This is a genomic window from Actinoplanes sp. TBRC 11911, assembly GCF_012933445.1.
Taxonomy (GTDB): Bacteria; Actinomycetota; Actinomycetes; order Mycobacteriales; family Micromonosporaceae; genus Actinoplanes.
In genome coordinates, this window is record NZ_JABBNC010000004.1 from 172608 (window position 1) to 402185 (window position 229578).

At 70.2% G+C, this 229578-nt stretch carries 213 protein-coding genes and 2 pseudogenes (2 of these 215 running past the window's edge); 129 read left to right on the forward strand and 86 right to left on the reverse strand.

Annotated elements, in window-relative coordinates; all coding sequences use genetic code 11:
- Both HH310_RS08505 and HH310_RS08510 read right to left on the reverse strand, forming a co-directional pair.
- A protein-coding gene (locus HH310_RS08505) for a S8 family peptidase (protein WP_169174879.1) crosses the window boundary here: on the reverse strand, positions 1-1227 show its 5' portion. Its footprint begins 276 nt before the window's first position; the window shows 1227 of its 1503 coding nt (coding positions 1-1227); its start codon is at positions 1225-1227; its stop codon lies beyond the left edge, outside the window.
- Positions 1228-1300: 73 nt separating this feature from the next.
- A complete protein-coding gene (locus tag HH310_RS08510; RefSeq protein WP_248293806.1) occupies positions 1301-3166 on the reverse strand; it encodes a S8 family serine peptidase in 1866 nt (621 codons plus the stop codon).
- 278 nt (positions 3167-3444) lie between these two features.
- Here HH310_RS08510 and HH310_RS08515 point away from each other — a divergent pair, with 278 nt between their 5' ends.
- A complete protein-coding gene (locus HH310_RS08515; RefSeq protein ID WP_169174880.1) occupies positions 3445-4164 on the forward strand; it encodes a hypothetical protein in 720 nt (239 codons plus the stop codon).
- Here HH310_RS08515 and HH310_RS08520 read toward each other — a convergent pair.
- Positions 4158-5165, reverse strand: a complete 1008-nt coding sequence (locus HH310_RS08520) for an IPT/TIG domain-containing protein (protein ID WP_169174881.1) — start codon at positions 5163-5165, stop codon at positions 4158-4160. The two genes, HH310_RS08515 and HH310_RS08520, sit on opposite strands and share 7 nt — an antisense overlap.
- Before the next feature lie 648 nt (positions 5166-5813).
- On the opposite strand from HH310_RS08520, the gene HH310_RS08525 reads away from it, so the two are divergent.
- Positions 5814-8669, forward strand: a complete 2856-nt coding sequence (locus tag HH310_RS08525; RefSeq protein WP_169174882.1) for an IPT/TIG domain-containing protein — start codon at positions 5814-5816, stop codon at positions 8667-8669.
- Positions 8670-8732: 63 nt separating this feature from the next.
- Here the strand turns inward: HH310_RS08525 and HH310_RS08530 are convergent, their stop codons facing one another.
- Complete coding sequence (locus tag HH310_RS08530) at positions 8733-9503, reverse strand: hypothetical protein (protein ID WP_169174883.1); 771 nt, start codon at positions 9501-9503, stop codon at positions 8733-8735.
- A 304-nt stretch (positions 9504-9807) separates the two neighbouring features.
- Here HH310_RS08530 and HH310_RS08535 point away from each other — a divergent pair, with 304 nt between their 5' ends.
- The 3 genes from HH310_RS08535 to HH310_RS08545 all read left to right on the forward strand — a co-directional run bounded on the left by HH310_RS08535 (position 9808) and on the right by HH310_RS08545 (position 12318).
- The gene (locus HH310_RS08535; RefSeq protein ID WP_169174884.1) at positions 9808-10095 is read left to right on the forward strand and encodes a DUF1540 domain-containing protein; all 288 of its coding nucleotides are present in this window, start codon (positions 9808-9810) and stop codon (positions 10093-10095) included.
- 286 nt (positions 10096-10381) lie between these two features.
- Positions 10382-10819 (forward strand): hypothetical protein, encoded by a 438-nt coding sequence (locus HH310_RS08540; protein ID WP_169174885.1) that lies wholly within the window; start codon positions 10382-10384, stop codon positions 10817-10819.
- A gap of 2 nt (positions 10820-10821) precedes the next feature.
- Positions 10822-12318: a multicopper oxidase family protein gene (locus HH310_RS08545; RefSeq protein WP_169174886.1), complete on the forward strand. Its 1497-nt coding sequence runs from the start codon at positions 10822-10824 to the stop codon at positions 12316-12318.
- Here HH310_RS08545 and HH310_RS08550 read toward each other — a convergent pair whose 3' ends face one another.
- The 7 genes from HH310_RS08550 to HH310_RS08580 form a co-directional block, all read right to left on the reverse strand.
- On the reverse strand, positions 12319-13464 hold the full coding sequence (locus HH310_RS08550) for a DUF5925 domain-containing protein (RefSeq protein WP_169174887.1): 1146 nt from the start codon (positions 13462-13464) through the stop codon (positions 12319-12321).
- A 50-nt stretch (positions 13465-13514) separates the two neighbouring features.
- Entirely contained in the window at positions 13515-13949 is a 435-nt protein-coding gene (locus HH310_RS08555) for a nitroreductase family deazaflavin-dependent oxidoreductase (protein ID WP_169174888.1), read from the reverse strand.
- A gap of 79 nt (positions 13950-14028) precedes the next feature.
- Positions 14029-14790: a trans-aconitate 2-methyltransferase gene (locus HH310_RS08560; RefSeq protein ID WP_169174889.1), complete on the reverse strand. Its 762-nt coding sequence runs from the start codon at positions 14788-14790 to the stop codon at positions 14029-14031.
- 30 nt (positions 14791-14820) lie between these two features.
- Entirely contained in the window at positions 14821-15984 is a 1164-nt protein-coding gene (locus tag HH310_RS08565; protein ID WP_169174890.1) for a VWA domain-containing protein, read from the reverse strand.
- Positions 15981-18293 (reverse strand): DUF5682 family protein, encoded by a 2313-nt coding sequence (locus tag HH310_RS08570; protein WP_169175084.1) that lies wholly within the window; start codon positions 18291-18293, stop codon positions 15981-15983. The genes HH310_RS08565 and HH310_RS08570 overlap by 4 nt, the downstream gene beginning before the upstream one ends.
- Positions 18286-19347, reverse strand: coding sequence for an AAA family ATPase (locus HH310_RS08575; RefSeq protein WP_169174891.1), 1062 nt, complete (start codon positions 19345-19347; stop codon positions 18286-18288). The genes HH310_RS08570 and HH310_RS08575 overlap by 8 nt, the downstream gene beginning before the upstream one ends.
- Positions 19344-22088 (reverse strand): DUF5691 domain-containing protein, encoded by a 2745-nt coding sequence (locus tag HH310_RS08580; protein ID WP_169174892.1) that lies wholly within the window; start codon positions 22086-22088, stop codon positions 19344-19346. Before HH310_RS08580 ends, HH310_RS08575 begins: the two co-directional genes overlap by 4 nt.
- Positions 22089-22136: 48 nt before the next feature.
- Here HH310_RS08580 and HH310_RS08585 point away from each other — a divergent pair, with 48 nt between their 5' ends.
- Positions 22137-22781: an NAD-dependent epimerase/dehydratase family protein gene (locus HH310_RS08585; protein ID WP_169174893.1), complete on the forward strand. Its 645-nt coding sequence runs from the start codon at positions 22137-22139 to the stop codon at positions 22779-22781.
- Here the strand turns inward: HH310_RS08585 and HH310_RS08590 are convergent.
- Complete coding sequence (locus HH310_RS08590) at positions 22778-23764, reverse strand: glutathione S-transferase family protein (RefSeq protein WP_169174894.1); 987 nt, start codon at positions 23762-23764, stop codon at positions 22778-22780. The genes HH310_RS08585 and HH310_RS08590 overlap by 4 nt on opposite strands.
- Before the next feature lie 40 nt (positions 23765-23804).
- Here HH310_RS08590 and HH310_RS08595 point away from each other — a divergent pair, with 40 nt between their 5' ends.
- The gene (locus tag HH310_RS08595; RefSeq protein ID WP_169174895.1) at positions 23805-24905 is read left to right on the forward strand and encodes a calcium:proton antiporter; all 1101 of its coding nucleotides are present in this window, start codon (positions 23805-23807) and stop codon (positions 24903-24905) included.
- Between the two features lie 480 nt (positions 24906-25385).
- On the opposite strand, the gene HH310_RS08600 is transcribed toward HH310_RS08595, so the two are convergent.
- Entirely contained in the window at positions 25386-26417 is a 1032-nt protein-coding gene (locus tag HH310_RS08600) for a LacI family DNA-binding transcriptional regulator (RefSeq protein WP_169174896.1), read from the reverse strand.
- Between the two features lie 191 nt (positions 26418-26608).
- On the opposite strand from HH310_RS08600, the gene HH310_RS08605 reads away from it, so the two are divergent.
- Positions 26609-27997: a DUF1996 domain-containing protein gene (locus tag HH310_RS08605; protein WP_169174897.1), complete on the forward strand. Its 1389-nt coding sequence runs from the start codon at positions 26609-26611 to the stop codon at positions 27995-27997.
- Here HH310_RS08605 and HH310_RS08610 read toward each other — a convergent pair.
- The 3 genes from HH310_RS08610 to HH310_RS08620 all read right to left on the reverse strand — a co-directional run bounded on the left by HH310_RS08610 (position 27979) and on the right by HH310_RS08620 (position 32217).
- The gene (locus HH310_RS08610; RefSeq protein WP_169174898.1) at positions 27979-28554 is read right to left on the reverse strand and encodes a DUF305 domain-containing protein; all 576 of its coding nucleotides are present in this window, start codon (positions 28552-28554) and stop codon (positions 27979-27981) included. The two genes, HH310_RS08605 and HH310_RS08610, sit on opposite strands and share 19 nt — an antisense overlap.
- 137 nt (positions 28555-28691) lie before the next feature.
- Positions 28692-29066, reverse strand: a complete 375-nt coding sequence (locus HH310_RS08615) for a VOC family protein (protein ID WP_169174899.1) — start codon at positions 29064-29066, stop codon at positions 28692-28694.
- Positions 29067-29262: 196 nt separating this feature from the next.
- Complete coding sequence (locus tag HH310_RS08620) at positions 29263-32217, reverse strand: discoidin domain-containing protein (RefSeq protein WP_169175085.1); 2955 nt, start codon at positions 32215-32217, stop codon at positions 29263-29265.
- 1455 nt (positions 32218-33672) lie between these two features.
- Here HH310_RS08620 and HH310_RS08625 point away from each other — a divergent pair.
- Genes HH310_RS08625 through HH310_RS08640 form a run of 4 tightly spaced genes read left to right on the forward strand, consistent with a single transcriptional unit; the run spans position 33673 to position 37607 of the window.
- Positions 33673-34026, forward strand: coding sequence for a YciI family protein (locus tag HH310_RS08625; protein WP_248293838.1), 354 nt, complete (start codon positions 33673-33675; stop codon positions 34024-34026).
- A gap of 45 nt (positions 34027-34071) precedes the next feature.
- Positions 34072-35580, forward strand: coding sequence for an RNA polymerase sigma factor (locus HH310_RS43640; RefSeq protein ID WP_169174901.1), 1509 nt, complete (start codon positions 34072-34074; stop codon positions 35578-35580).
- Entirely contained in the window at positions 35564-36256 is a 693-nt protein-coding gene (locus tag HH310_RS08635) for a response regulator transcription factor (protein ID WP_169174902.1), read from the forward strand. Before HH310_RS43640 ends, HH310_RS08635 begins: the two co-directional genes overlap by 17 nt.
- A complete protein-coding gene (locus tag HH310_RS08640) occupies positions 36249-37607 on the forward strand; it encodes a cell wall metabolism sensor histidine kinase WalK (RefSeq protein WP_169174903.1) in 1359 nt (452 codons plus the stop codon). The genes HH310_RS08635 and HH310_RS08640 overlap by 8 nt, the downstream gene beginning before the upstream one ends.
- Here the strand turns inward: HH310_RS08640 and HH310_RS08645 are convergent.
- Together HH310_RS08645 and HH310_RS08650 are read right to left on the reverse strand one after the other, a co-directional pair.
- Complete coding sequence (locus HH310_RS08645) at positions 37601-38377, reverse strand: DUF5995 family protein (protein WP_169174904.1); 777 nt, start codon at positions 38375-38377, stop codon at positions 37601-37603. The two genes, HH310_RS08640 and HH310_RS08645, sit on opposite strands and share 7 nt — an antisense overlap.
- 158 nt (positions 38378-38535) lie before the next feature.
- The gene (locus HH310_RS08650; protein WP_169174905.1) at positions 38536-41355 is read right to left on the reverse strand and encodes a helix-turn-helix transcriptional regulator; all 2820 of its coding nucleotides are present in this window, start codon (positions 41353-41355) and stop codon (positions 38536-38538) included.
- A 176-nt stretch (positions 41356-41531) separates the two neighbouring features.
- Here HH310_RS08650 and HH310_RS08655 point away from each other — a divergent pair, with 176 nt between their 5' ends.
- From HH310_RS08655 to HH310_RS08665, 3 genes are all read left to right on the forward strand, one after another.
- A complete protein-coding gene (locus tag HH310_RS08655) occupies positions 41532-42143 on the forward strand; it encodes an adenylate/guanylate cyclase domain-containing protein (RefSeq protein ID WP_169174906.1) in 612 nt (203 codons plus the stop codon).
- Between the two features lie 145 nt (positions 42144-42288).
- Complete coding sequence (locus HH310_RS08660) at positions 42289-44373, forward strand: DNA topoisomerase IV subunit B (protein WP_211191911.1); 2085 nt, start codon at positions 42289-42291, stop codon at positions 44371-44373.
- 16 nt (positions 44374-44389) lie between these two features.
- Positions 44390-46912 (forward strand): DNA topoisomerase (ATP-hydrolyzing) subunit A, encoded by a 2523-nt coding sequence (locus tag HH310_RS08665; RefSeq protein WP_169174908.1) that lies wholly within the window; start codon positions 44390-44392, stop codon positions 46910-46912.
- A gap of 90 nt (positions 46913-47002) precedes the next feature.
- Here the strand turns inward: HH310_RS08665 and HH310_RS08670 are convergent, their stop codons facing one another.
- The 3 genes from HH310_RS08670 to HH310_RS08680 form a co-directional block, all read right to left on the reverse strand.
- Positions 47003-48370, reverse strand: a complete 1368-nt coding sequence (locus HH310_RS08670) for an FAD-binding oxidoreductase (protein WP_169174909.1) — start codon at positions 48368-48370, stop codon at positions 47003-47005.
- A 183-nt stretch (positions 48371-48553) separates the two neighbouring features.
- On the reverse strand, positions 48554-48763 hold the full coding sequence (locus HH310_RS08675) for a hypothetical protein (protein ID WP_169174910.1): 210 nt from the start codon (positions 48761-48763) through the stop codon (positions 48554-48556).
- A 55-nt stretch (positions 48764-48818) separates the two neighbouring features.
- The gene (locus HH310_RS08680; protein ID WP_169174911.1) at positions 48819-49637 is read right to left on the reverse strand and encodes a bifunctional 2-polyprenyl-6-hydroxyphenol methylase/3-demethylubiquinol 3-O-methyltransferase UbiG; all 819 of its coding nucleotides are present in this window, start codon (positions 49635-49637) and stop codon (positions 48819-48821) included.
- A gap of 90 nt (positions 49638-49727) precedes the next feature.
- Between HH310_RS08680 and HH310_RS08685 the strand changes: the two genes are divergently transcribed.
- Both HH310_RS08685 and HH310_RS08690 read left to right on the forward strand, forming a co-directional pair.
- The gene (locus HH310_RS08685) at positions 49728-50918 is read left to right on the forward strand and encodes an ROK family protein (RefSeq protein ID WP_169174912.1); all 1191 of its coding nucleotides are present in this window, start codon (positions 49728-49730) and stop codon (positions 50916-50918) included.
- Between the two features lie 81 nt (positions 50919-50999).
- Positions 51000-51917 (forward strand): helix-turn-helix transcriptional regulator, encoded by a 918-nt coding sequence (locus tag HH310_RS08690; protein ID WP_169174913.1) that lies wholly within the window; start codon positions 51000-51002, stop codon positions 51915-51917.
- Here the strand turns inward: HH310_RS08690 and HH310_RS08695 are convergent.
- A complete protein-coding gene (locus tag HH310_RS08695) occupies positions 51911-52120 on the reverse strand; it encodes a DUF397 domain-containing protein (protein ID WP_169174914.1) in 210 nt (69 codons plus the stop codon). The genes HH310_RS08690 and HH310_RS08695 overlap by 7 nt on opposite strands.
- 666 nt (positions 52121-52786) lie before the next feature.
- Between HH310_RS08695 and HH310_RS08700 the strand changes: the two genes are divergently transcribed.
- Complete coding sequence (locus HH310_RS08700) at positions 52787-52936, forward strand: hypothetical protein (protein WP_169174915.1); 150 nt, start codon at positions 52787-52789, stop codon at positions 52934-52936.
- Between the two features lie 40 nt (positions 52937-52976).
- Here HH310_RS08700 and HH310_RS08705 read toward each other — a convergent pair whose 3' ends face one another.
- The 8 genes from HH310_RS08705 to HH310_RS08740 form a co-directional block, all read right to left on the reverse strand.
- Complete coding sequence (locus HH310_RS08705; RefSeq protein ID WP_169174916.1) at positions 52977-54344, reverse strand: GH1 family beta-glucosidase; 1368 nt, start codon at positions 54342-54344, stop codon at positions 52977-52979.
- Complete coding sequence (locus HH310_RS08710) at positions 54341-55369, reverse strand: ABC transporter ATP-binding protein (RefSeq protein ID WP_169174917.1); 1029 nt, start codon at positions 55367-55369, stop codon at positions 54341-54343. The genes HH310_RS08705 and HH310_RS08710 overlap by 4 nt, the downstream gene beginning before the upstream one ends.
- Positions 55370-56296, reverse strand: a complete 927-nt coding sequence (locus tag HH310_RS08715) for an ABC transporter permease (RefSeq protein ID WP_169174918.1) — start codon at positions 56294-56296, stop codon at positions 55370-55372. It abuts the gene before it with no gap.
- A 3-nt stretch (positions 56297-56299) separates the two neighbouring features.
- Positions 56300-57280, reverse strand: a complete 981-nt coding sequence (locus HH310_RS08720; RefSeq protein WP_169174919.1) for an ABC transporter permease — start codon at positions 57278-57280, stop codon at positions 56300-56302.
- Positions 57277-58311, reverse strand: a complete 1035-nt coding sequence (locus HH310_RS08725; RefSeq protein ID WP_169174920.1) for an ABC transporter ATP-binding protein — start codon at positions 58309-58311, stop codon at positions 57277-57279. Before HH310_RS08725 ends, HH310_RS08720 begins: the two co-directional genes overlap by 4 nt.
- Positions 58312-58371: 60 nt before the next feature.
- Positions 58372-60060: an ABC transporter substrate-binding protein gene (locus HH310_RS08730; RefSeq protein ID WP_169174921.1), complete on the reverse strand. Its 1689-nt coding sequence runs from the start codon at positions 60058-60060 to the stop codon at positions 58372-58374.
- Between the two features lie 126 nt (positions 60061-60186).
- Positions 60187-61185, reverse strand: a complete 999-nt coding sequence (locus tag HH310_RS08735; RefSeq protein ID WP_169174922.1) for a LacI family DNA-binding transcriptional regulator — start codon at positions 61183-61185, stop codon at positions 60187-60189.
- 155 nt (positions 61186-61340) lie between these two features.
- Positions 61341-62201 carry an NAD-dependent protein deacetylase gene (locus HH310_RS08740; protein ID WP_169174923.1) on the reverse strand — a complete coding sequence of 287 codons (861 nt, stop codon included), beginning with the start codon at positions 62199-62201 and terminating at the stop codon, positions 61341-61343.
- A 138-nt stretch (positions 62202-62339) separates the two neighbouring features.
- Between HH310_RS08740 and HH310_RS08745 the strand changes: the two genes are divergently transcribed.
- From HH310_RS08745 to HH310_RS08755, 3 genes are all read left to right on the forward strand, one after another.
- A complete protein-coding gene (locus tag HH310_RS08745) occupies positions 62340-62693 on the forward strand; it encodes a hypothetical protein (protein ID WP_169174924.1) in 354 nt (117 codons plus the stop codon).
- A 90-nt stretch (positions 62694-62783) separates the two neighbouring features.
- Positions 62784-63581 (forward strand): hypothetical protein, encoded by a 798-nt coding sequence (locus HH310_RS08750; RefSeq protein WP_169174925.1) that lies wholly within the window; start codon positions 62784-62786, stop codon positions 63579-63581.
- A 116-nt stretch (positions 63582-63697) separates the two neighbouring features.
- A complete protein-coding gene (locus tag HH310_RS08755) occupies positions 63698-64741 on the forward strand; it encodes an App1 family protein (RefSeq protein ID WP_211191912.1) in 1044 nt (347 codons plus the stop codon).
- Here HH310_RS08755 and HH310_RS08760 read toward each other — a convergent pair.
- Positions 64715-64900 carry a hypothetical protein gene (locus HH310_RS08760; RefSeq protein WP_169174927.1) on the reverse strand — a complete coding sequence of 62 codons (186 nt, stop codon included), beginning with the start codon at positions 64898-64900 and terminating at the stop codon, positions 64715-64717. The genes HH310_RS08755 and HH310_RS08760 overlap by 27 nt on opposite strands.
- 17 nt (positions 64901-64917) lie before the next feature.
- Between HH310_RS08760 and HH310_RS08765 the strand changes: the two genes are divergently transcribed.
- The 4 genes from HH310_RS08765 to HH310_RS08780 are packed head-to-tail and all read left to right on the forward strand — an operon-like array spanning position 64918 to position 69328.
- A complete protein-coding gene (locus tag HH310_RS08765) occupies positions 64918-65568 on the forward strand; it encodes a hypothetical protein (protein WP_169174928.1) in 651 nt (216 codons plus the stop codon).
- A 15-nt stretch (positions 65569-65583) separates the two neighbouring features.
- The gene (locus HH310_RS08770; protein WP_169174929.1) at positions 65584-68223 is read left to right on the forward strand and encodes an AAA family ATPase; all 2640 of its coding nucleotides are present in this window, start codon (positions 65584-65586) and stop codon (positions 68221-68223) included.
- A 35-nt stretch (positions 68224-68258) separates the two neighbouring features.
- A complete protein-coding gene (locus HH310_RS08775) occupies positions 68259-68762 on the forward strand; it encodes a YceI family protein (protein ID WP_169174930.1) in 504 nt (167 codons plus the stop codon).
- Positions 68763-68818: 56 nt separating this feature from the next.
- A complete protein-coding gene (locus HH310_RS08780; protein WP_169174931.1) occupies positions 68819-69328 on the forward strand; it encodes a GNAT family N-acetyltransferase in 510 nt (169 codons plus the stop codon).
- 28 nt (positions 69329-69356) lie between these two features.
- On the opposite strand, the gene HH310_RS08785 is transcribed toward HH310_RS08780, so the two are convergent.
- The gene (locus HH310_RS08785) at positions 69357-70883 is read right to left on the reverse strand and encodes a DEAD/DEAH box helicase (protein ID WP_169174932.1); all 1527 of its coding nucleotides are present in this window, start codon (positions 70881-70883) and stop codon (positions 69357-69359) included.
- A 290-nt stretch (positions 70884-71173) separates the two neighbouring features.
- On the opposite strand from HH310_RS08785, the gene HH310_RS08790 reads away from it, so the two are divergent.
- Positions 71174-72019 carry a sigma-70 family RNA polymerase sigma factor gene (locus HH310_RS08790; RefSeq protein WP_169174933.1) on the forward strand — a complete coding sequence of 282 codons (846 nt, stop codon included), beginning with the start codon at positions 71174-71176 and terminating at the stop codon, positions 72017-72019.
- On the opposite strand, the gene HH310_RS08795 is transcribed toward HH310_RS08790, so the two are convergent.
- A complete protein-coding gene (locus HH310_RS08795) occupies positions 72016-72519 on the reverse strand; it encodes a hypothetical protein (RefSeq protein WP_169174934.1) in 504 nt (167 codons plus the stop codon). The genes HH310_RS08790 and HH310_RS08795 overlap by 4 nt on opposite strands.
- 181 nt (positions 72520-72700) lie before the next feature.
- Here HH310_RS08795 and HH310_RS08800 point away from each other — a divergent pair, with 181 nt between their 5' ends.
- On the forward strand, positions 72701-75034 hold the full coding sequence (locus HH310_RS08800; protein WP_169174935.1) for an ATP-binding domain-containing protein: 2334 nt from the start codon (positions 72701-72703) through the stop codon (positions 75032-75034).
- 45 nt (positions 75035-75079) lie between these two features.
- On the opposite strand, the gene HH310_RS08805 is transcribed toward HH310_RS08800, so the two are convergent.
- Positions 75080-75988: a sigma-70 family RNA polymerase sigma factor gene (locus HH310_RS08805; RefSeq protein ID WP_169174936.1), complete on the reverse strand. Its 909-nt coding sequence runs from the start codon at positions 75986-75988 to the stop codon at positions 75080-75082.
- Between the two features lie 195 nt (positions 75989-76183).
- Between HH310_RS08805 and HH310_RS08810 the strand changes: the two genes are divergently transcribed.
- A complete protein-coding gene (locus tag HH310_RS08810; protein ID WP_169174937.1) occupies positions 76184-76681 on the forward strand; it encodes a DUF456 domain-containing protein in 498 nt (165 codons plus the stop codon).
- Here the strand turns inward: HH310_RS08810 and HH310_RS08815 are convergent.
- Both HH310_RS08815 and HH310_RS08820 read right to left on the reverse strand, forming a co-directional pair.
- Complete coding sequence (locus HH310_RS08815) at positions 76667-77944, reverse strand: D-alanyl-D-alanine carboxypeptidase family protein (protein WP_211191913.1); 1278 nt, start codon at positions 77942-77944, stop codon at positions 76667-76669. The two genes, HH310_RS08810 and HH310_RS08815, sit on opposite strands and share 15 nt — an antisense overlap.
- Positions 77941-78381, reverse strand: coding sequence for a hypothetical protein (locus HH310_RS08820; protein ID WP_169174938.1), 441 nt, complete (start codon positions 78379-78381; stop codon positions 77941-77943). Before HH310_RS08820 ends, HH310_RS08815 begins: the two co-directional genes overlap by 4 nt.
- A gap of 192 nt (positions 78382-78573) precedes the next feature.
- Between HH310_RS08820 and HH310_RS08825 the strand changes: the two genes are divergently transcribed.
- Positions 78574-78921, forward strand: coding sequence for an Lsr2 family protein (locus HH310_RS08825; RefSeq protein WP_169174939.1), 348 nt, complete (start codon positions 78574-78576; stop codon positions 78919-78921).
- A 261-nt stretch (positions 78922-79182) separates the two neighbouring features.
- On the opposite strand, the gene HH310_RS08830 is transcribed toward HH310_RS08825, so the two are convergent.
- The 4 genes from HH310_RS08830 to HH310_RS08845 form a co-directional block, all read right to left on the reverse strand.
- Positions 79183-80064 carry an LLM class flavin-dependent oxidoreductase gene (locus tag HH310_RS08830; RefSeq protein WP_169174940.1) on the reverse strand — a complete coding sequence of 294 codons (882 nt, stop codon included), beginning with the start codon at positions 80062-80064 and terminating at the stop codon, positions 79183-79185.
- A gap of 12 nt (positions 80065-80076) precedes the next feature.
- On the reverse strand, positions 80077-80538 hold the full coding sequence (locus HH310_RS08835) for a MarR family transcriptional regulator (protein ID WP_169174941.1): 462 nt from the start codon (positions 80536-80538) through the stop codon (positions 80077-80079).
- A gap of 76 nt (positions 80539-80614) precedes the next feature.
- Positions 80615-81742 (reverse strand): PP2C family protein-serine/threonine phosphatase, encoded by a 1128-nt coding sequence (locus tag HH310_RS08840; protein ID WP_312033920.1) that lies wholly within the window; start codon positions 81740-81742, stop codon positions 80615-80617.
- Positions 81743-81823: 81 nt separating this feature from the next.
- Entirely contained in the window at positions 81824-82216 is a 393-nt protein-coding gene (locus HH310_RS08845) for an ATP-binding protein (protein ID WP_248293807.1), read from the reverse strand.
- 261 nt (positions 82217-82477) lie between these two features.
- On the opposite strand from HH310_RS08845, the gene HH310_RS08850 reads away from it, so the two are divergent.
- The 3 genes from HH310_RS08850 to HH310_RS08860 are packed head-to-tail and all read left to right on the forward strand — an operon-like array spanning position 82478 to position 86127.
- Positions 82478-84445: a sigma-70 family RNA polymerase sigma factor gene (locus tag HH310_RS08850; protein WP_169174943.1), complete on the forward strand. Its 1968-nt coding sequence runs from the start codon at positions 82478-82480 to the stop codon at positions 84443-84445.
- Between the two features lie 9 nt (positions 84446-84454).
- A complete protein-coding gene (gene fgd / locus HH310_RS08855; protein WP_169174944.1) occupies positions 84455-85459 on the forward strand; it encodes a glucose-6-phosphate dehydrogenase (coenzyme-F420) in 1005 nt (334 codons plus the stop codon).
- The gene (locus tag HH310_RS08860; protein ID WP_169174945.1) at positions 85456-86127 is read left to right on the forward strand and encodes an HAD family phosphatase; all 672 of its coding nucleotides are present in this window, start codon (positions 85456-85458) and stop codon (positions 86125-86127) included. The genes fgd and HH310_RS08860 overlap by 4 nt, the downstream gene beginning before the upstream one ends.
- On the opposite strand, the gene HH310_RS08865 is transcribed toward HH310_RS08860, so the two are convergent.
- The gene (locus HH310_RS08865; RefSeq protein WP_169174946.1) at positions 86084-87262 is read right to left on the reverse strand and encodes an FAD-dependent monooxygenase; all 1179 of its coding nucleotides are present in this window, start codon (positions 87260-87262) and stop codon (positions 86084-86086) included. The two genes, HH310_RS08860 and HH310_RS08865, sit on opposite strands and share 44 nt — an antisense overlap.
- Before the next feature lie 80 nt (positions 87263-87342).
- On the opposite strand from HH310_RS08865, the gene HH310_RS08870 reads away from it, so the two are divergent.
- From HH310_RS08870 to HH310_RS08885, 4 genes are all read left to right on the forward strand, one after another.
- Positions 87343-88008 carry a TetR/AcrR family transcriptional regulator gene (locus HH310_RS08870; protein ID WP_169174947.1) on the forward strand — a complete coding sequence of 222 codons (666 nt, stop codon included), beginning with the start codon at positions 87343-87345 and terminating at the stop codon, positions 88006-88008.
- Positions 88009-88067: 59 nt separating this feature from the next.
- A complete protein-coding gene (locus HH310_RS08875) occupies positions 88068-89738 on the forward strand; it encodes a sodium:solute symporter family protein (RefSeq protein WP_169175088.1) in 1671 nt (556 codons plus the stop codon).
- 12 nt (positions 89739-89750) lie between these two features.
- A complete protein-coding gene (locus tag HH310_RS08880; protein WP_169174948.1) occupies positions 89751-90035 on the forward strand; it encodes a hypothetical protein in 285 nt (94 codons plus the stop codon).
- A gap of 89 nt (positions 90036-90124) precedes the next feature.
- Positions 90125-90376: a hypothetical protein gene (locus HH310_RS08885; RefSeq protein WP_169174949.1), complete on the forward strand. Its 252-nt coding sequence runs from the start codon at positions 90125-90127 to the stop codon at positions 90374-90376.
- A gap of 30 nt (positions 90377-90406) precedes the next feature.
- Here HH310_RS08885 and HH310_RS08890 read toward each other — a convergent pair whose 3' ends face one another.
- On the reverse strand, positions 90407-91516 hold the full coding sequence (locus HH310_RS08890) for a sorbosone dehydrogenase family protein (RefSeq protein ID WP_169174950.1): 1110 nt from the start codon (positions 91514-91516) through the stop codon (positions 90407-90409).
- A 115-nt stretch (positions 91517-91631) separates the two neighbouring features.
- On the opposite strand from HH310_RS08890, the gene HH310_RS08895 reads away from it, so the two are divergent.
- Positions 91632-93092, forward strand: a complete 1461-nt coding sequence (locus HH310_RS08895; protein ID WP_312033922.1) for an alpha/beta hydrolase — start codon at positions 91632-91634, stop codon at positions 93090-93092.
- Between the two features lie 1481 nt (positions 93093-94573).
- Here HH310_RS08895 and HH310_RS08900 read toward each other — a convergent pair.
- Positions 94574-95179 carry a hypothetical protein gene (locus HH310_RS08900; RefSeq protein ID WP_169175090.1) on the reverse strand — a complete coding sequence of 202 codons (606 nt, stop codon included), beginning with the start codon at positions 95177-95179 and terminating at the stop codon, positions 94574-94576.
- 185 nt (positions 95180-95364) lie between these two features.
- Positions 95365-96198 (reverse strand): oxidoreductase, encoded by an 834-nt coding sequence (locus HH310_RS08905; protein ID WP_169174951.1) that lies wholly within the window; start codon positions 96196-96198, stop codon positions 95365-95367.
- A gap of 62 nt (positions 96199-96260) precedes the next feature.
- Here HH310_RS08905 and HH310_RS08910 point away from each other — a divergent pair, with 62 nt between their 5' ends.
- Positions 96261-97157 carry a LysR family transcriptional regulator gene (locus HH310_RS08910; protein ID WP_169174952.1) on the forward strand — a complete coding sequence of 299 codons (897 nt, stop codon included), beginning with the start codon at positions 96261-96263 and terminating at the stop codon, positions 97155-97157.
- On the opposite strand, the gene HH310_RS08915 is transcribed toward HH310_RS08910, so the two are convergent.
- From HH310_RS08915 to HH310_RS08930, 4 genes are all read right to left on the reverse strand, one after another.
- Positions 97133-97825: a hypothetical protein gene (locus tag HH310_RS08915; protein WP_169174953.1), complete on the reverse strand. Its 693-nt coding sequence runs from the start codon at positions 97823-97825 to the stop codon at positions 97133-97135. The two genes, HH310_RS08910 and HH310_RS08915, sit on opposite strands and share 25 nt — an antisense overlap.
- 149 nt (positions 97826-97974) lie before the next feature.
- Positions 97975-99747, reverse strand: a complete 1773-nt coding sequence (locus tag HH310_RS08920; protein WP_169174954.1) for a gamma-glutamyltransferase family protein — start codon at positions 99745-99747, stop codon at positions 97975-97977.
- A 52-nt stretch (positions 99748-99799) separates the two neighbouring features.
- A complete protein-coding gene (locus HH310_RS08925) occupies positions 99800-101719 on the reverse strand; it encodes an ABC transporter ATP-binding protein (protein WP_169174955.1) in 1920 nt (639 codons plus the stop codon).
- Positions 101716-103512 carry an ABC transporter ATP-binding protein gene (locus HH310_RS08930; RefSeq protein ID WP_169174956.1) on the reverse strand — a complete coding sequence of 599 codons (1797 nt, stop codon included), beginning with the start codon at positions 103510-103512 and terminating at the stop codon, positions 101716-101718. Before HH310_RS08930 ends, HH310_RS08925 begins: the two co-directional genes overlap by 4 nt.
- Before the next feature lie 108 nt (positions 103513-103620).
- Between HH310_RS08930 and HH310_RS08935 the strand changes: the two genes are divergently transcribed.
- The 10 genes from HH310_RS08935 (at position 103621) to HH310_RS08980 (ending at position 114335) form a co-directional block, all read left to right on the forward strand.
- Positions 103621-105093: a glycosyltransferase family 39 protein gene (locus HH310_RS08935; RefSeq protein ID WP_312033923.1), complete on the forward strand. Its 1473-nt coding sequence runs from the start codon at positions 103621-103623 to the stop codon at positions 105091-105093.
- Positions 105094-105112: 19 nt separating this feature from the next.
- Entirely contained in the window at positions 105113-105457 is a 345-nt protein-coding gene (locus HH310_RS08940; protein ID WP_169174957.1) for a helix-turn-helix transcriptional regulator, read from the forward strand.
- A 64-nt stretch (positions 105458-105521) separates the two neighbouring features.
- On the forward strand, positions 105522-106493 hold the full coding sequence (locus HH310_RS08945) for a PD40 domain-containing protein (RefSeq protein ID WP_169174958.1): 972 nt from the start codon (positions 105522-105524) through the stop codon (positions 106491-106493).
- A gap of 13 nt (positions 106494-106506) precedes the next feature.
- Positions 106507-107184 carry a tRNA (guanosine(46)-N7)-methyltransferase TrmB gene (trmB, locus tag HH310_RS08950; protein WP_169174959.1) on the forward strand — a complete coding sequence of 226 codons (678 nt, stop codon included), beginning with the start codon at positions 106507-106509 and terminating at the stop codon, positions 107182-107184.
- Positions 107185-107240: 56 nt separating this feature from the next.
- Complete coding sequence (locus tag HH310_RS08955; protein ID WP_169174960.1) at positions 107241-109340, forward strand: PAS domain-containing sensor histidine kinase; 2100 nt, start codon at positions 107241-107243, stop codon at positions 109338-109340.
- 47 nt (positions 109341-109387) lie between these two features.
- Positions 109388-109516 carry a selenium-binding family protein gene (locus tag HH310_RS43645; RefSeq protein ID WP_248293808.1) on the forward strand — a complete coding sequence of 43 codons (129 nt, stop codon included), beginning with the start codon at positions 109388-109390 and terminating at the stop codon, positions 109514-109516.
- Positions 109513-110160, forward strand: a complete 648-nt coding sequence (locus HH310_RS08960; protein ID WP_169174961.1) for a hypothetical protein — start codon at positions 109513-109515, stop codon at positions 110158-110160. The genes HH310_RS43645 and HH310_RS08960 overlap by 4 nt, the downstream gene beginning before the upstream one ends.
- Before the next feature lie 1712 nt (positions 110161-111872).
- Positions 111873-112718 carry a DNA-3-methyladenine glycosylase gene (locus HH310_RS08970; protein ID WP_169174962.1) on the forward strand — a complete coding sequence of 282 codons (846 nt, stop codon included), beginning with the start codon at positions 111873-111875 and terminating at the stop codon, positions 112716-112718.
- A gap of 92 nt (positions 112719-112810) precedes the next feature.
- A complete protein-coding gene (locus HH310_RS08975) occupies positions 112811-113590 on the forward strand; it encodes an alpha/beta fold hydrolase (RefSeq protein ID WP_169174963.1) in 780 nt (259 codons plus the stop codon).
- Between the two features lies 1 nt (position 113591).
- Positions 113592-114335 carry an alpha/beta hydrolase family protein gene (locus HH310_RS08980; RefSeq protein WP_169174964.1) on the forward strand — a complete coding sequence of 248 codons (744 nt, stop codon included), beginning with the start codon at positions 113592-113594 and terminating at the stop codon, positions 114333-114335.
- 28 nt (positions 114336-114363) lie between these two features.
- Here HH310_RS08980 and HH310_RS08985 read toward each other — a convergent pair whose 3' ends face one another.
- The gene (locus HH310_RS08985; protein WP_169174965.1) at positions 114364-115269 is read right to left on the reverse strand and encodes a PAC2 family protein; all 906 of its coding nucleotides are present in this window, start codon (positions 115267-115269) and stop codon (positions 114364-114366) included.
- 236 nt (positions 115270-115505) lie between these two features.
- Between HH310_RS08985 and HH310_RS08990 the strand changes: the two genes are divergently transcribed.
- Both HH310_RS08990 and HH310_RS45270 read left to right on the forward strand, forming a co-directional pair.
- Complete coding sequence (locus HH310_RS08990) at positions 115506-116198, forward strand: EcsC family protein (RefSeq protein WP_312033924.1); 693 nt, start codon at positions 115506-115508, stop codon at positions 116196-116198.
- Positions 116199-116229: 31 nt separating this feature from the next.
- The gene (locus HH310_RS45270) at positions 116230-116814 is read left to right on the forward strand and encodes a fibronectin type III domain-containing protein (RefSeq protein ID WP_169174966.1); all 585 of its coding nucleotides are present in this window, start codon (positions 116230-116232) and stop codon (positions 116812-116814) included.
- On the opposite strand, the gene HH310_RS09000 is transcribed toward HH310_RS45270, so the two are convergent.
- Positions 116798-117649, reverse strand: coding sequence for an NAD(P)-dependent oxidoreductase (locus HH310_RS09000; RefSeq protein ID WP_169174967.1), 852 nt, complete (start codon positions 117647-117649; stop codon positions 116798-116800). The two genes, HH310_RS45270 and HH310_RS09000, sit on opposite strands and share 17 nt — an antisense overlap.
- A gap of 48 nt (positions 117650-117697) precedes the next feature.
- On the opposite strand from HH310_RS09000, the gene HH310_RS09005 reads away from it, so the two are divergent.
- From HH310_RS09005 to HH310_RS09050, 10 genes are all read left to right on the forward strand, one after another.
- Positions 117698-119272: a Na+/H+ antiporter gene (locus tag HH310_RS09005; protein WP_169174968.1), complete on the forward strand. Its 1575-nt coding sequence runs from the start codon at positions 117698-117700 to the stop codon at positions 119270-119272.
- Positions 119269-119532, forward strand: a complete 264-nt coding sequence (locus tag HH310_RS09010; RefSeq protein ID WP_169174969.1) for a UBP-type zinc finger domain-containing protein — start codon at positions 119269-119271, stop codon at positions 119530-119532. The genes HH310_RS09005 and HH310_RS09010 overlap by 4 nt, the downstream gene beginning before the upstream one ends.
- 6 nt (positions 119533-119538) lie before the next feature.
- Positions 119539-120462: a ketopantoate reductase family protein gene (locus HH310_RS09015; RefSeq protein WP_169174970.1), complete on the forward strand. Its 924-nt coding sequence runs from the start codon at positions 119539-119541 to the stop codon at positions 120460-120462.
- Between the two features lie 232 nt (positions 120463-120694).
- Positions 120695-122806, forward strand: a complete 2112-nt coding sequence (gene glgX, locus HH310_RS09020) for a glycogen debranching protein GlgX (protein ID WP_169174971.1) — start codon at positions 120695-120697, stop codon at positions 122804-122806.
- Positions 122807-125074, forward strand: a complete 2268-nt coding sequence (gene treY, locus HH310_RS09025) for a malto-oligosyltrehalose synthase (RefSeq protein ID WP_169174972.1) — start codon at positions 122807-122809, stop codon at positions 125072-125074.
- Positions 125074-126810: a malto-oligosyltrehalose trehalohydrolase gene (gene treZ / locus HH310_RS09030; protein ID WP_169174973.1), complete on the forward strand. Its 1737-nt coding sequence runs from the start codon at positions 125074-125076 to the stop codon at positions 126808-126810. The genes treY and treZ overlap by 1 nt, the downstream gene beginning before the upstream one ends.
- A 194-nt stretch (positions 126811-127004) precedes the next feature.
- Entirely contained in the window at positions 127005-128108 is a 1104-nt protein-coding gene (locus tag HH310_RS09035) for a transporter substrate-binding domain-containing protein (RefSeq protein ID WP_169174974.1), read from the forward strand.
- Entirely contained in the window at positions 128105-129124 is a 1020-nt protein-coding gene (locus HH310_RS09040) for a hypothetical protein (protein ID WP_169175093.1), read from the forward strand. Before HH310_RS09035 ends, HH310_RS09040 begins: the two co-directional genes overlap by 4 nt.
- 70 nt (positions 129125-129194) lie before the next feature.
- The gene (locus HH310_RS09045) at positions 129195-129917 is read left to right on the forward strand and encodes a PP2C family serine/threonine-protein phosphatase (RefSeq protein WP_169174975.1); all 723 of its coding nucleotides are present in this window, start codon (positions 129195-129197) and stop codon (positions 129915-129917) included.
- 78 nt (positions 129918-129995) lie between these two features.
- On the forward strand, positions 129996-132134 hold the full coding sequence (locus HH310_RS09050; protein ID WP_169174976.1) for a bifunctional diguanylate cyclase/phosphodiesterase: 2139 nt from the start codon (positions 129996-129998) through the stop codon (positions 132132-132134).
- Here HH310_RS09050 and hrpB read toward each other — a convergent pair whose 3' ends face one another.
- Positions 132135-134657: an ATP-dependent helicase HrpB gene (hrpB, locus tag HH310_RS09055; protein ID WP_312033935.1), complete on the reverse strand. Its 2523-nt coding sequence runs from the start codon at positions 134655-134657 to the stop codon at positions 132135-132137.
- 117 nt (positions 134658-134774) lie between these two features.
- Here hrpB and uraD point away from each other — a divergent pair, with 117 nt between their 5' ends.
- From uraD to HH310_RS09075, 4 genes are read left to right on the forward strand one after another with little or no spacing between them, the layout of a single operon-like run.
- Positions 134775-135281 (forward strand): 2-oxo-4-hydroxy-4-carboxy-5-ureidoimidazoline decarboxylase, encoded by a 507-nt coding sequence (uraD, locus tag HH310_RS09060; RefSeq protein WP_169174977.1) that lies wholly within the window; start codon positions 134775-134777, stop codon positions 135279-135281.
- A complete protein-coding gene (gene uraH / locus HH310_RS09065) occupies positions 135271-135633 on the forward strand; it encodes a hydroxyisourate hydrolase (RefSeq protein ID WP_169174978.1) in 363 nt (120 codons plus the stop codon). The genes uraD and uraH overlap by 11 nt, the downstream gene beginning before the upstream one ends.
- Positions 135634-135638: 5 nt before the next feature.
- Positions 135639-136499, forward strand: a complete 861-nt coding sequence (gene pucL / locus HH310_RS09070; protein ID WP_169174979.1) for a factor-independent urate hydroxylase — start codon at positions 135639-135641, stop codon at positions 136497-136499.
- Positions 136496-137845 carry an 8-oxoguanine deaminase gene (locus HH310_RS09075; protein ID WP_169174980.1) on the forward strand — a complete coding sequence of 450 codons (1350 nt, stop codon included), beginning with the start codon at positions 136496-136498 and terminating at the stop codon, positions 137843-137845. The genes pucL and HH310_RS09075 overlap by 4 nt, the downstream gene beginning before the upstream one ends.
- A gap of 49 nt (positions 137846-137894) precedes the next feature.
- Here HH310_RS09075 and HH310_RS09080 read toward each other — a convergent pair whose 3' ends face one another.
- A complete protein-coding gene (locus HH310_RS09080; RefSeq protein WP_169174981.1) occupies positions 137895-138308 on the reverse strand; it encodes an ester cyclase in 414 nt (137 codons plus the stop codon).
- Positions 138309-138374: 66 nt separating this feature from the next.
- Between HH310_RS09080 and HH310_RS09085 the strand changes: the two genes are divergently transcribed.
- The 10 genes from HH310_RS09085 (at position 138375) to HH310_RS09130 (ending at position 150556) form a co-directional block, all read left to right on the forward strand.
- Positions 138375-139025 carry a TetR/AcrR family transcriptional regulator C-terminal domain-containing protein gene (locus HH310_RS09085; protein WP_312033925.1) on the forward strand — a complete coding sequence of 217 codons (651 nt, stop codon included), beginning with the start codon at positions 138375-138377 and terminating at the stop codon, positions 139023-139025.
- 33 nt (positions 139026-139058) lie between these two features.
- A complete protein-coding gene (gene aceB, locus HH310_RS09090; RefSeq protein WP_169174983.1) occupies positions 139059-140606 on the forward strand; it encodes a malate synthase A in 1548 nt (515 codons plus the stop codon).
- Positions 140606-141742 carry a DUF6986 family protein gene (locus tag HH310_RS09095; protein WP_169174984.1) on the forward strand — a complete coding sequence of 379 codons (1137 nt, stop codon included), beginning with the start codon at positions 140606-140608 and terminating at the stop codon, positions 141740-141742. Before aceB ends, HH310_RS09095 begins: the two co-directional genes overlap by 1 nt.
- 220 nt (positions 141743-141962) lie before the next feature.
- On the forward strand, positions 141963-143261 hold the full coding sequence (locus HH310_RS09100; RefSeq protein WP_169174985.1) for a lipase family protein: 1299 nt from the start codon (positions 141963-141965) through the stop codon (positions 143259-143261).
- Positions 143258-144169 (forward strand): RNA polymerase sigma factor SigJ, encoded by a 912-nt coding sequence (gene sigJ / locus HH310_RS09105; protein WP_312033926.1) that lies wholly within the window; start codon positions 143258-143260, stop codon positions 144167-144169. The genes HH310_RS09100 and sigJ overlap by 4 nt, the downstream gene beginning before the upstream one ends.
- A gap of 103 nt (positions 144170-144272) precedes the next feature.
- Positions 144273-145571 carry an allantoinase AllB gene (allB, locus tag HH310_RS09110; RefSeq protein WP_169174986.1) on the forward strand — a complete coding sequence of 433 codons (1299 nt, stop codon included), beginning with the start codon at positions 144273-144275 and terminating at the stop codon, positions 145569-145571.
- Positions 145571-146551 carry an allantoicase gene (gene alc / locus HH310_RS09115; protein ID WP_169174987.1) on the forward strand — a complete coding sequence of 327 codons (981 nt, stop codon included), beginning with the start codon at positions 145571-145573 and terminating at the stop codon, positions 146549-146551. Before allB ends, alc begins: the two co-directional genes overlap by 1 nt.
- 13 nt (positions 146552-146564) lie before the next feature.
- Positions 146565-146900, forward strand: coding sequence for a TfoX/Sxy family protein (locus HH310_RS09120; protein WP_169174988.1), 336 nt, complete (start codon positions 146565-146567; stop codon positions 146898-146900).
- Between the two features lie 1110 nt (positions 146901-148010).
- On the forward strand, positions 148011-149462 hold the full coding sequence (locus HH310_RS09125; protein ID WP_312033927.1) for a phosphotransferase: 1452 nt from the start codon (positions 148011-148013) through the stop codon (positions 149460-149462).
- Complete coding sequence (locus HH310_RS09130) at positions 149459-150556, forward strand: methyltransferase domain-containing protein (protein WP_312033928.1); 1098 nt, start codon at positions 149459-149461, stop codon at positions 150554-150556. Before HH310_RS09125 ends, HH310_RS09130 begins: the two co-directional genes overlap by 4 nt.
- Positions 150557-150560: 4 nt before the next feature.
- Here HH310_RS09130 and HH310_RS09135 read toward each other — a convergent pair whose 3' ends face one another.
- The gene (locus HH310_RS09135; protein WP_169174990.1) at positions 150561-152135 is read right to left on the reverse strand and encodes a phospholipase D-like domain-containing protein; all 1575 of its coding nucleotides are present in this window, start codon (positions 152133-152135) and stop codon (positions 150561-150563) included.
- Positions 152136-152303: 168 nt separating this feature from the next.
- The gene (locus HH310_RS09140) at positions 152304-153500 is read right to left on the reverse strand and encodes an aminopeptidase (RefSeq protein ID WP_169174991.1); all 1197 of its coding nucleotides are present in this window, start codon (positions 153498-153500) and stop codon (positions 152304-152306) included.
- A gap of 116 nt (positions 153501-153616) precedes the next feature.
- Between HH310_RS09140 and HH310_RS09145 the strand changes: the two genes are divergently transcribed.
- Genes HH310_RS09145 through HH310_RS09155 form a run of 3 tightly spaced genes read left to right on the forward strand, consistent with a single transcriptional unit; the run spans position 153617 to position 155491 of the window.
- On the forward strand, positions 153617-154057 hold the full coding sequence (locus HH310_RS09145) for a MarR family winged helix-turn-helix transcriptional regulator (RefSeq protein ID WP_169174992.1): 441 nt from the start codon (positions 153617-153619) through the stop codon (positions 154055-154057).
- Between the two features lies 1 nt (position 154058).
- Positions 154059-155027, forward strand: a complete 969-nt coding sequence (locus HH310_RS09150; RefSeq protein ID WP_169174993.1) for a pirin family protein — start codon at positions 154059-154061, stop codon at positions 155025-155027.
- Positions 155024-155491 (forward strand): GNAT family N-acetyltransferase, encoded by a 468-nt coding sequence (locus HH310_RS09155; protein WP_169174994.1) that lies wholly within the window; start codon positions 155024-155026, stop codon positions 155489-155491. Before HH310_RS09150 ends, HH310_RS09155 begins: the two co-directional genes overlap by 4 nt.
- On the opposite strand, the gene HH310_RS09160 is transcribed toward HH310_RS09155, so the two are convergent.
- Positions 155478-156482, reverse strand: coding sequence for a hypothetical protein (locus HH310_RS09160; RefSeq protein ID WP_169174995.1), 1005 nt, complete (start codon positions 156480-156482; stop codon positions 155478-155480). The two genes, HH310_RS09155 and HH310_RS09160, sit on opposite strands and share 14 nt — an antisense overlap.
- A gap of 97 nt (positions 156483-156579) precedes the next feature.
- Between HH310_RS09160 and HH310_RS09165 the strand changes: the two genes are divergently transcribed.
- A complete protein-coding gene (locus HH310_RS09165) occupies positions 156580-156999 on the forward strand; it encodes a hypothetical protein (RefSeq protein ID WP_169174996.1) in 420 nt (139 codons plus the stop codon).
- On the opposite strand, the gene HH310_RS43655 is transcribed toward HH310_RS09165, so the two are convergent.
- From HH310_RS43655 to HH310_RS09185, 5 genes and pseudogenes are all read right to left on the reverse strand, one after another.
- Positions 156996-157325 carry a Clp protease N-terminal domain-containing protein gene (locus tag HH310_RS43655; RefSeq protein ID WP_396027502.1) on the reverse strand — a complete coding sequence of 110 codons (330 nt, stop codon included), beginning with the start codon at positions 157323-157325 and terminating at the stop codon, positions 156996-156998. The two genes, HH310_RS09165 and HH310_RS43655, sit on opposite strands and share 4 nt — an antisense overlap.
- 111 nt (positions 157326-157436) lie before the next feature.
- Positions 157437-157616, reverse strand: a pseudogene (locus HH310_RS43660) (Clp protease N-terminal domain-containing protein); the annotation flags it as partial.
- 1 nt (position 157617) lies between these two features.
- Positions 157618-157854, reverse strand: a complete 237-nt coding sequence (locus tag HH310_RS09175; RefSeq protein ID WP_169174998.1) for a helix-turn-helix domain-containing protein — start codon at positions 157852-157854, stop codon at positions 157618-157620.
- Between the two features lie 101 nt (positions 157855-157955).
- Positions 157956-158681 (reverse strand): VOC family protein, encoded by a 726-nt coding sequence (locus tag HH310_RS09180; protein WP_248293810.1) that lies wholly within the window; start codon positions 158679-158681, stop codon positions 157956-157958.
- A gap of 880 nt (positions 158682-159561) precedes the next feature.
- Positions 159562-161631 carry a SpoIIE family protein phosphatase gene (locus HH310_RS09185; protein WP_248293811.1) on the reverse strand — a complete coding sequence of 690 codons (2070 nt, stop codon included), beginning with the start codon at positions 161629-161631 and terminating at the stop codon, positions 159562-159564.
- 210 nt (positions 161632-161841) lie between these two features.
- Between HH310_RS09185 and HH310_RS09190 the strand changes: the two genes are divergently transcribed.
- Positions 161842-163275, forward strand: coding sequence for a hypothetical protein (locus tag HH310_RS09190; RefSeq protein WP_169175001.1), 1434 nt, complete (start codon positions 161842-161844; stop codon positions 163273-163275).
- Between the two features lie 165 nt (positions 163276-163440).
- Positions 163441-164715, forward strand: a complete 1275-nt coding sequence (locus tag HH310_RS09195; RefSeq protein ID WP_169175002.1) for a mechanosensitive ion channel family protein — start codon at positions 163441-163443, stop codon at positions 164713-164715.
- Between the two features lie 65 nt (positions 164716-164780).
- On the opposite strand, the gene HH310_RS09200 is transcribed toward HH310_RS09195, so the two are convergent.
- On the reverse strand, positions 164781-165137 hold the full coding sequence (locus HH310_RS09200; protein WP_169175003.1) for a DUF6401 family natural product biosynthesis protein: 357 nt from the start codon (positions 165135-165137) through the stop codon (positions 164781-164783).
- Positions 165138-165217: 80 nt separating this feature from the next.
- Between HH310_RS09200 and HH310_RS09205 the strand changes: the two genes are divergently transcribed.
- On the forward strand, positions 165218-165643 hold the full coding sequence (locus HH310_RS09205; RefSeq protein WP_169175004.1) for a hypothetical protein: 426 nt from the start codon (positions 165218-165220) through the stop codon (positions 165641-165643).
- Here the strand turns inward: HH310_RS09205 and HH310_RS09210 are convergent, their stop codons facing one another.
- Positions 165644-165844 (reverse strand): hypothetical protein, encoded by a 201-nt coding sequence (locus HH310_RS09210; RefSeq protein WP_169175005.1) that lies wholly within the window; start codon positions 165842-165844, stop codon positions 165644-165646. It lies immediately after the preceding gene.
- Positions 165845-165944: 100 nt separating this feature from the next.
- Between HH310_RS09210 and HH310_RS09215 the strand changes: the two genes are divergently transcribed.
- Complete coding sequence (locus HH310_RS09215) at positions 165945-166592, forward strand: hypothetical protein (protein WP_169175006.1); 648 nt, start codon at positions 165945-165947, stop codon at positions 166590-166592.
- Here HH310_RS09215 and HH310_RS09220 read toward each other — a convergent pair.
- Entirely contained in the window at positions 166585-167037 is a 453-nt protein-coding gene (locus tag HH310_RS09220; protein ID WP_169175007.1) for an SRPBCC family protein, read from the reverse strand. The genes HH310_RS09215 and HH310_RS09220 overlap by 8 nt on opposite strands.
- A 123-nt stretch (positions 167038-167160) precedes the next feature.
- Between HH310_RS09220 and HH310_RS09225 the strand changes: the two genes are divergently transcribed.
- The 6 genes from HH310_RS09225 to HH310_RS09250 all read left to right on the forward strand — a co-directional run bounded on the left by HH310_RS09225 (position 167161) and on the right by HH310_RS09250 (position 173787).
- Complete coding sequence (locus HH310_RS09225; RefSeq protein WP_169175008.1) at positions 167161-168741, forward strand: NAD(P)/FAD-dependent oxidoreductase; 1581 nt, start codon at positions 167161-167163, stop codon at positions 168739-168741.
- A 219-nt stretch (positions 168742-168960) separates the two neighbouring features.
- Positions 168961-170151 carry a glycosyltransferase gene (locus tag HH310_RS09230; RefSeq protein ID WP_169175009.1) on the forward strand — a complete coding sequence of 397 codons (1191 nt, stop codon included), beginning with the start codon at positions 168961-168963 and terminating at the stop codon, positions 170149-170151.
- Positions 170152-170233: 82 nt separating this feature from the next.
- The gene (locus HH310_RS09235) at positions 170234-171136 is read left to right on the forward strand and encodes an ABC transporter ATP-binding protein (RefSeq protein ID WP_169175010.1); all 903 of its coding nucleotides are present in this window, start codon (positions 170234-170236) and stop codon (positions 171134-171136) included.
- Between the two features lie 2 nt (positions 171137-171138).
- Entirely contained in the window at positions 171139-171879 is a 741-nt protein-coding gene (locus tag HH310_RS09240) for an ABC transporter permease (protein WP_169175011.1), read from the forward strand.
- Between the two features lie 19 nt (positions 171880-171898).
- A complete protein-coding gene (locus HH310_RS09245; protein WP_169175012.1) occupies positions 171899-173170 on the forward strand; it encodes a sensor histidine kinase in 1272 nt (423 codons plus the stop codon).
- Positions 173167-173787: a response regulator transcription factor gene (locus HH310_RS09250; RefSeq protein ID WP_169175013.1), complete on the forward strand. Its 621-nt coding sequence runs from the start codon at positions 173167-173169 to the stop codon at positions 173785-173787. The genes HH310_RS09245 and HH310_RS09250 overlap by 4 nt, the downstream gene beginning before the upstream one ends.
- On the opposite strand, the gene HH310_RS09255 is transcribed toward HH310_RS09250, so the two are convergent.
- The gene (locus tag HH310_RS09255; RefSeq protein WP_169175014.1) at positions 173784-174116 is read right to left on the reverse strand and encodes a gamma-glutamylcyclotransferase family protein; all 333 of its coding nucleotides are present in this window, start codon (positions 174114-174116) and stop codon (positions 173784-173786) included. The two genes, HH310_RS09250 and HH310_RS09255, sit on opposite strands and share 4 nt — an antisense overlap.
- A 100-nt stretch (positions 174117-174216) precedes the next feature.
- On the opposite strand from HH310_RS09255, the gene HH310_RS09260 reads away from it, so the two are divergent.
- Positions 174217-175473 carry a molybdopterin molybdotransferase MoeA gene (locus HH310_RS09260; RefSeq protein ID WP_169175015.1) on the forward strand — a complete coding sequence of 419 codons (1257 nt, stop codon included), beginning with the start codon at positions 174217-174219 and terminating at the stop codon, positions 175471-175473.
- Here the strand turns inward: HH310_RS09260 and HH310_RS09265 are convergent.
- Both HH310_RS09265 and HH310_RS09270 read right to left on the reverse strand, forming a co-directional pair.
- On the reverse strand, positions 175460-175867 hold the full coding sequence (locus tag HH310_RS09265; protein WP_169175016.1) for a VOC family protein: 408 nt from the start codon (positions 175865-175867) through the stop codon (positions 175460-175462). The genes HH310_RS09260 and HH310_RS09265 overlap by 14 nt on opposite strands.
- Complete coding sequence (locus HH310_RS09270) at positions 175860-176699, reverse strand: helix-turn-helix transcriptional regulator (protein WP_169175017.1); 840 nt, start codon at positions 176697-176699, stop codon at positions 175860-175862. Before HH310_RS09270 ends, HH310_RS09265 begins: the two co-directional genes overlap by 8 nt.
- A gap of 26 nt (positions 176700-176725) precedes the next feature.
- Between HH310_RS09270 and HH310_RS09275 the strand changes: the two genes are divergently transcribed.
- Together HH310_RS09275 and HH310_RS09280 are read left to right on the forward strand one after the other, a co-directional pair.
- Positions 176726-176869, forward strand: coding sequence for an NAD(P)-binding protein (locus HH310_RS09275; protein WP_312033930.1), 144 nt, complete (start codon positions 176726-176728; stop codon positions 176867-176869).
- A 1114-nt stretch (positions 176870-177983) separates the two neighbouring features.
- Positions 177984-178316 carry a hypothetical protein gene (locus tag HH310_RS09280; protein ID WP_169175018.1) on the forward strand — a complete coding sequence of 111 codons (333 nt, stop codon included), beginning with the start codon at positions 177984-177986 and terminating at the stop codon, positions 178314-178316.
- A gap of 64 nt (positions 178317-178380) precedes the next feature.
- Here the strand turns inward: HH310_RS09280 and HH310_RS09285 are convergent, their stop codons facing one another.
- The 4 genes from HH310_RS09285 to HH310_RS09300 are packed head-to-tail and all read right to left on the reverse strand — an operon-like array spanning position 178381 to position 181857.
- Positions 178381-178866 (reverse strand): hypothetical protein, encoded by a 486-nt coding sequence (locus tag HH310_RS09285; protein ID WP_169175019.1) that lies wholly within the window; start codon positions 178864-178866, stop codon positions 178381-178383.
- Positions 178867-178897: 31 nt separating this feature from the next.
- Positions 178898-179866, reverse strand: coding sequence for a glutamate ABC transporter substrate-binding protein (locus HH310_RS09290; protein ID WP_169175020.1), 969 nt, complete (start codon positions 179864-179866; stop codon positions 178898-178900).
- On the reverse strand, positions 179863-181116 hold the full coding sequence (locus HH310_RS09295; protein WP_169175021.1) for a hypothetical protein: 1254 nt from the start codon (positions 181114-181116) through the stop codon (positions 179863-179865). The genes HH310_RS09290 and HH310_RS09295 overlap by 4 nt, the downstream gene beginning before the upstream one ends.
- 39 nt (positions 181117-181155) lie before the next feature.
- Positions 181156-181857 carry an L-2-amino-thiazoline-4-carboxylic acid hydrolase gene (locus tag HH310_RS09300; RefSeq protein ID WP_169175022.1) on the reverse strand — a complete coding sequence of 234 codons (702 nt, stop codon included), beginning with the start codon at positions 181855-181857 and terminating at the stop codon, positions 181156-181158.
- Between the two features lie 147 nt (positions 181858-182004).
- Between HH310_RS09300 and HH310_RS09305 the strand changes: the two genes are divergently transcribed.
- From HH310_RS09305 to HH310_RS09345, 9 genes are all read left to right on the forward strand, one after another.
- Entirely contained in the window at positions 182005-183483 is a 1479-nt protein-coding gene (locus HH310_RS09305; RefSeq protein ID WP_211191916.1) for a subtype B tannase, read from the forward strand.
- A gap of 92 nt (positions 183484-183575) precedes the next feature.
- The gene (locus HH310_RS09310) at positions 183576-184700 is read left to right on the forward strand and encodes an MFS transporter (protein WP_169175023.1); all 1125 of its coding nucleotides are present in this window, start codon (positions 183576-183578) and stop codon (positions 184698-184700) included.
- A 77-nt stretch (positions 184701-184777) separates the two neighbouring features.
- A complete protein-coding gene (locus tag HH310_RS09315) occupies positions 184778-184918 on the forward strand; it encodes a hypothetical protein (RefSeq protein ID WP_169175024.1) in 141 nt (46 codons plus the stop codon).
- On the forward strand, positions 184915-185394 hold the full coding sequence (locus HH310_RS44745; protein ID WP_169175025.1) for an RNA polymerase sigma factor: 480 nt from the start codon (positions 184915-184917) through the stop codon (positions 185392-185394). Before HH310_RS09315 ends, HH310_RS44745 begins: the two co-directional genes overlap by 4 nt.
- Positions 185387-186304: a hypothetical protein gene (locus HH310_RS09325; RefSeq protein WP_169175026.1), complete on the forward strand. Its 918-nt coding sequence runs from the start codon at positions 185387-185389 to the stop codon at positions 186302-186304. Before HH310_RS44745 ends, HH310_RS09325 begins: the two co-directional genes overlap by 8 nt.
- A 96-nt stretch (positions 186305-186400) precedes the next feature.
- Positions 186401-187423: a Gfo/Idh/MocA family protein gene (locus HH310_RS09330; protein WP_169175027.1), complete on the forward strand. Its 1023-nt coding sequence runs from the start codon at positions 186401-186403 to the stop codon at positions 187421-187423.
- On the forward strand, positions 187420-188250 hold the full coding sequence (locus HH310_RS09335) for a sugar phosphate isomerase/epimerase (RefSeq protein ID WP_169175028.1): 831 nt from the start codon (positions 187420-187422) through the stop codon (positions 188248-188250). Before HH310_RS09330 ends, HH310_RS09335 begins: the two co-directional genes overlap by 4 nt.
- Positions 188250-188969 (forward strand): alpha/beta fold hydrolase, encoded by a 720-nt coding sequence (locus tag HH310_RS09340; protein WP_169175029.1) that lies wholly within the window; start codon positions 188250-188252, stop codon positions 188967-188969. The genes HH310_RS09335 and HH310_RS09340 overlap by 1 nt, the downstream gene beginning before the upstream one ends.
- Before the next feature lie 10 nt (positions 188970-188979).
- Positions 188980-189750: a DeoR/GlpR family DNA-binding transcription regulator gene (locus HH310_RS09345; protein ID WP_169175030.1), complete on the forward strand. Its 771-nt coding sequence runs from the start codon at positions 188980-188982 to the stop codon at positions 189748-189750.
- A gap of 56 nt (positions 189751-189806) precedes the next feature.
- On the opposite strand, the gene HH310_RS09350 is transcribed toward HH310_RS09345, so the two are convergent.
- Positions 189807-190748 (reverse strand): carboxypeptidase-like regulatory domain-containing protein, encoded by a 942-nt coding sequence (locus tag HH310_RS09350; protein ID WP_169175031.1) that lies wholly within the window; start codon positions 190746-190748, stop codon positions 189807-189809.
- Positions 190749-191006: 258 nt separating this feature from the next.
- Complete coding sequence (locus tag HH310_RS44750; protein WP_282438435.1) at positions 191007-191138, reverse strand: hypothetical protein; 132 nt, start codon at positions 191136-191138, stop codon at positions 191007-191009.
- A gap of 134 nt (positions 191139-191272) precedes the next feature.
- On the opposite strand from HH310_RS44750, the gene HH310_RS09355 reads away from it, so the two are divergent.
- Entirely contained in the window at positions 191273-192805 is a 1533-nt protein-coding gene (locus tag HH310_RS09355) for a glycoside hydrolase family 3 protein (RefSeq protein WP_169175032.1), read from the forward strand.
- Here HH310_RS09355 and HH310_RS09360 read toward each other — a convergent pair whose 3' ends face one another.
- Positions 192806-193093, reverse strand: a complete 288-nt coding sequence (locus HH310_RS09360) for a GNAT family N-acetyltransferase (protein ID WP_169175033.1) — start codon at positions 193091-193093, stop codon at positions 192806-192808. It lies immediately after the preceding gene.
- Between the two features lie 105 nt (positions 193094-193198).
- Here HH310_RS09360 and HH310_RS09365 point away from each other — a divergent pair, with 105 nt between their 5' ends.
- From HH310_RS09365 to HH310_RS09390, 6 genes are all read left to right on the forward strand, one after another.
- On the forward strand, positions 193199-194023 hold the full coding sequence (locus HH310_RS09365) for a DUF1206 domain-containing protein (RefSeq protein WP_169175034.1): 825 nt from the start codon (positions 193199-193201) through the stop codon (positions 194021-194023).
- A 94-nt stretch (positions 194024-194117) separates the two neighbouring features.
- Positions 194118-195293 carry a mechanosensitive ion channel family protein gene (locus tag HH310_RS09370; protein WP_312033931.1) on the forward strand — a complete coding sequence of 392 codons (1176 nt, stop codon included), beginning with the start codon at positions 194118-194120 and terminating at the stop codon, positions 195291-195293.
- 71 nt (positions 195294-195364) lie between these two features.
- Entirely contained in the window at positions 195365-195802 is a 438-nt protein-coding gene (locus HH310_RS09375) for a phage holin family protein (RefSeq protein WP_169175035.1), read from the forward strand.
- The gene (locus HH310_RS09380; protein WP_169175036.1) at positions 195799-196134 is read left to right on the forward strand and encodes a DUF3618 domain-containing protein; all 336 of its coding nucleotides are present in this window, start codon (positions 195799-195801) and stop codon (positions 196132-196134) included. The genes HH310_RS09375 and HH310_RS09380 overlap by 4 nt, the downstream gene beginning before the upstream one ends.
- The gene (locus HH310_RS09385) at positions 196131-196403 is read left to right on the forward strand and encodes a DUF4235 domain-containing protein (RefSeq protein ID WP_169175037.1); all 273 of its coding nucleotides are present in this window, start codon (positions 196131-196133) and stop codon (positions 196401-196403) included. The genes HH310_RS09380 and HH310_RS09385 overlap by 4 nt, the downstream gene beginning before the upstream one ends.
- Before the next feature lie 256 nt (positions 196404-196659).
- Complete coding sequence (locus HH310_RS09390) at positions 196660-196863, forward strand: cold-shock protein (protein ID WP_030440218.1); 204 nt, start codon at positions 196660-196662, stop codon at positions 196861-196863.
- A 99-nt stretch (positions 196864-196962) separates the two neighbouring features.
- Here the strand turns inward: HH310_RS09390 and HH310_RS45755 are convergent, their stop codons facing one another.
- Together HH310_RS45755 and HH310_RS09400 are read right to left on the reverse strand one after the other, a co-directional pair.
- Positions 196963-197316 carry a hypothetical protein gene (locus tag HH310_RS45755; RefSeq protein WP_396027500.1) on the reverse strand — a complete coding sequence of 118 codons (354 nt, stop codon included), beginning with the start codon at positions 197314-197316 and terminating at the stop codon, positions 196963-196965.
- Positions 197313-198290 (reverse strand): aldo/keto reductase, encoded by a 978-nt coding sequence (locus HH310_RS09400; protein WP_169175038.1) that lies wholly within the window; start codon positions 198288-198290, stop codon positions 197313-197315. The genes HH310_RS45755 and HH310_RS09400 overlap by 4 nt, the downstream gene beginning before the upstream one ends.
- Before the next feature lie 68 nt (positions 198291-198358).
- On the opposite strand from HH310_RS09400, the gene HH310_RS09405 reads away from it, so the two are divergent.
- Both HH310_RS09405 and HH310_RS09410 read left to right on the forward strand, forming a co-directional pair.
- Positions 198359-199120: a trans-aconitate 2-methyltransferase gene (locus HH310_RS09405; protein WP_169175039.1), complete on the forward strand. Its 762-nt coding sequence runs from the start codon at positions 198359-198361 to the stop codon at positions 199118-199120.
- A gap of 12 nt (positions 199121-199132) precedes the next feature.
- Positions 199133-200149 (forward strand): adenosine deaminase, encoded by a 1017-nt coding sequence (locus HH310_RS09410; RefSeq protein ID WP_169175040.1) that lies wholly within the window; start codon positions 199133-199135, stop codon positions 200147-200149.
- Here the strand turns inward: HH310_RS09410 and HH310_RS09415 are convergent.
- The 3 genes from HH310_RS09415 to HH310_RS09425 all read right to left on the reverse strand — a co-directional run bounded on the left by HH310_RS09415 (position 200146) and on the right by HH310_RS09425 (position 204581).
- The gene (locus HH310_RS09415; RefSeq protein ID WP_312033932.1) at positions 200146-202323 is read right to left on the reverse strand and encodes an RICIN domain-containing protein; all 2178 of its coding nucleotides are present in this window, start codon (positions 202321-202323) and stop codon (positions 200146-200148) included. The genes HH310_RS09410 and HH310_RS09415 overlap by 4 nt on opposite strands.
- 183 nt (positions 202324-202506) lie before the next feature.
- Positions 202507-203826 carry a sensor histidine kinase KdpD gene (locus HH310_RS09420; RefSeq protein ID WP_248293812.1) on the reverse strand — a complete coding sequence of 440 codons (1320 nt, stop codon included), beginning with the start codon at positions 203824-203826 and terminating at the stop codon, positions 202507-202509.
- A gap of 65 nt (positions 203827-203891) precedes the next feature.
- On the reverse strand, positions 203892-204581 hold the full coding sequence (locus tag HH310_RS09425; protein ID WP_169175042.1) for a response regulator transcription factor: 690 nt from the start codon (positions 204579-204581) through the stop codon (positions 203892-203894).
- Positions 204582-204677: 96 nt separating this feature from the next.
- Between HH310_RS09425 and HH310_RS09430 the strand changes: the two genes are divergently transcribed.
- Both HH310_RS09430 and HH310_RS09435 read left to right on the forward strand, forming a co-directional pair.
- Positions 204678-205571 carry an ADP-ribosylglycohydrolase family protein gene (locus tag HH310_RS09430; protein ID WP_169175043.1) on the forward strand — a complete coding sequence of 298 codons (894 nt, stop codon included), beginning with the start codon at positions 204678-204680 and terminating at the stop codon, positions 205569-205571.
- A gap of 85 nt (positions 205572-205656) precedes the next feature.
- On the forward strand, positions 205657-206109 hold the full coding sequence (locus HH310_RS09435; protein WP_248293852.1) for an HIT domain-containing protein: 453 nt from the start codon (positions 205657-205659) through the stop codon (positions 206107-206109).
- Here the strand turns inward: HH310_RS09435 and HH310_RS09440 are convergent.
- Positions 206102-208255, reverse strand: coding sequence for an elongation factor G-like protein EF-G2 (locus HH310_RS09440; RefSeq protein ID WP_169175045.1), 2154 nt, complete (start codon positions 208253-208255; stop codon positions 206102-206104). The two genes, HH310_RS09435 and HH310_RS09440, sit on opposite strands and share 8 nt — an antisense overlap.
- A gap of 172 nt (positions 208256-208427) precedes the next feature.
- On the opposite strand from HH310_RS09440, the gene pgsA reads away from it, so the two are divergent.
- The 4 genes from pgsA to HH310_RS09460 are packed head-to-tail and all read left to right on the forward strand — an operon-like array spanning position 208428 to position 211639.
- On the forward strand, positions 208428-209054 hold the full coding sequence (gene pgsA, locus HH310_RS09445) for a phosphatidylinositol phosphate synthase (protein WP_169175046.1): 627 nt from the start codon (positions 208428-208430) through the stop codon (positions 209052-209054).
- Positions 209051-209917, forward strand: coding sequence for a phosphatidylinositol mannoside acyltransferase (locus tag HH310_RS09450; protein WP_169175047.1), 867 nt, complete (start codon positions 209051-209053; stop codon positions 209915-209917). Before pgsA ends, HH310_RS09450 begins: the two co-directional genes overlap by 4 nt.
- Before the next feature lie 8 nt (positions 209918-209925).
- Positions 209926-211080 carry a glycosyltransferase family 4 protein gene (locus tag HH310_RS09455; RefSeq protein ID WP_169175048.1) on the forward strand — a complete coding sequence of 385 codons (1155 nt, stop codon included), beginning with the start codon at positions 209926-209928 and terminating at the stop codon, positions 211078-211080.
- A gap of 25 nt (positions 211081-211105) precedes the next feature.
- Entirely contained in the window at positions 211106-211639 is a 534-nt protein-coding gene (locus HH310_RS09460; protein ID WP_169175049.1) for a hypothetical protein, read from the forward strand.
- 61 nt (positions 211640-211700) lie between these two features.
- On the opposite strand, the gene pdxS is transcribed toward HH310_RS09460, so the two are convergent.
- The 4 genes from pdxS to HH310_RS09480 form a co-directional block, all read right to left on the reverse strand.
- Entirely contained in the window at positions 211701-212597 is an 897-nt protein-coding gene (gene pdxS, locus HH310_RS09465; protein ID WP_169175050.1) for a pyridoxal 5'-phosphate synthase lyase subunit PdxS, read from the reverse strand.
- 128 nt (positions 212598-212725) lie between these two features.
- The gene (gene fliQ, locus HH310_RS09470; protein WP_169175051.1) at positions 212726-212995 is read right to left on the reverse strand and encodes a flagellar biosynthesis protein FliQ; all 270 of its coding nucleotides are present in this window, start codon (positions 212993-212995) and stop codon (positions 212726-212728) included.
- A gap of 869 nt (positions 212996-213864) precedes the next feature.
- Complete coding sequence (locus HH310_RS09475) at positions 213865-214296, reverse strand: VOC family protein (protein WP_169175052.1); 432 nt, start codon at positions 214294-214296, stop codon at positions 213865-213867.
- Positions 214293-214712, reverse strand: coding sequence for a helix-turn-helix domain-containing protein (locus HH310_RS09480; protein ID WP_169175053.1), 420 nt, complete (start codon positions 214710-214712; stop codon positions 214293-214295). Before HH310_RS09480 ends, HH310_RS09475 begins: the two co-directional genes overlap by 4 nt.
- Positions 214713-214735: 23 nt before the next feature.
- On the opposite strand from HH310_RS09480, the gene pdxT reads away from it, so the two are divergent.
- From pdxT to HH310_RS09500, 4 genes are all read left to right on the forward strand, one after another.
- On the forward strand, positions 214736-215335 hold the full coding sequence (gene pdxT, locus HH310_RS09485; protein WP_169175054.1) for a pyridoxal 5'-phosphate synthase glutaminase subunit PdxT: 600 nt from the start codon (positions 214736-214738) through the stop codon (positions 215333-215335).
- 16 nt (positions 215336-215351) lie between these two features.
- Positions 215352-216104, forward strand: coding sequence for a YebC/PmpR family DNA-binding transcriptional regulator (locus tag HH310_RS09490; RefSeq protein WP_169175055.1), 753 nt, complete (start codon positions 215352-215354; stop codon positions 216102-216104).
- A gap of 31 nt (positions 216105-216135) precedes the next feature.
- Complete coding sequence (locus tag HH310_RS09495; RefSeq protein ID WP_169175056.1) at positions 216136-216666, forward strand: Uma2 family endonuclease; 531 nt, start codon at positions 216136-216138, stop codon at positions 216664-216666.
- Between the two features lie 159 nt (positions 216667-216825).
- Complete coding sequence (locus tag HH310_RS09500) at positions 216826-217074, forward strand: type II toxin-antitoxin system VapB family antitoxin (protein WP_169175057.1); 249 nt, start codon at positions 216826-216828, stop codon at positions 217072-217074.
- A gap of 46 nt (positions 217075-217120) precedes the next feature.
- Here HH310_RS09500 and HH310_RS09505 read toward each other — a convergent pair whose 3' ends face one another.
- Positions 217121-217654 (reverse strand): hypothetical protein, encoded by a 534-nt coding sequence (locus HH310_RS09505; RefSeq protein ID WP_169175058.1) that lies wholly within the window; start codon positions 217652-217654, stop codon positions 217121-217123.
- Between the two features lie 106 nt (positions 217655-217760).
- On the opposite strand from HH310_RS09505, the gene ruvC reads away from it, so the two are divergent.
- From ruvC to HH310_RS09545, 8 genes and pseudogenes are all read left to right on the forward strand, one after another.
- Complete coding sequence (gene ruvC / locus HH310_RS09510; RefSeq protein WP_169175102.1) at positions 217761-218336, forward strand: crossover junction endodeoxyribonuclease RuvC; 576 nt, start codon at positions 217761-217763, stop codon at positions 218334-218336.
- The gene (gene ruvA / locus HH310_RS09515) at positions 218333-218935 is read left to right on the forward strand and encodes a Holliday junction branch migration protein RuvA (protein WP_169175059.1); all 603 of its coding nucleotides are present in this window, start codon (positions 218333-218335) and stop codon (positions 218933-218935) included. Before ruvC ends, ruvA begins: the two co-directional genes overlap by 4 nt.
- Entirely contained in the window at positions 218932-219963 is a 1032-nt protein-coding gene (gene ruvB / locus HH310_RS09520; RefSeq protein ID WP_169175060.1) for a Holliday junction branch migration DNA helicase RuvB, read from the forward strand. Before ruvA ends, ruvB begins: the two co-directional genes overlap by 4 nt.
- A 145-nt stretch (positions 219964-220108) precedes the next feature.
- Positions 220109-220438: pseudogene (yajC, locus tag HH310_RS09525) on the forward strand (preprotein translocase subunit YajC); the annotation flags it as partial.
- A gap of 215 nt (positions 220439-220653) precedes the next feature.
- Positions 220654-222498 carry a protein translocase subunit SecD gene (secD, locus tag HH310_RS09530; RefSeq protein ID WP_169175103.1) on the forward strand — a complete coding sequence of 615 codons (1845 nt, stop codon included), beginning with the start codon at positions 220654-220656 and terminating at the stop codon, positions 222496-222498.
- 2 nt (positions 222499-222500) lie between these two features.
- Positions 222501-223706: a protein translocase subunit SecF gene (gene secF / locus HH310_RS09535; RefSeq protein WP_169175062.1), complete on the forward strand. Its 1206-nt coding sequence runs from the start codon at positions 222501-222503 to the stop codon at positions 223704-223706.
- A 43-nt stretch (positions 223707-223749) separates the two neighbouring features.
- Positions 223750-224304 (forward strand): adenine phosphoribosyltransferase, encoded by a 555-nt coding sequence (locus tag HH310_RS09540; RefSeq protein WP_169175063.1) that lies wholly within the window; start codon positions 223750-223752, stop codon positions 224302-224304.
- 158 nt (positions 224305-224462) lie between these two features.
- Positions 224463-226862 carry a bifunctional (p)ppGpp synthetase/guanosine-3',5'-bis(diphosphate) 3'-pyrophosphohydrolase gene (locus HH310_RS09545; protein ID WP_169175064.1) on the forward strand — a complete coding sequence of 800 codons (2400 nt, stop codon included), beginning with the start codon at positions 224463-224465 and terminating at the stop codon, positions 226860-226862.
- A gap of 32 nt (positions 226863-226894) precedes the next feature.
- On the opposite strand, the gene HH310_RS09550 is transcribed toward HH310_RS09545, so the two are convergent.
- Positions 226895-227731 carry a peptidylprolyl isomerase gene (locus tag HH310_RS09550; protein WP_312033933.1) on the reverse strand — a complete coding sequence of 279 codons (837 nt, stop codon included), beginning with the start codon at positions 227729-227731 and terminating at the stop codon, positions 226895-226897.
- A gap of 37 nt (positions 227732-227768) precedes the next feature.
- Entirely contained in the window at positions 227769-228626 is an 858-nt protein-coding gene (locus tag HH310_RS09555; RefSeq protein ID WP_169175065.1) for a peptidylprolyl isomerase, read from the reverse strand.
- Positions 228627-228758: 132 nt separating this feature from the next.
- On the opposite strand from HH310_RS09555, the gene HH310_RS09560 reads away from it, so the two are divergent.
- Both HH310_RS09560 and hisS read left to right on the forward strand, forming a co-directional pair.
- Complete coding sequence (locus HH310_RS09560; RefSeq protein ID WP_169175066.1) at positions 228759-229433, forward strand: MBL fold metallo-hydrolase; 675 nt, start codon at positions 228759-228761, stop codon at positions 229431-229433.
- A gap of 24 nt (positions 229434-229457) precedes the next feature.
- Positions 229458-229578, forward strand: partial view of a histidine--tRNA ligase gene (gene hisS / locus HH310_RS09565; protein WP_169175067.1) — the 5' portion only. 1172 nt of this gene lie beyond the right edge of the window; 121 of the gene's 1293 nt are visible here — the first part of the coding sequence; its start codon is at positions 229458-229460; its stop codon lies off the right edge, out of view.

A 229578-nucleotide genomic window follows, 5' to 3' on the forward strand; every position in this document is an offset into this window, starting at 1 on the left:
CGACTTGATCACCGGGGTTGCCGGGCCCGCGGCCTTGAGGGCGGCGAGCGCGTCGATCCGGCCGTACCCGTAGTCGCTGTCCTTGCCCTTCGCGCCCAGGTCGGTGGCCGAGGTCTCCAGCGCGCTCTCCACCTGGTCCGGGGTGAGCCTCGGGTACTTCGCGCGAATCAGCGCCGCGACCGCCGCCACGTGCGGGGAGGCCATCGAGGTGCCGCTGTAGGTGGCGTAGGAGCCGTTGGCCGCCGGGACCGTGCTCAGGATGCCCGCGCCCGGCGCCGCCACGTCCACGTAGCCGCCCCGGTTGGAGAAGCTGGTCACCGTGTCCGACGAGTCGGTGGCCGCCACGGCGATCACACCGTCGGTGGCGGCCGGGTAGCTGACCGGGCTGCCCTTCGTGCGTTCGTTGCCCGCCGCGGCGACAACGACAACACCCTTGCTGCGCGCGTACGCCACGGCGTTGGTCACCGCGGTGATCTCGTCCTTCGAGCCGAGCGACATGTTGATCACGTCGGCGCCGTGGTCCGCCGCGTAGACGATCCCGTTCGCGGCGTCCGACATGAAGCCCTCGCCTTTGGCGTCGACGACCCGGACCGGGAGGATCGTGGCGTCCGGGGCGATCGCGCTGATGCCCACGTTGTTGCCGGTCACCGCGGCGATCGTGCCGGCCACGTGGGTGCCGTGGCCGTTCGGGTCGGTGTTCGCGCCGTCGGTCCCGGTGAGCTCGTCGTAGCCGGTGAGCACGTGCCCGGCGAGATCCGGGTGACCGCCGTCGACGCCGCTGTCCAGCACGGCGACCGTGACACCGGCGCCGGTCGAGGTGGGCCAGGCGCCGGCGACGTGCAGCTTGGCGAAGTCCCATTGGCGGCCACGGTCCGGGTCGGTGCCGGTCGGTACGTCGCTGATCGTGAGCAGCGAGTCGAGCTCGACACCGACGGCGTTGCGGGCGTTCTGGCCCTGCGTGACGAAATTGGTGGCGGTCGCACGGTCGGTAGCGGTCCGGGCGGTGACGACCGGGCGACCCGTGTGGTCCAGGGCGGTGCTGACCACCCGGACCGGGCGGGTCGGGGAGACGTGCGGCGGGAGCAGTTCGTCGGGGGCGATGCCGAGCCCGTACGAGATCGGCAGCCAGTCGGCGGTCTCGGCCGCCGGGAGCGCGATCGCGGCCGCACCGGCGACGGCGCTGATCACGAGAGCACTGGTGGCGAATCGGCGCAGCGGCATCCGCATGTCTGTCCCTACCTCGGAGTCTGGGGTCGAGCAGAACGGTCGGTTGCCGCCGCGCCGGGTTGAGCGTTTCGTCCTACAGGCGGACGGATTTGCTGGTTGCGGCTCGGTAGCCCGGGCCGTCCGCCACGACGACCCGGTAGGTGGTGCCGGTCGGGAGGCCGGTGAGGCGTACGGAAAGGGCTGCTTTGTAGGTGTAAATCGTTTCCCAGGTGCCGTTTTTGTCCCGTTGGAGCTCGACCGTCTGGGCCTGCGGGTCGCGGATGGCGACCAGGAGCTGGCCCGGGGCGGTGTTGACGAGGCGCACGTCGACCGGTGGGCGGTTGTCGGTTGGCGCTTGGGCCGGCGGTGCTTGCGTCGGCGGGGCTTGGGTTGGCGGTGCTTGGGTTGGCGGTGCCTGGGTCGCCGGGGCTTGCGTCGCTGGTGCTTTCGGCTCGGCCGGGGGGTTTGTCTCCTTTGTTACGGCCGGGACGATCGGTGCCGGCGGGGCCAGGGACGTCAGAGCGGCGGAGGCGTCGACCAGGCCGGCACCGAAGTCGTCGTCCCGGCCGGCCGGACCCAGGTCGACGGCCGAGCTCTTCAGGGCGCTCTCGATCTGGTCGGGGCTCAGCGCCGGGTACGCCGAGCGGACCAGCGCCGCGACCGCCGCGACGTGCGGAGCCGCCATCGAGGTGCCGCTCATCCGGGCGTAGAGGTTGCCCGGGCGGGTGCTCACGATGTTCACGCCGGGCGCGGCCACGTCGACGTACGAGCCGCGGTTCGAGAACGTGGCCACACCGTCCGCCGAGTCGGTGGCGGCCACCGCGATCACGCCGTCGCTCGCCGCCGGGTAGCTGATCGGGCTGCCCTGGCCCCGGGCGTTGCCCGCGGCCGCGACGACCACGACGTTCTTGGCATGCGCGTAGGCGACCGCGTTCGTCATCGCGTCGGTCGGCGTGGTGGAGCTCAACGACAGGTTGATGACGTCCGCGCCGTGATCCGCGGCGTAGACGACACCGGCCGCCGCGGTCGACGTGTAGCCGCGGCCGTCCGCGCCCAGGACGCGTACCGGAAGGATTTTGGCGTTCGGCGCGACACCGCTGACGCCGACGTTGTTGCCCGCGACGGCCGCGATGGTGCCGGCGACGTGGGTGCCGTGCCCGTTGGGGTCGACGGCCGCCCCTTCGGTCCCGGTGATGAAGTCACCGCCCGGCAGCACCTGCCCGGCCAGATCGGGGTGGGTGGAGTCGACCCCGGTGTCCACGACGGCCACCGTCACACCGGCGCCGGTGGACCGGGTCCAGGCTTGGGGCGCGCTCATCCGCGCCAGGTCCCACTGCTGGGCCCGCAGCGGGTCGTCCCCGGCAGGCGCGTCCGCGACCCGGACGGGTGTGTCGAGCTCCACGCCGACCGCTTGCGGGGCGCGCTGGGCCGCGGTGATGAGGTCGGCGGCGCTGGTGGTGTCGGTCGCCGTGCGGGCGGTGATGACCGGCGCGCCGTTGCCGGCCAGGGTGGTGCTCACGACGCGCACGGGACGGGTGCGGGAGACGGTGTCCGGCAGCAGGCTGGCCGGGCTGGCCGCAAGCCCCCGTGAAACGGGCCGCCAGCGCACGGGCGTCACCGAGCCGTCCTGCCTCACAGGACCAGCGCCCGCGGTCGAGTCGGTCGCCGTGGTGGCGCGCAGCGCGCGCCCGCCGGCTCCGTCCGCACGCGCGGACCCGACCCCGCCGTCCCCCTCGGCCCATGCGCCCTGTGCCTGCGCGCCGACTTCATCACCCGCGCCGTCCACACCGAGCGAGTCGCCATCCGCCGGATTTTTCGGATTTATGGCTGTGAAAGACGTGCTCGCCTGCGCCAGGCTGGTCGGCGTGGTGCCGGCTGCGCCCAGCTGGGGCAGCGTGAGTGCCGCGACGCCGGCCATTGCCGCGGCGCCTGCTCCGAAAAGCCGGAACGTGTTCTTCATTGCGTGCCTCCCTCGGTCGGCCTGACGCTTCGGCGGGCCTCGGGAGGTATTGGGGGTCGGGCGGTAGCGGCCCGGTGGCGTCTCGGTTGGGCAGCGCGATGGGAGACGGGCGTGGTGTCTCGAGCAGCCACCGCCGGCGCGGTTCGCCGCAGCGCGCCTCAGTCGGCCGGCGGGGTCGCGTTCATGGCCGGGCGCGGCCCTCCTCCGCCGTTTTGCGGCGGTATGTCCGCTCAGCTGGAATCATGGGGCCGGAGACCGGAAACGAGGGAATTTCGCCGATGAGCATGGCCGACGAGGGTGTCTACGTGTCGCGGCGGCGCCGCGTGCAGCGCCGCAAGAAGGCGCTGGTGGCGGTTGTCGGGATGGCCGCGGTCCTGGGCGGTGCCGGCTACGGGGTGACCGCCTGGAAGGCCGCCCGGGAGTCTCCGATCATGAGCGACCTCGGCGCCCTGGCGCCCACCGCCACCCCGTCCAGCGAGTCGCCTTCTCCGTCACCGGCCGCCCGCTCGGCGAAGCCCGCCCCGGCGCCGCGGTGGACCGGGGCGCGGCTGGTGGGCGTACCGCAGAAGGCTCGTCCCTCGCCGACCCCGACGCCGGCCGGACGGGCCGATGATGCGGTCGCGGCCGCTCAGGTCAGCCGGCTTTTGCAGGCGCGCCGTCCGGCCGGAACGCTGGTGGCGGCGAGCGAGGCGATCACGGTGGCGACCGAGGCGGGCCCGGACGGCACCACGATCCGGATCGTGGCGGCGCGCTACGACCTGACCGCGCGCGGCGACATGCTCTGGGCCGCCGACAACGGGCAGGCCTTCGCCGACGTGCGCTGCACCCAGAACCTGGTGATCGACGCCAAGGCGCAGGTCCGCCCCGGGATGATGCTGTGCTGGCGCGCCTCGGCCGGGCGCAGCGTGGTGGCGGTCGCGACCAGTGTGTACGGACGCCCGCCGGCCGCCTCGATCTCGGGGGCCATCGACCGAGCGTGGCGGCGCCTCAGTCAGTAGGGACCGACGGTGAAGGTGGAGCCGCTACTCACAATGGTCGGTCCGGCCGCGTCGCCCGCGTCGAGCGCACCGTTGGCGACCACGGTGATCGTGTACGTGCCCTCCGGCACCGGCCCCGCCGTGGAGGTGCTGTCGGCGGGATTGAGCCGGTCGCCGAGCAGGTCGAGGGTGCAGATGAGCTCGGTGTTGCTCACCACCAAGACCTTTTTGCATTCCTGTACGCCACGGTTGCTGGCCGCCACGTACGCGTCGCCGACCAGGAAGATGTGCGCTGTCGCGTCGGTCGCGGCGGCCGACGCCTTGAAGGTCAGAGCGGCGAAGCCGACGCCCTTGACGTCGACGTCGACGATCGTCCCGGACGGCGCGGTGGCCGGCATGACCGTGATGCCGTTGCTGTACGAGAAGTAGATCGGGGCGTCCAGCGTCTCGGCGACCTCGTCCGGTGGCTGACCGTTGTTGTCCGGGTCGAGACTGGTGACCGGGCCACCCGGCGTGTTCACGCTGAGCGCGAGATTCGAGCCCGCCGCCCGAGCCGACGTGGTGGCGGTGAAGCTGTTGCCGTTCGCGGCGACCTTGATGTTGGTCAGGCCGGCGCCGCCGATCGATGCCGTGGTCGCGTTCGCCGTGGCCGAGAAGCCGGCCCCGGTGACGGTGATCGACTGCCCACCGGACGCCGGGCTGCTGGCCGGGATGATCGCCGTGATCTTCGGGCGCAGCGAAAGCGTGTAGGCGGCCGTCGCGAGCAACGTGCCGGCGGTGGTCGACGGGCCGTCGTAAACGCAGATGTTCCATTTCGCCGTGGTCTGTGTCCCCGCGAGAACCAAGCCCGAATCGTTTACCGTGCTGGGCTCGTCGTCGACGGTTGCCGGATAGGAACTCGACGGTATGCGGAACGCAATCTTCGTCCCGGAGATGCGCTTCACGTCCTCGGGATTGACCGTCAGTACGCCGGCCGTGGTCGCCGGTCCGGTCGCGGCGATTTGCGTGACGTTTTTCGCCATGGCGGCACATGCCGTGGATCCGGTGCCGACGTACTGGATCTGAACGGTGGGATTGCTGCCCGCCGGGAAAGGACTGGGATTTGCCGTCGTTGCGGCGACCGTTCCGGTGAGGGTATTTCCGCCGCCGCTGGGCCCGGTGGTGCTGCTCAAAGTCATCACTGAGGCGGCTGCGTGAGCCGGGGCGGTAGTGCCGGTGAGCAGCAGTGAGGTGAGAGCGACTGTGGTGAGACCCGTCCGGAGGAGTCCGCGTCGGGACGTGGTCATAAGCGCTCCTTCAGGGCTGTCTCTTTCGCCAGCGAGCGTATCCGCGCGGATTGCGGGAAAGGGGAGAATCGAAATTTCGACGGTCCGCCGAGTGGCCCGGTACCACATTCTCTTGGGCCCGGCGGAGGTTTCGCCTAATGCGCCCCGGCAGTTTCGTGACAGCTTTTCACTTAAGTTCGTCACTCTGGGCAATTGGGCTCATGCGCGGCGTTACGCTCCCTGCGAGACGGCCGGGCACGCGAGCTTTCCGATGCAGCCGGCCTACACATCCAGCGACGCGGTCCCGTTGGACCCGTAGGAGGACCTCGCATGCGAAAGTCTCTTTCCAGAGCTCGATCTCGCGCGCTCTGCGCCGGGATCGCAACGGGTGCGATAGCACTCGCATTGCTCGTCGCACCGCAGGCGGCTTTCGCCGCCCTCACCGCGCCACCGACGCTGGCGCCGGCCGCCGGCCCGATCGGTACCACGGTGGTCGCCACGCGGGCCGGTAGCGACACGTTCCCGACCACCAACGGCGTCATGATCTCGACGTTGCAGGCTTGCCCGACGTACAGCACGTCGGCGACGACGACGTCGGTGCCGATCGCGAACCCGGTCAAGGGCAACACCGACACCACCCTGACCTTCGCGATTCCGAGCTCCACAGTGCTGACCACGGGCACTGCCGGGGCGCCGAAGGCACACATCATCTGCTTCTACGCCGACGTCACGGCCGGTACCACCGCTACCAGCAGCACGATGACCACCTTCACCATCACGCCGACCGTGACACTCGGTACGGCGAGCGGTGTCAGCGGCGGCGGCAACAGCATCAACATCACGGCGACCCAGCCGATCTTCGCGACGGTGCCGGGTGTTCTCTTCTCGTCCGGTGCGGCGTCCTGTCCGACCGCCTACCCGAACCCCAACAGCCCGGCGCCCTACATCCCGGCGACATCCGTGGCGAAGACGGGAACCGCCAGCACCGGGCTTTCGGTGACGGTGCCGTCCGGGGTCGTGGGTAATGTGCCGCCGGGGGCCGGCGCGACACCGACCTCGGCGCCGTACAGCGTCTGCTTCTACACGGCCAACACGAATGCGGCCGCGCAGATCGCTACCTCGACGACCTCCTACGGAGCCGTTCTTCCCGGTTCGACGCCGGCCACCCTTTCCGGACCGGTCGTCGGCACCACCGGAACGACGGTCACCTTCAGCACCAACGCGCTGATCAACGCCGCGTCGCCGGGTGTCGCCTTCACCACGGCGAACAGCTGCCCCGGTACCTATCCCAACGCCGGCGGCGGCGTTGTCCAGGCCGCGGCGGGTGCCGCGCGCAAGGTCGCGAACAACCGGCTCGCGGTGACGGTGCCCAACCTGACCAACACCGGCACCTACCTCATGTGTGTCTACAACGCCGCGGCGGCGAACAGCGGGATTGTGGGCGCCGTGACCTACACGGCCGTCGTCGTGCCGCGTGCGACCGCCATCAACCCGCGCACCGGGTCGACGCTCGGCGGTAACACGATCACCGTCATCGGCACCGACCTCCCGACCACGGCCGGCGCGATCACCGCCACCATCGGCGGTGAGCCGCTGACGAACATCACGCCGCTCAGCGACACCGCGTTCACGGCCACCACGCCGGCGCACGCGGCCGGCAAGGACCTGCCGCTGATCCTGACGACGAGCGCCGGTGTCCGGATCCTTCCGGCGGCCTTCACCTACACCAACGCCATCACGGTCACGCCGAACACCTCCTCGAACACGACCACGAACTTCGACGTGTCGGTCGGGGGCGTGGGGTTCCTGTCGTCCAGCTTCGACGGCAGCCTGCCGGGATCGCACGTCTACCTCGTCAACGGCGTTTACAACGCGGCACCGAGCGCCTACAACGCGAACCGGAAGCAGCGCGGGCCGGTGGCCGAGTGCACGTCGGTGCTGGTGCTCAGCGACAACGAGCTGATCTGCGGGATGCGGCTCAACAGCCGGCTCACCGAGGTCGGCGGCACCGTTGACCCGGCGTCCTACATCAGCCTCGCGGCGAGCGACGTCACGACCTACTCCAGCAGCAAGCTGATCACCTCGCCCGGCGGGAACTTCTCGGTTGCCGACATCGGACAACCCATCACCGACCTCGCCAGTGCCACCGCCAAGATCACGCTGGGTACGACGATCGCCGCGGTCCTGTCGCCCACCACGGCGCTCATGAGCGCCAACGCGGCTTCCGCGGGCACCGCGATCGCCACGGCGATCGGTGGTGTTCCGGTAGCGGTAACGAACCCGGGTAGCAACGGCGCTGTGCTCACGACCGCCAGCGGGCTCTTCGGAACCGGAGACGCCAACAAGACGATCGTGGGTCCGGGTATCGCTGCGAACACGGTTCTTCTCGACCCGGTGACGACCGCCACGACGGCGACGGTCACGGCGGCCGCCCTGACCGGTACCGGTGACCGGGCCGTCCTGCTTGGCGACGCCGTACCCGGCGTGGTGACCACGAATGGCAGCATCAACGTCACGGCGCCCGACTCTTCGTTCGGTAGCGGCGACGTCGGCCGGCACATCGTCGGCACCGGCATCCAGCCGGGCACGACGATCGTTTCGATCGCCGCGGCCGGCGCCGGTGCGACACTGTCGACCCCGGCCACCGCCGGTGGCACCGTCCTCGCCACGATCGGCGGCGGTGCTGCCCCGCAGGTCGCCCCGACCGTCGGCACGACCAACAACACAACCGGCATCACCGCTCCCGCTCTGTCGTTGACACTGCGGGATGTCGGGCGAGGCATCTCCGCACCGACCAACATCGTGGGCAGGACGGTTGCCGCCGTGACCACGGGTGGCACCGTCGGCACGTTGTCCGGTAACGCGGCCGCTACCGGAAGCGTCACCGCGACCATCGCCGGGGGTATGATCGGCGGCACGGCCATCGCAAGCGTCACGAAGACGGATGGTTCGACGAGCCTCACCGCGGCGGCCAGCACCTTCACCGTCTCGGACATCGGCAAGTCGATCACCGGTCCGGGAATTCCGCCGGGAACGACCGTCACGGCCGTCCCGTTCAACGGTGGCGGGGCGACGATCTCGCAGCCGGCTACCGGCAGCGGTGCGGTCACGGTTTACACCTACACCGGCATCCCGGTGCCTGAGGGCGCGTACAACGTGGTCTTCGTGTCCAACGGAAAGCTGGACGCCGCGGCCACCGATGCGGACTACAGCCAGAGCGCTGTTTCCAGCGCCTCCACGTTCACCGTGGCGGCCTTCTGATCGGAGTTGGATAAAGCGGCCCGGAGCGAATGCTCCGGGCCGCTTTGCTGTCCACGCGTCTGTTCAGCCAAGTTCCGTCCACTTCTTCGTGATGGCGGCGAGGCTGGCCTGCTGCGAGGGATGTCCGTCGACGGCCACCGCCACGGTGTAGACACTCTTCTTGGCGGTCGTGCGCCAGCAGATCAGAAGATTCGGCCTGGTCACCGGCTTCGCCTCGTTGGCGAGCCGGAACTGCTGGGAACACCGTGCCGCACCGACCGGCGTCCCCTTGTTCGCGACCCACGCCAGTTCCCGCTGACCGCTGAGATCACCGTGCGCGGCCACCACCCGCAATGTCGACTTGGTCTTGCGCAGATCGCCGGTGTTGACGACCGAGATGTCGGCATCCGCGACGGTCGCCGCCTTCGGCGCCATCATCTGCCGCTGGACTTGGAAACCGTCGGCCGCCGCCTTCTTCCGGGCGGCGACCACCTCTTTCCGTACGTCTTCGCTGGTCCGGGGTGTTGCCGCGGTGGCAAGCGGTGAAGCCGGTGATTTGCTCGTCGGAGTGGAACCAGCGGTGTGTGCCGGTGGCTGGCCTGCCGCATCCGGTGCCTGGCCGGCCGCGTCCGGCGACTCGGTGGTCGACGCCGGAACGTGCGCGGCGGATGGGACGTCCGCCGAGTTCCGGTGCTGAGTCGCCATGAGGATGCCGCCGGCGCCGAGGACGGCCGCCATGCCGGTGGCGCCGATGACCGCCTGCCTGCGACGCCGGCTCCGGTGGGCCGCACTCGCGCCGGTGGGATCGGCGTCGGGCGTCGCGGTGGCGGGGTTGTCGGGTTCAGGGTTGGTCATTGTCAATCCTTCGCGGTTTCGACGATCGGGTCGCCCGCGTGGGGCGGACCCCGAACGACCATGGTTTCAAACCGGCGGACAAAATCGGGCAAAACGCGGCATCGCTCAGACTTCTGCCAGGTGGGACGGGCTGAGCGCGGCTCGCCCCGGGCAGAACCGGGGATGCGCAATTCGATTTGGCCGAAATGGGTAATGGTTAGGAATGCCTTACCTAAAAACATTTGTCGCGGCTTGATGAGGCGTCGCGGGGAAAATGGTTTATGGTCGAGTGAGACTTGTGTTCGATGTCTTAGGAGGCCTGGCTATGACGCAGATGGTGGAAATGCCGCGCGTGCAGACCTGCACGGTGACCGCGTGTGGCTACAACCACGGCGGCTGTACGGCGTTCGCGATCACTATCGGCAGCAACAGCTCCGAGTGCGACACCTTTGTCGACAGCGGGTCGGGTGGGACGGGGCAGGCATTGGCGCAGGTGGGGGCCTGCAAGCGCGCCGACTGCATGCACAACACCGACCTCGAGTGCCACGCCACGGCCATCGTGGTCGGTCCCTCCGCGGACAAGGCGGACTGCCTCACCTACGAGCCTCGGTAGGCTCGCGCCTCGCCATTCCGCGCCCGTCATCCATAGCGATGACGGGCGCTTTTTTGTGCATTAGGTATGCCTAGCCATCACCATTGGCGTTCGGTGTGCCTTTCTTTTGGTGCAGGCGACCGATGTTGACGAGTGGTGGATCTTCCGGCGGATCCGGGTGCGTGGGTCGGCCGGGTGTCGTGATCACACGGATGAAATTCGTCGGACATGTGACCGTCTCGGTGATTGCATCGTCACAGTCCGTGGGTGAAGCCTGAGGTGGTTGACCGTTGGAGGGGGAAACGTCATGCGTGCTACCTATCGCGCACTCGCCGGACTGATCGCGCTGGGCGTCGTGGTGCAGGCCGCGCTGATCGCCGCTGCCTGGTTCACGGTTCTCCATAACGCCGACAACGGGTCGGTGTTCGACAAGAACACCGGGTACAACTGGGCTCAGATCGGGCACAGCGTGGTCGGGCTGATGCTGATTCCGCTGTTCTCGATCATCCTGCTCATCGTGTCGTTCTTCGTGCGCGTGCCCGGCGGGGTGAAGTGGGCTCTCATCACGTTCGGTGTGGTGGTCCTGCAGATCCTGTTCGCGATCTTCGGGTTCGGCGCGCCGATCGTGGGGCTGCTGCACGGCCTCAACGCGTTCGCGGTCGCCGGGGTGGCCTCGGTGGCCATGCGTAAGGCGCGCCTCGCCGAGCAACCGGCGCCGGCGACGCAACCCGCGCCCATCGCCTGACCGTGCGCACGTCGGTCCGGGTCGCGATCGGGGTGGCCGCGACGCTCGCCGTGCTGGGTCCGCTCGGATACTTCTGGGTGGGGAGCCTCGTGCCGTCCCCCTACGACATGTCCGCGATGGGGACCGAGGATTTCGGAGGCGGGCCCGCGGTGCACTCGCACGGCGGCACCATCAGCGTGGCGTCGCTGACCGGGCCGACCACGGGCAAGCCGGCGGTCGACGTCACGCTCACCGCACGAAAGCAGGGCGACCGGTATCTGGTCAACGGAACGTCACCGGGGCCGGAACTACACGCGGTGAAGGGGCAGCTGGTCCAGGTCACGCTGGTGAACGACAACATCAACGACGGGATCACGCTGCACTGGCACGGAGTCGACGTTCCGAACGCGGAGGACGGGGTCGCGGGGCTGACACAGAACGCGGTCAAGCCGGGGCAGCGGCACGTGTACCGGTTTGTGGCCCAGCACGCGGGGACGTATTGGTACCACTCGCATCAGGTGTCGCACGAGCAGGTGCGGGGCGGGTTGTTCGGCGCTCTGGTCATAACCGACAAATCCGAAAAATCCGGGAATGGCGCGGCGGGGTCGAAGGGCGGGCAACCGGGAGCGCCACGGCAGACGGCGCCTAGCGGGCCTGCCGGGGCGCCGGCCGCCGCCGCAACTGACCAGGTCGTCGCCGTGCACACCTACGACGGTCGCCGGACGATCAACGGCGCCAACGGGGTCTCGACGATGCAAGCGGCCCCGGGTGCCACGATCCGGGCGCGGATCATCAACACCGACGCCGGGCCGATCCGGGTCTGGGTCTCGGGTACCCCGTTCAAGCTGCTGGCCATCGACGGCCGCGACCTCCACGATCCGGGCGACATTTCCGATAAATCAGTCCTGCTCACGGCGGGCGGGCGCGCCGACCTCCAGCTCAAAGCCCCGGCGCGCATCGACGTTGGTGCGGGTGTCGCGCTGGCGATCGGCGGCGCGGCCACGGCGGCCAACCCCGAACCACGCGACACCCTCGACCCGCTGACCTACGGGACGCCGGCCGAGATCGGATTCGACCCCACGCACCCCACCAGGACCTTCGACTACCGGATCGGCCGCCGGATCGGGTTCCTGGACGGCAAGCCGGGATTCTGGTGGACGATCAACGGACACGAGTTCCCGGACGTGCCGATGTTCATGGTCCGGACCGGGGACGTGGTCCGGATGACGATCGCCAACTCCAGCGGCGAGGTCCACCCCATGCACCTGCACGGCCACCACGCCGTCGTGCTCAGCCGCAACGGCGCGCCGGCGACCGGCAGCCCCTGGTGGATCGATTCCCTGGATGTGGGCGACGGCGAAACGTACGAGATCGCCTTCATCGCCGACAACCCGGGCATCTGGGCCGATCACTGCCACAACCTCAAGCACGCGGCCGACGGCCTGGTCGCCCATCTCGCGTACGCCGGTGTCAGCACCCCGTACCGGGTCGGCGGCGACAGCGACAACCACCCGGAGTAATCACAGGTACATCCCGGTCGACGGGGTCGTGCCCGGCACCGTCACCGGCTGTGCTCCGGTCCGCAACGCGTACAACTCGGCAAGCGTCGCCCCGTCCGGCCCGACCCCGCGAGCCGTGCCGAGCCAGGCGGTCGCCTCGGCGTACGGCAAACGCCCCACCTCGATGCTGGCCAGGCAGCGCCCGGGCCGGACCACCGCGGGGTGAAGGGACGAAAGGTCCTCGTTCGTGGTGATCGCGATGAGCGCGTTGCGGCCCTGGCCGAGCAGCCCGTCGGTGAGGTTGAGCAGGCGCGACAACGACTGGCCCGCGCTCGCCTTGGCCTCGCCGCTGATCAGCTCGTCGCAGTCCTCCAGCATCAGCAGACGCCACTTCGGCTCGTCCTCGTCGCCGCTGCCGAGGGCGACGCTCATCAGGTACGCCGGATCGCTGAACAGGCGCTCCGGATCCAGCACGCAGTCGACCTGGCACCACGTGCGCCACTGCTGGGCGAGCGCGCGCAACGCCGTCGTCTTGCCGGTGCCCGGTTCGCCGTGCAGCAGCAGGAGCCGGCCGTTGACCACCGACCCGTCCAGCCTCATCAGCCGCTCCAGCGTGTCGCCGACCGGCCGCGAGTAGTTCGCGCGGATCTTCTCCCACGGGGCGCCGTCGATCTCGCGCTCCACGCGGCGCGGGCCGTGCGGGCCGAAGTGCCAGAACCCGATCGGCACGCTGTCGGCCGCCGGCGCCGGCTCCTCGACCGCGCCGGCGATGGCCTTGTCCAGCACGGACTCGGCGAGCTCGGCCGTGACGGCGGTGACCGTGACCCGGGCGCGGCGGCTCTGCTTCCACCGGGTGACGTGCAGGGTCCAGCCGTCGCCCACGGCGAGCCGGCCCTGCCCGTCCTCCTCCACGGCGTCCCGCACGACGCGCGCGTCTTCTGTGGTCAGCGGCGCGTCGGCGCGGACATTCTCCAGATATTTCGTACGCCCGTAGGGCTCCCGCCCGGTGACGAAGGCGTCGAGGGCGAGCAGGTCGACCACGTCCACCAGCCGGTCGCCGTCGTCGACGGACCCGGACAGCGGCAGCGCGCTGGGCACCAGCGGGGCAACCGCCTGATCCGCGGGACGGCTGCCGAGCCGGTCGACGGACTGGTGAGGGGCACGCATACTTCCATGATCGACCTTCGATGCCCCCGGGGCACCCGATTTTCGTCAGCTCAGTGGCGGGACAGCACGAAGACGGGGATCACGCGTTCGGTCTTGAGCTGGTAGTCGGCGTAGTCGGGGTACGCCTCGAGGGCCCGCTTCCACCAGAGCTCGCGCTCGTCGCCCTCGGTCTCGCGGGCGACGTAGTCGTGCTTCTCGGTGCCGTCCTGCAGCTCGACGTGCGGTTCGCTGCGTACGTTGTAGACCCAGACCGGGTTCTTCGGCGCGCCGCCCAGCGAGCCGACGACCGCGTACTCGCCGTCGTGCTCGACCCGCATGAGCGGCGTCTTGCGTAACTTGCCGGTCTTCGCACCACGCGTGGTCAGCAAGATGATCGGCATACCGCGCATCGTGCTGCCCGCGGTGCCGCCGGACTGCTCGAACTCCTCGGCCTGCTTACGAGCCCAGTCGGAGGTACTGGGGGCATACTCTCCCTGAAGTGGCATGCCCAAGAGACTAACCAGATACTTCTCACTTCAAGCAACTACCCCGTCCGTACGCCGTACCGGAGCCCTCCGCGGCTTCTCAGCGGACGCCCACCACCGCCGCGTCGGTGCCGCCCCGCCACAGGACGCCGGCCTCGGTGAAGCCGGCCACCCGCAGCGCGTCCAGGTGCCAGATCGCGGGCGGGGTCCACTCGGTGCTGTGGTGATCCAGCGGGTAGATGCGGTTCCGCTCGACCACCTTCTCCGCCAGGAAGTCGTCCGCCGCGACCAGCTTCCACCAGTCCGTCCACGACGTGGCGGCGCCCGCTGCGTACCGGGCGTCGCGGCGCCCACGGGCGTACGACCGCAAACGCTCGGACAGCCCCGGCAGCGACTCCTCCGGCATGTGATCGGCGTTCGCGAAGATGCCGCCCGGGCGCAGCACCTCACGGATCTCCCCGTAGAGCGTCGCCACCCGCTCGGCCGGCAGCCAGTGCAGCGCCGTCGCGGTCAGCACCGCGTCGAAGCCGTCCTCGCTCAGCTTGGACCGCCACGCCGGGTCGCTCAGATCGGCGTCCACGATCGTGCCGCGCTCGCGCAGTGACGCCGTGGCGATCGCCAGCAGCACCGGGTCCTGGTCGAGCACCGTCACCCGCGCCCCCGGGAAGCGGGCCAGAGTGCGCAACGCGATGCTCCCGGTGCCGCCGGCCAGGTCGAGCAGCCGGGGCGGCGCTCCGTCGGTCACCGCGGCGACGGCGTTCAGCATCGCGCCGAACCGCTCCTCGCGGTCCGGCATGAAGGCCAGCTGCTGCCGGTCCCAGCTCTCCTGGTAGATGTCCGCGTTCGTCAGGTAAGCACTCATGTGCTTAACGCTAGTTACACCTCCGATGCGTCACAACCCATCGCGGCCCTCGGCGAAGGCCCGCAGATCCCGGCGCTCGATCGCCGCGGCCATGACCTCGGGAAACGCGTCCGGCGTGCACGCGAACGCGGGAACACCCAGGGCCGCGAGCGCCGCCGCGTTGTCGTGGTCGTACGCCGGCGCGCCCTCATCGGACAACGCCAGCAACACCACGACCTGCACCCCGGCCGCCGTCATCTCGGCGACCCGGCGCAGCATCTGCTCCCGTACGCCACCCTCGTACAGATCGGAGATCAGCACGAAGATGCTGTCCCGCGGCCGCGAGATGAGCTGCTGGCCGTACGCGATCGCCCGGTTGATGTCGGTCCCGCCGCCGAGCTGCGTCCCGAACAGCACCTCCACCGGATCGCTGAGCTGCTCGGTCAGATCCACCACCGCGGTGTCGAACACGACCAGCGACGTGCGCAGCGACCGCATCGACGCGAGCACCGAGGCGAACACTCCGGAGAACACGACCGACGCCGCCATCGAGCCGGACTGGTCCACGCACAGCACCACATCGCGCTGCACCGACGTGGTCCGCCGCCCGTACCCGATCAGCCGGTCCGGGATCACCGTGCGGTATTCGGGCTGGTAGTGCTTGAGGTTGGCGCGGATGGTCCGGTCCCAGTCGATGTCCGCGTGCCGGGGCCGGTTGATCCGGGCGGCCCGGTTGAGCGCCCCGGTGACCGCCGCACGGGTCTTCTGCGAGATCCGCTTCTCCAGGTCCTCGACGACCGTGCGCACCACCTGCCGGGCCGCCTCCTTGGTCTTCGCCGGCATCACCCGGTTCAGCGAGAGCAGCGTGCCGACCAGATGCACGTCCGGTTCGACGGCGGCCAGCATCTCCGGCTCGAGCAGCAGCCGGGTCAGATCCAGCCGCTCGATCGCGTCGGACTGCATGACCTGCACGACCGTGCCGGGGAAATACTCCCGGATGTCGCCGAGCCAGCGGGCGACCTTCGGCGCCGAGCTGCCCAGCCCGGCCGACCGCCTGCCGCCCTGCTGCTCGGCGGCGTCGGGCCTGCCGCCCGCGTCGTAGAGCGCGGCGAGCGCCGCGTCCATCTGACCGTCGCGGCCCTCGGGCTTGCCGAGCGCCTCGTCGGCCGGACCGCCGAGCACCATCCGCCACCGCCGCGACCGTTCGTCGCTCATCTGGCCTCCCGTCCGAGTAGCGCGCTGAGGGTGGGCAGCACGAGATCGGCCCGCCCCGGATCGAAGCCCAGCCCGGTCTCGTCCTGCGACCGCTTACCCGCGACGCGTTCCCCGATCGCGCGCCGCTCGCCGGCCTCGAACGCCCCGAACGTGCGCCGCAGCAACGGCAGCACGTCGTCGAACGCCTCGGCCGGGATGTCGGCCAGCCAGTCGTCGAGCAGCCGCAGCAGCGCGTCGTCGTGCACCAGCAGCAGCCCGCCGCCGGACAGGAACCCCTCGACCCACGCGGCCGCCTGCGCCGGCGGGGTGCCCACGGTCAGCGGCAGCCGCAGCCGGCGCCGGGCCTCCGCGGCGTCGAGCAGGCCCGCGTCCAGCAGCAGCCGGGTCAGCCGCCCGGCGAGCAGCCCGTGCAGGTCGCCGCGCCCGGCGAGCGACACCAGCGTGGCGAGCCAGCGTTCCCGCAGCTCCTCGTCCGCCAGCAGGCCGACCGCGGAGTGCACCGCGTCGAGCCGGTCGCGCAGGAGCTTCGCCGCCTCGTCGGAGAGCGACCCGACCGCCGACGGCAGCCCCGCGCAGACCCGGCCCAGCAGGCTCGTCGTCACCGCCGCCAGACCGGCCACGTCGGTGCGCCGCACATCGCCGTAGCGCAGCGTGCGGGCGAGCGCCGGGATCGCCGCCATCAAATGGTTGACGTCCGCGTCCAGCGCGGCGCGGGCGTCGAGCGAGGCGAGGACCCGGGGGTACGCGTCGGTGAGCTCCGCCAGCAGGCACGTCTCGACCAGGGCGGTCACGTCGGCGAGCGTCTCCGCGTCGTCCGCGGCGCGCACCACCTTGGCCGTCGCGGCCGCCGCCACCGTGGTGCCGTACATGCTGGCCTCGACCAGCCGCACCGCGAACTCCGGCTGCCACCGCAGCCGCCACTCCTCGCGGAACGTCCCGGTGCCGCGGCGCCCTTCGGCGGGCTCACCCCAGGGCACGTCGATCATTCGAAGCCGATGCAGCAGCCGGCTGCGCCGCAGGTCGTTGTCCTTCCGCAAGTCAAGATCAAGCGCCCGCTCCAGCGCCTCCGGCTTGAGCTTCACGGACCGCTGCTGCGCGGCGAGATCCTTCGCCAGCGGCACGGCCGGCATCTCTTCCGGTACGCCACCGAGCCGTTCCCCGACCACCAGCTTCTTGTTGATGAGCTCCACGCGCAGCGGCTCGCCGTCGCACATGACCGCCTCGGCGGCCTCGGTCACCTCGGCCAGCCCGGCCAGCGGCCGCCCGCGCAGCGTCGCCAGCGACTCGGCCAGCCGCGTCGCCTCGATCACGTGCGCCGACGACGTAGGCACCCCCTCGGCGCGCAGCACCCCGGCGGCGTCGACCAGCCAGCGCGGCACCACGTCGTCGGCGGCGCCGAACAGATGGTGATACCACCCCGGCGACCGCACCCCCGCCCCGTAGCCCGACCAGGACGCCAGCCGCCCGTAGGTCCACGGCACCCAGGTGAACGAGACCTTGCGTTTCCGCCGCCCCTTGAGCAGCGCCGCGTCATCCTTGACCGCGACCTTGCGGGCCAGCGCCGGCACATGCCAGGCCCCGCAGACCACCACGATGTCCTCGTACGACTTGCGCACCTCCCGCAGGACCGTCCGCATGTACGCCTCGCGCACCAGGTCGTCCGGGTCCTCGGCCGACCCGTCCCGGATGGCCGTCATGGCCTCGGCGATGGCCTCGAACGCCGGCATCCCGCGATGCTCGACGACGTCCTCCCACCAGCGTTCCGGATCGTCGTACCCGGCGGCGCCGGCCAGCTCCGCGATCGGGTCGAGGGGCCGCAGCTTCGCCGCCCCGTCGAGCAGCTCAACGCCGCCATCGGGGTCCGGCTCGGCGGGTTCGGGGGTGGGGTGAGACGGCTGCGGGCCTGCCTCCGGCCCCGGTTCCAGCCCGGCCGGCACCGCAGGCTCGGGCGCGGGCGGGGCGGGGGCGGCGGGTTTGGTCCGCGCGGCTCGGCCGGACAAGCGGTACGCGAACGGCAGGTCGAAGAAGCGGACCGGGACCCCGTGCTCGACCGCCCAGCGGATCGCCTGCCACTCCGGGGAGAACACCGCGAACGGCCAGAACGCGGCGTGGCGCGGGTCGTCCGTCGCGTAGCCCAGCAGCGCCACCGGGGGCTGCAAGCCGGTGTCGGCCACCCAGCGCACCAGATCGTCGGCCTCCGGCGGGCCCTCCACCAGCAGCACGTCCGGTGGCTGGCGCTCGAGCTCCTGCACCACGGCCCGCGCCGAACCCGGGCCGTGGTGGCGAATGCCGTAGAGCCGTTCAGGCATCGCGGGCGGCCCGGTAGAAGTCACGCCAGTCCTCGCGCTCGCGGACCACCGTCTCCAGGTATTCGCGCCAGACCACGCCGTCGGACACCGGGTCCTTGACGACCGCGCCGACGATCCCGGCCGCGACGTCGGACGGGTGCAGGCGGCCGTCGCCGAAGTGGGCCGCCAGCGCCATCCCGTTCGTGATCACCGAGATCGCCTCGGCGGTGGAGAGCGTGCCGGTCGGTGATTTCAGCTTGGTGCGGCCGTCCTCGGTGAGCCCGCCGCGCAGCTCGCGGAAGACCGTCACCACCCGCCGGATCTCTTCCAGCGCCGCCGGGACCTCGGGCAGGTCGAGCGACCGGCCGAGCTGGGCGACCCGGCGCACCACGATCTCCACCTCGTCGTCGGCCGACGCCGGGACCGGCAGCACCACCGTGTTGAACCGGCGGCGCAGCGCGCTGGACAGCTCGTTCACCCCGCGGTCGCGGTCGTTGGCGGTGGCGATCAGGTTGAAGCCGCGCTGCGCCGCGACCTCCGTGTTCAGTTCCGGGATCGGCAGCGTCTTCTCGGACAGGATCGTGATCAGCGCGTCCTGCACGTCGGACGGCACCCGGGTGAGCTCCTCCAGCCGCGCGATCGAGCCGGTCCGCATCGCCCGCATGATCGGGCTGGGCACCAGCGCCGCGTCGGTCGGGCCGTCGGCGAGCAGGCGAGCGTAGTTCCAGCCGTACAGGATCGACTCCTCCGCGGTGCCGGCCGTGCCCTGCACCAGCAGCGTCGAGTCGCCGGAGATGGCCGCCGCGAGATGCTCGGACACCCACGTCTTGGCCGTGCCGGGCACCCCCAGCAGCAGCAACGCGCGGTCGGTGACCAGCGTGGACACCGCGACCTCCACGAGCCGGCGCGGTCCCACGTACTTCGGGGTGATCTTCGCGCCGTCGCCGAGCAGGTATGTCACCACGGCCTGCGGGGAGAGCCGCCACCCGGGCGGGCGGGGGCGGTCGTCGGCGGCGGCGAGCTGGGCCAGCTCCTCGGCGTACTGGTCCTCGGCGTGCGGGCGCAGTGCGGTCACTTCGACTCCTTGGTGGACGGCGGAAAACCCAGCTCGGCGAACATGTCCTGCCGGAAGGCCAAGGCGCGGGCGAGGTCGGCGACCGGGCGGGCCCGCGTCGACGCGGCCGGTTCCTGGTCGAGCTGCAGCGCCAGCCGCGCCACCGTATCGGCGTACCCGGGCGGCATGGCCAGGGCGGCGGCCCGGCACAACTCGCCGAGCTGCCACGTGTGCCGGTCGTTGCGGGCGCGGTGCGCGATCGTCTCCAGCACGGCCACCGACAGCTCCTCGGGCCAGCGGCCGGGGTGGATGGCGAGCAGACGATGGGCCATCGGGTCCTCCCGGCGCAGAGCGTCGGCGGCGAGCCGGCCCAGCGCGTCCGGCGGCAGCACCAGATGCAGATCCCACCGCACGGACTCGCGCAGCGCGGCGGACGCCTCGCTGAGCAGCACGCCCGCCCACGCCGCGTCGTCCTGCGCCACCGCGGCCTTGGCCCAGCCGTGCAGCAGCGCGGTCTCCCAGTCGTTGTGCCGGGCCAGCGCCAGCATCGTCGGCGGGTCGGCCCACGTCGCCAGGGGAGTGCCGGCCAGCACCTCCTCGAGCAGCCAGGCGCTCACGCCGAGGCCGCGGGCCGGGGTCGCGGCGACCCCGTCGCGCCGCAGCTCCGCGGACAGCTCGGCGGGCGGCGTGACGACCAGCCGGCCCGGGCGCTCGAACCGGACCGCGGCCCTTGCGCGTTCCGCCATGCGTGCGCCGAGCGCCGACCCGGGCAGCCGGCGCAGCAGCTCGAGGGCCGCCTCGCGCACCTCCTTGCGGCGGTCGTCGAGCGCCGCCTCCAGGAACGGGTCGTCGTCGAGCGACAGGCCGACGCCCAGGACGGCCACGAACCGTGCCCGATCCTCCGACGAGTCCTGCTGCCACGTGCTTTCGAGCAGCTCGCGGCCGCGCGCCGGGTCGGTCTCGCGCAGCGATGTCAGCAACCCGAGACGCTCGCCGGAACCGCCCGTCTCCCACGAGCCCGCGGCCGACGCCTCCTCCCGCAGCCACCGCCAGTCGGCGCGGCGGCCCGCCAGCCAGGCGCCGCGCTGGCCGGCGACCCGGGCCAGGTCGGGCCGGATGATCGAGTTGCGGCGGCCGGCGTCCAGCAGGCCGGGCAGCGCGGCCGGTGGCACGTGCCCGCCGCGTTCCGCCGCGGCCGCAAGCCATTGCGCGAGGAGTTCCTGGGCGAGCGGCACACCCTCGCCGAGGATGCGGATCAGCCGGGCGCCGGCCGCGGCGGGCAGCGGAGCGTCGGTCTCGTCGGGGGCGGGCGACACCGGCTCGTGCCCGGTCGCGGGCAGCACGCCGGCGCGGTGCCTCAGGAGCGCGACCGCGGCCGCGTCCAGCAGGGAGCCCTCGCCCGTCCAGGGACGGCGGTTCGTGCCGACCAGGGCCGCCGCCAGCAGCGCGGGCGGCAGCTCGGGGCTGCGCCGCGCGGTCGGCTCGGGCCACGTCGCCGCCGCGGGCACGAACGCACCGTCGACCCAGGCGGACAGCGGGCGCAGCCCGGACGGCGACCACTCGGCCGCCACCGTCGCGGGCCGGCCACCGGCGGCGGCCAGCAGCCACCACGGCTCGCGATGGCCGGGCGCGAGCGGAAGCCCCTCGCCGGTGGCGTCGACCAGCCAGCCGTCGCCGGTCAGCCGGACGTCGTCGAGCAGCATCGGCGCGTCGTAGCGCCAAGGCTCGGCGGCGATCGTCGAGGACCAGCCGTGCAGGGCGGCGGCCAGCGGTTTCGTGCCGTCCGGGGAGCGGAACGGCTCGGCGGCGCTCTGCCGTTCGGCCACCAGCGCGCGCAACGGCGCCGCGCCCGGATAGAAGGCCAGCTCGCCGCGGAACTCGGTGCCCGGCACGAGATCGGCGACCAGCGACTGGCCCGGCGCGGCGAAGGACAGGACCAGCGCGAACCGGTCGTGTGCCGAGCCGTGCAGCCACGTGCGCCGGGTGGTCAGCGCGCCGTCGTCGGTCTCCACCTGGCCGAGCACCTGCCAGCGGTCGGCGACCCGGGGACCGGCCAGCACGTCGTCGGTGCCGACCGGGAACCCGATGCGGCTGCGGACCGTCGCGGCCAGCTCCGGTGGCAGGTCGGCGAGCCGCTCATAGCCGGAGACCAGCAGCCGGAGCAACGCGAGCTCGCCCAGCAGACGGTCGGCCCAGTGCGGCCCGACCCCGGCGTAGAAGCCCAACCGGCGCACGGCGGAAGCGGCCGCCGGCGCCTGGGCGTCGACCAGGCGGGCGGCCATCGTCTCGAAGGACCGCTGGCTGTCGGCCAGGCCCTGCCGCACCTGATCGTCGAGCCAGCGGCGCAGCTCGGCCATGCCGCCGGCGACCCGCTCGGCCCGCTGCTCGGCCCGTTTCGCGGCGGCCACCGGATCGGGCGTCGAGGCGGCCCGCGGCCTGGTGGCGCGGGCGGCGCGCGCGGCCTGCCACTCCCGGGCGAAGGCCGGCGCGTCCGCGTCCGAAACGCCCTGCTCGGCCCAGCGGATCATCAGGCCCAGGGCGTGCTTGCAGGGGATCTTGCGGCTGGGGCAGGAGCAGCGATACGCCGGACCGGACAGATCGACACAAACCTGATAGCGGTGGTACACACCCCATAGAATGTCGTCGAGCCGGCCGGTCGCCGACCAGGACGCGGCGCCGGACAGCGCACGGGCGGCACCCACCGACGACGCGTCCGGAGCGAGCGCCTCGATCTGGCTGGTGGACCACCGTTCATCAAGCACGGGGCAACCCTAGGCCGGGCGTACGACATTTTCCGGAGGGAAGAAGCGATGAAGATCGTGGTCTTCGGCGCGACCGGCATGGTCGGTCAGGGCGTGCTGCGCGAATGCCTGCTCGCGCCCGACGTCGAGCTCGTCCTCGCGCCGATCCGCACCACCACCGGCGTCAGCCACCCGAAGTTACGCGAGTCACGCATCGACGACTTCACCGACTTATCGGCCATCCGCGACGACCTCGCCGGCTGCGACGCCTGTTTCTACTGCCTGGGCGTCTCCTCGGTGGGCATGAGCGAGGCCGATTACACCCGGGTCTCCTACGACTTCCCGATGGCCGCGGCGCGCATCCTGGCCCAGCTCAACCCCAAGGCGACCTTTGTGTACGTCTCGGGCGCCGGCACCCGCACCGACAGCCGGCAGATGTGGGCGCGCGTCAAGGGTCGCACCGAGCAGCAGATCATCGAGATGCTCCCGAACGGTTACGCGTTCCGGCCCGGGATCATCCAGCCTACGTACGGGGTCCGGTCGAAAGTCCGTTGGTACAACGCCGCCTACACCGTCCTCGCGCCGCTGTTCCCGCTGCTGGAACGGATCGCGCCGAGCCGGGTGACCACCACCGACCGGCTCGGCCGGGCCATGTTACGGGCGGCGCGCACCGGCTATCCCGGCCACGTCGTGGCGAACGCCGACCTGCGTTAGCGAGCGCCGTGCCCGGCCGGCACCGGCTCCTTGGGCGGGGCCGGCGGCGTGCCGTCCCCGAACGGGCTGCCGCCGAGCCGCTCACGCCCGTGCTCGGTCAGCCAGCCGGACAGATCCGGACCGGCCGGCACGATGCCGCTCGGATTGATGTCGGAGTGGACCAGATAGTAGTGCCGCTTGATGTCCACGAAGTCGATCGTGTCGCCGAACCCGGGCGTCTGGAACAGGTCACGGGCGTACGACCAAAGCACCGGCATCTCACTCAGCTTGCTCCGATTGCACTTGAAATGCCCGTGATAGACGGCGTCGAAGCGGACCAGCGTCGTGAACAGACGCACGTCGGCCTCGGTGATCATGCCGCCGGCCAGGTAACGCTGCCGGGCGAGCAGGCCGGAGAGCATGTCAAGACGATCAAACAGCCGGTGGTACGCCTCCTCGTACGCTTCCTGGGACTTCGCGAAACCGGCGCGGTAGACGCCGTTGTTGACGTCCTGGTAGACGAACCCGTTGATCTCGTCGATGCGGTCGCGCAGCTCGAGCGGGTAGAGCGCGGGCGCGCCGTCCCGGTGGTATTTCGTCCACTCCAGCGCGAGGTCGATGGTGATCTGCTCGAAGTCGTTCGTCACCACCTCGCCGGTCGGTATGTCGACGATGGCCGGTACGGTGATACCCCGGTCGTAGCCGGGATAGCGGGCGAAGAACGCCTCCTGGAGACGCTCGATGTCCAGCACCGGGTCCTTGCCGTCCGGATCCAGGTCGAACCGCCAGCTGCGCTCGTCGTGCGTCGGGCCGGCCACCCCCATGGACAGCACGTCCTCGAGGCCGAGCAGCCGGCGCACGATGATGGACCGGTTCGCCCACGGGCAGGCCCGGCTCACGATGAGGCGATAGCGCCCGGGCTCGACGGGGTAGCCGTCACGGCCGTCCGCGGTGACCCGGGTCGAGACGTATCTCTGGTCCCGTTGGAACTCACCGTTCGCCATGAGCTCAATCCTCCTACCGATCATCTGGCAGAGTTAGCGGATGGAATCGAAGATTCGCAGCTACCTCGCCCACTGGACCTTCTATGTACCCATCCTGGCGATCGCCGCACTTGTTCTGAGCTGGGGACGCGATCTGCCACCGCCGGTCGTCGTGATCGTCGCGCTCTTCCTGGGCGCGAGCGTGCTCGCGGCGGTGCATCACGCCGAGGTCGTCGCCCACAAGGTGGGGGAGCCGTTCGGGTCGCTGGTGCTCGCCATCGCGGTCACGATCATCGAGGTCGCCCTCATCGTCACGCTGATGATCAGCGGTGGCGAGAAAACACAGTCGCTGGCGCGCGACACGGTCTTCGCCGCCGTGATGATCACCTGCAACGGGATTCTGGGACTGTCGCTGCTGGTCGGAGCCCTCCGGCGGCACGTCGCGGTCTTCAACTCCGAGGGGACCGGCGGGGCGTTCGCCACGGTCGCCACGATCTCAGCGTTGAGCCTGGTCCTGCCGACCTTCACCACCAGCCGTCCCGGCCCTCAGTTCTCGCCGGCCCAGCTCGGCTTCGCCGCGGTCGCCTCGCTCTTGTTGTACGCGCTGTTCGTGACCGTGCAGACCCGCCGGCACCGGGACTACTTCTTGCCGATCACCACCGCGGGTGAAGTCATCAAATCCGAGGAACATGCCGATCCTCCTTCCCGGCGTACGACGTACGTGAGTCTCGGTCTTTTGATGGTTGCCCTGATCGCCGTCGTGGGTCTGGCCAAAGGCGTGTCGCCGTCGGTGGAGTCGGCGGTGGACAATGCCGGGCTGCCGCACGCGGTGGTCGGCGTCGTGATCGCGCTGCTCGTGCTGCTGCCGGAGACGATAGCGGCGGTGCGGGCGGCGGCGCGCGACCGGATTCAGACCAGCCTCAATCTGGCGCTCGGCTCGGCCATGGCGAGCATCGGGCTGACGATCCCGGCCATCGCGATCGCGATGATCTGGCTGGACGGGCCGCTGCTGCTGGGTTTGGGCGGTACGCAGATGGTGCTGCTCGGGCTGACCGTGGTGGTGGGCACGCTGACCGTCGTGCCGGGGCGCGCCAACGTGCTGCAGGGTGGCGTGCATCTCGGCCTGCTGGCGGCCTTCCTCTTCCTGGCGGCCAGCCCGTAACCGCTCTGCCACTCGCCCGATCCGGCCGCCCGTGCGTCGCAGCACGGCGTGTGAAGGTGCGCCGTTGGGGTGGGCGCGGGTTCCCGCACCGGGCTTGGCGTGGGGTGGGTGTGTGAAGCCGCGACGTTGGGGTGGGCGCGGGTTCCCGCACCGGGCTTGGCGTGGGGTGGGTGTGTGAAGCCGCGACGTTGGGGTGGGCGCGGGTCTCCACACCGGGCTTGGCGTGGGGTGGGTGTGTGAAGCCGCGCCGTTGGGGTGGGCGCGGGTCCCCACACCGGGCTTGGCGTGGGGTGGGTGTGTGAAGCCGCGACGTCGGGGTGGGCGCGGGTCTCCACACCGGGCTTGTGCGCGGGTCGGTGTGTGAAGCCGGGACGTTGGGGCGGGCGCAGGTGCCCACACCGGGGCTTGGCACGGGTCCGTGTGTGAAGCCGCGACGCGCCGAGCTGGCTGGTCTCAAAGCGCAGCGCAGCCCATCCGCAGCTAGGCGCTCTGCCGCACCACCAGCGTCGGCTCGTAGATCACCGAGGACACCGGGCGGTCGGCGTCGTCGACGCGAGCCAGGAGCAGCGTCGCGGCCTCGGCTGCCATGTCCTCCAGCGGATGCCGGATCGTCGTGAGCGCCGGACGGGCGGCCGTCGCGGCGCTGCTGTCGTCGAAGCCGACCATGGCCACGTCGCCCGGGACCTGGCGGCCGGCGTCCCGCAGCGCAAGCAGCGCGCCGAGCGCCATCAGATCGTTGGCGACGAACACGCCGTCCAGGTCCGGGTGCTCGGCCAGCAGCGTACGCATGGCAAGCTCGCCGCTCTCCCGGGTGAAGTTGCCGGTGGCCAGCGGAAACCAGGCGTGACCGTGCCGGGCCATCGATCGGCGGAAGCCGGAGATGCGGTCGTTGCTCGCCGGGACGTCGGCCGGGCCGGAGATCATGCCGATCGTCCGGCAGCCACGGCCCAGCAGGTGCTCGGCGGCGAGGGCGGCGCCGGTGTCGTTGGCCAGGTCGACGTAGCTGATCGGCACGGGCTCGGCCGGGCGGCCGATCATGACGGTCTGCACGCCGCCCTCGACGACCATGCGCGGCAGCGGGTCGACCGGCGGCAGCGAGAGCAGGATCGCGCCGTCCGCCTGGCCGTTGCGCAAGTCGCCGACCAGGCGTTTGCGGCCCTCTTCGGTGCCGACGATCTGCAGGGCCAGTTGTACGCCGTTTCCCCGCAACACACTCATGAGACCGCCGACGACGCGCCCGAAGTAGGGATCGGCGAAGAATCGGCTCATGAACGGGTCGTCGTCGTGCGTCTCGGAGTCGGACACGATGAGCGCGACCGTGCCGGTGCGGCGCGTGACCAGCGAGCGGGCCAGGCGGTTCGGGACGTAGCCGGTCTCGCCGACCGCGTTCCACACGACCTCGTGCAGTTGCGGATCGACGTTGCGGATCCCGTTGATCACGCGGGAGACCGTGGCGCGGGAGACCCCGGCGACGCGGGCGACGTCCTCGAGGGTCGGCAGCCGGCTGGGCATAGACGACTTTATAGCACAGCCTGGAAAGCGCTCTCCGGACGGCTGGCGACGCGCGGTCCGTCACGGGTGCGGGCAGCACCTCACGGCGTGCCCGGCCTGTTCCGGAACCTGGGGACATTGACGTGTATGACATCCCGGCGTAACACTCTCGGAAAGCGCTCTCCAACCCCCTCATCCCCTTGGAGACCTCCGTGAAACGAAGAAAACTGCTGGCCGCTACCGGGGCGGCCGTCCTCGTCGGCGCGCTGCTGCTCGTCGGCGGGCCGGCCCGCGCCGCGGACAGCCTGCTCTCGCAGAACAAGCCCGCCCTCGCCTCCTCGACCGAGAACGGCGGTGCCCCGGCCGGCGCCGCGTTCGACGGCAACCCGGCCACCCGCTGGGGCAGCGCCTGGAGTGATCCACAGTGGGTGCGCGTCGACCTCGGCGGGGCCGCCACGATCACTTCGGTGAAACTGCAGTGGGAGACGGCGTACGGCAAAGCCTTTCAGATTCAGACCTCGCCCGACGGCAACGTCTGGTCGACCATCTACAGCACCACGAACGGTGCCGGCGGAACGCAGACCCTCACGGTGAGTGGCTCCGGCCGGTACGTGCGGATGTACGGCACTCAGCGCGGGACCACGTACGGTTACTCGCTGTTCGAGTTCCAGGTGTACGGGACGCTGGTCAACCCGCCCGCCTCGGACGGTCCCGGCTACATCATGGCGAACCCGCCGGTGACCGGGGTGATCCCGTCGACAGCGGTGCCGCCGGCCACGAACCCGCCGACCACGCACCACGAGTTCCAGGCCAACTGCTCGGTGAGCAGGTCGAACCTGCCGGACGACCCGATCGTCTTCCCGGGGCTGCCGGGGGCGTCGCACTCGCACACGTTCATGGGGAACACCACCACGAACGCGACGACCACGCTCGCCAGCCTCAACTCCGGGTCCACCTCGTGCATCACGCCCGGTGACAAGACCGGGTACTGGATGCCGACGCTGCTCAACGGGGACGTCGCGGTGCAGCCGTCCGGGCCGCAGGTCATTTACTACAAGAGTGGCGTCATCGATTACCGGAGCGTGCGGCCGTTCCCGCCGGGGCTACGGTACGTGGTCGGCAGTCCACAGGCGACACTGGACGATTTCCGCAATAACCCCGGAGCGGTCGAGGGCTTCGAATGCGGCGATATCTCGAACAGTTGGGATATTCCGGCAAATTGCGTGGCAGGGACCCAATTGAACGTCCGGTTCCAGGCGCCGAGCTGCTGGGACGGGCGGCACCTGGACACGCCGGATCACAAGTCCCACATGGCGTACCCGGTCCTGGGTGTCTGCCCCAACGATCACCCGGTCGCGGTGCCGATGATCGAGTTCAAGATGGCGTGGCCGGTCAGCGGCAACATGGCCAACGTCCACTTCTCCAGCGGGCGAGGCTACTCGTTCCACTACGACGTCTTCAACGCGTGGGACGTGCCGACGCTCGCGGCGCTGAGCTCGCACTGCATCAACGGCGGGCTGCAGTGCGACCCGCGCGGCTTCGACCAGTACAAGCCGGATCGGGGCGCGGCGCTCAACGAGCACTACGAGCTGCCGGGCTGAGTCTTCTTCAAGGTGGACAGTGCCTCGGTACGCGTCCGCAAGACCTGTAACGCCAGACTGCGGGTCTGGGCCTCGACGCCGGACTGGTCCTCGCTGCGGGCGAGGCTCTGGCTCTGGTCGAGATACCCCTTGATCTGCGTGACCACGTACGCGTCGAACTCCGGGCCGACCAGTTTCGCCGCCTTGGCGACCTGGTCGGCCTGGACCATGCCGGGCATCGGCATGCCCTCGTGCGGGTTTTCCGCGGGCAGTCCGGCCTGGTCGCGCAACTGGCGCAGGGTGCTCAGCTCGGCGTCGGTGAATGCCTTGACCTGTGTCGCGAGCGCTTGGACGGCGGCCGAGCCGCTGCGGTCGGGCACCAGTTCCAGCAGCGGGAGGAGCTGCTCGTCCATCGCGATGTTGATCTCGATCCAGGCCAGATCGGTGCCGCCGAAGCCAGCCGTCTGCGCGGGGGCGCTGCTGGTGGTAGGGGGTTGGCTCGTACCCGGCGACGTCGTGGTGCTGCAGCCGGCCAGGGCGAGCACGGCGGCGACGGCGAAGGCGCGAACAGCATTCACATCTGCGAGTCTTACGTTTCGCGCGCTTAGATGTCAATGACTCGATATTTACGCCTTTACCAGGATGTGTCGTCGGCGTTGGGCGGCACTTTAGCGGCCGCCGAGCCGGTGGAGGCGGCTCGGCGGCCTGGCGGGAATCAAGCGTTCTGCCAAAGGCCGATCAGATTGCCTTCGGTGTCGGTGAAGTAGGCGCTGTAACCCATGTCGCCGACGGGTTGCCGGCCGATCGCGACCTTTCCGCCGAGCTTCTCCACGCGGGACAGCGCGTCGTCCAGGTCATCCACGCCGATCGTGATGACGGGAGCCGATATCGGGCCCTGGCGCGCCAGCATCCCGCCGTTGATCCCACCCATCTCCGACGGGCGGCCCTGGTCGTCGGTGGGCGTCGTGGAGACCATCACGTATTGGAACTGCGGCATCGAGTTGAGCTGCCACCCGAACGCCTCGCGGTAGAACGTCGTTGCCCGGTCGCCGTCGTCGAACGGCACCTCGAAGTGGACGACCTTGTCCATGTCTCAAGCTCCTCCGGCTCGTCGCGCTTTCACCCGGAGATTAAGCCTCTGCGAACGGTGGCAGAAGCCCTTTCCGCAGGTCATCTTGGGGCGCCGCACGGTACCTGCCGGGATGTCCGCTATTCGCGGCGTCATGGTATTTCCGACGCGCCGAGGTGCCGGGGCGCTGGTGGATTTCGCGCCCCGGCCTCCCCGTTTACTGCCGGTATATGCCAAACTCCCAGAGCGAATAGCCGTACGCGGTGGCGCGAACGGTTCCGGTCATCCGCACATATCGGCCGGATCCCGAAATATTCAGGTCGTCGAAGCCACCGTTTCCGCCGGTCGTCGAATAGATGGTCGACCAGGAGTTGCCGTCGTTCGATGTCTGGATCTGATAGCCCTTCGCGTATGCCGCCTCCCACGCGAGCTGCACGTGGTTGAACGACTGGACCGAACCGAGGTCGATCTGCAGCCAGGCGCTGTCCACCCAGTCACTGGCCCACCGGGTGCCGTAGTCACCGTCGGTCGCGTAGGACGGCAGCTGCGGACCGTTCGTACCGGTCGGCTGGTAACTGGACGCGGTCGCGCTCTTGCCACGGGACAGGTTCGTGCCGGGGACGGTGGGCGCGACCACCCGGATCGACCGCTGCTCGATGCCGACGTTGCCCTGGCCGTCGAACGCGTAGACGTACACCTTCCAGACGCCGAGCTTCTCCGGAGCCCGTACGGTGAAATTGCCGTTGCCGTTGTCGGTGTAGCTCACGTTGGTCAGGCCGGTGCCGCCCCCCGCGTATTTATCCGAGTACATCAGGTTGTATCGGATCAGATCGCCCTGCGGGTCGGTCGCGTTGGCCGTGATCGTGTACGTGCCCCCGGCTGGCACCGACGTCTGGTTCGACACCGACATCCCGGTGATCTCCGGTGGGGTGTTCGCCGGATTCTGCCCGGTGTACGCCTTCGCCAGCGAGTAGTAGCCGAGCCGCCGCCAGCCGCCGGTGAAAGTGTTCAGCCACACGCCGCCGAAGTCGTTCTCCAGTCCGTAGTGGAACTCGGTCACACCGAGAGCGACGGCCGGGTGCGCGTTGATCGCGTTCCAGCTCGCCGTGTAACCGTCGCGCTTCTGCAGATCGGTCGGCTCGGTCGGCACCCCGTTGACGTCGTTGGGCACCTCCCACTCGCCGGACGGCCCACCCTCGGTGACGATGTACGGCTTGGTGTAACCGCCCGCGACCCAGTCGTTGTACACGTTCCCGATCGCGCCGTACGAGTTGACCGCGAGCAGGTCAAGGTCCGGCGAGTACTGCTTGTAGTAGGGCCAGGCGCCCGTGTACGCGTCGGTCGAGGTGACCGGGTGGTTCGGGTCGGCCGCGTGGATGGCCTGCGCGAGCTGGTTCACGAACTTCGCGTACCCGACCCGGCGCGCCTCCACCTCGGCCGCGGACAGTCCGTGGTCCTGCATCGTCAGGATGACCTCGTTGCCGACGTCCCACATCAGCACGCCCGGGTTGTTCTTCAGCGCGTTGACCTGGTTGACGATCGTCGTCTTGACCGAGTTCAGGTACGCGGTGTCGTTGACGTAGTCGGCACCCTGATTCAGCCAGTGACCGACGATGACCTTGACGCCCTGCTGCGCGGCACGGTTCAGCAACGTCGGAGTGTTCGCGTCGTCCACGCCCCAGATACGGATCGTGTTGACGCCCATGTTCTTGAGATCTCGCATGTATCCGTCGGCGGCACCTTGCGGCGGCCCGTACGTGATGCCCTTGATCTGATAAGGCGAGCCGTTGACCTGCAGCCGCCAGTTACCTTGCGTGCCGGTCACCTTCACCACGCTCGGTCCGCCGGGCGTCGCCGGATCGCTCATCCCCGCCGGCGTCGTCCCGGTGGCGCGGCTTACGCTCACCGAGTCGACGCTGAGCACGCCGCCCGAGGTGGTGTCCGCGACCGGGGTGGTCTGGCCGGCGATGGCATTCGGCAGTGAGCCGCCGATCGCCAGGTCGAAGCGCAGGAAGAAGCCGTGGTGCACGGCGGCGTTCCAGGCGGTGACGCCGACCTGCGACTCGCGCACGATCCACGTCTGCCGGCCGTCGAGATAAAAACGGATCTCCTCATCGGTCTTGGTGCGGTCGATGACCTGCGAATACTCGTGATACCCGGTCTGGCATCCGGTACAGGACGCGAACCCGGACGACCGCCCGTTGTACTCCGCGCACGGCCCGTCCGGCGCGGTCCCGCAATGCAGCGTCTGCGCGAGCTGATTGCGGCCATTGACATCCGTCATGATGTCCGTCTCGCCGACGCCCGGCCAATTGTTGAAATTCCCCTTGTACGCCGCGCCGGTCGCCCGGAAGCCCGGCCAGTAACCGAGCGGGTTCGCGACGTCCGGCTGCTTGAGCACCGCGGTGAACTTGGTGAGCTGCCCGGCGAGCGGCTCGAAATCCGAGCGTTGCGTCTCGATCCGTCCGGACGTCCAGTTGCCGGCGCCGTCGCGGATCGCCTTGATGGTCAGCTTGCCGGCGCCGTCGAGCGAGACGTTCGCGGTGCTCGCGCTCGCCGTCTCGACCTCGCCGGTGCCCCAGTTCGCGGCGCCGCCCGGATAGCTCGTGCCGGTGCGCAGCAGCCAGTTCGCGCTCGACGGCGACGTGTTCGCGGCGCCGTCGAACGTGTCCTGCCAGACCGTCGTGAAGCTGCCCGGCGGGTCGGTCGGCGGCGGCGTCGTGGTGCCACCGGTCGAGCCGTAAACCTTGAACTCCCACAGCGAGTAGCCGTAGCCGCCCGGCCGTGCCGTTCCGTACATGCGCACATAACGCCCACTGCCACTCACGGTGAGCGTCTCGGTGCCTCCGGCACCATTGTCAGTCGAATAGATGTCGGTCCAGGCGGTGCCGTTCGGCGAGGTCTGGATTTTGTACGCCTTGCCGTATGCGGTTTCCCACTGCAGGACTACGGAGGTGATGGTCGCGGTGGCACCCAGGTCCACCTGGATCCACTGTGGATCGCTCCATTGGCTGGCCCAGCGGGTGCCCGCGTTTCCGTCGGTAGCGAAGGACGCGGCCAGGCCGGCCCCTTCGTCCGACGACGCGGTGGTCGTCTTTCCTTGCGAGAGCAGCGTGTCCGCCGCACGTGCCGCGCGCTGAGCGACCGCGACATACGCCAGCACGACAAGCATGACAACGAGCGGGATGAGGAGGATGCGCCGCACAGCACGCGGCGGCGGGGAGGAAGCCGTGATCACGGGGACTCCAGAGGGATAGAGGGCTCGGGGAAAGCGCTCTCCGTCATTGGCGGAAGTGTTACGCCAGGCTTTCGCGCGTGTCAATACCTGCTGCCCGTCAGCACCCCGCATTCCCGGCAAATGCCATCCCGACCTTGACAGCCCGCCGCTCGCCGCCGCATTGTTGCTGGAGCTCGGAGAGCGCTCTCCGAGTGCGCCGGCGGCGGCTGCGGCGCGCCTACCCGCACCCTCGGGCAGCCCGCGGCCGCCGCCGACCCGGGATGGCCGCGGATGGCGTCGTTGATGCCGCGTTCCGCCGTCTGCCGTCGCCGACGCCCGCCGTCTGCCGTCGCCGACGCCCGCCGTCTGCCGTCGCCGACGCCCGCGGTCTGCCGCCGCCGTCTGCCGCCGCCGCCGTCTGCCGACGCCCGACGCCCGCCGACTGCCGCTGCCGTCGCCGACCGCTGCTGCCGTCGCCGATGCTGCGGACCTTCTTCGGCCGCCGATCGCCTCCGCCGACGCCGCCGACTGCTGTCAACTGGCGCCGGCTGGTGGCGACGCTGGCGGCTGGTGGCGACGCTGTCGACTGCTGCGGACTGCTGGCGACGTCGCCGGCTGCCGTCGGTTGCGGTGCTTGGGTGTGGGGCTGGGGCTGCCATGGCGGCGGCGCTGCTCGGTTCTGCTGGGTGCTGCCCGTTGCGGTGCCTGGTTTGACCGCATAAATGAGTATTTGGCGCCGCCGACTGCTGGCGACGCCGTCGACCGCCGCCGACTGACTGGCGACACCGTCGACTGCTGGCGTCTGCGGCCGGCTGCTGGCGACGTCGCCGGCTGCCGTCGGTTGCGGTGGTTGGGTGTCGGGCTGGGGCTGCCGTGGCGGCGGCGCTGCTCGGTCCTGCTGGGTGCTGCCCGTTGCGGTGCGTGTTCTGACCGGATAAAGCAGGCTTTGGCGTGTTGGACGACGGTGGTGAGCCGACGCTTGCCGCTTGTACCTCGCACCCCGTCTCACTATCCGGACGAAACTGACTGCATCGTGGACGACCGTCCAAATAGGACGCCCGCTTTATCCGTTTTAATGACTTTTGTGGCCCGGGTTTCCTGCTCGGGTTCGAGACCTTGGAGAGTTACGCCCATATTTGAGCCATAACTCTCCAAGGTCTTGGAAAACCGCTGAGCACGCGCCGATCGGTGGGGGATAAATGTCGATAAAAGGGATGTGGCAGGTCGCGGTCCCCTGGCCTGGACGCGCGGGCTGCTCCCAGCGCACGGGTAGCGGGTCCTTTGTCGTCGGCGGGGCCAATGGAGGTCGCGCTTCGGAGGGCGATCGCGGAAAATTTGGGGAGCATGTCGAAACGTGGACTGCGGCTCCGACACACCGGTGACGACGAACTAGGAGGACACGTGAAGTACATGATGATGATGTTCGGGGACGCGGAGGACATGATGGCGGAGCGCGAGCCCGAGTGGGTTCGCGAGATGATCGCCTTCATGACGGACTTCGACGGGGAGCTGCGGAAGTCCGGGGAGCTGGTCTTCGACGAGGGGCTGGCGTTCCCGAAGACGGCGAAGGTCGTCAGCCTCGACAACGGCGGCCAGGTCGTCGTGTCGGACGGGCCGTTCGCGGAGGCGAAGGAGTCGCTCGCCGGGTTCTGGGTGATCGACGTGAAGGACGAGGCCCGTGCCCTCGAGCTGGCCGGCCGCGTCGCTGTCTGGTCGCAGAAGGTGGAAATCCGGGGCATTCCGGACGGTCCGCCAGAGGTCTGAGATGACCCGGCCCGAGATCGCTGCCGCCCGGAGCGAGGGGACGCTATGACGCAGTCGGTGGAGGGCCTGCTGCGGGAGCTCGCGCCGCAGGTCCTCGGGGTTCTGGTGCGACGCTACGGGCAGTTCGACGCGGCTGAGGATGCGGTGCAGGAGGCGCTCCTCGCCGCGTCGACGCAGTGGCCGCGTGAAGGGGTGCCGGAGAACCCCAGGTCGTGGCTGGTGTCGGTGGCGGGGCGGCGGCTGGTGGACGAGTTCCGGAGCGACAGCGCCCGCCGTCGCCGCGAGGTCACGACCGCTTTTACAGAAACATATCCGGAAATTTCGGATAGGGATGACACGCTGATGCTGCTGTTTCTGTGCGCCCACCCGGCTCTGTCCCCGCCGTCGCAACTTGCCCTCACGCTCCGGGCGGTCGGCGGCCTCACCACCGGGGAGATCGCGGCGGCCTTCCTCGTCCCGGGGTCCACGATGGCCCAGCGGATCAGCCGGGCCAAGCAAACGATCCGCAAGAGCGGCCAAGGCTTCGACGGCCAGCACGAGCGCGACGCTAGGCGCCCAGCCAGCACTGCTCCGCCCCAGGACCGTCAGCCGAGCTCTGCTTCGGAGCCGGGCCGTCAGCCGAGTTCTGTTTCGTACCCGGGCTGTCAGCCGAGTTCTGTTTCGCACCCGGGCCGTCAGCCGAGCTCTGCTTCGGAGTCGGGCCGTCAGCCGAGTTCTGTTTCGCACCCGGGCCGTCAGCCGAGCTCTGCTTCGGAGCCGGGCCGCCAGCCCAGCTCTGCTTCGTACCCGGGCCCCCGGCAGCCGCCCGAGGAACGCGCTGAGCGGCTCCGGGTCGTGCGGCAGGTGCTGTATCTGATCTTCAATGAGGGGTACACCGCGAGCGGCGGGCCGGACCTGCAGCGCGCCGACCTCACCACCGAGGCGATCCGGCTGACCCGCATGCTGCGAGAACTCGTCCCGGGCGATCACGAGACGACGGGGCTGCTGGCGCTGATGTTGCTGACCGATGCGCGGCGGCCCGGGCGTACGGCCGCAAATGGGGATCTGGTGCCGCTGGACCGGCAGGATCGCACGCTCTGGAGCAAGGAAATGATCGCCGAAGGCGTCGCCCTGATCTCCTCGGCGCTGGGGCGCGGGCCGGTCGGCCCGTACCAGATCCAGGCCGCCATCGCCGCCCTGCACGATGAGGCGGCCGATGACGCGCAGACCGACTGGCCGCAGATCCTCGCGCTCTACGACGTGCTCGAACGCCTCTCGCCCGGGCCGGTGGTCACCCTCAACCGGGCCGTCGCGGTCGCCCGCACCCAAGGTCCGCTGGCGGGGCTCGCGGTTCTCGGTGACCTGGACGGCGACGATCGGATGGCCGGCCACCATCGGGTCGAGGCGGTGCGGGCTCACCTGCTGGAACAGGCCGGCTTCCGGGAGGAGGCGCGCGCGGCGTTCCGGACCGCGGCGCGGCTGACCACCAGCGTCCCGGAACGCAAATACCTCCTCGCGAAGGCAAGTCTTACAACGCCCGAACAAAAGAATGAGCACTATGGGAGCCGTGCATGACACCCCCGCCAAGGGGCTCGTCCTGGTGGTGGAGGACGAACACCCCATTGCCGATCTCGTACGCCTGTACCTGAGCCGCGACGGGTTCGGCGTGCACGTCGAGCACGACGGGAGCGCGGGACTGGCCGCCGCCCGGCGTCTGCGGCCGGTCGCGTGCATCCTCGACATCGCGTTGCCCGGCATGGACGGCACCGAGATCTGCCGGCGGATGCGGGCCGACGGCGACTGGACGCCGGTCATCTTCCTCACCGCGCGTGACGACGAGATCGACCGCATCCTGGGCCTGGAACTGGGCGGCGACGACTACGTGACCAAGCCGTTCAGCCCGCGTGAATTGGTCACCCGGGTCAAGGCGTTGCTGCGGCGCGCGGGCGGAACGCCGGATCGCGTACGCACGCTCGGGCCGGTCACGTTGGACCCGGCGAAGCGGAGCGTCACCGTGGACGGCGCCGCGCTGAGCCTCACCCCGACCGAGTTCGACCTGCTCGGGCACCTGCTGGGCCGGCCCGGCCGGGTGTTCACCCGCGAGGAGCTGCTGGCCAGCGTCTGGGGGTACGCGTCGGCGGCGGGGACGCGTACGGTCGATGTACACGTCGCGCAGGTCCGGGCCAAGCTGGGCACGGCGGCGGCGCTCATCCGGACGGTCCGCGGCGTGGGTTACACGGCCGATGATTAGGAGTCTTACCGGCCGGGTCGTCCTGGTCACCGTGGCGACCGCCGTCGTCGCCGTGATCGTGACCGCGCTGGTCGCGGTGCCGGTCGCGGTCCGCGGGCAGAACGCGCAGCTCCGCACCGAGCTGGTGGAGAAGAGCGCTGTGGCCGTCGAGCTGCTCGCCGACGAGAGGCAGCCCGCCCGGGAACGCATCGTGCGGTCGCTGCGCCAGGACGGCATCGAGGTGTTCCTGATCCGGCGCGGGGTGGTCGACCACCCGGGCCTGCCGGATCGGGTCGTGCAGCGTGTCGCCGGCGGCACCCTCGTGGACACCCGGGCCGGCGGCAAGCTCGTCGTCGGGCGTCCGCTGAGCGGCGTGAACAGCGGTGTCGTGCTCACCCGCGACGCCGCGACCGGCATCGCGCTGCGGGTGCTCGGCAGCGTCTGGATCGCCCTGCTCGCCGGCCTTCTCGGTGGTGTGCTGGCGGGGGCGTTGCTGGCCCGGGTCATCGTCCGGCCGTTCCGGCTCGCCGCGAGCGCCGCCGGGAAGCTTTCCGCGGGTGACCGCTCGGTGCGGATCTCCCGGCGGGGGCCGGACGAGGCGGCCGAGCTCGCCGACGCGTTCAACCAGCTCGCTGCCGCCTTGCAGACCAGCGAGGGGCGGGAACGCGATTTCCTGCTGTCGGTCTCGCACGAATTGCGTACGCCGCTGGCGACGATCCGCGGCTACGCCGAAGCGCTGGCCGACGGGGTGATGGACGCGGAGAAGGCCGCCCCCACAATGATCGCGGAGGCGGAGCGACTGGATCGGCTCATCTCGGACCTGCTGGTGCTGTCCCGTCTGGAGGCCGCCGACCTGCCGCTGGACATCGTCGCGGTGGACCTGACCGAGCTGATCCGCGCGGCCGGCGACGCGTGGCGGGCACGATGGCCGGCCCTGACACTGGAATTGCCGGATCATCCGGTGGTGGTGCGCACCGACCCGGTCCGGATCCGGCAGGTGATCGACGGGCTCTGCGAGAACGCGCTGCGTGTCGTGCCCGCGGGCCGGCCGTTGGTGCTCGCGGTCCGCGACGAGACCCCGGTAGGCGGCCGCGACGAGGCCCCGGTGGGCGGCCGCGACGAGGCCGCGATGGGCGCCCACGACGCGGCCACGGTGGAGGTGCGTGACGGCGGGCCTGGCCTGACCGACGACGATCTCGCGGTGGCGTTCGAACGCGGCGCCCTCAACCGCAAATATCGCGGCGTGCGCAAGGTCGGCAGCGGTCTCGGCCTGGCCCTCGCCGCCCGCCTGGTGACCCGGCTCGGCGGCCGGATCACCGCGGGTCACGCGCCGGAAGGCGGTGCGATGTTCACGGTGCGACTGCCCTACTGAAGGAACTCGCCCATCGGCGAGAGCAGCAACTTGCCGAGGTCGGAGGCGATCCGGTCGAGATGCGCCCGTTCCTTGTCGGTGGCCGCCATGTCGTGCCGCATGCCCCACAGTTTCTGCGCGTTGCGCCAGGCGACGTTGCGGGTGTAATCAACCGCCTCGCCCTGCCACCAGTCGTCCAGGCATCCGTTCATCGTGTCGATGAGCAGCTGCCACTTGTCGAGGTACCCGCGGCGCAACCCGGGGATCGCCTCCGCGAAGATGTCGTTGACCTGCAGGTAGTCGTGGTGCTGGTCGCTGTCGTCGATCGGGTCGGTGCCCAGGTGGTCGAACGTGGTGACCAGCGCGAACGGCAGATCGAAGTTGATGTGCGCGTTGACCCCCGCGCAGGCGGCGGGTAACGGGCGGGCGTCGGGACCGGGGATGCGCGTGAACAGCCCGGACCACACCTTCGGGCAGCGCGGGCTGGCGTCCGGGCCGGCCCAGGCGCGCAGCGCGTCGAAATAGCGCGCGGCGAACTCGACGTCCAGCCTCGCCAGGAACGCCGGGTCCTTGAATCGGCCCGCGTAGAGACGCTCGAGAACGCTTTCGGTGATGGTCAGATACAGCTTGTTGAAGTCGCAGAGCGGGTTTCCACCCAGCAGCGGTGGGACGCGCCCGAGGATGTCCTGGAGCTTCGTCAACTGATCGACCACGGCGGGGACGTCGTCGGGATGGCCCTGGAGCAGCTCGGACATTTCCTGCTGCACCGGTCCCCAGACGGACTGGCTCATCGGATCCTCCCACGGAGTCATCGCGTCGGAGGGCCCCCAGCACCGCCCGGCGACTGTGGTCACCGGGCGGTGCTCCCCCGTGGACACAACCCTGTCACCGGGGACGTACGTAGGGATCGGTAGAACTACGTATTCCGCGTACGTAGGTCACGAAAAGGTCACGCCGCGGTCAGGAAAACCCGGCTGGCCTGCACTCTCGTGCGTACCTGAAGCTTGTCGAAGATGTGCCCGACGTGGACACCGACGGTGCGCTCGCTGATGAACAGTCGCTCGCCGATCTCCCGGTTGGTCAGGCCCTCGGCCACCGCGGCCAGCACCTGGCGCTCCCGCTGGGTGAGGACGCCCAGCTCATCGCCCTGTTCCGGGGCGGGCGCGGGCATCGAAACGGTCTCGGCGTCGTCGTCCGCGAGCGCGATCCGGAACCTCTGCGCGACGGTGCGGATCTCCGCCGCGAACGGCCGTGCGCCCATCGCGGTCGCCGTCCCGTACGCCTCCCGCAGCGCCGTGGTGGCCGCCAGCCGGCGTGGCCGGCGCTGCTGCAACGCCGCCTCGGCCTGACGCAACCGCGCGTACGCGCCGGGGTAGGGCTGGTGCCGCCGGTCCCATGCGGTGGCCGCCCGTAGCCACGGTTCGGGGTCGTGCCGGTCCTCGATCCGGCTGATCTCGGCGGCGCACAGATCCAGGTATCCGTCGATGACCGCGCGCACCGGGGAGGCCGCGTTGCCGACGCCCTTGGCCATCCGGTCGACCACCGTGCGCAACCGCCGGATCGCGCCCGGGTCGACCGGCTCGCCGATCGCGTGGGCCTCCGCCTCGGCCCGCAGGCCGTGCCAGGCCAGCACGCCGAGCAGCACCAAATCGTCCGAGCGCGTCTCCGTGAGGCCGCGCTGCACGGCCTGCCGGGCGGCCGCGTGCCGGCCCTGCCACATCGCCAGACCGGCACGCAGGGTGAGCATCGGCAGCACGTGCCGGGCGCCGCCACCGGCCAGCAGCGTCGCCACCGCCTCCAGGTCGCGGTGCGCGGCCTCGACGTCGCCGAAGCCGACCCAGAGCCGGCAGCGGGCCAGCAGCAGCTCGACCGCGTCCGCGCCGGACGGGCGGTGCTGCATCGCCGCTTCCAGCACGGCGTCGGCCTCGGCCCACTGGCCGACCCGGAACAGGCCGTTGCCGGCGATGGCGAGAAGGCGGGTCTGGTAGGTGCGGCCGACCCCGAGCGAGGCCAGCCGCTCCGCGCCGCGGCGGGCGACCAGCACTCCCTCCTCGATGCTGTTCAGCGGGCCGGTGAGCAGCTCGGCGAGATGCAGATACGCCACGCCCAGGTCGTCCGGGTGGCCGGAGCGCTCGGCGATGTCGACGGCGTTGCGGATGACGGCGAGCCCGGCGTCCGGGTCCTCGCGGAACGCGGCGCTGAAGCCGAGCGCGGCGGACGCGCGTACGAGATCGGCGGTCGAGCCGTTGACCTCGGCCATCTCCAGCGCCTCCTGCGCGCGGGCGTTGGCATCCGCGTAGCGTCCCAGGTGGAGCAGCAGCTCGGCCAGGTGCGCGGCGGCGGTGACCCGCTGACGCGGCGTGCAGTCCGGCGAGTCGAGGGCGCGTTCGTACTCGGTTTCCGCGGTCGCCGACCGGCCGGCGGCGGCCAGGTAACGCGCGCGGCGCAGGTGCAGGTCGACCTGGCCGGGCGCGTCCGGGCGGCCGGCCAGCTCCTCCAGCCTGGTCAGGGCGCGCTGGTGCTCACCGCAGAGGTGCGCCGACTCGGCCGCGTGCGCCAGCAGCTCGGTGCGTTCCGGGGCGTCGTCGGTGGTCAGGTCCAGCGCGAGCGACCAGTAGCGGTGCGCCTCGGTGAAGCCGTACAGCTTTTCCGCGCCGCGGGCGGCGGCGACCACGCTGGGCAGCGCCCGGGCCGGTTCCCCGGCCTGCCGCCAGTGGTACGCCAGGCGGGCGTGATCCGGTGCGCCCGGGGCGGCTTCGAGGGCCTCGGCGAACCGGCGGTGCAGGGCGGTGGCCTCGGCCGGCAGCACCTCGGCCGCGAGGATCTCGGCGACCAGCCGGTGCCGCAGCCGATAGCCGTCGGACGAGCTGGTCACGAAGCGGTGCGCGACGGCGGCCCGGATCGCCTCGATCAGCTGGTCCTCGTCCAGTTTGGTGACCTTGGCCAGGATGGCGTGGTCGACCGGCTCGACACCGGCGGCGACCGCGTGCACCACCGCGTGCGCGTTCGGCGGCAGCTCGTCCACCCGGGACAGGAAGATCTCGCGCAGCGTGTCGGACAGCTCGACCCGGCCGTCGCGCAGGTCACGAGACAGTTCCTCGGCCACGAACGGGTTGCCGCCGCTGCGCTTGTAGACCCGCTCGGCGTCCTCCGGTTCCAGGCCGTCGCCGGCGATCGCGTTGACCAGTTCCAGCGTCTCGGTCTTGTCCAGCGGGGCGAGGTCGACCACCCGCACCGAGCGCAGGCGGCGCAGCTCGGCCAGCATCCGGCGCAGCGGGTGCGCGCCGTGCAGCGCCTCGGCCCGGATCGCGGCGAGGACCGACAGCTTCACGTCGCCGAGGCCGGCGAGCAGGTAGAGCAGCAGCTGACGGGTGCTGCGGTCGGCCCACTGAAGATCGTCGAGCACGAGCAGCAGCCGCCGCTCGCCGGCCACCGCGGTCAGGTCGCGCGAGACCCGCTCGAGCAGCGCGCCGGCGTCGTCGGCTGCGGTTGTCGCGCCACTATGGCCGTACTGGCGCAAGGCTTGAAGAACCGGGTGCAATGGGGACGCATCGCCGATATCGAGGCAGGTCCCGGACAGCACGGCGAAACCCGCGTCACGCATGGCCCGGGCGGTCTCACGCAGCAGGCGGCTCTTGCCGATCCCGCTTTCCCCGGTGACGAACACCGCGGCCGTCCCGCCCGGTCCGGCGTTGCGCAGGTCGGACTCCACGTCGGTCAGCGTGCCGGTGCGTCCGACAAGCGGCCCGTCGTCCTCCTCGCTGGCCATGAAGGGCAGCCTAATCCGAATCGACGTAGCACGTTGTCGTCGGTTCGGCCCTTTCTTGGTCACAAAAATGACCGCCCCGGCAAGTGTCAGAGATACGTCGTTCTGCAGATCCGCCGGTGGACTCGGGCTGGCACCGTTCTCCCGGGGCAGATGCAAGTAGTGGGGGAGCGTGAGACATGACCGCAATCGCTATGGCGGAGCAGGAGCGGCGTCAGATGGTCACCGTCCTATTTCTCGACATCGTGGGGTTCACCGCGCTGGTCGACGACCTGGACTGTGCCGAGGTTCGCGCGTTGCAGCGCGACTACTTCTCCATCGTGTCCGAGGTGGTCCGCTCGGGCGGGGGAGTGGTGGAGAAGTACGTGGGGGATGCGGTGATGGCCGTCTTCGGCATCGATGAGGACGGCTTCGGACCGCAAGCGGCCGCTTCGGCGGTTCGAGTGGGCCTGTCGGTTCAGGAGAGGTTGAGGGGGCAACTCCTGGCCGGCAGGTTCGCTGTACGTACCCGGGCGGGCCTGGCCACCGGCGACGTGATCGTCGACACGGCCGCGGCGCGCGACTTCGGGCAGGCGATGATCAGCGGCAGCGTGGTGAACACGGCGGCGCGGCTGCAGGCGTACGCGCCGCACGACACCGTGGTGGTCGACTCGACCACCCGGGAGGTCACCGACGAACTGATCGCCTACCAGGAGCTGCCGCCCGTACGGGTGTCCGGCAAACCGTACCCGCTGGACCTGTGGCGTGCGCTACAGCCGTTGCGGGCACGACAGTTGGTGGGGGCCAACTGAGGGGGATGCTTGAACCCCGGCCGATCCCGGCCGGGGTTTAAGTGTTGTCTAATCCCTTTTGTCCGGATAGTTGGGCGTGATTCGGAGTGGCCGACGGCGACGTTCACCAGAACTGTCGGACCCTGCCGGTAGTCTCGCTCGCGTCTTGACCACTAGGGCCGATAGGAAGTGCCACCTCGTGACCGCGGAGATTCTGTACGGGGCTGATGACCTCACGCACCTCGAGGGGCTGGATGCCGTCCGGAAGCGCCCGGGCATGTACATCGGCTCCACCGACAGCCGGGGCATCAACCACCTGGCCAACGAGATCATCGACAACTCGACCGACGAGGGCGTCGCCGGGCACGCCACCAAGGTGTCGGTGATCCTGCACGACGACGGCTCGGTGCAGGTCGACGACGACGGCCGGGGCATCCCGACCGACATCAACGCCAAGTCCGGTATGAACGGCGTCGAGCTCGTGCTCACCCGGCTGCACGCCGGCGGCAAGTTCGGCGGCTCGGGCTACAAGACCTCCGGCGGTCTGCACGGCGTCGGCGCCTCCGCGGTCAACGCGCTGGCGCTGCGCTTCGACGTCACCGTCCGGCGCGACGGCAAGGTCCACGAGGTCAGCTTCCAGCGCGGCGTGCCCGGCTCGTTCGACGGCCCCGGGCCCGACGCCGCGTTCCAGCCCGAGTCCGGCCTGCGCATCGTCCGCAAGATGAAGCGCGGCGAGCCCAGCGGCACCTCGATCCGGTACTGGTACGATGCACGCTATTTCGAGACCGGCGCCCGGCTCGACGTCGAGTCCGTCCGCACCAAGCTGCGCAACACGGCCTTCCTGGTCCCCGGCGTGATGTATGCGTTGCGCGACGAGACCGCCGAGGAAACCACCAACGAGACGTTCCACTACCCGCACGGGCTCACCGACATGGTCGAGTTCCTCACCCACGCGGGCGACAAACCGGTCTCCGGCATCCTGATGGTCACCGGCGAGGGGACGTACAAGGAGAACGCCGCCGACGCCAACGGCGTCATGCAGTCCAACGTCGTGCGCCGGGCCGAGATCGAGGTCGCCTTCCGCTGGGGTACGGGCTACGAGCGCACCGTCGAATGCTTCACGAACACGATTCGCAACGTCCACGGCGGCACCCACCGCAAGGGGTTCGAGCGGGCGCTGGTGCGGGCGCTGACCGAGGCCATCCGTAACACGCGTGGGCTGCTCAAGCCCAAGGAGGACGTGCCCGTCCTGGACGACCTGCTCGAGGGCATGACCGCGGTTCTGCACGTACGCGTCCCCGAGCCCCAGTTCACCTCGCAGACCAAGGACGAGCTGTCCACCGCGGGCGTCACCCGGGTCGTGCAGGGGCTCGTCGAGGCGTACATCAAGGAATGGGTCGACGGGAAGAAGACGAAATCTGAGGCCCGCACCGTCCTGCAGAAGGTGGTCGACGCCGCGCGCGTGCGCCTCACCCAGAAGCAGCAGAAGGATGCGGCCCGGCGCAAGACCGCGCTCGAGGGCGCGTCGATGCCGCCCAAGCTGGTCGACTGCCGCTCCACCGGCATCTCCCGCAGCGAGCTCTACATCGTCGAGGGTGACAGCGCGCTCGGCACCGCCCGGATGGCCCGCTCCTCGGAATACCAGGCGCTGCTGCCCATCCGCGGCAAGATCCTCAACGTGCAGAAGGCGAGCCTGCAGCAGGTGCTCGACAACGCCGAGTGCTCGGCGATCGTGCAGGTGCTGGGCGCCGGTTCCGGCCGCACGTTCGACCTGGCCGCGATGCGCTACGGCCGCGTCATGATCATGGCGGACGCGGACGTCGACGGCTCGCACATCCGGACGCTGCTGATCACGCTGTTCGCCAAGTACATGCGACCGGTGATCGAGGAAGGCCGGCTGTTCGCCGCGATGCCGCCGCTGCACAAGGTGGTCACCAAGGGGCGCAACGCCGAGACGATCTTCACGTACACCCAGCAGGAGATGGAGAACACGGTCGGCCGGCTGGAACGCTCCGGCAAGACCGTGCAGAAGCCGGTGCCGCGGTTCAAGGGCCTCGGCGAGATGGACGCGGACGAGCTGTGGGACACCACGATGAACCCGGCGACGCGGACGGTCCGGCGGATCACGCTGCTCGACGCCGAGCGCGCCGAGGAGACGCTCGAACTGCTGATGGGTGAGCGGGTCGAACCCCGGAAGAACTGGTTGATCGAGGCCGCGGGCCGCATCGACCAAGAGACGATCGACGCCTGAGAGGTTCTGTTTTTCCATGGCACGCCGCAAGAACACCGAGAACCGCGTCGACCTGTCCGCGTTCGACCAGGCCGGCGCCCGGGTCATCGACAACCCGCTCAGCACCGAGGTGGAGGACTCCTACCTGGAGTACGCCTACTCGGTGATCCACTCGCGCGCCCTGCCGGACGCGCGGGACGGCCTCAAGCCGGTGCACCGCCGCATCCTGTGGTCGATGTCCGAGCAGGGCCACCGCCCCGACCGGGCGTACGTGAAATCGGCCCGCGTGGTCGGCGACGTGATGGGTAAATATCACCCGCACGGCGACGTGGCCATCTACGACGCCCTGGTGCGGCTGGCGCAGGACTTCTCGCTGAACGCCCCGCTCATCGACGGGCACGGCAACTTCGGAACTCAGGACGACGGACCGGCAGCCGCGAGATATACAGAAGCGCGAATGTCTCGTGAGGCGATGCTGCTGGTCGGGGAGCTGGGCGAGGGCACCGTCGACTTCAAGCCGACCTACGACGGTGACGACGTCGAGCCCAAGGTGCTGCCGGCGGCGTTCCCGAACCTGCTGGTCAACGGCACGTCCGGGATCGCGGTCGGGATGGCCACCAACATGATCCCGCACAACCTGGGCGAGGTCGTGGCGGCCGCGCGGCACCTGATCACGAACCCGGAGGCCGACCTCGACGCGCTGATGCGCTTCGTGCCCGGGCCCGACCTGCCCACCGGCGGTCAGCTGCTCGGGCTCGACGAGGTGCGCCGGGCGTACGAGACCGGCCGCGGCGTGGTGCGGATGCGCGCCAAGGCGCACACCGGGCAGCTCGAGGGCGGCCGGGGACGCCAGGCGATCACGGTCACCGAGCTCCCGTACGGCGTGGGCGCCGAGAAGATCATCGAGGCGATCACCGACGAGGTGAAGGGCAAGCTGATCACCTCGGGACCACGGCGCGGGCAGCGGCAGGCCGCTCGTCTGCAGGGCATCGCCGACGTCAAGGACCTCACCGACCGGGAGCACGGCACCCGGCTGGTGATCGAGTGCAAGGTCGGGGTCAACCCGCAGGCGCTGCTCGCCGACCTGTACCGCCTCACCCCGCTGGAGTCGTCGTTCGGCATCAACAACCTGGTGCTGGTCGACGGGCAGCCGCAGACGCTCGGGCTCAAGCCGCTGCTCGAGGTGTTCGTGAACCACCGGTACGAGGTGGTCACCCGGCGCACGGAGTTCCGGCGTGCCAAGCGCGCCGACCGTCTGCACCTGGTCGACGGCCTGTTGATCGCCCTGATCGACATCGACCGGGTGGTCGCGATCATCCGGGGCAGCGACGACGCGGCAGCGGCCAAGGCGGCGCTGATGAGCGAGTTCGGGCTCTCCGACGTGCAGGCGACGTACATCCTGGACACGCCGCTGCGCCGGCTCACCCGCTTCGACCGGATCGAGCTGGAGAACGAGCAGGAACGGCTGAACGCGGAGATCGCCGAGCTGACCCGGATCCTCGACAACGAGGACGTGCTCAAGCAGGTCGTGTCCGACGAGCTGGCTTCGGTGGCTGCGGAGTTCGGCGCGGCCCGGCGTACCACGCTGATCGACGGCGATCTGAAGGAGGTGCTGGCGGCGTCCGCGCCGGCCGGCCCGCTCGAGGTGGCCGACGACCCCTGCCAGATCATCTTGTCGGCGACCGGCCTCATCGCCCGTACGGCGGCCGAGTCCGAGGAGGCGACCGAGGGCCGGCGGCGGTCCGGCCGGGTCAAGCACGACGCCGTACGCGCGGTGATCCACTCAACCGCACGCGGCCGCATCCTGCTGATCACCAACCAGGGCCGTGCCTTCAAGACGGATGTGCTGCCGCTGCCGGTGCTGCCCGAGCAGTCCGGCACGGTGTCGATCCGCGGCGGGATGTCGGCCTCGGAGCTGGTGCCGCTGGAGGCCGGGGAGAAGGTCGTCGGGCTGGCGCCGCTGGCCGGTAACGGCTCGCCGGGCCTGGCGATGGGCACCCGGCTGGGTGTGGTGAAGGTGTGCGCGCCCGAGTGGCCGGTCCGCTCGGACGAGTTCGAGGTGATCACGTTGAAGGACGGCGACGAGGTCCTGGAGGCGGTCTGGCTGCTGGACGGTTCGGAGACGCTGGCGTTCGTCACGTCCGATGCGTCGCTGCTGCACTTCGCGGCGAAGAATGTGCGGCCGCAGGGGTTGAAGGGCGGCGGCATGGCCGGCATCAACCTGGCGGCCGACGCCGAGGTCCTCTCGTTCAACGTGGTGAACACAAAGGACGAGGAGCACGGCGAGCCGATGGTGGTGACCTCCACCGGCACGCAGGTGAAGGTGACGCCGTTCGCGTCGTACCCGGCGAAGGGCCGGGCGACCGGCGGCGTCCGCGTCCAGCGCTTCCTGAAGGGCGACACCCGCCTGGCGGTGGCGTGGGTGGGTCCGCGTCCGGTCGGCGCGTCCAGCACGGGCGACCCGGTCGAGCTGCCCGAGCCGGATTCGCGGCGCGACGGCTCGGGCGAGGCCGTGCTGATGGGCCCGCAGATCGTGGGTCACCTGATCGAGCGGGGCTGAGTCGCCGGGTGACCCGCCGACCGCGGGTCACCCGATTCGCGCGCCTGCTTGCCCAGCCGCTCCCGCAGCGGTTTCGCGCGGCCCGAGGCGTCAGGCGGGCCGGATGTTGTGGTTCATCCGGAAGATGTTCTCCGGGTCGACGTCGTGCTTGATCCTGGCGAGCCGGTCGTAGCGGTCCGCGCCGTAGACGAGCCGGACCTGCTCGGGTGTGGCCGCCTCCTCCTTGGACAGGAAGTTGATCATTCGGCGGTCGTCGACGGCCCACGGGTCGAACAGCCGGACCATCCGGTCGAGCCAGTCGCGCAGCGGGTCGGCCTGATCGGGGCCGCCCACCGCCAGGCCGAACACGATGTAGGGAACCCCGCGGGTCGGCACGGCGTTCGGCGCCGCGGGCTCCCGGTCGAGGGCGCCGCCCAGTGCGCGGATCTCGATGCCGAGCAGCGGATTGCCCGAGCCGGGCCCGGCAAAGCCGATCAGCGCGTCGAGCACCTCCGGCGAGAACTCGCGCAACGTGGTGGTCCGGTCGTAGAAGGGGATCGGCTCCATCGGGTCCATGTGGATCAGCGGGTTGTCGGTGTAGGGCATCAGCCGCACGCCGTCCATCAGCGGCGTGCCGGCCGCGCGGATCGGGGCGAGCAGCCGTTCCCCTTCGTCGGCCGCGCCCAGATACGCGTACCGCACGTGCACCACGAACGCACCACGCAGCGGCTCCGGAAGGTCGGGCATCGGTGGCAGCCGCATCACCCCGACCGAGGTGGTCGCCTGCTCCGGCAGCCCGGGTGCCCACCTCCGCCAGGCGTCTAGCACGTCCGCCGCCCGCTCCCCCGGGAAGAAGATGCCGCCGCCGTAGAACTCGGTCAGCTCGAACAGGTCGAACTCGATCGCGGTCACCACGCCGAAGTTGCTCTTGCCGCCGAGCAGTGCCCAGTACAGGTCGGGTTCGCTGTGCGGGGTCACCGCCCGCGACTGCCCGTCGGCGGTCACCACGTCGAGGCGGCGGACGTGGTCGGCGGCGTACCCCTGGGAGCGGGCGAACACCGGGCTCTGGCCGCCGCCGAGGGTGTAGCCCACCACGCCGACCCTCGGCGAGGACCCGGAGGCCGGCGCGAGACCGTACTTGGCCGCTTCGGCCGCCACCGTCCCCCAGCGCACGCCGGCCTCGACCCGGCAGGTCCGGGCGCCGGGGTCGATGCGTACGTCCTGCATGCGTGCGGTGTTGATCAGAATGGCGTCTTGTTCGCCGGTGACGACCTGATGACCGCCGCCGCGTATCGCGACCGGCAGGTGCTGCCGCGCGGCGAAACCGACCGCGGCCCGCACGTCGGCGGCCCCGGTGACGCCGACCGCCGCGGCCGGGCGCACCGGTTGGTTCAGGTCGAAGGAGGCCACCTCGGCCGCGTACCCCTCGTCGCCGGGCAGCAGAACCGGGCCGGCGACGGCATCCCGTAATTTCTTCATCGGGTAACCACACCAGTACCCGCCGTGCGCACGCCAGCGAACAGCCGACGAACCCGGCGACGGCTTTTGGCAGGCAACGGCAATTCGGCCAACGGCCGTGGGCGGACCCGAAAGCGTCAAATCCGGAAGGGGTGCGCCGCGTCGCCTTGGAGAGGTTCCGCGTGGTCGCCGAGCTGTGACCGCTTACTTGCTGGGCTCGGGGATGTCGCACTTGACCTTCGGGTTGACGCCCATCCAGTTGAGCGGGCCGGCGACCACGGTGACCGTCACCGTGCCGGCCTCGGCGCAACTGGTGTCGCCGGTGTCCTTGAAGTATCCGCGCTCGTAGGCGGCGACGCCGCCCAGGATCAGCCACAGCAGAACAATCACGCCGCCAATCGAACCTGCACGCATCGGGGGTCTCCTCGGTCGTGGGGATGACCGGGGGTTACCCAGCACGCGTCGATCTTTAAACGACCGCCTGGAGGGTGTACGTGTGCGGCAGCCGCTCCGGGCGATCGATGAGCTGGTATTCGCCGCCGCCGGTGTCGCGCATCTTGCCGGGGAGCGCGTTCCACGGCACGGTCGTGTGCTCGACCAGACCGGTGAGGGTCATGCCGGCTTCGAGCACGGCGGTGACGATCTCGCCGATGCCGTGGTTCCACGAGTGGGTCTCATTGTGGGTGAATGTGACGTCGGTTTCCACGTACGTGGTTTCCTCGTGCCACACCAGCGGATCCTGGTGCTCGAAGTACGGATATTTGAGGTCGAGTACCGCGTCGGAGCGTTCGTCGTCGATCGACCACAGCACCGGGTGACCGTCGCGGATGAACAGCCGGCCGCCGGGGCGCAGCAGCGAGGCGACCGTGCGGGCCCAGCGCTTCACGTCGGGCAGCCAGCACAGCGCGCCGACTCCGGTGTAGACCAGGTCGAAGCCGCCGCCGAGCACCTCGAAAGCGTCGTACACGTCCGCCTGTACGAATGAAATGTCGGCTTTGGCGGCCGCCGCCAACCGGCGAGCCTCAAATAGGGATTTGTCCGAAAAATCGAGGCCGGTCATCGCGGCGCCCAAGCGGGCCAACGACACCGTGTCCGTCCCGATGTGGCACTGCAGGTGCACGCCGCGCAGCCCGGACACGTCCCCGAGCAACGGCCGGTCGAAGCGCACGACCTCGCTGAGAAACGCGGGATCGTCGATGAAACGCCGCACCGCGTAACCCGGCGAAGCGGCGTGCGCCGGCGCGCGATCGTTCCAATTGGCCAGATTGACGGCACGATAGTCGGTCACGCGGGCACCTTAACGCCGCCGTCCACCGGTTTTCGGTCCGCTAGGCGTTAGGGTCTGTTCACCGTGCGGAAGGGGTCTGGGGTGCCGGCTTTGGGAAACAGGCGAACGACGGTGCGCGACGTCCGCCGGGCGAACCGGGCCAGCCTGCTCTCCGACCTGTTCCACGGCGGCATGCAGAGCCGCCTGGAACTCGCCGCGACCACCGCCCTGAGCCAGGCCAGCGTCAGCAACCTGATCGGCGAGATGCTCGACGAGGGCCTGGTCGAGGAGGCCGGCCTGGTCGACTCCGATGGCGGCCGGCCGCGCGTGCTGTTACGGGTGCGCCCCGGCTTCGGGTTCGTGGTGGGTGCCGACGTGGGCGAGACGCGGGTCCTGGTCGAGATGTACGACCTCGCGATGTCCCGGCTCGCGGCGGTCACGCTGGCGCACGACGACGATCCCGGCGAGGTGTCCGGTCGGCTGCTGGAGGGCCTGGCCGCGGTGATCGCCGAGGCGGGCGTCGAGGAGAAGGACGTTCTCGGGTACGGCGTGGGTGTCCCCGGCGTGGTCGACCGCGACGGTGTCGTCGACTCGCAACCGACCGGGTGGGACGCGGTGCCGCTCGGCGCGATGTTACGGGCGGGCACCGACGTGCCGGTCTTCGTGGAGAACGGCGCCAAGACGCTGGGCCAGGCCGAGATGTGGTTCGGCGCGTGCCGGGGCGTCCAGCACGCGGTCATCATCATGATCGGTACGGGCGTGGGCGCGGCCGTGGTCATGGACGGCCGGGGCTATCGCGGGGCGAACAGCAACGCGGGCGAGTGGGGGCACACCACGCTGATCTTCGACGGGGATCCGTGCCGGTGCGGGGCCCGGGGCTGCCTCGAGGCGTACATCGGCGCGGACCGGATCGGCCGCCGGCTGGCCGAGGCGACCGGCGAGGCGTACACGCAAGATCTGTTGCCGCACCTGCTGGCGGCGACAGAGATGCCAGCCGCGGCAAAAACCGTGTTCGCCTCCACGGTCGGCTATCTGGGTGCCGGCATCGCCGACCTGATCAACCTGTTCAGCCCGGAGCGCATCGTCCTGGGCGGCGAGACCGGAACCCTGCTGGGCCGCCGCTTCCTGCCGCAGATCCGCGCGGCCGCGGCCCAGCACGCGCTGCGGCGCCCGTACGCCCGGACCAGCATCGAGCTGTGCGAGCTGGGCCCGGACGCGGTCGCGATGGGCGCCGCCACGCTCCCGATAGGAATGTTGCTGGAGCAGGGCGGCCTTCACGAGAGCCAACCGGTCGGGAGCTGAGCCGGGAAAGCCGGACAATCCGATCTTCCCGATCCTCTATGCTGCGAATCACTCAACGCATTCGTGACAGAGGTGCATTGCATGGCGAGCGACGGTCGTGATCCTGAAGTACAGCGCCGGCGTCTCCGGGTGAAATTGCGGGTGGCGCGCGACGGCGCCGGATTGTCGCAAAAGGATGTCGCCACCGAGATGGACTGGTCGCAGTCCAAGCTGCTCAGGATCGAAGCAGGCACCGTCACCATTTCCACGAACGATCTCAAGGCGCTGCTCCGGCTGTACGAGATCACCGATCAGGCACAGATCGACGAGTTCGTCGCGATGGCCCGCGCGGTGAAGGCGCCGGCCTGGTGGTCGCCCTACCGCAATCAGTTGAGCAAAGAGTTCGCGACCATGCTCAGCTACGAATCGGCGGCTTCGATCATCCGTAACTTCCAGCCGCTGCTGATGCCCGGACTGTTGCAGACCGACGAGTACGCTCGCGCGACACTCGCGGAGATGACGGCGCCCCCGGTCGACAGCGACGCGATCCTGGTGGACAAGCTCGTCGAGGTCCGGATGGCCCGGCAGGATCTGCTCGGTTCCAGACCGGACCCACCAAAGCTGTTCTTCGCGATCGACGAGGCGGTTCTGTACCGAATGGTGGGCGGCCCCGGCGTGATGCGACGGCAGTTGGAACGGCTCCGGTCAGAGCTCGTCGAGCCGGCGACGACGATCTGGGTCGTGCCCTTCGCCGGCGGGCTCTACCAGTACATGCGGGGGTCGTACATGTTGCTGGAGTTGCCCTCCCCGGAGGTCGGCGACGACATCCTCTACATCGAGGATGCTCGCGGCGAGTGGATCATCCGGGATGACCTCGAGGAGACGGCCGGGTATCTGGAGGCGTTCTTCCAGATGGAACAGATCGCCCATCGCAATGAGGACGCGGTCGCCCTGGTCGACCGGGCGATCGCCGCGCTGGACCGCCCCGGACGCGACGACACCCCCGAGTCGTCTCACTGAGCCGGCAGATTGAACTCACCGTCGTGGATCCCGCCGAGAAACGCGGTCCATTCACTGCGGGTGAACGCCAGTACGGGGCCCTTTCCCGCGGCCTTCGTGTCACGGACGAGAATGGTTTCGTCGTGCGACCGGTACGACACTTCGACGCAATCGCCTTGGGCGCTGCGCGTGCTCTTACGCCAATTATCGTCGAGCGTATCCATTCGTCATCACCCATAAATGTAGAAGGCCACAAAATAGTCACGATACGCGGCCCGGCCGGATTTGGTGGCGATATGACGTAAGAGTCCGAAGTCGGGCTGCGCGCGAATTTCACGCGAACGCTATCAGCATGCGAGGCCGAGTGTCCACGAGCCTGATCGGCGCGTTTCGGGAGCCGGCCGCGAGAGCGTCGGCTGCCGTATATGACCAGGTAGACCCGGCGACCCGCCCGCTGCGGATTGCGCTTCGCAGTCCGCGCGCGAGCAATCTGCACCACGCAAAGTGCCACCTGGCGGGTTGCGCGGCGGCTTTCCGCCTTTATATTTATGGCGAAATCACTCGGCCGGTTGGCGAATAGCCTGTTGCGGGCGGGAAAAGTCAGAGCGCCATAGGGCGAAAAGATGCTTGGCATCGGGTACTGGATCTCGCATACTGAACACGGACCCACTGCCTCATGTCATCCGGCAGTGCCAATTTTCGAGGCTGCCACCTCGAATCGAGCCGGATTGTCCGCATTTTGTCGCGGGTGATCCGGCTTTTGGCCGCGCGAGCCTTTATTGGAGCTGTTCAAACGGTGCCGTTCTGCGGCAGAATTACTCTGTGTTAGTCATCCATCACCGATCGCGGTCGGGGTGACATCGAATCGAGAGCGGGAGGAGGTGCAACCGATGCGTACGCACTTTATGGACGTCGTGGGGGAGGCTATTCGGTCATGGCCGACAACGATCCGCCTCTGTGTGATCATCGTGGTGGCAGTCACGATGATTATCTACTTCTACCTGATGGGTGTTCCGGCCCTGCCGGGTCTCATGAAGTAGTGGGTCCCCCACCCTGAAGGCCCTCCTGTGCGGAGGGCCTTCAGCGTGATCCGCGGGTGCGCTCGATCGTCTCGCGGAACCAGTGGGCGCTCTGCTTGGGCGTACGGGCAAGGGTGTCGTAGTCGACGTGGAAGAGGCCGAAGCGCTTGGCGTAGCCCTGGGACCACTCGAAGTTGTCGAGCAGCGACCAGCAGAAGTAGCCGCGCACGTCGGCGCCGCGCGCGCACGCCTCGGCCACCGCGGCCAGATGCGCCGACAGGTATTCGGTGCGTGAATCGTCATGGATCGAGCCGTCCGGGGCGACGACGTCGTCGAAGGCGGCGCCGTTCTCGGTGACGACCAGCGGCAGGCCCGGGTAGTCGCGGGTCAGCCGCAGCAGCAACTGGGTGAAGCGGGACGGCGTGATCGCCCAGTCCATCGCGGTGCGCGGGGTGTCCGGCATGATGGCCCGGACCACCGGCGCGCCCGAGGCGTCGTGGGTGTTGCCCGCCTCGTCGGTGCCGGCGTAATTCTGTCCGAAGTAGAAGTTGCAGCCCAGCATGTCGAACGGCTGGGAGATCAGCTCGAGGTCGCCGTCCCGGACCGGGATCGTGATGCCCTGGTAGGCGAGATCCCGCACGACATCGGCGGGGTAGGCGCCGTGCCGCAGCGGGTCCAGGTAGAGGCGCAGGCCCATGCCGTCGGCCCGGTACGCCGCGCCGTGGTCGATCGTGCGGTCCGCGATCGGGTTGGCGGTGCCGGTGTTCAGCGAGATCACGTACGTGTGCGGGCGGGTCTCCAGCGCGCGCATCGCCTGCAACGCCAGGCCGTGGCCGAGCAGCAGGTGGTGGGCCGCGTCGATGCCGGCCTGCGGGGAGCGCCGGCCGGGCGCGTGCACCCCGGTCGCGTAGCCCAGCCAGGCCGAGCACCACGGCTCGTTCAGCGTGGTGAACGTGTCCACCCGGTCCTGCAGCCGCTCGAAGACCGTGGCCGCGTGGTCGGCGAACCGGTACGCGGTGTCGCGGTTCGGCCAGCCGCCCGCGTCCTCCAGCGCTTGCGGCAGGTCCCAGTGGTAGAGCGTCGCCCACGGCTGGATGCCGTTGGCGAGCAGCTCGTCGACGAGCCGGTCGTAGAAACTCAGGTCGGCGGCGCGCGGCCAGGCGATCGAGAACCGGTACGCGTCGACGCCCAGGCTCTTGATCAGCGCGACGTCGGCCGGCATGCGGTGATAGTGGTCGCACGCGACGTCGCCGGTGTCCCCGTTGGCGATCGCCCCGGGCGTACGGCTGAAGGTGTCCCAGATGGACGGCACCCGCCCGTCCTCGGCGACCGCGCCCTCGATCTGGTACGACGCGGTGGCGACGCCCCAGGTGAAGTCGCGGGGGAGGTGGGTGAGGGTGAGGGGAGCGGGACGGGTGGCGGGGATCAATGCTCTCCAGAGGCGACTGAGACGCCGGGGGAATCGGCGGCGTCGGCGGACGGATGCAACCAGCACGCGACGGTCCGGCCGGTGGCGTCCGGCCGTCCGAGCACCGGGATGGTAACCGAGCAGGGCTCGAAAGCCCGCGGGCAACGGGGATGAAAGGAACAACCCGCGGGCATGGCGGCCAGGTCCGGCGGCGAACCGGGGATGCCGGCCAGTTCCCGGCGCGGCCCGCGCAGGGCGGGGAAAGAGCTCAACAGGCCTTTCGAGTACGGATGGAGCGCGTCCCGATACAGCGTGGCCGCCGGTGCCTCCTCCACGATCCGGCCGCCGTACATGATGGCGATCCGGTTCGAGAACTCGACCAGCAGCGACAGGTCGTGCGTGATGAAGATGACCGAGAAGCCCAGGCGTTCGCGCAGCTCGATGAGCTGGCCCAGGATCTGCCGTTGCATCACCACGTCCAGTGCTGTGGTCGGCTCGTCCATGATGACCACCTGCGGCTGCAGGATCAGCGCCATGCCGATCATCACGCGCTGCCGCATGCCGCCGGACAGCTGATGCGGGTACGCGTCCATCCGGTCCGGCGAGATGCCGACCAGCTTGAGCATCTCCCGGGCGCGGGCCTGGCGGGTGTGCTCGCTCATCGACGGCTCGTGCGCCTTGAGCACGTCGGTGAGCTGGGTGGAGATTTTGTGCACCGGGTTGAGCGAGTTCATCGCGCCCTGGAACACGATCGCGGTCTCCGCCCACCGGAACTGCCGCAGCCCGTTGTCGGACAGGCTCAGCACGTCGTACGGCTCGCCGGACGCCGGGTGGTAGATCACCTGGCCGCCGCTGATCACCCCCGGGGGTGCGAGCAGCCGGGTCAGGCCGTACGCCAGCGTCGACTTGCCGGACCCGCTCTCCCCGGCCAGGCCGAGGACCTCGCCGCGGTGCAGGGTCAGGCTGACGTCGCGGACCGCTCGCACGGCCCGGTCGCCGAGGCCGTAGTCCACGTCGAGGTGGCGGATCTCCAGGATCGGGTCCATCTACTTGCCTTCCCGCGGGGCGGACAAAACGGGGGTGAAGCCGATCCGCATCCGGACCGTGCCACCCGAGGCGGTCTTCAGTTTGGTCGTGCCGGCGCTGCGCAGTCGCGGGCTGACGAACTCGTCGATCCCGAAGTTGATCAGCGAGAGCGCGGTGCCGAGCAACGCGATCGCCAGGCCGGCCGGCACGAACCACCACCAGGCGTGCTGGCCGAGCGCCTGCTGACCCTGCGCCCAGAACAGGACGGTGCCCCAGTTCCAGCCGTCGTTCGAGGTGATGCCGATGAACGCCAGGGTGATCTCGGAGAGCACCGCGAAGATGACCGTGCCGACGAAGCCGGACGCGATCACCGCGGTCAGGTTGGGCAGCAGCTCGAAGATGACGATGCGCCACGTCTTCTCGCCGCTGGCCCGCGACGCCTCCACGTAGTCGCGCCGGCGCAGCGACAACGTCTGCGCGCGCAGCACCCGTGCGTTCCAGGACCACGAGGTGAGGCCGATGACCAGCGCGATCAGGGTGTCGCTCGCGTTCTCCAGGATCGAGGTGATGATGATCATCAGGGGGATCGCCGGGATCACCAGGATCACGTTGGACAGCACGGACAGCGCGTCGTCGGTCTTGCCGCCGAGATATCCGGCGGTGACGCCGATCAGCACCGACAGCGTGGTCGCGATGAGGCCGGCCAGGAAACCGACGTAGATGACGCTGCGGGTGCCCACCAGGATCTGGCTGAAGATGTCCTGGCCCAGGTGCGTGGTGCCGAACCAGTGCGCACTCGACGGCCCCTGGACCAGGTCGTTGCCGCGCGCGCTCGGGTCGTACGGCGCGACCCACGGCCCGATGATCGCGAACAGCACGTAGATGCCCAGGATGACCAGTCCGGTCGCGGCTTTGCGGTTACGGACGAACAGGAAGCGTCGACGCATTCCTCAGCCCTCCTTGCGGGTACGCGGGTCGAGGAGCAGGTACGCCACGTCGGCGAGCAGGTTCGCCACCAGCACCGAGATCGTGAGGACCAGGAAGATGCCCTGCATCAGCGGGTAGTCCTTCGCGCCGAGCGCCTGGACCAGGGTGAAACCCAGCCCCGGGTACGAGAAGACGATCTCCACTAGCAGCGTGCCGCCGACGATGAAGCCCAGCGCCAGCGCGAAGCCGGAGACGCTGGGCAGCAACGCGTTGCGGGCCGCGTACGACAGCGCGACCCGCCGTTCGGACAGCCCCTTGGCGTGCGCGACGGTGATGTAGTCCTCCGACGCGACGGTCACCATCATGTTGCGCATGCTCAGGATCCAGCCGCTGACCGAGGAGATCAGGATGGTCAGCGCGGGCAGCAGGCTGTGCCGGATCGCGCTCGGGATGAAGTACTGGTCGAACGCCGGCACCAGGCCGGAGTCGAAACCACCGGACGACGGGAAGAAGCTGCCCGGCCCGGTCAATAAATAAATCGCGATGATCCCGAGCCAGAAGTACGGTACCGACGAGAAGAACGTGGTGACCGGCAGCAGACCGTCGGTCCACGAGCCACGCCGCCATCCGGCCAGCACCCCCAGGCCGGTCCCGAGAAAGAAGCTGACGATCGTGGTGATGCCGACCAGCAACACCGTCCAGGGCAGGGCCTGACCGATCACCTGCGACACCGGGGCGGGGAAGAACGTGAACGACAGACCGAGGTCGCCGTGCAGAATCTGCTTCCAGTAGTCGATGTACTGGCTCCACAGGCTCTGCTTCTTGTCGAGCCCGAAAAGCACGTACAGGGACTGGATGGCCTGGGTGGAGATCTGGCCCTGGTATTTGGCGATCAGTGACTGCACCGGGTCGCCGGGCACCAGCCGGGGAATGAAGAAGTTCAGGGTGATCGCCGCGAACGCGGTGAACAGATAGAACGCGATGCGCTGGAGGAAATACCTCATGCCACGCCCTCCGAGGCTGCTTTTTCCTGGTCGTACAACCAGCACGCGGCCCAATGCCCGGGCCGGTCACCGATCTCGATCCGGACCGGCAGATCGGTGGTACACCGGGCCATGGCCATCGGGCAGCGTGGATGGAACCGGCAACCGGTCGGCGGCTCGATCAGGCTGGGCGGCTCACCGTTACCGCGGTCGGTCGCTAGCTCGCCGGCATTTCCGGTAAGGCGGTCCGGGTCCGGCGCCGAATCGATCAACAGCCGCGTGTACGGGTGGGCGGGGGTCTGCGTCACGGTTTCGCTGTCGCCGCCCTCGACCATCCGTCCCGCGTACATCACCAGCGTCTCGTCGGCGAAGTAACGGGCCGACGCGATGTCGTGGGTGATATAGAGGATCGCCAGGTTCAGCCGTTCCTTGAGGTCGCGCAACAGGTTCAGCACGCCCAGCCGGATCGACACGTCCAACATGGACACCGGCTCGTCGGCGAGCAGGGCCTCGGGCCGGGCGCCGAGCGCGCGGGCGATCGCGACGCGCTGCCGTTGCCCGCCGGAGAGCTCGTGCGGGAACTTGTCGAGGTACCGCTCCGGCGGCGTCAGGCTGACCCGGCCGAGCAGCTCGTGCAACGCGGCCTCGAGATCGTCGCCGGTGTTGTGATGGATCTTCAGGGCGCGGGTCAGGTGATAGCGGATCGTGTGCACCGGGTTCAGCGAGGCGAACGGATCCTGGAAAATCATCTGGACCCTTGCCGCGTACGCCCGGAAGCCGCGGCCGCCGTTGACCGAGGTGCTCGCGCCGTGCAACCTGATGTCGCCCCCGGTGCGCGGATACAGCTGGGCGAGCAGGCGGGCCACCGTGGACTTGCCCGAGCCGGACTCGCCGACCAGCGCGACCACCCGGCCGCGACGCAGGGTGAGGTGCACATCGTCGACGGCGTGCACCGCGGAGTGCTCTTTCCGAAATATTTGGCGCAAACTACGGCGTACGGGGAAATGCTTGGTCAGGCCGATCGCCTCAAGCACCACCTGTGTCGACGTCATCCCAGGAGTTCCTTTGTACGGGCTGCTCCCGCACGGGCGTACGGGAGCAGCCTTTGGTGATCAGGCGTTGGCGGCGGGCTTGAGCTTCAGGATGATCTGCAGCGAGTAGGGCTGGGTGGGCTGCTGACCCGCGTACGGGTCGGAGTCGCTCGGCCAGCCGACCCAGTTCTTGTCGCTGAACGCGGCGCCGACGTTGTCCGAGCCGACCGGCAGCATCGGGACCTGCTCGACGAAGATCTTCTGGATCTTGTTCATCGCGTCGGTGCGGGCCGCGTCGGTGGTGGCGTTGGCGTACGCCTTCAGCGCCGCGGTGGCCTCCGGGCTCTTGAACCGGCCGAAGTTGCCCTGCTGCGCCGGCTGCCCGACCGGCTTGAGCAGGTCACCGTCCATCACGGTCTGATAGATGTCGTACGGGGTGGCGCCGCCGTTCGTCCACCGCATGGCACCCTCGAAGTTGCCCTTCTGGACGTCGGCATCCCACTTGTCCTGGTTGGGCTTCTCCACGGTGGCCTTGATGCCGATCTCCGCGAGGTTCGACTTGATGATCTCGAGGGTGGTCTGGTAATCCGACCACGGCGCCGGGTCGCTCAGCTTGATCGTCACCGGCTTGCCCGCCGGGCTGGTCAGCGTGTCACCGTTGAGCTTGTAGCCGGCGTCGGTCAGCACCTTCTTGGCGCCGTCGACGTCGACCGTGAGCTTCTTGCCCTGATACTCCGGGGCGATGTAGGCGTCGCCGGCGCCGTTCGGCAGACCGGTCACGCTGTCCAGCTGCGGGTGGAAGTAGCCGGCCTCGGCCTGGTTGAAGATGTCCGCCCGGTTGACGACCATGTTCATGGCCTGGCGCAGCTTCGGGTCGTCGAACGGCTTGATCGTGGTGTTCAGATACAGGCCGTGGATGCCGAGCACGCCGGGGGCCCAGACCTTGTGGTGCGCCGGGTCCTTGTCGATGAAGACCGACTTGTAGTTGGGGATGAAGACGAAGCTCCACTCGCACTCACCGTTGGCCAGCGCGGTGGACTGGGTGTCGTTACCCGAGTACGAGACGTAGCGCAGCTCCTTGACCTTCGGCAGGTCCTGCCAGTAACCGCCGTCGGTGCGCAGGTCGAGGACGGCGCCGGCCTGGGTGAACGACTTCAACGAGTACGGCCCGCTGCCGACCGGGTTCTTCAACGTGTCGGTGGTCGGGTCGGCGATCTTCTCCCAGACGTGCTTGGGAACGATCGGCGTCCGCGCCAGGATCTTGCTCTGGTTGACGAACTGCGGCGAGGAGAACGTCACGTGCACCACGCTGCCGTTGACGGTGATCTGGTCGTACGGGATGGCGAACTCGTTGAGCGCCTGCTTCGTCTTGAGCAAGCTGAACGTGTACGCCACGTCGTCGGCGCTCAGCGGCTGGCCGTCCGACCACTTCGCGTTGTCGCGAACCGTCACGTCCATCGACTTGAAGTCGTCGGCCCACTTCACGTCGCTGGCCAGCCACGGCGTCATCGGGTCGGCCGGCTTGACCGGGTTCCACTGCATCAGCGGCTCGTAGACGACCCACTTGTAGCCCAGCGCGTTCGCCGACGAGGTGCCGGCGAACGGGTTGTTGTTCTCGGTCTGGGTGCCGTTCGGCATGCCGATCCGCAGGTAGTCGACCGACTTGTTCGCGTTGGCGTTGTTGGCGTTCGGCGAGTCGCTGCACGCGGCTAGACCACCCGTGGCGAGCGCACCCGCCAGGGCTACCGCGAACAGTTTCCTTCTCTGCATCGCAAATTCTCCTCAGATGTGCGATATCGGGTGAGAAAGTGCCCGGCAGCGCGAATGGGAGCAACGCCGGGCGTGCGGCATCGCGGCGCCGATGGGATGCCGGCGTCGAGATCTCGCGGGTGGGGCCTATTCGGTGGAGGCGCGGGTGACGAACGAGGTGGGGATGACGGTCGGGCGGTTGGGCAGGGGTGTGCCCTCGAAATGGGCGAGCAGCGTGCGTGCCGCGGCCTCGCCCATCTCGCGCAGGGGCTGGTGCACGGTGGTGAGCGGCGGCTGGGTGTGCGCCGAGTTGCGGATGTCGTCGAAACCGACCACGGCGATGTCCTGCGGGATGCGGCGGCCGCTGTCCAGCAGGGCCTGCATCGCGCCGATCGCGGACAGGTCGTTGTGCGCGAAGACCGCGTCGAAGTCCTTTCCAGACTCCAGCGCCTTTGTTACTCCTTGGGTCCCGCAGGCGTACGTGAAATCGCCCTGATGGACCCGCTCCGCCGGGATGGGGTGCCCGGCCTCGTCGAAGACCGCCTCGAAGCCGGCGAGGCGCTGCTGCGTGCAGCCGAAACGCTCCGGGCCGGTGATCACCAGCGGGCGGGTGCGGCCGACCGCCAGCAGATGGCGCGCGGCCTCGCGGGCGCCGTCGTGGTTGGTCGTGCCGACGCTGGGCATCTCGCCGGAGATCTGGTCGCGGTCGTCGATGAGCACCACGGGCAGCCCGCGCCGGTGCAGGTTGGCGATGTAGTCGAGAGTGCCCTCGGGCTCGATGACCAGCAGGCCGTCGAACGACTTCGCGGAGACCTGGGCGCCGAACTGGCGCATCGACTCGTCGCCGCGGTTGCACGTGTACAGCAGCAGCCCGTACCGCTCGGCCTCCAGCACGTCCACCGCGCCCTGGATGACCTCGCCGATCCACGGCCAGGTGAGCGAGGGGACCAGCATGGCGACCACCCGGGTACGCCCGCGGGCCAGGCCGACGGCGCGCGAACTCGGGACGTAGCCGAGCTCGTCGATGACGGCGCGGACCCGGGCGGCGGTCGACTCGTCGAGCTCACCCTTGCCGTTGAGGACCCGGGACACCGTGGTCTTGCTGACCTTGGCCCGGGCAGCCACATCGGCAATGGTGATCGGCACGAGTCCCTCCGTCGGTTGTGACCGGCAGATTTCGGAACCGCTTCCGAAACCGGTTCCGGCAGTTAACGCCCGGATAGGGACTCACGTCAATGGTGAAGAACCTCTATTTCTATCTCGGGACGGTAACCGTGTGGTATGGGAGCGCTTCCGTTTAGTTAAATGCGGACTTCTCGGGACGAAATCAGCGACACGGTCTCGACCAGGTTGGGCAGAACGATGCCCAAGGGGGCATCGATGACCAGTCCCGCGTACGGTTCGCCGCGCGTGACGCCGCGATTGACGATGGCGACCCGGATGCCGTCCTTGACCGCGCGCAGCACGAATCGGCGCCCGGACATGACGGTCAGCGACGAGCCGAGAACCAGCAACGTACGGGCGGCGGCGACGGTCTCGAAGCTCTTGGCAACGCGCGGCGGCGGGACCGACTCTCCGAAGTAGACGACGTCCGGCTTGAGCATGCCGCCGCACGCCGGGCAGTCGGCGTACACGAAGCCGTCGAGCTCCTCGTCGGCTAACTCGGCGTCGCCGTCCGGGTTGATCCGCTGGGCGACCCCGGCGAACTCCGGGTTCAGCTGCTCCAGTCTGGTGGCCACCTGCTGCCGCGGGGTCCGGGTCTGGCAGTCCAGGCAGGCGATCCAGGCCAGGTTGCCGTGCAGCTCGATCACGCCGTGCGCGCCGGCCGCCTGGTGCAGACCGTCGACGTTCTGCGTGATGATGCCGTCCACCAGGCCCAGCTGCTGCAGGTGGGCGACCGCGCGGTGCCCGTCGTTCGGCTTCGCGTCGCCGATGTTGCGCCAGCCCAGGTGGCTGCGCGCCCAGTAGCGGCGGCGGGCGATCGGGTCGCGGGTGAAGCTCTGGTAGGTCATCGGGGTGCCGCTGCGGGCCGAGCCGGACGGGCCCCGATAGTCTGGGATGCCGGAGTCCGTCGAGAGCCCGGCGCCGCTGAGCACCACCACGCCGCCCTCGGCCACCCACCCGCCGAGCTCGGCCACCTGATCAACCACCTGTAGGTCCACGCCACCATGTTCCCTCGCGCCCCGCGAAGCCGGTACGGCGCGCTTTCCCGGTGTGGGGTTTTCGGCAGGGCGGTGGTGTGCTCGTCGCGACGTTCGGGGCTCGTGCACGTTGCTGCCCGAAACGGTAGTTTGTTCCTCGTGGCTGAATTGGCGCGCGTGCTTCCCCGGTATTGGGACGGCCGCCGCCTGCTGCGTTTCCTCGCCGGGTTGGCGATGGTGGCGCTGGCCTTGACGGCGCCCGCGTTCAGCGAGCCGGTGTCGGCCGGCCCCGCTGTGCCGGTCTCGATCGCGCGGCCGGCCGCCGCCGCGGCGCCTGTCGTGGACGCCGCGTCGTCCCACTCCGCGGTGCCGGTCGCCTCGATGGTGGACCGCTCCTTCGGGGAATTGCCGCTGCCGGCCCTGCCGTCCACGCTGGTCGTGGCGGTTGCGGTGGGGATCCTCGCCGGGGTCGCGTCGCGGGTCCGGGCTCCGCGGGCGCCTCCGGCCATCTGACCTCTCGCCGCATCTGGGCGGAAGGCTCGGCCTTTCGTCGTGGTCTCAGCGCAACCCGTTACGAAGATCGCGTCGCCCGTGAGGTGTCCCGTGGATTTCGTCCTGCACAGCTTTTTCGTCTCTCTCCCGCTCGCCGTCGTCGTCTGGCTGATCATGGTGGTGGTGCTGGCCGGCCTGGCCGCCCTCCTCGTCCTCCCGAGCCGGCTGACCAGCCGGGCCCGGGACCGGGCCGCCGCCGACGGCGCCCCGACCGCCGAACTGACCATGAGCCCGGGCGGCACCTTCACGCCCCGCCTGGTCGAGTCCGCGCCCAGCCCGGCCGAGGATCTTCAGTACGCCGGCGAGATCTCCGTGGCGGCACGCCGGGCCGCCGCCACCGCGGAACGCCACCGCGGCGAGTGGATCGCCGCGCAGGAGGAGCTCGAGGCCGCCTGGACGGCCTTCGACGCGGCCGACCGGGCCGCCCGCGCCACCCTCAAGGCCGGCGCGTTTCCGCTGATGAGCCGCCGTCGCAAGCCCGGCGAGAACGTCGACCGCGAGCGTTACCTGCATCACGCCGCCAGCGAGGCCTGCCGGCACCGGGAGATCTCCATCAAGCAACTGAACGACATCTTCGCGCACCGCGGCTGGAACCCCCGGCTGCACCCGGTGTTCCAGGAGGGGGCGCTGCGCAACGCCGTCCGCGACCACCGCCTCGCCGGTTACCGGCAGGCCCTGGCGACCGAGCGAAAGGCTTGGCAGACCGCCGAACTGTCCGCCCAGGCGGTGCGCAGCCTGCGCCTGGAGGTGGCCGCCGCGATCGCGCACAGCGGCACCCGGCAACCGGCTCCCGGTGAACAATGGTGGGCGGAGCAATGGACCACCGCCGATCTTCCGGCGGCCGCATAGACATCCCCTGTGGAGGGTATTGCCGGATGGCCGGTTCGCCCGCGACTGTCAGCACAGGCAGGTACCGTAACCGGGCAGGATGACCCCGCGTGCGGAGAAACGGGCAGGAGGACGGCTTGTCGTCAACACCGGTGGGTGACCAGCCGAACGCGGTCCGGTTGCACCGGGCCGCGCGGCTGGAGGACGCCCTCCACGAGGTTCTGGTGCGACGGCTGCGCAATCGGGGGTGGGAGCCCGTCATCACCGCGTACACGGGGTATGGCGCGCCCGGCTGGGCCCGGGTCATGGCCCGGGTGGTGCTGACCCGCCCGGCGCAGGCCCGCAAGCGCCTGGAAAAGGTCCGCGGCTGGCGCAGTTTCACCACGTCACCGGTCACCGACACGGTGGTGCGGATCCAGATCGGCGAGAGCGTCACCGAGACCCGCACGGACCGTAGTGGTTACGTGGACTGCCGGGTCAAGGGCGATCTCGAGCCCGGCTGGGGCACGGTACGGCTGTCCACCGACGGCGCCGCCTCGGTGGACGCGCCGGTGCGGGTGGTCGACCCGGAATGCCGGTTCGGCGTCATCTCCGACATCGACGACACGGTCATGGTCACCGCGCTGCCCCGGCCGCTGCTGGCCGCGTGGAACACTTTTGTGCTCGATGAGCACGCCCGCATGGCGGTGCCCGGCATGGCAGTGCTCTACGAGCGGCTGACCACGGCGAACGCCGGCGCCCCGGTGTTCTACCTGTCGACCGGCGCGTGGAACGTGGCGCCCGCGCTCACCCGGTTCCTCTCCCGCCACCTGTACCCGGCCGGGCCGCTGCTGCTCACCGACTGGGGGCCGACGCCGGACCGCTGGTTCCGCAGCGGCCAGGAGCACAAACGCACCACGCTGCGGCGCCTGTCCACCGAGTTCCCGCAGGTCCGATGGCTGCTCATCGGCGATGACGGCCAGCACGACCAGGAGATCTACTCCGAGTTCGCGCAGGCCCACCCGGAGAACGTGGCGGCCGTCGCGATCCGGCGGCTGTCGCCGACGCAGGCCGTGCTGGCCGGTGCCGTCCCGGGGCCGTCCGGCTCACCGGAAGCGGTCGGCTCGGGTGGCAAGACGTGGTTCTCCGCCCCGGACGGCGCCGGCCTCTGGTCGTTACTCCGAGACGCCGATGTCGTCTGACGCGGGATATTCCACGGTCTCCGCCACTCGCTGGTGCAGGCGCTCGCGCACCTGCTCGGGTGTGTACGCCCGGCGGCGGCGTTCGGCCCGCGCCATGACGGCCCCGGTGGCCGCGACGCCCGCCAAACCCGCCAATCCCACTACTTTCCACCAACGCATCACCCGAGGATAGACACGTGGACGCCGCCATAAGCCTGGACGAGGCTATCGACCTGACGCGCACGGGCGACATTTGGATCTTCCGGGGACGATCCGGGCCAGACCGGGCGATCCAGGCGCTGACCAACAGCCCGGTGAACCATGTGGGCATGTCCGTGGTGGTCGAGGACATGCCACCGCTGATGTGGCACGCCGAGCTGGGCAAGTCGCTGCCGGACATGTGGTCGGGCACCTTCCAGCGCGGGGTCCAGCTGCACGACCTGCGCGACGCGGTGCACGTCTGGGCCCACCGGTACGGCCAGCGCGGCTGGTTACGCCAGCTCGAGCCCTCGGTGTCGCGCCCGATGGAGGACCTGGCGCTCAAGACCGTGGCCCGCCTCGACGGCACCCCGTTCCCGTCGTCGGCGCAGCTGGCCTGGCGCTGGGTGCGCGGCCGGGTGCCACACGTCGCGCCCGGCCGGCGCGACGGGGAGCTCGCGTCCTCGGTGCTGGAGACGGCGTACTGCGCCGAGGTGGTCGCCGTGACGTACGAGGCGATGGGCTTGCTGCCGCGCGGGCGTCAGCCCAATTGGTACGACCCGGGCCGATTCTGGAGCGGGGACTCGCTGAAGCTGTGCGACGGGTTCACCCTCTCGGACGAGATCGCGGTGGACATTCCCGCTGGCTAGGGTCATGTTGTCAGGATGGGGCTGATCGGGCGGGTCGCCGAGGTGGTCGCGCTCGACCGCCTGCGAGCCGGTGCGCTGCGCGGCGCCGGCGGGGCCGCGCTGCTGGTCGGCGACGCCGGCATCGGCAAGAGCGCGCTGGCCGGCGAGGCGGTCACCCGGTTTCGCGCGGCGGACGCGACCGTCCTGATCGGACGCTGCGACCCGGACGAGGGCGCCCCCGCGTTCTGGCCGTGGCTGCGCCTGTTCGAGTCCGGCGTGGACGGTCTGTCGCCGTCGCTGCTGGAGCTCGCCGACGAGGGCGAATCCGCGGCGGTGGCACGATTCCGGGCGATCCGCTCCACGATCGGGGCGCTGCGCGCGGCCGGCCCGCTCGTGCTGGTGCTGGAGGATCTGCACTGGGCCGACGCGGCTTCGCTGGCGCTGCTCGGCGCGCTGTGCCGCGAGATCGGCTCGACGAGTCTGACGCTGATCGGCACCAGCCGGCCCGTTCCGCAGCCCGACCTGCCCGAGGCCGAGATCCTGGAGCTGGGGCCGTGGGACGTGCGCGCGGTCGGCGCGTACCTGACCGGGCTCGGCGAGGCTGAGGTGCATCCGACGTGGCCCGCCGTGGTGCACCGGCTCGGCGGCGGGAGCCCGCTCTACACGCGCGAGCTGGCCCGGCTGCTGCTGCGCGAGGACCGGCTCGCTCGCCCGGCCGGATCCATCGGGCTGCCCGAGGGACTGCGCCGGCTCGTGCTACGCCGGACCGTGCCGCTCACGCCGGCCTGCCGCGAGATGCTCGGCGTGGCGGCGGCGTTCGGTGCCGAGATCGACGTGCCGGCGCTCCGGCGGATCGTGCCGGGCGACGCGGTGGCCGAGGCGGTCGAGGCCGGGATCCTGGTCGAGGATCCGTCGGCGCCGGCCCGCGTCCGGTTCGGGCACGAGCTGGTGCGGCAGGCGTTGTACGACTCGATGAACCGGGACGAGCGGATCCGGGCGCACGCGGCGATCGCCGCGCACGGCGGGGGATCACCGGCCGAGATCGCCCGGCATCGGGTGCGGGCCGCGGTGGACGAGGAGTCGCGGCGGGCGGCGGTCGAGGCGTGCGTCTCCGCGGCCGCGGCGGCGACCCGGGCGCTCGATCACGAGGAGGCGGTGCGCTGGCTCGGCCGGGCGCTGGAGAACCGGCCGCGGGACGCGGATGTGGTGCGGCTGGAGCGCGCCAAGGCGGCGTACCGGGGAGGGCAGTTGGATCTGGCGCTGGCCGACTGCGAGGCGATCGTGGACCGGGTGGGTGCGCCCGCGGCCCTGGTGATCACGGGATTCGGCGGACCGCTCGCGCCCGCGCTGCTGCGGCTTTGCGATCGCGCGCTCGCGCTGGAACCGGGCGACGCCGAGCGGGCTCAGGTGCTCGCGCAGACCGCGTTCCTGATGACCGAGGCCGAGGACCCGGCGGCAGCGCGGCGGATCAGCGAGGAGGCGATGGCGCTGGCCGAGAAGTCCGGGCATCCGGGCGCGCTGGTCTCCGCCATTCACGCCAGGCACGAGGTGATCGATCCGGTCAGCGACGTCGACGAGGTGCTGGAGCTGGCCCGGCGCGGTGCCGCGCTGGCCGGGCCGGCCGGTCGGCCGGACGCCGAGCTGTGGAGCCGGGTGTGGCGGGTGGACGCTCATCTGATGCGCGGCGACCGGGCGGCGATGGATGCCGAGACCGCGAAACTGGACGCGCTCGCCGCCCGGCTGAGCTGGCCGGTGGCCCGCTGGCATCTGCTGCGCGCGCGGGGCGCGGGGCTGCTGCTCAGCGGCCGGTTCGCCGAGGCCGAGGCCACGTCGGCGGAGGCCGCGGAGGTGGCCATGCGCGGCCACGACGAGTCCGCGTCGTACCTGCACCGGGCCTTCCTGGGCGGCCTGGCCCGGCTCACCGGGGGCCGGGGTCACTGGCCGGCCGATCTCGGGGCCGATCTGTCGCTGGCCGCCTCGGCGCCGGTGGGGGCCGCGCACATCGCCCGGGTAGCGATGGAGATGAACGACCGCGAGGCGGTCGATCAGACGCTGGCGCTGTTACGGACGGCGCTGCCGGTGCTCCCGATTGACCTGCGCCGTCCGTTCATCGTGATGACAGCGGGTGAGGTGGCGATCTGGGCCGGTGACCGATCGTTGGCCGCGGACGCCTACGCGTTGTTACTGCGGTACGCGGGTTTCTATCTGAACTCGCAGACGGCCTGCTTCGGCGCCGCCGATCGCACTCTCGGCGAGATCGCTTTCGGGTTGGGCAAGACTCAGGCCGCGGACGGCCATTTCGCCGCCGCGGTGGCCATGGAGGAGGCGGCGGGTTGCGCTCCGTTCCTCGCTCTCGCCCGTCTCGCGTACGCCCGTTTCCTGCGCCCCACCGACCCGCGCCGTTGCCGGGAGCTGGCCGCCGCGGCCGGGGTCACCGCGCGCCGGCTCGGCATGCCGGTCGTCGCCGCGGCGGCCGGCGAGCTGAGCCGGGACCCGCTGACTGCCCGGGAGCGCGAGATCGCCGCCCTGGTCGCGGACGGACTCGCCAACCGGGCCATCGCCGAACGGCTCTACCTGTCCGAGCGGACGGTCGAGACACACGTGCGGCACATCCTCGCGAAGCTGGGGCTCAGCGGCCGCGCCGACCTACGTGGTGCTTCTCAGTACCGGCACTGACGTCGCGCGGCCCGCCGCCGCCGAGAGTCGAAGCCATGACAACGAACCTGAGCACCCAGATCCGGCCCGGCACCTACACCATCGACCCGGACCGCTCCACCTGCCGCCTGATCGCCACGCACGTCTTCGGCCTCAAGCCGGTCGACGCGACGATGACCGTGCACCAGGGCACGATCACGGTGGCCGACGACCCGGCCCGGTCCACCGCCTCGGCGGAGATCGCGACCGCCAGCTTCCGCAGCGACGACGCCAAACGCAACCGCGACATCCGGGGCAAGCGTTTCCTGGACGCCGTACGCTTCCCGGTGATCGCGTTCCGCAGCACCGGCTTCGATGACGGGCGGCTGACCGGCGTGCTCAACGTGCGCGGCCAGGACAGCCCGGTGACGCTGGAGCTCGGCACGGCCGAACCGACCGGCGACGGCTGCCGCTTCACCGCGACGTGCACGGTGGACCGGGTGGCCGCGGGCGTGAAGACCGGCCGGGCGATCGTCGGCCGCACCGTCCACATCAGTCTCGACCTGTACTGCGCTGGTTAACTCGACAGCGGGGCCTCGTGGCAGGACGATCATGCGGGACGGATCGGAGGCCATGAGTGCGGGACGACGTGCGGATCGTGGAGGCGGCCGAGGACGATGTACGCCGGTTCGTGTCCGACCAATACCATCGGCGACATCTTCTGGTGCATCTCGGCGAACGGCGCGGAATCCTGCTCTTCGCCTTCCGGGGCGCGGTTTTCCTCGGCCACCTGTTCCTGCGGCTGGCCCCGGCCGAGGAACAGGAACTGCGGTCCGGACTGCCCGGGGTTCCGCTCCTGCAGCACCTGCGGGTGATGGACGAGCATCAACGGGCCGGCGTGGGGCGGCGGTTGATCGGCGCGGCCGAGCGGCGGCTTCGCGCGATGGGTCACCGCCGGGTGGCGCTGGGCGTGCATCCGGCGAACGACGATGCCATCCGGTTGTACCGGCGGCTGTCCTTCACGGAGTGGCGCGAGCAGACTCTCATGACGTTTCGTGAGGACGTCGGCGACGACGGGCGGGTGGTCCGGGAAGAGGAGCCGTTCCTGGTGTTCGTGAAGCGGCTGGATCGGCCGCCGCCCGGATAGCGGGCGGCGGCCGTCCGTTGTCGTGCTGTCAGTGGGCGCGGCGGCCGCGCGACGCGGCCTGCGGTGCGCCCGAACCGGTCCGGGGTGCTGAAGATCCGGTGCGCGGAGCGCCCGAGCGCCGCCCGCGGCCATCCGCCGCCGGCGTACCCGAGTGCCGGCCCCGGCCATCCGTCGCGGCCGTTCCCGAATGCCGGCCCCGGCCCTCGGCCGCTGCCGTTCCGGAGTGCCGCACCCGGCCATCCGCCGGAGCCGCACCCGAGCGACGCCCGCGCGTCGCGCCGTCCGTCGACGCCGGCCGGGCGTTGTTTCGAGCCCGTGCCTGATCGCGGGCCGGGCGGCTGGCCCGCGCCGCCGGGACGGCGGCCGGAGCCGGAGCCGGAGCCGGCGACACGAACTTCCGCTCACCCGGCGCCAGCTCGGCCAGCAACGGGTCACCGGGCCTGGTCCGGCTCGTCGTCGGGCGGACCCCCGCCCGGCGGGTGAGGTCGCGCACCTCGGACTGCTGATCGTCGGTCATCAACGTGATCACCGTGCCGCGCGCGCCGGCCCGGGCCGTGCGCCCGGAGCGGTGCAGGTAGGCCTTGTGCTCCACCGGCGGGTCCGCGTGGATCACCAGGGCCACGTCGTCGACGTGGATGCCGCGGGCCGCGATGTCGGTGGCCACCAGCGTCTCCGCGGTGCCGTCGGCGAACGCGGCCATGTTCCGGTTGCGGGCGTTCTGCGCCAGGTTCCCGTGCAGCTCGACGGCCGGCACCCCGGCCGCGACGAGCTGCCGGGTCAGCACCTTGGCGCGGCGCTTGGTGCGGGTGAAGACCACCGTGCGGCCCGGTGCGGCGAGCAGATCGACCAGCACCGGGAAGCGGTCGTCGCCGCGGACGTGCAGGACGTGGTGCGCCATCTCGACCGGCGCCTCGGCGGCCGAGTCGACAGCGTGCGTCACCGGGCTGCGCAGGAACTTCTTGACCAGCACGTCCACCCCGTTGTCCAGGGTGGCGGAGAAGAGCATCCGCTGACCGTTGCGCGGGGTCTGCTCCAGGAGACGGCGTACGACCGGAAGGAATCCGAGGTCGGCCATGTGGTCGGCCTCGTCCAGCACGGTGATCTCCACCGAGTCCAGCGAAGCGTGCCCGTTGCGCAGGTGGTCGTCGAGCCGGCCGGGGCACGCCACCAGGATGTCGACGCCGGCCTTGAGACCGCGGATCTGCGGCTGCGCGCCGACGCCGCCGAACACCACGAGGGTGCGCAGGCCCAGCTTGGCGGCCAGCGGCGCGATCGTGGCGTCGATCTGGGTGGCCAGCTCACGGGTCGGCGCCAGGATCAGCGCGCGCGGCCGGCCGGGCCGCCGCGCCGACTTCGACGCGGCCAGCCGCGCCAGCACGGGCAGCGCGAACGCGTACGTCTTGCCGGAGCCGGTACGGCCGCGGCCCAGCACGTCGCGCCCGGCGAGCGTGTCGGGCAGGGTGGCGGCCTGAATCGGGAAGGGGGTGGTGATGCCGAGGTCCGCGAGTGCCGTGGTCAGAACGGCGGGCACGCCGAGCTCGGTAAAGGTGGTCATGTAGCGGTGACTCCAAAGGGTCGAGGGGTCGTCCTGCCCGGCGCAGACTCGTGTGGCTCAGTCGCGGCGCGTGGTGGCCGATCCGGAAGGCCGATGCCGCTGGTGTCGGGCATCGGTCTGGCGGCCCGAGGCAAGACTGGGCGGACCGCGTGATCAAGCATACCTCGCCGTCGTTACGCGCCCGAAGCAACCGAACAGCACCCGTATCCGACCCGCTCCGCACTCCGCGACGATCACCGTTTTTCTCGGCGCCGGAACCCCCGACCGGCGGTACCACGAGGAGATCCCCCATGAGCGGAGTCACGCCCGACCGCCGTCGCTCGGACATCGTCACCGAACACATGCCGCTGGTCGGCCACCTGGTCCGCGAGACGCTCGCGCGCGTTCCCGCGCACGTCAACCGCGACGACCTGATGTCGGCCGGATACGCCGCGCTGGTACACGCCGCCCGCGGGTTCGACCACGAGCGCGGTGTGCCTTTTGCCCGATTCGCGGCGGCCCGGGTGCGGGGGGCGCTGCTCGACGAGCTGCGCGGCCTGGACTGGGCCAGCCGCTCGGTGCGCCAGCGTGCCCGCCGCGCGGACGGCGCCCGGCAGGAGCTCACCTCGGAGCTGGGCCGCACGCCGACCGTGCACGAGGTGGCCGGCCGGCTCGGCGTCGCGGCCGAGGACATCGAGTCGGCCGACGACGACGTGAAGCGTGCCGTGGTGTTCAGCCTGCAGGGTTTCGCGACGGCGAGCGCCGACGACATGGTGACCGAACCGAGCGCCGGACCGGAGGAGATGCTGATCCGGCGCGAGCGGCTCGGTTACCTGCGGGACGCGATCGAGGCGCTGCCCGAGCGGCTGCGTGCGGTGGTGCACGGGTACTTCTTCGACGAGCGGCCGATGGCCCGGATCGCCCAGGACCTGGGCGTGACCGAGTCGCGGGTGTCGCAGCTGCGGGCCGAGGCGCTCAGCCTGCTGCGGGACGGGCTGAACACGCACCTCGAGCCGTCCTTGGCCGCGCAGGCCGCGGCCAAGGACGGGTGCGTGGCACGGCGCCGGCAGGCCTACTACGAGCAGATCGGCGCCCGGGGCACGTTACGCACCCGGCTGGCACTGACCGGCCCCGACGGCCTGCCGGCCGCAGCCTAATTCGCGCAGGTGCCGGCCTTCTTCTGGGCGGCGATGGCCTTGGCGGCGCCCTGCTTGTAGAGCGCCAGACCCTCCTTGGCCGGCTCCAGCTTCCAGGCGTTGTTCTCGTACACCATCGTGTACGACTGGGCCGCCACGAGCTGCTTGGCGATCACGATGGCCCGGTCCGTCCCGTCCATCCGGGCGCTGGTGAGCTGGATGGCCAGCCCCTTGCGCGAGCACGCCTCGTTGAGCTTGACGTAGTCGGTCTTGCTGATCGCCTGCTTGCCGGCCTGGGTGTACATCTCCCAGGCGCCGGCGAAGTCGCCGCCGGAGAACCGGTCGAACACGGTCTGCGCGGCGGCGCGCGCGCCGTCGATGGTCCGGGCTTCGGGCCCGCCGGCGGCGGCCTGGGCGGCGGCCGGCTTGTCGTCGCCGGTGCACGCGGAGGTGAGGGTGAGGGTGGCGGCGGCGATGATCGCCAGCGCGCCGAGGCGTGTGATCGGGTGGTCGTGGTTCATGCCGGGACTAATTCCGATCGACCGCCGCGCGTAACGGCTCGCCGGAGATATTGACGGATTGCTGACACATACTCGGTCGGCCGTAACCTGCGTGACAGGCGTGGAGGCATGCCGATGATTCGGCTATTCTGGGCGTTTGCCGAGCATAAAAAAAGCGGCCATCAATGGCCGCGACCAGCGAATGATACCACAAAGGGGAGTGGCTTTGTCAACCTCCGCCGCGGTGACGCGAGCCGACGACCTCCGTTCCGAGCAGGCGTACCTCACCACCCTCTACGAGCGCCTGGATCGCCTGCGTGAGCGGGCAAACGATCGTCTGCGCGCGATTTTGCTGGAGTCCGGCGGCACCCCGCAGGGACGCACCCAGCGTGAGGCATCACGCAGTCATTACACGGAACAGCTCGCCCAGATGAATTCCGTGGAAAATGGATTGTGTTTCGGCCGATTGGACTTCGCGGCCGACAATCCGACCTACATCGGTCGTCTCGGGCTTTCCGCCGAAGAACACGATCGTGATCCGTTGCTGGTCGACTGGCGGGCCCCCGCGGCCCGGCCGTTCTACCTCGCCACCGCGGTCTCGCCGGAGGGCGTGACCCGGCGCCGGCACCTACGCACCCGGGGCCGCGAGCTCACCGGCATCGACGACGAGGTGCTCGATCTCGAGTCCGGCGAGGCCGGCGGCCGCGAGGACGTGACCGGCGAGGCGGCCCTGCTGTCCGCGCTCACCGCGACCCGCACCGGCCGCATGCGCGACATCGTCGAGACCATCCAGGCCGAGCAGGACGAGGTGATCCGCGCCGGGCTGCCGGGCGTGCTGGTCGTCCAGGGCGGTCCGGGCACCGGCAAGACCGCGGTCGCGCTGCACCGGGCGGCCTACCTGCTCTACACGTACCGTCAGCAGCTCACCAAGCAGGGCGTGCTGATCCTCGGGCCGAACCCGACCTTCCTGCGCTACATCTCCCAGGTGCTGCCGTCGCTGGCCGAGACCGGGGTGCTGCTGGCGACCCTGGGCGACATGTTCCCCGGCGTCCGCGCGCGGGCCGCCGAACCGGCCGCGGCCGCCGCGATCAAGGGCCGGGTCGGCATGCTCGACGTGCTGGCCAGGGCCGTCGCCGACCGGCAGACCGTGCCGCACGACTACGTCGAGGTCGACCACGACGGCTACCCGCTGCGAATCGAGCGCGCGGTGCTCGAGGACGCCCGAGCGGCGGCTCGCAAGGCCGCCCGTCCGCACAACGTGGCCCGGCAGATCTTCGTGACCGAGGCGATCCACGCCCTGTCGCTGCAGATCGCCGAGCGTATCGGCGCCGACCCGCTGGGCGGCGAGAATCTGCTGTCCGAGGCCGACCTCGCCGAGACCCGCCGGGAGCTGCGCGAGGACATCGACGTCCAGATGGCGCTGTTCGACTTCTGGCCGGTGCTCACCGCGCGTCAGGTGCTGCGTGACCTGCTCAGCGACGCGGACCGGCTGGAATCGGCCACCCCCGGGCTCACCCCCGGCGAGCGGGCCCTGCTGTTGCGTTCCCGCGACGCCCGCTGGACGCCGGCCGACATCCCGCTGCTGGACGAGCTGTCCGAGCTGCTCGGCGTGGACGACACGCTCAAGGCGCGGGAGGCGGCCCGGCAGCGGCGCGAGGCGATCGACTACGCCGAGGGCGTGCTGGAGATCGTCCAGGGCTCCCGGTCCCTCGACTTCGAGGACGACGCCGAGGAGGAGGTCCTCTCCGCGATCGACGTGGTGGACGCCAGCGCGTTCGTCGAGCGGCACGAGGTGCTCGACACGCGTACCGCCGCGGAACGTGCCGCCGCCGACCGTACGTGGGTCTTCGGGCACGTGATCGTGGACGAGGCGCAGGAGCTGTCGCCGATGGCCTGGCGGCTGCTGATGCGGCGCTGCCCGAGCCGGTCGATGACCGTGGTGGGCGACGTCGCGCAGACCTCCGAGCTGGCCGGCACGACCACGTGGGACCAGGTGTTCGAGCCGTACGTGGCGCAGCGCTGGAACCTCGCCGAGCTGACCGTCAACTACCGCACGCCGTCCGAGGTCATGGCGGTGGCGGGCGACGTGCTCGCGGCCGTCGACCCGGCGCTGCAGCCGCCGCGCTCGGTGCGGTCCGCCGGCGTCGAGCCGTGGGCGCTGCGGGTGCCGCCGCTCACGCTTCCCGCCGAGATCATTGCGGCCGTACGCCTCGAGGCCGCCGACGTGGGGGACGGACGGGTCGGGGTGATCGTGCCCGAGGGCCGTGAGGCGGAACTGGGCCGGCACCTGGTCGACGCCGTGCCGGGCGCGGCCGTGGGCGAACAGCCCGACCTGCTCAACCAGGTGGTGCTGATGACCGTGCGGCAGGCCAAGGGGCTGGAGTTCGACTCGGTCATCGTGGTGGAACCGGACGAGATCATCGCGGAGAGCCCGCGCGGGTTGTCCGACCTTTACGTGGCGGTCACCCGGGCCACCCGCCGGCTCGGGGTGCTGCACACGGCGGACCTGCCGAAGGTGCTGAACTCGCTGGCCTGAGACACATGGGGGGACCCGCGTCGCGGATCCCCCCATGTGCGTTCGTCAGGCGGCCTTGGCCGCGTACTGGGTGTGGCCGTGCGCGTTGGTCATCGCGAGCCGGCTGGTCATCGAGGTGCTGTTGGCGATGGTGGCGTAGTAGTTGGCGCGGCGGCGCGCGGTGATGCTCTCCGGGTTGTCCGGCGTCGGGGCCAGCTCCGGGCTCAGGTGCGTGTTCAGGCCGTCCTTGAGCAGCGACAGGGCCTCGGCGCGCAGCTGGCTGATCCGGCTCTCGGTGACACCCAGCTCGTCGGCGATCTCGGCCATCGGACGCTCGTTCAGGAAGTACTCGGTGATGACGTGCTGCAGACGCTCCGGCAGCGAGCCGATCGCGTGGTGCAGGTAGCCGATCTGCTCCCGGCGCAGCAGCATCTCCTCGGGGCCCGGCGTCTTCTCGGTGACGAGCTCGTCGGCGCTGCTGGTGGTGAAGCCCTGCAGCGACAGCACGGTGGCACGCTGCACGTCGGTGTCGGTCTGCTGCAGGTCGCCGGCGGTGGTGCCGAGCGCCTGGGCCAGCTCCTCGGTGGTGGGCGTGCGGCCCAGCGTGGTGGTCAGCTGCTGGCGGGTGGTGTCGGTGGCGCGGGCCTTGGTACGCACCGAACGGGTCGCCCAGTCCAGGGCGCGCAGCTCGTCCAGGATCGCACCACGGATCCGCGTGCTCGCGAACCGGTGGAACGGGATGCCACGGTCCGCGTCGAAACCGCGGGCGGCGGTGACCAGCGCGTGCAGGCCGGCGCTGGTGAGGTCGTCGCGGTGGATGTGGTTCGGGATGCGGGTGAGCATGTCGCGCACCAGGTGACCGACGAGCGGCATGTGGGTGCGGATCAGCTCTTCCTGCTGGGCGGCGGAAAGCACCGTCACGGCGGCGGCGGTGTCGGCAGCAAGGTCGGCAGCGGTCGTCACGGTGCTCGTCATGTGTTTTCCCCCCGTTTGTTGTCGGCGAACCGCTGAGCGATTCACCGGCTGACGGAAGAAAGAATCGGGAGCCCGGGGTACGACTACCGGTCGTGTTCGGGTGCACGACGGTTGCGCCGGTTTTTTCTCGCCCCCTTCCATCGGCGGCGCGCGCCCCGGCTTGATGATTTGCTCGCGACTGGCACGGTGGAGCGCATGGACCTGACCGGCGGCGGCACGATCACCCTCATCTCCGGGGTGGTGATCGCGCTGGGCATTCTCGGCGTGGTGATCCCGGTGCTGCCTGGCCTGCTGCTGAGCTGGCTGGGTGTGCTGCTGTGGGCGGTTCTCGGCGACGCCGGCGGTGTGGTGCGCTGGACGGTGCTGGCGGTGGCCACGGTGGTGGCGCTGCTCGGCGCCACGGTGAAGTACGTGATGCCGGGCCGCCGCATGAAACGGATGGGCGTGCCGAACACGGCACTGCTGGCCGGCGCGGTCCTCGGCCTGATCGGCTTCTTCGTGGTGCCGGTGGTGGGCCTGGTGCTCGGCTTCGTCCTCGGCGTCTACATGGTGGAGCTCGCGCGGCTGGGCCCGCAGCGGGCGTGGCCGTCAACACGGGAGGCGTTGACGGCCGCCGGCATGGCGATGCTGATCGAGTTCACGACGGCGCTGGGGGTGGCCGTCGTCTGGGTGTTCGGCCTACTGGCGAGTTAGCCGTCGCGGGCGTTTGCGACGCCGCTGGGTCAGTAACAGCAGCAACGGGGTGCCCGCGAGCACCAGCGCGAACGCGCCGGCGGCCAGTACCGTCAGCGTCTGTGGTGCGGCTCGCACCGATTCCGGTGTCGCGCCCACCGCGTCCCGAGCCCGCGCCGCCCCGGGTGTGTCCGCCGGCTCCGGGGCCACGTCCCGCGGTTCGACCAGCTTGCCGACGCTCGCGTCCCGGGGGACCTGGAATCCCCAGTCGAGCAGGATGCCGCCGATGTCGTACACCCGCACCGTGGGCTGGACCTCGGCGCCGAGCACCGAGACGACCAGGCGGCGGCCGTTGCGCTGCGCCGCGCCCACGAAACTGTGCCGCGCCACCGTGGTGAATCCGGTCTTGCCGCCGAGCGCCCCCGGATACTTCAAGATCAGTTTGTTCTCGTTCTGGATCTGGAAGCCGCCCTTTTTCTGTTTCGGCTGCGCCGGCATCTGCGCGGTGCGGGTCAGCACGTACTTACGGAAGTCGGCGCTGGCGAAACACACCCGGGCGATCAGGGCCAGGTCGTACGCGCTGGTGAATTGGCCCTTGCCGTCCAGGCCGGACGGGGTGACCGCGTGGGTCTGAAAAGCACCGAGCCGTTGTGCGGTGGCATTCATCGCGGCGACCGTCTGCGCGACGCCGTCCGGGCCCCCGCCGGCGGCCAGCCGGGCCAGCGCGTTGGCCGCGTCATTCCCGGAGTTGAGCAGCAGCCCCAGCCATAACGTGGAAATCGAATACTTTCCGCCCGGCACGAGCCCGACGGCCGAACTGTTCGGCTCGATGTCGAGATCACTCGGGACGATGGTGACCTGCTTCGCCGGATCCAACTTGTCGATCACCGTGGCGGCCAGCAGGGTTTTCTGCACGCTCGCCGGGGTTTGATACACGTGCGGTCCACAAGCGCCGAGCACCTCGCCGGTGTCCAGGTCGGCCACCAGCCACGTGGTCGCGGTGACCGCGGGCGGTGGCGGGGCGCCGGCCGGGACGACGAGTCCGTGCGTGGCGAGCGCGTCGCCGCCGATCGCGCTGTTGACCGGGTCGTCCGGCGGCGGCACCGGACGTGGCGGGACACCGGTGGGTTTGGGCACCTTCGGCTTGGGACAGGGAATCTCGGCCGGCGCGGCTTTTCGCGCCGGCGCCGCGTCTGCCGCGGCGGGGACGGCCGCGGGGGAGGCGGCGGATAACAGGACGGTGGCGAGCGCCGCGACAATGCGGCGCCGGGTGGACCGGATCAAGGCCAGGAGACTCCTGCGTCGAGTCGCTGATCGAGCAGCCGGGCGAGCGGGACGGTCTCGCCGTCCCCGCCGCCGGCGCCGATGATCAGCCGGGGCGTGCTGGGGGAGAGGTCTGCGCCCGTCAAACGAGCGCGCAGCGAGGCGGGCACGGTGAGCACGTAGTACTCCCCGTCCTCACCGACGGCGACCGAACGGTTCGACTTCAGATACCAACCCCGGACGTGCGTCCGGTACGTGGCGCGGCCGTCGAACGCGCGGGCGCTCAGGGGATGCGGTGGGATGCCTCGCTCGATGGCGCGGCGGACGAAGCCGGCGAGCAGGTCGTGCGCCTCGCGGGCCTCGGCCGCCCGGTCCGCGTCGAGCGCCGCCGCGTGCCCGGCGATCGCCTGCCGGCGCCGCCGCGTCCACTCGGTCTGCTCGGTCCGCTTGTCGGCCATGGATGCGACCCTAGGTGATCCGGCCGGGGCGCGGCCACCCCTTGAACTTTCCACCGATTCCGGGGAATGCCGGTGCCACCATTTGAATGGGGCGGAAAAAAGAATTGCGTTTTATCCGCCGATGTGTTGCGCGAGCAGCCGGTTACGAGCAACACTTGGGCGCGGCCGATTCGGATTGACTCGGGAGTCGTTATGGCGCGGCAGGTAATCACCACTCTGATCGACGATCTGGATGGAAAGAAGGCGGACCGCACGGTCGAGTTCAGCCTGGACGGCATCAACTACACGATCGACCTTTCCGAGGCCAATGCCGGAAAGTTGCGGAAGGCGCTCGATCCCTACATCTCCGCGGGCACCCGGTTGGGCCGCTCCGCGGTCGGCCGTATCCCGGCTCGCCGCGGCTTCGCGGGCCGAACGGCAAGCTCCCGCGACGAAAACCGCATGATCCGCGAGTGGGCTGTCGCAAACGGACACCAGATCTCGGAGCGCGGCCGCATTCCGCAGAGCGTGGCCGACGCGTACCGGGCAACCAAGCGCTGACGGCTGCCGCGCCACCCGCCAAGGACGCGGCGCATAAGGTGCCGCGTCGATTTTCTGCCGCCATCGGCTAACCGCCCGGCAGCCCAACCCCGCCCCGGCGTTTTCGGCGCCGGGGCGATTCGTGCGGCGGCCGGCGTCCACGCTGACGCAACAGTGCGAAGGCGCGGCAACAATGCAGCGAGGCGCCGGCCGGATGCGAAACAGCAGCCAGGGATGCGAATGCGACCCGGTCGAAGACGCCCGGGCCGCTCGCGCTATTCGTCAGGAAACCCGGAGCCTGGGCAGTCGCGCGGCCACCGTTTCCAGCACCTTTTCGTCGCCCGCGTACCAGCTGGACTCGCGCGGCCAATGGGTGATCGCGTCGGTGAAACCCAGGGCACGGGCCCGCCCGACCGCGTCCTCGAAGGCATCGACGCTGCTCAACGAAAACTCCGGGCCGGAATCCAGGTTCAGATAGCGCGGGACGGCGTCGCGGGGACGGCCCGCGGCGTCGAGTGCCTCGTCGAAGCGGGACGACGCGTCGGCCACCGATTGCCACCACGCCTCTTGATCGTCGCTGAACATCGTCCCGGTCGTCGTCCACCCGTCGCCGTTCGCGGCGGCGTACCGCAAAGAGCGTGGGCCGTTCGCGGCGATGATGAACGGTGGCCGCGGCTGCTGCACCGCGCCGGGCAGGCTGCGCGCGTCGACGGCCGCGTAGTAGGAACCGCGCCACGTCGTCGACTCGCTCTTGAGGATCGTCTCGAGCAGGTCCACGAACTCGGTGAACCGGTCGACCCGCTCGCGTGGCGACAGCTCGCCGCCGCCGAGCACCGCCGAGTCGAAGCCCGCGCCGCCCGCTCCGAGGCCGAGCAGAAGCCGGCCCTCCGAGATGTCGTCCAGCGCGGTCACCTCACGAGCGAAGTGCACCGGGTGCCGGAAGTTCGAACTGGCGACGAAGAACCCGAGCTTGATCCGCCGGGTCACCATCGCGGCCGCGGTCAGCGTGGGCACCGAGTCGAACCAGGGGCCCTCGATCAGGTCACGCCAGCCGAGATGGTCGTACGTCCACGCGTGGTCGAAGCCGTATTCCTCGGCGCGCTGCCAGCGACGCCCGGCGACGGACCACCGCTGGTCGGGAAGGATCACGATGCCAATACGCACCCGGTGACGGTACTACGCCGTACGCAAGCCGCCGTTGGCCTCGTCATTCACCTCGGACGCGCTGGCGAAGGCCTGTAACGCGTCGACGAACCCCTGCCGGGCCGCCGGGGTCATCCGATCGAGCACCGTGGCGAGTGCCTCCCGGCGTCGTTCGCGCAGATCATCGAGCAGGCGACGGGCCGAGGTGGTGAGCACCAGACGCACCTCGCGGCGGTCGCGCGGATCGGGCACGCGGCGCAGCAGACCGGTCGCTTCGAGGCGGTCGCAGAGCCGGCTCGCGGACGACGGCACCACGTCCAGCGCGTCGGCCAGCCGGCTCATGTTGGTGTGCCGGTTGGTCGCGATGATCGTGAGCACGCGCAGCTGCGCCGGGGGCACCGCGGGTGATTGGGCGAGCCGGGCGGTGTCGAGGACGGCCACCAGCGCATCGACCGTCGACTCGACAGCCGAAGCGACGTCGGTGACCCGCTCCATGTCGGATATTCCTTCTGCAGGACCTGCTCGATACTCCGCCGTAGCCACTACCCACCGCGGGGGGAAACCATGCCGCTCATCGAAGCCAATCCAGGCAGACGATGACCGCGTCGTCCTCGAGATCGGCTCCGCCGTGGTATTCGCGTAGCCCTCTCACCACCGTACCCACCGCCTCGGTCGGTGGCTGCAGCCGAGTCCCACGCAGGGCGGTGAGCAGGGCGGATACCCCGTACGGTGGGCGGCCGCCGGGCGCCGCGCCGTGCACGCCGTCACTGACCACGAGCAGCCGGTCACCGGCCTGGAGCTGGAATTTCTGGGTCTCGTACCGACTGTCACCGAACATGCCGAGCGGCAACTGCTCGTCCAGCGTGACCGGCCGGATCTCGCCCTGGCGCGCGATCATGGCACGGGGAGAGCCCGCGTCGACCGCCTCCACGAAACCGTCCGACAGGTCGATTTCGAGCAAAAGCGTTGCCACGTACGCCGTGCCGCCGTGCCGTGAGTAGACGGCGTCCGACGCCAGCTCCGCCTGTTCGACGATGCCGGCACCGGATCGGCGGGCGTTGCGCATCGCGTTGACGGCCACGGTGGTGAGCAGCGCCGCCTCGATGCCGTCGCCGTGCCCGTTCAGCACGGTCAGCGTGAGGCGATCACCGGTGACCGACCAGTCGTAGTGATCCCCGTACATCGCGTACGCCGGTTCGAGCGCCCCGGCCAGCCGGAACCGTTCGCCGCTGAGTGAACGCCCGGGCAGCAGGTCCCATTGGAGTTCGGCGGCCATGGTGAGCCGTTGCCGGCGCGTGACCTTGCGATAACGGTCGGTGTCGTTGGTGGCCGTACGCAGAGCCATCGCGAGCTCGTCGGCGATCTCGGTCAGTTCTTGTATGGCGGCTCGATCGGGCTCCGGTGTGGTTTCGACGCGCAGGACGCCGAGCCGGTCACCCCACACGGTCAGCGGCAGGAACACGCGACGGCCGTCCACGACGGGTTGCTGGCTGCCGAAGCAGCGGAGTTCCAGGGCGCCGCCGGCCGGACCGTCCGGGTCGACCACGGGCCAGAGGCCGGACATGGTGAGGTCGCCGAGCAGGATCTCGGCCCCGGTCGCGCCGTGGGTGTCGCGGAGGCGCGTCACGAGCGCCTCGGGGAGGCGATCGGGCGGTGTTAGCCGCAGGAGCGATCCGACGGATGCGGGGCGGTCGGACACTCGATCTCCTTTCCGAGGAGGCAATAGTTGCTGAGGAGCAAGCATCATAGAAGCTGGCTCTCGCGACCGCGCAACAAGGTCCTATGCGAACGACTTCTCAAAATGGATCAAGCTGCCCTCGCGAGGCACGGAGTGCATCCGGACGTTCTCGCTCAGTGCTTTGATCAGGAACAAGCCGCGTCCGTGTTCGCTGCCGGCACCGGGCGGCGCCGCCGTGACCGACTCCGGGTCGAAGCCGGGACCGCTGTCCAGCACGTCGATGGCGCACCGATCGTCGCCGACGTCGAGGGTCACCTCAAAGGTCTCCGCACCGGTCGCGTGGCGGATCACGTTGGCGCACGCCTCGGTGACGGCGATCTCCAAGTCCTCGCCGCTGGCACGGTCGACGCGGAGAACGGACAGAGCGCAGCGCAACAGCCGGCGGACGGCGGGAACGCTACCCGTTTCACGCGGCAGATCCAGCCGCACCGTCATACGCATGACTTGATTGGTTTCCCGTTCGGCGCGTTTGCTAATCGTCCCCGCGCCGCCTTCACCCTCCGCCCCGCCCCGGCTTCAGGGCGTTGGCGAGGTGGGACGTGTCACAGGAGCCCGCACGCCGAGGTGGGCGGGGCGGCATGAGTCCGGGAGCGGAGTTGTTCATCCGGGCGGGCCTTCAGAACGTGTTATCTGGCGACGGCCCTCGCGTCTCCTATCGCGGTGGCCGGGACGCGGCCGGGATTTCGAGGGGATCACATGGCGGACCAACCCGACATCGCTACCGTCGTCGCGGCCCGGGCCGGTGACCCGGTCGCGATCGATCGCCTGGTCGCGGGCTATCTGCCGCTGGTCTACACGATCGTCGGGCGGGCGCTCGAAGGGCACGCGGACGTCGACGACGTGGTGCAGGACGTCATGCTGCGGGTGTTGCGCAACCTGGGTGACCTGCGCGAGCCGGAGGCGTTCCGGTCGTGGCTGGTCGCGATCACCGTGCGGCAGGTGCGCGAGGTGTTCCGGGCCCGGCGGGGCGCGCCCGACCCGCTGCTGCACGAGGACCTGCGCGACCCCGGCGCCGACTTCACCGACCTGGCGATCACCCGCCTCGAACTTTCCGGCCAGCGCCGGGAGACCGCCGAGGCAACCCGCTGGCTCGACGAGGAGAACCGCGAACTGCTCTCCCTCTGGTGGCTGGAAGCCTCCGGAGAGCTCACCCGCGACGAGATCGCCGAGGCCATCGGCGTCACCCGCCAGCACGCGGCGGTCCGTGTCCAGCGCATGAAGGGCCAGCTCGAGACGGCCCGGGTCGTGGTGCGCGCGCTGTTCGCCCAGCGCTCCTGCCCCGACCTCCGCGTGCTGACGAGCGAGTGGGACGGCCGCCCGGGCGCCCTGTGGCGCAAACGCATCGCCCGCCACACCCGCGAGTGCCCGCACTGCGCCGCGTCCTGGAACGGCCTGGTCGCCGCCGAGCACCTGCTCGCCGGCATGGCCCTGGTCCCGGTGCCCGCAAGCCTGGTCGCCAAGGTCGCCGCGGCAAAGCTGGCCGGCGGCGCGGCCGCCGCTACCCCTTACGCCGCAGGCGGTTCGCACGCGGCAGGCGTGACGGGCGCGCCGCACGCGGCTGGTGGGTTGGCCCCGCCGCACGCGGCGGGTGGAGTGGCCGCGCCGCACGCGGCCGGTGGGGTCGGGGCGGCGAAGGCGGCGCACGTCGCGGCGTTCAGCCTGTCGCGGAAGATCCTGACCGCCGCGCTCTCGACGACCGTCGTCGCCGGTGGGGCCGCCGCGGTGATCGTCTACCAGAAGCATGGCGACGCGCCGGTGGCGAGCGCGCCCGCGGCCGTGCTCGGCAGCGCCGCCACGCCGCCGGCGGCGTTCCCGAGCGTGACCGCCGCGAGCAGCAGCCCGTCGGCGTCGGCGACGCCGACGACCAAGCCAAGCGTGAAACCGACCACCAAAGCGCCGGCCCAGAAGCCCGTGGTGATCGTGGCCAAGGCCAGCAAGAAGAAAGGGGTCGGCGTCTGGAAGTTCGACGGCCTCAAGGCGGCGCTGCACGACGTGGGGGCCGGGTGGTACTACAACTGGGCCGCGAACAACAACGACGTGCCGGGGCCGGCCGGAGTCGAGTTCGTGCCGATGATCTGGGGCAAGGACAACGTCACCGATGCCACGCTCAAGCAGGTGAAGTCGGAGGGCGACGAGCTGCTCGGCTTCAACGAGCCGGACATGGGCGGGCAGGCGAACATGAGCGTCGCGGACGCGCTCGCCGCCTGGCCCAAGTTGCAGGCCACCGGGATGCGGTTGGGGAGCCCGGCCGTCGCGTACGGGGGAGACAAGGCCGGCGGCTGGCTGGACCAGTTCATGGCGGGGGCGAAATCGAAGGGCTACCGCGTCGATTTCATCACCCTGCATTGGTACGGCTCGGACTTCAGCGCCGCCGCGGTCGGGCAGTTCCTCGGATACGTCGACGCGGTGCACAAACGTTACGGCAAGCCGATCTGGATCACCGAGTTCGGGCTGATGAACTTCTCCGGATCGCCCAAATACCCGTCCGCCGCCCAGAAAGTGACCTTCATCAAGGGCAGCACCAAGGGGCTGGAGAGCCGTTCCTACGTCGAGCGGTACGCGTGGTTCGGCCTGCCGGCGGTCGGCGACAGTGTGGACTTCGGGCTTTACGAGGACGGGGACAGCCCGACGGAGGCCGGAAAGGCGTACAAGGCAGCGGGTTAAGGTCAGGGAATGATTCGCTTCGGCTACAAAGCGTCGGCGGAACAGTTCCCGCCCCCGCGCCTGCTCGAATACGGCGTGCTGGCGGAGAAACTGGGCTTCGACTCGGTCTTCGTCAGCGACCACCTCCAGCCGTGGCGGCACGACGACGGGCACGCGCCCGCCGCGCTGCCGTGGCTCGGCGCGCTGGCCGCGAAGACCGAGCGGATCCTGATCGGCACGAGCGTGCTCACCCCGACCTTCCGATACCACCCCGCGCTGGTGGCGCAGGCGTTCGCCACGCTGGGCCTGATCGCGCCCGGCCGGGTGATCCTCGGGGTCGGCTCCGGCGAGTCGATGAACGAGGTACCGCTGGGCCTCGAGTGGCCGGACGGCAAGGAGCGTTTCGCTCGCCTCAAGGAGGCGGTGCAGCTGATCCAGAAGCTCTGGACCGAGGACCGGGTGACCTTCGAGGGGCAGTTCTATCGGACCGACCGGGCCACCATCTATGACAAGCCGGAGCAGCCTGTCCCGATCTACATCGGGGCCTCCGGTCCCGCGGCCACCCGGCTGGCCGGCCGCATCGCCGACGGCTTCATCACCACCAGCGGCAAGGGCCGCGAGCTCTACACCGACACGCTGCTCCCGGCCGTCCGCGAGGGTGCCGAGAAGGCCGGCCGCAAGGTCGACGAGCTGGACCTGATGATCGAGGTGAAGGTCTCCTTCGACGACGACATCGACCGGGCGCTCAACGACACCCACTACTGGGGTGCGCTGGCCCTGACGCCGGACGAGAAGACCGGGGTCGAGGACCCGATCGAGATGCAGCGCCGTGCCGACGCCCTCCCGGTGGAGCGCACGGCGACCCGCTTCATCTGTTCCTCGGACCCGGACGAGCACGCCCTGCGGGTGACCGAGTATCTCGACATGGGCTTCAAGCACCTGGTGTTTCATGCGCCCGGCCCCGACCAGGAGCGGTTCCTCACCACGTACGCGGAGCGGATCCTCCCGCGGCTGCGCGAGCGGGCCGCGTCGTGATCGAGGCGGTCGTCTTCGACCTGGACGGCGTGATCATCGACAGCGAGGAGGTCTGGGAGGAGGTCCGCCGCGGGTACGTCGCGGAGTACGGCCGCGAGTTTCTCCCGGACACCCAGGACCGCATGATGGGCATGAGCACCGGCGAGTGGTCCACGCACCTCGCCGAGGAGGTCGGTGTGCCGCGCACGCCGGAGCAGGTCGCCGGCGACGTGCTCGCGCGGATGGCCGAGCGATACCGCGACGACCTGCCGCTGATCCCCGGCTCGGTCGAGGCGGTCCGGCGTCTGGGTGCCCGTTTCACCCTGGCGCTGGCGAGCTCGTCGGCGCGCATCCTGATCGACCAGGTGCTGGCCACGGCCGGGATGACCGACGCCTTCGCGGTGACGTTGTCGACCGAGGAGGTGCCGCGCGGCAAACCGGCGCCGGACGTCTATCTGGCCGCCGCCGACAAGCTGGCCCTGAGCCCGCGGGTGTGTGCCGCGGTCGAGGACTCCAGCAACGGCCTGCGTTCGGCGGCCGCAGCCGGGATGGCGGTGATCGCTGTGCCGCATGGTGTCTACCCTCCGGCTCCGGACGCGCTGGCGGGGGCCAGCCTGGTGATCACGTCGCTGTCTGACTTGACGGTCACGGCCGTAGAAAGCCTGAGTAATCCGGCAGATCGAGGTTAGTGCTGCGGTCGGCGGCGATCTTGAACGTCAGCTTCACCATCCACGCCTGATTGTTCATCCAGTTTCGTAAGGCGATGCCCCGCGCCGTGCGGGGCGCGAGGAAGCGCCCGGTGGTGTCGCCGCCCTTCTGTGTGCCCCGGGCGAATCTCCCGATCCGCTGCTCGTAGAGCGGGAAGGCCGCCCGGTGGTCACCCCGGGCGGCGGCGAGCTCGCCGGCCAGCGCGTACGCCGAGACGACCGCCGTCCCGTTGCCCTGCCCGCCGATCGTGGCCCCGCACGCCGCGTCGCCGACCAGTGCGACCCGGCCCCGCGTCCACGTCGGGTTGTCGACCCGGCAGATCTGGTCGAAATACACGTCGGGGGCGTCGTCGAGCAGCGCCAGCAGCCGGGGCGCCAGCCAGCCCATCCCGCCGAACGTCGAACGCAGCATCGCCTTCTGCTGCTCGGGATCACGCCGGTCGTAGCTCAGCGGCGGGGAGGCGAACGCGGCGAAGACACTGGCGTGCGCGGGATCGCGGTGGTCGCCGCCCACGCCGATCATCCGGCCCGGCGCGTTGTGCAGCAGCATGTCGCGGGTCAGGCCCCACTCGTTCGGCACGTCCCACCCGGCCACGTAATAGCCCAGGTGTTTGACGAACCGCTCCTCCGGCCCGAACGTCAGCGCGCGCACCCTCGAATGCACCCCGTCGGCGCCCACCACCAGGTCGAAGGTGCGCTGCGTGCCGCTCGCGAAGGTGACCTCCACGCCCTGCGTCGTCTCGCGCAGCGCGCTGATGCTGTCGCCGAACAGATACTCCGTCCAGTCGGCGCCGGCCTCGCACAGGATCTCGGCCAGGTCGCCGCGCGGCAGCTCGAGGTCGCCCCCGGCCAGGCCGGCCGGCCACTCCATCAGCTTGGCGCCGCGCTCGTCGACGAAGCGAAACGCCGTCCCGCCCGTCTGCGCGGCTCGCATCCGGGGGAGGACGCCCATCTTCTCCAGCACGCCCATGTGCAGCGGCCCGCGGAAGTCGACAGCGGCGCCGCCCGTCCGCAACTTCGGCGCGATCTCCACGATCGTCGGCCGGAAACCGTACCGGCCCAGCCAATATGCCAAGGCCGGCCCTGCGATGCTCGCCCCCGAGATGAGCACATCCATGACTGCGTCCTCCATAAACTGTATCCACCGGACTCGGTTATTTCTGTGTACGGTAGACGCTGTTTGGAGGGGAGCGCAAGATGACCGCTGATTTCTTCTGGGCCCCGCGGCCCAAGCCGACCCGCGGGCCGAAACCGGCCCTGACGCTGGACGAGATCGCCGACGCCGCGATCGCGGTGGCCGACGCCGAGGGCCTGGCCGCGGTCTCCATGCAGCGGGTCGCGGCCGACCTGGGCTATACGAAGATGTCGCTCTACCGCTATGTGCCGGGCAAGGCCGAGCTGGTCGCCGCGATGCTGGAACGCGCCATGAGCACCCCGCCGGCGCTGCCGCACGGCTGGCGGGCCGCCTTGACCACCTGGGCCGAGTCGATGCTGACCCGCCTCGCCGGCCATCCGTGGGCGCTGGAGGTGATGGCGCTCGGCGGCCGTCCGGTCGGTCCGACCGAGGTGGCCTGGCTGGAGAGCGCGCTGGCGGCGCTGCCCACCGGCCTGACCGGCGCCGAGCGGATGGACGTCGTCGCCACCCTGGCCTGGCACGTGCGTGGGACGGCGGCCGAGGCCGGCACGGGAGAGACCGAGTTCACCGCCTCGGTCGGCCGGATTCTGCGCGAGCACGCCGACCGCTATCCCAACGTCGCCAGCGCGTTCGCCGACGTCGCGTCACGGGGCGGCGCGGACCAGGCCTTCCATTTCGGACTTAACCGATTTTTCGACGGTGTGGAGGCGTACCTGGAAAGGGTGTGAAAACTATTCACGCAGGGTAGGAGTCTCCCGCGATCAAAGTCTGGGAGGTTCCTGTGTATATGGCGGCGGCGGGCGGCGGGCTGCGGCTCGACCTCGACTTCTTCGACTACGTGATCCTCATCCTGTACTTCGCGACGGTCCTGGGGGTCGGGTTCGCCGCCCGACGATCGATCAAGACGAGTGCCGACTTCTTCCTGTCCGGGCGCTCGATGCCCGCCTGGGTCACCGGCCTCGCCTTCATCTCGGCCAACCTGGGCGCCCTGGAGATCCTCGGCATGGCCGCCAACGGCGCGCAGTACGGCGTGCTGACCGTCCACTATTACTGGGTCGGCGCGGTCCCGGCGATGGTCTTCCTCGGCATCGTGATGATGCCCTTCTACTACGGCTCGAAGGTGCACAGCGTCCCGGAGTTCCTGCGCCGGCGCTTCAATCGCCCGACCCACCTGTTCAACGCGGTCAGCTTCGCGGTGGCCCAGGTGCTGATCGCCGGGGTCAACCTGTTCGCGCTGGCGCTGATCCTGGAGGCGCTGCTGGGCTGGCCGCTGTGGCTGGCCATCGTGGTGGGTGCGTCGATCGTGCTGATCTACATCGGGGTCGGCGGGCTGTCCTCGGCGATCTACAACGAGGTGCTGCAGTTCTTCGTGATCGTCGCCGGTCTGCTGCCGATCACCATCGTGGGCCTGGTCCGGGTCGGCGGCATCGACGGGCTCTTCGACAAGGTGCGCAGCAGCTCGCTCGGCGACGCGGCGCTGCACGCCTGGTCGAACACCGGCTCGTCGTCCGACAACCCGCTGGGCGCCAACTGGTTCGGCATCATCTTCGGTCTCGGGTTCGTGCTGTCGTTCGGCTACTGGACCACCAACTTCGCCGAGGTGCAGCGGGCGCTCTCCGCCAAGGACATGAACGCGGCGCGGCGCACGCCGATCATCGGCGCCTTCCCCAAGCTGTTCATCCCGCTCATCACGGTGATCCCCGGACTGATCGCGGTCGTCACCATCAGCGGGCTCGGTGCGCCCTCCGGCGATCTGACCTACAACAACGCGATCCCGCTGCTGATGCGCGAGCTGCTGCCCAACGGCGTCCTCGGGGTCGCGGTCACCGGTCTGCTGGCCTCCTTCATGGCGGGCATGGCGGCCAATGTGAGCGGATTCAACACCGTTTTCACGTACGACATCTGGCAGCCCTACATCCGCAGGAATCGCAGCGACGGGTACTACCTGCGGATCGGCCGGTACGCGACGATCGCGGGCGTGGTGATCGGCATCGGCACCGCCTTCATCGCGTCCGGTTACAACAATATTCAGAACTATATTCAGGCTTTGTTCTCCTTGTTCAATGCGCCCCTTTTCGCCACCTTCATCGTCGGCATGTTCTGGAAGCGGATGTCCGCCTGGGCCGGCTTCTGGTCGCTGGTGCTGGGCTTCCTGGCGTCGCTGTCGCTGTACCTGCTCTACCTGGGCGACGTGGTCCACTTCAACTCGGACCTGGAGGAGAGCTTCTGGGGAGCGGGCGCCGCGTTCGTCGTGGCCGTGGTGGTCGCGTTCGCGGTCACGTTCTTCACCCCGCCCAAACCGGAGAACGAGCTGCAGGGCCTGGTCTACGGCATGGCCGGCAACAACACCTCCGGCGCGGTGATCCTGTCCAGCGAGAAGGTGTGGTGGCGCAACCCGATCGTGCTCGGCGGGCTCGCGGTGGCGCTGGCAATCGTCTTCTACATCCCGATCTGGTAAGGAGGCCGGGACATGACATCGGACCGGTACGAGGACGCCGAGGGCACCAAGCGCGCGGCCCGGCTCTTCGACGTGCGGCGGGTGATCGGCGGACTCTTCGTCGTGTACGGGGTGATCGTCACGTTGCTGGGCATCTTCGACAGCCCGGCGGAGATCAACAAAGCCGCCGGCGTACGCATCAACCTCTGGATGGGCTTGGGCATGCTCGTGGTCGGGCTGTTGATGCTGCTCTGGATGTGGCTGAGCCCCGCGGAGGCTCCGTCGAAGGCGGAGCCGGACGAGGAACGGGCCGAATGATGGTGGGGACGGTGCCGTACCGGTGCTATCCGGTTGCACCGCCCCCGCATATCTTCCAGTGACCGGGCCATCCGACCGATACCCAGGGCATGGAACCCGTAGCCCCGATCAGCTTCTTCGCCTCCAGCGGCAACCGAGCCCCCGGCTGGCAGCAACAGGTTCGCGTCGACTACGTCGTGAACAGGGTCATGCAGACCCACCGCGGGCAGCCTCCGCAACAGATCGCGCAGGCCATCCACGACCAGCTCCGCGCCGTCGGCGTGGTCCCCAACAAACGGCAGATCGCCCAGTACGCCTCGGCGATCTCCGCCCTCCCCGTCCTGCCGCCGAATAACGCATGAGGAACGGCCCGGTCGCCAAGACCGGGCCGTTTACGCCACCGGGAAGCGCAGGATCCGGTCGTCGCCGTCGCTCGGGTCGCCCCGGCCGTCCTGGTTCGAGGTGCTCAGCCACAGCGCGCCGTCCGGCGCCACCTCGACCGTGCGCAGCCGCCCGTACTTCCCGGTGAACTCGGCCTTCGGCGCCCCGCCGTTCAGCGGCACGGTCCACAATCGTTCCCCGCGCAGCGCCGCGACGTAGAGCGTGTCCCCGGCGACCGCCGCACCCGACGGCGAGGCCTCGTCGGTTCCCCACTGCACGATCGGGTTCTCGAACCGCGAGTCGTTCGCCTTGCCCTCCACCTCGGGCCAGCCGTAGTTCTTGCCCGGCTTGATGACGTTGACCTCGTCCCACGTGTTCTGGCCGAACTCGATGCCGTACATCGTGCCCTTCGCGTCCCAGGCCAGCCCCTGCACGTTGCGGTGACCCATCGACCAGACCGGCGAGCCCGCCCGCGGGTTGCCCGGCGCCGGCTTGCCGTCCCGCGTCAGTCGCAGGATCTTGCCGTTCACGTCGTCCGGGTCCTGCGACTCGCCGCCGTTGCTCGCGTCACCCGTCCCGGCGTACAGCATCTTGTCCGGCCCGAACGCGATCCGCCCGCCGTTGTGGATGCCCGCCTTGTCGATCCCGTCGAAGATCACCTCGGGCTGCCGGTCGGACAGCGTGAATCGGACGATCCGGTTGTCGTCGGGTGCGGTGTAATAGGCGTACAGGAAACGGTTTTGATCGTAGTCGGGGTCGACGGCCAGGCCGAGCAGCCCGCCCTCGCCGCCTGCGTCCACGCCGGGCACCTGATAGACCTTCGCCGGGTCGCCGCCGCCCGCCGGAATTCGCAGGATGTCGGCCCGGTCGCGTTCGGCGATCAGCGCGCTGCCGTCCGGCAGGAACGCCATCCCCCACGGGACGTCCAGGCCGGTGGCGATCGTCTGTGGCGCGGTGAGGTCCGGCTTGGTTTTTCCCGGCCCGGCCGGGCTCGCCGCCGACGAAGGTGGCGCGAACGTAGCCTCGCCACGCGGTGACGCGTCGCTGTCGGGGGAGCAGGCGGTCAGCAGGGCGGCACCCGCCACCACGGACATCAGGCGCGTGTGTGATCGGGGACTCATGGCTCCACGGTGCCACGGCCCGGCGAACTTCACCCATTCGCCAGACCGCCGATCTTGATCCGTCCGAAGATGGTGGCCGCGCGGTGCCGCTGCCGGGCAGGGCGGAGAAGACGGCGTGGTGCGAGCGTTCCTCACGATCCTGCTGGCCCTCTACGGCGCGACACCGGGCCACGCGGCTCCCCCGCCGACGAAGATCAGTTGGGCGGCGTGTCCCGAGGACGAGCAGATGCAGTGCGGGACGATGAAGGTGCCGGCCGACTGGGCTGACCCGTACGGCGCGAGCATTTCGCTGACCATCGCGCGCCGGCTCGCCACCGATCCGGAGCACCGCATCGGCGCCCTGTTCGTCAACCCCGGTGGTCCCGGGGCGTCGGCGGTCGACTTCGCTTTCGACGCGCCCACGTTCTTCAGTGCGGCGGTGCGCGCTCGCTTCGACATCGTCGGGATGGACCCGCGTGGGGTGGGGCGCAGTTCGCCGGTGGTGTGCTCGCAGCGGTTGATCGATGCCGAGCCGTCGCCGCTCATCGACAGCGAGGACGCGTACGCGAAAACGATCGACTACAACCGCAAACTCGCCGCCGACTGCGCCGCCCGCACCGGACCGCACTTCGCGCACGTGGACAGCGCGAGCGTGGTACACGACATGGACGCGGTACGCGCCGCTCTAGGCGAAGAGAAGATCAACTTCTACGGCGCCTCGTACGGGACCCTGATCGGAGCCGAATACGCACAGACGTACCCGTCCCGCCTGCGCGCGCTGGTCCTGGACAGCGTGATGGACCACAGCGTGGGCCTGGCCCGCTTCCTGCTCGACGCGACCGGGGCCGCGCAGGACGCGTTCAACCAGTTCGTCGACTGGTGCGCGCGCGACAAGAAATGCGTGCTGCGCGGCCAGGACATCCGCGCGATCTGGGCGCGCCTCGCGGACCGGGCGCGCGCCGGGACGCTGACCGACCCGTACGATCCGGACTCGACGGTTTCGATGAACGACCTGATCGGGGCCGCGTTCGCCGCGTTCTACGACCCGCAGTGGTATTCGTTCGCCTACTACCTGCGCGACTCGGCCAAGCAGGCGCCGCCGGTTCCGGAAAGCCGCGCCTCCACGCCGCCGCTCTCGGACGACACCCCGAACAGTTTCCCGGCGATCTTCTGCGAGGACTGGTACCTGCCGATCACCGGCTATCCTGATCTGCGCCGCCGGCTGAACATCCTGGCCGAGCGCGCCCCGCAGATGCTCGCCTCGCCGCTCGCCCTGTCCGCCACGACGGGCTGCCTGGGCTGGCCGTCCGCCCCCGACAATCCACAGCGCCCGCTGATCCCGCCGCGCGGCATCGGGCCGATCCTGGTGGTCGCGGCCCGGCACGACCCGGCGACCGCGTACGGTTGGGCGGGGGAGGTGGCCCGCCAGCTCGGGCCGACCGCGCGGTTGCTTACGTATCGGGGCTGGGGTCATGTGGTGTACAAGCGGAGTCCGTGCGCCGCGGGCCTCGTCGACCGCTATTTGATTACGCTGACGACGCCCGCCGCCGGGTCTTCGTGTAAGGCCATCGAGCCGCAACCTTTCGGAGTCGGCTGACCTGCCGCACGCCGGGCTCGCTGCTCCCGCTGATCTCACTGCCTTCGCTTCTGAGGTGATGGACGGTCATTCCGGCCGCCGCCGCTAGATGTCTCATGCCCTCCAATCTGCGGCCCGGCCGGCATGGGGAGTGCATGTTTGTCGCTGATTCGCCAAAGCCATCGAATGTACAAAGCGCCGCGCGCCGCCCCGACACGCCGACTGGAAGCGCCAGTTTCAGCAGACGTTTCCGTCAATGCTGGGCGCGAGCCGCGCCCGAAGCACGGCGTGACGCCGTCACACCCCGCTGTCGCTCTTGACGAGTCCGGCGTCGACGGTCGCGGCGGCGCGTCGCGTCAGCAGAGTTTCCTGCTATCTGGGAAGCTGTGACCGCACTTTGGAACTGTTCAGCTGTTTCTCGCGCCGCTCACGCTCCGATGAGTTGACCTTGCGCGGCGGACCTGCGCGGGCCGTCGCTGTGGGGAGCCGGGACCTTCCGGTCGTGGCGGCTGCCCACACGGGGGTGGGGGTGGCTGCGGTGTGGGCAACGGCAACCTTCTCGGTGTGGCGGCTGCCCACACGGGGGTGGGGGTGGCTGCGGTGTGGGCAACCGCAACCTTCTCGGCGTCGCGACTGCCCACACGGGGGTGGGGGTGGCTGCGGTGTGGGCAACCGCAACCTCCTCGGCGTGGCGACTCCCCACGCCCGGGTGGGGCGGCCACTGTGGGGAGCTGGGACCTGCCCGGACCTGGCGGCGTCGCCTCGCACGGGGACTCCCGGCCGACGGAACCAGCTGAACAGTTACGCACTTTGGATTTCCGCAGACCTTGGAGACTTGTGGTCAATATGTGGGCACAAGTCTCCAAGGTCCGCAGCAAACGTTGAAAAGCCGCAGTATAAAAGCCGCATTAGGGGAACAAGCGCCGTCCATAGTGGAGCGGAATCCCAGATAGCGGACCAGGATCCAAGATGTGGACGCTGGTCCCGCTCCGCGGATGGTCGTCCCAAATGATGGGAGCTCCACGTCGCTCAACGGCCGCAAAACCGCGACAGCCGCCGGTGGCGAGATGGGCCCGGGTTGAGAGGTCGGCCCGGGTTGAGAGGTCGGCCCGGGTTGAGAGGTCGGCCCGGGTTGAGAGGTCGGCCCGGGGTGGCGAGATTGGCCCGGGGTGGCGAGATTGGCCCGGGGTGGCGAGACCGCCGCGCGCATCCGAGCAGGCCGCGGCGACGAAATGGTCGTGTGCTCGAAATGGCCGCGTGCGTCTACGTGCAGTGTGCGTAGAGATGGCCGCGTGCAGCGAGGCGCCACGGCGAACCCTGACAGCCGGTGCGCGCGCCCTGCCTCCAAATTAGACAGCTGGGCGGCTGGATCTGGGCGGCGGGACCGGGGCGGCTGAACCTGGGCGGCTGAACCTGAACGCCGGGACCGGGCCGGCCGGACCTGGGCGGCCGGACCCGGGCGGCCGGACCGGAGCGGGCCGGCCGCGCCCTGCCGCCGCCCGTCAGGCGGCCGTTGTGGACCACATCGCGGTGAAGGCGGCTGCCTCGCCCGTCAGCCAGCTCTCGATGTCGCCCGGCTTGGCCGCCGGGTTGATGCGGTGGGTCGCCCCGCGGCGGACGTCGACCAGGACCGGCTCCGCGTTCGGGAGGATCTGGTCCATGTGGCGGGCCATCAGGTGCAGGGTGGCGGTCACGGCCTCGGGCGTGGGCGGGGCCTCGTCGAAGTGCAGGCGGACGGCCTCGCGGCGGCCGTCGTCGTAGCGCAGGCCGAAGTGCGGGTTGACCTTTACCGCCAGCGGGCCGATCGACGCCAGGGCGTCGCGGGTCTGGGCCAAGCCGACCTGGGCCGGGTCGCCCAGGGACAGCAAGTATGCCTTCGCGCCGGCGCTGACCGACTCGTACAGCGGCTTCCAGCGGTCCTTGACCAGGTCGACCACGCCGTCCAGATAGCTGCCGCCGGTGCGGAAGGCGATGTCGGCCTTCAGCGCCTTGACGAGCTGGCTGTGCGGGTTGAAGCCGGAGCGGCGCTCGCGGGCGCGCCGCAGACCGCCCACGAAGGTCGCCTTGGCCGGGCCGGTGCGAGTCACGTAGCGGGTGAAGCCGAGCATGGTCGCGTAAGGGGGGATCACGGCCTCGAGCGGGGAGACGGGTGCGGTCACGGTGAAACTCCTCACTGAGCCGCCGATCGTCGGCAAATACGCCGAAGATCAGCAGCTCACGAGCCCTTTTAGTACACACATTCTAATCGACGGGTACGACATCCCCAACAGTCGTCGTCGAACAAATGTTCGAACTAGGAGCCATCGAAGTCCGTTCCTCGGGAGACCTTCTCCCACTCGGCGAGCTCGGCCCGCACCGAGTCCAGGTGACCTGCGAGGAAGTCCACCGCGTCGCCGCCCAGCGCCAGCCGCAGCGGGGGATTCGCGGCATTGAGCGCCATCCGGATCGCCTGCGCGGCCTTCGCCGGATCGCCCGGCTGAATGCCGTGACTGCCCCGCACCATCGCCCTGGTCGCGCCGACCTTTTCCGCGTACGCCGGGTTCTCCGTGGAGAAGTACGCCGCATCCTTGCCGAACAGGTTCGTGCGGAACGAGCCGGGCTCCACGATCAAAACCTTGACGCCGTACGGGGTAATCTCATCCGCCAGCGCCTCGGAGAGCTGCTCCAACGCGGCCTTGGTCGCGCTGTACGCGGAGAACCCGGCGAACGACAACTGCCCGCCGAAGCTGCTGATGTTCACGATCGACCCGCTGCCCCGCTCGCGCATCCCGGGCAGCAGCGCCCTCGTTAATCGCGCCGGCCCGAAGACGTGCACCTCGAACAGGTCGCGCAGTTCGTCCTCGGTGGTCTCCTCGAATGCCCCCACCTGCGTACGGCCGGCGCTGTTCACCAGGACGTCCACCCGGCCGTAGCGAGCCAGGACGTCGGCCGCCACCTCGTCGATGCGCTTGCTGTCGGTCATGTCGAGCCGGATCGCCTCCACCCGGTCGGGGTGTGCCGCGACCAGGTCGTCCAGGGCCGAGGTGCGTCGGGCGGTGCCGATCACCGTGTCGCCGGCGGCGATCGCGTCCGCCGCGATGGCCCGGCCGAAGCCGCTGCTCGCGCCCGTGATAAGCCAGATATTCATACAGTCCACCTTGCTCCGGTACGGGCGTGGGCGTCCAAGACATGGTGTGATAGCCAAGAGTTATGGATGTCCATGGGCGTGATCTGCGGTACTTCGCTGTCGTCGCCGAGGAGCTGAGCTTCACCGCGGCCGCCAAGCGCCTGTTCGTCTCGCAGCCCGCGTTGAGCAAGCAGGTCCGCATGCTGGAGAAACAGCTGGGCGCGGAGCTGTTCCGGCGCGATCGGCGGACCGTGCGGCTGACCGCGGTGGGCGAGGCGCTCCTGCCGCACGCGCGAGCGCTCATCGCCGCGTGGGAGGAAGCGGTCGCGGCGGTCGAGGACGCGAAGGCCGACGAGCGGCACACCCTGGTGATCGGCATGTCCACCAGCCCGAGCCGCGGGATCCTGCCCGCCCTGCGCGCCCGCCTTATGACGAAATTTCCGGAAACGAACCCGGTGCTGCGGCAGGTGAGCTGGACCGACCCCACGGCCGGCCTTGCGGACGGCGCGAGCGATGTCGCTTTCGTCTGGCTGCCACTGCCGGACCAGGAGCGTTATCGGTACGTCGTCGTGGCCCGCGAGGAGCGATGCGTCGCTCTCCCAGCAAAACACCATTTATCCGGAAAAAGGGATGTCACCATCGACGAGCTGCGCGACGAGCAATTCCTGGCGTTACCCCCAGAAGCCGGCCCCGTACGGGACTACTGGCTGGCCACCGACACGCGCGACGGGCGGGAGCCACGGATCGGCGGCGTGATCGCGAGCTCGGAGGAGACGTACGAAGCGGTGGCGAACGGCGCGGGCGTGGCCCTCCTCGCCGCCGGCAACGCCGAGCTCGTGGCCCGCGACGGCGTGGTCACGGTCCCGGTCCGCGACCTCGCGCCCTGCGAACTGGCCTTGGCCGCTCGCCGCGACGACGAGCGGCCGTTGGTTCGTGCGTACCTGACTGCCGCGACTCAGGACGAACGACGACGGCGCTGACGCTCGACCACGTCCTCGAGGTCCGGATCCCAGGCCACCGCGTTCCAGTCGATGTCCGCCGCGTCGGCCAGGGCGTGCACCCGGGCCGGCGCTGCCGATTCGAGGCCGGCCAGCAGGCGGTGGATGCGCGCCCACGTGTGCAGCACCCCGCCGATCAGCCCCAACGCGGCGACGCAGCGCAGCACGGCGACCGCGATGATCGCACGGCGATTGTTCAACCCCGCGTCGACCTGGACGAAGATGACGCCGAAAAGCGCGAGCACGTAAACCCGGTAGCCCCAATGCGCGGCGTACTGGCGGCCGTCCCCGCCAAAGGCGTCGACCAGCTGGCGGGTCGACCGCCGCCAGATGTTGCTGGCCACGATCAAGCCGATGATCGCGAACAGGAAGATCTGCGAGCCCACCTGGCTCAGGGCGACGGGCACGAGATTCAGCTGGAGCACCGCGTAGATCACCGAGGTGACCGCCATGAGCGCGCTCAGGCCGATAAGGAAGCCGGCGGCCACGATCCACCCGGTGGGTAGCACGACCGCCGCCGGGACCGACGCATAAGGCAGCGGCGGGTTTTCGGCCAGCGGATACGGGGGCTGTGTTTCCGAGACAGGCAAAGTGCCGGCCGGCGGAGCCCAGGCCTCCGGAACCGAAGCCGGCGCGGCGATGGCGGGCACCGAAGACGACGGCGCCGGCCCGCACACGTGTCCCTGTCCGGGATGGTCGAGCGCGGTCCCGCATGACGTGCACTGCATTGGTGTTGCCTCCCCGTGACGTACCGGCGGAGATTAGCAGCGCACGACGGGACCGCGCTTATCGATTTCGTCTACTTCGGATGAACGACAGCCGCCGCGCCGCCGCCGCGCCGCACCGGCTCGGCCGACGCGATCAACCCGCCGTGACGGGTGAACTCCATCGCGGTCGCCGCGCCCAGCTCGGCCATGTCCGGCCCGAACGTGTGGCCCAGCGCGGACAACGCCGGCCCGTACGTCGTCCGGAACGCCGGCTCCGCCTGGATGCCCGCCGTGTTGCGCTGCGAGGCCCGCGGTGCGGCCATCGCCTCCGGCAGGGTCATGCCCAGCATCAGGCGGTTCACCAGGATCTGCAGCACGGTCGTGATGATCGAGGCGCCGCCGGGCGAACCGAGGGCCAGCAACGGCTTGCCGTCCTTGAGCACGATGGTCGGCGCCATCGAGCTGCGCGGCCGCTTGCCGGGGCCGGGCAGGTTCGGGTCGGGTGCGGTGCCCTGGGTGGGGGTGAAGTTGAAGTCGGTCAGCTCGTTGTTCAGCATGAAGCCGCGTCCCGGCACGACGATGCCGTTGCCGCCGAACTGCTCCAGCGTGAAGGTCCATTCGACGACGTTGCCCCAGCGGTCGCTCACCGTGATGTTGGTCGTGCTCAAACCGCTGTCCGGGGTCAGCGTGGCGGTCGCCGGCGTGCACCCCGAGGCGTTGATGTCGCCCGGCGCGACCGGCTTCACCATGGCCACGGCCGGCGAGATGTGGCAGGCGCGCTGAGCGGCCCACCGGTCCGAGGTGAGCTTGCGCAAGACATCATTTCCCGTGTACGCCCCGACGTAGCGACCCCGGTCGGCAAACGCGAGCGCCGACGCCTCGAGATACGTGTGCAGCACCTGGGTGACGTTCTTCGGGTCGGCCTTCTCGATGATGTTCAGGGCCTCGCTGACCGCCGTGCCACCGCTGGACGGCGTGGACATGCCGTAGACGTCGAGGCCGCGGAAGTCCGAGACGGTCGGCGCGGGCCGCCGGATCTGATAGGCGGCGAGGTCCTTCATGGTGAGCACGCCGGGGCGGATCGGGTACGCCCACGTGCCGACGGGGTTCGCCGAGATCGGCGGGTGCTGCACGGTCTTGACCAGGTCGGCGCCGATCGGGCCGTGGTAGAAGGCGCCGATGCCCTTCGCCGCGATCTGCCGGTACGTGTCGGCCAGGTCGGGGTTGCGCTGCGTCGAGCCGAGCGCGGGCGGGGCGCCGCCGGGCAGGTACAACGCCTTCGTCGAGTCGAACTGACCGAACGCGGCGAGGTTGTCGTTGATCTGCTGCCGGAACTGGGCGTCGACCGGGAAGCCGCGGTCGGCCACCTTGGCCGCCGGCCCCAGCAGGCTGGCCAGTGAGCGCGTGCCCCACTGCCGTAACGCGGTGTCCCAGGTGGCGAGCGCGCCGGGCACGCCGGTGGACAGGCCGCTGACCCGGGCCTCCTGGAAGTCGTAGGGCAGGCCGTCCGCGGGGTCGATGAAGTACGTGGGCGTCATCGTGGCGGGGCCGGTCTCGCGGCCGTCGATGGTGGAGACGCGATGCCGCTTGGCGTCGTAGTAGACGAGGAAGCCGCCGCTGGCCGGGCCGGCGACGAAGGGCTCGGTGACGCCGAGGGTGACCGCGGCCGCCACCGCGGCGTCGATGGCGTTGCCCCCGTGGCGCAGCACGTCGAGCCCGGCCGCGGTGGCGGTCGCGTCCACGGTGGCGATCCCGCCGCCGGACCCGTAGGCGGTCGGCCCGAGCGTCGGCGTGGAAGCCGACACGGGGGCCGCGATGAGTGTCGAGGACAGGGAAACCGCTGCTAGAACCGGCAAGATCCGCATCGATCCTCCGAAGTGGGCATAGTTAAATGTCTATCTCTGCCTACCAGAAGAATCAGGCGTGCGCGGCCCAAGTCTCGAACATCGCCGCATAGCGACCGCCCAGCGCCAGAAGTTCCGCGTGCGAGCCGGATTCCTGGATGCCCCGGTCGTCGACCACGATGATTCGGTCGGCGCGCATCGCGGTGGACAACCGGTGCGCGACCAGGATCGCCGACCGGCCCTCGAGCAGCGCGTCCAGCGCCGCCTCCACGCGCAGCTCGGAGGCCAGGTCGAGATTGGAGGTGGCCTCGTCGAGCACCACCACCCGCGGCTCGGCCAGGAACGCGCGGGCCAGCGCGAGCAGCTGCCGTTCGCCGGACGAGACCGACTGGCCGCGCTCGTGCAGCAGCGTGTCCAGCCCCTCGGGCGAGCGTTCCACCAGCTCGCGCAGCCCGACCTCGTCGATGGCGGCCCACACCTCGGCGTCGGTGGCGTCCGGGCGGGCGAAGGCGATGTTGTCGCGGAACGTGCCGGCGAACAGGAACGGCTCCTGCGGGACGACCCCGATCTGCCGGCGAAGTGATGCCAGGGTCACGTCCCTCAGGTCGTACCCGTCAATTCGGATTTGTCCAGATTGCGGATCGTAGAAGCGTGTCACCAGCTTGGCCAGCGTGGACTTCCCGGCCCCGGTCGGTCCGACGCAGGCGACGGTCTCACCGGGGGCGATCCGCAACGAAATATCCGTCAAAACCGGTCGGTCGGGCAAATATCCGAAGCTCACGTGGTCGAAGACGATCTCGCCCTGCACCGGCGGCAACGTCACCGCGACCGGCGACTCGCGCACCGACGACGGCGTGTCCAGCAATCCGCGGATCTTCCCGATCGCGGCCTTGGCCTGCTGATACTGCGTGTAGAGCGTGACCAGCTGCTGCACCGGCGCGAAGAACGCGTTGATGTAGAGCACGAACGCGGTCAGCACCCCGATGGTCAGCTCACCCTTGAGTACCAGCCGCCCGCCGATCAGCAGCAACACGGCCATCGCGATGAGCCCGATCACCGACGTGCCCGGACCGTAGATCGCGTTGATCCGGCCGGTCCAGTTGTTCGCGTCCTTGTACGCCCCGACCACCTCGCGGTGCGCGATGACGTTGCGTTCCTGCCGGTTGTGCGCGGTTACCGTGCGTACGCCGTTGAGGCTCTCGCCGAGGTCGGCGTACATCGCGGCGATCGTGTCCCGCTGCAGGTTGTAGCCCTTGTCGGAGACGTTGCGGAACCAGAGCGACACGGCCGCGAGCGGCGGGATGACCAGCAGCAGCGTGATCAGCGCCAGCTCCACGTTGTAGTGGAACAGCACCACGGTGACCACGACCATGGTCAGCGCCTGGATGAGGAACTGGGCGAACCCGTCCTGCAGCAGGCTCTGGATCGACTCCACGTCGGAGGTCATCCGGGTCATGGTGACCCCGGCCTTCTCCTTCGTGTAGTAGTCCAGGCTCATTCGCTGCAGGTGCGCGAAGATGCGGACCCGCAGGTCACGCGTGACCTGCGCGGACAGCGCGCCGCCGTTGCGGATCCGGACGCGGGTGGCCAGACCGGTGAACACCACGGCGGCGAGGAACGCCACGGTCGCGACGACCAGCGTGCGCACGTCGCGCTTGGCGATGCCGTCGTCGATGCCGATCTGGACCAGGTACGGCCCGGCCTGCAGCAACAGCGTCTCGACGATGATCGCCAGCAACGCGGAGACCAGCAGGGCGGGCCGGCCGAGCAGGATCCGGCCGATCGAGACCCGCGGGCCGGAGTCGCCGATCGGGTCGAAGGGTGCGTCCGGGTCGCCGTGCTCCGGTTCGATCGCCTCGAGCTGGTGCACGCGGTCGACCAGGTCGTCCGGGATGCCGCTGAACGGCAACCCGTTGCCGCTCTTGCCGGCCGCGCCGACCGACGGCCGGCCGTTGACCTGGAAGCCGCCGAAGCCACCACCGAACATGCTCATCGTGCGACCTCCTGTCCGATATCGAGCGAGTCGATCTCCTCGGCCTCTTGCGAGGCCAGGACCTGCGCGTACCGCGGTTCGGTAGCGAGCAGGCCCTCGTGCGTGCCGTCGGCGATGACCTTGCCGTGTTCCATCAGCACGACCCGGTCGGCCAGGCTGATCGTGGACAGGCGGTGGGCCACGATCATGGTGGTACGCCCGCGCATCTGGTCCCGCAGCGAGGAGTGGATGCGCTGCTCCACCGTCACGTCGATGGCGCTGGTCGCGTCGTCGAGGATCAGCAGCGGCGGGTTGACCAGCAGCGCCCGGGCGATCGCGACGCGCTGCCGCTGGCCGCCGGACAGCGTGTAACCGCGCTCGCCGACCACCGTCTCGTAGCCCTCGGGCAGGTGCCTGATGAACTGGTCGGCCCCCGCGGCCACGGCGGCCGCCTCCACCTGCTGCCGGGTAGCCTCGGGACGCCCGTACGCGATGTTGTCGTGAATGGAAAGCGAGAAGAGGAAGGGCTCGTCCGGCACGATGCCGACCTGGTCGCGCAGGGAGGCGAGCCGCAGGTTGCGGACGTCGTGGCCGTCGATCGCCACCCGGCCGCCGGTCACGTCGTAGAACCGCGCGGCGAGCCGGCCGAGCGTGGACTTGCCGGAGCCGGTGCCGCCCACCACGGCCACCGTCTCACCGGGCCGGATGTGCAGGTCAAGGCCGTTCAGGGCGACGGTCCCGTTGGGGTACGCGAAGGTGACGTTCTCGAACGCGAGGTCGCCGCGCAACGGCACGTCGATCGCGTCCGGCGCGTCCACCACGTCGTTCGGGGTGTCGAGGATCTCGTAGATCCGCTTGGCCGACGCCGAGGCCCGCTGGCCCAGGTTGATCATCAAGCCGAGCAGGCGGAACGGGGGCTGCAGCATCAGCACGTACGAGTTGAAGGCGACGATGGTGCCGACGGTGGTGTGTCCGTTGATCACCATGTACCCGCCGATCAGCAGCACCAACGCTAGTCCGAGGCGGGGCAGGTTCTCCAGCAGCGGCGTCCACTTGCCGCGGATCTTGGCGTCCTGCTGGTACGCCCACTGGACCTTGTCGGCGCTCTCGGCGAGCGAGCGCAGTTGCCGCCCCTCGGCCGCGAACGACTTCACGATGCGGACGCCCTGGATGTTCTCGTCGGTGACCATGGCGACGCCGGCCAGCCGCGACTGGATCATCCAGGAGATCGGGAAGATCGACTTGCGCATGGTGATGCCGAGCAGCGCGACCAGCGGCATGGTGGCCATCGCGACCAGGGCCAGCGGCACGTTGATCGAGAGCATCAAGACGAACGCGACCACCGCGATCAGGCACTGCACCAGGATCGACGGGCCGAACGTCAGGTACATCTGCACGGATCGGATGTCCGAGGCGGACCGGGACATCAGCTCGCCGGACTGGATGCGGTCGTAGAAGCCGAACGGCATCCGGGCCAGGTGCGCGTACATGATGTTGCGCAGGTCGTACTCGAGCTCGTACGCCGTCCGCAGCAGATAGAACCGCGCGATGAAGTTGACCACGCCTTGGGCCAGGGCGAAACCCACGATCAACCAGACGTACGTGCTCAGGTTCGCGGTGTGGGCGTCGATGGCACGGTCGATGCCGACCCGGACGAGGTTGGGGATCTGCACCTGGATGACCAGGCCCGCGAAGGACAGGACGAGGGACGTTATCAGCAGCCCACGATGGGCCTTGACCAGCGGCAACGCGCGGCGAAGCCAGCTCTTGCGGGCATCCGGGTCGATGGACGCCTTAGGGGCGCGGCGACTCAAAAGCGCCTCCTTGGGTAGTTAGCCAGGCTAACGATACTCGGCAACTATCGGTTCGGCTTACGTGATGAGGGACACCCTCCGGCGCGCGTACCGTCTAAGTTGGACCGCGTGATCCCGCGACGGTCGTTCGCCTGGAAGCCGGTGACGGCGGTCGCTGTCCTGGTCGTCCTCCTGCTGCTCCCGCTCTCGTCGCGGTACGACTACCACCGCGACGAGCTGTATTTCCGGATCCTCGGGCGGCACCTCCAATGGGGGTACGTGGATCAGCCGCCGCTGGTGCCCCTGCTGAGCAGGATGAGCATCGCGGTGTTCGGCGACTCGCTGTGGGCGATCCGGGTGCCCGGCGCGCTGCTGCTCGCCGCGATGGCGTTCCTGACCGCGTTGATCGCCCGCGAGGTGGGTGGCGCGGCGGTCGGCCAGACCCTCGCCGCGTCCGCCGTGTTCGGGACGTTTCCGCTGGTCGGCGGCCACGTGGGAAACACGCAGCTGCCCGACCTGCTGGCCTGGCTCGGCGTGCTGTATTTCCTGCTGCGGGTGCTGTTGCGCGGGTCGGAGCGCTCGTGGCTCGGGGTGGGGGTGGTGACCGGGCTCGCGCTCTACGCCAAGTTGCTGATCCCGCTGCTGCTGATCTGCCTGTTGCTCGCTCTGCTGGTGGTCGGGCCGCGGCGGGTGCTGCTGAGCCGGTGGCTGCTGGCGGGCGCCGGGCTGGCCGTGCTGATCGGCCTGCCGAACATCCTCTACCAGGTGTTCAACGACTTTCCGCAGGCACACATGGCGGACGCCATCGCCGCGGACAAGGGGACCGATTCGCGGATTCAGCTGCTGCCGTTCCAGCTCATCCTGATCGGGCTCGCGCTCGTGCCGGTGTGGGTGGCCGGGTTCGTCACGCTGGTGCGCGATCCGCGGTTGCGAGCGGCGCGGAGCATCGCCGTGGCGTACCCGATCATGGTGGTCCTGGTGTTTGTGACCGCCGGCCAGCCGTACTACCCGATCGGGCTGGTCCTCGGGTTGTTCGCGATCGGGGCGGTGCCGGTGGAGCGGTGGATGGCGGGGCGTGCGGGCCGTCGTGTGCTGCTCGGCGTCGCGGTCGGCGTCAACCTGGTCATCTCGGTCGTGTTCGCGTTGCCGGTGCTGCCGGTCTCGCAGGTCGGTTTCATCGCGGCGGTGAACTCGACGGTCGCGGATCAGATCGGCTGGAATGTGTACGTGCGGCAGGTCGCCGCGGTGTACACCGCCCTGCCGGCCGACGAGCAACAACGGGCCGTGCTGTTCACCTCCAACTACGGCGAGGCGGGCGCGCTCGATCGCTACGGCGCCGCGTACCGGTTGCCGGCCGTTTACAGCGGACACAACGAGCTGTGGAACTACGGGCCGCCGCCGGATTCCCGTACGGTCGCGATCGTGGTTTCGCAGGCGCCCGCGGCCGAGGTGAACGCGACGCTGGGGCGGTGTGATCTCAAGGCGCAGCTCGACAACGGCCTGGGCATCGAGAACGAGGAGCCGGACGGCGCGATCTACGTCTGCCGCAACCTGCCGGCCCCGTGGCACACGTTGTGGCCCGGCTTGCAGCACTACGACTGAGCCGGAGCATGATCACGAAATGATCGCGGAACTCGACGTGCTCTCGGCGCTGGCCGACCCGACCCGCTGGCGGATGCTCAACGAGATCGCCGAACGGGGCCCGACGACCGCGACCGTGCTCGCGACCGGCCTGCCGGTGAGCCGCCAGGCCGTGGTCAAACACCTCGGGGTGCTGGAACGCGCCGGTCTCGTGACGAGCCGGCGCGCGGGCCGGGAGATGCGCTATTCGGTACGCGCCGAGCAACTCGACGCCACCGCCCGGTGGATGGCGGAGGCGGCCAACCGCTGGGACGTCCGGCTGGCGGCGCTCGCGGCCCTAGCGCCGCCGGGGGATTTTCCGGGTTTCGGGCGGGGAATCTCTTAGGTGCGAAACGGTAGCGACGATGCTCTCGGTGTAACCAGCACCGACGCGTCGGGGGGCGTTCGTCATGAAGGCAATCGCGGTCGTAACGGCGGGCCTCGGACTGAGCATGATCATGCAGTCGGCGGCGCCGGCGCGGGCGGCGGGCGAGCGCGGGGTGTCCAGCCTCATCGCGTACGTGCGCGGCGGGGACCTGTACGTCAGCAAAGGTGCTGCTGAGACGCGGCTTACCAAGGGTGGCGGGTTCGCGCGGCCGCGCTGGTCGCCGGACGGGAAGCAGCTCGCCTATCTCAAGGCGGGGCAGTTGTGGGTCATGCGGGCGGACGGGACCGGGCAACGGCGGCTCACCGATCGATCCGCCGCCGGGCCCTCGTGGTCGCCGGACGGCAAGTGGATCGCCTTCGCCTCGTTGTCCTGCACTGGTGGGCCCGGCGTCTACCGGATCTCCTCGGCGGCCGGGAAGGCGCAGCCCGGGGTGCTCTTTCCCCGCGACTGCCGCGAACAGCCGCTGCCCGAGGCCCCCAGTGCGCCGGCGCCGCGGGTGAGTGGCCAGCTCACCGAGCGGCTGCGTACCGACGACGCGGTGGCCTGGTCGCCGGACGGCGGGCGGGTCGCGTTCCGGGGCGGGGACTGCGAGTCGATCTTCGATGCCTGTCTGAGCGTCGGGACGGTCGGGTCGGGTGCGGAACAGACCGTCGCCGCGTACGGGGGTGGGGGTCGCCAGAATCAAGGCTTCGCCGTGGTGCCGAGCTGGCGCGCGGACGGGAAGAAGCTCGCCTGGACGGCCTATCAGAAGGGCGAGACCGCGGCCGACAACGAACCCGTGCATCTGGTCGAATACGACGTCGCCGGGCGCACCAAGCGGACCGTCGGAGGCGTACTGGATCGGGAGATGGCGTATCTGGACGCCCGCCGGGCCGTGGTGACCGGGCAGGTCAACGGCGGTTCCTGGGTGGTGATCGTCGGCCTCGACGACAAGACGCGGGTGCCGTTCCACGCGGGCTCACAGCCGAGCGTGCAGCCCACCACGGGAAAGTAGAATCGGGGCCGCGATGAACGAGACCGCGGCACACCCGCCCATCCGCACCTTCCACCCTCGCCGCGGCCGGATGAGCTCCCGGCACGCCGACGCGCACGCGGCGCTCTGGCCGGCGTTCGGCCTGCCGGTGACCGACGGTGACCGTACGCCGCTGGACCTCGCCACGCTCTTCGGCCGGTCGGCGGCGGTGGTGCTGGAGATCGGTTTCGGGATGGGTGATGCCACCGCGGCCGCCGCGCGGGCCGATCCCGGACGCGACTATCTGGCCGTCGAGGTGCACACGCCGGGCATCGGCAATCTGCTCGCGCTGATCGGTGAGCAGGGCTTGGCCAACGTACGCGTCGGGCACGGCGACGCCATGGAACTGGTGCACCGGCTGGCCCCGCACACGCTCGACGCCGTGCACGTGTTCTTCCCGGACCCGTGGCCGAAAGCCCGTCACCACAAGCGCCGCCTGATCAATCCGGGCAACGTCGCGCTGCTGCGGGAGCGGCTGCGGCCGGGTGGACTGCTGCACTGCGCCACGGACTGGCCGGAGTACGCCGCCGCGATGATCGAGACGCTGGACGCCGATCCCGGGCTGGCGGCGGCGGGGGAGGACCGGACCGGTCGCCCGGAGACGAAGTTCGAACGGCGGGGCCTCGACGCCGGCCGGCCGATCAGCGATCTGCGATATCGACGCGTACGTTAGCAATTCTCCGGTTTTCCCTGATCAGCCCCTTTACGCTGGGTGTCTAGGAGGGGGCCATGCGGCGAGATGCCGGACGATCGGGGGGAAGCCGGTTGGCCGGGCCGCCCGGCGGCCTGCCGGGGCTGCTGGACGCCGGCCCGGAGCGGGATCGCGGCGTCCTCACCAGCGGTGCCGCCGACCAGCTCGCCGCCCTCGTGGCCCGGGCCGCGAACGCCCCGGTCGGACTGATCTACTTCGTGCAGGGCGATCACCTGCGGCTCTACGGCGGGTGGGGGCTGTCCGTCGCGTGGGACGCGGTCGCCAACACCGAAAACGAACGTTCGCTCGCCGGCGTGGTGATCGACATCGACGGGCCGCTGGTCATCGACGACGTGCGCACCGACGAGCGGGTGCCTGCCGGGTCACCGATCCTGACTGACGGCATCGCAGGGGCATACATCGGACATCCCGTACGCGATCGGACCGGCACCATCCTCGGCATCTGCTGTGCCTTCGACCGTCAGCCCCGTGCCTGGACGCCCGAGGACGTGACCTCGGTGGCGGAGGCCGCGCAGGTGGCCACGCTGCTGATCACCGAACAGTTGTCCCGGTACGAGATCGACCAGCAGCGGCGCTTCCTCGACGCGGTGCTGGACAGCCTGCACGACGGGGTGACCGCGTGCGACGCCGAGGGGCGCGTCGTCTTCGTCAACGAACGGATGCGGCGTCTGTGGGGCGAGTCGTTCCCGGAGGGGCTGGCCGACGGCGCCGGGAACCCGCTGAGCCGCGACGACATGGCCCTGTTTCGGGCGCTGCGCGGTGACGACCTGCGCGACGAGGAGGTGGTGCTGCGCAGCGGACCGGCCCGGCACACCCGCCACTACCTGGTGGACGCGCACCCGATCGTCGGTCCCGGCGGCAGCACCGCCGGCGCGGTCCAGGCCGTGCAGGACGTGACCCGGCGCCGTCGCGTGGAACGGTTCCGCACCTGTGAGCTGGCCGTCACGAAAGCGCTGGCCGACGCGGCAAACATCGCCGAAGCCGGGCCGCTGGTGCTGGAGGCGGTGGTCAGCACGCTCGACTGGGTGCACGCCGAGCTGTGGCTGGTGGACGAGACGTCGAGCGTGATCCGCTCGGCCGCGCGGTGGAGCGCACCGGGCTGGCAGAGCGACATCGACGTCCCGGCCGAGCTGCCGTTCGGCCAGGGCCTGGCGGGTCGCGCCTGGCAGGCCGGCAAGCCGCTGTGGATCCGCGACGTGGGCCGCCCGCAGAGCCTGATCTCGCCGGAGACCGCGGCCACCTCCCGGCTGCACGCGGCTCTGGCCATCCCGATCCGCGAGGGTTTCGAGTCGCTCGGCGTGCTCACCGCCTTCACCGACACGGTCGAGGAGCCGGAGGACGAGCTGCTCGCGCTGATGTCCGGGATCGCCGCCCACATCGGACAGTTCGTGGAACGGCGCGTGGTCGAGGACCTGCAGCGGCAGCTCAACCGCAGCAAGAACGAGTATCTGGCGTTGATCGGGCACGAGCTGCGTACCCCGCTCACGTCGATCAGCGCGTACACCGAACTGCTGCGCGAGGCGGACGAGGTCACCCTGGTTACCGACGGCCCGCGGCTGCTCGAGGTGATCGAACGCAACACGTCGCAGCTCCGGCACATCATCAACGAGCTGCTGGAACTCTCGGCGCTGGACGCCGGCCACGCCGACGTGCAACTGATGCCGATGGACCTGGCCGAGGTGGTGCGCGACTCGCTGGCCAAGGCGCGCGAGGCGGTCAACGGTGCGCCGCTGCTCATCGAGGACGAACTGCCCGACGAGCTGGTGCTGCACGGCGACCGCAAGCGGCTCCGGCAGGTGGTGGACAACCTGCTCGGCAACGCGGTCAAGTACAGCCCGGACGGCGGGCGCATCGCGGTCACCCTGCGGGTCAGCGGCCGGGCCGCGGAGCTGGCGGTCTCCGACTCCGGGGCGGACGTGCCGGCCGACGAGCGGGAGATGATGTTCACCGGCCTGTACCGGACCAGCCGGGCGCGGGACGCGGCGATCCCGGGCACCGGTCTCGGGCTGACGCTGAGCCGTGCCGTGGTCACCCGCCATCACGGCAGCATCGAACTCGTCGAGCAGAAGGAACAGGGGTCGACGGTCGTGGTGCGGTTGCCGATGGACGCCCGTTGACGGTGTGACCCTGTTCACGGTGGCGTCTCCGGAGCAGGATGACCTGCATGACCACGTTCTATGCGTCGCCGCTCGACGCGGCGAATGCTCCCGCTGAACAACTGGCCTACGTGCACCAGACCCGCCTGCAGGGCGGCGACGCCAGCTCCGACTCGTACTGTTTCCCGTCGGCGTGACCGGCGGACAGCTCGCCGCACTCGCGGCGCTCGGCGCGTTCCACGGGCTCAACCCGGCGATGGGCTGGCTGTTCTCGGTGGCCCGCGGCATGCAGGAACGCTCCCGCAGGGTGCTGCTGATGTCGCTGCCCCCGATCGCGGCCGGCCACCTGGCGTCGGTCGCGATCGTGGCGGCCATCGTCTCGGCGACCGAGTCGGTGCTGGCCGCGAACGTGGTCGGCATCGCCGGCGGGTTGCTCCTGGTCGGGTTCGGGCTGTGGCGGCTGCTGTCCGAGCGGCACTTCCGCTGGGCCGGGATGCGGCTGTCGACCGCCCAGTTGGCGGGCTGGTCGTTCCTGATGTCCTCGGCGCACGGTGCCGGGCTGATGCTGTTGCCGGTGCTGGCGACCACGACGGTCGCCACCCACATGGACCATTCGATGCCCGGGGCGCCGCTGGCCGGAACCCCGGTCGCGGCCCTGACCGGGCTGTCCGCGGCGGGGGTGCACACGCTCGCGATGTTCACGGTGATGGCGGGTTGCGCGGTGATCGTCTACGAGTTCGTCGGGGTGCGGTTTCTGCGGCGGAGCTGGTTCAACATGGACAAGCTCTGGGCCGGGGTGATGGTGGGGGCGGGGGCGTTGACGATCGCCTTCAGCGCGTAGATCCACCGGCGGGTGCCCCCACTGGCGGTCGGAAAAGCCACGAACCTGGCGAATCACATCAGCCAGCCGGGCCAGGTCGGCGTGGGCCCGCTCCAGCGCGCGGTGCGTGGCGCGCCTGCCGTGGCCTGCGCGGTTGTGACACGTTGGCGGTCCCCAGCCCATCGCAGCCGCCGGCCACACCCGTGACGCGCACACGCCCGCTTTCGCCGCCGCACAAATCCGATATTTCCGGCGTGTGGACTGAGCGGTTTTCCGTGGCAGCCACGCCACGCAGCCCTCTCAACATCAAGCGCCGTCTTATTGCCTTTGTCCGGTTGGGAAGCCCTAGTGCGGGGCTGCGCGGTTCGACTTTTCGCGACCTTGGAGAGTTATTTGCGCCCTGAACAGCGAAGGAGCTGGTTGATGTAGCTCTGGTGTTGGTGCTGTGCGGGAGATGAGGGATGTTGGCCCCTCGGAGCCGCCCGTTCGGGGGGAGGCTTCAAACCACCACATGCTGCGTTGGCTGAAGACCGTCGTGGTGAGCGATGTGGAAAAGGCACACGTGATGTGTCAGGTGGGGATCAGGAAGACGATCGTTGTTGAGGTGTCGTTATCCAATGAAGTGGCATCAAAACCGGGGGTCGTAACTTCTTCCGGGATGAGTCTGGCGGGTGCCCGATTTCTTGGCCAGGCGGTGTCCGGCATGCATGGCGACGTGAGCCTGGTCTGCTGCTCTCGTATGGAACTGGGGAAGGCGTGTCCGGATACTGACGTCGCTGCTGGTGGGCGGGGGTCGATAGGGAGTGTCTCAAGCGGCTGGTAACCGTGAGGGATTGAGTACCGTGGCTGGGCACGCTGGCGGACCGACTCGTAGTAGTGATGAAGGCCGTTGTAATGGCGGTTGAGCGAAGGGGTCGGGTCGTCCGTGGTCTTTTCGTGTGGCCAACCGATGTTCTCGGGATGAGCTGCGGGGAGGGGCAGAAGTCGGCGGGAGGCGGTAGCTAGGTCTCTTGCTGATCAGGGCGACAGGAGCCGTATGACGGGAGACTGTCACGTACGGATCTGTGAGGGCCGGAGGGTGAGATTCCCTCCGGCTACTCGGCGGCTCGTGACGCGCACACGCCCTCTTTCGCCGCCGCACAAATCCGATATTTCCGGCGTGCGGACTGAGCGGTTCTCCGTGGCAGCCACGACACGCAGCCCTCTCAACATCAAGCGCCGTCTTATCGCCTTTGTCCGGTTGGGAAGCCCTAGTTCGGGCTGCGCGGTTCGACTTTTCGCGACCTTGGAGAGTTATGGCTCGTATGTGGGCGTAACTCTCCAAGGTCGCGAATTCAGCGGAAAAACGCTAGTCACAAAGGCCGTAGAGGTGGACAAAAACACTGTCCTCTTCGGACGATCGTCCATGATGCGGACACTTTTGGTCGGATAGTGAGACGGCGATGCGAGCGCGGCGCATCCGTCGCGACGAACGTCTGGCGAGGATGTGAGCCGGCCTCGTACATCGGAAATATCGGATTTGTCCGGCGAGGGAAGACGGCATGATCATCTTTGGCGTTGGCGTTGGCGTTGGCGTTGGCGTTGGCGTTGGCGTTGGCGTTGGCGTTGGCGTTGGCGTTGGCGTTGGCGTGGGCGTGGGCGTGGGCGTGGGCGTGGGCGTGGGCGGTTGGTGTTGGGGTGGGCCTGGTGGGTGGCGGCGCGAAAGTGTCGTACCCCGCTGGCAGCATCGGGGCATGGAGAACACCGTGTTGCGCGAAGTGGTTGGGCCCTGGTCGCTGGCGACCAGTCGGGCCTTTTGGGAAGGGTTTGCGCCGGCCGCGCTGGGGGATCAACGGGACGCTGAGCTGCGTACGGTCTTTCGGGTTGATGCCGACTGGTCGCGGGCCGCTGTGGCGGTCCGGCAGGAGGGGGCGAGGGCGCGGATCACGGTGAGCGGGGACGGGGATCTCGATGCCGCGGCCGCGCAGACCGCCCGGTTTCTGTCGCTTGACGTCGATGCCCGCGGGTGGGCGGCCGTCGGGGCGCGCGATCCGGTGATCGGCGGGGCGCAGGCGGAGCTGCCGGGGTTGCGGCCGTGCGGGTTCCACTCGCCGTATGAGGCGGCGGTCTGGGCGGTGCTGTGCCAGCGCATCCGGATCACGCAGGCCGCGCGGCTCCGCGAGGGGCTGATGGCCGACGGCGTGCTGCCCGAGCCGGCGCGGCTGCGGGGCGCCGAGCTGGATCTCCCCGGTCGCAAGCCTGAATTCCTGCGGGCGGTTGCCGATGCGGCGCTCGACGGGGTGCTCGACGGCGAGAGCCTGCGCTGGCTCGACCCCGATGCGGCGGTCGAGCGGGTGCGAACGGTGAAGGGGCTCGGGCCGTTCGCCGCCGAGCTGGTTGTGCTGCGCGGGGCCAACCACCCGGACGGGTTGCCGCAGCACGAGCGCCGGCTCGATGCCGAGGTCGCCGAGCGTTATGGCGGTGGGACCACGCTCGGTGACGTTGCCGAGGCGTGGCGGCCCTTCCGTACATGGGCGGCCGTCCATCTGCGGATCCTGCGGGAACGCCGCACCGGGGAGATCGGCGGGCCGGCGTCGTGACGGTGGGACGGGGGCCTGTAATCGGGCGCACATGAACCGCCGATCTTGCCGGGCCGTTTGGTTAGCAACGAACGCTGCCGGGGGGTTTAGCGATGAATTTTGTTCTGGTACACGGTGGATGGCTGGGCGGTTGGTCCTGGGATCGCGTCGCGTCGGATCTGCGCGAGCGCGGCCACCAGGTGTTCGCTCCGACCTTGACGGGTTCGAGTCTCACCGAGATCGGTGACCGGCTGGTCGAGGCGATCCGGCGGGCGGGCCTGCGCGACCTGGTGCTGGTGGGGCACAGTGACGGCGGGCCGGTGATCCAGTACACGGCGGACCGGCTGGCGAACATCACACAGCGGGTCGTCTTCGTGGACGCCTGGGTGCTGCACGACGGCGAGGCGATCCACGACGTGCTGCCCGATCCGCTGGTCGAGCACAATCTCGCCGCGGCCGAGGTCAGTGACTCTGTGCCGATGGAGCCCGCGGTGTGGACGGGCTACTACACGAACGGCGGCACCGACGAGGACGAAGTGGACCGGCTGGTGCCGATGCCGATCGGCTGGCTGACCGAGCCGATCACGCTGCCGTGCTTCTGGAACAGCGCGTTCCTCTCGGGGTACGTGCATCTGAGCGACGACCGTTCCGGGCCGTTGCATCTGTTCCGCGAGATGGCGCGCCGGCTGGGCAGCCCGCGCACGGTCGAGTCCGTCGGCCCGCACGAGGCGATGCTGACCCACCCGCGCGAGCTGGCCGACGCGCTGCTGGACGCGGCGGGCCTGGTCCCCGCCACGGCCACGATGAGGCACGCGCCCACGAGCGCCGCCGCGACACGGGCGGCACATGAGACCGCCGCCGCGCGGGTGGGGGTCATGCCTGAGACTGTCTGACATGGCTCTGCTGCGGTGCTCCTTCTGGTCCGACGTGCTGGAACTCGGCACCTCGATGACGGTGCTGTTACCCGAGGCGAGTGACGCCCCGCCGCCCGTGCTCTACCTGCTGCACGGGCTGAGCGACGACGACACCGCCTGGACGCGGTTCACGTCGATCGAGCGGTACGCGGAGGAGAAGGGCCTTGCCGTGGTCATGCCGCAGGTGCACCGCAGCTTCTACGCGAACGAGACGTACGGGCTGAAGTTCTGGGACTTTCTGGCCGACGAGCTGCCCGCGACGGTGGGCCGGTTCTTCCGGGTGTCCGAGCGGCGGGCGGATACCTACGTGGCGGGGCTGTCCATGGGCGGCTACGGGGCGTTCAAGTGGGCGCTGCGCCGTCCGGAGCGCTTCGCCGCGGCGGCCAGCCTGTCGGGGGTGCTCGACGCGGCGTACGCGCAAGAATTTGATCTGCGCCCGCACATGCGTGAGGTGGCCGCCCGGGTCTTCGCCGGGCGGACGGTGGCGGGCAGCGACGAAGACCTGCTGCACCTGGTCGAGACCGCGGACCCGGCGACGCTGCCGCGGCTGATGCTGCGCTGCGGCACCGAGGATCACCTGCTCGCGCAGAGCGAGCGGTTCGTGACGGCGTGCGCGAAGAACGGGGTCGCGCTGGATTCGGGATTCGGGCCGGGCGACCACCGATGGGCGTACTGGGACGCTCAGATCCAGACGGTCCTGGAATGGATGCGGCCCGGCGCCTGAGGCGCCGGGCCGCACAAACGAGAAATTCTTACTCGCCGTCCCGGGACTGTTCGGCCAGGAATCGCTCCAGCTCCGCGCCGAGCTCGTCGGCGGTCGGCAGCGGCCGGTCGTTGTCGGCCAGCAGGTTGCCCTCGCGACCGCGCAGGAAGGCGTCGTACTGCGCCTCCAGCGAGGCGACCAGACGGCTGGCCTGCTCGTCGTCCTCGACCTGCTTGTCGATCTCGTCGCGGATCAGCCCGGCCGCGTCGCGCAGCTCGCCGGTCGGCAGCGCGAGCCCGCTGGATGACGACACCGAGTCGAGCAGCAGCTCGGCGGCGGCGGGGTAGTTGGTCTGGGCCAGATAGTGCGGCACGTGCGCCGAATATCCGACGGCGTCGCGACCGGACTCGCCCAGCCGGAACTCCAGCAGATTTCCGACACTGGCCGGCACCTGCACCCGCTGCAGCCACGGCTCGAAGTCGTCGATCAGCTTCTTGTCGGTGGCGTGCTTGGTGAGGCCGACCGGACGGGTGTGCGGCACCGCCATCGGGATCGCGTTGAGGCCGATCGTGAGGCGGACGTCGAACCGCTCGATCAGTCCCTTGAGAGCGGCGATGAACCGTTCCCATTGAAGATCCGGTTCCGGGCCGGCGAGCAGCAGGAACTCGGTGCCGAGCTGATCCTGCACGAGGTGCAGCTCGAGGCTCGGCTGGTCATAGGACTCCCAGTGGTCCTCCACGAAGATCATCGTGGGGCGGCGCGACCGGTAGTCGAGAAGCTGGTCCAGGTCAAAGGTGGCGACGACCCGGCTGTCCAGGTGGTCCAGAAGATTCTGGCGGGAGAGCTGGATCGCGCTGCCCGCGTCGACGAACCCGGTGAGCGCCTGGACGAGCACCGGCTTGTCCAAGACCGGCAGATCGTCGGCCAACTCGTAGAGCTCGTGTGGGTCGAGCACGTGGAGGACCTCCTGTGCAAAAAAACGGGTAACCCGTGCCAACAACGGCTGTCCGCCATTAATTCCGCGGAACGGCTGATCATGCCAAACCGCTGTCGAAGCGATGCGGTGACCTTCGTCCCGTGATTCAAGTCATGCCGGATTCGAGGGAACAAGGTCGTTAACAGGGGTCGCGTGCACGTGCATATGCAAGGCACAATGCAACCAAGAACCCTCCTTCCCCCCAGGAGCGATCTGTGAGCAACCCTGAAGTCCTCGCGGAGCATGGCCACGAGACCGAGGCGCCACCCGGCTCTCTCTGGTCGCGCATGAAGGCCGATCCGCAGTACGCACCCGAGCACCTCGCCCTTGAGGCCGTGCGCAAGCTCGGTCCGGAAGCCGCGGTGTGGGCCGAGCGGATGCGTGAAGGCCAGCCCGACCTCACCCCCGACGCGCTGGCCGAGCTCGCGGTTCAGCGCTTCACCACGCTAGCTCGGATCTCCGGCGCGGTGTCCGGGGCGACCGGGCTGCCCGGAGCCGTTCTCGACGTCGGGGTGCTCGCCTGGAACCAGAGCCGCATGGTGCTGCACATCGCGGCGGCGTACGGGCAGGATCCGAGCCAGAACGAGCGGGCCACCGAGCTGCTGGTCCTCCAGCGGGTGCACAAGGTCACCGACTCGGCCCGCACCGCCCTGGGGGTGGCGTCCGGCCGGGAGCGGGCCAGCCGCCTGTTCGACAGCTCGCACAGCCGCCCGCTGTCCGGTCAGATGCTGCGCCTCGGGGTGAAACTCGCCCACATGGCCGGTGTCCGGGCCGCGAAGCGCATGTTCGCCAAGATCGTCCCTGGGGCCGTGGTCGTGCTCGGCACCTGGGTCAACTCCGCCGCCACCAAGGATCTGGCCTCGCGCAGCCGGGCGCTGTACCGCCCGCGGTACGCCACCGCCGCTTAAGAGATTCGGCGCGCGCGCCGATCGGTAGTACGTGCGAGGTCGTTGGCTGGGCACCCTGCTGCTCGCGCCGCTGCTGCTGGGCGGCTGCGGCTCGACGGGCACGACGTCCGCGACCGCCTCACCCGCGCCCAGCGGCTCGCCCTGGGTGATCGTCGCCAACGGCAAGGCCACCCCGTCCGCCGGGCCCACCGGATTCACCGGCACGCCCAGCCCGTTCCCGAGCGGTTTCCTGCCGCTGCCCCCGACCATGCCGCCGGCCGCCGCCGCGACGCCGACCGCCTCCTGCGTCGGCAAGGTCCACGGCCAGATCAACGGCGCCTCCGCCGTGACGTCCGCCACCGCCGCGAACGTGACCTGGTACAACCCGGGCGGCAACGACATCACCGAGTACCGGGTCACCGCGATCGCGCAGAACCTCGCGACCGGTGAGCAGCGTGACGTCGGCTGGACGGTGATCACCCCGAGCGCGACCTGCGGTTTCATGACGGCGACCGTGAGCGGCCTGGATCGCAAGACCTACTACGTCTTCTCGGTCGACGCGGTCCGCACCCGCATCGGCCGGGACAGCACGATCGCCGAGACCATCGCCCGGACGCTCCCTATCCAGACGGGGTGAGCGTGTAGCGCGGCTTCCACCCCTGCGCCTTCGCCCGCGAGATGTCCAGCACCATGCCCTCGGTGACCTGGTCGATCGTGTACCGGGTGAGGACTGGCGACGGGCGCAGACCGGCCACCGCGGCCAGGGCGCGCACCGCCGCGACCGGCACGTGCCGCACCGGCACGCCGAGCACCGACGAAACGATCTCATCCCGCCGGTACGCCACGCCGTCGGTGATGTTGTACGCGCCGGCCGGCCAGCCCGGCGCCGTCAGGCACGCGTCGGCCAGGTTGCGCACGTCGGTCAGGCTCAGCGTCACGTCCGGTCCGGGCAGCCACGCGCGGCCGCCCCGGACGATTCGCCGCAATCGGGGCATCAGGTGCGGATCGGCGTCGCCGTAGACCGCGCGAGGCCGCAGCACCACCGCTCCTGCCGCGAGCGCCAGCTTCTCGCCGGCTGCTTTCGTACGCCCGTACGCCGTACGCTGCGCCTGAATCGGATGGTCCTCGGTGAGCGCCGCCGCGTAGGGCCCGGGACGGTAGACGCTGGCGCTGCTGACCCAGACCACCGGCCGTCCCGCCGCCGCGTCCAGCAATCGCCGCGCGCCGTCGACGTTCACCGCCCGGAAGGCGTCCTCGGCACCGCGCCGCGGATCGCCGACCGCAGCGGCCAGATGCACGACGACATCCGCGCCGGCCAGATCCGGGGTCTCGGTCGCGGCGTCCCAGCGGACGTGCCGCCCGACCGGCCCCGGGCGCCGCCCGACGCAGAGCACCTCGGCCCCCGACGCGGCCGCGAGCCGGGCCACCTCGCCGCCGCAGAACCCGCTGGCCCCGGTGACCGCGATCCGCATATCGCCTCCGTGGGTCGTCTCGTCCGAGACATTATCTAAGCTTCCGGCATGGAGAGCATCGTCGACGTGGTCGCGCTGGTGGCGATCTCGGTCGTCGGCGCGGCTCTGGCCCGCCGTCTCGGATTCGTCGCGCCGCTGGTGCTGCTCGTGGCCGGCCTCGGGCTGTCCTACGTTCCGGGCCTGCCCGAGGTGCACGTCGAGCCGGAACTCGTGCTGATCGGCATCCTGCCGCCGCTGCTGTACGTGGCCGCGCTGCAGACCTCGGTGCCCGCCTTCCGCCGGGCGCTGCGCCCGATCCTGATGCTGGCGATCGGCCTGGTGCTGGTCACCGCGTTCGTGATCGGCATCGTCGTGCACCTGTTGTTGCCGGCCGTGCCGTTCGCCGCCTGCGTGGCGCTCGGCGCGATCGTCGCCCCGCCGGACGCCGTGTCCGCGACCGCTATCGCGCGCCGGGTCGGGCTGCCGCGCCGGACCGTGACCATTCTGGAGGGTGAGAGCCTGCTGAACGACGCGACCGCGCTGGTGCTGGTGCGGTTGTCGGTCGCGGCTCTGGCCGGTAGTGCGGTCGGGCTCGGGCCGATCGCGGGCGAGGTGGCGCTCAAGGCGGGCGGCGGGGTGGTGATCGGGCTGGCCGCCGCGTGGGGGGCCGCCAAGCTGCACCGGCGGATCGAGGACTCGCTGCTCGACGACGCGGTCTCGCTGCTGACCCCGTTCGTGGTGGTGATCGTGGCGGAGGAGTTGCGGGCCTCGAGCGTGGTGGCCGTGGTGATCACCGGGCTCTACCTGGGGCACCGCTTCGCGTACCTGTTGTCGGCCACCTCGCGGCTGCAGATGGAGGCGGTCTGGCGGCTGACCAACTTCCTGCTCGAAGGCGTCGTCTTCCTGCTCGTCGGCCTGCAACTGCGCTCGCTCGTGGAGCACATCGGGGTCGCCCGCAGCACCACCATCGCGGTGAGCGCGGCCGTCGTCGGCACGCTGATCCTGCTCCGCTTCGCCTGGATGTACCCCGCGACGTACTCGTTCTATCTGTTCCCCCGGGTCCGGGCCCGGGAGGCGCCGCCGCCGATCACCGTGCCGACCGTGATCGCCTGGGCCGGCATGCGCGGCGTGGTCACGCTCGCGGCCGCGCAGACGTTGCCGGTGCCGGGGGAGAACGGGGTACCGGACTATCCTCGGAACCTGTTCATCTTCGTCGCGTTCGCGGTGATCGTGGTGACGCTGCTGCTGCAGGGCACCACGCTGCCGTGGGTGGCGGTGCGGTTGCGCGTGCAGGCGAACACCACGACCGAGGACGCGCTGGCCGAGGCCGGTGTGCAATATCAGGCCGGCCGCGCGGCGCTGGAGGCGCTCGAGGCGAACGCGGACGGCGCTCCGCCGACCGTTGTCGATCGACTGCGGGCCCTGGTCGACAGCCGGTCCAACAACGCGTGGGAACGGCTGGGCAACCAGCAGCAGGAGACACCCTCGGCGGCGTACGGTCGGCTGCGACGCGAGATGATCAACGCGGAACGGCACGTCTTCAAGATCGCCCGCAACGAGGGGCGGATCCCCGAAGAGGTGCTCACCCGCGCCCAGCGTGATCTGGACCTGGAAGAGTCCCAGCTGCGACGGAGTGACGATTGACCTGCGATCACCTCAAGGAGGCCGGCGACGTCCGGCCGCTGACGGCGTACGAGGACGGCTGCCCCGAGTGCGCCCACGAGGGCCTGCGCGACTGGGTGCACCTGAGGGTGTGCCTGAGCTGTGGGCAAGTGGCCTGCTGCGACTCGTCGCCGCGCCGGCACATGTCGGCCCACCACCAGAGCACCGGGCATCCGGTGATGCGCTCCTACGAGCCCGGCGAGAACTGGCGCTGGTGTTTCACCGATGAACTTCTAGGCTGACCTTTCATGCGGACTCTCTTCGTGGGTGCCGGGGCGACCGGCGGATACTTCGGCGGCCGGCTGGCGTCCGGAGGCAAGGACGTGACCTTCCTGGTCCGCCCGGGCCGGGCCGCCACGTTGCGCGAGCGCGGGTTACGGATCAAGTCGCCGGGATCCGAGACCGTGGTGCAGCCGCGGCTGATCACCGCCGACCGGGTGGACGGGCCGTACGACCTGGTGGTCATCGCCGTGAAGAGCTATTTCCTCGAGCAGGCGATGATCGACCTGGCGCCGGCGGTCGGACCGTCGACCGTGGTGGTGCCGCTGCTCAACGGCATGCGGCACGTCGAGGAACTGGTGGGCGCGTTCGGACCGGAACGTGCGTGGGGCGGCCTGTGCTTCGTGCAGGCCACCCTGAACGCCGACGGCGACGTCGTCCGCACCGGGGCCATGCACCGCCTCGGCTACGGGCCGCTGGACGGCTCGGCGGATCCGCGACTGCCCGCGGTGACCGAGGCGCTGACCGGCGAGGAGTTCGACTCCCACCCGTCTCGCACGATCGTGCAGGACATGTGGGAGAAATGGCAGTACCTGGCGAGCATGGCGGCCATCACCACGCTGATGGGCGGCACGACCGCGGAGGTCAACGCGGTGCCCGGCGGTGCCGAGTTCTCCGCCCGGGTGGTGGCCGAGGCGCTCGCCGTGCTCACCGCGGCCGGGCACGATCCGCGGCCCGGCGCGCTGACGCTGCTCCACGACGACACGCACACCACGACACGGCAGGTGTCGACGTCGATGTACCGCGACATGGTGGCCGGCCTGCCGGTGGAGGCCGAGGCCGTGCTCGGCGACTTCGTCAACGAGGCCGGCAAGGCGGGCGTGCCGGCCCCGATGTTCGCCGCCGCCTACGCGCACATGCGTGTCTACGCCGCGCGGCGCTCGGCCGGATAGCGCCGGTACGCACCCGCATGTTGCGGTGAAGCTCACCGTGCGTCACCCGTTCGGGGTCCGAAAGTGATCGGCGGGGCGCCTCTATGCTCGGTCCCGGGCGCGGGAACCGTGGTCCGCGCGGGCGTCAGCAGGCCGGTCGGCCAGAATGAAGCTGCGGCCGCCGCACAGGATTACACCGGCGGCCGGGTGGGCAATGAGGCCGCGCCGACGGTTGAGGGGCAGGAGCGAAAATATGCAGGTTTGGCCTGGTCATAGGTACCCGCTGGGTGCCACGTACGACGGCACGGGCACGAACTTCGCGATCTTCTCCGAAGGGGCCGAGGCGGTCGAGCTGTGCCTGTTCGATCCGTCCGGAAACGAACGCAAGGTCCAGCTGCACGAACAGGACGCCTTCGTCTGGCACGCCTACCTGCCCGGTGTCGAGCCGGGGCAGCGGTACGGCTACCGGGTGTACGGCCCGTACGATCCGTCCCGCGGGCTTCGCTACAACCCGCACAAACTGCTTCTCGACCCGTACGCCCGGGCGGTGGACGCGGACGTGCAGTGGCATCCGTCGCTCTACGCCTACGACTTCGACAACCCGGATCAGATGTCCGACCTCGACTCCGCGCCGTACATGGCCAAGGGCGTCGTGGTGAACCCGTACTTCGACTGGGGCAACGACCGGCGCCCGGACATCCCGTACCACCACTCGGTGATCTACGAGACGCACGTCAAGGGCCTCACCGAGCGCCACCCGGACGTCCCGAAGGACATGCGCGGCAGCTACTCGGCGCTCGGCCATCCGGCGATCATCGAGCACCTCAAGAGCCTGGGCGTCACCGCTGTCGAGCTGATGCCGGTGCACCAGTTCGTGCACGACAACCGGCTGCACGACCTGGGCCTGCACAACTACTGGGGCTACAACACGCTCGGCTTCTTCGCGCCGTACCAGGGCTATTCGTCGACCGGGACGCTGGGCCAGCAGACCCAGGAGTTCCGCGGCATGGTCAAGGCGCTGCACAAGGCCGGCATGGAGGTGATCCTCGACGTCGTCTACAACCACACCGCCGAGGGCAACCACCTGGGCCCGACGCTCTCGCTGAAGGGCATCGACAACCGCACGTACTACCGGCTGGTGGACGATCAACCGCAGTTCTACATGGACTACACCGGTACGGGTAACAGCCTCAACGTGCGCAGCCCCCAGAGCCTCCAGCTGATCATGGACTCGTTGCGGTACTGGGTCACCGAGATGCACGTCGACGGCTTCCGGTTCGACCTGGCCTCGACGCTGGCCCGGGAGTTCTACGACGTGGACCGGCTGTCCACCTTCTTCGAGGTGGTCCAGCAGGACCCGGTGGTCGGCCAGGTGAAGCTGATCGCCGAGCCGTGGGACGTCGGCCCCGGCGGCTACCAGGTGGGCAACTTCCCGCCGAACTGGACCGAGTGGAACGGGAAATACCGCGACACGGTCCGCGACTTCTGGCGCGGCGAGCCGGCCACCCTGGCCGAGTTCGCGTCGCGGATCACCGGTTCCGCGGACCTGTACCAGGACGACGGCCGCAAGCCGTTCCACTCGATCAACTTCGTGACGGCGCACGACGGGTTCACGCTGGGCGACCTGGTCGCCTACAACGACAAGCACAACGAGGCCAACGGCGAGGACAACCGCGACGGCGAGAGCCACAACCGGTCGTGGAACTGCGGCATCGAGGGTCCCACCGACGACCCCGCGGTGCTGGCGTTGCGGGCCAAGCAGCGGCGCAACTTCATGGCCACGCTGATGCTCAGCCAGGGCGTGCCGATGATCTCGCACGGCGACGAGCTGGGCCGCACCCAGCAGGGCAACAACAACGCGTACTGCCAGGACAACGAGGTGTCCTGGGTGGACTGGGCCGACGCGGACGAGCAGCTGCTCGAGTTCACCCGCAAACTGACCGCGTTCCGGCACCGCCACCAGGTGTTCCAGCGGCGCCGGTTCTTCACCGGGCTGCCGGTGACCGCGCGCGGCGGCGGTGACCCGCTGCCCGACCTGGAGTGGTTCACCCCGGACGGCCGGCAGATGGCCGGCGACGACTGGGGCAACGACTTCGGCCGGGCGGTCGCGCTGTTCGTCAACGGGGAGGGCATCCGGGAGCGCGGCCAGTACGGGCAGCGGCACGTGGACAGCTCGTTCCTGCTGTTCTTCAACGCGCACGACGCGCCCATCGAGTTCGCCACGCCTTCCGCCGAGTACGGCGAGAAGTGGGAAAAGATCATCGAGACGGCCGAGCCGTCCCCGGACCGGCCGGTCGTCGTCGAGGCCGGCAGCAAGGTCTGGGTCCCGGACCGGTCACTCATCGTGCTGGACAGGACGGTCTGAATGCCCCCTTCTGGAACCTACCGAGTCCAGGTAAGCCCGAATTTCCCGTTGACCGCCACCGCCGAGCTCGCTGACTACTTGGCTGACCTCGGCGTGAGCCATCTCTACTCGGCTCCGCTGCTCACCGCGACTCCAGGTTCCTCGCACGGCTACGACGTCGTGGACCACACCCGGGTCAATCCCGAGCTGGGCGGCGCCGACGGCCTGCGCACGCTGTCGGGCGCCCTGCAGGCCGCCGGGCTCGGCCTGGTCGTCGACATCGTCCCCAACCACGCCGGCGTCGCGGTGCCATCCGCCAATCCGACGTGGTGGGACGTGCTGAAAAACGGTCAGAAATCTGAATTCTCCGATTTCTACGACATCGACTGGTCGCGCGGCCGGCTGCTGATCCCGGTGCTCGCCGACTCCCCGGACGCTCTCGACGATCTCCGGGTCGAGGACGGTGAGCTGCACTACTACGACAAGCGGTACCCGATCGCGGACGGGACCGGCGAGGGCACCGCGCGCGAGGTGCACGACCGCCAGCACTACGAACTGGTGAACTGGACCCGCGGCGACGGCGAGCTCAACTACCGCCGGTTCTTCTCGATCACCGACCTGGCCGGGCTGCGCGTCGAGGACCCGGTGGTCTTCGACGCCACGCACGCGGAGATCCTGCGCTGGTATCGCGAGGGCATCGCGGACGGGATCCGCGTCGATCATCCGGACGGGCTGCGCGACCCACAGGCGTACCTGGAACGCCTTCGCCAGGCCGCACCGAACGCCTGGCTGGTGGTGGAGAAGATCCTGGAGCCGGGCGAGGAGCTGCCGGAGTGGCCGGTCGACGGCACCACCGGCTACGACGCGCTCGCGCAGGTGTGCGGGGTCTTCGTCGACACCACCACCGAGCGGTTCTTCGACACACTGGACCACCACCTCACCGGCACCGAGGTCTCCTGGCAGAACCTCGTGCACGCGGCCAAGTTCGCGATGGCGCGCACCAGCTTCGCGGCCGAGCTGGCCCGGCTCTCGCGCCTGGTGCCCGAGCTCGACGACGCCCCACGCGCGCTCGCCGAACTGGCCGCCTGCTTCCCGGTCTACCGCACGTACCTGCCGGACGGCTCGCGACACCTGGCGAAGGCACGCGCCGAGGCCGGTCGCCGCAACCCCCAGCTCATCCCGGTGCTCGACCGCCTCACCGCCCGGCTGCGCCTGCCCGGCGACGAGCTGGCCGTACGCTTCCAGCAGTTCACCGGCGCGGTGATGGCCAAGGGGGTGGAGGACACCGCGTTCTATCGCTGGACCAGGTTCACCGCGCGTAACGAGGTCGGCAACGATCCCACCGACTTCGGCGTCACCCCCGACGACTTCCACGAGGCCGCCACCGCCCGGGTCCGCAGCTGGCCGCAGTCGATGACGACGCTGTCCACCCACGACACCAAGCGCAGCGAGGACGTGCGGGCGCGGCTCGCGGTCCTCGCCGAGGTGCCCGGCGACTGGACCGAGGTGGTGCGCCGCTGGATCCGGGTCGCGCCGCTGTCCGATCCGGCGCTGGCCCACCTCGTCTGGCAGGCCGCGGTGGGTGCCTGGCCGATCTCGCGGGACAGACTTCAGGCGTACGCGCAAAAGGCCGCCAGGGAAGCGGGCACCGCGACCACCTGGATCCGGCCGGACGAGCGCTTCGAGACGCAGCTGCGCGAGATGGTCGACCGGATCTACGACGACCCGGCGCTGCATCGGGAGATCGCCGACTTCACCGCGTCGATCACGCCGCCCGGCTGGTCGAACTCGCTCGGCCAGAAGCTGGTGCAGCTCTGCATGCCCGGGGTGCCCGACGTGTACCAAGGCACCGAGCTGTGGGACCACTCGCTGGTCGACCCGGACAACCGCCGACCAATCGATTTCCCGGTACGCCGTGAGTTGCTCGCCAGAATCGACGACGGCTGGCAGCCGCCGGTGGACGAGAGCGGCGCGGCGAAGTTGCTGGTGGTCAGCCGCACGCTCCGGCTGCGCAGGCAGCGGCCCGAACTGTTCGGCGGATACCGTCCGGTGTTCGCCGAGGGACGCGTCGGCGAGCACCTGCTGGCCTTCGACCGGGGCGGGATCGTGGCGGTGGCGACCCGGCTGCCGGTGGGATTGTCACGGCGCGGCGGCTGGGCGGACACGGTGCTGTCACTCGACGGTCACAGTTGGACGGAAGTGTTCACGAACACGAGCTACGGCGGGAACCGCATCGCGGCCGGTGAACTGCTCAGCACGTACCCGGTGGCGCTGCTGGTGAAAGAGTGATGACGACCTTCTCGGTGTGGGCTCCCTCGGTCTCCCCGGTCCGGCTGTGGCTGTCCGGGGACATTTTGGACATGGAACGCGGCGACGACGGCTGGTGGCGCCTCGACGTGCCGTCCGCCGGGCCGGGCACCGACTACGCGTACGTCTTGCCGTCTTTTGAACGGCCGCTGCCGGATCCGCGTTCGCGCTGGCAGCCTCAGGGGGTGCACGAGGCCAGCCGGGTGTACGACCAGAGCGCCTTCCCGTGGACGGACCAGGCGTGGACCGGTCGTCAGCTGCCCGGGGCGATCCTCTACGAGCTGCACATCGGCACGTTCACGCCGGCCGGCACCTTCGACGCCGCGATCGAGCGTCTCGACCACCTCGTCTCGCTCGGTGTCGACATGGTCGAGCTGCTGCCGGTCAACTCGTTCAACGGCACGTACAACTGGGGTTACGACGGGGTGGCGTGGTTCGCGCCGCACGAGGCGTACGGCGGGCCGGACGCTCTGAAGCGGTTCGTCGACGCGGCCCACGCTCGCGGGCTGGGCGTGCTGCTCGACGTCGTCTACAACCACTTCGGGCCCAGCGGTGCCTATGCGCCGTCGTTCGGTCCGTACCTGCACGTGGCGGCGTCGAACCCGTGGGGTGCCGCGATCAATCTGGACGGTCCGCAGTCGGACGAGGTGCGCGAATACATCATCGACAACGCGCTGATGTGGCTGGGCGACTATCATGTCGACGGGCTGCGGCTCGATGCCGTGCACGCGTTCGTCGACCGGAACGCGATCACGTTGCTCGAGCAGCTCGCCGTGGAAGTTTCGTCGCTGTCGGCGCACGTGGGGCGGCCGCTCACGCTGATCGCCGAGTCCGACCTCAACGATGCCCGGCTGATCACGCCGCGCGAGGCCGGCGGGTACGGGCTGCAGGCGCAGTGGGACGACGACGTGCACCACGCGTTGCACACCTTGTTGACGGGGGAGCGGCAGGGGTACTACGGCGACTTCGGGTCGCTTTCCTGCCTGGCCACCGTCCTCGAAGGGGCGTTCTACCACGCGGACACGTGGTCCAGCTTCCGGCAGCGGCGGCACGGCCGGCCGGTCAACCGGTCGCTGATCCCGGGGCACCGTTTCGTGGCGTACCTGCAGGACCACGACCAGATCGGCAATCGCGCGGCCGGTGATCGGCTGTCCGCGCTGATCTCGCCCGGACTGCTCAAGGTCGGCGCGACGCTGCTGCTCACGTCGCCGTTCACGCCGATGCTGTTCATGGGCGAGGAGTGGGCCGCGTCGACGCCGTGGCAGTTCTTCACCAGTCATCCCGAGCCTTCGCTGGCGGCGGCCGTGCGCGACGGGCGGCGGCGCGAGTTCGGCGAGCACGGGTGGGACACGGCGGACGTGCCCGACCCGCAGGATCCGGCCACGTTCGAGCGGTCCAAGCTGGACTGGGAGGAACCGGACAAGGCCGGCCACGCCGAGATCCTCGACCTCTACCGGCGGTTGATCGCGCTGCGCAAGAGCCGCGCGGACCTGTCCGACCCGTGGCTGTCCAAGGTCGAGGTCTGGCACGGCGACCGGTACGTGGTGATGCGCCGCGGCTCGTGCGCGGTTGCCGCGAACCTGTCGGCCTCGCCGCAGACCGTGAGCCTGCGCGAGGCGCCGCGCTCGGTTCTGCTGGCGACATCGGACGGGGTCGCGCTGCAGCGCGACCGCATCACCCTCCCAGCGGAAACGGCCGCGGTGGTGGCCTACCGCTGAGATTTCGAGGCGGACCAGGGCGTTCGCGGTGGGCGGGAAACGTGGAGGAAGGTGGCACCCGAGCGGTCCGCGGCGACGTGAGTCCCCACAGTGGGGGGTCGCTACTCCGGGCGATGTCGATCGGTCGCATCCGTGCGGCACCATGACTGCCTCAGGTACTTTCAGGCGGCTCGCGGCGGCTACAGAGGAGTGCGATGCCCGGATCGGAGACGACCGGCCGGTTCACCTGGCCGGTGCGGCGGCGGATGCCCGGTCCGGAGGGGACCCCGGAGGACATCGCGGTGCAGGACGTCGCCGAGCGGGAGGCGGCCGACCAGCGGTTACCGCCGCCCGAGCCGGAACCGCTGGTGGATCCGCCGCCACGGTTCAACGTGGCCGCGTTCCGGCTGGCGGCGCTCGGGCTGGCGCTGGTCCTCGCGCTCGGTCTGGCCGTCGTCCGGGTGCTCGGTGGCGGGCCGCCGTCGGTCGCCGATCTGCGCGCGCAGGCCGGTGTGGACAACTGGACCGTGCTGCCGATCGGGGTCAAGGACGACCAGCCGGGCACCGCGTTCCACGAGAAGGACGGGCGCTGGACCGGCTTCGACATCGAAATCGCGTACATGATCGCGGAAGATCTTGGTTTTCGTCGCGAGGACGTCCGGTTCTACGGGATGGAGAGCGAGGACCGCGCCCGGATGCAGGCAACCGACGCCAAGGGAAATCGGGTGCCGGTCAAATTGGTCATCGCCAGTTACAGCATCACCGCGTCGCGCGAGGCGATGCCGGGCGTGCTCTTCTCGGATCCGTATCTCTACACCGAACAATCGGTGCTGACCCTGCACAGTGACAATCATCGACCGGTATCCCGGCTGGAGGAACTCAAGGGCGAGACGCTGTGCACACTTTCCGCGTCGACCAGCTTGCAAGCCCTGATCGACCAGGGTGTCACCGTCAAGTCGCGCAACCGGATCAGCGAATGCATCGACGATCTGCGTCACCACAGAGTCAACGCGATCTCGACCGACGCCGCGATCCTCGCCGGCTATAAGGCGAAATATCCGAAAGATTTCGATCACTGGGATCTCGGACTTGATCAGACCGAGGCATACGGCGTGAACGTGGGTGACAACGATGCCCTCAGGAAGCTCGTCAATCTCACGCTTTATCGGTCTTATGCGGATCCTAAGGACAGCCGTTGGGAGCAGGCGTACGCCGAGAACTTTCAGACCGAGGTGGACGAGAACGGCCGGACGCCCATCGCCGTCGCCTCACAGCCGCGGGTCACTCGTCCGGACGTACGGGAAATGCCGTGGGAATGACGGAGAACGGGATCTATGTCAAGGGTGGGCCGATCCCGCCCCGGCGGCGGCGGGCCCAGCTGAACTGGCTGCTCACCGTGCTGCCCGCGTTCCCGCTGGTGCTGCTCGTGCTGCGGCTGTGGTGGCTGAGCCGGCAGGACCTGCCGACGATGCTGCTGCTGGTGCAGTACATCAGCCCGCTCGGCATGATCAGCGCGTTGTTCATCACGCTCATCTGGAGCATCCCGGCGGTGATCCTGGTGCTCCGGCTGCTCGGCGGGATCCTGCTGGTCAGCGCCCCGGACGACGCCGGCCGATCGCTGCTCGCGGTGACCGCGCTGCGGATGCCGGACTGGGTGGTGCTGATCGCCGCGATGCTGGCCGCGTTCACCTGGCAGCTGCGCCTGCTGCCGCTGCTCGCGATGCTGATCGTGGCGATCCTCGGGCTGACCGCCGCGCAGCGGTTCCGCGGCGAACGCTGGCTGACGCTGTGGATCACGATCTGCGTTCCGGTGCTGGCCGGGACGCTGGTGCTGATCTTCGTGTGGCCGGGCATCGTGCAGGCGCTGCGCATCGGCGAGATCTCCACCGCGCTACTGCTCGGCGTGCCACCGCTGCTCGGACCGCTGCTCACCGGGCCGGTGCCGGCCCGCACCGCCCGGCTCGTCACACATTGGCCGGCGGTCGGGGCGGCCCTGATCGCGCCGCTGGTGATCGGCGTCGTCTTCCTGCGTGCGCCGGTCCTGCCGGACAGCGCGGTCGAGGTGGGCAACCCGGTGCACGTCGTGCGCGGCCAGCTCATCGCCGTCGACGACACCTCCACGACCGTGCTCGAGGACGGCGGGCTGGTCACCTTCATCCCCAATGACCAGGTGCGATCCAAGACCCTCTGCCCGGTGCCGGCGCGGCCGCCGGACAGCGCCGTGACCGTACGCGGCTGGTCCGTCGTCGACTCGGCACTCTCCTGGATCGCGCCGACACGCCAGGTGACCGAAGTCGATCCACGATGTCTTGGACGTCCGCTGAAGGCCAGCTGAGAACCGATTTTCACGACGCGCCGCCGACCACGTGCAGACAGGCTCGCGGTGATCTGGGAAGCTACCCGCCATGACCTTGCACCTGCGGTGGGCGGCCGGCACCGATCAAGGACATGTCCGCAGCAACAATGAGGACTGCTACTACGCCGGTGACCGCCTGCTCGTCGTCGCGGACGGGATGGGCGGCATGGCTGCCGGTGACCTCGCCAGCCGTATCGCGATCGACGCCATGACCTCTCTCGACGTGCCGATCGAGAACGACCAGCAGATGGACGCGCTGCACCAGGCGCTCGAGGTGGCGAACGGACATATCGCCGACCAAGTCGTCGCCGACCAGTCGTTGCAGGGCATGGGCACCACGCTGACCGCCGTCATCTTCTCCGGCACCCAGGCGGCCATGGCGCACGTCGGCGACTCCCGGGCGTATCTGATGCGCGACGGCCGGCTGAACCAGCTGACCAAGGACGACACGTACGTCCAGATGCTCATCGACCAGGGGCTGCTGCGCCCGGACGAGGCGGCCGGGCATCCGCGCCGGTCGGTGGTCACCCGGGTGCTGCAGGGCGAACCGGTCAGCCCGGCCTACGTCATCGTCCAGCCCGAGCCCGGTGACCGCTGGCTGCTCTGCAGCGACGGGCTCACCGCGGTGGTCAGCAACGAGACGATCGAGCAGGAGCTGCTCGCCGCGGCCGACCCGAAATCGTGCACCGAACGCCTCATCGACCTGGCGCTGCGCGGCGGGGGCCCGGACAACGTGACGGTGATTGTCGCCGATGTGACAGCAAGTGAGTAAGCGGGCCGTCGGCGCTGCGGTAGGTTACTTCGGTCGCGGATCTAGGGGTGGCCCGCGGCTGACACGCGGGTGGTGATCATGACGGCGCTGGTCCCGGGGGACACCGGACCACTCATCGCCGGGACGGCCGCGGCCGCGATCTGTTTCGTGGCGGCGCGCGGGCGCGCGGGGATACCGCGCCGGTGGCGGCTGTTCGCCGGCGCCGGCCTGGCCGGATGGGCCGTGGCGCACCTCGCGCTGCCCGCCGCCGTCCTGCTCGTGCTGCCCGCCTGCCTGCTGCTGGCGCTGCTGCAGGTCCCGTACGCGAGGCTGCGCTCGGTGCCGAACTCGCCGCTGCGCGACCAGGTCGCGCTGGTCATCGACAGTGTGCTGATCGCCGGGTCGCTGCTGGCGTTGCTGTGCACGGTGCTGCCCGAGCGGGTGCTGCGTCCCGGGCTGGCCGCCGCGTACCCGATCGCCGACCTGGTCCTGCTCACCATGGTCGTTCTCCTGCTGCTGACCCGGCCGGACGCGCCGGTGGCCCGGGTGCCGCTGCGGCTGGGCGGGCTGGCGGTGCTGTCCTTCGGCGTGGCCGACACGCTGCGGTTGTTCGAGCTGCCCGGCGCGTGGGCCGGTTACCTGCTGGGGCCGCTGTTTCTGGCGCTCGCGGCGCTGAGCCGGCCCGGGGTCGCCGGCGAGACCGAGGTGCCGGCCGAACGGGACTGGCTGCACCTGCTGCTGCCGTACGTGCCGGTGACCGCCACCGGGGTGGTCATCGCGATCTCCACCGGGCCGGGGCGCCACCCGCTCTCGCCCTTCGAGGCGTACCTGGGATGGCTCGGTCTTGGTCTGGTGGTGGCCCGGCAGATGTTCACCATCGTGGACAACACGGTGCTGCTCGACCGGGTGTCGGAAGGGCAACGGCGGCTGCACCATCAGGCATACCATGATCCGCTGACCGGGCTGGCGAACCGGGCGTTGTTCCGCGAGCGGCTGGTCGCGGCGATCGAGGCGCAGCGGCCGGTCGCGGTCCTGTTCGCCGACCTCGACGACTTCAAACTGATCAACGACAGCTACGGGCACGCGATGGGCGACCGGGTGCTGCACGCGATCGCGGACCGGCTGCGCGGCTGCGTCGCCCCCGACGACATGGTGGCCCGGCTCGGCGGCGACGAGTTCGCGGTGGTGCTCGACCACCGCCCCGGCGACGCGGAACCGGTCGGGCTGCGGATGCTGGCCGCGCTGGGCAAGCCGTTCCTGATCGACGGGCACAGCATCCGGGTGGGCGCCAGCATCGGCCTGGTGGTGCCCGAGCCCGGCGAGCAGCTCTCGGCCGACGCGTTGCTGCGCCGGGCGGATGCCGCCATGTACGCCGGGAAGAGGCGCGGCAAGGGTGCGATGGCTCGCTATGCGGGCGGCAACGACGGCGACTCGAACGCGGATCTGCCACATCTGCTGGCCCAGGCGCTGTCCGGCGGCGGTGACCCGCGGGCGGCCGGCTTCGAGGTGCACTACCAGCCGATCGTGCGGTTGTCGGACGGGCAGACGACGGCGGTCGAGGCGCTGGCCCGGTGGACGTCGCCGGTGGCCGGGCCGGTCCATCCGGACGTGTTCGTGACGGTGGCCGAGCGAAGTGGCCTGGTCGGGGCGATCGACGACTTCGTGCTGGATCAAGCGTGCGCGGATGCGGGGGCGCTGGCCGCCGGGTACGGGCGGCCGATCGACGTGCACGTCAACGTGTCGGCGGCCCGGCTGGGTCAGGACGGCCTGTTCGAGGGCATCAGCGCGGCGCTGACCCGGCACGGCGTGCCCGCCTCCCGGCTGGTCGTGGAGATCACCGAGACCCGGCGGATTCCCGATCTGACCGGTGCGGCCGAGGTGGCGGGCCGGTTGCGCTCCTTGGGCGTACGGGTGGCGCTGGACGACTTCGGGAGCGGATTCAACGCGCTGGTCCAGTTGCATTCGCTGCCGGTCGACATCGTGAAGCTCGACGCGAAGCTGACCGACGTGGACGTGGCACCGGAGCGGGCGGCGGCGTTGTGCCGCTCGGTGCTGGCCATCTGCGAGGACTTGAACATCACGGTGGTGGCCGAGGGCATCGAGACGGCGACCCGGGCGGCGGCGATGGCGGAGGTGGGGTGCCCGCTGGGGCAGGGTTATCTGTTCGGCCAGCCCGGCCCGTTGCCGCCGTTCGTCCCGCCGCAGCCGACCGATCTCGACTCGGTGCACACCGGATGATCAGCTTTTGCCGCGCGGGTTGGTGCGGCGGGTGGGCACGGCGGTGGCCGGGTCCTCGGGCCAGGGGTGCCGGGGGTAGCGGCCGCGGAGTTCGGCGCGGACCTGCGGGTAGCCCTGCTGCCAGAACGACGCCAGGTCGCTGGTGACCGCCACCGGCCGGCCGGCCGGGGAGAGCAGGTGCAGCCGGACCGGGGTCTTTCCGCCGGCCAGCCGCGGCGCGTCCCGCCAGCCGAAGGCCTCCTGCACCTTCACGGCCAGCACCGGCGCGGCCGGGTCCGAATAGTCCACCCGGACCCGTGAGCCGCTCGGTACCGGCAGCCGTTCCGGCGCGACCTCGTCGAGGCGGCCGGCCACCGACCACGGCAGCAGACGGCGCAGGCCGCTCGCCACGTCGGCCTTGGCCAGGTCGGCGCGGCGGCGGGCGTGGCCCAGGTCGAGCCAGTCGTCGATGCGGTCCAGCAGCGCCGTGTCGGACATGTCGGGCCAGGGGTCGCCGAGGGCCGCGTGCGCGAACGCCAGCCGCTGCCGCAACTCGGTCGCCGTCCGGCTCCACGTGAGCAGGTCGAGCCCTTCCCGCCGCAGCCCGTCGCGCAGCGCGGCCCGGACCTGCCGCGGGTCGGGGTCGGTCAGCCGGCGCTCGGTCAGCGTGATCGCCCCGAGCCGGCTCACCGAGCGGGCGACGACGTCACCGTCCATCCAGGCGATCTCGGTGCCGTCGGTGAACAGCGTCGCGGCCACCTCCCGGGCGGTGGCCTCGTCGAGCGGCGCGGCGGCCCGGATGCGGGCGGTGCGCGCCCCGGCGGCCCGGTCGGCGTCCGCGATGGCCAGCCACTCGACCCCGGCGAGCCCGGTGCCGGCCGGCAGCTCGGCGGCCGTTCCGCCCGCCATGAGGTATTCGCGCGCACCGGCCGCGCGGGCGCGCGCGACCCGCTCGGGATAGGCGAGCCCGACGACCAGCCCGGCCGCGAGGTCGTCGGCAGGCCGGGCAGGTCGTTGGTCGCCGTGGCCGCGCGCGCTCCGCGGCGGTTCCCCGTCCGAGCCGTCGTCCGCCGCCTCGAGCAGGCCGCGGGAGAGTGCCGCCGTCAGGCGGCGGACCTCGGAGCGCCACGCGGGGTCGCTGCGTGCGCGGCGCCACGCGGCGACCACATCATCGGAGGCGGCGGTGTCGGCGTCGAGCAACGCGACGATCTCGGCGGCCCGGCGGTCGCCGACCAGGGGTGCGCCGTCGAGCAGCGCCCGGGCCAGGCGCGGATGCAGACCCGCGTCGGCCAGGACCCGCCCGCGCGGCGTCACCCGGCCGTCGGCGGACAGCGCGCCCAGGTCGCGCAGCGTGGCCGTCGCCGTCTGCAGCGCGCCGGCCGGCGGCGGGTCGGGCAGGGCCAGGCCGGTGCCGTCCGGATGGCCCCACAACGCCAGGTCGAGCACGAAGCCGGTCAGGTCGGCGGCGGCGATCTCCGGCTCGGGCTGGGCCGCCAGCCGATCATGCTGGGCCTGCGACCAGCACCGATAGACGCGGCCCGGCGCCTCACGGCCGGCCCGGCCCGCGCGCTGCACCGCCGCGGCGCGCGACACCGGCACCGTGACCAGGGCGCCCAGGCCGCGGGCGAAATCCATCCGGGGCACCCGGCTCAGCCCGGCGTCGACCACCGCGCGCACGCCCGGCACGGTGAGGCTGCTCTCCGCCACCGACGTCGACAGCACCACCCGGCGGCGCGGCCCGGCCCGCAGCGCGGCGTCCTGAATGGACCCTGGCTGACGGCCGTGCAAGCGCAGCACCTCGGCGTCGACCCCGCCGAGCAGGGTCGCGACCGCGTCGATCTCGCGCGCGCCGGGCAGGAACACCAGCACGTCGCCGTCGCCGTCGGCCAGCGCCCGCCGGGTCGTCGCCGCCACGTGGTCGAGCAGGCGCGGATCGACGCGCAGGCCCAGCGGCGGCGTGATCGGGCCGGTGGGTGGAGCCCAGTGCACCTCGACCGGGAACATCCGGGCCTCGGCGGTCACGACCGCGCCGCCGACGATGCTCGCGAGCCGCTGCGCGTCGGCCGTCGCGGACGTGGCCAGCAGCCCGAGATCCGGCCGCAGCGTGGCGCGCACCTCGGTCAGGAAGGCGAGGGCCAGGTCGGTGTCCAGGTGTCGCTCGTGGCACTCGTCGAGGACGACCATAGGCGTACCGGCAAGCTCGGGGTCTCTCTGCAGACGCCGCACCAGGACGCCGGTGGTGACCACCTCGACCACCGTCTCGCGGGAGACCTGGCGGTCGCCGCGCACCGTGTAGCCCACCCGGGCGCCGACGCGCTCGCCCAGCAGGGCGGCCATCCGCCGGGCCGCCGCCCGGGCCGCGATCCGGCGGGGCTCGGCGACCACGACACGACCGCCCGCGCCGGCCAGCGCGAGCGGCACCAGCGTGGTCTTTCCGGTGCCCGGCGGCGCGACCAGCACCGATGAACCGGCCTCGGCCAGCGCGGCCCGGACCCGGGGCAGCACGGGCCGGATCGGCAGGTCGGGCAACGCGTCGTCGGCGATCAGCACGGGACCAATCCTGCCGGGTTTTTGTCGGACCCCCGTGGCAGGGTGTCGGAAAACGTCGCCACCGCCGGTGACGGCCTGCTTGACTGATCGATACCAGGAAGGAGAGCCGGCATGGACGCCGTCGAGACCTTCAACAGCCTTCCCGCGGTACGCCTCGAGGAAGATCTCCTGGCCTGTTGCGCGGCACCGAGCTGGGGTGCCGAGATCGTCGCGAAACGCCCGTACCGCGAGAGATCCGGGATCGTCACCGCCGCCGACCACGCCGCGCGACGCCTGAGCTGGCCCGACGTGCTGACCGCATTGTCCGCGCATCCGCGGATCGGGGAGCGCGCGACCGGCGGCTCGACCGAGGCCGGCTGGTCGCGGGGCGAGCAGTCCACGGCGGCCGGCACGGCGGACGACGCGAGCCGGGCCGCGCTGGTCGAGGTCAACCGGGCGTACGAGGAGAAGTTCGGTCACGTGTTTTTGATCTTCGCGAGCGGGCGGACGCAGGCGGAGATCCTCGCGGCGGCGCGGGCGCGGCTCGGCAACGACGAGGCGGCCGAGCGGGCGATCGTGGCGGGCGAACTTCGCAAGATCGCGCTGCGGCGGCTGGAACGGGTGCTCGATGCCCTCTGACAGCGGCACCGAGGCCGAGTTCCACGCGCGGATCTCCACGCACATCCTCGACACGGTCAAGGGCGAGCCGGCGCGTGACGTCTACGTGCGGCTGGAGCGGCGCGACTCGGGCGGCTGGCGCATGATCGCCGAGGGCCGCACCGACCAGGACGGCCGCCTGCGCTATCGGGTGCCGCTGCACGAGTGGCAGGCCGGCGGTTATCGGCTCTTCTTCTACGTGGAGCCCTATCTGGGCGACGACGCCTTCTTCCCGGAGGTCACGGTCGCCTTCCACGTGCACGACCCGGAACGGCACTACCACGTACCGCTGCTGCTCAGCCGGTACGGCTACACGACCTATCGAGGGAGCTGACGAGCGTGTCGATCGTGCTGGGACCGAACCGCTACGGCAAGGCGGAGACTCGGCTGCTGCGGGTGTCGCGCGACGGTGAGACGCGCCGGCTCGCCGATTTCAACGTCAGCGTGGCGCTCTCCGGCGACCTCGCCGCCACCCACCTCACCGGCGACAACGCCGGCGTGCTGCCCACCGACACCATGAAGAACACGGTGTACGCCTTCGCGAAGCAGCACGGGGTCGGCGAGCCCGAGGAGTTCGCGCTGCTGCTGGCCCGGCACTTCGTGGACAGTCAGCCACAGGTGCGGGCCGCCACGGTGGGCGTCGAGTCGTACGGCTGGGATCGCCTCGGACCTTATTCGTTCCAGCGTTCGGGTGCGCAGACGCGGACCGCGACGGTCACCGTCACCGCGGAGGAGATGCAGGTCGTCTCCGGGGTGACCGGCCTGGTCCTGCTGAACGCGACCGCGTCGGAGTTCCACGGCTTCGTCCGCGACGAATACACGACGCTCCCGGAGACCGACGACCGCATTCTGGCCACCGCTGTCGACGCGCGCTGGCGGCATCTGGGCGCCGACGACGACTGGGGCAAGTCGTTCACCGCCGCGGTGGACGCGCTGGTCGCGGCATTCGTGAATACGTACAGCTATTCGCTTCAGCAGACGCTGATGTCGATGGGCTCACGGGTGTTGCAGACCCGGCCGGAGATCGCCGAGATCCGGCTCGCCCTGCCGAACAAGCATCACTACCTCGTCGACCTGTCGCCGTTCGATCTGGACAACGACAATGAGGTCTTCATCGTGGGCGACCGTCCGTACGGGTTGATCGAGGGCACGGTGACCCGCGACGACGTACCACCACCGCTGACGGAGTGGTATCTGTGATCCTCATCGAGAACGCCGCGGTCGCCACCGCCGACCCGGACGACACGTATTACGGCGACGGCCACGTCGTGGTGGGCGACGACGGGCGCATCGTCGCGGTCGGTCCGGGGCACGCGGGCCGCTATCCGGGCTCGGTGCGGCGGATCGACGGCACCGGCTGCCTGGTCACGCCCGGTCTGATCAACACGCATCACCACCTCTATCAGTGGGTGACCCGGGGGCTCGCGCTGGACAAGACGTTGTTCGGCTGGCTCACCGAGCTGTACCCGATCTGGGGCCGGCTGGACGCCGAGATCGTCGGGGCCGCGGCCGGTGCCGGGCTCGGCTGGCTGGCGCTCTCCGGCTGCACGACCAGCATGGATCATCACTACGTCTTCCCGCGCGACGGCGGCGACGTGCTGGCGGCCGAGATCGAGGCGGCCCGCACGATCGGGGTGCGGTTCCACCCGGCGCGCGGCTCGATGGATCTCGGCCGGCGCGACGGCGGCCTCCCGCCGGACAATGTGGTCGAGGAGACCGACGAGGCCCTGGCCGCGACCGAGGCCGCGATCGACCGCTGGCACGACCCGTCGCCGGCGAGCATGCTGCGCGTCGCGGTGGCGCCCTGCTCGCCGTTCTCGGTGACGTCGAAGCTGATGAGCGAGGCCGCGGCGCTGGCCCGCCGTAAAGGCGTGCGATTACACACGCATCTCGCCGAGACCGACGACGAGGAGGGCTTCTGCCTGCAGCGGTTCGGCTGCACCCCGATCGAGTACGCGGAACGCGTCGGCTGGCTCGGCGCGGACGTCTGGCTGGCGCACGGCGTGCACCTGTCCGACTCGGCGATCGCCCGGCTGGCGGCGACCGGCACCGGCGTGGCGCACTGCCCGAGTTCGAACGCGCGGCTGGGCACCGGCTCGGCCCGGGTGCGTGAGCTGCTCGATCAGGGTGTGCCGGTGGGCCTGGGGGTGGACGGTCCGGCCTCGCAGGAGGTGTCCCAGCTGGGCGCCGAGCTGCGGCAGGCGCTGTATACGGCGCGCCAGCGCGGCGGTCCGGGCACGATGAGCGCGGCCGGGGCGCTGCGGTTGGGGACCATCGGGGGCGCGCGATGCCTGGGTCGCGCGGACGAGATCGGCTCGCTGCAGACCGGCAAGCTCGGTGACCTGGTCATGTGGCGGCTGGACGGGCTGGCCCACGACGGCATCGACGACAGGCTCGCGGCGCTGGTGTTCGGGCCGCCGACCACCGTCGAGCTGTCGCTGGTCGGTGGGGTGCCGATCGTTCAGCACGGTGAGCTGGTCAATGCCGATGAGGAAGCGCTGGCCCGGCAGGCCCGCCGGGCGCATCGCCGTCTGCTCAGGCGCTAGGAAGCCCCATCAAGCGCTAGGAAGTCCCGTCAGGCGCTAGGACGTCCCGTCAGGCGCTCGGGAAGTCCCAGCCGAGCTGCAGGAACATGCCTAAGCGGTCGGAGACGGCGCGGATCTCGGCGATCTTGCCGTCGCGCACCTCGAAGATCCAGATCTGCTCGACCTCGAAGGTGCGGCCGGTCGGCTCGGGCATCCGCGGGTGGGCGCCGGTGTGCCGCCCCCGCACGACCAGCCGGGCCACGACCGTGTCGCCCTCCGCGATGAGTTGCCGCGGTTCCATCGAGCCCTCGCCGAACGCCGCGAGCTGCTGCCGGAAGCCCTCGAACGCCGCGCCCGGTTCGTCCGCCTCGCCGTAGATCACCTTGTTGTGGTCGATGACATCGGCGGCCATGTAGTCGGGCCAGTCCGCGAAGCGGCGCTCGTTGACCGCGGCGAAGAAGCCCTCGACGACCTTCTTGTTCATTCTTACATCGTAAGTTTCCACGGCATGAGCGTATATTTACGCCGTAAGAATCGTCAAGGGGGTTGTGTGGCCGCGAAGCGAACCCGCGGGGTCCGGGCCGGGCTCACCCGCGATCAGGTCCTGGACGCCGCTCTCGCGCTCGCCGACCGGGAGGGACTCGCCGGATTGACCATGCGGCGGCTCGGCGCGGAGCTCGGTGTCGAGGCGATGACGCTTTATCACTATGTGCCGAACAAAACGGCACTTGTCGATGGCCTGGTCGAGCGGATCTTCACCACCGCATACAGCATCGGTGGCACCTGGCGGGAGGCGCTTTCCTCGTACGCCGAACGGCTGCGCTCGACGCTGCTGGAGCATCCCGCGGTGTTGCCGGTGATCGTCCGCCCGGTCGTGACGCAGGCCACTCTGGACGCCGTGGAGGAGATGCTGCGGCTCCTGGTCGACGCCGGGTTCCCGCTGGGTCGTGCTCTCGACTCGCTGAACGCCCTGACGTTGTTCGTCATCGGCCACACGTCGGCCGAGGTCGCGATCGGTCCGGACAGCTCGCCGGAGGTGGATCCGGATCGACATCCGCTGATGGTCGCGGCCGTCCGGTCGGGGGCGGGAGCCGACGACTACGACCGGTTCCGGTACGCGGTGGCGGCCATGCTGACCGGCTTCGACGAGTTATCCACAGGCGGCGACGGTCGCCGGGACGGAACCCGCCCGCTCCACTAGGTTGAGGGAAGCCGAACCGATTGGAGCGTCGCGATGACCGAGATCCTGTCCGACGAGGCCGTGGCATTCGTCGCCGACTTGAACAGGCGATTCCGGCCGCGGCGCAACGAGCTTCTCCGGGCCCGCACGGCCCGCCGCGAGGCGATCGCCGCCGGCGGCACGCTCGGCTTCCTGAGCGAGACGGCCGAGATCCGCGCCGCCGAGTGGTCCGCGCCACCCGCCCCCGCCGACCTGCGCGACCGGCGCGTCGAGATCACCGGCCCCACCGAGCGCAAGATGACGATCAACGCGCTCAACTCGGGCGCCAAGGTGTGGCTGGCCGACCTGGAGGACGCGAACACCCCGCACTGGTCGAACGTGGTGGACGGCCAGCAGAACCTGTTCGACGCGATCCGGCGCACGATCACGCTGGAGACCCCGCAGAAGACGTACGAGCTGAACGGCGGACCATACCCGACCATCGTGATGCGCCCGCGCGGCTGGCATCTCGACGAGCGGCACCTTCCAGTCGACGGCGAGCCGGCGGTCGGCGCCCTGGTCGACTTCGGTCTCTACTTCTTCCACAACGCGGCAGAGCTGCTGTCGCGCGGCAGCGGACCTTATCTCTATCTGCCCAAGATGGAGTCGCACAAGGAGGCCGAGCTGTGGAACGACGTTTTCACGCACGCCCAGGAGACGCTCGGCATCCCGGTCGGCACCATCCGCGCGACAGTGCTGATCGAGACCATTCCGGCGGCGTTCGAGATGGAGGAGATCCTCTACGCGTTGCGCCCGCACATCTCCGGGCTGAACGCGGGCCGCTGGGATTACTTGTTCAGCATCATCAAGTATTTCCGCGACAACCCGTCGATGATCCTGCCGGACCGCGCCTCGGTGACGATGACCGCGCCGTTCATGCGGGCCTATACCGAGCTGCTCGTCTCCACCTGTCATCGCCGCGGCGCGTTCGCGATGGGCGGCATGGCCGCGTTCATCCCCAGCCGTCGTGACCCGCAGGTCAACGAGATCGCGCTGGCCAAGGTCCGGGAGGACAAGGAGCGCGAGGCCGGCGACGGGTTCGACGGCTCCTGGGTGGCGCACCCCGACCTGGTCCCGGTCTGCCAGGAGATCTTCGACCGGGTGCTCGGCGACCAGCCCAACCAGCTCGGCAAGCAGCGGCCCGACGTGTCGGTGACGGCGGCCGACCTGCTCAACGTGGCGGCCACCGAGGGCGCGGTCACAGAGGCCGGGCTGCGCAACGACGTGTCGGTCGGTCTGCAATACCTGGAGGCCTGGCTGCGCGGCAACGGGGCTGTGGCGATCAACAACCTCATGGAGGACGCGGCGACCGCCGAGATCTCCCGATCCCAGGTGTGGCAGTGGATCCACAACGCCGTCCGCCTCGACGACGGCACCGACATCACCGCGGATCTCGTGGGCCGCATCGAGGACGAGGAGCTCGCGAAGATTCGCGGCACCATCGGCGACGAGGCGTGGGCGGCCGGCCGGTTCGACGACGCGCGCAAGCTCTTCGAGCGGGTGGCGCTCGCCGACGACTTCGCCGACTTCCTGACCACCGCGGCATACGACTCGATCGACTGATGCGGCTCACCGACGCCGACTACGCCGACTTCGACGTCCGGCTGGCGGCGCACGACGCGTTCCTCCGCTCGCGGTACCCGGGGGAGCGTGGCGGCCGGCAGCCGATCCACACGGTCTACGTCGCGGCCGACCGCCTGGACGGTTTTCGCGAGTGGGGTGCGCTGGCGCTCAAGGCGATGGACGAGCACGAGTTCCCGTGGGACGGCGCCGACATCCGCGGGAAGCTCCAGCACGAGCCGATCGAGGATCTGCGCGTCGACTTCGAGGACGGCTATGGCGTCCGCGACGACGCGCAGGAGGACGCGGCCGTCCGCAAGGCGGCGTCGACGTTGGCGGCGGGGCCGCGTCCGCCGTTCGTCGGTGTGCGGATCAAGTCGCTGGAGGCGGCCACTCGCCGTCGTGCGCTGCGGACGCTCGACCTGTTCTTGTCGTCCTATCAGGACACCTTCCACATCACCCTGCCGAAGGTGAGTGGCGTCGACCAGGTTTCCGCGATGGTCGCGTTGCTGGAGCGGCTCGAGACCGCGTACGGGCTCGCGGCCGGCACCCTGCGTTTCGAGATCCAGGTGGAGTTGCCCGCCGCGATCCTGGCCGCCGACGGCACCGCGACGGTGGCCCGGCTGATCGGTGCCGCCGGCGAGCGTTGCGTCGGTCTGCACTACGGCACGTATGACTACAGCGCCGCGGCCGGTGTCGCGGCGGCCTATCAGGCGATGGACCATCCGGTGGCCGACCACGCCAAGGCGGTGATGCAGGTGGCGGCCGCGCAGACCGGCGTGCGGTTGTCCGACGGTTCCACCAACGTCTTGCCGGTCGGCTCGCGCGACGAGGTCCGGGCCGCGTGGGAGTTGCACCACCGGTTGGTGCGCCGGTCCTTGGAGCGGGGCTTCTACCAGGGCTGGGACCTGCACCCGGCGCAGCTCCCGACGCGGTACGCCGCGACCTACGCGTTCTTCAGCGACGGGCGCGACGCGGCGGTGACGCGGCTGCGGCGCTACCTCGACCGCCAGGAGAGCGGCATCGCCGACGAGCCCGCCACGGCGCGGGCCCTGGCCGGCTACTTGCTGCGCGGCCTGGATTGCGGTGCGCTGACCGACGCGGGCTTCCCCCGAAGCGACCTCGCGGCCTTCATCTGATTTCGGGGCGCCGTTGAGCCTTCTGACCTGCGAACTACCCTCGGGCGCCCGGAACGCCTTCGTCTGCCTGACCGGTTGGCTCCTCCGCTCGGCCGCCGTGCAGGTGTGGCCGTCCTCACCCGGCTCCTTGTCACGTCTGGGCCCCTTCCGCTCGTCAATCGGCGACAGGAAGCACGCCCCAGCCCCTGCGGTGGCTGGCGAGAAGGCAAGAGGATCCGTTTTGCGAAGTTTGACCCTTCGCCGGGCCGCGGTCGCCGTCGTGGCCACGGCCGTGGCGTTACCGATAGCCGTCAGCAATGGGGATGCGAGCGGGGCGTCCCGGACCGCGGACGTGATCGAAGGATTCCCGGGCGGGTCGACATCGGGCCAGCCGGGCGGGCCGGGCCAGCCGGGCGGGCCGACGCCGGGCCGGCAGGCTGTGCCCGCGGCGCCAGGGCGGCCGGGTGGGCCCGGGACGCTGGTGTCGGCCACCCCCATCGGGAACCTTGACCCGGGGCTCGCGTCGGTGGCCGCGCGGGCGGACCGCATTCTCTACCGGTCGCAGTCGCTGGGCGGCGCGCCCATCGTGGTGAGCGGCGCGCTGCTGACGCCGAAGGGGAAGCCGCCGAAGAACGGCTGGCCGGTGGTCTCCTGGGCGCACGGATCGTCCGGGATCATCGACCGGTGTGCGCCCTCGACCGCGCTGGACGCGGACGGGAAGGTCGACCTGTACGGCTACGGCGGGTTTGTCGCGATGCTGCTCAAGGCCGGGTACGCGGTGACGGCCACCGACTACGAAGGGCTCGGCACGGCGGGCGAGCATCCCTACATCGTCTCGGACAGTGAAGGCCGTGGGGTGATCGACGCGGTCCGGGCCGGCATCCAGGCGGACCCGGCGCTGTCGCACTCCTGGTTCGCGGTCGGGCACTCGCAGGGCGGGCAGGCCGCCCTCGCCGCCGGCGAGCTGGCCCCGAGCTGGGGCAAGGGGCTCGACTTCCGGGGCACGGTGGGACTGTCGCCGGTGACCAACGTGGGGGTGGCGTACGAATACGGCTCACCCGGACCGGTCGACCGCGGGTTCTATCTGCTCGCCCTGCACGGTCTGAAGACGGTTCATCCCGACCTCCGATACGACCAGTACCTGGGTAAGCAGGCGCTGGCCCTGCTGCCCAAGGCCGAGCAGGAGTGCACCGCGGAGATCTGGACCGAGTTCTCCGCGAACCTCGGTGCGGGCCTGACCGATTACCAGTTCACCCCGCAGACACCCGAGGCCGCGCTGCGGATACAAAGCTGGCTGGACGAGCAGAGCGAGCCTCGACGCAACACCGCCGGCCCGATCCTGCTGCTGCAGGGCAACCAGGACCCGTCGATCAAGCCGGCCGTGACGTGGCAGGCGGTTCTCAACGCCCGCGCGTCCGGCAGCGCCGCCGAGTTCCGCCTGTATCCGGGCAAGGACCACTACGGCGTGCTGACCTCCGGCAAGGACGGCGGCGCGGCGGACGACGTCATCGCCTGGCTCAACGTGCACAAGGGACGGTGAGGGACACGACATCCGCGATCCGGGCCGGCGGTGCGGAGCCGCCGGCCCGGGTGTTCCAGCAGCACCGGCCGGTGCTGCTGGGTGTCGCCTATCGCATGCTCGGCAGCTTCGCCGACGCCGAGGACGTGGTGCAGGAAGCCTGGCTGCGATGGTCCGGAGTGGACCATGCGGCGATACACGGCAGCCGGCAGTTTCTGGTCGCGGTCGTCTCCCGGCTGGCGATCGACCGCATGCGACTGGTGTACCGGCGGCGCGAGACGTACGTCGGGACGTGGCTGCCCGAGCCGGTGCGTGCCGACGAGGCCGGGCCGGCCGACACGGTGGCGCAACGGGACACCCTGTCGCTCGCCACGCTGCGGCTCATGGAGCAGCTCACCCCGCCCGAGCGCGGGGTGTACGTGCTGCGGGAGGCGTTCGAACTGCCCTACGAGGAGATCGCCGGGATCCTCGGGCTGCGCGCCGACCACACCCGCCAGCTGCACCGGCGTGGCGTCGCGCGGCTCGCCGCCGAGCGGTCGCGGTTTCCGGTCGATCCGGGCGTCCACCACGACCTGGTCGAACAGTTCCTGGTCGCGGCGCGCACCGGGGACCGGGCCGGACTGCAGCGGCTGCTCGCCCACGATGTGACACTGTGGACGGACGGCGGTGGCAAGGTGAGCGCCGCGTTGCGACCGGTGTCCGGGGCCGACAAGGTGGCGCGGCTGTTCGCCGGAACCATCGCCAAGCGGCCCGGGACCACGTTCCGGATGGTCGACGTCAACGGGGAACCGGGCGTTCTCGTGCGGCGGGGTTCGCGATGGCAGGTCTGCGCACTCGAGATCGCGGACGGCCGGATCGCCGGTGTGCTGTGGATTTCCAACCCGGACAAGATGCCCGCCGCGAGGTGGGCAGGGGCCGGTCGGGGGTGATCGGCGCAAGGGGCCGGGGAGCCGGCCGCGGCAGCCGCCGGAGGCGGGGGACTTCGTGGTGCGGTTGGGGCGGGATCGACGGCGTACGCGGATATGGTTAGGCATGGCTGATCTCGTGGTGCGGTCCCGGCGGGGTGTCGTCGCGGGGGAGGAGCGCGGGGTGGCCGTCGCCGTGGAGCGCGGGGTCGTCGTGGCGGTGCGGGAGTATGGGGCGCGGATCCCGGCCGACGAGGAGCGTGACCTCGGGGATCTCGCGTTGCTGCCGGGGCTGGTCGATACGCATGTGCATGTCAATGAGCCGGGGAGGACGGAGTGGGAGGGGTTCGCTACGGCTACGCGGGCGGCCGCTGCCGGTGGGGTGACCACGATTGTGGACATGCCGCTGAATAGCTTGCCGCCGACGGTGGATGTCGATGCGCTGGAGATCAAGCGGAAGGCGGCTGCTGGGCAGGTTTACGTTGATGTGGGATTTTGGGGCGGGGCGGTTCCCGGGCATTTATCCGACTTGTCGGGAATGTTGGAAGCGGGAGTTTTCGGGTTCAAGGCGTTTCTTGCCGACTCGGGGGTGCCGGAGTTTCCGCCGTTGAGTGCCGATCAGCTTGGTGCGGCTATGGGTGCTGTTGAGGCGCTCTTCGTGGTGCATGCCGAGGATCCGCTTCACCTGCGTGCTTCTTCGCATTTCGCGAAATATCGGGATTTTTTGGACTCGCGGCCGCCAGAAGCCGAGGTTGCCGCCGTGCGGACCGCCATCGCGCAGGCCTCGAAAGCGGGGGCGCGCGTCCACATCCTGCATCTCTCGGCAGCCGCCGCGGTCGACACGATCAAAGAGGCTTTCCCGGTACGCGTCACCGCCGAGACCTGCCCGCACTACCTGACTTTGGACGCGGCCGAAATCCCCGCGGGCGCGACGGAGTTCAAATGCTGCCCGCCGATCCGGGACGCCGGCAACGCCGACCGGCTGTGGCAGGCGCTGGCCGACGGTGTGATCACGTGCGTGGTGAGCGACCACTCGCCGTGCACACCGGACCTGAAACGCGGCGACTTCGCGCAGGCGTGGGGTGGTATCGCGTCGGTGCAACTCGGCCTGCCGGTGATGTGGACGGCCGCCCGGGAGCGGGGCTTCCGGCTGTCCGATGTGGTCGGCTGGATGTCGCGCAACCCCGCCGATCTGGTGGGGCTCACGCGCAAAGGGCGGATCGAGGTGGGCGCCGACGCGGATCTGGTGGCGTTCGATCCGGAGGCGACGCTCGTGGTCGATCCGGAGCGGCTGCATCATCGGCACAAGGTCACCCCGTACGCCGGTCGGACCCTGCACGGCGTCGTCCGGAGTACGTGGGTGCGGGGTCGTGAAGTGACCGGTTCGCGGCCCGGGGGTCGCTTGCTGAAGCGAGGGGACACGTGATGGCTGACGAGTTCACGCTGCTGCCCGATTTGGCGTCGCGGGCGCTTGGTGGCGGGGTCATTTATGCGACCGATGAGCTCTTCGCCGCGGCGGACCACCTCGTGTTGCCGGAGCCGCCGGTTTTCACGCCGCGTACGTTCGGGCATAAGGGGCAGGTGTACGACGGGTGGGAGACTCGGCGGCGTCGCGAACCCGGGGAAGATGTGGCGATTGTGCGGTTGGGGGCGCCCGGGGTGATTCACGGGGTGGACATTGATACGGCGTTCTTTACCGGCAACTTCCCGCCGTACGCGTCGATTGAGGCGGCTGCCGTGTCTGGCTTTCCTCTTTCTCACGAAATTTCAGGATGGAAGACGCTGATTCCGAAATGTCCTATCAAAGGAGACACTCGGAACCTTTTCCCCGTCGACGATTCGACCCGCTTCACCCACGTGCGCCTCACGATCTATCCGGACGGCGGCGTCGCCCGGCTGCGCATCCACGGCGAAGCGGTCCCCGATCCCACCCTGCTCCCCGAGACGTTCGATCTGGCCGCCATCGCGCACGGCGCCCGCATCACCGGTTGCAGCAACATGTTCTACGGCCACCCGCAGAACATGCTCATGCCCGGCCAGGCCCGCCACATGGGCGACGGCTGGGAGACCTCGCGCCGCCGCGACGACGACAACGACTGGGTGATCGTCGAGCTGGCCGCCCCCGGCGAGATCAGCCTCGTCGACCTCGACACGAGCTACTTCAAGGGCAACGCGCCCAGCTCGGCCTCCGTGCGCGGCGCCGACGCCGACGAGTGGTTCGACATCCTGCCGCGCACCCCGCTGCTCCCCGACACCCCCCACCGATTCCCGGTACGCCCGGGCCGAGTCGCCACCCACGTACGCCTCGACATCTTCCCCGACGGCGGCATGGCCCGGCTGCGCCTGCACGGCCGGCCGGCCCCCGGCTTCCTCGACGAAAAGTTCCGCCGGCACGCGCTCCGCTGAGCCATCATGTGTCATGGCATACGACGAGCACCTGGCCGAACGGCTGCACGAACGCCTCGACGTGGACCCCGCCGTGCACGCGCGCAAGATGTTCGGCGGCCTGGCCTTCCTGACCAACGGCAACATGACCGTGGGCGTCCACGCCGACGAGCTGATCGTCCGCCTGCCACCCGAGGCCATCGAGGCAGCCTTGACCAGGCCGGGCGTACGCCCGTTCGTGGTCGGCGGCCGAGGCATGCGCGGCTGGGTTTTGGTGGCCCCGGAGCAGCTCGACGACCCGGAGCTCGACGGCTGGCTGGCCGAGGCGCGGGCCTTCGTGGGCACGCTCCCCGCCAAGCCCGGGTCGTAGCCGGCGAGTTGCTGCGGGGCGAGCTGACCCCGTAAGGCCCGAGGCGTGGTCGGCGACCTGGCGTGGGGCGAGCTGACCCCGTAAGGCCCGAGGCGTGGTCGGCGACCTGGCGTGGGGCGAGCTGACCCCGTAAGGCCCGAGACGTGGTCGGCGACCTGCCGTGGGGCGAGCTGACCACGTCAAGCCCGAAGCGTGGCTGGCGAGTTGCTGCGGGGCGAGCTGACCCGCCAGGCCCGAGGCGTAGCCGGCGGCCTGCCGTGGGGCGAGCTAAGCCCGCTAGGCCTGATGCGTGGCTGGCGGCCTGCCGTGGGGGCCACCTAACGTGCCCGGCGGCGGTAATGACGGGTCTGCCGACTGTCGCTCGTGCGGCGCCTGGCTTGAGGGCATAAAGCAGGATTTTTCCTGTTAAAGCGCAGCGGTGAGCTGGCACTTAGTCGCGTGCGCCTGGCAGTCGTCTCGCTATTCGACAAACACTGACCGCCTCGTGGGCAACCATCCAAATAGGACGGTTGTTTTATCCATTTTACGGGCTTTGTGGCCCGCGTTTTCGGCCTGACTTTGAGACCTTGGAGAGTTGCGCCCACATATGAGCCATAACTCTCCAAGGTTCGCGTCCGAGCCGAGAAATCGGGTTAGAGAAAGCGACATTGTTGAACAAAACGTCCTCCACAGTGGACGGGTGTCCTACATCGCGGACGCCGGGTCCGGAATGTGGTCGCCGGTCCCAGCAGGCGGCTGCTCATCCCGCATGATGGGCGTCTCCCGTCTCCCGTCTGCCGTCTGCCGTCTGCCGTCTGCCGTCTTCCGCCTCGCGCCTCGCGCCGTCCTCCGGGCGCAGCGGGTCGCCGGTCCAGGACAGTCACCGGAAATATCGGATATGCGAGGTGGGCGGCCTGCGGTGTTTCTCTGCCTCAACACCGGCCGCCTCACGCGCGCCGGCTGCACGATCCACGGCGACTCGCCATCTCCTTTTGCTCGTCGCCCGCGGCCCCGGGCGAGTGGTCACGGGTCTAGTCATGAGACAATGGTCCACGTGGGAATGAGCTGCGAGTACGCGGACGCGGTCGTAACGCGATCTCGGCGGGCGTCATGACGCGCACAGTGACTCTCGTGATTGCCGGTGGGGACGGCGAACCGATCGGGGAGCTGCCGCCGTTCGAGGTGCCGACGCCCTGGTGGCAAGACGTCGCCGGCTTCGCCGAGGCGGCGGGGCTCAGTGACGTGCAGGTCTTGCGATTACTGGCGGCGGATCGCGCGAGACCACCGGGTGGTCACGTCACGTATTTGGCTCAGATATCCGAAAAATCGGATTTGTCCGGGCGCATGATGAGGGTGGCCGATCGCGCGGCCGCACCGCCCCAAGCCATCCGACCGACCGCACCGCAGCAAGGTGTCCGCCCGACGGCGCCGCCCCAAAGCGCCCGCCCGACGGCGCCGCCCCAAAGCGCCCGCCCGACGGCGCCGCCCCAAAGCGCCCGCCCGACCGCGCCGCCCCAAAGCGCCCGCCCCACTCTTCCGCCCCAAAGCGCCCGCCCCACCCAGCCGCCCAAACCCAAGCGCCCAGCCGGATTCCCACCGGGCAAGCGCGCCTCCCCATCCCGCCAGGCCAAACCGCAGCAACCCCAAGAGGAGCGCACCCCCGACTCCCCGCCCGGCCGCCCGCCCTACGCCCTCCCCGGCGGACCCGCGGCCTCGGTCGACTGGGCGCGCACCGTCCTCGGCAACCTCGTCACCGCCCACCAGGTGCGGACCTGGAACCTCTCCGCGGTCTGGCGCCTCGACGACGCCCGCGGTAACCCGGTCGCCTGGCTCAAGCAGGTGCCGGAGTTCTTCGCGCACGAAGCCGAAACCATCCGCCTGGTGTCGAAACTCGCGCCCGCCCTGGTCCCGTACGTCATCGTCGCCGGCGAGGAAGGCCGCATCCTGATGCGCCACGTCCCGGGCGAGGACGCGTACGGCGCCGGGCCCGGGCTGCGTGAGCACGTCCTGGCCGCGTGGCATCCCGTACAGGCCGAGTTCGTGCGATTTCTGGCCGACGAGGACCGGCGGCAGATGATCGAGGCGACGATCCCGGACGGGCGGCTCAGCGCCGAACACCTCACCAAGGTCGCCACCCCGTACCTGGACACCATCGACGGGCTGCGGGAGCTGATCGACGGGCTGCCGGAGCGGCTGGCCGCCGTGCGCGAGTGCCGGATCCCGGACACGATCGTGCACGGCGACCTGCACGTCGGCAATGTGCGCGCGGACGCCGCCGGGCGCTGCACGATCATCGACTGGGGGGACAGCTTCCTCGGCCACCCGGCGTTCGACCTGCTGCGACTCGTGGGCGACCTGGACGATCCCGGCCCGTTGACCGATCAATGGGCGTACCGCTGGAAAAGCACCGTGCCCGGCAGCGACCCGCACCGGGCCGTCCGGCTGTTGCGTCCCGTTGCCGCCCTGCGCGAAGCGGCGGTCTACGCGGCCTTCCTCGACGCCATCGAACCTTCCGAATGGCCGTACCACGCGGACGACATTCCGGCCGCGCTCGAACGCGCCGCCTCTATGGTGGATTGGTGAGCGGTCCGCGCGGTCGTCTCGTCGAGCAGATCCGGCACAGCGGCGTCAAGCTGTCGCCGGAGCTGATCGCGGCCTTCGCCCGGGTGCCGCGGGAGGCGTTCGTGCCGGAGGGCTTCCAGCGGCGCGACGGCAGCTGGGTGCTGCCCGCCGACAAGGACTTCCTCGCCACGGTCTACACCGACGACGTGCTGGTGACCAAGATGGACGGCCGGGTGCCGACCAGCTCGTCCAGCCAGCCGTCGCTGATGGCGCTCATGATCATGGCGCTGGACGTGCACCCGGGGGAGCGGGTCCTGGAGATCGGCGCGGGCACCGGCTACAACGCCGCCCTGCTCGCCGCGCTCGGGGCCGAGGTGGTCAGCATCGACGTCCAGGAGGACGTGGCGAACCGGGCGCGCTCCGCGCTTGCCCGGGCCGGGATTTCCGGCGTACGCGTCGAGCAGGGCGACGGCTACGACGGCTTCCCTCCCGTACGCTTCGACCGCGTGATCGTCACGGTCGGCGTCACCGGGATCTCGCCGCGATGGCTGGCACAGCTCACGCCCGAGGGTTTGGTGATCGCCCCGGTGGAGCACGCGGGTTTCCACCCGGTGCTCGCGGTCCGTGCGCGCGGCGACCGGGTGGTCGCGTCCGTGGTCTCGCCGTCCGGTTTCATGGTCGCGGCGGGTCCGTTGACGGCCGGGCACCCCGGCTCGTTCCCAGCCCCGGCCGCCGCGGACAGCATGGTGGAACTCGTCGACTACACCGGCCCGCGCTTCGCCGGCCCGCTCGACGGTTCCGCGTACCGCGATCTCTGGTACGCGGCCGGCGTCTGGCACCGCCGCGCCGCGCACGCCGCGATCCCGCCGCACGAGCAATCCTGCCTGATGCTCCTCGACGAACCCCGTACCGGCGGCGCCGCGATCCTGCCCGACGGCACCGTGCTGGCCGGCGGCGACGAGGCCACCGAGTACGCGACCGACGCCGTCGCGATCCTGGACCGCTGGCTGGCCGAGGGCCGCCCGCCGATGACCGCCTGGCGCGTCGGCCTGACCCTGTCCGGCGACCGGCACGCACCGATCTGGGTGCCCACCGACTGGGAGCTGCCGCGCTGATCGGCTACCAGCGGCCGGCCATGCGGTCCCGCCACGACCGCCCGTCCGGGTCGTAGGCGAGCCGATACGCCGGCAGCGCCCACCACCGCTGACGCCACGGCAGCCGCTCGATCTGGTGCGGCAGCACCCGCCCCGGCGGACGCGGACCCTTCTCGCCGGACGCGTGCCAGTCCCGCAACCGGGTGGCGGCCGCCGTCACGGTGCGCACCGCGGCCTCCGGGTCGATCAGGTCGTCGTCGTTCGCCGCGTCAAGGTGTTCGCGCATCAGCGACAGTCGCAGGTCGCGTGCGAACTCGCGGGCCCCGTCGCCGAGCCCGGCCGGATCCCGTGGCTGCCGCTGGTCGCGCGTCTCGTCGAGCACGGCGTTGGACAGCTCGCTGTCGTGCGTCCACGAACGCCGGTTGAAGTTGTCGCTGCCCACGCTGCACCACACGTCGTCGATCACGCACACCTTCGCGTGCACGTAGACCGGCGTGCCCTGGTGATTCTCCAGATCGAAGACGTGCACGCGGTCGGGCGCTGCCCGCGTACACAAGGAAAGCGCAAGCTCACGGCCGATGCGATTGGGCGGCAGTTGCAGGCGGCCGTCCACGTCCGGATGCCGCGGCACCACGGCGATCAGGTGCAGCGACGGGTTCGCCCGCAGCGCGTCGGCGAACAGCTGCGCGACCTCCCGCGACCACAGATACTGGTCCTCGAGATAGATCAGCTTGCGGGCCCGTTTGATCGCCTTGGTGTAGCCGCGCGCGATGGTCTGCTCACCGTCCGGCGCAAACCCGTACGCGGGCCTCATAGCGGGATATGTCCGGATGGTTTGGATGTCCAGCGTGCCGGTCGGGGGCGGATCGGGCAACGCCGGCGGCAACGCGTCGACGTGCAGGTCGGCGTGCTTCAGCTTGTCGGTGACGGTGGCGATCGGGCCCTGGTCCAGCGGCGCCGGATCGGTCCACCGCTCCCGGAAGGTCAGATCAAGAGCGCCCACCACCGGCCCCCGCAACGCCAGCTGCACGTCGTGCCAGGGCGGAGTTTTCCCGTACGCCTCGGCCATCGCCATCGCCTGCGGATCACCGAGGTGGCGCTCGTCGTCCCGGCGGCTGTGACACAGGTCGATCCCGCCGGCGAACGCGATGTCGAGTTCGGGCCGGCCCGGATGCCGCAGCACGACCAGTTTCTGATGATGGGACCCGCCGCGGCGTACGCGCTGATCCAAAAGGACCTCGCCGCCCGCCTTCTCGATGTCGTCGCCGAGGCTGCGGTTCTCCTCCTCGCTGTACGCCATCTTGTCCAGATGGGAGCGCCACAGCAGACCCTTGACGATCACCCCGCGCCGCGCCGCCGCCGCGAACAGCTCGGCGATCGTCGGGCCGTCGTCGGCCACCCGCTCGTCCGGATCGCCGCGCCAGTCCGTGAAGAACAGGTGGTCACCCTCCCGGAGGCTGGTCACCTCCTCGGCGAGCCGGGCAAAATATGTTTTACCGTGAATAAGCGGTTCGGCCGAGTTTCCGCTGCACCACGTGGGTATCGAGCTGTTCGGGTTGCCGCGCTCGTCGGCACTGAGAAACCACTCCGGCAACGACACGACTCAACGCTAAGCCCGCCCGCCACCGCACGCATTTCGGAGGATCTCCATGAGCAGTGAGCCGCTCGTCACCCCCGAAGCCTCCACCGAGAAGGGCCTGCTCATCGGGCTCCTGCTGCTGGTCGTGCTCGGCACGGCCGCCATCCTGCTGATCGGTTGAGCTGTTGATCACAGCACCCAGTCGTCGTCGGAGATGATGGTGACCGTGCCCTTGGGCCCACGGCCGGTCACCGTGATGCCGTCGCCGCCGATCACCACGTCGGTGTGCACCGGCGCGTTGTTCAGCCCGAGCTCGGCGCGCTGCTCGGGCGTCATCGCGAAGCCACCCTCGACCGCGAACGGGAAACTCTGACCCCAGGCCACGTGGCAGCCGGCGTTCTCGTCGAACAGCGTGTTGTGGAAGACGATGCCCGCCTTGGCGATCCGGCTGTCCCGGTCGACCAGCGAGACCTCGCCCAGATGGCGGGCCGACTCGTCGAGGTCGAGCTGGGCCCGCACCACGTCGGCGTTCGCGTCGGCGGTCACCTCGGTGATCCGGCCGTCGCGGAACGTCGCACGCAGTCCCTCGACGAGCTTGCCGTTGAGCACCAACGGTTTGGTCAGCCGGATGGTGCCCTCGGCGCGACGCCGGTCCGGGCTGGTGAAGACCTCTTCGGTGGGGATGTTCGGCAGGTACGCGACGCCGTGCTCGTCGGTGAGGCCACCACCGGTCCAGCGGCTGTTCGCCACCAGGCCGACCGTGAGATCGGTGCCCTCGCCCAGGTAGCGGACCTCATCCAGGTCCAGCTCGTCGAGCTGCTTGGCGCGGGCGGCCAGGGTCGCGGCACGCTCCTGCCATTCCTTGACCGGGTCGTCGCCGTCCAGCCGCATCGCGGTGGCGACCGCCTCCCAGAGCCGCTCGGTGTCCGGTTCGCCGAAGATCTGCCCCGCCCAGCCCGGGTCCGGAACCGCGGCGGCGGTCCAGCGGACGGTCTGGTACGTGCCTTTTCGCCGGGCCAGCACCTCCTCGGTGCGCTTGGCCGCGAGTTTGACCGGGTCGATGCCGTCGAACAGATGCGGATAGGGGTCACCGATCAGGTTGATCCGGGCGATGCCGGCCTCGTTCCACTCCTCGATCCGCGTCAACGCCCAGCGGCGGCTGGCCGACAGCGTCTCGGCGGTCGCGTGCTCGAGCGTGGCACGGTGGATCGGCCCGTCACTCCAGACCATCTCGACGTAACCGGCGCCGGCGGCATAGGCCGCGTCGACAACCGCACGCGCGACCTCCACGTGGGCGATCTCGGTCTCGATCACGACAAGCTGGCCGGGCTGCACGTTGACGCCGCCACGAACGACAAGGTTCGCGAATCGCTCGATCATCCCCATGCGGGACACACTAGAGGAGTGGCGCCTCGCTTCCAGGAATGGAGTGGGCGGGCGGATAGTTTGCGGGTGAGGGAAAGCACCTAGTCTTTCAAATCTGAAGGAGTTAGAGTCTGACCATGGCCGATCCGCTGACCGACTCGGAGCAGAAGGTGTGGCGCACCTTCATCGAGAGCTCGTGGGCCCTGCACACGCACCTCGAGGACGACCTGCGTGCGAAGACCGGCCTGAGCATGAACGACTTCCACGTCCTGGTGGTGCTCTCCGAGGCCCCCGATCGGCGGCTGCGGATGGGCGAGCTGGCCGGCCGGCTGGTCTTCTCACCTTCGCGCATCACCTACCAGATCAACTCGATGGTGAAGCGCGGCATGGTCCGCAAGCAGCCCTGTCCGGAGGATGGCCGCGGCCAGGAGGCGGTGCTCACCGACGAGGGCATGGCGGCCCTGGAGCACGCGGCACCGCTGCACCTGATCACCGTCCGGGACAGCTTCATCGACCGGCTCGACCCCGACGAGCTCGACATCATCGGCCGTGTTTTCGACAAAGTCAGGAAGGCCTGAGATGCCCGCGATCAGCGTTGACGACGTCCTCGTCCTGCCGCGCCTGCCGAAGCTCGACCCGGTCGCCACGGCGTACCGGCCGGTGCGCAAGCTGACCACCGCGCCCTCCGGTTATGAGGGTGAGGGTTTCCCGGTCCGCCGCGCGTTCGCCGGCCTGACCATGCCGGAGCTCGACCCGTTCATCCACCTCGACCAGATGGGTGAGATCGACTATGCGCCTGGGGAGCCGAAAGGGACCCCGTGGCACCCGCACCGCGGCTTCGAGACGGTCACCTACATGATCGACGGGATCATGGACCACCAGGACTCGATGGGTGGCGGCGGCACGATCACCAACGGCGACACCCAGTGGATGACGGCCGGCCAGGGGATTTTGCACATCGAGGCGCCGCCCGAGCACCTGGTCACCAGCGGCGGCCTGTTCCACGGCCTGCAGCTGTGGGTCAACCTGCCGCGGGCCGCGAAGATGATCGCCCCGAAATATCAGGACATCCGCGGCAAGGAGGCGTCGCTGCTGACCACACCGGACGGTGGCAGCCTCATCCGCGTGATCGCCGGTCAGATCGCCGGCTACGAGGGCCCCGGCAGCACGCACACGCCGATCAACCTGGCGCACGTGTCCTTACAGCCCGGCGCCCAGCTGGATCTGCCCTGGCAGCCCGACTACAACGCGCTGGTCTACGTGCTGGCGGGGCACGGCTGGGTCGGTACGGACTTGCACCAGATTCGCATGGGCCAGCTCGCGTCCCACGGGGACGGTGACGCGATCCGCGTCGCCGCCGACCCGAAGCAGGACGCGAACGTCCTGGCCATGGAGCTGTTCATCATGGGTGGCCGCCCGATCCGCGAGCCGGTCGCGCACTACGGCCCGTTCGTGATGAACACGCAGGACGAGCTGAAGCAGGCGTTCGAGGACTTCAAGAAGGGCCGCCTCGGCATCGTGCCGGCCGGCCGCGTCCCGCACACGTGACCGCCCGCGCCGCCACCGTCGAGGACGTCGAAGAGTTGCTCCGCCTGCGCGCCGTGCTGCTCCGCGCGTTCCACCGGGGCCCCTGGGACGACGACTGGCGCGAGCCGGCCCGCCGCTTCCTCACCTCGAAGCTCACCGACCCGTCGCCGGCGATCGCGGCTTTCGTGGTGGACCGCCCGGCCGGCGACGGCTTGGCGGCCTGCGCGGTGGGCACGATCGAGCAGCGGATGGGCGCTCCCGGCAACCCGGGCGGCAGCAACGGCTACGTCTACAACGTGGCCACCGACCCGGACATGCGCCGCCGGGGTTATTCGCGAGCGTGCATGACGGCGTTGCTCGACTGGTTCGAGGCCCGGGGCGTGCCGCGCATAACGCTGATGGCCACCCGGGACGGTGAGCCGCTCTACGAGTCGCTCGGCTTCGCCCGTACCGCGGACCCCGCCATGCGGGTCAGCAGGAGTTGACCGCCGCGAGCCACCGCAGGTCGTCGCGCCATCTGCTCAGCTCGGCGGCCTCGAGTTCGTCCGGGGCCGCCGCGGCGGCGAAAGCCAGGAGTGCACGGGTCATCCGGGCGCGCCGGGCGTCGTCCGGGGATACGTCGCGCCAGGTCGTCGGGAGCGCGCAAGCCTCGGCGAGCGTCATGGGCAGCGCGGCGAGGCAGGTGCGGGTCACCTCGGCCGGCGAGATCAGGGCCGGCCACCGCCGCTGAAACTTCGCCCAGTGATACGTCCAGTCCTCGGGGCGGAAGACCGCACGGGCCTGGTCCAGGAACCACAGGGACAACGCGGTCCATTCCTCGTCACGGGCCGGCTCACCCCCGTACAGGATGAAAAGCGCCTCGAACACCGCCTCGAACTCGGTCGTGGTGGTGGCGTGCCGTGCCTGCCAGGTGCGCCACGTGCGGGTGTCGGCTTTCCCGAGCGCCCGCATCTCGTTGCGGAGCGGGCCCCACAGGCGCTTCGGGATCGGGTTCATCAGCATGGAACGGATCTCGATGTGGAACAGCCGCCCCGGCCTCGGGCGGTGCTGATGCTTGCCGGCGACGCGCACCCGCACCCAGGATGCGGTGACGGTGTGTAGGTCGAAATCCAGGTCGTCCTCGGTGCTGTAGCGATACCCGTGTCGACGGAGTTCCGCGGCGAGGGTCGACCACTTCGGAGGGTAGTCGTCCAGTCGCGGCGGCTCGATGACGATCTCGTGGCAGGACCACGGGTCGCGTAGGTCGTCGCGGTAGTAGAAGGCGCGCAGCAGGTTCCAGTCGCGCGTCATCGAGTGGCCGGCGTTCCAGTAGCGCTGCTCGAACAACCGGCCGTGCCCGTCCGGGTCGGGGGCGCCGAGCCGTTCCGGAAGATCCTCCGGGCCGGCTTCCAGTGGGATGCCCTGGACGCACCCGGTGGCCATCGCTTCGAGGCAGACCTCGGTCACCACGTCGGGAGGCCAGTAGATGTCGGTCACGGCGCCCGACGGTAGCGGCGTGGTGACGTCCGGCGCACGCCATTTCCCGGGAGCCGGATGGTCATTATCATCGAGGCCTCTTGCGGAGGCGGCGCACATGGCGTACCGGGTGGAGTACAACGGCGAGGACTACGAGCTCGCCACACTCGATGCCGCCCTGCAGGCCGCCCGCCAGGCGATCGCCGACGACATCCGCCGGCTGGACGGCTGGACGGTCGACCACGACGACACGATCAACGACTGGTTCGTGCAGGCCGTGCTGGACGGGCGCCGGGTCGGCCCGACCGCTGTCGTCTACGGCCCGGACCCGGTCGCCGGCGGGCCGGTGCCGCGGACCCGGGCCGCCGTCTACGAGGAGTGGGAGCGCCGGGTGATCTTCGTGGGGGACACGCCGGCCGAGGCGTTCGCGCTGGCCGCCGACTGGCTGGAGCGGCGGCCCGGCATCGAGGCGATCGGCGACGTGGGCTGGCACCACACCGCCGACGGCCACCAGTTGAGGTTGTATTACCGCGGCTAGGCGGCGCGCCGCTTCAACGAACGTTCCAGGTCGTCGCGCAGCTTGTCGAAGTCGACGTTCTTCTCCGCGAGGATCTGCGCGGCCAGGCCCTTGCCCTCGCGCAGGATGCCGAGCAGCAGGTGCTCGGGCGCGATGAACCGTTGCTTGAGCCGCAGGGCCTCGCGCAACGACAGTTCCAGCACCTTCTTGTTGCGCGGCGTGAACGGGATGTGCCCGCGGGTCTCGTCGCCGGCGTAGAAGCGCCCGAACAGGCCGCGTTTCTTCTTCGCCGGCCGGGGCAGGTGCAGCGCTCCGGCCCCGAAGTTCGCCTCGATGGCGGCGCGCACCGCGTTCAGGTCGATGCCGATCGCCTTCAGCGCCGCGGTGTCCTCGGCGTCGGCGTCGGCAAAAGAGAGATCCGGCTCGTACGGCTCGCTGACCCGCCGCCGTACGTCGGCGCGGACGAAATCGGCGTCGATGCCGGCGCCCTGCAGCAGCGGCGCGATGGTTCCGTCGTCCTCGGCGAGCAGCGCGATCAGCACGTGCTCGGTGCCGATGTGTCCGTGGCCGAGCGCCCGGGCCTCGGCCTGCGCCCCGACGACGACCCGCCGCGCCCCGGCGGTGAAACGCTCGAACATCTCAGTCCTTCCGTGGGTCCGACATCGGCATCAGGCGGGCGTGCTTCTTGTGTACGCCCTGACGGGTCACCTCGAGCGCGTCCGCGATCTCCTGCCAGGACCAGCCCTTGCTGCGGGCGTTGGCCACCTGGAGGTGCTCGAGCCCCTCGAGCAGGCGGCGCAGCGCGACGACAGCACGCAGACCCACCCGCGGGTCGGCGCTGCTCGCCGCCGCGGCGAGGTCGATAGCTTCGCTCATGCCGTCAACTTACGTTGACATCTGCGTCGTGTCAACTCGGGTTGACGTACCGGGAAGAAAAAAGGCCGGCACCGGGGCCGGCCTTTCCTGATGCGAACGCGCTATCCGCCGTACGTCAGCTCCATGCCGGTCACGTCGTTGTAGGCCACGGTCAGCTCGACCGGACGGTGCACCGGCGCGGTGATCGCGAACGGGGCGCCGAACGGGTCGACCATCTCCACGTAGCTGCCCAGCCCCATCTCCATCGGACCGGCCACCACACGCCCGCCGAGCCGCGCGGCCCGGTCGCCGATCTCGGCGCAGTCGGCCACCTGGAACGACGGCTGCCAGCGCCGGTCGCCACGCCCGGAGATCACGCCGGCCACCGAGTCGTGTGCCTCGGTCAGCCACTCGCCGCTGCCGAACTCGTGGGTCAGCGACCAGCCGAACGCCGCCGCGTAGAACGAGGTCGCCCGGGAAACGTCGTCGGTGAGCAGGTCGGACCAGGCCATCGTGCCCGGTTCGCCGCGCAGCTGGGTGCCGGCGAAACCGGCCGCCTGCCACAACCCGAAGACCGCGCCGGACGCGTCCGCGACGATCACGCTGCGCGCGCCCTGGCGATCCTCCGGCCAGGTCAGCTGCCGCCCGTACGCCGTCTGGACGCGCTGGGCGGCCTGGTCGAGATCGGGAGCGGCCAGATAGGTCAGCCAGCCCTCGGGCCGGTCCGGGCGACTTCGGCTGATGCCCGCCACGGCCCGCCCGTCGAGCAGGAAACGGTCGCCCTCGATGTCCCAGCCGAACAGCCGGGCATAGAAGGCCGTCGCTCCGGCCGGGTCGGATGTCGTCAACTCGACCCAGCACGGGGTCGATGGTGCAAATCCTCTGATCCGCATGTACCGCTCCAACGTGGACGTCCCCGATTTGCCCCTTACTCTACGGCACTGAATACGCGCCGTCACTACCCTGGGGTTCAATGTCCGCTTTGGAGCGTCTTTTTACTACACTCAGTAATCAGTTGAACTGTACAGGTAACGCGTCTGTAAGAACCCCTAAACATCGAGGACCGTGAGTGGGCCCTCGATGCCGAGCCGGAAAGGGGCGGCGCCGCAGGTCAGCCCATCGCCGCGGCGCGTCGAGTCGGGTTCCGGCACGCTTAGTTCAGGCCACGATGTCGACATATCCGATATTTCCGTCAAGGTGCTGAGCGGCTGGTGTCGCGGCCGCACGTTCAGCGGCGAGATTCCCGCGTGCTGATGGGCAGTGCTTCCAACTATCGGGATGAGTGCCCACTAATCGGGATCGCTGACCACATCGTGGAGCGCCTCCCGCTGGGTGGGACTCGACTCCACTGTGGATGATTCTTCGGTCCCGTAAAGTAGCTTTTATGCCCTGAGCGAGCGCCGCAGAATGCGGATCTTGGAGACTTAGGGTCGATATATATGGGCGTAACTCTCCAAGGTTACGAACCTGCCACGATGTGGGCGGCGGAATCCACATGGTGGAAGCTCACGGCGAAGTTGATGGCCGCGCCGGCCGGGCGGTGGCGTCGCGGGCAATCCAGGTCTTGCCGGGCACCGGGTCTTGCCGGGCGCCGGGTCTTGCGCGCTCCGGGTCTTGCGCGCTCCGGGTCCTGCGCGCTCCGGGTCTTGCGCGCTCCGGGCATTGCGCGCTCCGGGCATTGCGGAGGCTTCGGGTCGTGGGGCGCTCCGGTCGTGCGCGCTTCGGATCTCAGGCGCCCGGGGGGCCCGCCAGCAGCATCTCGAACCACACCGTGGTGCCGCGCACGGTCGGGTCGGTGCCCCACGAGTCGCTCAGGTCCTCGATCAGGCCCAGGCCGCGGCCCCGGCTGCTCAGCGTGTCGGCGTGCGTGCGGATCACCGTGCCGCGGGTGCCGGTGTCGGCGACCGAGACCAGCAGGCGCTCGGCGTTCAGGTCGATGTGGACCTGCGCCGGGGTGCCCGCGTGCAGCAGCGCGTTCGTGGTGAGCTCGTTCGTGCACAGGATGGCCGCGCTGATCACCTGGTCCGGCACCGACCACTCGCGCAGCCGCGCCGACATCCACTGGCGGACCCGGCTCGGACCGGTCGGCTCGGCCGGCACCAGCATCTGCGCGGACCGGCTCAGCGCCACCGCGCGCTCCACGGCCAGCACCGCCACGTCGTCGTCGGTCACCCCGGGCACCGCCGCGGTGGCCAGCGAGCACAGGCTGCGCGGATCGCCACTCGATGCCCCGGCGGCGGCCGCGACCAGGGCGTCCAGCCCGTCGCCCAGCGGCCGGCCGCGGCGCTCCACCACGCCGTCGGAGAACAGCAGCACCGAGTCGCCCGGCTCCAGCCGCAGCTGACCGGTCTGCCAGCGCCCGCCCAGGCCCAGCGGCGCACCCGGCGGCACCTTGACCAGCTCGGCCGTGGGTGCCTCGCCAGCTTGCCCGGCCCGGCGCAGGACGGGCGGCGGGTGGCCCGCGCTGGCCAGCGTGATCGTCCCGTCGGTAAGGTCGAGCAGTCCATAAACGACGGTGACGAAGATCTCCTCGTTGCGTGACTCGGCGCCCAGGGAGAAGACCAGCCGGTCGAGCCCGGCCAGCACGCTCGGCGGGGACGCGTCGGTCAGCGCGAGCGCCCGCAGCGCGGCCCGGACCTGGCCCATCACCGCGGCAGCCCGGACGTCGTGACCGGCCACGTCGCCCAGCACTATGGCCAGCCGGCCGTCGGTGAGCTCGAACGCGTCGTAGAAGTCGCCGCCCGCCGCGTTGCCGTCCACGCCCACGTCGTAGCGGGCCGCGATGCGGAAACGCTCCAGCTCGGGCAGGTGCTCGGGAAGCATGCTGCGCTGCAGCAACTGGGCGGTGCCGTGCTGCGCCTCGAACCGGCGGGCCCGCTCGGCGGCCTGCGCCACCAGTTGCGCCGCGGCGTTGAGCAGCGCGCGCTCGGCCGGCAGCCAGGCGTGACCGGCGCGGTAGCCCATGGTCAGCGCGCCGCGCACCGACGGCGTCCGCAACGGCATCGCGGCGAGCGCGCGCAGCCGTCGCTCGTGGCGGTCGGTGGCGACGTCGCGCAGCGGTTCACCGTCGCTCACAAAGGTCGGGCGTCCGGTCTGCGCGGCCAGCACCATCGGGCCGCGGGACTCGGTGGGCGCCCTCTTCCACACCGGCGGCAGCCGTTCGTCGGCCTCGTCCATCATCTCGCCGCGGATGCGCCGCACATACCGGTAGGAACCGGCGTCGTCGACCGCGAAGACACAATGATCAACATCAAAGGAGGCGATTGCGTACGCCAGGACGACGCGCGCGACGTCATCGATGGTGAGCGTCCCGGCGAGCCGCGAGGTCAGCTCGCCGAGGCTCTGCAGACGCCGGGTGACGTGCGTCGTCTCGGCCGCGATCGTGAGCACGCCGGCCACCGAACCGTCCCGGCCGCGCACCGCCGAGTGGCCGCGGGTGACCAGACGGTCGCCGGTGAGCTGCGTCTCCGCCTCGAGGAACGGCCGGCCGCTGCGGAACACCCCGTCGATCACCGCGAGGTCGTCGAGGACCTCGGTGGCGGGACGGCCCAGCGCGGCCGGATGCGGCGGGCCGATCAGATCCGCGTACGCGTCGTTGTAGATCAGGATGAACCGCGGCCCGACCGTCAAGGCCATCGGCATGGGCGATGCGAGGATCAGATCGACGGTGCCGGCGACCGCCGGATCCCAGTGCTCGCGCGGTCCCAGCGGGCTGGCCGGCCAGTCGTGCCGGGCGATGATCTCGGCGCAGGTCACACCCGGAGATTCGCGGGGAAGCGTGGGCATCATCGGACTCATCCCACCCTCCCCGGCCATGCTCTTGAGCGTAGCCCGCCTCGGCCATTCGTACGATGGCCCACCGGCCAACCGTCCGATTCTTGACGGTACGGCCGGGCGTACGTTTTCCGGGGTCCGATGTCGGGTTCCGCACATGATTACGCCGTGTGACCGCTTGATGTGCGGTTCTAGCTTGGTGTATTCGTACGCGCGTCACATATAGTCCCCGCCGTGATCGAAGACCGTCAGCCGCGCCGTGGTTTCCGGGACAACGCCTCCGAATATCAGCCGTCCGACGACGGCGATCCGGAGCGTGCCTGGCCCACGGCAGGGCACCGGCCTCCGGGTTACGGCGGCCAGGATGCTCCGGACGGTTACGCGTACGAGCAGCAGTCCGGTGCGGACGAGCTTCCGCGCCGGGCAGCCGCGCACGCCGACGGTGACCGGGACGACGCCGACGATCTTCAGTACGGGCCACCGAGCGACCGGTACTCGGTGCTGGCCGAGCTCGCGTACCACCCGGACGAGCGGGACCGCGGCGACGGGGATCACGCGGCGCCGCCGAGTGGTGCGGACCAGGAAGACTTCGGCCATCCCTACCGCGAGCGGGCCGAGGCGCCGCTGCCGGAGGGTTCCGAGCACCCGTATCGCGCGGGTGCCGAGGAGCCGCGGCCGGAGGACTACGGCCACCCGTATCGCGAGGCGCCGACGCTCCGTTCGGAGGTGCCGCCGGAGCGGTTCGAGGCGCCGCGCTTCGAGCCGGCGCCGCCGGAGCGGTTCGAGGCGCCCCGCTTTGAGGCCGCGCCCCAGGAACGGTTCGAGGCGCCCCGGTTCGAGACGGCGCCGCCGCCGGAGCGGTTCGAGGAGCCGCAGCTGGAGCGGTTCGAGGAGCCGCAGCGCGAGCCGTTCGGCGGTCCGCAGGGCGGCGAGCAGCGCGGGGAGCGTTTCGACGAGGCGTACCGGGAAGGCTTTGAAACGCCGCAGCCGGGTGGGCCCTACGCGGACGCGGACGCGCCCTATCGCCGCGGCTACGGGCAGGACGAACAGCCGACCGCCGTCTACGGCAACGGGTACGAGGATCAGCACGATGAGCAGGGCGGTGTGCCGTGGGGGCCGCCGCCGCTCCCGTCCGGACCGGCCGAGGCCGCGCCGGCGACCGACGTCATCGACCTCACCGCGCCGCGGGTGCTGCCCCGGACGCACCGCGGCGAACAGCGCAAGCGTGCGCTGGTCCTCGCGGTGGCGGCGGCCGGCGTGCTGCTCGCGGGCGGTGTCGGGTACGCGATCTTCGGGACCGGGTCGTCCGACCCCGCGGTCCCGGCGGGCGCCGCGCCGGCCGAGGAATCCTCCACCGAGGACCCGCAGTTCCCGGAAAGCACCGACGCGCCGACCGAGGCCGCGCCGCCGCCCGTTCCGTCGACGTCGGCGAGTGGCCCGGCCACGGTCACGCCGTCCTCCCGGACGACGACCCGGAACCCGTCCAACCCGAGGCCGACCACGGCCCGGCCGACCTCGACCGCCACGATCAAGTTCCCGCCGGTGACGAAGACCCCGACGAAGAAGCCCACGACCAAGCCGCCGACCGTCGCGCCACCGCCGCCGTCGACGACGCCGTCCGCCACTCCGTCGACGTCTCCATCGGATACGCCGTCGACCGGGTCGTGACGGACGGCCGCGGCTCGTTCCCGAGCTGATGGCGCTCGCTTCCGGGTTGGCGGCCCTTGCTCGACGGGTTGAGCGGGTGACTCGGCGGGCGGTGTCGCTCGTTGCGTCTTAGGGTCGCAACAAGCCGGCACGGACGCCGGCCGGCCCGAGGTGCGGGAGGCGCGGATGTTCGGCGACGGGCTGGGGCAAGGGCTCAGCGACATGTGGCGTTCGGTGCTGCTGTTCATACCGTCCGCGCTGGCCTTCATCGCGATCCTGGTGATCGGGTACGTGGTGGCGCGTCTGCTGCGCGCCGGCGTGGGCAAGGGGCTGCGACGGGCCGGCTTCGACCGGGCGGCCGAGCGCGGGCCGCTCGGCCGGTTGTTCGCTCGCGGTCAGATCGGGGCGAGCGATCTCTGCGCGAAGATCGTCTTTTACGCGGTCCTGCTGTTCGCTCTGCAGCTCGCGTTCGGGGTCTGGGGCCCGAACCCGGTCAGCGATCTGCTCACCTCGTTGATCGCGTGGCTGCCCCGCGCGCTGGTGGCGGTGATCATCATCGTGGTTGCCGCGGCTATCGCGAACGCCGTCTATGACCTGGTCGCGAGCGCGCTCGGGGCGTTGGCGTACGGGAAGATCCTGGCTCGGGCGATCTCTCTCGTGATCATCACGCTGGGGGTGATCGCCGCGCTGGATCAGGTGCGGATCGCCACCTCGGTGACGCGGCCGCTGTTGATCACGGTGCTGGCCACGGTGGCGGGGGTGGTGGTCGTCGGGGTGGGTGGCGGCTTGATCCGGCCGATGCAGCGCCGGTGGGAAGGGTGGCTCGACGAGGCCGGTACGCAATCCACCGCGATCCGGGAGACCGCCAAGGCCTACGCAGCCGAGGAGGCCCGCAAGGCTGAGGAGGCCCGCAAGGCTGAGGAAGCCCGCAAGGCGGAGGAGGCCCGGAAAGCTGAGGAGGCCCGCCAGGCTGAGGAAGCGCGAAAGGCCGAGGAAGCCCGCAAAGCGGAAGAGGCCCGGAAAGCGGAAGAGGCCCGGAAAGCTGAGGAAGCCAGGAAGGCTGAGGAAGCGCGCAAAGCGGAAGCAGCCCGCAAAGCCGAAGAAGTCCGCCAAGCCGACGAAGCGCGCAAGGCCGAGGAAACCCGCCGGATCGAGGTCGCCCGGCAGGCCGAGGCCGGGCGGAAGGAAGACGCGCGCCGGGACGAGGAAGCGCGGGAGCAGGCCCGCAAGGCCGAGGAGGAGCGCCGCGCCGAGGAAGCACGGCGGCGGGCCGAGGAGGATGCCGCGACCACCACGGTGATCCGCTACGGCGAGGGTGACACCACGATCATCAACCCGGGCCGGGACGAGACCCTGGTGATCGGTGCCGAGGACGGTGAGGCGACCCAGGTCATCCGGGCCGGTGAGGCCGAGACGCAGCCGTTGCCGGAGCGAGATGATCCGGGGAAGCCGGAAAAGTAGGAGGGCCGGCACCGGAGAGTTCCGGTGCCGGCCCTGGGAAGAGGAACAGCCTGTCGTGCGGAGTGTCAGCCGAACTGCGGGAGCGTGCGGACGAGCGCGCACACCGCCAGCAGGCGGCGCAGCACCCAGTTGTCCTCGGACCAGTCGATCGCGCCCATCGGCGGACGCCAGCCGTGCGTGAACGCGGCGTCGCGCACGCCCTCGGCGTACGCGGCGAGCAGCACCGGCGTCAGCGGGCGAACGTCGGCCGAGAGGCTGTCTCGGATGCCGGCGGCGTGCTGGTCGACGTCGGCCATCAGGCCGGGGTGGGCGTCCGCGGCGACGAGACCGCAGGCGCCGACCGTGTCGTGCAGCTCGGTCAGGCTGGCGTTGGCGGAACGGAGGGCAGCACGGGCGGCAGCGCCGCTGAACAGGCCATTCATGAGAAGTAAAGGTAGGGAGCCTAGGGTAGCCATCGGTTCTCCTGCCGGTGCAGGTCGGTTGAACCCACAGGGAGGCGATCATGGGGGACGGGCCGGACGAAGCTCACCGACGGCCGGCCGGGCTGGACGACTGCACGGTCGAGGCGCTCGGCAAGCTCAGTGAGGCGCTGGAGACGGCGGAACGGGCGCGCGGGCACCTGTACGCGATGCATCAGCTCACCGGCGCCGCGGATTTCCAGCTGGACCAGGCGGTCTCGCTGTTCATGCAGGCCGGGCACACCGAGATGGCCGAGCGCATCGCGCGCGATCTGGTCGGTCGCAACGTGACTCCGGGGCACTGGACGTTTCAGCTGGTGGAGGAGTACGACGACGGCTATTTCGCCGTCTTCAAGGCGATCGAGAAACAGGCCCGGGACGCGTACGCCGACGGCAAGCGCCATTTGTACGAGGCGGATCTGAAGGAGCGCCGCCGCACGCACGGGCTCCCGGGGCACGAGGCCCGCTGATTACTCGGCCGGGTGCGGGCGGTGGCGCTGCGCGTCGTCGGCCAGGATGACCGTGGCGACGAGCATGGCGACGACGACGGCGAAGAGCCACGAGGCGTCGTCGATCAGTTTGGCGGCGAGCGGGGCCTGGAGGGCGGCCAGGAAGAAGCCAAGCCAAGCCAGACGACGGTGACGCTCGGACAGGAAACCGGCAGGACGCATTCGGACAGTCTGGCCCGGATCGGGCGGATCGCCGTCACCCGTTCGGCCGATTATGCGTTGTCCAATAGTGCCTCCCGCGTTGCGTCGTCGCCGCTCAACAATGGCGTTTCTGCTGGTCATAGCCTCGCTCGCGGCCGGGTGCCGGCCCATTGCGGGCGATCCCCTCGCGATTACGCACAGTGAGGACATCGCGCTGTCCGGTCGTACCGGCGCGTACCTGCTGGTCCGGGACGCGGCGTCGCGGGTGCGGGTGGTGACGGCGCGGTTGCCGGGGCTGTTGTGCCGGGTGAGCACGGCTTCCGGGGCCGGGCTGGCGCCCTCGGTGCGGGAGCGCGCGGGACGGGTCACGGTCGGGCTGGTGGCCACCGGCGGGGACGGTCCGGACGAGGTGCTGGTGGAGCTGAACCGCGACGTGCGCTGGGACATCCGGATGCCGGCCGGGGCGGGGGAGCAGGAACTCGATCTGCGGGGCGCCCGGGTGACGCGGGTCGAGGTCGGGCCGTCCGGGCTGGTGTCGCTTCGGCTGCCGCGGCCGCGTGGGACGCTGCCGGTCACGCTGCTGTCGGCGGGGACGGTGTCGCTGGAGGCGGCCGGGGCGGCGCCGATGCGGTTGCGGCTGGCCGAAGGGGCCCGCTCGGTGGTGCCGCCGGGTGCGGTGGGGGAGCCGCGGGAATGGCGAACCGCGCGGGACCGGTATGCGGTCCTCGCGCGGTCCGAGGTGGGGGCGTTGACGTTACGGTTTAGCTGACCTCACCACGCCAGGCACCGGATTCGATGCCGCTGCGGCTCTCGATGAATTCCTTGAATCGCTTGAGATCGCCCTTGACACGACGGTCGACGATCCCGAGTTTGTCGCCCGCGTTCTCCACGATGCCCTGCGGGTCGAAATCCATTTGCACGGTTACTCGGGTTTTCGTGTCGTCGAGGCGGTGGAACGTGACCACGCCGGCCTGCTTCTCGCCTTCGGTGGATTTCCACGCCACCCGCTCGTCGGGCAACTGCTCGGTGATTTCGGCGTCGAATTCACGCTTGACGCCGCTGATCTCGGTCTTCCAGTGGGTGTGGGTCGCGTCGATCTGACGAATCTCCCGGACACCGTCCATGAACTCGGGGAATGTCTCGAACTGGGTCCACTGGTTGTACACGGCGCGAACCGGGACGTTGACGTCGACGGACTCGGTAACGGTACTCACTGTGTCTCCTTTATCTGGTTTTCCCCGCCTCGTTGTGGCATGCCCCCGCGGGCCGGGGCTAAACGCCCGCTTCGGCTAGCCTGATCCCGTTTGCCGGAGCGGTGCGGGGGTAGGGCGGACACGATGGACAGCACGGACGCGATCGTCGTCGGCGCCGGGCACAACGGCCTGGTCGCCGCGAATCTGCTGGCCGACGTGGGGTGGTCGGTGCTGGTTCTGGAGGCCACCCCGCAGCCGGGCGGGGCGGTGCGTTCCGGTTACGTGACGGCGCCCGGCTACCTGAGCGATCTCTTCAGTTCCTTCTACCCCCTCGGGTACGCCTCCCCGGTGCTGCGCGCCCTCGATCTGGGTTTGACCTGGCGCCACGCACCGGACGTGTTCGCGCACCTGCTGCCGGACGGACGCGCCGCCGTGGTGAATCGCGACATCGCCCGCACGATGGAGTCGATGGAGCAGTTCGCGCCCGGCGACGGCGACCGCTGGCAGTCCGCCTTCCGGGAGTGGAAGCGCCTCTCGGCGCCGTTACTGGGGTCGCTGTTGGCACCGTTCCCGCCGGTGCGCCCGGGGCTCGGTCTGCTGGCCCGGCTCGGCACGTCCGGCGCGCTGCGGATGGCCCGCCGGCTGATGCTGCCGGCCCGCCAGCTCGGGTCCGAACTGTTCCGCGGCGAGGGCGCCACGCTGGCCCTGGCCGGGTGCGCGCTGCACACCGATCTCTCGCCGGACGAGGCGGCCAGCGGCGTCTACGGCTGGCTGCTCGCGATGCTGGGCCAGGAGTACGGCTGGCCGGTCCCGGTGGGCGGCTCCCAGCAGATCACCGACGCGCTGGTGGCACGCCTTTCCGCACGCGGCGGCCGGGTGCTCTATTCCACGCCGGTGTCCCGGGTGCTGGTGGCCCGCGGAAAGGCCCTCGGAGTGCGCACCGCGGACGGCACCGATCATCGAGCGTCCCGGGCCGTGCTGGCGGACGTGCCCGCGCCGACCCTGTTTCTCGACATGGTGGGATCACGCTGGCTTCCACCGTTGATGCTCGACGATCTCTCGCATTACCGCTGGGACGGCGCGACGCTGAAAGTCGACTGGGCGCTGACGACACCGATCCCGTGGCGCAATCCGTCGGTGGCCGGATCCGGAACGGTTCATCTGGGCGCCGACCTGAACGGCCTGACCCGGTATTCGGCGGAACTGGCCACCGATTCACTTCCGGCACATCCGTTCATGCTGCTGGGCCAGATGAGCACGGCCGACCCGTCGCATTCCCCGCCCGGCACGGAATCGGTCTGGGCCTATACCCATCTGCCGCACCGCGCGAAATGGTCCGGCTCCGAGATCGACGCCCATGTGCAACGGATGGAATCGGTACTGGAGGAGAACGCCCCCGGCTTCGGTTCCCGGGTGGCCGGCCGGAACGTGTTCTCGCCGGCCGACCTGGAGCGCGACAACCCGTCGCTGGTGGGTGGCGCGCTGGGCGGCGGCACCGCGGCCGCGTTCCAGCAGTTGTTCCTGCGCCCGATCCCCGGCCTGGGCCGCGCGGACACGCCGGTGGACCGGCTGTTCCTGGCGTCCGCGTCGGCCCATCCGGGCGGCGGGGTGCACGGCGCGCCGGGCAGCAACGCGGCGCGCGCCGCCCTGGCCCGCGACCGCGGCTTGACCGGCGGCGCCTACCGAGCGGCGATCAACGCGGCCCACCGGGCCGTGTACGGCTGAGACGCGGGCGCTGGGACCCTTCCGCGGCCAGCGCCTCGGACGAGTCGCACAGTGATACCAGCCACGGTCCGGCCCCGAACCGCGAAGACCCGCTCGGGGTTAGCGTGGACGGTACGCTGCACGATAGCCACCTGACCCTGGTAACGATGGAGTCATGTTTACGGATTTTGGCGTCGGGCATGGTGCTTCGCGAACTGACGCCGGAGCGGAGGGGACAACGTGCGTGTCGCGATGATCTCAGAGCACGCCAGTCCCCTGGGAGACGGCGGGCAGCAGACCCACGTCGCCGATCTCTCCGCCGCGCTCGCCGACGCGGGGCACGAGGTCCGGGTCTACACACGGCGTGACGATCCCGCTGTGGCCGAGGTGGTCACCACCCCGGGTGGGCTGCGCGTCGTGCACGTGACCGCCGGGCCCGCGCACCTCGTCGCGCCCGACGAGCTCCTGCCGTACATGGGGGAGTTCGCCCGCCAGCTCGAGAAACAGTGGCGCGACGGGGACTGGCAGCCCGACGTGGTGCACGCGCACTTCTGGACCAGTGGCCTGGCCGCGGTCACCGCCGCCCGGCAGTTCGGGGTCCCGGTCGTGCAGTCCTTTCATGAGCTGGGCGAGATCCGCGCCGGCGGCACCGGGCCGTCGCGCTCCGGCTACGAGCGTGCCCTCGGCCGGGCGGTCGACCGCGTGGTCGCGCAAACCCAGGACGAGGTGCAGGGTCTGGTACGCATCGGCGTGCCCCGGGCCCGGCTGACCATCGTCCCGGCGGGGGTCGACAGCGAGCGTTTCAGTCCCGAGGGCCCGGCCGCCGACCGCGACCCGGCCCGGCCGCGCATCCTGGGCGTCGGCCGCCTCGTCGAGCACAAGGGCTTCGGCGACGTCATCCAGGCGATGCGCTACGTCCCGGGGGCCGAGGTGGTCGTGGTGGGCGGTCCGCCGGCCGATCAGCTCCAGGCCGACCCGGGTGCCCGGTCGCTGCGCGCGCTCGCCGAGAAGTTCCAGGTCGCCGACCGGTTCCGGCTGGTCGGGTCGGTGCCGTTCGGGGACATGCCGGGCTGGTACCGCTCGGCCGACCTGCTGGTCGCCGCCCCTTGGCAGGAGGACCGGTTCGACGCGGCCGCGCTGGAGGCGATGGCCTGCGGCATCCCGATCGTCGGCACCACCACGGGCGGCCTGGGCGAGACCGTCGTCGACGGGCTGACCGGTGAGCTCGTCCCGGCCCGCGACCCACGCGCCCTCGGCGGGGCCCTGCGCCGGCTGGTCAACGACAAGGTGCGGCGTTTCGCGTACGCCACGGCCGCGCTCGACCGCGCCCGCCAGGCGTACTCGTGGAAGCGGGTGGCAGCGCAGGTCACCTCGGTCTACTCGGCGGTCACCGGCCTGCGCCGCAGCGCCGGCGAAGAGGCCGTGGCGTAGCCGGGCATCCACCAACCGGTTGATCGGAAGGCTCACTCGCCGGTCGATTCGTGACCGTGGCCGTCGATGCGAGCCTCGATGCATGGCAGTCATCGAGGTCCAGAACCTGCAGAAGCGCTACGGGGACACGGTCGCGGTACGGGATGTCTCGTTCACCGTCGACCGCGGCGAAATCTTCGGCATCCTCGGCCCGAACGGCGCCGGCAAGACCACCACGGTCGAATGCATCGCCGGCCTGCGTATCCCGGAGAGCGGCACGATCACCGTGCTGGACCGGCCGCCGCGCGACCCCGAGCTGCGCAAGCTCGTCGGCGTCCAGCTTCAGGAAAGCCAGCTCCAGGAAAAACTCACCGTGCGCGAGGCGCTCGAGCTCTACTCGTCCTTCTACCCGGAGCCGGCCGACTGGCAGGCGCTGGCCCGCGAGCTCGGACTGATCGAGAAGCTCGGCACCCGGTACGCGAAACTGTCCGGCGGCCAGAAGCAGCGCCTCTCGATCGCGCTCGCGCTGATCGGCAACCCGCGCATCGCGATCCTCGACGAGCTCACCACCGGGCTCGACCCGCAGGCCCGCCGCGACACCTGGGACCTGATCGAGTCGATCCGCGACCGCGGCGTGACGATCCTGCTGGTCACCCACTTCATGGAAGAGGCGGAGAGCCTCTGCGACCGGGTCGCCGTGATCGACCACGGTGAGGTCGTCGCGCTGGACACCCCGGCCGGGCTGGTCGCGCGCATCGCCGTCGAGCAGCGCATCCGGTTCCGCCCGTCCCGGCCGATCGACGACGAGCAGTTCCTCGCGCTGCCGCAGGTGACCCAGGTGCGGCACCACGGCGGCCAGCTCGAGATCGCCGGGACCGGGGAACTGCTCTCGGCGGTCACCTCGCTGCTGGCCGCCCAGCAGATCACCGCCGCCGATCTGCGGATCGAGCAGGCCAACCTCGACGATGCGTTTGTGCAGCTCACCAGCCGTACGGGAAAGGAATGAGAATGTCTGTCTTCGCCAAGCTGACGTTGACCGAGTTCAAGCTGATGCTGCGTGAGCCGTTGCCCGCGTTCTTCGTGCTGCTGTTCCCGACCGTGCTGGTGGTGATCCTCGGGAGCATCCCGTCGTTCCGTGATCCGTCGGCGGACCTGGGCGGCATGAGCGTCATCGACCTGTACGTCGGCATCAGCGTCGCGCTCGTCATCGCGATGGTCGCGCTGCAGGTCACGCCGGCGGTGCTGTCGAGCTACCGGGAACGGGGTGTGCTGCGCCGGCTCGCGACGACGCCGGTGTCGCCGATGAAACTGCTCGGCGCGCAGCTCACGATGAGCCTGATCACCGCGATCGTGTCGGCCACGCTGGTGCTCGCGGTCGGCCGGATCGCGTTCGACGTGGCGCTGGCCGACCAGTTCCCCGGATTCGTGCTCGCGTTCCTGCTGTGCACGCTGGCGGTGCTCGGGATCGGCGTGCTCATCGCCGCGCTGGCACCGAACGCCAAGGCCGGCAACGCGATCGGGACGGTGCTGTTCTTCCCGTCGATGTTCTTCGCCGGATTGTGGACGCCGCGCGAGGTGATGCCGCAGGTGCTGCAGCGCATCGGTGACTTCACGCCACTGGGCGCGGGGGAGCGCGCACTGCACGACGCGATGAGCGGTAACTGGCCGAACATGCTTTCGGTTACGGTGCTTGCGGCGTACGTAATCGTGTTCGGTCTGGCGTCGAGCCGGCTGTTCCGCTGGTCCTGACAGTGGGGGGTGTGCAGTCATGACGGACACGTCGGCGGTGGCCAAGCTGGAGACCTGGCGCCAGCGGATCGATCGATGGATGATGATCGTTCCGTACGCGGCACTGGTCGCTTCCACGCTGGCGGCCCTCATCGCCGGCGAGTTCGTTCCGCATGCCCCGGCCGTGATCCTCATCCCGGTCGTCGCGCTGGCCGCCGCCTGGATCCTGTGGTGGGTCACGCTGCACCCGCAGTGGGCGACCGACCGGCGGCGCATGCTGATCTTCTTCGCCGGGCTCGTGGTGCTGATCTACGCGCTGGTCTTCTGCAGTTCGCTGTTCGGGTTCTTCGCCTGGACCGGGTACCTCTACGCGGCGTACGCGATGCACACCCGGGTCGGCCGGTTGGCCGGATGCACCCTGGTGGCGATCGGCACCGCGTTCGCGCAGGGCGGCGGGTGGCCGGCGCTCGCCCATCCGACGCCCCCGGGGCTGGCACTGTTCGCGCTGCTGCTGCTGTTCAACATGATGATCGCGAACGCCATGACCTTCCTGGGATCGATGACCGAGGAGCAGTCCGAGAGGCGTGCCCAGATGATCGACGAGCTGGCTCAGGCGAACCGGAAACTCGAAGAGGCCATGAAGGAGAACGCCGGCCTGCACGCCCAGTTGCTGGTCCAGGCCCGGGAGGCGGGCGTGCTGGACGAGCGGCAGCGGATGGCCGGCGAGATCCACGACGTGCTGGCGCAGGGCCTGACCGGCATCGTCACCCAGCTCGAGGCGGCGTCGGCGCGATCGGTCGACCGCGAGCGCCATCTCGACGCCGCCAAGAAACTGGCCCGCGACAGCCTCACCGAGGCGCGCCGGTCGGTGCAGGCGCTGCGCCCGCAGCCGCTGGACCACTCGGCCCTGCCGGAGGCGATCGGCGAGGTGGTCACCGGTTGGTCCCGGCTCAACGGCGTCACCGCAGATCTGATCATGACCGGTACGCCTCGGCCCCTGCTCCCGGAGATCGAGACAACCCTATTGCGTACGGCGCAGGAAGCGCTCGCCAACGTGGCCCGGCACGCGGGCGCCGGACGCGTGGCCCTGACACTGTCCTACATGGAGGACATGGTGACCTTGGACGTCCGTGACGACGGCGCCGGATTCGATCCGTCGTCGCCGCCGGAACCCGGGTACGAGGGCGGATTCGGCCTGTCCGCGATGCGGGAACGCCTGTCGCGCATCGCGGGCACGCTGGAGGTCGAGTCCGAGCCGGGCGCCGGTACCGCGTTGTCCGCCTGTGTGCCCGCGCTGGGAATCGCCGCATGATCGGCCTGCTGATCGTGGACGATCACCCGGTCGTCCGGGACGGCTTGCGCGGCATGTTCGCCGGCGACGACCGTTTCACGGTGCTGGGCGAGGCCGGCAACGGCCTGGAGGCGCTGGCGGTGGCCCGCGCCGTCGATCCCGACGTGGTGCTGCTCGACCTGCGGATGCCCGAGATGGACGGCGTGACGACGATCCGCGAGCTGCAGGCGGCGGGGTCGCGGGCGCGGATCCTGGTGCTCACCACGTACGACACCGACAGCGATGTGTTACCGGCGATCAAGGCGGGTGCGACGGGTTACCTCTTGAAGGACACGCCGCGTGCCGAGCTGTTCCGGGCCGTCGCCGCGGCGCATCGCGGCGAGTCGGTGCTGTCGCCGGCGGTGGCGGGCCGGTTGATGGGGTCGCTGCGGTCGCCCGCCAAGGAACCGTTGAGCCAGCGGGAGCTGGAGGTGCTGACGTTGGTGGCGCGCGGCAGTTCCAACCGCGAGGCGGCGGCGCAGCTGTTCATCAGCGAGGCCACGGTCAAGACCCATTTGCTGCACGCGTACGCCAAATTGGGTGTCCGGGACCGGGCGGCGGCCGTGGCGGCGGCGTTCGAGCGGGGGCTGCTCGGCTAGGCGGTCACATAAACCCAGGCCGTGTCGCCGGAGGCCAGCGGGGCGGCGATCCGCCGGTAGTCGTCGACCTCGTAGTCGTCGGCCCGGCGCAGCTCGTCGTCGGTGACCTCGAGGACGGTGCCGCTGACGACGTCGCCCACCTCCCCGGTGGCGACCAGGACCGGGTGATGCGTCAACCCGCTGACCTGAACGACGTGCGGGTCGGTGATGCGGAGCTGCTCGACGCGGAAGCCGACGATCCGGTCGTCACGGCCGGTGAGCACGCGGCCGAACGTGGCGGTCTGCACCGCGGGGTCACGCAACGTTCCGTACGAGAACAGCAACGGCATGATCCAGGAGGATAGCCCGCCGCTTCGCACCTGCCGGATGCCCGGCCAGGACGTACGATGATCGCGTTTCCTGGCCGTCGCCGGATGGAATAAGAGGGGCATGGACTGGTTCCGCGCTCATGCGATCGCCGCGGCCGCGAAGCCGTTGCCCGCGGAGAGCACCTCCGTGCGTGCGGCGGTGGGTCGCGTCCTGGCCGAGGAGATCCGGGCGGTGACCGCGGTGCCCGCCTTCGACACGGCGGCCATGGACGGATACGCGGTGGCCGGACCGGGGCCGTGGCGGCTGAGCGGGCAGTTGCTCGCCGGGCCGGCGACGCCGATGGCGCCGATGCGAAGCGGGACAGCGGTGGAGATCGCCACCGGCGCGGTGGTGCCGCCGGGTGCGGAGGCGGTCCTGCCCTACGAGGATTGCGAGTGCGGCGGGGACGTTGTCACCGGGAGTCGCGGAAGGCGCGAACACATTCGGCGTACCGGCGAGGATCTGCGGCCCGGCGAGGAGATGATCCCGGCGGGACGGATCGTGACCGCCACCGTCGCGGCGGCGGCGATTCAAGCCGGCGTCGAACTGCTGCAAGTCCATCGGGCGCCGTCGGTGACGCTGCTGGTGACCGGCAGCGAGATCATCACGCGCGGGGAGCCGGGGCCGGGGCAGGTCCGGGACAGTTTCACCGGGCTGATCGAGGCGGTCGCCGCGCGGGCGGGTGCCCGGATGGTGGCCGGGCGGCATGTGCCGGATGTGCGGGGGCGGTTGGAAGACGCTCTTGCCGGTGCGGATACCGATGTGATCGTGGTGTCGGGGTCGTCGTCGGCGGGGGCGGCCGATCACCTGCGGGCGGTTCTTGCGGGTGGGCATGCGACGTGGCACGTGAAAGGGGTTGCCTGCCGGCCGGGGCACACGCAGGCGCTGGCGGCGTTGCCGGACGGGCGGTGGGTGGTCAGCCTGCCCGGTAATCCGTATGCGGGGTTGATTGCGGCGTTGACGTTGTTGGAGCCGCTGTTGGTCGCGCTCGGCGGGCGGGCTGCCTCGGTGGGCGGCGTCGGCGGGCTCGCGGTCGGCCCGTCCGGCCCGTCCGACCCGTCCGACCCGTCCGACCCGTCCGACCCGTCCGACCCGTCCAGCCCGTCCGACCCGTCCAGCCCGTCCATTTGGACAAATACGATAAATCGTATTTGTCCGGTGACCGGCGAGGCCAAGCTGGTGCCGGGAGGGGTGCGCATCGTGCCGGTCAGCGGCATGCGGATCGTGCCGGCGCGTGGCTCGGCCAGCCTGCACACGGCCGCCGCCGCCGACGGGCTCGCCGTTCTGCCCGACGGGTGGACCGACGGGCAGCCCGCCACCGTCCTCACGATTCCTTGACCGGCTCACCCCGATACGTGCCGAACGACCACAAATTTCCCTCCGGATCGCGCGCCACGAAGTCCCGCGAACCGTAGTCCGTGTCGTACGGCGCCTTCACGATCTCGGCCCCGGCCTTGGCCGCCCGTTCGTGCAGCGCGTCGACGTCGTCGGCCACCACATACGCCCCGAACGTCCCGGGTCGCAGCGGCCACTGGTCGTCCGGATCGTCGCGCGCCGAGCCCAGCATGATGCCGCCGCCCAGCGGCCAGCCGAGCTGCGCATGCGCGACCGTGTCGCCTTCGCCGTACACGACGGTCTCCTGGAAACCGAACGCGTCGACCAGGAATCGGATCAGCGAACGCGCATCCCGCGCCCGCAACGTGGGCCACACCTGTGGTTTCGGATCAGTCATGCACCTCATCCTCACCGGGCAGACCAGCCAGCGCTTGGACGAAACCGAACTCGTCCGCCAGCCACTCCGAAGGCGCACATCCGGCGAACGCACGAAATTCCCGTACAAGGTGGGATTGGTCAGCGAAGCCATGCCCCGCCGCGATGTCCGCAAGTTTGGACGAAGGACGGATGGCCCGCCGCGCCCGATCAAACCGCGCCACCCGAGCAGCCTCCTTGGGCCGCAACCCGAGTTCGGCCCGGAACCGGTCGGTCAGATAGCGCCCGCTCCACCCGACCTCCCCGGCCACCGACGAAATCGGCACATCACCGCGGAAAAGACGCTTGACCGCGTACGCCACCTCGGGCCGCACATTCCCGCCGGCTCGCAGACCGCGCAGCAGAATCGCGTCCAGCGCCGCGAACCGTCCCGCCCACGACGGCTCGGCCCGCATCCGCTCCCGGACCGATTCCACCACCCGATCACCCAGCAGCGCGCCCACCTCGATGTCGCGATGCGCGATCTCCGCGGCGGGCAGCCCGAACAGCGCCCGGCACCCGAGCGGCCGCACCGCCACCTGCACCCCGGACTGCCGCCCCGGATGGGTGATCAGCGCGGGCGCCACATGCAGCCCGCCGATCAGCGCGTCGAACGTACCGGCCGCCTGCCGCGGATCGGGATGCGCGGCCACCACCAGCGGCTCGTCCAACGTGAAGATCAGCGTCAGGTACGGCGACGGCAGCCCGCGATGCCGTCCCGGCGCCATGCCGTGCTGCCGATACCCGGAGTAGAAGGCGACGAACGGCCGAAGCGCCGCGCAGGGTCGCGCCTGCACATACTCGTCGACCACCATGAGGTGAGCATGCCACTGATCCGGAGGTGAGACGGCTGCCGCGAGCGACCGTGATCGGCGCCGGCGTGGGCGGCCTCGCGGCGGGCCTGGCCCTGCAGCAGCGCGGCTGGGACGTGCGGATCTTCGAACGGGCGACCGCCCTGGAGAACGTCGGCGCCGCGCCCGTCTAGTCACGTGGGTACCACACGCCGCACCCTGCGTGCGTCCGAGCGAGGCGGCACAGCGTCCGAAGCCGCGTGTCCCCGCGCCGAGCCCGGTCCGGCAGCCCTCGGGACAAGCCACACCCCGTCGTTGATAAAGGGTCGCGCGGCACCGCGAACTCGCTCAGCGACAGGTAGGGCACCGCGAGCCGCATATCCGATATTTCGTGAAATAAGATCCAATCGGTTGGCCGCCCGGCTGCCGGGGCCCGCGGGGCGGCCGGCAGCGCTTCCATTCCGTGGAACTGTTCAGCTGTTTCTCGCGCCGCTCACCCTGCGATGAGTTGGCTTTTCGTGGCGGACCCGCGAGGGCGGCTGTCGCTGTGGGGAGCTGGGACGTTCCGGCCGTGGCGGGTGCCCACACCTGGGTGGGGGTGGCCGCGGTGTGGGGAGCCGCGGCCTTCCCGGCGTCGCGACTTCCCACGCCCGGGTGGGGGTGGCCGCGGTGTGGGGAGCCGCGGCCTTCCCGGCGTCGCGACTTCCCACGCCCGGGTGGGGGTGGCCGCGGTGTGGGGAGCCGCGGCCTTCCCGGCGTCGCGACTTCCCACGCCCGGGTGGGGGTGGCCGCGGTGTGGGGAGCCGCGGCCTTCCCGGCGTCGCGACTTCCCACGCCCGGAGGAGGGTCGCCACGGTGTGGGGAGCCGCGGCCTTCCCGGCGTCGCGACTCCCCACACCCGGAGGAGGGTCGCCACGGTGTGGGGAGCCACTGCCTCCCCGGCGTCGCGACTCCCCACGCCCGGGTGGGGCGCCACTGTGGGGAGCTGGGACCTGCCTGGACCTAGCGGCGTCGCCTCGCACGGGGGACTCCCGGCCGACGGAACCAGCTGAACAGTTCCATTCTGTGAGAGGCGCGCCCACCTGCTGGGACGGGCGCCCACGTTCTGGACCCGGTATCCGCGATGTGGGACTCCCGTCCATTATGGAATATCGTTTTGTCCAACAATGCGGCTTTCGCCCGGCAGCCATTTTCGGTCAGATGTGAACCTTGGAGAGTTGTGGCTCGTATGTGGGCGCAACTCTCCAAGGTCTACTGAAAGTCCACGATGTGGGCGAGATGTCCACCTAGCGGGAACGCCAGTCGCGAGTGGACCGCCGCGCGCCCGAGACGATCTCGGCAAGCCGCGGCAGTCCGGGTTGCGCGTCGAGCCGGCCATGCAGTCAGGGCGCCGAGCTCGACGCGGTTCCCGGTGCTGAGCCCGACGCGGTTCCGGGTGCTGAGCCCGACGCGGTTCCGGGTGCTGAGCCCGACGCGGTTCCGGGTGCTGAGCCCGAAGCGGTTTCCGGCGGCGAGCCCGAAGCGGTTTCCGGCGGCGAGCCCGAGGCGGTTTCCGGCGGCGAGCCCGAAGCGGTTTCCGGCGGCGAGCCCAAAGCGGTTTCCCGCGCCGAGCCCGAAGCGGTTCCGGGCGCCCAAGCCTGAGGCGGTTCGAGACGCCCGGTCGGCGGCGGTCCCTGGGCGCTCGTCAATCTTGTTGCGGCGCGGCCTAGTCGCCCAGGGCCTTGGCGAGGTCGTCGCGGAACGCGCGCTCGTTGTCGGTGACCGGCACGCCGCCCGTCGACGCCGCGCCGACCACGCTCTCGGCGATCTCCACGAGCCAGTGCTTGTACGTCTCCGCGTCCGCCGGCTGGGCCTTCCCCGCCAGCACCGCGTTGACCTCGGACACCCGGCTCAGCACGTCCAGCGCGTACCCGCCCGGGTCGCCCGGCTCGATGACCGGCGCCTCCTCGCCCAGGTCGGGGTCGGCCACCGTCTCGGCGATGGCCGCGGCGACCGCCGCCACCAGCGGGCTGGCCGAGGCGCGCGCGTCCGAGATGACATCCAGACCGGCGGCGCCCTCCGCGCGGGTCTTGCGGGTGCTGTCCGGGCTGGCGGCACTCGCCGCGGTGAGGACCGACTGCGGGAAGCCGACCAGCAGCCCCCACTCGGCGTCGGTGAAGCCCAGCATCGCGTACAGCGGATCATCCGTCATGGGGCCCGTTTATACCCCATCGCCCGCGCCTTCAGTCGCGGTACACCGGTGCGGGTGGTGCCGGCTTCGGACCCAGCGCGGAGGCCAGCCACCGATCGTAACCGCGCATCCACGAACCGTCGGCGCGGAACTTCTCCAGCACGCCGTTGACGAACCGGACCAGGTCCGGCCGGTCCTTGGCGATCCCGACCGCGGACGGCTCGTCCGAGATGGGCTCGCCGATCACCTCGGTCGTCGGGTCCTGCGCGGCCAGCCCGGCCAACAGGATGTCCACCGTCGACACCGCGTCGACCTGGCCCTGCTGGAGCATGACCAGGCAGTCCAGCGTGCTGTCGGTGCTCACCGGGATCGGTTTGGAGGGTTGCGCGACGAAGTTCGGGATGCTCGTGCTGCCCCGGGTCGCGCACACCTTGCGCCCGGCCAGGTCGGCGAAGCTCTTGATGCCGGAGCCCTTGCGCACCAGCATGCGCTGATGCGAGCCGATGTACTCGGTGGAGAACGAGATCTGCTGCCAGCGGTCGCACGTCATGGTCATCGTGCGCAGTACCAGATCCACTTCGTGTTTCTGCAGCACCGGGATGCGGTCGGCGGTCGTGATGGCCCGGAACTCGATCTTCTTGGGGTCGCCCAGCAGCGCCGCGGCGATCGCCCGGGAGATCTCCACCTCGAAGCCGACCAGGTCACCGGTGGCCGGGTCGCGGTGGCTGAACAGGTACGAGTTCTGGTCGATGCCGATCACCAGCCGGCCCCGCTTGGCGATCGTCGCCATGGTGGAGCCGGCCGGCATCCGGCCCGGTTGCGGCAACGCCGCCGGCGGTCGCAGGCTGGCGCGGGGCACGCAGTCCGGGGCCGGCGCGGCCGACGGGACCTGGGCCGGATCCTGCACGTTCAGCGGCCGCGGCACCACGCCCGTCACGTCCGAGTTGTCCGGCCGGGCGCCGGCCGAGCCGCAGCCCGCGAGCGCCAGCGCCGCGACCAGAACCAGGACTCGCATTCTCATCGGTACTCCCCGATCCGTGGCCGGAACCCCAGAAGGATCGCCGCCAGCAGGCCGATCGTGCCCACGATCAGGCCCACCGCCAGCCCGGTGACCGCCGAGCTCGCGTCGCCGGCCTGCCGATCCACCCGATCGTTGGTGGTCGCGAGCGCGCCGGTCATCGCGGTGTCGAGCTTGCCGAACGTGTCGGTCAGCGTGTCCGACCCGGTCTCGGTGGCGAGCCGGACCGCACCCAGGTAGTCGCCACCGTTGTCCGTGTCGCGCATCTTTTCGTGCAGGTCGAGCCACCGTTGGGCGTACGAGCGGGCCAATTGGATCTTTGCCTTGTCGCCGTCCGGTGCCGCGTCGAGCGCGTTGCCGAGCAGGCCGTCGAGGTTCTTGCTGACCGCCTTGTAGTCCTGCTCGTAGGCGGCGCCGCTGCCCCGCGCGATGAGCGTGAGAGCCTCGTCGGCGCGCGCCTGCAGGGCGGCCCGGTGTGCGCCGGCGAGCAGCGATGAGACCGCCGAGCCGTCCTGGTTGCCGCTCTCGACCCGCCCGCCGGCCACGCTGAGCGCCGAACTCGACCACACCAGCAGCACCACCGCGACCAGGCTGGCCGCGACCAGGCCGAGGTTCCATGTGCGGTTGGTGCGGCGGCTGAGCAGCACCTGCGCGGCCACCAGCGAGCCCAGCATGAGCAGCGACAGCAGCACCACCGTCCAGGGGAAACCCGCCGCGTTGCGCTGCGCGGCGATCAGCCGGCCCTGCGCGCTCTCGAACAACTCCTGCGCGGCCGGCAGCAGCGTCTGCCGCATCAGCGCCGAGGCCTCCCGGAAGTACGCCCCGCCGAGCGGCACCCCGAGCCGGTTGTAGGCGCGGGCGGTCTCCACCAGTCCGGTGTAGACGGACAGCTGGCCGGCGATGACCCGGAGCCGTTTCGCGTTCTCGTCGTCGGCGTCCCGCAGCGCGACGGTGACCCCGGAGCTGGCCCGCGCCACGTCGTCGAGATAGCGCTGGCGGAGACCGGCGGGCTCGACACCGTTGGCCAGGAACGCGTTCGCGGCGGTGGCGTCCGCATCGGACAGTGACCGGTAGAGATCCTGCGCCACCACGCTGAGCGGGCCGCTCACCTCGACGATGTCGGCCATCCGCGACGACCGGTATCGCTCGGTGGCGAGCCCCGCGATCCCGGCCCCGAGCCCGAGCACGACCAGGGCGGCGACCACGACACGGTAGAGGTCAGGCGTACTCAGACGACGCAAGAACGTGCCCACGCAAGCAGTGTGACGGGTGCGCGCCACATCGACGAGCGTTCACTCCAGTGCGTCGTGATAGGTGGCGAGCGGATCGTCGGTCGCGACCACGCGGAACCGGCACGCGTCGTCGCCCTGCGACATCAGCGTGGTGCGTTCGGCGCGCAACCCGCTGACCGCGGGATCCACCGCCCGCATCCAGTTGGCGTCCCAGGCGCACATCACGGTGGTCAGCGCGGGCGAGCCGTGCCGGGCGAAGTGGTCGCGGAAGAAGCACCGCTCGACCCGCATCTCGAAGGCGTCCGGGCTCTGCCGGTCGAACGCGATGTCGTAGTACGTGCCGTACAGCGGTCCCTCCTTGCGGCACGCGCGTTCGATCACGTCCAGCGGCTCCTTGCGCCGGCCGAGCGCCTCGAAGACGACCTCGAACGGCCGGCGCGCGACGGCACCGACCATGTGCCGCAGAAACAGGATCGTGCGCCGGGGGTCGTCGTCGAAAACCGGCAACAACGTCTCGTACGCGGCGAGCACCGTCGAGGTGAGCGCCAGCATGCCCGCGGACTGCGGGTCGACCGGCATGTCCTGGTCCTGCTCGGCGATCTCCTCGGCCCGCAGCCGGATGGTCTCGAGCAGCTTCACGCGATCGTCGCCGACCTCCAGGCGCAGGTAGCGGTCGATGCCGTCGAGCAGTTCCCGCGGCGCGAACCGGCCCATGAACCATCGGCCCTCGGCCGCCATCAGCTTGTCTCCCACGTACGCCATGGGGCCTCCCTCGGTCGGTTCCAGCGTGCCGCCGAGCGGGATCGGGGCGCCTCGTCCGACGCGGATGAAATCGCGGTAAGCGCCTCCGGGCAGCCACGCCACCACTACGCTCGGTGTATCCGTGTTCCGGGCGAAAGCAGACGAATCATGACGAGGATGTCTCGCCGGCGGGTGCTCGGCGTCGCCGGACTGGTTCCGGTCGCGGGACTGCTCACCGCCTGTAGTTCCGGCGGGAAGTCGTCGATGACGTTCGACAAGTCGAACTTCAGCGAGAAGACGGCGACGGTCCCGACCAGTACGGGCGAGGTCGAGGTCACGTACCGGCTGTACCGGAAGATCCCGTACGTGGCAAAGCCTGTCGACGCCGATTATCAGAGCCTGACGATCGCCGTGCCGACCAAGATCGCGGGCGCCGCGGTGGACGCCGCACAAGCACCGATTCTCTTCGAGATCCCGGTCGGCGGATACCTGTCGGCCAAGGCGGTGGACGACCCGTTCGCGAGCATGGGGGTGACCCCGCCGAGCGGTGCCCCGACCGGCGCCGGTGGCAGCGGCCCGAACGCCGCCGAGGCCCTCGCGGCCGGCTGGGTGGTCGTGCAGCCGGGCGTGCGCGGCCGCGACAACAAGACCAGCGACGGCAAGAATTTCGGCGTCGCGCCCGCCGCCATCGTCGATCTCAAGGCCGCGATCCGCTACCTCAGGGCCAACAAGGGCAGCGTCCCCGGCAACCCCGACAAGATCGTCTCGGACGGCACCAGCGCGGGCGGCGCCCTGTCCGCGCTGCTCGGCGCGTCCGCGGGCAGCGACCTGTACGCGGAATACCTCACTGAACTGGGCGCCGCCAACGCGAGCGACGCCGTCTTCGCCGTCGCGGCGTACTGTCCCGTCACCGATCTGGAGAACGCCGACAAGGCGTACGAGTTCCTCTGGGGTGATCTGCCCGGCCGCGGCATCGACAAGTCCGTCACCCGGCAACTGGCCGCCGAGTTCGCCGTCTACCAGAACGGCCTGAAGCTGACCGGCCTGGACGGGAAGACGCTCACCGCGGACCGCTACCAGGACTATCTGCTCGCGACCTACCTGGAGCCGGCGGCCGCGAAATACCTCACCGAGCTGGACTCGGCGTCGCGTACCCGATATCTGACCGCGAACCCGTGGGTCACCTGGTCCGCGGGCAAAGCGTCGTTCTCCTTCGCGGACTATCTCGAGCACCTCGGCAACCGCACCAAAGGCCAGCCCGCCTTCGACGCCTTCGACCTGAGCACCGCCGAGAACAACGAGTTCGGCGCGGCGACCGTCGATGCCCGGCACTTCACCGAGTACAGCCAGAAGCACGACAGCGGCGGCACCGGCCTGGACACCGACATCCCGCACCTGGTCAAGCTGATGAACCCGATGTACTTCCTGACCCGCAAGAGCGAGAGCCGCGCGAAGTACTGGTTCCTGCGGGCCGGCACCAGCGACACCGACACCTCGCCGACGGTGCTGGCCAACATGGCCGCGCGCATCGCCGCCTTCGGCCAGGTTGACTCCCGGATGTACTGGGACGGCGGCCACGGCGTCAACCGAGACCCGGCCAAGTTCCTGGCGTGGGCCGCGCAGATCACCGGCTACTCCACCGACTGACCCGGCCTGTCGCCCACGTCATGCGGGACCGCGGGCTCGGGCTTGATATCAACGGGTCATGCAGTGGTACGACGCGGACGACGTGACCTGAGATGTGGCCGCTGTACGCGGCGGGGTTCACGACCGCGTTCGGCGCGCACGCGATCGCCGCGAACCTCGGTGGCTTCACCTCGCTGTTGGTGCTGGGTGCGCTGCTTGCCGTGTACGACGGTGCCGAGGTGCTGCTGAAACCGGTGTTCGGCAGCCTCGCGGACCGGATCGGCGCCCGGCCGGTGCTGCTCGGCGGGCTGGTCGCGTTCGCGCTGGCCTCCGCCGTGTACGTGGTGGCGGACAGCCCCGGCTGGCTATGGGTCGCCCGGTCCGGCCAGGGCGTGGCCGCCTCGGCGTTCTCCCCGGCGGCGTCCGCCCTGGTGGCGCGCCTGAACCCGGCCGCGAAACGGGGGCGGGCGTTCGGCTCGTACGGCTTCTACAAATCGATCGGCTACACCCTGGGCCCGCTGCTGGGCGGCGTGCTCGTGTGGGCCGGTGGCCTGCGCCTGCTGTTCGTGGTGCTCACCGCCCTGGGCGCGGCCGTCGCTCTCTGGGCGCTGCTGGCCGTGCCCGCCGTCCCGCCGCTGCCCCGGGCCCGGCAGACGATCCTCGACCTGGCCCGCCGGGTGACCGACCCGGCCTTCCTGGGCCCGACCGCCGCCCTGGCCGCGGCGACCGCGGCGTTGTCGGTCGGCGTGGGCTTCCTGCCGGTCTCGGGCCGCGCCGCCGGGCTGGACCCGATCGCCACCGGTGCCGCCGTGTCGGTGCTGGCCGCGTGCGCCGCGCTGGTGCAGCCGTGGGCCGGGCGGGCCTTGGACAACAAGCGTCTGACCACGCGTGCCGGCCTGACCGCGGGCCTGGTGCTCACCGCGCTGGGCCTGGCCGCCGCGACGCTGCCCGGGCTGGTCGGGGTGCTGGCCGGTGCCGCCCTGATCGGCATCGGCACCGGTGTGATCACTCCGCTGGGGTTCGCGGCGCTGGCCGCGAGCACGCCGGCGGCTCGGCTGGGCCAGACGATGGGTGCCGCGGAGCTGGGCCGCGAACTGGGCGACGCGGGTGGCCCGCTGCTGGTCGCCGCCATCGCCGCGGCGACCTCCCTCAGCCTGGGCTTCGCGGTGCTGGCCACCCTGATCGCGATCGGCGCGACCGTCGCCATCCGGGTACGTGATCACTCGAACGAGGGGTGATCGTCGCCGACGTGGACGGTTCGACGGGTCGGGACGTTTCCTATGCAACCTATTCAAAACTGACTTAGGGGACATAGTTGGACGCCATTGACCCTCTTCTCGGCGCGCTGGTGGCGCAGCTGATGAACCTCGTCGTGATGTGGCTGCGTGACCTGGACGGCGAACGGTGTCTCGACGTGCGCATCACCTGGCGCACGGGCCGTCGCGACCGGCGGTGACCACGGAACGAGAGCCGGACTTCGAGGCCTTCTACCGGAGTCGCTTCGCCGGGCTCGTCGCGTCGGGCCTCGCGCGCGGGCTCAACCGCCAGGAGGCGGAGGACGACGCGCAGGACGCCATGGTTCACCTCTATCAGAATTGGGCGGCGCTGCACCCGCGGGCCCGCGGCAGGTACGCGCGGACGGCAACGGTCCACAACACCGTCGATCGGTTCCGCAGGGCGACCCGGTGGCGCAAGTGGATCGCCGAGGTGGCGCCGCGCGTGCGGGTCGCCGAGGAGGACTCGTCCGGCCATGCCGGAGCGCTCGACCTGCTCCGGCGCCGGCTGACCGGACCGCAGCTCAAAGTCATGTTCCTCCTGTACGCGGGACTGAGCGTCGCGGACATCGCCGGGTACCTCGAGCTCAGTCCCTCGACCGTGCGGTCACATGTGCACAACGCCCGGAAGGCCCTGAAGGAGGACGACCATGGCTGATCGGCCGCTGGAACTCACGCCCGAGGAACGCGCTCTCTTCGAGCGTGCGGAGACGGAGGCCTGCGGGGCGCTGTCGTTCGATCTCGAGGCCGGGCTGGCCGATGTGCGTGCGCGTGCGCACGCCGCGGGTCGCCCGTTCGTGCCGCGCCAGCGCTCCGGTTCCGGGTCGGTCACCCGGCTCCGAATCGGAGCTGTCGCCACGATCGTGGCCGCGTTGGCCGCGGCCACCGGCCTTCAGCTGACGGCACCCGAGGATGCCGAGCCGCCGCAACTCGCCGCGCGGCCCCCGTCGGCGGCGCCGCTGACCCGTGACCGCGACCGTGCCACGGCTGTTGCGACGTCGCGGCCGCCGTCACCGCGTCGCACGGCCGACTCGGCCACTCCGCGGCACCCGGTCCCACGCACAAAGCCCGCTCCACCAACGGAACCGGTCCCCGGGCCGCCGCGGGTCACCACCAAGCCTGCCCCGCCGGTGGCCGCGACCCCGGCTCCGAGCATCAGCACCGCTCCGGGGCCGTTCCGCGTGCGCTATCCGGCGACCTGGCTGACCGTTTTGCTCGACGACGCCGAGCCGCAGACCCTGAATCTGGCCCAGCCGAAGATCGTCGACGACGGCCCGGTCCGGATCACCACCAGCCCGACCGGCGATCCGGTGCTGAGTAATACCGCCGGGGTGCTGGCGGCGACGATCCCCACCGACGACGTGGCGCCGGTCGACTGCGCCGCGGCCATCGAGGACACCGAGGACGGTGAGAAGCTGCTCGATCTGCGCGACGACCGCTCGTACTGCCTGATGACGCCGCCCGTCGGTGAGGAGCCGCAGACCCTGGTACGCGTCGACGTCGAGCGGCCCGACGACGGCGGCGGCGAGATAAGGCTGTGCCTGACTGCCTGGGAAGCGACCTCATGAACCCCGGCCTGTTTCGGTTTCTTTCGTTTCGGCATGATAGAGTTTCGATTCAGCAGGCAAACGAAACTGAACCGGAAGCAAGCGGGAGGGGTTCCGATGCCCGTACGGCTCGCACTCGTGGGATGTGGCCGGATCGCGCAGGTCGCGCATCTCCCGGCCATCGAAAACGCAGACGGGGTGGAACTCGTCGCGGTCGCCGACCCGAGCGAAGCGGTCGCCGCCGCCGTCGCCCGGCGCTACGACATCCCGGCCGCCTACACCGATCATCACGACGCCTTCCGAGACGCGGACGCGGTCGTGGTGGCCGCTCCCGACCGGTTCCATCACGCGATCGCGACCGACGCGCTGCGCGCCGGCAAGCACGTCCTGGTCGAGAAGCCGCTCACCTCGACCGCCGCGGAGGCCGAGTCGCTGGCCGCGCTGGTCGACGAGACCGGGCTGGTGCTTCAGGTCGGCGCGATGAAACGCCACGACCAGGGCATGCAGTTCGCGCACCGGTTCGTGGCCGAGCGGCTGGGGCAGCCGCGCAGCTTCACCGCGTGGTATCGCATCGGCGATCTGCGGCCCGGCATCGAGGCGACGCTGTTCCCGCGCGTGTACGCCGACGAGCAGGCCCGCACGACCGAGGCCGCGTTCAAGGCCGACCGCCGGCGCTACTTATTGGCCACGCACGGCGCGCACTTCTTCGACACCATTCGCTATCTGCTCGGCGACGTCACCGGGGTGATCGCGAAACACCGGCAGGACGGCCGCGACCAGACGTGGCAGCTGCTGCTGACCTTGGCGTCCGGCGTCATCGGCACGGTGAGCATCACGGTCGACGTCCCCGGCGTGCCCACCGAGGGTCTGGAGGTCTTCGGCTCGGACGCCTCGGTGCGCATCGACACGCCGTTCCCGTTCTACCGCTTGGCATCCAACGTCCAGGCCTACACGAACGGCGAGACCGTCTCGCCCGTCCGCACCGACGGCAACGCGTACGAGCGGCAGATCGAGGCCTTCGCCCAGGCCGTCCGGGGAGACGTCCGGCCGACCCCCGACGTGCGGGACGGGCTCCAGGCCGTACGCCTCATCGAAGCCACCGCCGCGGCTGTCGAGAGTGGCACGGAGGTGAAGCTGTGATCGCGGACCGGCTCGGCATCTTCGCGCGGACGTTCGTGCGCGACAGCCCCGACCAGGTGGCCGCCGAGGTGGCGAAAGCCGGCTACCCGCTCGCGCACTGGAACTTCGCGGCGATCGGCCTGCCGACGCTGGCCACCGCCGTGGACGAGAGCGTCTTCCTCGACGTGCGCCGCGCGTTCACGGCCGCGCGCGCCGGCATCCCGAGCATCTCCGCCACCTATAACGTCATCCACCCCGACGCCGTCCTGCGAGCCCGGCAGACGCGGGACGCGGTGCGGCTGATCGGTCTCGCCCCGCTGCTCGGCGCCGACGTGGTCACGCTTTGCACCGGCACCCGCGATCCGCTGAACATGTGGCGCGCCCACCCCGGCAACGACGACCCGGACGCCTGGTCCGACCTGCGATACACGCTGGATCCGCTGCTCACGGCCGCCGCGATCACCGGCGTACGCCTCGGGGTCGAACCCGAACCGGGCAACGTGATCCGCGACGCGCCCACGGCCGCGCGGCTGCTCAAGGAGCTGGGCGACGACGCCCCGATCGGCATCGTCCTCGACCCGGCGAACCTGCTGACCCCGCAGACCGTCAGCCGGCAGGATGAGATCATCGGCGAGGCGATCGACCTGCTCGGCGACCGCGTCATCGGGGCGCAGGCCAAGGACGTCGTGGCCGAGGGGTATTCGGCCGCCGGAGCCGGGCTGATGAACTATCCGGCACTGCTCAGCCAGCTCGACCGGGTCGCTCCGGTCCCGCTGATCGTGCAGGACGCGTCCGAATCGGACGCCGCCCGGGTGCGCACCGACCTGATCCGCTGGGCCGAGCGATGATGAGCGTCCTGCTGCTGCACGGGCTCGGCGGCGACCGGCGTCAGGCGCTGAGTCTGCTCCCGGAGGCCTACGCCGCTACGCGGATCGCCCCTGACCTGCCCGGCCACGGCTCGACCGATCTGATCCCGGGTGAGCCGATCACCTTCGCCGCGTTCGCGGCCCGGGCGGCATCGCAGCTCGACGGGCCGGTGGCGGTGGCCGGGGTCTCGATGGGTGCCGGCGTCGCCCTGGCGCTGGCGGCCGCCCGGCCCGACCTCGTCACGAAGCTCATTCTGGTGCGCCCGTCGTGGCTGCTCGACACGCCACCGCCGCACCTGGAGCCGTTTCTGACCATCGCGCGGATCCTGACCACGCGCGGCGTCGACGCGGACGCGTTCCGGGCCACCGCCGTGTACCAGCGGATCGCCGAGCAGGCGCCGGCGATGGCGCAGTCGCTGCTGGGCCAGTTCACCCGCCCGTGCGCGGTCGAGCGTGCCCGGGTGCTTGCCGAGATGCCGTTCAGCCTGCCGCTGGCGGGGGTCGAGGCGTACCGGAAGCTGGGTGGTGACGTCACGATCGTGGCGGCGCCGCAGGACCCGGTGCACCCGGAATGGCTGGCGCGCGAGATGCGGGCGCTGATCCCCGGCGCGCGCCTGGTCATGGTGCCGCGCAAGCTGCCGGACCCGGCCGAGCACCAGGCGGCGGTGCGGGAAGCGGTGGTCGACGCACTTGAACACTAAACTTCCCGGCATGTCACAGCCGGGCCCGGTCTTCGCCGAGGAGAGGCGCCAGCGGATCCTCGAGACCGTCACAGCAAAGGGCCGGGTCCGCATGTCCGACCTCGTCGAGATGTTCGGGGTGACCGAGCCGACGATCCGCAAGGACCTCAGCGACCTGCACAATCGCCGGCTGCTGCGCCGCACCCACGGCGGGGCGATCGCCGTCGAGTCCCGTCTCGAGCAGACGCTGCACGACCGCGGCGAACTGCACCGCGGCGCGAAGCAGAAGATCGCCGAGGCGTGCCGGGCCGAGATCGCCCGTGGCGAGTCGGTCTACCTGGACTCGGGCACGACCGTGCAGGCCATCGCCGAGAGGCTCGAACCGGCCGACCTCAACATCCTCACCAACGCGCTCGGCGTCGCCAACGCGGTGGCCGGGCGCGAAGGGCTGCGGCACACGCTGCTGGGCGGTTCGGTGCGGCCGCTCGGGGGTTCGCTGGTCGGTCCGGTGGCGCTGGAGACGCTGGCCCGGTTCACCGTGGACGTCGCGTTCATCGGCGCCAGCGGCCTGACCGAGGACGGCATCAGCGTCGCCGACGTGACCGAGGCCCAGATCAAGCAGTCGGTGATCGACCGCGCCCGCCGCGTCATCGTGCCGATGGACAGCAGCAAGTTCGGCACGGCCGACTTCGTGAGCGTGTGCGGCCTGGACCGCGTCGACCTGCTCATCACCGAGCGCCTCCCCGACGACGTGGCACGGTGGTGCCGGAGGCATGGCGTCGAGGTGCGCGAGACCCGGTGAACGAAAGGAAAACCGCCCCGGAGGATTCCGGGGCGGTTCCGCGTTGCTGAACTGAACTAGCCGACCGCGACGGTCCAGGCGAGCTGGGCGTCGACGACAGTGGTCTGGCCGGAAGCCAGCGCGACGATCTCGGCGGCGTCCTGGCTGTGCTCCCCGGCGCTGAAGCGCACCTGGTAGCGGCCCGGCACCAACCGGCCGGCGAAGTCGTACGAGCCGTCCGCGCCGGTGACCGTGCCCAACTCGGCGGTGGTGTCCACGTTCATGACGCTGACCGTCACCCCGGTGGCCGGCGCCCCCGCGGCGTCGGTCACCCGGCCGGAGATCCCGGCGGCCGCGATCGCCCGGTCCGTGATCTTCACGGTGGCACCGGAGCGAACGAAGAAATTGGTGGCTTCGGACGAGTTGAACGTGTGCGGCACATACTCGGTGATCGCGCCCGCCGCGTAGCTGACGACGAACGTCTGGTTCGGCTGGACGGCGATCCGGAACGTGCCGTCGGCCGCCGTGCTGCCGGTGGTCTCGGTGGCGGTGTTCACGTTGCTGATGCGGACGGCCGCGTTCGCGGCGGGCTTTCCGTCCGCGGTGAAGAACCGGCCGGCGATGGTGCCGGCGGCCGTGACCTTGCTGTTGGCCACCGTGTCGTGGTGCGCCCGCACCCGGTAGCTGCCGGCCTGGGCCGGATCGGTGACGCGGCCCGGCGCCCACTCCGACCAGCCGCCCATGCCGATCTGGAGCTGATAGGTCCCGGCCTTCAGCCCGGCCATGCGGAACCGGCCGTGGGCGTCGGTCGCCAGGGCCTGGATCGGGTCGCCGGACGGGGTGAGGTACGCGGAGACGATGGCGTCCCGGACAACCGCACCGCGGGTGTCCCGAACGACGCCGGAAAGACTGCCGGTCGCCTCGCCGGCGAAAGCGGGAGCGGCCGCGGTGGTGGCGGCGGCGACCCCGGCGAGCGCGGCGGCCAGGACGGTCCGGCGGAGAACACGCGATGACTGCATTTGGTTTCCCTTCGGGTTGTGAGGTCTGGCGAGGACGCTATCCGCGCCGCAAACCCAGCAGGGACAACCGATTCGAGCGTGGCACGAACCCGGGGTGTCCAAACCCGACAGTAAATCGCGGCAACCTTTTGGGCGATGAGCAGTCGGTGTTCCAGCACGACCGGGACCGACAGGGTCTGGTAGCCGATCTCGTCGAAGAGGACGGTCCTTCTCGTGGCCCATCACCGTGCCGGCGCCCCCGGCGGCGGGCGGCGGGCGCTATTTCTTACGGCCGAACATGCGGCGGATCGCCCACAGCAGGATCAGTGCCGCGAGCGCGACCCCGAGCAGTCGTACGGCGTCGATTTGCGACCAGTCGACCCCGGAGCCGGCGGCGATGACGGTAGGCACGGAACGCATCGTATCGGGCGCAGGCTAATAGAAAGGTTTGTTGACTAAAGACTGAACGGGTGTGACCATGGACCGGCACAACGGGGGGCGCGCTCCCACGAGCGCGCGTGACGTCACCGGAGGTACGGGGGCCCATGCCTAACCAGGGAGAACTGCCGGAGCTGGCAGCGGCGGTGCTGCAGCCGGGATTCGTCGGGACGACCGCGCCGGACTGGGTGCGCCGGTGGCTTGGGGACGGCCTCGGTGGCGTCGCACTGTTCGCTCGTAACGTCGAGTCACCGGCTCAGGTGGCCGCGCTGACCGCGCAACTGCGTGCCGAACGGCCCGACGTGATCGTGGCGATCGACGAGGAGGCCGGGGACGTCACCCGCCTGGAGTCGCGGCACGGCAGCTCGCGTCCCGGCAACCTGGCGCTCGGCGCGATCGACGACCCGCAGCTCACCGAGGCGGTGGCCCGCGACCTGGGCACCGACCTGGCGAACGCGGGCATCACGCTGAACTACGCGCCGGACACCGACGTCAACAGCAACCCCGACAACCCGATCATCGGCGTACGCGCGTTCGGCGCCGACGCCCAGCTGGTCGCGCGCCATTCCGCGGCGTTCGTGCGGGGCCTGCAGGACGCCGGCGTGGCCGCCTGTGCCAAGCATTTCCCGGGTCACGGCGACACCGCTGTCGACTCGCACCACGACGTGCCGCTGATCGACCGCGACCGCGCCCAGCTCGAGGCCGTCGAACTGCTGCCGTTCCGGGCCGCGATCGCCGCCGGCGTACGGGCCGTGATGACCGGGCACCTGCTGGTACCGGCGTTCGATCCGGAGCTTCCGGCGACGCTGAGCCGGCGTGTCCTCACCGGTCTGCTGCGCGAGGAACTGGCGTACGACGGCCTGATCGTCACCGACGCCATCGAGATGCAGGGCGTGCGCCGCACCTACGGGCTGGGCGGCGCGACGGTGCGCGCGCTTGCGGCCGGGGCGGACGCGATCTGCGTGGGCGGCGAGCACGCCGACGAACAGACCGCGATCGTGGTGCGCGATGCCATCGTCCGCGCGGTCCGGGACGGCGAACTTGCCGAGGACCGGCTGCGCGACGCGGCGGCCCGGGTCCGGCGGCTCGGCGAGTGGACCACCCGCGTGCAGACCGCCACCGGCGCGCGGCAGCTCGCCGACCCGGTGATCGGTCCGTCGAAGGTCGGCTTCGAGGCGGCCCGCCGCGCGGTGCGGGTGACCCGGCACGACGCCGGCGTCGCGTTGCCGCTCGCGCAGCCGCCGCACGTCATCGAGTTCGCACCGGCGCGCAACATCGCGATCGGCGCCGAGACGCCGTGGGGCGTGGGCGCCCCGCTCGACGACCTGATGCCCGGCACCACCTCGGACCGGCTGACCGCGGACGACCTCGGCGGACTCCCGGCCGCGCTGGCCCGCGCGGCGAACCGGCCGCTCGTGCTGGTCGCCCGCGACGTGCACCGGCACGCCTGGCTGGCCGAGGCGCTCGACCGGGTCCTGCGAGCCCGCCCGGACGCGATCGTGGTCGAGATGGGTGTCCCGGTGACGGTGCTGGGCGGGGTGCACATCGCGACCTTCGGGGCGACCCGGGCCTGCGGTCAGGCCGCCGCCGAGCTCATCGCGGGCACCTCGGTGCCGGCGCCACAGCCGCTGGCGGCGTGACTAGTCGACGATGATGTCGGCGTACTCGTCGGGGTGCTTCTCGTGCCACGCCGCGAAGTAGGGGCAGACCAGCTTCGCCTTGGCGCCGTCCGCGCGCAGCAGATCCAGGGTGCGCCGCACCAGCACCGAGGCCAGGCCTTTGCCGCGGAACTGCTCCTCGACCTCGCTGTGGACGATCACCACGAGGCCGTCGCGCAGGCGATAGTCGGCGCGCCCGGCGTACTCGCCGTCGACGAGCAGTTCGAAGCGGCTGTGCCCGGGAACGTCGCGTACATCGATGTCGCTCACGTCGCCAGCTTAGGCGGGCGCCGGACGCGTGCTCACCGATGGTGTTCAACCCCACCCGAGTTACGGGTGGGTTTACGAAAAGTCGGGCCGGGACATTCAAAGGGCATGTCCACCGCCACCACGAACGTCAAATACACCGTTTCGCGGGCCGCCGACAGTAAGCCGCTGGAGTGGCTGGCCCGGGCCGGCTTCGTCGGGTACGGCATCCTCCACCTCCTCTTCGCCTGGATCGCGCTGCAGGTCGCGTTCGGCGGCTCCAACCAGGAGACCGACCAGTCCGGCGCGCTGCGCACGATGGCCGGCAACGGCTGGGGCAGGTTCCTGGTGATCGCGATCGGGGTCGGCCTGGTCGGGATGGCGGTCTGGCAGCTGTTCGAGGCCGCCATCGGCGAGAGCGGCTTGACCAACCGCCGGGCGATCTTCGAACGCGTCGTCTCGGCCGGGCGGGCCATCCTGTACGGCTACCTGGCGTACACGGCGTGGAAGGTGTTCCAGGGTGCCAGCCCCTCGATGGCCGACAACCAGGAAAGCAAGTCCGCCGGTCTGATGGCGTCCGCGGGCGGCCGCTGGTGGGTCGGTCTGATCGGATTGGTCGTCGCCGGCGTCGGCATCGGTATTTTCGTGTACGGATTGCGGCAGAAGTTCGTGAAGCACCTGAAGACGCAGGAAATGGCGACATCGGTGCGTAAATCAACTATCCGTCTCGGTATGACCGGATACATGGCGAAAGGTGTGGCTTATACGATCGCGGGTATCCTTTTCGTGGCCGCCGCCGTCACCTATGACGCGGACAAGGCTCGCGGATTGGACGCCGCGCTCAAGACCCTCGCTTCCGAGTCGTACGGCGTTTGGCTGCTGGTTCTGATAGCTGTCGGCATCGCCGCATTCGGAATCTATTGCTTCGCGCAGGCCAAGTACCGGAAAGTGTGAGCTAACTCCGACCTCGGTGGGAGAGGGTTGCTAACACCGGCGGCAAGGGCAAGCTTGGCGCCGGTCCAGCAATCGCCCACGGAGGAGAAAGCTCGTGCGGGCCGTCATGACCGCTCTGCTCGTCATCGTCGTTTCCACCGGGACCGCGATCGTGGTCGTCGAGGCTCTGCACTGGGGTGTCAGCCGCTTCGGCCGCCGTTCCCCGCTCGCCGCCGACCTGGCCCGAACAGCGCATTACCCGTTCCTGGCGACCGTCACGATCTTCACGGTCCAGCAGTCGACCAGGGCCGCCGCCGGTGACTTCGACGCCCGCCGCGGCGTCATGCACGTCCTGGTGATCTTGTCGATCGCCGCGTTCGCCTGGCTGGTCGCGGCCCTGGTGCTGGTGCTCGAGGACTACGCGCTGAGCCGCTGGCGTACCGACGTGCCGGACAACCTGAAACGGCGCCGCTTCAAGACGCAGGTGGTGATCCTGCGGCGGGTCTCGGTCGCGGCCATCGTGATCATCACGGTCGGGATCATCCTGATGACCATCCCGGGGATCCGCGCGCTGGGCGCCAGCCTGCTCGCCTCGACCGCCCTGATCAGCGTGGTGGCCGCGCTCGCCGCCCAGAGCACGCTGGGCAACGTCTTCGCCGGGCTGCAGCTCGCCTTCTCCGACGCCGTCCGGGTGGACGACGTGGTGGTCGTCGAGGGGGAGTGGGGCCGGATCGAGGAGCTCACCCTCACCTACGTCGCGGTGCAGATCTGGGACGACCGCCGGCTGCTGCTGCCGACGTCGTACTTCACCACCAAACCCTTCCAGAACTGGACCCGTACGGGCTCCGCGGTGCTCGGGACCGCCGAGATCGACGTCGACTGGTCCGTTCCGGTGGAGGCGCTCCGCAAGGAGCTGCGCGAGGTGTGCGTGGGGTCGGAGCTGTGGGACGGCCGGGTCTGCGTGCTCCAGGTGACCGACGCGGTGGGCGGCAACATCCGGCTCCGCGCGCTGGTCAGTGCCGCCGACGCGCCCGCCCTGTGGGATTTGCGTTGCCTGGTGCGCGAGCGACTGGTGGCCTACGTATGGGAACACCACCAGGACGCCATCCCGCGTACGCGTGCCGACATCTCGACGGTGGCGCCGGCGCTCGACCGGGACGGTCACTCCCCGGTGCGACCGGTCCCGCTCTCGGGTGACGACCGGGTGTTCTCGGGGGGCAACGATGGGAAAGCACGTGGCGAGGCATTCGCCGGTCCGGACGATCAGGTGCCGGTTCCGGCGAAGCACTGACGCCAATGTCTGGAACAGGATTGACTCCAAGGTGATCAGGGCATAAACCGGGACACGAAAGGGGGGCCGCGATGGCCGATGTTCGGAAACCGGACGGTGTCGTACGGCCGGCGGGTGAGCAGTCCACTGCCGAGTTGGTCCATCTCGCCAGCGAGCAGGTCTCCCGCCTGGTGCGCAGCGAGATAGCCCTCGCCAAGCTGGAGCTCTCCGAGAAAGGCAAGCACGCCGGAATCGGAATCGGCATGTTCGGCGGGGCCGGCGTGTTCGCGTTCTACGGCGTCGGCGCCGGCATCGCGACGGCGATCATCGCGCTGGCCCTGGTGCTGGATCTCTGGCTGTCCGCGTTGATCGTGACGGCCGCGCTGTTCCTCCTCGCCGGGCTGCTCGCCCTGATCGGCAAGGTCCAGGTGTCCAAGGCGACCAAGAACCCGCCGACGGCCACGGAGAGCGTCAAGGCCGATGTCGACGAGGTCAAGCACGCGGTGGCGAGGGAGCGTAACCACGCATGAGCGAGAACAACGGGACGCCCCGGAAACCGAGCATCGAGGAGATCCGGGCCGAGATCAAGTTGACCCGGGCCGAGCTGGGTGAGACCGTGCAGGCCCTCGCCGCCAAGGCCGACGTCAAGGCGCGCGCCCGCGAGCAGGTGGAGCAGACGCGGGACCGGGTGAAGATGCAGGCGGCCGACGCCGCCGACCGGTGGCGCAACCGGCTGCGTGGCGTGACCGAGCCCGCCGACGGATCCGAGGTGCGGGCCGGCGGCGTGCCGGTGTCGCTGATCGTGGCCGGCGTGGTCGCGCTGGCCGGAATCATTCTGATCGTGCGAGGGAGGCGACGGTGAGCGGCGTGCTGGGCAAGGTCGCCTACAAGCCGGTGGGGCTGCTGCTCGGGATCGGCGCGGGGGCCATCGCCGGCTTCGCGTTCAAGAAGATCTGGAAGGCCGCGGCCGGCGACGACGACGCACCGAACGCGACCGATGAGGACCGCGGCTGGGGCGAGGTGCTCGCGGCCGCCGCGTTGCAAGGCGTCATCTTCTCTGTCGTGAAGGCGGCCGTCGATCGGAGTGGTGCCGTCGGCGTACGAAAGTTGACGGGTCAATGGCCTAACTGAAAGTTGGTTAACGGTTCAAGGTCTCCCACATCGCGAGAGCGAAGTGGGGGGCCTTTTCCGTATCCGCGGACGTTTATTCGATTGGCTCGAGGGGGCAGCTTTCAGGGCGGTTTTTCAGGTACAGTGTGCCCAGTTTTTGCGTACGTGGTTCGCTGCGGGACGTCCTCTGCAAGGCCGCCTCAATCGGCGCCGCTGCTCGAAAACGGTCATCGGCCCGGGATTCACAGGGTCGGCATTTCCAGAGGGAGAGTTCAGTATGGCGCAAGGAACCGTGAAGTGGTTCAACGCAGACAAGGGATTCGGCTTCATCACCGTTGACGGCGGGGGTGCTGACGTGTTCGTCCACTTCTCGGCCATCCAGATGAGCGGCTACCGCAGTCTGGAGGAGAACCAGCGGGTCGAGTTCGAGATCGCCCAAGGCCAGAAGGGCCCGCAGGCGGAGCAGGTTCGCCCGCTCTGAGACCACCGGGTCGGTCGCGAGGCCGGCTGCCGATCGCCTGGCGGAGATCGGCAAGATTGAGAAGCCCCCGCACGTTCAATGCGGGGGCTTTGTCTTGCCTTAGGACCTCTTGGATTTGCTGCGGCGGCGGACGCCTAGAACGATCAAAATGAGGCCGACCAGGGCGACTATCGGCCCGATCACCGACCAGATCGAGGCGCCGCTCATCTTGCTGCCGGACAGCACGTCCATGCCCTGCAGTGTCCACAAGGCACCGAGGAAGACGAAAAGGATGCCCAGCGCCATCGACAGCCACCCGGTCAGGGGGCGCGGCGGCGGGGCGTCGACCGGCGGCCCGCCCAGGCCGTTGCGGGAGGCGGGCTCCGCCGGCGTTCCATCATGTGGGACGGGGGCGCCGGCCCCCGAGGCGCCGCTGCCGGGCACCTCGGGGAAGGCGGATGTCGGTTCATTCACCATCTGTTGTGTACCTGCGGGCGGATCAGCTCGTCGTAGACGTTCCGGACCTCGGCGAGGGTCTCCTCGGAGAGCGGCGCCAGGTCGGCGGCCGCCGCGTTCGCCCGCGCCTGCTCCGGGTTCCGGGCGCCGGGGATGGTCACCGTGACGCCGGGCTGGTCGAGAATCCAGCGCAGCGCGAACTGGGCCATCGTGGCGCCGTCCGGAACCAGGGGCCGCAGCCGGCGTACGGCCTCGAGCCCGACCTGGAAGTCCACACCGGAGAAGGTCTCGCCGACGTCGAAGGACTCGCCGTGCCGGTTGAAGTTGCGGTGGTCGTCCGCGGCGAACGTGGTGTGCTCGTCGTAGCGGCCGGAGAGCAGGCCGCTGGCCAAGGGCACCCGGGCGATGATCCCGATGCCGGCCTGCCGGGCCGTGGGCAGCACCTGCTCGAGCGGCTTGAGCCGGAACGCGTTGAAGATGATCTGCACGCTGGCCAGGCCGGGGCGGGCCATCGCGGCGAGTGCCTCGTCGACCCGTTCGACGCTGACCCCGTACGCCCGGATCCGCTTCTCCTGCACCAGCGTGTCGAGCGCGTCGTAGGTCGCCTGGTTCGAGAACACCGGCGTCGGCGGGCAGTGCAGCTGCACCAGGTCGAGCATCTCGACGCCCAGGTTGGCGCGGGACCGGTCGGTCCACGCGCGGAAGTTGTCCAGCGTGTAGTTGCCCGGGACCTGCGCGACCCGGCGCCCCATCTTGGTGGCGACGGTGATCTGCGGCTTGTCCTTGATGAACGAGCCGATGATCTGCTCGCTGCGGCCGTCGCCGTACGCGTCGGCGGTGTCGATGAACGTGACGCCGGCGTCGACCGCGGCCTGGAGGGTGGCGTGCGCGTCCGCCTCGCTCACCTCACCCCAGTCGGCGCCCAACTGCCAGGCGCCTAAGCCGATCGCTCCGACCGTCCGTCCCATCCTGCTGAAACTGCGATTCTCCACGGCGAAACAGTACCGCCTGGTCTGCTACGGTCCTGCAAGACGTACGTACGGTTTGGGAGGTAACGAGAATGTGGGATCCTGCCGTCTACCAGCGCTTCGGGACGGAACGCTCGCGACCGTTCGCGGACCTCACCGCGCGGATCGCCGCCGACGGGCCGCGCGGGGTCGTCGATCTGGGCTGCGGCGACGGTGAGCTGACCCTCATGCTGGCCGAGCGCTGGCCGCACGCGCGGATCACCGGCATAGACTCCTCGCCCGAGATGATCGACAAGGCGGTCGCACGGGGTGGCCGGGCCGAGTTCCAGCGTGGGGATCTGCGCGAGTGGCGGCCCGGGCCGGACACCGACGTCCTGGTGACGAACGCGGCGCTGCAGTGGGTGCCGGGGCACCGCGATCTGCTGCGGGCGTGGGCCGGTGCGCTACCGGCCGGTGCCTGGATCGCGATGCAGGTGCCGGGCAACTTCGACGCGCCGTCACATCGACTTCTCTACGAGCTCGCCGCGCGGTACGGGGTCCGTGATGTGCTCCGGGACGCTCCCGTGGACGGGCTCACGGCGTACGGGGAACTGATGCTCGAAGCGGGAGCGACAGTCGACGCCTGGGAAACCACCTACCTGCATTTGCTGCCGGAAAGCGCGGAGCACCCGGTGCTGCGATGGATGGAGGGCACGGCGTTGCGACCCGTCAAGGCCGCGCTCGACGAGAATGCCTGGCTGTCGTTCCGCGCCGATCTGGGCCGGGAACTGGCGGCCGCCTATCCGGTGGCTCATCGACACGTGGCGTTCCCGTTCCGCCGCATTTTCGTGGTGGCGCGGACCGCCGCTCAGTAACGAGAGGGAACCATGACCGACCTGACCTCGTTCATCGCCGGACTACCGAAGGCGGAGCTGCACGTCCATCATGTCGGGTCGGCCTCGCCGCGGATCGTGGCCGAACTGGCCGCCCGGCACGAGGGCCGATCGCCGGTCCCGGCCGACCCCGCCGCGCTCGCCGACTATTTCGCCTTCCGCGACTTCAAGCACTTCATCGAGCTGTACCTGAGTGTCGTCGACCTGATCCGCGACGACGAGGACGTCCGGATGCTGACCTACGAGGTGGCCCGTGAGCTGGCCCGCCAGCAGGTGCGGTACGCGGAGCTGACCATCACGCCGTTCTCCAGCGAGAAGCGCGGCATCCCGGCGCCGGCCTTCTGCGAGGCCATCGAGGACGCGCGGCGCGGTGCCGCCACCGACTTCGGCATCGACCTGCGCTGGTGCTTCGACATCCCGGGCGAGCTGGGCGTGCCGGCCGCCGAGGCGACGCTGCGGATCGCGCTGGAACAGCAGCCGGCCGGGCTGATCAGTTTCGGACTCGGCGGGCCCGAGATCGGGGTGCCGCGACCGCAGTTCAAGCCGGTCTTCGACAAGGCGCGCGCGGCCGGGCTGCACAGCGTGCCGCACGCGGGCGAGACCACCGGCCCGGAGACGATCTGGGACGCGCTGCGCGAGCTGGGCGCGGAGCGGATCGGTCACGGCATCACCGCGGCGCAGGACCCGGAGCTGCTCGCGTACCTGGCCGAGCACCGGATCCCGTTGGAGATCAGCCCGACCTCCAACCTGCGGACGCGCGCCGTCGCATCGCTGGACGAGCACCCGCTGCCCGCGATCGTCGCGGCGGGCGTGCCGGTCAGCATCAACTCGGACGACCCGCCGATGTTCGGCACCACCCTCGAAGAGGAGTACGCGGTGGCGGCCCGGCTGCTCGACCTCGACGCCGCCGGGGTCGCCGAGCTGGCCAAGGCCGCGGTGTCGCAGAGCTTCCTGCCGCCGGAGGGCAAGGCCGCCCTGCTGGCCGAGATCGCCGCGTACGCCTCCGCCTAGTCGGGGACGGCGGTCCAGCTCTGGTGCCGCTGGCCGTTGCCGTTCTGCAGGGCCAGCACCCGATGCGCCCCGAACCGCTGGTCGCCCACGCCGGCGACCAGGTCACCGAGGCGCAGCGTGAAGCCGAAGTCGGAGGCCTGCAGCGTCCACAGGCCTCCGGCGGACGGCGCGCACGAACCCTGCACCAGCGGCTGACCGGCGACCTTCGCGCCGTTGCGCGGCACCACGCATTTGCCGGTCGCCCGCGACACCAGCGTGTACTGGCCGCCGGACGCCGGGACGAGCTGCCACTGCTGCTGGGCGTCGTCGTCGGTCTCGCCCAGCGTGATCGGGGTGCCGTCGGCGCTGCGGGCCGCGTACAGGTCGGCGGCGCCGCCGGTGAGCCCGTTGGTCAGCGTGAACCACGAGTTCTGCGCGGGCCGGGCCGCCGGTGCGGTCACGGCCGCCGACTTCGCCGTGTACGCCGGTCCGGACTTGACCGTCACCTGGTAGGTCGCGTCCGGCTTCAGCCCGATCAGGCGCGCCCGGGTCGCCTTCGTGGTGGCGATCGGCGCGCCGTCCACGGACACCTGATAGGTCGCCGTGTCGGACGCGGCGCTCCAGGTGAGGCGGACCGAGCTGCTCGTCGCGTCGCGGACCTCCAGGACCGCCTGAACCGCGGCGGCCGTCTGCTCCTCGGCCGGCGGTTTCGTTGCTTTCGCGGCCAGCGTCTGGGTCGGCGGCGGGGTGTCGTCCGGGGTCGGTGTCGGGGTGGCCGTCGTCGGGGGCGGCGTCGTCGGGGTCACGCCGGCGCTCGGCGGGGCGTCGCCGCCGCCGTTCTCGATGCCGCCGGTCGGGACCGGCCCGGTCGGCGTCGGCGTCGCGGACCTCGACGGCGTCGGGGTGGCCGAGTGCGTCGCCGGGGGCTCGGCCGACGGCGCCGGGGCGCCGGGCACGTCCGGGATGTCGTCGCCGCCGTCGCTGCGCAGCAGGAACTCGCTGTCCGCGATGTTCCAGTTGCGATCCAGATAGCTGCCCGGCTTCGGGTTGGTGCTGAAGTAGTCGTCGTGCCCGCAGTCCAGCCGGTTCTCGTGTTTCGGCGGGCACGCCTCGCGCACCGGCCGGCCGGCCCGGTCCGCGCCGCAGAGCAGGTCGTACTCGTCCAGGCAGCCGCCCGCACCGGTGGCGTTCGGCGAACCGGTCAGGGTCGCGCCCAGCGAGTCGGTGAGCTCGTGCGCGGCCATCACGGTGCTCCAGCAGCCGGCGTCCACCCGCCCGTACGACGGCCCGCCGTTGTTGCGGTTGCCCAGGCCCTTGCGGTTGTCCGCGACGTAGGTGGCGATGCCGCAGTAGACGTTGGTGTCGGCGAACATCAGGTATTTGCGGTCGGTGCGGTTGTAGCCCAGCTTGGTGAGCGCCTTGATGCTGCCGGTGAACGACTTCAGCGAGCCGACCGGCAACTGCACCTCGGACACGTCGACGTTGCACTGCGGCGTGGTGACGAACCGGATGTGCCGGGAACCACCCGTCTCGCCGGCGCTCTGGTCGAAGATCTGGTCGACGCCGGCCGACCAGTTACGGATCGAGCCGACGAAGTCCGTGTACCGGCTCTTCGTGTCCGCGTCGTGCAGGTACAGCACCTGCACCCGCTTGCCGTTGCGGCCGTCGCCCTCGCAGGCCACGTCGTGCGGGCCCATCAGGAAGTCGGCCTGGCCCGGTGCCGCGTCCGGGATCAGCGCCGGGGCGTCCGCGGTCAGCGCGCTGCCACCCTCGTCCCGGGCGATCTCCGCGTCGCTGGGCACCGAGCTCTCCCGGACCGGCGGCACCGGCTCGGGTGCCTTCGCGGTGACCGGGGCGACGTCGTGGCGTACCGAGAGACCGACCGGTGCCATGTCCGGGCCGTGCGTGCAGGTGATGTCGTCCACCTCGTACGAGCCGGCGCAGAGCGCGCCGGCCTTGGCCGCGATCAGGCCGTCGTAGACCAGCCCCTGCTCCGGGGTGTCCTTGGGCACCGAGGCCAGCTGGATCACCGGCCGGCCGGGGCTGCCGCCGGCGACCGTGTCGACCACGCTGGGGCCGAGCGCGCCGCCGACACCGAGCAGCGCGAGTCCGAGCGCGATCGGCAGCAACCGGTGCGAACGCAGGCGGGCCAACCTGCGGTGTCCGCCTGGCGCCGGCCGGCGGTGGGTGGGCACGGGCCCTCCTTGACCTGCGGGGGCGCGGTGGGAGGCGGTCATGGGGTAACCACCTGCCACCGCGCGATAACTCCGCCGGTCCTCATCGCGGGGACGAATAGCGGGCAGCGAACCGGGGAGCCGGATGGGATCGAAGGAAGACTGCCAGGCCCGCGACGCGAGGGGAATGCCTTTAAGCCAAAGCTAAGCAACAGTTGAACCGCCCCGGCCGCCGCGTTCCCGGGCCAGGCGACCGACCAGGCCGAACCGGCTCACCTGCTTCGGCGTCGCCTCCGCGTCGGCGAGCAGCATGACGATGCTGGCACCGCCCATCGCGGCGCGGTCGAGGCTGACCGAGCCGCCCGCGGCCTGCGCCGCCCGGCGGGCGATGTCGAGCCCCAAACCGGTCGAACCCTGATTGCTCTGGCCGCGCCGCATCGCCTTCTCCGGATCGGGGATTCCCGGGCCGGCGTCATCGATCCGGACCGCCACCCACCCCTCCCGCCGCGAGATGCTGACCTCGAAAGCGGTGCCCTGGGGGGTGTAGCGGAACACATTACCCAATATCGCATCGATCGCCGCGGCCAGTTCCGCCTTGGCCACCGGGACCGGGATGCGGGTGCTCGCGCCGACCACGCGGTACTGCCGGTTCTGGTCGCCGGCCAGCGCCGACCAGAACACCATGCGTTCCCGGATCACCTCGCTGACGTCGCAGAGCCCGGTCTCCGGAGCCGCCGCGACCTGCGCCGCGACCACCTGCCGGGTGGTGTTGATGAGCTGGTTGACCTCGCCCTCGAGGGTGCCGATCGCCTGCCGGATCCGCCGGATGCCGCGCCGCCGGTCCAGCTCCTCCTGATCGAGCCGCAGGCCCACCTGGGTGTCGTCCGGATCGAGCGCCTCGGCGTCCAGCCGCAGCGCGGTCAACGGGGTGCGCAGCCGGTGCGACAGGTCGGCGACCATCTCGCGCTCGTCGGTGCGCGAGGTCACCAGCCGGTCGGCCATCCGGTTGAACGCGTACCCGGCCTCGGCCAGCTCGCGCGGACCGGACGGCTGGATGCGGACGCCCAGGTCGCCGCCGCCGACCGCGAGGGCCGCGTGCACCAGGTTGCGGGCCGAGGTGACCGCGCCGCGGGCCAGCCGGTCCACCACGATCACCGACCCGGCCACCAGGACCAGCGCGATGCCGAGCAGCAGCCACCAGTCGCGGGCGGTGCCGTCGCCGGTCTGCGAGTCCGGCACGAAGACCTCGACCACCGACGTCTTGCCGCCGACCGCGACCGGGTGCAGCCGGACCAGCCCGCCGTGCACGCCGGCGCTGATCGGCTCGGTGCCCGCGGCGGCCGCGCGGACATCCTTGTCGGCCGCACGCCCGCCGCTGCCGACGCCGGGCGCGTGCACCACGGCCTGGTCGAGCAGTGCCTTCTTGGTCGTTCCGGCGGCCACCGCACCGGCCACCGTGGCAGCCCGGCGGTCCGCGGCGGCGATCGCCTCGTCCCGGTGGTCGGCGCTCAGCTTCAGACCCAACGGGATCAGGAAGGCGAGCGCCGCGATGGCGGTGGTGGCGGCCGTGATGACGGCCAGCCGGGACCTCAGTCCGGCGCCACCAGCCGGAATCCGACCCCCCGCACGGTGCGCAGGTAGCGAGGCTTCGCCGCGGACTCGCCCAGTTTCCGCCGGAGCCAATACAGGTGGACGTCGATCGTCTGGTCCTCGCCGACCGATGGCTGTCGCCATACCTCCTCCAGCAGCTCACGACGCGAGACCACCCGACCGGGGCGGGCAGCGAGGTAAGCCAGAAGATCGAATTCCTTACGGGTCAAGGCCAACTGCTGGTTCGCCAGGCTGGCGCTGCGCTCGCCCACGTCCACCCGCAGCTCGCCGACCTCGTGCACGGCCGGCTGGGCGGTGCGGCTGGCGCGGCCCACGCGGCGCAGCACGGTGGCGATCCGGGCGTCCAGATGGGCGCCGGTGAACGGTTTGACCATGTAGTCGTCGGCGCCGGCGCGCAACAACCGCACCACGGTCTGTTCATCGTCGCGTGCGGTAGCGATGATGATCGGTACGTCGGTGATCCCGCGGAGCATGCGCAACGCGTCCGAGCCGTCCAGATCGGGCAGCCCGAGATCGAGCACCACGAGGTCCGGGGTCTCCGCGGCGACCCGGCGTAGCGCGTCCAGCGCCGTGCCGACCGCGTGCACGGCGTGCCCCCGGTCGGCGAGCGACCGAAGCATGGCACCGCGCACCACGTGATCGTCTTCGACGAGCAGGACCGTGGCCATGCGAAGACGGTACTGCCCATGGCAAGTAGGTCCTAACGCGTCATTCAGGGACACTTCTCAATCACCGTGCGTGATGGAATACCATCCGTTGTGCCGATGTCATTCACCCTTTTTCCCGGTACGCGACTGGCCCTTGCCCTGGAGAGCCTCGCCGGTCTCAGCGTGGGCGATGCCCTGGGAGCCCAGCATTTCGTGGCCCCGGTGGACATGAGCGACCCGCCGCCGGCGCCGTGGCCGTGGACCGACGACACCGAGGAAGCCTGCTGTCTGGTGGCCGTCCTCGCGGAGGGTGACTTCGACCGGGATGCGTTCGCCGATCTGCTCGGCCGCTATCACGATCCCTACCGCGGGTACGGTCCGGGCGCGGTCGTGCTGCTGCGCGAGATCCGCGAGGGACTGCCGTGGCCGATCGCGGCGGCCGCGGCCTTCGACGGCGAGGGATCGGCCGGTAACGGAGCGGCCATGCGGGCGGCGCCGCTCGGGGCCTGGCACGCCGACTCGCTGGCGCACGCCGCCGCGCAGGGGGCCCGGGCGGCCGAGGTCACGCACGCGCACGCCGAGGGCATCGACGGTGGCGTCGCGGTCGCCGTGGCGGCGGCGGTCGCGGCCGCCGGGCGGTTGGACGGGCAGCGGCCGGAGCTGCTGGCCACGGTCGCCACGCACACGCCGGCCGGGCACCTGCAGGACGCGCTGGCCGAGGCGCGGCGGATCGGCGGCGGGGTGGCCGAGGCGGCGTACGAGCTGGGGAACGGGACGCGGTCGCTGGCCCGCGACACGGTTCCGTTCGCGTTGTGGGTGGCCGACCGCTACCTGGACGACTATCCGGCGGCCGTCGCCGCGTGCGTGGCGGCCGGTGGTGACGTGGACACCACGTGTGCGATCGCCGGGGGTGTCGTCGCGGCGTACACGGGTCTGGACGGGGTGCCGCCGTCGTGGCTTTCCGCACGTGAGCCGCTGCCGGCCTGGCTGGCCGCCGCGACCGGCGACTGACTGTCGCTAGGGTGGGATGGTGACCGAGGAGCGGATCGAGACCGGTGAACCGGATGGCCTGGAGCGGCTCTGGACGCCGCACCGGATGACCTACGTCACCGGCCACGACGCGCCGTCCGGCTGCCCGTTCTGTCTCGCACCGCAGGCGCCCGAGGGCGAGAGCCTGGTGGTCGCGCGCGGCGAGTCGGTCTACGCGGTGCTGAATCTCTACCCGTACAACCCGGGTCACCTGATGACGGTCCCGTACCGGCACGTCGCCGACTACACCGACCTCACCGGCGAAGAGACCGTGGAGCTGGCGGAGATGACGCGTACGGCGATGCGGGTCATCCGGAGCGTGAGCAGCCCGCACGGCTTCAACCTGGGGATGAACCAGGGCGCGGTGGCCGGTGCCGGCATCGCCGCCCACCTGCATCAGCACGTGGTGCCGAGGTGGGGCGGCGACGCCAACTTCATGCCGGTGATCGGCCGCACCAAGGTGCTGCCGGAACTCCTCGCCGACACCCGGATCATGCTGGCGAAGGCGTGGCCTACCTAGCGGCGTGCTCCTTGCGGACCGCGTCGGCCAGGTGCGCGGGCATCGGCTCGTGCCGGATGTAGGCCCGGGAGAACGTGCCGGCGCCGGAGGACAACGCGCGCAGCTCCACCGCGTACCGGATCAGCTCGGACGCCGGCACCTCGGCCCGCACCGTGCTGTGGCCCTCGCCGCCCTCGGTGCCGAGCGGCCGGCCCCGCCGACCGGAGAGATCGCTCATCACCGCGCCGACGTACGCGTCGGGCACCCGCACCACGATCTCGTCGATCGGCTCGAGCAGGGTGAGCTGCCCGCCGGCCGCCGCCTCGCGCAGGGCCAGCGCGCCGGCCGTCTGGAACGCGGCGTCCGACGAGTCGACGCTGTGCGCCTTGCCGTCGAACAGCGTCACCCGCAGGTCGACCACCGGGCACCCGGCCGCGAGGCCGCGCTCGAGCTGGGCGCGCACGCCCTTCTCGACCGAGGGGATGTAGTTGTGCGGCACCGAGCCGCCGACCACGCGGTTGACGAACTCGAAACCGGAACCCCGCGGCAGCGGCTCCACCTCGATGTCGCACACCGCGTACTGGCCGTGGCCGCCGGACTGCTTGACGTGCCGGCCGTGGCCCTTGGCGCCGCAGCCGAACGTCTCGCGGAACGCCACCTTCACCGGCTCGGTGTCCAGCTCGACGCCGCCGGAGCGCAGCCGGTCCAGCACCACGTCGGCGTGCGACTCGCCCATCGTCCACAGCACCAGCTGATGGGTCTCCGGGCTGCGGTCCAGGCGCAGCGTCGGGTCGCCCGCGACCAGCCGGGACAGGTTCTTCGCCAGGGCGTCCTCATCGGAGCGGGTCTTGGCGACCACCGCGATCGGCAGCAGCGGCTCGGGCATCGACCACGGCTCCATCAGCAGCGGCTCGTCCTTGCTGGACAGTGTGTCGCCGGTCTCCGCGCTGCCCGACTTGGTGATCGCGCAGATGTCGCCGGCCACGCACTGGCCCACCTCGCGCAACTGCGCGCCCAGCGGCGAGTAGATGTGCGCGACGCGCTCGTCGGCGTCGTGATCCGGATGGCCGCGCTCGGACATACCGTGCCCGGAGACGTGCAGCGTCTGCTCGGGGCGCAGCGTGCCGGAGAACACCCGGACCAGCGAGACCCGGCCCACATGCCGATCGATCGTGGTCTTGACCACCTCGGCGACCAGCGGGCCGTCCGGGTCGCAGAGCAGCGGCGGGCGCGGTGATCCGTCCACCCCGGTCACCACCGGGAGGTCGTGCTCGGGCGGCGCGGGCGCGGAGCTGACGAAGCCGTCGAGCAGGGCGTCGAGCCCGACGCCGGTGGCCGCGCAGACCGGGATCACCGGGTAGAAGTTGCCCCGGGCGATCGCCTTCTCCAGGTCCGGTACGAGCGTGGACGTGCTGATCAGCTCGCCGCCCAGGTAGCGGTCCATGAGGGTCTCGTCCTCGCTCTCCGCGATGATCCCCTCGATGAGAGCGTTCCGGTCGTCGGCGATCGGGTTCAGGTGCTCCGGCTCGGCCTGGCCGATCACCGGCGGATAGCCCGCCGAATAGTCCAGGACCCGCAGCGTGACCAGACCGATCAGGCCGGCCACCGACTCGCCGTCGTCGCCGAGCATCGGCTGGAAGGTCGGCATCACGTTCTCGCCGAACGCCTCCTGGCAGTCCTGCAGGGTCTGCTCGTAGTCGGCGCGCGGGTGGTCCAGACGGGTGATCGCGACCGCGCGGGGCATGCCGACCGCGGCGCACTCCTCCCACAGCGCGGTGGTGGCCTCATCGACGCCGTCGACCGCGCTGACGACGAAGAGCGCGGCGTCCGCGGCCCGCAGGCCGGCGCGCAACTCCCCGACGAAATCGGCGTAACCGGGGGTGTCCAGCAGGTTGATCTTTACGTCCTGATGAACGACCGGGGCGCAGGCCAGCGCGACCGAGCGCTGCTGGCGGATCGCCGCCGGATCGTTGTCCGTCACCGTGGTGCCGTCGGTCACCGTGCCGGCCCGCGGGATCGTCCCCGTCGCGGCGAGCAGGGCTTCGACCAGGGTGGTCTTGCCCGCTCCCGAATGGCCCACCAGCACCACGTTGCGTACCCTGCCGGGTTCTGTCACCACCGGCGCTGCCGCGCCGGTGAGCCCCTTCTCCGAGGTTTTCTGGCCCATGGCGGCGCTCCTGTCGTTTCGTGACTGTTACGCGGCTGTTGTTGAATCCCACACCCGCGCGTGTGCTGGCCGCAACCCTTTGTAGTCGCAAACGTCGCAACGATGACGATACGGCCAAGGGGTGTGGCCACGATGCCGGAGTCCGGCAGGCCGCCGATATGGTGGGACCGCCATGGCAAAGATCGTCCAGCTCCCCGCGCGTGCCCTCTTCGCGTACGCCGTGAACCCGACCGCGCGCTTCCTGCTGCGCCTCGGGGTCACCCCCAATGCCGTCACCATCGCCGGCACCGTCGGCGTGCTGATCGGCTCCTACTTCGGTGCCAAAGGACATCTGTTCTGGGGCACGTGGATCATCACGGCGTGTGCGCTGACCGACGTGCTCGACGGCACGATGGCGCGGATGCGTGGTGCGCCCGGCAAGTTCGGCGCCCTGCTCGACTCGTCGCTGGACCGCATCGCCGACGGCGCCACCTTCGGCGCCGTGGTGTGGTACATGATCGATCAAGGCAACCCCTACGGCGGAACCATCGCCGCGCTGGTCAGCCTCGGTGCCGGGCAGGTGGTGTCGTACGTCAAGGCCCGCGCCCAGAGCCTGGGCCTGAACGCCGACGTGGGCATCGCCGAGCGCCTCGAACGGCTGGTGATCCTCGGGGTGTTCGCGCTGATCGGCAGCGCGGGCGTGGACTGGGCACTGCCGGCCGGCCTCTGGGTGCTCGCCGCGCTGTCGGTCGTCACGATCTTCCAGCGGTTGATCGCGGGCGCCCGCTCGGACCGGGAGAACCTGGCGGCGCCGCAGTGAAAGATCGCCTGATCGAGCTGGGCTTCACCGCCGGATGGGGAGTCGTACGCGGGTTGCCGCTCCCCGTCGCGCGGTCGCTGTTCAACGCCGCCGCCGATCGGGCGTACCGCAAGAACGGTCCGGGAACGCAGCGGCTGCGCCGCAACCTCGAACGGGTGGTTCCGGCCGGCAAGCTGGAGGAGACGGTCGCGGCCGGGCTCCGGTCGTACGCGCGGTACTGGATGGAGGCCTTCCGGCTGCCGTCGCAGACCAAGCAGCAGGGCCTGGACGGCTTCTACCTGCCGCCGGAGCAGTACGACGAGGTTAAGCAGCGGCTCGGCGAGGGCAAGGGGCTGGTGTTCGCGCTCCCGCACGTGGGCAACTGGGACGCGGCGGCGGCGTGGGTGGTCGCCAACGACTGGCGCATGATCACGGTGGCGGAGCGGCTGAAGCCCGAGTCCATTTACCGAAAATTCGTGGAATATCGGGAAAAGTTAGGCATGGAGGTCGTGCCGCTGACCGGCGGGCAGCGGGCGCCGCTGGACGTGCTCTCCGAACGGATCGACCAGGGGTACGTGGTGGCGCTGCTCTCCGACCGCGACCTCTCCCGCAACGGCGTGGAGGTCGACTTCTTCGGGGCCCGCACCCGGATGCCCGGCGGACCGGCGATCCTGGCGATCCGGACCGGCGCGCCGCTGTTCGCCGTCGACATGCATTTCTCGCCCACCCAGTCCGTGGGGCTGCTGCGACGCATCACGCCGCCCACCGACGGGCCGCTCGACGTGCGGGTGAAGCAGACGACCCAGGCGCTCGCGGACGCGTACGCGGCGGGCATCGCGGACTATCCGCAGGACTGGCACATGCTGCAGAAGATGTGGCTCTAGGGAGATCGATGCGCATCGGGATCGTGTCGCCCTACTCGTTCGACGTGCCCGGCGGCGTCCAGAACCACATCATGGACCTCGCCGAGGCGTTGATCGGCCTCGGCCACGAGGTCAGCGTGCTGGCGCCGGCCGACGAGGACACCGAGCTGCCGCCGTACGTGGTCTCGGCCGGCCGGGCGTTCCCGCTGCCGTACAACGGGTCGGTCGCCCGGATCTCGTTCGGCCCGGTCTCCACCGCCCGGGTCCGGCGATGGATATCGCGCGGCAAGTTCGACGTGCTGCACGTGCACGAACCGATGACGTTCAGCATCTCGGTGCTCGCCGTGCTGTCCTCGCGCGGGCCGGTGGTCGCCACCTTCCACACCGCGATGACCCGCTCCCGGGCGCTGTCCGCCGCGCAGGGCCTGCTCCAGATGGTGATCGAGAAGATCACCGCCCGGATCGCGGTCAGTGAGCTGGCCCGCAAGGTGCAGGTCGAGCACCTTGGCGGCGGCGCCGTGGAGATCCCCAACGGGGTCGCGGTGGCGAAATACGCGTCCGCCACGCCGCTGCCGGGATGGCCGGGCTCCGGCGGTTCGCTGGGCTTCCTGGGCCGCTTCACCGAGCCACGCAAAGGCTTCGATCTCTTGCGTACGGCGTACGTGGCGCTCGCGCGTTCGCGTCCCGGGCTACGGCTGCTCGTGGCCGGCCCCGGCGACCGGGACGAGCTGTTCGAGGAGATCCCGGCCGACCTGCACGACCGGGTGACGTACCTCGGGCTGGTCTCCGAGGCGGACAAGGCGCGGATGCTGCGCAGCGTCGACATCTACGTCGCGCCGAACACCGGCGGGGAGAGCTTCGGCATGATCCTCACCGAGGCGATGGCGGCCGGCGCGACGATCGTGGCCAGCGACCTGGACGCGTTCCGCCGGGTGCTGGACGGCGGCAAGGCCGGGGCATTGTTCCCGACCGGGGACGCGGCCGCGCTGGAGTCGCTGCTCGGCTCGCTGCTCGACGACCCGTCGCGGCGCGCCTCGCTGGCCGCCGCGGCCGGCGTCGCCGTCTCCGCGTTCGACTGGCCGCGGGTCGCGCTGCGTGTCCTCGAGGTCTACGCGACGGCGATCGAGGCTACGGACGGGCGGGTCATAGACGAAGAGTGGTCCGAACCACCCTCCGGCCCGTAACTGTCCGGTGCCGTGGGGCACTACCATGCCCGGCATGTGGTCGGTCACGGTTGTCGTCGCGGTGGTGGTGCTGCTCGCGGCGTATTTGCTGTGGATCGCCCACCGGGTCGCGCGGATGCACGAGCGAGCCCAGTCGGCCGAGCGGGCCCTGGACGCCCATCTGATGCGCCGGGCGGCGGCCGCGGCCGTGGTGGGTGAGGCGACGCAGAACGTCGAGCTGTACGCGGTGGCCCGGCTCGCGCTGGACGCCGACCCCGACGAGCGCGAGTCCGCGGAAAACGATCTGACCCGGCAGCTGCAGGCGATCCGGCTGACCGAGGGCGACCCGGCGACCCGCACGCTGCTGACCACCAGCCGGCGTGTGGTGGTGGCCCGGCAGGTGCACACCGATCTCGTACGCGGGGCGCTGACCTCACGGGAGCGGCTGCTGGTGCGGGCGCTCGGGATGGCCCGGCGTTACCCCCGCCCGCAGTATTTCGACATCGAGGAGCCCGTGATGCCGGCGCTGCCGTTGCCCGCGGCGCCACCGTCGCAGGCGGCGCCGCTGGAGGCGGTGTAGAGGTTTCGCGCTCGGCGCTTTGCCCGGGGCTTACCAGCCGCGCTCGGCGCTTTGCCGGGGCTTACCAGCCGCGCTCGGCCAGGCGGTGCGGCTGCGGGATGTCGTCGACGTTGATGCCGACCATGGCCTCGCCCAGCCCGCGCGACACTTTGGCGAGCACGTCCGGGTCGTCGTGGAACGTGGTGGCCTTGACGATCGCGGCGGCCCGCTGAGCCGGGTTGCCGGACTTGAAGATGCCCGACCCGACGAACACGCCCTCGGCGCCGAGCTGCATCATCATCGCCGCGTCCGCCGGGGTGGCGATGCCGCCCGCGGTGAACAGCACGACCGGCAGCTTGCCGAGCGTCGCGACCTCCTTGACCAGCTCGTACGGGGCCTGCAGCTCCTTCGCCGCGACGAACAGCTCGTCCTCCGGCAGGGTCTGCAGCCGCCGGATCTCCTGCCGGATCTTGCGCATGTGCGTGGTCGCGTTCGAGACGTCGCCGGTGCCGGCCTCACCCTTCGACCGGATCATCGCAGCGCCCTCGGTGATCCGCCGCAGCGCCTCACCCAGGTTGGTCGCCCCGCACACGAACGGCACCGTGAACTGCCACTTGTCGATGTGGTTCGCGTAGTCGGCCGGGGTCAGCACCTCGGACTCGTCCACGTAGTCGACGCCGAGCGCCTGCAGCACCTGCGCCTCGACGAAGTGCCCGATCCGCGCCTTGGCCATGACCGGGATCGACACCGCGTTGATGATCCCGTCGATCATGTCCGGATCCGACATGCGCGACACGCCGCCCTGCGCCCGGATGTCGGCCGGCACCCGCTCCAGAGCCATGACCGCCACGGCCCCCGCGTCCTCAGCGATCTTCGCCTGCTCGGGCGTGACGACGTCCATGATCACGCCACCCTTGAGCATCTCCGCCATGCCACGCTTCACGCGCGCGGTGCCGACGGCGGGCTGGTTCTCAGACATGGTTGATCGGCTCCTAAACGGGGGGTCTTCGGTATCGAGAATCGTACCCACGCCATGGGCCCCGCTCGACGTCCAATCGATCCCCCGGTGGCCTCCTCCGGCGCCCCCGGCTTCGCCTTCCTGGTCGGTCAGGCCAGGAGTTGCGGGATGCGTTCGAAGAGCTGGGTGGTGTAGGTGATCATCTCGTGCAGCATCCAGTTCCCGGAGAACAGCAGCGCCGCACCGACGGCGGCGGCCTTGGGCACGAAGCTGAGGGTGGCTTCCTGAATCTGGGTGACCGACTGGAACAGCGAGATCGCGAACCCTACCGCCAGCGCGGTCAGCAGAACCGGGGCACACATCTTGGCCGCGATGGTCATCGCCTGCAGCCCCAGCTCAACAATCATCGTGTCGGTCATACCCACCAGTTCGGGCGTTCCGCCCCGCAGTCAAGTGCAGCCGGGTTGCAATCAGGTTCGCCCCCCAAATCCCTCAACTAGCACCCGCGCCGCCCGCGCCGCCCGCGCCGCCCGCGCCGCCCGCGCCGCCCGCGCCGCCCAGCGCCACAGCCCCTCAAGACGAGCTATGTCTCCCTCGCCCCATTCGTCCCCACCGATGGGCGGAGGCGCAGCCAGTTTCCGAGACCTTGGAGAGTTATGGCTCATATGTGGGCGCAACTCTCCAAGGTCTCGAAATCAGGCGCAGAACGCGGGCCGCAAAAGCCGCAATAGGTATAAAGCGACCGTCCTATCCAGACAGTCGTCCATGATGCGGTCAGTTGCGTCCGAATAGTGAGACGGCTGCCGGGTGGAAGCGCCGGATGTCGGGCTCACCGCCGCGCTCAAATAAGCCAAAGTCGGCCTTATGCGGTCAGACCAGGCACCGCAACGGGCGGCAGCCAGCAGGACCCGTGATCACCGCCGCCATGGCAGCCCAGCCTGATCATCCGCTCACCGCAACGGGCGGCAAGCAGCAGGACCCGGCACTACCGCCGCCTGGCAGTCCGGCCTGAGATCCGCTCACCGCGACGGGCGGCAGTCAGCGGACCCGGGATCACGGCCGCCTGGCAGCCCAGCCCAGCATCCGGGCATCGCGTCGGGCGGCAGCCAGCAGGACCCGGCACTACCGCCGCCTGGCAGCCCGGCCTGAGACCCGCTCACCGCGACGGGCGGCAGCCAGCAGACCCGGGATCACGGCCGCCTGGCAGCCCAGCCCAGCATCCGGGCATCGCGTCGGGCGGCAGCCAACAGGACCGAGCACCACCGCCGCCTCGGGGCGTGGGCGGAGGTCAGGCGCTCTCCAGGTCGTCCTGCGTGAAGGCGTGCGGCTCGACCAGCACCAGCCAATTGCCGGTGTTGTCGCGCATGACCGCCTCCACGCCGTACGGGCGGTCGGCCGGCTCCTGCACGAACGTCACCCCGCCCGCGCTCAGCTCCTCGTACGTCTTGCGGCAATCGTCGACGGTCAGGCCCAGCCCGCCCATCTGGCCGGCTTCGAGCTGACCGCGTACGAAATCGGCTGCCGCTGGGGTGAGGGGCGGACCCGGCACCATGAGCGTCACCTCGAGCTCGGGCTGGCTCGGGTGGCCGACGGTCACCCAGCGGAAACCGCCCATGACCGCGTCGTTGCGCGGGACGAAACCGAGCTTCGAGACGTAGAAGTCGCGGGTGGCGTCCTGGTCCAGGCAGTACACGGTGACAAGCGAGATGTTCTGAATCATGGGTCGACGCTAAGCCCGTCGCCGGCCCCCGGGCTTCTCCGCGATTGCGGTATCACGCCGTGCATGAACAGATGGCACCCCGGGATGTGCGGCGCCCGGCCGGCCCATCTTTTCTGGTACGCCGTCGGGGGCTCGCCGACGAGCTCGGAGAACCGGGACGAGAACGATCCCAGCGACGTGAAGCCGACCGCCATGCAGACCTCGGTGACGGTCAGGTTGGCGTACCGGAGAAGGTCTTGGGCTCTTTCGATCCGGCGCCGGGAAAGGTATCTGATGGGCGTTTCCCCGTACGCCGCGCGAAACGCTCGCACCAGGTGAAAGCGCGACATTCCGCCCAGTTGGGCCAGATCGCTCAGCGTGAGTGGCGAGGCGAAGTTCCGGTCGATGTGGTCACGTACCCGGCGCAGGGCGAACACGCAGTGAAGCCTAAGCTTGTTGCGTGAACATCGGAGTGCTTGCCTTGCAGGGCGACGTGCGCGAGCATCTCACCGCGCTCGCGGAGAGCGACGTGCTGGCCCGGCCCATCCGCCGGCCGGAGGAGCTCGCCGACGTCGAGGCGCTGGTCATTCCCGGTGGCGAGTCGACCGCCATCAGTAATCTGGCGGTCTCGTTCGGGCTGCTCGATCCGATTCGCAAGCGGATCGCGGACGGCATGCCGGTGTACGGCTCGTGCGCCGGCATGATCATGCTGGCGTCCGCGATCCTCGATGGGCGCCCCGACCAGGAGTCGTTCCACGGCATCGACATGACGGTGCGGCGCAACGCGTTCGGGCGGCAGGTCGACTCGTTCGAGGGCGATGTCACGATCGACGACATCGGCGATTTTCATGCTGTTTTCATCCGTGCGCCATGGGTGGAGGAGATCGGCGACGACGTGCGGGTGTTGGGCCGCGTCAAGGACGGCCCGGGCGCCGGTAGGATTGTCGCCGTCCGGCAGGGGAACCTGCTCGCCACGGCTTTCCACCCGGAGCTGACCGGAGACTTGCGCGTCCACCGGTACTTCGTCGAGATGGTCCGCCAGGCCGCAGACGCTCAGTAATCCACGGAGGTTTCGCATGTCCGGCCACTCCAAGTGGGCGACGACCAAGCACAAGAAGGCCGTCATCGACGCCAAGCGCGGCAAGATGTTCGCGAAGCTCATCAAGAACATCGAGGTCGCGGCGCGGACGGGCGGTGGTGACCCGGGCGGTAACCCCACGCTCTACGACGCCATTCAGAAGGCGAAGAAGAGCTCGGTCCCGAACGACAACATCGATCGCGCCGTCAAGCGCGGCTCCGGCCTGGAGGCGGGCGGCGCCGACTGGCAGACGATCATGTATGAGGGCTATGGGCCGAACGGCGTCGCGCTGCTCATCGAGTGCCTCACCGACAACCGCAACCGCGCGGCCACCGAGGTGCGGGTGGCGCTGACCCGCAACGGCGGCACGTTCGCCGACGCGGGCAGCGTGTCGTACCTGTTCAACCGCAAGGGCGTGGTGATCGTCCCGAAGGGGTCGAACTCCGAGGACGACATCATGCTGGCGGTGCTCGACGCCGGCGCCGAGGAGATCAACGACCTGGGCGACTCGTACGAGGTGGTCAGCGAGCCGACCGACATGGTCGCGGTGCGCACGGCCCTGCAGGAGGCCGGCATCGACTACGACTCGGCCGAGTCCGCGCTGGTCCCGACGATGATGGTCCCGGTCGACGAGGAGGCCGCGCGGAAGGTCTTCAAGCTGGTCGACGCCCTGGAAGATTGCGACGACGTCCAGGAGATCTACACCAACGCCGACGTCAGCGACGAGGTCATGGCCGCCATCGACGCGTGACAGCTGGTCTCTTGACCAGTAGTCTCAGGGCATGGCCGCCCTTCATCTGCCGCGAATCGAAGATCTCGATGTCGACGATCTAGCCGCCCTGCCCAAGGGATACGGCTACGAATTGCACGAGGGAAGCCTCGTGATCACGCCGCCCAGCACGTTCTGGCACAAGGAGATGGCCCGGCGGCTCCTGAACATGTTGAGCGCGGCCGGTCTCGAGGCTTTCCCGTACACGGGAATTCTCGGAGACCGGCCGCGCGACAGTCGTTGCCCCGACATCGGCGTCGTGATCAGCCTGCCCGCGAACCCAACGACGGTTTCGCACCTTCCTGGCTCCGCCTACCGTCTGGTCGTGGAGATCGTCGAGAAGTCGGCGAGGGGCGAGTACACCGACAAAGCGCGGTGGTATGCCGAGCGCGGCGTCCCGGAGTACTGGATCGTCGACGGGACGCCCGAGTATCGGGATGACGAGGCCGCCGTTTTGATCTTTAGGCTGAATGGCAGGCCGGAATACGTTCGCGAGCGCACCGTGCTTTTGTCCGAACTCGAGGCCGAGTACGCCGCTCGATGAGCCTCAGTTTTGGCTCGTGCTACTGCGGGGTCGGTGCTTGCACCGGCTCCGCTTTTCCATCGGCGGAAGATCGATCGTGGTTGACTAGTGACAGCTGGTCTAGTGTCAACTAGTCTTGAGGGGACTGATGGCGGGGTGGCTGAAGCGTCGGAGGAGCCCGTGACTGACCTGTTGCACAACCCGGAGATCGAAACAAACGTAGGAGTGGAGGTGGAGATCGACGCGGAGCTTCTGGCCGAGGCTCAACGGCAGATCTCGGCGCCCTCTATCAATGCGACGATCAATGAGGCGTTGCGTCGTCTCGTGGAGACCGAGCGAGGAAAGCGCCGTGATGCCCTTGCCGAGCTCCGCGAGATGGTGCAGGCCGGCGAGATCAACTTCCGGCACCTGGACGGTTTGCACGAATGAAGTACCTCGTGGACACCAGCGCTGGCCGCGAGCCGGTCCCTTTCTTTCAGCTGGGGACCGCCAGCCAGGACATGTACTGGATCATGCCGCCGATCAGGATGATGCCCGTCGCTATCAGGCGGGCCACCTGGTGCCACTGCTGGCGGCGGTAGGCCTGGACCCACGCGATCCCGGCGTCGGCCACCGCGGTCACGCCGCCGCGGACGGTCCCGGAGAGTAGCGGCGCTTTACGGAGCGCGATGCTGGCCCGCCCCCGATGCGGGGCGTAGTAGCCGATCGCGGGGGCCAGCACCCGTACGTCCACCTCGTAGATCTGGTCGTCGCGCCAGCGTGCCGTCCGTACGTGCAAGCGGTGTTTCAGGTAGTCGCCCGCCGCGTCGCGCCCGGACCAGCGCGACCACCATCGCAGCCGGCGCCAATGGCCCGCGACGTCGGCCAGGACGTCCATGTAGAGATGATCACCCGCCGGGTCGCCGCCGACGAGCTCGTGCGCCGAGGCGTGCAGCTCCTCGACGTGCGTGACCACGAAAGCGACGAACTCGGGTGGCGGCTCGTCGTCCATCGGCGGCACGAGGTACATGGGACCCACCTCCCTTGACGTTGAGGCTAGGCGTGTCGCTGCCGGGCGCAAGAGGCGCCGGTACTAAGGTGTCGAACACACGTACGTGAGACAGGGGAGGTCCATGGTGCGCGTGCTCGGCATCGACCCGGGGCTCACCCGCTGCGGGGTCGGCGTCGTCGAGGGCGTTCCGGGGCGGCCGGCCAAGATGATCGCGTACTACGTCGTGTACACCGACACCGACGACGACATCTCGCTGCGGCTGCTGCGCCTCGACCAGGAGCTGTCCCGGCTGGTCGCCGAGCATCAACCGGAGAGCGTCGCCGTCGAGCGGGTGTTCTCCCAGCACAATGTCCGGACGGTGATGGGCACGGCGCAGGCCAGCGCGGTCGCGATCCTGGCCGGGTCGCGCGCGGGGCTGCCCGTCGAGACGTACACGCCGAGCGAGGTCAAAGCCGCCGTGACCGGGTCCGGGACGGCCGGCAAGGCGCAGGTCACCAGCATGGTCACTCGGCTGCTTCAGCTTGACGCGCCGCCCAAGCCGGCCGACGCGGCGGACGCGCTCGCGCTCGCCATCTGCCACATCTGGCGCGGCGGCACCCGGGACCGGCTCCAGCGGGCCGCCGTGTCCGCGGCCCGGAAAGCGGCGGCCGGGCGGACCGCGGCCGCGGTGAACAGGCGTACAGGAGGAATTCGCAAATGATCGCCAGCGTGCGCGGCGTGGTGGCCGCGATCGCCCCGGACAACGCCGTCATCGAGGTCGGCGGCGTAGGCCTGCAGGTGCAGTGCGCCCCCGGCACGCTGGCCGGCCTCAAAGCCGGCGTCGAGGCGCGGCTGGCCACCAGCATGGTGGTGCGGGAGGATTCGCTGACCCTGTACGGCTTCGCGGACGACGACGAGAAGCACCTGTTCGAGCTCTTGATGACGGCCAGCGGTGTCGGGCCGCGGATCGCGCAGGCGGTGCTTGCCGTGCACACGCCGGACGTGGTGCGCCGGGCGATCTCCGGTGGTGACCTGGCGACGCTGACCCAGGTGCCGGGCATCGGCAAGAAAGGCGCCGAGAAGATGGTGGTGGAGCTGCGCGACCGGATCGGCCCGCTGCCGGCCGGTGACGGCCACGCCGGCATTCTCAGCGGTGCCGGGTGGAAGGACCAGGTGCGCCAGGGGGTGCTCGCACTCGGTTGGACGGTGGCCCAGGCCGACCAGGCGGTGGCCGCCGTCGCCGAGTCGATCGACGGTGAGGTGCCGCCGGTGCCCCAGCTGCTCCGCCAGGCGATCCGCCTGCTGGGCAAGGCCCGATGAGCGAGCTCGTCTCGGCCGCGGCCGACGATGACGACCTGGATGCCGAGGCCAGTGTCCGGCCGCGCCGGCTCGCCGACTTCATCGCCCAGCACCGCGTGCGCGACCAGCTCGACCTGCTGCTCAAGGGCGCGCTGGGCCGGGGTGCGCCGCCGGACCACATCCTGCTCTCCGGGCCGCCCGGCCTCGGCAAGACCACGCTGGCGAACATCGTGGCGGCCGAGCTCGGCGCCGGCATCCGCACCACCAGCGGTCCGGTGATCGAGCGGTCCGGCGACCTGGCCGCGATCCTGACCAGCCTCGCGCCCGGTGACGTGCTGTTCATCGACGAGATCCACCGGATCGCCAAGCCCGCCGAGGAACTGCTCTACAGCGCGATGGAGGACTTCCGGGTCGACGTGGTCGTCGGCAAGGGGCCGGGCGCCACCGCGATCCCGCTGGACGTCGAGCCGTTCACGCTGGTCGGCGCCACCACCCGGGCCGGTCTGCTGTCCGGGCCGATGCGCGACCGGTTCGGGTTCGTCGCGCACCTCGACTTCTACTCGGCGGCCGACCTGGACGCGCTGCTGCACCGCTCGGCGCGCATCCTCGGGGTGCCGATCACCGACGGCGGCGCGGCGGAGATCGCCGGGCGTTCCCGCGGTACGCCGCGCATCGCGAACCGCCTGCTCCGCCGGGTCCGCGACTACGCCGAGGTGCGGGCCGACGGGGTGGTCACCGAGGAGACGGCGCGCGCGGCGCTCCAGGTCTACGACGTCGACGCGCTGGGCCTGGACCGGCTCGACCGGGCGGTGCTGCGGGCGCTGATCGACTCGTTCAAGGGCGGCCCGGTCGGCCTGTCGACGCTGGCCGTGGCGGTGGGGGAGCAGTCCGACACGGTCGAGGAGGTCTGCGAGCCGTTCCTGGTCCGGGCGGGACTGCTGGCCCGGACCCCGCGCGGGCGGGTCGCCACCGAGGCCGGCTGGTCGCATCTGGGCAAAACCGCCCCGGCCGGCGTGGCGCAAGGAGATCTTTTCGCCCGCGACGCCTGAAATATGCTCGTAATGCGAACGTGATGTGTGCCGCATTCGGACTTCTCAGGTTGACCGATTAGACTCGCCGCGGTTCAACCCGGAGTGTCATTGACGCCGTGGCGTGCGTGTTTCACGGCGCCGACGGCCTACGGAAGGCTTATAAGTGGTTCCAGAGGCAGCAGCATCCTCGGGCGGCGGCAGCTTCACGCCGCTGCTGCTCATCGTTCTGCTCTTCGTCGTCATGTATTTCCTCATGATTCGGCCGCAGCAGAAGCGCCGTCGCGAGGCTATGCAGATGCAAAACACGCTCGGTCCCGGCGACCGGGTCCAGACCATCGGCGGAATGCAGGCGACCGTCGTCGCGATCGACGACGACGTGGTCACGCTGGAGATCGCTCCCGGGGTGCACGCGCAGTTCGCGCGCCCCGCCATCGCGCGCGTGACCCAGCAGAACGCCGCGTCGGTGCCGGATCCGGAGCCCTTGGTCGATGAGCCCCCGGCGGCGCCGGCCGAGCACCTGAACAACACGGTCGACACACCGGCTGAGGAGCCGTTGTCGGACCCGACTGCAGAGCCGCGTAAAAAGGACTGACAATAATCTCCGGGGCCGGCCCGTGGCGTACGGGCCGGTACCTTCTCATGCCGCCCGCAAGGCGGCCTTAAAGCACAGGGAGACCGAAGACCGTGGCACGACCACCACAGGGACAGATGCATCCCGGACGGCAACTCGCCGTGCTCGGCTTGGTCTTCGTCGTCCTGTATCTGCTGGTCTTCTTCGCTGGTGGCGCCAGTGGGAGCGTCGCCAACCGGCTCCACCCGAAGCTGGGTCTGGATCTGGTCGGCGGTACGCAGGCGACCTACATCGCGTCCGTGCAGGGCGGCCAGGTGCCGTCCAAGGAAAGCATGGAGCAGGCGCGCGACATCATCGAGAACCGGGTCAACGCGCTGGGTGTCTCCGAGGCCGAGGTGGTCATCCAGGGCGACCGCAACATCGTCGTCTCGCTCGCCGGCAAGGCCGACGACCAGCTCAAGGACCTCGCGCAGGCGGCGCAGATGCGCTTCCGGCTGGTGACCGGCGTGACCGGCGACGTGTCGGAGACGGCGCTGAACCCGCCGTCGGCGGCGCCGACGCCGAGTGCCGGCGCGAGCGCACCCGCGGGCGCCCAGCCGTCCACCGGCGCCAGCGCCCCGGCCGCCAACCCCGGTGCGTCGAGCGGCGGTCAAGGCGGTGGCGAGGTCATGCAGGCGCCGACGCCGACCCCTTCGGCGAGCGCCCCGGCCACGCCCACTCCGGGCGTCGACCAGGAGGTCACCGCGGCCCAGGTGCAGCAGAAGGTGGGCCCGGCCGCGTGGGCCGCCGCCCAGAAGCTGACCGGCCCGGTCGACCTGTCCACCGATCCGACCGCGGCCAAGCCGTTCGCGCCGTTCGCGAAGCTGAACGGTGCCGAGGTCAACGCGCTCACCCCGGCCATGCAGTTCAACATCCCGACGGTCGGCTGCTCGCAGCTCGACCAGCGGCCCAACGGCGCGATCGACAACGTGAACAGCCAGGTCATCGCGTGCTACTCGGGCGCGAAGATCCAGCTGGACAAGGCCCCGGTGGTCGGTAACGACATCTCCAAGGCCAGCCCGCAGCTCGACCAGCAGAACGGCCAGTGGGTCGTCTCGCTGGACTTCAAGAGCGAGGGCTCGACCAAGTGGGCCGCGCTGACCCGGCAGGCCTTCAACGCGACGCAGAACGACCCGTGCTTCGTCGCCGCGCAGTCGCTGTCGCAGGGCAGCGAGCACTGTGCCGTCGCCGTCGTGCTGGACAAGACGGTCATCTCGGCCCCGGTGATCCAGGGCGTGCTGACCGGCACCTCGCAGATCACCGGCCAGTTCACCGCGGTGTCCGCCAAGCAGCTCGCCGACCAGCTGAACTTCGGCGCGATCCCGCTGACGTTCTCGTCCGGCCCGGCGCAGACGGTGTCCGCGACCCTCGGCATCCAGCAGCTCAAGGCGGGCCTGCTCGCCGCCGCGATCGGTATGGCGCTGGTGGCGATCTACGCGTTCTTCTACTACCGGCTGCTCGGCACGGTCATCTTCATGAGCCTCATCCTGTCCGGTCTGCTCACCTTCGGCGCGCTGGTCTTCCTCGGCCGTACGGTCGGCTTCACGCTGAGCCTGGCCGGTATCGCCGGCTTCATCGTGTCGCTAGGTGTCGCGGCGGACTCGTTCGTCATCTACTTCGAACGTCTGAAAGACGAGATCCACGAGGGTCGAACACCGAGAAGTGCGGTGCCACGCGCCTGGGTCCGTGCCCGCCGTACGATCATCTCGGCGAACACGATCACGATCCTGGCGGCGGTGGTGCTGTACATCGTGTCGATCGGCGCGGTGCAGGGCTTCGCCTTCGCGCTGGGTCTGTCCACGATCCTCGACCTGGTGATCGTGTTCCTCTTCCGGCATCCGATCATGACGATGTTCGCTAACACCAAGGCGTTCCTGTCGCCGCGGGTCAGTGGTCTCGGCCGCGTCCTGCGTCGTCCTCCGACCGAAGCCAAGGAGGCCTGATCATGGCCCGCACCGGCCTCGCCTCCCGCCTGTACACGGGCGAGGCGAACATCAACATCGTGGGCCGTCGCAAGACGTGGTTCGCGGTGGCGGCGGTCCTCGTGGTGATCGCCATCGCCAGCATCGCGATCAAGGGTTTCCACCTGGGCATCGAGTTCGCCGGCGGCACCTCGTTCAGCATCCCGGCGCACACCACGGACGGGCGCACGCTGACCCAGTCCGAGGTGTCCGACGCGGTGACCAAGGCGATCACGGCGGTCGACCCGGGCGCCGAGGTCGACGCCGCGCAGAAGGTCGGCCGTGGCGGCGCGAGCGAGACCTTCACGGTCCGCGCGTCCGCGCTGTCCGCGTCGCAGGCCGAGACCGCCAAGGCGAGCCTGGTCAGCGATCTGGGCGTGCCGGCCGATCAGGTCAGCGACGACCAGGTGTCGGCGGCGTGGGGTGGTCAGGTCACCCGGCAGGCGATCATCGGTCTGATCATCTTCCTGGTACTCGTCATGGCGTACCTGGTGATCAGATTCGAATGGCGGATGGCGGCCGCGGCGGTGTCCTCGCTGCTACTCGACCTGATCTTCACGGCCGGCGTGTATTCGCTGGTCGGGTTCGAGGTGACACCGTCCACGGTGATCGGCTTCCTGACGATCCTCGGGTACGCGCTGTACGACGTGGTCGTGGTGTTCGACAAGGTGCAGGAGAACACCAGAGGCATCACGGCGGGCAGCACGAGAACGTACGCCGAGGCGACCAACCTGGCCGTGAACCAGACGATCATGCGGTCGATCAACACCGGTCTGGTCGCGTTGCTGCCGGTCGGCGGTCTGCTGTTCATCGGTGCCGGCTTCCTCGGCGCGGGCACGCTGAAGGACCTCGGTCTGGTGCTGTTCGTCGGCATGGGCTTCGGCGTCATCTCGTCGATCATGTTCGCGGCGCCGACGCTGTCGTGGTTCAAGGACCACGACCCGAAGATCAAGGCGCACAACGCGCGGGTGCTCGCCCGGCGGTCGCAGGCCAAGTCCGGTGACGTGGCGCCGCGCGGTCAGCGACCCGCGACCGCGGGCGCGGCGGCCACCGGCGGCGAGACGCCCGCGATGGCCGGCTCGACAACCCCGCGGCCCGGGGCCCGGCCGACCGCCAAGCGCAACACCAACACCAACCGCAGTGGCGGCCGTCCGGGCGGCGGGAACCGGCCCAGCGGCAAGCGACACTGACCGTAGACGGCCGGGCTTTCGCCCGGCCGTCTAAGCTCACCGCGTGACTGACGAGACGCAGGGCGACAGCGGTCCCGAATTGGCGGCGATCGTCGCCGGCGGCACGGTCGATGTCCACGACTTCCCCAAGCCGGGCATCCTCTTCAAGGACCTGATGCCGCTGTTCGCGGACGGGCCGGCGTTCCGTCGCGTGGTCGACGGGATCATCGAGCACCACGGTGTCGCGTCGTTCGACGTGGTGGCCGGCGTCGAGGCCCGCGGCTTCGTGGTGGCCGCCGCCATCGCGTACGCGGCCGGTGTCGGTGTTGTTCCGGTCCGCAAGGCGGGGAAGCTGCCGCGCGAGGTCCTGTCCGCCACGTACGAGCTCGAATACGGCGAAGCCACCCTCGAGGTGCACCGTGACGCTTTCTTCGCCGGACAGCGCGTCCTGGTGGTCGACGACGTGTTGGCCACCGGGGGCACCGCGGCCGCGACACTGGATCTCGTCGAACAGGCCGGTGGCGTCATCGCGGGCTTCTCCGTACTGATGGAACTTGCTTTTTTGAAGGGACGCGAGCGGCTCGGTTCGCGCACCGTCCATGCATTGCTGACCGTTTAACACCCCTATGGCCCGCTCTTTCGGAGGTTTGGGCTGACCACCAGGGAAGACGGTGCGGGTAGGATGGCGTTTCTAACCAGGTGACCAACCCTGGCATTCGCGGACTTCTCCGGCCGGAAACGACCGGGGGCGTTCCTGACGACGGTGTGAGGAGGCCGGTGTCCAGCGACGTCGTTCCTCCGGCGGAGGGCACGGTGCAGCCGACCGAAGACTCACGACCCGACGCTGACGCGTCGGCGGTGCCCGACCCCGAAGCGACCCAACCGCTAGCCGAAGAGACCTCCGGCGGCTTCGGCCTGGCCAGCGCCCCCACCGGGCGCCGCGTCCGGGCCCGGCTCGCGAGGTTCAACGCGCCCTGGCAGAGCACGCAGGTCAGCGAGGTGCTCGAGCCGCTGATCGCGACCCACCGGGCCAGCCATCCCAAGGCCGACGGGCGGGCGCTGCAACGCGCCTTCGACGTGGCCGCGCGGTGGCACTCGGGTCAGTACCGCAAGTCCGGCGACCCGTACATCACGCATCCGCTCGCCGTGGCGACGATCCTCGCGAACCTCGGCATGGACACCACCACGCTGGTGGCGGCCCTGCTGCACGACACGATCGAGGACACCGACTACTCGCTCGACCAGATGAAGAACGACTTCGGCGGCGAGGTCGCGCTGCTGGTCGACGGCGTGACCAAGCTCGACCGGGTGAAGCTGGGCGACGCGGCCAAGGCGGAGACGATCCGCAAGATGGTCGTGGCGATGGCCAAGGACCCGCGGGTGCTGGTCATCAAGCTGGCCGACCGGCTGCACAACATGCGGACGCTGACCTTCCTGCCCCGCGCCAAGCAGGAGCAGAAGGCCAAGGAGACGCTGGAGATCCTCGCGCCGCTGGCCCACCGCCTCGGTATGAACACGATCAAGTGGGAGCTCGAGGACCTCGCGTTCGGCACGCTGTTCCCGAAGCGGTTCGAGGAGATCAACCGGCTGATCGGCGAGCACCAGCCGCAGCGTGAGGCGTTGCTGCGCCAGGTGACCAACCGGGTGTCGCTCGACCTGAAGTCGGCGAAGATCAAGGCGGAGACCACCGGCCGGCCGAAGCATCTGTACTCGATCTACCAGAAGATGATCGTGCGGGGCCGCGACTTCAACGACATCTACGACCTGGTCGGGGTGCGCATCCTGGTCGACACGGTCCGCGACTGCTATGCCGCGCTGGGCGTGATCCACGCGAACTGGCAGCCGGTGCCGGGCCGGTTCAAGGACTACATCGCGATGCCGAAGTTCAACATGTACCAGTCGTTGCACACGACGGTCATCGGCCCGACCGGTAAGCCGGTCGAGATGCAGATCCGCACGTTCGCGATGCACCGCACGGCCGAGTTCGGCATCGCCGCGCACTGGAAGTACAAGGAGCTCAAGGGCGCGACGATCGTCGGCCCGCCGGCGCACATCGACGAGATGACCTGGCTGCGGCAGCTGCTCGATTGGCAGCGCGAGGCGAGCGACCCGAGCGAGTTCCTCGACGCGTTGCGTTTCGACCTGTCCAGCCAGGAGGTGTACGTCTTCACGCCGAAGGGCGACGTCATCCCCTTGCCGACGGGTTCGACGCCGGTCGACTTCGCGTACGCGGTGCACACCGAGGTCGGGCACAAGTGCATCGGCGCCCGGGTGAACGGCAAGCTGGTGCCGCTCGAGTCGACGCTGTCCAACGGCGACGTCATCGAGATCTTCACGTCGAAGTCGGCGAACGCCGGTCCCACGCAGGACTGGCTCGGCTTCGTCAAGAGCCCGCGCGCGCGTACGAAGATCCGTCAGTACTTCAACAAGGAGCGCCGCGAGGAAGCGATCGAGGTCGGCAAGGAGGCGATCGTCAAGGCGATGCGTAAGCAGGGTCTGCCCTTGCAGCGCATGCTGACGAACGAGAACCTCACGACCATCGCCCGCGACCTGCACCTGCCCGATGTGGCGTCGCTGTACGCCGCGATCGGCGAGAACACGGTGTCCGCCCAGTCGGTCGTGCAGAAGCTGGTGGCCGGGTTCGGCGGCGAGGAGGGCGCGGTCGAGGACATCGCCGAGACCGCCGTCGCGACTCGCCCGCCGCGCAACCGCAGCACCGCGCAGGACCCGGGCGTCGTGGTCAAGGGCGTCAGCGACGTGTGGGTGAAGCTGGCCCGCTGCTGCACCCCGGTGCCCGGCGACGCGGTGTTCGGCTTCGTCACCCGCTCCGGCGGCGTGAGCGTGCACCGCGAGGACTGCGCGAACGCCGAGGACCTGCGCGAGCAGCAGGAGCGGGTCGTCGAGGTGACCTGGAAGCCGACCAGCGCGTCGACGTTCCTGGTGGCCATCCAGGTGGAGGCGCTCGACCGGCACAAGCTGCTGGCCGACGTCACCCGGGTGTTGTCCGAGGAGCGGGTCAACATCCTGTCCGCGACGGTGACGACCACGCGGGACCGGGTCGCGGTCAGCCGGTTCACGTTCGAGATGGCCGACCCGAAGCACCTGGGCCACCTGGTGGCCGCCGTGCGCAAGGTCGACGGCGTCTTCGACGCGTACCGGGTGACCTCGGGGGCATAGCAAAAGGGCCCCTCTTTCGAGGGGCCCTTTTATCAAGCGACAGTCATCGACTCGATGACGACTTCCTTCTTCGGGTGGCCGCCGCCGGCCTGCGAGGCGAATGCCTCGTCGTCACCGGCCTTCACCACGTCCTGCACGATGTTCAGCCCGGTCTTGATGTTGCCGAGCAGCGTGTAGGCCGGGTCCAGCGTGGTGTCCTTCGCGACGATGAAGAACTGGCTGCCGGTGCTGCCCGGCTGTCCCGTGTTCGCCATCGCGATCGAACCGGCCGGGTAGGGCTTGGTCTGGTTCGTCGGCAGGTTCTCTTCCTGCATCGTGTAGCTCGGGCCGCCGGTGCCGTCGGTCTCGCGCCAGCCCTTGCCGGTGGCGAACGGGTCGCCGCACTGCAGCACGCTGAACTGGGCCTGGTTGACCAGCCGGTGGCACTTGCTGTTGTCGAAGAACTTCTTCGACGTCAGGTACTGGAAGCTTTCCGCCGTGCAGGGCACCTTCGAGCGGTCCATGGTGGCCTCGATGGTGCCGAGGTTGGTCTTGATGGTCAGCGTCGCTGTCCCGGTGTTCGGCGCCGTCTTCGGCGGCAGGCCGACATCCTTGATCTTGCCGCCGGTGGACGGGTCGGACGGGGTCCACGTGCAGGCGACCTGCCCGGCCGGAACCGCGGCGGACGCGGAGGCCGCCGGCGTCTTCTTGTCGTCCTTCATCGAGGAGACGATCCACACCGCCGCCCCCGCGATGATCACGACCGCGATGGCGGACCCGATGATCGCTTGCCGCTGCCGGCGCTTGCGAGCGTGCGCGGCACGCTCGGCCATCTCCTTCTCGAGCCGGGCCCGCGCGGCCGCGCGCTGCCGGTCCTTGATCGACGACACGGTGATCCTCCTGCTTATGTTCGGCCTGGGGGCGTTCCTAAGACTGTGTGCTCGCCGCCGGAGCCGCACCCGAGGCGCCCACGGTGAGGGTCTTGATCGTGATCTTCTGAGTGGGCTTGACCTTCTGACCAGCGGAGTCGTCCGTGGTGGGGATCTTGCTGATCTTGGTGACCGTGTCCATCCCACCGGTCACCGCGCCGACGACCGAGTACTGCGTGTCATCGGTGGGGGTGTAGTCCTTGAAGAAGATCAGGAACTGGCTGCCGTTCGCGCCGGGCGGGTTACCGATCAGCGCGACCGTGCCCTTCGGGTACAGCGGGGTCTTCGGTGCGGCGGGGGCGCCCGACGGGCTCGGGTCCGGTGCCTGCGGGGTGTTCTCGTTGTAGACCGAGTACGTCGGGCCGCCCAGGCCGGTGCCGGTCGGGTCGCCGCAGTGCAGCGCGCCGTACGTGGTGATCTCGTGGCAGTCGGAGTTGTCGTAGAAGTTCTTGCTCGCCAGGTACGCCAGGTCGGCCGACCCGCAGGGTGCCGTCGAGTTGTCCAGCGTCACGACGATGGGCGCACCCTCGTTGGTGGTGACAGTCATGGTCTGCGTACCGGAGGTGGGAATGCCCTTCGTCGGCGGCGTGCCGACGTCCTTCAAGTTCGTGTTCGACGTGGCGCTTTGCGGCGTCCAGGCGCAGATGTCTTGGTCCGCGGCATTCGTCGGGGAGTCGTCCGAGTCGAACGCGCCGGCCGCCCAGGCGACGCCCGCCGCGATCAGCACGACGGCCACCGCGGAACCCACTCCGGCGAGGACGCGACGGCGCCGGCGCTCCTTGTTGGCCCGGCGAGCCATCTGCCGATCGAGCTTCGCCCGCGCGAGTTTGCGCTGCCGGTCCTTGCTGGAAGCCACCGAACGCTGTCCTTTCGAAATGCTCCGTGTCACACGCCCGCAAGAGTGTACGGGTACCTCCTGGGAAAGTGGTGTGCGCCCGCCCGGCTAGGCTCGTTACGATTCGCACCCGTTATCTGGAAGAGGCTCGTCGTGCTCATCACCGGTGTGGAAGCCGCGGCATTCGGCACCAACTGTTACGTGGTGGCGGCCGGCCCCGGTGAGCAATGCCTGATCGTCGATCCCGGTGTCGGCGTGCTCGACCACCTCGACGAGGTGCTCGCCGAGCATCGTCTGCACCCGGCCGCGGTGCTGCTCACGCACGGGCACATCGACCACACGTTCTCCGTCACGCCGGTCTGCGGCGCGCGCGGCATCACCGCGTACGTGCATCCGGCCGACCGCGAGATGCTCGCCGATCCGGCCAAGGGTTTGAGCGGCGACCTGAGCCAGCTCTTCGGGGGCCGCCTCGAGTATTCCGAGCCTGCGGACGTCGCCGAGCTCAGCGACGGGGTCACGATGACGATCGCCGGCATCGAGATCAGCGTCGACCACGCGCCCGGCCATACCGGCGGGTCGGTGCTGTTCCATTTGCCGGGCTCACTGTGTCTTTCGGGAGACGTGCTCTTCGCCGGCTCGATCGGACGGACCGACCTGCCGGGCGGCGACACCGACGCGATGATGACCAGCCTGCGGACCAAGATCCTGCCGCTGGCCGACGAGACCGTCGTCCTGCCCGGCCACGGACCATCAACCACCATCGGTCGCGAGCGCGCGCAGAATCCGTTTTTGCGAGAACTGATCGCAGCGCCCGGCCGTGGTCTCTGACGATATTCCTAGGAGATTTTGAGAGTGCCCATTTCCGGCTTCCCCGAATGGCTGCCCGCGCAGCGCATGATCGAGCAGCGTGTTCTCGATCGGATTCGTTCCACCTTTGAGTTGTACGGCTTCGCGCCGTTGGAGACGCGGTCGG

Coding starts and splice junctions, on each gene's coding strand:
- HH310_RS08510 (WP_248293806.1), bottom strand. CDS start 3,166: ATGAAGAACACGTTCCGGCTTTTCGGAGCAGGCGCCGCGGCAATGGCC.
- HH310_RS08515 (WP_169174880.1), top strand. CDS start 3,445: ATGAGCATGGCCGACGAGGGTGTCTACGTGTCGCGGCGGCGCCGCGTG.
- HH310_RS08520 (WP_169174881.1), bottom strand. CDS start 5,165: ATGGCGAAAAACGTCACGCAAATCGCCGCGACCGGACCGGCGACCACG.
- HH310_RS08530 (WP_169174883.1), bottom strand. CDS start 9,503: ATGACCAACCCTGAACCCGACAACCCCGCCACCGCGACGCCCGACGCC.
- HH310_RS08535 (WP_169174884.1), top strand. CDS start 9,808: ATGACGCAGATGGTGGAAATGCCGCGCGTGCAGACCTGCACGGTGACC.
- HH310_RS08540 (WP_169174885.1), top strand. CDS start 10,382: ATGCGTGCTACCTATCGCGCACTCGCCGGACTGATCGCGCTGGGCGTC.
- HH310_RS08550 (WP_169174887.1), bottom strand. CDS start 13,464: ATGCGTGCCCCTCACCAGTCCGTCGACCGGCTCGGCAGCCGTCCCGCG.
- HH310_RS08555 (WP_169174888.1), bottom strand. CDS start 13,949: ATGCCACTTCAGGGAGAGTATGCCCCCAGTACCTCCGACTGGGCTCGT.
- HH310_RS08560 (WP_169174889.1), bottom strand. CDS start 14,790: ATGAGTGCTTACCTGACGAACGCGGACATCTACCAGGAGAGCTGGGAC.
- HH310_RS08565 (WP_169174890.1), bottom strand. CDS start 15,984: ATGAGCGACGAACGGTCGCGGCGGTGGCGGATGGTGCTCGGCGGTCCG.
- HH310_RS08570 (WP_169175084.1), bottom strand. CDS start 18,293: ATGCCTGAACGGCTCTACGGCATTCGCCACCACGGCCCGGGTTCGGCG.
- HH310_RS08585 (WP_169174893.1), top strand. CDS start 22,137: ATGAAGATCGTGGTCTTCGGCGCGACCGGCATGGTCGGTCAGGGCGTG.
- HH310_RS08590 (WP_169174894.1), bottom strand. CDS start 23,764: ATGGCGAACGGTGAGTTCCAACGGGACCAGAGATACGTCTCGACCCGG.
- HH310_RS08595 (WP_169174895.1), top strand. CDS start 23,805: ATGGAATCGAAGATTCGCAGCTACCTCGCCCACTGGACCTTCTATGTA.
- HH310_RS08600 (WP_169174896.1), bottom strand. CDS start 26,417: ATGCCCAGCCGGCTGCCGACCCTCGAGGACGTCGCCCGCGTCGCCGGG.
- HH310_RS08615 (WP_169174899.1), bottom strand. CDS start 29,066: ATGGACAAGGTCGTCCACTTCGAGGTGCCGTTCGACGACGGCGACCGG.
- HH310_RS08620 (WP_169175085.1), bottom strand. CDS start 32,217: ATGCTTGTCGTGCTGGCGTATGTCGCGGTCGCTCAGCGCGCGGCACGT.
- HH310_RS08625 (WP_248293838.1), top strand. CDS start 33,673: ATGATGATGATGTTCGGGGACGCGGAGGACATGATGGCGGAGCGCGAG.
- HH310_RS43640 (WP_169174901.1), top strand. CDS start 34,072: ATGACGCAGTCGGTGGAGGGCCTGCTGCGGGAGCTCGCGCCGCAGGTC.
- HH310_RS08635 (WP_169174902.1), top strand. CDS start 35,564: ATGGGAGCCGTGCATGACACCCCCGCCAAGGGGCTCGTCCTGGTGGTG.
- HH310_RS08640 (WP_169174903.1), top strand. CDS start 36,249: ATGATTAGGAGTCTTACCGGCCGGGTCGTCCTGGTCACCGTGGCGACC.
- HH310_RS08645 (WP_169174904.1), bottom strand. CDS start 38,377: ATGAGCCAGTCCGTCTGGGGACCGGTGCAGCAGGAAATGTCCGAGCTG.
- HH310_RS08650 (WP_169174905.1), bottom strand. CDS start 41,355: ATGGCCAGCGAGGAGGACGACGGGCCGCTTGTCGGACGCACCGGCACG.
- HH310_RS08655 (WP_169174906.1), top strand. CDS start 41,532: ATGACCGCAATCGCTATGGCGGAGCAGGAGCGGCGTCAGATGGTCACC.
- HH310_RS08665 (WP_169174908.1), top strand. CDS start 44,390: ATGGCACGCCGCAAGAACACCGAGAACCGCGTCGACCTGTCCGCGTTC.
- HH310_RS08670 (WP_169174909.1), bottom strand. CDS start 48,370: ATGAAGAAATTACGGGATGCCGTCGCCGGCCCGGTTCTGCTGCCCGGC.
- HH310_RS08675 (WP_169174910.1), bottom strand. CDS start 48,763: ATGCGTGCAGGTTCGATTGGCGGCGTGATTGTTCTGCTGTGGCTGATC.
- HH310_RS08690 (WP_169174913.1), top strand. CDS start 51,000: ATGGCGAGCGACGGTCGTGATCCTGAAGTACAGCGCCGGCGTCTCCGG.
- HH310_RS08695 (WP_169174914.1), bottom strand. CDS start 52,120: ATGGATACGCTCGACGATAATTGGCGTAAGAGCACGCGCAGCGCCCAA.
- HH310_RS08700 (WP_169174915.1), top strand. CDS start 52,787: ATGCGTACGCACTTTATGGACGTCGTGGGGGAGGCTATTCGGTCATGG.
- HH310_RS08710 (WP_169174917.1), bottom strand. CDS start 55,369: ATGGACCCGATCCTGGAGATCCGCCACCTCGACGTGGACTACGGCCTC.
- HH310_RS08715 (WP_169174918.1), bottom strand. CDS start 56,296: ATGCGTCGACGCTTCCTGTTCGTCCGTAACCGCAAAGCCGCGACCGGA.
- HH310_RS08720 (WP_169174919.1), bottom strand. CDS start 57,280: ATGAGGTATTTCCTCCAGCGCATCGCGTTCTATCTGTTCACCGCGTTC.
- HH310_RS08725 (WP_169174920.1), bottom strand. CDS start 58,311: ATGACGTCGACACAGGTGGTGCTTGAGGCGATCGGCCTGACCAAGCAT.
- HH310_RS08730 (WP_169174921.1), bottom strand. CDS start 60,060: ATGCAGAGAAGGAAACTGTTCGCGGTAGCCCTGGCGGGTGCGCTCGCC.
- HH310_RS08760 (WP_169174927.1), bottom strand. CDS start 64,900: ATGCGTTGGTGGAAAGTAGTGGGATTGGCGGGTTTGGCGGGCGTCGCG.
- HH310_RS08770 (WP_169174929.1), top strand. CDS start 65,584: ATGGGGCTGATCGGGCGGGTCGCCGAGGTGGTCGCGCTCGACCGCCTG.
- HH310_RS08775 (WP_169174930.1), top strand. CDS start 68,259: ATGACAACGAACCTGAGCACCCAGATCCGGCCCGGCACCTACACCATC.
- HH310_RS08785 (WP_169174932.1), bottom strand. CDS start 70,883: ATGACCACCTTTACCGAGCTCGGCGTGCCCGCCGTTCTGACCACGGCA.
- HH310_RS08790 (WP_169174933.1), top strand. CDS start 71,174: ATGAGCGGAGTCACGCCCGACCGCCGTCGCTCGGACATCGTCACCGAA.
- HH310_RS08795 (WP_169174934.1), bottom strand. CDS start 72,519: ATGAACCACGACCACCCGATCACACGCCTCGGCGCGCTGGCGATCATC.
- HH310_RS08800 (WP_169174935.1), top strand. CDS start 72,701: ATGATACCACAAAGGGGAGTGGCTTTGTCAACCTCCGCCGCGGTGACG.
- HH310_RS08805 (WP_169174936.1), bottom strand. CDS start 75,988: ATGACGAGCACCGTGACGACCGCTGCCGACCTTGCTGCCGACACCGCC.
- HH310_RS08810 (WP_169174937.1), top strand. CDS start 76,184: ATGGACCTGACCGGCGGCGGCACGATCACCCTCATCTCCGGGGTGGTG.
- HH310_RS08820 (WP_169174938.1), bottom strand. CDS start 78,381: ATGGCCGACAAGCGGACCGAGCAGACCGAGTGGACGCGGCGGCGCCGG.
- HH310_RS08825 (WP_169174939.1), top strand. CDS start 78,574: ATGGCGCGGCAGGTAATCACCACTCTGATCGACGATCTGGATGGAAAG.
- HH310_RS08835 (WP_169174941.1), bottom strand. CDS start 80,538: ATGGAGCGGGTCACCGACGTCGCTTCGGCTGTCGAGTCGACGGTCGAT.
- HH310_RS08845 (WP_248293807.1), bottom strand. CDS start 82,216: ATGACGGTGCGGCTGGATCTGCCGCGTGAAACGGGTAGCGTTCCCGCC.
- HH310_RS08850 (WP_169174943.1), top strand. CDS start 82,478: ATGGCGGACCAACCCGACATCGCTACCGTCGTCGCGGCCCGGGCCGGT.
- fgd (WP_169174944.1), top strand. CDS start 84,455: ATGATTCGCTTCGGCTACAAAGCGTCGGCGGAACAGTTCCCGCCCCCG.
- HH310_RS08865 (WP_169174946.1), bottom strand. CDS start 87,262: ATGGATGTGCTCATCTCGGGGGCGAGCATCGCAGGGCCGGCCTTGGCA.
- HH310_RS08870 (WP_169174947.1), top strand. CDS start 87,343: ATGACCGCTGATTTCTTCTGGGCCCCGCGGCCCAAGCCGACCCGCGGG.
- HH310_RS08875 (WP_169175088.1), top strand. CDS start 88,068: ATGGCGGCGGCGGGCGGCGGGCTGCGGCTCGACCTCGACTTCTTCGAC.
- HH310_RS08880 (WP_169174948.1), top strand. CDS start 89,751: ATGACATCGGACCGGTACGAGGACGCCGAGGGCACCAAGCGCGCGGCC.
- HH310_RS08885 (WP_169174949.1), top strand. CDS start 90,125: ATGGAACCCGTAGCCCCGATCAGCTTCTTCGCCTCCAGCGGCAACCGA.
- HH310_RS08890 (WP_169174950.1), bottom strand. CDS start 91,516: ATGAGTCCCCGATCACACACGCGCCTGATGTCCGTGGTGGCGGGTGCC.
- HH310_RS08900 (WP_169175090.1), bottom strand. CDS start 95,179: ATGCTCGGCTTCACCCGCTACGTGACTCGCACCGGCCCGGCCAAGGCG.
- HH310_RS08905 (WP_169174951.1), bottom strand. CDS start 96,198: ATGAATATCTGGCTTATCACGGGCGCGAGCAGCGGCTTCGGCCGGGCC.
- HH310_RS08910 (WP_169174952.1), top strand. CDS start 96,261: ATGGATGTCCATGGGCGTGATCTGCGGTACTTCGCTGTCGTCGCCGAG.
- HH310_RS08920 (WP_169174954.1), bottom strand. CDS start 99,747: ATGCGGATCTTGCCGGTTCTAGCAGCGGTTTCCCTGTCCTCGACACTC.
- HH310_RS08925 (WP_169174955.1), bottom strand. CDS start 101,719: ATGAGCATGTTCGGTGGTGGCTTCGGCGGCTTCCAGGTCAACGGCCGG.
- HH310_RS08940 (WP_169174957.1), top strand. CDS start 105,113: ATGATCGCGGAACTCGACGTGCTCTCGGCGCTGGCCGACCCGACCCGC.
- HH310_RS08945 (WP_169174958.1), top strand. CDS start 105,522: ATGAAGGCAATCGCGGTCGTAACGGCGGGCCTCGGACTGAGCATGATC.
- trmB (WP_169174959.1), top strand. CDS start 106,507: ATGAACGAGACCGCGGCACACCCGCCCATCCGCACCTTCCACCCTCGC.
- HH310_RS08955 (WP_169174960.1), top strand. CDS start 107,241: ATGCGGCGAGATGCCGGACGATCGGGGGGAAGCCGGTTGGCCGGGCCG.
- HH310_RS43645 (WP_248293808.1), top strand. CDS start 109,388: ATGACCACGTTCTATGCGTCGCCGCTCGACGCGGCGAATGCTCCCGCT.
- HH310_RS08970 (WP_169174962.1), top strand. CDS start 111,873: ATGGAGAACACCGTGTTGCGCGAAGTGGTTGGGCCCTGGTCGCTGGCG.
- HH310_RS08975 (WP_169174963.1), top strand. CDS start 112,811: ATGAATTTTGTTCTGGTACACGGTGGATGGCTGGGCGGTTGGTCCTGG.
- HH310_RS08980 (WP_169174964.1), top strand. CDS start 113,592: ATGGCTCTGCTGCGGTGCTCCTTCTGGTCCGACGTGCTGGAACTCGGC.
- HH310_RS09000 (WP_169174967.1), bottom strand. CDS start 117,649: ATGCGGATCGCGGTCACCGGGGCCAGCGGGTTCTGCGGCGGCGAGGTG.
- HH310_RS09005 (WP_169174968.1), top strand. CDS start 117,698: ATGGAGAGCATCGTCGACGTGGTCGCGCTGGTGGCGATCTCGGTCGTC.
- HH310_RS09015 (WP_169174970.1), top strand. CDS start 119,539: ATGCGGACTCTCTTCGTGGGTGCCGGGGCGACCGGCGGATACTTCGGC.
- glgX (WP_169174971.1), top strand. CDS start 120,695: ATGCAGGTTTGGCCTGGTCATAGGTACCCGCTGGGTGCCACGTACGAC.
- treY (WP_169174972.1), top strand. CDS start 122,807: ATGCCCCCTTCTGGAACCTACCGAGTCCAGGTAAGCCCGAATTTCCCG.
- treZ (WP_169174973.1), top strand. CDS start 125,074: ATGACGACCTTCTCGGTGTGGGCTCCCTCGGTCTCCCCGGTCCGGCTG.
- HH310_RS09035 (WP_169174974.1), top strand. CDS start 127,005: ATGCCCGGATCGGAGACGACCGGCCGGTTCACCTGGCCGGTGCGGCGG.
- HH310_RS09040 (WP_169175093.1), top strand. CDS start 128,105: ATGACGGAGAACGGGATCTATGTCAAGGGTGGGCCGATCCCGCCCCGG.
- HH310_RS09045 (WP_169174975.1), top strand. CDS start 129,195: ATGACCTTGCACCTGCGGTGGGCGGCCGGCACCGATCAAGGACATGTC.
- HH310_RS09050 (WP_169174976.1), top strand. CDS start 129,996: ATGACGGCGCTGGTCCCGGGGGACACCGGACCACTCATCGCCGGGACG.
- uraD (WP_169174977.1), top strand. CDS start 134,775: ATGGACGCCGTCGAGACCTTCAACAGCCTTCCCGCGGTACGCCTCGAG.
- uraH (WP_169174978.1), top strand. CDS start 135,271: ATGCCCTCTGACAGCGGCACCGAGGCCGAGTTCCACGCGCGGATCTCC.
- HH310_RS09080 (WP_169174981.1), bottom strand. CDS start 138,308: ATGAACAAGAAGGTCGTCGAGGGCTTCTTCGCCGCGGTCAACGAGCGC.
- aceB (WP_169174983.1), top strand. CDS start 139,059: ATGACCGAGATCCTGTCCGACGAGGCCGTGGCATTCGTCGCCGACTTG.
- HH310_RS09095 (WP_169174984.1), top strand. CDS start 140,606: ATGCGGCTCACCGACGCCGACTACGCCGACTTCGACGTCCGGCTGGCG.
- allB (WP_169174986.1), top strand. CDS start 144,273: ATGGCTGATCTCGTGGTGCGGTCCCGGCGGGGTGTCGTCGCGGGGGAG.
- alc (WP_169174987.1), top strand. CDS start 145,571: ATGGCTGACGAGTTCACGCTGCTGCCCGATTTGGCGTCGCGGGCGCTT.
- HH310_RS09120 (WP_169174988.1), top strand. CDS start 146,565: ATGGCATACGACGAGCACCTGGCCGAACGGCTGCACGAACGCCTCGAC.
- HH310_RS09140 (WP_169174991.1), bottom strand. CDS start 153,500: ATGGGGATGATCGAGCGATTCGCGAACCTTGTCGTTCGTGGCGGCGTC.
- HH310_RS09145 (WP_169174992.1), top strand. CDS start 153,617: ATGGCCGATCCGCTGACCGACTCGGAGCAGAAGGTGTGGCGCACCTTC.
- HH310_RS09150 (WP_169174993.1), top strand. CDS start 154,059: ATGCCCGCGATCAGCGTTGACGACGTCCTCGTCCTGCCGCGCCTGCCG.
- HH310_RS09165 (WP_169174996.1), top strand. CDS start 156,580: ATGGCGTACCGGGTGGAGTACAACGGCGAGGACTACGAGCTCGCCACA.
- HH310_RS09175 (WP_169174998.1), bottom strand. CDS start 157,854: ATGAGCGAAGCTATCGACCTCGCCGCGGCGGCGAGCAGCGCCGACCCG.
- HH310_RS09185 (WP_248293811.1), bottom strand. CDS start 161,631: ATGAGTCCGATGATGCCCACGCTTCCCCGCGAATCTCCGGGTGTGACC.
- HH310_RS09195 (WP_169175002.1), top strand. CDS start 163,441: ATGTTCGGCGACGGGCTGGGGCAAGGGCTCAGCGACATGTGGCGTTCG.
- HH310_RS09200 (WP_169175003.1), bottom strand. CDS start 165,137: ATGAATGGCCTGTTCAGCGGCGCTGCCGCCCGTGCTGCCCTCCGTTCC.
- HH310_RS09205 (WP_169175004.1), top strand. CDS start 165,218: ATGGGGGACGGGCCGGACGAAGCTCACCGACGGCCGGCCGGGCTGGAC.
- HH310_RS09210 (WP_169175005.1), bottom strand. CDS start 165,844: ATGCGTCCTGCCGGTTTCCTGTCCGAGCGTCACCGTCGTCTGGCTTGG.
- HH310_RS09215 (WP_169175006.1), top strand. CDS start 165,945: ATGGCGTTTCTGCTGGTCATAGCCTCGCTCGCGGCCGGGTGCCGGCCC.
- HH310_RS09225 (WP_169175008.1), top strand. CDS start 167,161: ATGGACAGCACGGACGCGATCGTCGTCGGCGCCGGGCACAACGGCCTG.
- HH310_RS09235 (WP_169175010.1), top strand. CDS start 170,234: ATGGCAGTCATCGAGGTCCAGAACCTGCAGAAGCGCTACGGGGACACG.
- HH310_RS09240 (WP_169175011.1), top strand. CDS start 171,139: ATGTCTGTCTTCGCCAAGCTGACGTTGACCGAGTTCAAGCTGATGCTG.
- HH310_RS09245 (WP_169175012.1), top strand. CDS start 171,899: ATGACGGACACGTCGGCGGTGGCCAAGCTGGAGACCTGGCGCCAGCGG.
- HH310_RS09250 (WP_169175013.1), top strand. CDS start 173,167: ATGATCGGCCTGCTGATCGTGGACGATCACCCGGTCGTCCGGGACGGC.
- HH310_RS09255 (WP_169175014.1), bottom strand. CDS start 174,116: ATGCCGTTGCTGTTCTCGTACGGAACGTTGCGTGACCCCGCGGTGCAG.
- HH310_RS09260 (WP_169175015.1), top strand. CDS start 174,217: ATGGACTGGTTCCGCGCTCATGCGATCGCCGCGGCCGCGAAGCCGTTG.
- HH310_RS09265 (WP_169175016.1), bottom strand. CDS start 175,867: ATGACTGATCCGAAACCACAGGTGTGGCCCACGTTGCGGGCGCGGGAT.
- HH310_RS09270 (WP_169175017.1), bottom strand. CDS start 176,699: ATGGTGGTCGACGAGTATGTGCAGGCGCGACCCTGCGCGGCGCTTCGG.
- HH310_RS09285 (WP_169175019.1), bottom strand. CDS start 178,866: ATGACGGATGATCCGCTGTACGCGATGCTGGGCTTCACCGACGCCGAG.
- HH310_RS09290 (WP_169175020.1), bottom strand. CDS start 179,866: ATGAGAATGCGAGTCCTGGTTCTGGTCGCGGCGCTGGCGCTCGCGGGC.
- HH310_RS09300 (WP_169175022.1), bottom strand. CDS start 181,857: ATGGCGTACGTGGGAGACAAGCTGATGGCGGCCGAGGGCCGATGGTTC.
- HH310_RS09305 (WP_211191916.1), top strand. CDS start 182,005: ATGACGAGGATGTCTCGCCGGCGGGTGCTCGGCGTCGCCGGACTGGTT.
- HH310_RS09310 (WP_169175023.1), top strand. CDS start 183,576: ATGTGGCCGCTGTACGCGGCGGGGTTCACGACCGCGTTCGGCGCGCAC.
- HH310_RS09325 (WP_169175026.1), top strand. CDS start 185,387: ATGGCTGATCGGCCGCTGGAACTCACGCCCGAGGAACGCGCTCTCTTC.
- HH310_RS09330 (WP_169175027.1), top strand. CDS start 186,401: ATGCCCGTACGGCTCGCACTCGTGGGATGTGGCCGGATCGCGCAGGTC.
- HH310_RS09340 (WP_169175029.1), top strand. CDS start 188,250: ATGAGCGTCCTGCTGCTGCACGGGCTCGGCGGCGACCGGCGTCAGGCG.
- HH310_RS09345 (WP_169175030.1), top strand. CDS start 188,980: ATGTCACAGCCGGGCCCGGTCTTCGCCGAGGAGAGGCGCCAGCGGATC.
- HH310_RS09350 (WP_169175031.1), bottom strand. CDS start 190,748: ATGCAGTCATCGCGTGTTCTCCGCCGGACCGTCCTGGCCGCCGCGCTC.
- HH310_RS09355 (WP_169175032.1), top strand. CDS start 191,273: ATGCCTAACCAGGGAGAACTGCCGGAGCTGGCAGCGGCGGTGCTGCAG.
- HH310_RS09365 (WP_169175034.1), top strand. CDS start 193,199: ATGTCCACCGCCACCACGAACGTCAAATACACCGTTTCGCGGGCCGCC.
- HH310_RS09375 (WP_169175035.1), top strand. CDS start 195,365: ATGGCCGATGTTCGGAAACCGGACGGTGTCGTACGGCCGGCGGGTGAG.
- HH310_RS09380 (WP_169175036.1), top strand. CDS start 195,799: ATGAGCGAGAACAACGGGACGCCCCGGAAACCGAGCATCGAGGAGATC.
- HH310_RS09390 (WP_030440218.1), top strand. CDS start 196,660: ATGGCGCAAGGAACCGTGAAGTGGTTCAACGCAGACAAGGGATTCGGC.
- HH310_RS09405 (WP_169175039.1), top strand. CDS start 198,359: ATGTGGGATCCTGCCGTCTACCAGCGCTTCGGGACGGAACGCTCGCGA.
- HH310_RS09410 (WP_169175040.1), top strand. CDS start 199,133: ATGACCGACCTGACCTCGTTCATCGCCGGACTACCGAAGGCGGAGCTG.
- HH310_RS09425 (WP_169175042.1), bottom strand. CDS start 204,581: ATGGCCACGGTCCTGCTCGTCGAAGACGATCACGTGGTGCGCGGTGCC.
- HH310_RS09430 (WP_169175043.1), top strand. CDS start 204,678: ATGTCATTCACCCTTTTTCCCGGTACGCGACTGGCCCTTGCCCTGGAG.
- HH310_RS09435 (WP_248293852.1), top strand. CDS start 205,657: ATGACCTACGTCACCGGCCACGACGCGCCGTCCGGCTGCCCGTTCTGT.
- HH310_RS09440 (WP_169175045.1), bottom strand. CDS start 208,255: ATGGGCCAGAAAACCTCGGAGAAGGGGCTCACCGGCGCGGCAGCGCCG.
- pgsA (WP_169175046.1), top strand. CDS start 208,428: ATGGCAAAGATCGTCCAGCTCCCCGCGCGTGCCCTCTTCGCGTACGCC.
- HH310_RS09455 (WP_169175048.1), top strand. CDS start 209,926: ATGCGCATCGGGATCGTGTCGCCCTACTCGTTCGACGTGCCCGGCGGC.
- HH310_RS09460 (WP_169175049.1), top strand. CDS start 211,106: ATGCCCGGCATGTGGTCGGTCACGGTTGTCGTCGCGGTGGTGGTGCTG.
- pdxS (WP_169175050.1), bottom strand. CDS start 212,597: ATGTCTGAGAACCAGCCCGCCGTCGGCACCGCGCGCGTGAAGCGTGGC.
- fliQ (WP_169175051.1), bottom strand. CDS start 212,995: ATGACCGACACGATGATTGTTGAGCTGGGGCTGCAGGCGATGACCATC.
- HH310_RS09475 (WP_169175052.1), bottom strand. CDS start 214,296: ATGATTCAGAACATCTCGCTTGTCACCGTGTACTGCCTGGACCAGGAC.
- HH310_RS09490 (WP_169175055.1), top strand. CDS start 215,352: ATGTCCGGCCACTCCAAGTGGGCGACGACCAAGCACAAGAAGGCCGTC.
- HH310_RS09495 (WP_169175056.1), top strand. CDS start 216,136: ATGGCCGCCCTTCATCTGCCGCGAATCGAAGATCTCGATGTCGACGAT.
- HH310_RS09505 (WP_169175058.1), bottom strand. CDS start 217,654: ATGTACCTCGTGCCGCCGATGGACGACGAGCCGCCACCCGAGTTCGTC.
- ruvA (WP_169175059.1), top strand. CDS start 218,333: ATGATCGCCAGCGTGCGCGGCGTGGTGGCCGCGATCGCCCCGGACAAC.
- ruvB (WP_169175060.1), top strand. CDS start 218,932: ATGAGCGAGCTCGTCTCGGCCGCGGCCGACGATGACGACCTGGATGCC.
- secD (WP_169175103.1), top strand. CDS start 220,654: ATGCATCCCGGACGGCAACTCGCCGTGCTCGGCTTGGTCTTCGTCGTC.
- secF (WP_169175062.1), top strand. CDS start 222,501: ATGGCCCGCACCGGCCTCGCCTCCCGCCTGTACACGGGCGAGGCGAAC.